Raw genomic sequence first — 226,079 nt, 5'->3', positions numbered from 1 at the left:
GATCTCCTCACCGGCGAAGCGCACGCTGCCCTCGCGCTTGTGGAGGGCGTTGCGGGGCAGGATCCCGAGCACGGCTCGTGCCGTCACCGACTTGCCCGAACCGCTCTCGCCGACGAGACCGTGCACCTGGCCCGGCGCGATCGAGAGATTGACCCCGTTGACGACCTCCGCGATGCCCTGCGGTGTCTTGAACTGAATTCGCAGGTCCTTGACCTCGAGGATGGGCTCGACCGTCACAGCGCAGACTCCTTGATGTCGAATCGCTTCGCGAAGTGCTCGGCGAGGAAGTTGATCGCAAGGATGGAGAGGGCCATCGTGAATGCCGGGAGCAGCACGATGTGCGGCGCCTGGGTGAGCTTCGACCGGCCGGTGCCCATCATGGAGCCCCAGCTGGCATCCGGTGGCTGGATGCCGAGGCCGAGGAAGCTGAGGCTCGCCTCGGCGACGATCGCGACGGCGATGACGACGATCGCGTACGCGAGCACGGGCACGACCACGTTGGGCAGGATCTCCCGCACGATGATGCGCGCATGCCCGAAGCCCATGCCGCGCGCCGCCGTCACGAAGTCACGGTTGACGAAGGTCAGTGTCGCCGAGCGGGCGACTCGCGCAACGGGGGCCGAGGCGATGATGCCGATGCCGACCACGATCGTCCAGAGGCCGGGGCCGAGGAAGAGGCTCAGGGCGATGAGCGCCACGAGATTGGGGAACGACAGCACGATGTCGAGGCCCGCGACGATGAAGCGGTTCGCCCAGCCGCCGAAGTACCCGGCCAGGATGCCCATGGGGGCGCCAAGCACGACGGCGAGCGCGATCGAGGCGACGCCGACGAAGAGGCTGACCTGCGCGCCCGACAGCAGCCGGGCGAGGATGTCACGCCCCACCTCGTCGGTTCCGAGTATGTGGCCGGGGCTGAACATGGGCGCCATGATGGCGCCGTAGTCGGAACGCGACGGGTCTGGCAGCGGCAGCACGGGCAGCAGCAGCGCGCCCGCCATGAGAAGCACGAGCCATCCGAGCGAGATCATGACGGCCCACGGCGGCACCGCCCTGCGGGAGCGGCCGAGGAGCCCGCGCCCACCGATGGGCGGGCTGCCCGGCACGACCGTGCGCTGGGAGGTGGTCTTGGTTGTGAAACTCATACGCGCACCCTTGGGTCAAGTAGCGGGTAGATCATGTCGACGATGAAGTTGGCGAGCACGTAGGCGCAGGCGATGAAGAGGATGAGGCCCTGCACGAGCACGTAGTCGCGGTTGTTGATGCCGCTGTAGATGAGCGTGCCGATACCCGGCAGGCCCGAGATGAGCTCGATCAGCAGCGTGCCGCCAATGAGCGTGCCGATGTTGATGCCGACGACCGTCACGAGCGTGGGCAGCGAGGGCTTGAGCGCGTAACGGAAGAGCACGCTCCGCTGCGTCAGTCCCACCGAGCGGGCGACGAGGATGTAGTCCTCCTGCAGGGTGCGGATCATCTCGTTGCGCAGCACCCGCATGTAGAGGGGTACGAGCGCCGAGGCGAGCGCGATCGACGGGATCAGGAGCGAGCGGATGTTGCCGAGCACGTCTTCCTGCAGGGGCACGAAACCGATGGCCGGCAACCAGTTCAGCGTCACCGCGAAGATCACGATCAGCACGAGCGAGACCACGAAGTTGGGGATCGACTGCAGCGTGAAGGTGAAGACCGAGACGACGCGGTCGAAAACCTGGTCGCGGCGGCGCGCGGCAGCCACGGCGAGGGGCACGGCGATCGCCAACGAGATGATCTCGGCCATGATGAGCAGCTGGATCGTGACGGGCAGGCGCTCGCCGATCGCCTCCGTCACGGGTTGCCCCGTGCGGAAGGAGACACCGAGGTCGCCCGTGATCGCGTTGCCGAGCCACTGCACGTAGCGCACCATGAACGGCTGGTCGAGCCCGAGCTCCTTGCGGATCTCCTCGACCGCGCCCGGCGTGGGGTTGGAGCTCGACGCCACGAGCACCTCGGCGGTGTCGCCTGGCAGCAGGTCGAGCAGGAGGTAGACGAGAAAGCTCACGCCGAGCAGCACGACCACCAGATGCACTGCCCTCATGGCGATGACCTTTGCGTATGTCACACGGCCTCCTTTTCAAGCAACGTCGCTCAATTCGCCCCCTTGCGAGGGTGGTTCGGATGCCATCAAACAGGCTTCGGATGCCTCGTCCCACCTCGGCGTTCCACACGGTGGCACGCGCTCTCCCAGCGCTCTGGCGCCGTGTTAGTCTCGCGCCGACCGAGCCGGTCGCCGCACCGTTGCGACGAAGACGCGGCACGCATCCGATCACCATCCCGGGAGACACCGCTGTGAGCTTCACCTCCGAAGAGACGAGCCGTTACGTCGATGCCGCCGGAGTGCGCATCCACTATCACGAGGCGGGCACGGGGCCGGTGCTGCTGCTCGTGCACGGCGGGGCCCCCGGCGCCTACGGCTGGGGCAACTTCGGGCAGAACCTTGAGGCGCTGGCCCAGCACTTCCGCACGATCATCGTCGACCTGCCCGGCTATGGAAAGTCTGACAAGCCGGAGGTCGAGGGCGACCGCAACTCCTTCTACGCCGAAACCTTCCTCGCGATGATGGACGCCCTCTCGATCGACTCCGCCCACGTGTGCGGGCTCGCAACCGGTGGTGGCGCCGCAATCACGATGGCCGTCTCGGCACCGGAACGCATCGAGCGGCTCATCCTCGTGAGCTCCATGGGCGGGCTCCCCCTCTTCAGCACGCGCCCCACCGAGGGCCAGAAAGTCATCCAGTCCTACTACAAGGGCGATGGGCCGTCTGAGGAGAAGATGCGCAACTACCTCTCGGTCATGATGTACGACCAGGCGCTCATCACTGACGATGTCGTGCAGGACCGCTACCAGGCGAGTATCGACCCCGAGTTCATGGCCAAGGCGCCGGAGGGACGCGGGCAGCGCAAGCCCGACCAGGGGCCGCCGCTGTGGACGCTCCTCGGCCAGGTCGAGGCACCGACGCTCGTGGTCTGGGGTCGCGACAACCGCATCCAGGGCTACGACAACGCCCTGTTCATGCTGAACCAGATTCCGGATGTTCGCCTGCACATCTTCGGCAAGACCGGGCTTTGGGTACCATTCGAACGCGCTCGCGAGTTCGAAGCTCTCGTCACGGGATTCCTCCGCGAGGACAACCGGATGGGGCCATGACCGACAGCACTACGCGCAGCGAGACCGAGGAGCAGCGTTCGCGCGCCCTCGAGGCGACGCTGACGCTCGTGGCCCGCTCGGGTTATCAGGCCACGACGATCGCGGCGGTCGCGAAGGAGGCGGGGCTCTCGGAGAGCTTCATCCTGTGGCACTTCCGCAACAAGGACCGCCTCTTCGCTGAGGCGCTCGAATACAGTTATCGCAAGCGACGCTCGACCTCCCCATCGTGGAGCGAGGTCGTGCCGCCCGAGAAGCGCGCCGTTGCGCTCCGCCACAACGCCCTCGGGCTCACTCCTCCGAGCGCTGAGGGAACCGAATACCGCACCTTTGGTCTCATGCTGGGCCTGGAGAGTCGGCCCGTGCAGCCGACGGCCCGGCTGCGGTTCACCGAGTTCCGCGGAAGGACGCTCTCGGCCATCACGTCGTGGTGGGATCGCAGCCTACGGATTGAGGACGCGATCGAGCGGATGGCGGCTGCCGAACTCCTTGGCAACCTGACCCTCTCCGCGGTCGATGGCCGGTTCATCAACTCGGTGTTCTCCGAGCTTGACCGCGACGTCACGACCGACATCATCGTCGCGGGGCTCGAAGGGGTTGCGACCCGCCTCGAGGAGCGACCGTCGGCATCCCTTGAGCTCCCACCGGCGGCAGCGCGCGCCGTCGCCTCGCTGCCGCCTGCCGGCCCGACCCAGCACGACGAGACCTCGACCCGCATCCAGATCCTTCGCGCGGCCGAGTCAGTCGCATCCGACATCGGCATCGACTCCGCGAGCATCGCACGCATCTGCAAGAAATGCGGATGCTCGCCCACCTCGATCTACTGGTTCTTCAAAGACAAAGACGCAATCTTCGAAGCCCTCATCGAGTTTCTCCACAAGGACTGGAACGACACGCACCCCCGCGCGAGCAAGGTAGGAACCCCGTGGTCTGACGACCCCCTGCTGGAGATGATGGCGCACTCGCTCTGGCGCTACTCCGGGGCGGCGAACCTCATGCGGATCTCGCTCATGCTCTTCCTCCACAGCGAAGACACGCACACGGTCACCCGTGAGGAGTGCCTCCGCGTCCGCGCCGAACTGTGCCGGGAATGGCAGGACTCCTACAGCCGGATGTTCCCAGAGCTTCAGCACGATGAGACACTCACCCACGGCGTCGCCATGGTGCACGCGGCCGTTTCAGACGGTCTCTTCATCTCCCAGCAGATCGCGGGCGGCAATGGTTCGATGACCGCCTACACATGGGTGCTCTCCGAGTTCATGGATGCGGGGATCCGGAGCGTCCTGCCGACACGGGGGCCCGAGGCATCCTGAACGCGACCCGGCTGAGACGACGCCTCAGCCGACGCCGCCTACCTGAAGCGCGCGAGTATGGCCTCGGCCCGGGCGAGGACCGGGGCGTCGACCATTACGTCATCGACGCGCGCCACGCCGCCGCCGCCGAGCGTCGCTGTCACTGACCTCGCCCACGCGAGTTCCTGCGCAGTGGGGCGCATGGCGGCGTGGGACACCTCCACCTGGTTCGGGTGGATGAGGAGCTTTCCCGTCATGCCGAGCGAGTGCGCGTAGCGGACATCGGACGTCACCGCTTCGGGGCTGTCAAGGACGGTCGTCACCCCGTCGATCGGGCCGGGCAGGCCGCCAAGTCGCGACGCGAACACGAGGGTCGAACGCGCGTGGAGCATCGGTTCCCGGTCCGGTGCCGACCCGATGTCGGCCGCCATGTCGAGGTGACCGAAGGCGAGTCTCGCCGAGCCTCGCGCTCTGGCCATTTGCTCGGAACACGCGAGGCCGGCCGCCGATTCGACCAGGGGTATGACGGGCACGCCCGTGCGTTCTGCGACATCAGCCACCGACTCCGGACTCTCAGCCTTCGCGAGCATGACGCCCTGGAGCCCGGGCAGCCCTACGAGCGAGTCCACGTCACCCCGGTGACCCGGCACGTCCGCGGCGCGGACCCGGACGACGCCACGCCCCTCGGCGCTCAGCCACTCCCCGACGTGCTCCCGCGCCGCCCGCTTGTTGTCGGCCGCGACGGCATCCTCAAGGTCGAGGACGACCATGTCTGCCCCCGCAGCAGCGGCCTTGCTGAAACGACCTGGCCGGTCACCCGGAACGAAGAGGAAGCTCCGCGCGCGGCCCAGCTCCATGAGGTCGGTCTCGCTCACACGGCCACGCTCTGCTGGCGCGCCACTCCGAACTCGGCGAGCACGGAGTCGGTGTGCTGGCCGACCTCCGGCACCGGCCCCATGACGGGGTCTGCCCCCACGAATGTCGCAGGTGGGATGAGACCGCGGAGGGTGCCGGCGGGAGAGTCATAGTCACGCCATCGTCCGCGCGCCGCGAGCTGGGGATGCTCGGCAAGCGCGTGCAGGTCTCTCAGCAGGGCATTCGCGATTCCAACGGATTCGAGCTTCTCCGCGACCGCTTCGACCGTGCTGCCGGCGAAGCCACGCTCGATCTCCTGCTTGAGTTCGGCCGCGTGTTCGACGCGAAGCGAGTTTCGTGAGAAGCGGGGGTCTTGCACGAGCGAGGGCATCTCGAGGATCTCATTGCAGAACGTCGCCCACTCCCGCTCGTTCTGCAGGCCGAGGAAGACCTGCCGGCCGTCCCCACAACGGAATGGACCATAGGGAGCGATCGCCGCGTGGCGCGCTCCCGTGCGCGGAAGCTCGCTGCCGCCGTAGTAGGTGTAGTTGTACGGGAACCCCATCCACTCGGCGAGCGCCTCGAGCATCGAGATCTCGATGACCTCACCATGGCCGGTGCGTTGCCTGTTGAGCAGCGCGGAGAGGATGCCTGTGTAGGCGTACATGCCTGAGGCGATATCCGCGATCGAGATCCCGACCTTCGATGGTTCGTCCGGGGTCCCCGTGATGGAGACGAGCCCTGCCTCGCACTGGACGAGCAGGTCGTAGGCCTTCTTCGACGAGTACGGGCCTCCCGTGCCGTAGCCAGAGATCGACACATGGATCAGCCGCGGATTCAGTTCCTTGAGCACATCGCTGCCGAGGCCAAGTCGCTCGGTGGCGCCCGGAGCAAGGTTCTGCACGAAGACATCTGCTTCGCGCACCATCGCGAGCACGGCCTCCCTGCCGCGCTCCGACTTGAGGTCGAGCGCGACCGACTCCTTCGATCGGTTCAGCCACACGAAGTGGCTCGCGAGTCCGCGGACGGTCTCGTCGTAGCCGCGAGCGAAGTCCCCCACCTCAGGGCGCTCCACCTTGATCACTCGTGCGCCCTGGTCGGCCAGTTGGCGGGTGGCGAACGGCGCGGCGACGGCCTGTTCCAGCGACACGACCGTGACGCCGTCAAGCGGACGAGACACCTTTGGTTTCCCCATCCCGTTCACGCGGCATCCGCGATGTTCGCCACGGCGGCGATGCTGCCGTTGGCGCCTCGTGCCTCAACCCCTGCGGCAAAGCCGTCCTGGCCCGGCACGATCACGCATTCCTGTGACTTCGTGAGCGGGGAGACCAGCCGGTAGGAGAAGGTCTTGCCCGTCAGGTCGATCCCCTCTCGGCGGTAGAGGTCGCCAGCGAGGAGCGCGAGCAACGGGCCGTGGATCACGAGTCCGTCGTAACCCTCCTGCTCACACCAGTCGCGGTCGTAGTGGATGCGGTGCGCATTGTAGGTCAGCGCAGAGAATCGGAAGAGAAGCCGCTCATCGACATCCAGTTGGAGCCGCGGCCCCTCAGGTGCGGGTGCCGCAGGCTTCGCCGCCGGCAGGGGCTCCCCGCCCTCCGCGCGATAGACGATGTCCTGCTCCTCGCGGATGACGAGCTCGCCGTCCTGGAAGATCTCGTGCAGCACGGTCGTGAACGTCAGGGGTCCGGTCTTTCCCACCTTGTCGACAGAGCGGTGCAGCGAGATGACCTTGGTGGCGCTCCTGCCGATTCGAAGCGGCGCAAGGGTCGCCACTCGCCCGCCTGCGAACATCCGCCGACGCCCGGGGCCGGGGGGCGCGGGGATTCCCACGACGGGATGCCCGTCTTCTCCGAGCTCGCTCTGCGCGGTCCTCTCGAGCAGGTACATCCAGTGCCACATGGGGGGCACCGCGTCACCCTCTCCGAAAGGGACCTCGATCCCCAGCATCGCGGCGAGCGATTCCACGGGCTCGGCTGCGATGATCTCTTCTCGACGCACTGTCGTCGTCATGTCATTTCCTCTCGGTCGCGAAGCTGAGTGCATTCATCAGGTCGGTGAGGTCCTCCGACTGGTCGAGGCCGTCTACCGCCGCGACCAAGGCCTCGGCGACGTCCGGGCCCCGGGGCGCAAGGAGCTGCCGCGCCTTCTGGGCCACCTCGTGCTGCGACATCGGGTTCGATGCAGAGCCCTTGGCCTTCATCGGGCTTCCCGAGTCGGAGCTGATCACCCTGCCGTCGGTCAGCTCGATGCGGAGGGTGGGACCGTCAGCAAGTTGGATGCTCTCGTCGAGTCGCATCGTGATCCGATCGAACGTCGCACGAATCGCCGGTTCGTGGATGCGCGGCGGGTCGAACTGGTCGAGGCCGACGCTGCGCTGATGGAGTGCGATCGCGATGGCGTACGGCAAGCTGAACTGTGCGTCGAACACTGTCTCGATCGGATCGACCGAGAGCATGTTGATCGCGGTGCTCCCCGCCGTGACGATGATTCTCGCCACGTTCTGCGGCGTCAGGTCGTGCCCCTCGATCAGGCGAAGCATCGTGTCGATGGTCGAGTGTGACCCTCGGCAGCACGCGTGGGGCTTTATGTAGGCCGTGTCGATGTTGAAGTCGAGGCCGAGGCGGTCGAGGGCTCGCTCGGGGCTTCCGGTTCCGCCGTTGTGCGTGGCAAAGATTCCGCCCCACTGGGCTTCGAAGACTCGGTGCGGTCCCGTGATTCCCCTCCGGGCGAGGAACGCGGCATCGACCCCCGTCTCCCCTGCCTTGCCCGCATGGATGCGTTTCGTCCAGGCCCCATCATCGATGAAGGCCCAGATGCCGCCGGTGAACGATCCCGCGATGCCCAGGGCGTCGGCGAAGCACTGTGCGTCGAGGCCGAGCATCTTCGCTGACGCCGCCGCCGCCGCGAAACTGCCCATGACTCCGGTGCTGTGCCATCCACGATCCGTCATGGCGGCGAATCCCCCGAGCGACTGCAGCAGGCGATAGCTGATGTCGTAACCCGCGATGGTGGCGGCGATCAGGTCGCGGCCGCTCGCGCCGACGAGCTCCCCGACGGCGATGGCAGCCGGAAGCACCGTGGCCCCCGCATGACCCGGGCCTCCTCCGTCGTCGAAGTCCCTCGCGTGTGCAGAGGTGCCATTCGCGAAGGCCGCATATGCGGGAGTCAGTCGATCGGGCGTTCCCCACACAAGGCTGCCGCTCTCACTGCCATGAAGGTCGTGCAGGGCGCCGCGGACACGCATCGACTCCTCGGTGCCGACGCCCGCGAGGGAGACGGCGAGAGTGTCGAGGATGTTCGCCTTCACCCGCGTCACCTCGACGGAAGGGATGTCCTCGAAATGCAGGGACGCCCAATGCGCCGCGAGCACCTCGCTCATCGATGTGCTGTCGGTCATTGAGGAGTGTCCTCTCGGCCGGCGACGGATGCTGGCGGGGCGGGGCGGGCGGATGACGGCGCCACGGCGTACAGGTCCGAGCTCGAGGCATCCGCCTTGAGTGCCGCCAGGAATCTGTGTGCCGCATGGCCGATGGGGCCGACTCGCCGAGCAATCGCGCCGTACTCCCGGTGGGCGCCTGGCACGCTGAGCGGGACTCCGAGGGGCGCATGCTGCAACTCGCGTGGCGGCTCGGGGACGATGGCTACGCCGACGCCGGCCGCGACCAAGGCACTCATGGTCGACAACTCGGTCGTCTCTATCGCGATGCGGTGGGGGATGCCCGCGTCGCGGAAGAGGCCGTCGACCACGGTGCGGAGTCCGTATCCGAGACGCAGGGTCACCATCGGTTCGTCGGCCAGCTCGTGGAGCGCGAGCGATACGCGCTGCTGGAACGGGTGGCCGGCGGGGGCGATCACGCGAAGCGCCTGCTTGCCGATTGGCAGCCATTCCAGGTCATCGGCAGCCGGACGCGGCGCCACGAGCCCGATGTCGAAGCGGCCCTTCCGCACCCCGTCGACAATGGCATCCGCTGCCCCTCCGAAGAGCTCGAACGACGTGCCTGGCGCGACCTCCCGATACCTGTTCACCATGCGGGGGACCAACCAGTTGCCAAAGGACTCCACGAAGCCGAGCGCGATCGAGCCCCTGTCGGGGTCGACCAGGGTCGCGATGCGCCGCTCGGCCTGGGCAAGCTCACTCGAGGCCCTGAGGGCATGGGCAAGAAAGATCTCGCCGTACTTGTTCAACTTCAGCCGATTGCGGCGGCGGTCGAAGAGTTGCACGCCGAGTTGCTCTTCGATGCGGGTCAACGCCCGCGAGAGGGTCGGTTGGCTGATGTGGAGTTGGGCAGCCGCCTGGGTGAGGTGCTCCCTCTCAGCCAGCGCGATGAACCACTGAAGTTCACGGAGTTCCAGGTTCGCCATGGCTCAGCCCTCCCGTGTGATGCGGCGACCGATGATCTCCTTCATGATCTCCGTCGTGCCGCCGAAGATGGTGGTCACGCGCGAGTCCATGAAGTCGCGTGCAACTCGGTACTCCTTCATGTAGCCGTAGCCGCCGTGGAGCTGGACGGCACGCTGCACGACGCGTTGCTGCAGTTCGGTCGTCCACCACTTCGCCATGGCCGCCGTCACCTCGTCGAGGGTGCCCTCAGCGGCGTCCAGGATGCAGCGGTCGACGAACGCCTGGGTCACCTCGATCTCGGTTGCCAGCTCCGCGAGATAAAAACGATTGGCCTGGAAGTCAGCGATCCGCTGCCCGAAGGCCCGTCGCTCGGTCGTATGGGAGAGCGCGTGCTCGAAGGTCGCCCGCATCGCGGCCATCGCCGACACGGCGATGTGGAGGCGCTCGATGGGCAGGTTCCGCCGCAACTGCGCCCACCCCTGCCCCTCGACACCGAGCACGTCGGCGCGAGGCACGCGCACATCGTCGAAGAATAGTTCGGCGGTGTCCTGCATCCCGAGGCCCACCTTGCGCAGCGGGCCACTGCGCGCGAGACCCTCCGAATGCGAGTCCACACACACGAGGCTGAATCCGGATCGCCCGGCTTCGGGGTCGGTCCTCACGGCCACCACGAGAACGTCGGCCATGAGGCCGTTGGAGATGAAGGTCTTGGCCCCATTGAGCACGAGGCGGTCGCCCTCGCGCCGACCCGTCATCGCCATGGACGCGAGGTCGGAGCCTGCGCCGGGTTCGGTGAACGCGACCGCCCCAACCTTCTCCCCGGCGATCATGGGGGCGAGGTACCGCTCGTTGATCGAGTCGCTTCCGAAGGCGGTGAAGTAGGGCGAGACCAGGTCGTTGAAACCGCACAGCGCCATCGAGACACCGTGTGCGCCGACGCGAGCGAGTTCCTCCAAGAGGACGGCGCTGTAGCGGAAGTCATCGATGCCGCCACCGCCGAAGCGTTCGGGGGCCGACATCCCCAGCAGCCCCATACTGGCGGCCTTGCGGAAGAGTTCGCGATCCACTCGACCGGCGTCGTCCCACTCCTCCAGGTGCGGGGCCACATCGCGTTCCACGAATGCTCGCACCGCGCGCCTGAAGTCCTCGTGCGCATCGTCGAAGATCGTGCGCGCTAGGCCTACCGACACCATGGGTTCTCCAAATTGAGTTGCTGGCCGCTCAACGCGGCGTGTACTGAGCCGGCCAGCATCCCTCGGTATGAGTTCGGGGGACGTCCGCCGGCGCAATCGTGGGATTGGACGACGAACTTCGTCAGCTGCCGGGGACTGCCCACACGTGGCGGAAGTCCGGCTCAGGCAGGCCGATCAGGTTGCCCGGGTAGCCGCCGACGCGGTCGCTGACGAACACGCCGTTCTTGACGGCAATCAGGGGCACCTGGGGCAGCCAGTCCTCCAGTGCAACCTGTAGGTCGACGTAGAGTTCCTTCATCTCGCCCTCGGAGGCCGTGAGCATCTCGTCGAGGATGCGGTCCACCGTGGGATCTCCCTTGAGTCCGTTGTTGCCACCGGACGTGCTGAAGAAGGCTGTGCGGGCGTAGTTCACGTCGATGATCTCGATATAGCGGTGCTGCGCCTGGAAGTTTCCGGCGCGAGCCTCGGAGACCATGGTGGGCTGGTCACTCACGTTGATCGACATGTCGATCCCCGCGTCGGCGAGCATCTGCTGAAGCACGGCCGCCTGCTGCTGAAACTCGGGCGGGCTCGTCGTCGTGAGGCTGAACGCTGCAGGGTTGCCCGTGTCTGCCGTGTACTCCTCGGCGAGTTCCTTTGCCTTGTCGACGTCGTAGCTCGGCCAGTCGGTGTCAACGAAGAACGGGCTCGTGCTCAGCATGAGTCCCGACATTGGGTCGTGCTTGCCTTCGAAGACGGCCGCATTGAGTCCGTTGAGGTCGATCGCGTGCGCCAGCGCCCGGCGCATCCGCTCGTCGTCGAAGGGCGGTGCCGTCAGGTTGAGCAGCAGGTTGTAGTAGGCCGAATCGGGCTGGGTCAGCATCGTGAGCCCGCCGTCGGCGGCAGTCTCGAGGTCAACGGCCGACTGGGCGCGGGCGATGTCGATGTCGCCCGCGAGGGCCGCGGAGACGCGCGACTGCGTGTCGGTCGCCGTGACGAACTTGATCTCGTCGAGATAGGGCTCGTCACCCGCGTAGTCGGGGTTGTTGACGAGCACGACGTCACCGCCGGGCTGGAACGACTTGAGCATGAAGGGGCCAGCACCCACGGGGTTCGTCGCCAGTGCCTCGCCGTACTTCTCGACGGCCGCCGGGGAGGGAACCATAGCGGGGCCGCCAGGGTAGGCGCCGACGAGTACGTCAGGGAATCCGGTCCACGGCTTCTTCAGGGTCATCAGCAGGGTGTGCTCGTCGGCGACCTCCATGGAGGTGATCTGGCGCATGTCCTCTGCCGAGCGCGAGCGCGAGCCCTCGGCGGCGATTCGCTCGAAGTGGGCCTTCACGGCTTCGGCGTCGTAGGGGTTGCCGTCGGTGAACGTGTAGCCGGGCTTGAGCTTGAGGGTCCAGTTGGCGCCGTCTTCACTCTCGATCGACTCCGCCATGTCGGGGCGGATGTTTCGCTCTTCGTCGTCGTAGGAGAACAGCACTCCGTAGATGGACCGCATGATGAGGTTGCCACTGACGGCCGAGCCGGCAGGGTCAAGCGACTCGACGACCGCGCTGAGGCCATACGTGAGGCTTCCGCCCCTCTGCGGCTCGCCACGCTCCAGAACCTGCGCACCCCAGGGGGTCGTAGAGACACCGGCGTCTTGGCCGCTCTCTCCAGATGAGCCCGTGCCGACGCATCCAGTGAGCACCAACAGCGCTCCGGCCGCGACCGCGATAAGCGGACGGAAGGTCTTCATATTCACTCCTTCTTCGCCATGTAGGCAGGGGACATGCTCGGGACAGCTCTGTGCCGAGTTGGAGATCGAGTGCTGACTTCGACGTAGAACGCACCGTGGTCGTAATGATGGGACGCCGTTGAAGGCCCGAACAACAGGCCGTTTCAGTCGGCGGCACGCCTGTTCTTTGGTCTGAGTCGCAAGTTTCTGTGGCTTGCGAGGGCCTATGGCGGCCGCTAGATTCGCGAGAGCGGCTGCGCGCCCGGAACCGACTCATCGCCAAGTTCCTGCAGCGCCAGATGTTGGGAGGAAGCGCAGTGACACTCACCCTCGAGGCCGCCCGCGCCACCCTTGACGACGCCCTGCGCATCGCGCGAGAGAGCGACAAGCGCATCAGCGTCGTGATCGTCGACGATCGCGGGCTTGAGGTCTGCGCCGCGCGCATGGACGGAGCGAACTGGTTCACGCTCGGGGTTGCGAGGGCGAAGGCGCAGACGGCGGCGACCTTCAAGCGCACGAGCGACTCGCTTGCGAAGCTCAAGGGCGACTACCCCGAGCTGTTCCTGCACATCGACGACCAGCTTGCGTTCCGCGCCACGACGCTGCCAGGCGGCGTGCCGCTCGGAGAGCCCGTGGTCGGCGGCATTGGGGTGAGCGGCGCCCACCCGGAGGAAGACCTGCGCATCGCGACGGCGGCAGCAGCAGCCTTCCATTCCTAATTCAGGAGGGCGCGCAGATGAGCACCCTCCTGAATTGTGAAAGTCAGTCGACGAGCGTGAGGGTGACCTCGACGTTGCCGCGCGTCGCGTTGGAGTACGGGCAGAGGCGGTGCGCCTTCTCGACGAGTTCCTGACGGCGGTCCTGCTCGGCGTTCGGCACGTGGATGTCGAGCTCGACGGCGATGTTGAAGCCCTCGCCCTTGTCGTTCTTGCCGATGCCGACGCTCGCCGACACTGCGGCATCCTTCGTGTCGATACCGAGCTGCTTGCCGGCGCCGTGCACGGCGCTCAGGAAGCAGGCGGAGTAGCCGGCTGCGAAGAGCTGCTCAGGGTTGACGCCGTCGCCCGAGCCACCCATCTCCTTTGGCGGGCGAACCTCGAAATCGATGCGGTCGTCATCCGAACGTACGTGGCCATCACGGCCACCTCCCGACGCGTGTGCAACTGCGGTGTAAGCGATATCCATGATTCTGACCATAGCCCTGTCGACCCGGCGATCGGCCGACCGCCAGTATGCTCACAGCCGCCGTTCACCGGCTCCCGCGGTAGAGCACGGGCCGCTCGCCCTGCGCCTCCAGTCGCGCCTCGAGACCGTCCCTCACCGCAGGCCACTCCTCGACGAGCACAGAATGCACGGCCGTGTCGCGCCACGAGCCGTCGGCCCGTCGCCGGTCGTGCCGCAGCACCCCTTCGAAGGTGGCGCCGAGGCGCAGGATCGCGGCGCGGGAACGCTCATTGGCGGCATCCGCCTGCAGCCGCACCCTGCTGAAGCCGTGCTCGAACGCGAGCGACAGCAGCAGGAGCTTCGCCTCGGCGTTGACGACGGAACCCCAGACGCGCGGGTCGTAGGCAGTCCAGCCGATGTGGGCGCCCTCGTTCCCCAGGTCGAGGTCGGCGAGGGAGGTCGTGCCGACGAGCTCGCCGTCATGCGGGCCGCCGCGCAGGCAGACCCCAAAGGAGAGGCCCGTCTCCCACGGCAGGTAGCCGCGCAGCCACTCCGCGAACTCGTCGCGGCTGTCGCGCAGGGCGGCAACTCCCCCGCCGTAGCCGCCGGAGAAGACCTCCGGATGCCCGATCACGTCGAAGAGGGCGCCGAAGTCCTCCTCGCCAAGCGGTCGGAGCGTAACGAAACGGCCACCAAGGGCCGCCGCGGCGGGTCTGGAGGCGGGCATGAAATGCAGTCTGTCACGGGAAGTGCAACTATGGACGCGTGAGCAACACGACCCTCTTTCTCGACGCCTCAGGTTCGTTCGTGCAACTGCTCGGTCGCGTTCGCGACGAGCAGTGGGAGCAGCCCGCCCTCGGGACGTGGACGGTGCGCAGCCTGGCCGGCCACACAGCCCGCGCCATCCTCACCGTGGAGAGCTACCTCGGGCAAGACGAGCCCGGTGCCGTCACCATCCCTTCGGCCGAGGCCTACTACAACGAGGTGCTCGAGCAGTTCACCGACCATGCCTCGATCGAGGCCCGCGGTGTCGAGGCCGGCGCCTGGCTGGGGGCCGACCCCGTGTCGCAGGTCTCGGAGGCGCTCTCTCGCACCCGCACCCTCATCGCGGCACAGCCCGACGACCGAATCGTCTCGATCGGCGGCATGGGCATCCTGCTCGACCAGTACCTGCGCACGCGCGTCGTCGAGTTGGTCGTGCACTCGATCGACCTCGCCCGAGCCATCGGCGCCGACCACACCCCGCCGGCTGCGGGCATTGCGACGGCCGTGAGCCTCCTCGCGGGCACCGCGGCGCACAAGGGCCAGGGCGTGACCCTGCTCATGGCACTCACGGGACGCGCCCAGCTGCCGCCCGGCTTCACGACCGTCTGAGCGCGCGGATCCCCGAACTCGGCTTCAGTCGACGACGTCGTGCCGCACGACGATCTCGTCGCGGCCGGGGCCGACGCCGATCACCGAGATGCGCGAACCACTGATCTTCTCGAGCGCGAGCACGTAGTCCTGCGCGTTCTTCGGCAGGTCCTCGAAGCGGCGAGCACCCGTGATGTCTTCCGACCAGCCGGGGAACTCCTCGTAGATGGGCTTCGCGTGGTGGAAGTCGGACTGCGAGACGGGCATCTCGTCGACCCGCACCCCGTCGACCTCGTAGGCGACGCAGACGGGGATCGTCTCGAGCCCCGTGAGCACGTCAAGCTTGGTGAGCACGAAGTCGGTGACGCCGTTGATGCGGGCCGAGTAGCGTGCGATTGGCGCGTCATACCAGCCACAGCGGCGCGGGCGGCCGGTCGTGGTGCCGAACTCGCCGCCGTTGTTGCGCAAGAAGTCACCCCACTCGTCGAAGAGCTCGGTCGGGAATGGCCCGGCGCCGACACGGGTCGTGTACGCCTTGACGACGCCGATGACCCGATCGAAGCGGTTCGGCGCGACGCCCGAACCGGTGGCAGCGCCACCAGAGGTCGCGTTGGACGAGGTGACGAAGGGGTAGGTGCCGTGGTCAACATCCAGCATGGTTGCCTGGCCGGCCTCGAACAGCACGGTCTTGCCCTCGTCGAGGGCGCGGTGCAGCAGCAGCGCGGTGTCGTCGACCATCGGCCGCAGCCGCTCGGCGTACTGCAGCAGCTCCTGCATGATCTCGTCGACCTCGATGGCGCGACGGTTGTAGATCTTCACCAGCAGGTGATTCTTCTGGTGGAGCGCGCCCTCGATCTTCTGGCGCAGGATGTTCTCGTCGAAGAGGTCCTGGATGCGGATGCCCACGCGGTTGATCTTGTCGGCATACGTCGGCCCGATGCCGCGACCGGTCGTGCCGATCTGGCGCTTGCCGAGGAACCGCTCCGTGACCTTGTCGAGGGTGCGGTGGTACAGCGTGATGACGTGGGCGTTGGCGCTCACGCGCAGGCGCGAGACATCCACCCCTCGTGCCGCGAGCGCGTCGAGTTCCTCGAAGAGCACCTCGATGTCGACGACGACACCGTTGGCGATGACCGGCACGACGCCGGGCGAGAGGATGCCGGAGGGCAGCAGGTGCAGCGCGTACTTCTCGTCACCGACCACGACCGTGTGGCCAGCATTGTTGCCACCGTTGAACTTGACGACGTAGTCGACCCGGTCGCCGAGGTGGTCGGTCGCCTTGCCTTTACCTTCGTCGCCCCACTGGGCACCGATGAGCACGATTGCGGGCATGCGAGTTCCTTAGAAATGGAGGGGGATGACACCCGATTCTACCCGGTCGCACTGACGACGGCCTAGGAAGCCTGTGGATGTCTCACAGAGGGGCTTCAGGCGTCGAGGAAGCTGAACCGCCCCGCCTCGGCGACGGCCTCGTCACGGGAGGAGACACCGAGCTTCTTGTAGATGCTCCGAACCTGCGACTTGACGGTGTTGAGCGAGACGTAGAGTTCCGCCGCGATCTCACTGAGGCTCGCGGGCCCGGCGAGCCTGCGCAGCACGACGAGCTCGCGATCCGTGAGTTGCACTGTGCGCGGGGCAGCCGGCATGAAGTTCGGCCCCTGCGCGAGTTCCGCCGTGAAGTCCCGGAACGGGGCGAGCCGGTCGACGGAGGCGACGAAGTCGACGAGCGCCGCGGCATCCGAGGCTGGCAGCAGGCGGAACGGGGTCGTGAGTCCCCTGTCGCGCATGATGCTGAGGGCGCGCTCAGCGAACACGATGGCCTCGCCCTCCCTCCCCATGCGCAGGCGTGTCGCGGATGCAAGTAGGAGCGTCTCCGCGAGCGGCCGGGGCTGGCCGGGCTCGGCGCCCCTGAGTTCACGGGCCGCGCCATCCGGGTTGCCGAGGATGAGCTGGAGCCTTGCCCGCGCCACGGCAACCGCCCGTGACCCGGCCGGCTGCCACGCGAGGCATTCTTCCGCGCGGCCGTTCTGTCCGGCAGCCATGTGCAGGTTCGCGAGGGTCGCGTCGAGCAGCGCCTTCGTGCCCTCGGCGACGGAGGGCCTCGCACTGCGGAGCAACGCCATCTCAAGTTGGGTGGCACCGGCCAGCGCTCCGCCGAGGCCCATGTGAGCGAGGGACTTGAGGTACATGAAGAGTGGCCAGTGCTCGATCGTCTCGAGGTGGGCCTCCATGACGTCGACCCGGGCGAGCGCGGCAGGGTAGTCGCCCCGCTCGGCCGCGACGAGCCCAGCGGCGACCTGGTACATCGCCCCCGGGTAGCCCTCGATCTGGCGCTTGGGCCAGGGTCCCGCCTCGCACGCTTCGACGGCGGCCTGCGCCTCGGGCATGTGCCCCTGCAGCGCATAGCTTCCAGCGGTAAGCGAGAGACCCTGCAGCCGGGACGCGGGATGCGCCACCTCGCAGGCCGCCAGGAAGAACTCGTGGGCACGCTCCCGCTCCGCCGCATAGAAGAACGAGAGTCCCGTGTGCACGAGCACCGTGCCCTCGACGGTGCTGAGGCCCTCGCGCTGCTCATGTGTGAGTTCCTCCAGCAGTGCGGCGGTGCGCCTGGCGGCCTCGAGCGAGCGCGAGAACCGGCCGGTGACTCGGAGCGCGGTCGCCTCGATCGTGGCCAGCACGACCTTGAGGGAGGGATCCGCGGTGGGGGCGGTGGTGCGCGAGGCGACGATCGCAATCGCGAACGTTTCAGAGGCTCGCGCCTGGGCACCTTCGGCATTCAGCACGAGCGCGTACAGGATCGCGAGAAGGGGCTGCGTGCCCAGCGTGCGCTTGGACACCGACGAGAGCTCGGCGATCAGGATGCCGCGGTGCGGCAGGAGCTTCCAGTACGCCCGCATGAGCACCTGGTTGGCGAATGCGTAGTCGCGCAAGGCGAGCGCGTGTTGGAAGGCCTCGAGTTCACGCTCGTGGTCGAGGCTCCAGGTCATGACGGTGCGCCGCAGGCCCGCCACTTCCTGGGGGAAACGGCGGTGCAGTTCGCGACGCATGCCGTCCCTGACCTCGGTGCTGAAGGTGAATGCGGCGCCCTCTTCCTCCGACGCCCACCACCCCAGCCCTGCCCCCTCGACTGAGGAAAGGAGCCTGGCAGCGTCGTCGGGGCTCCTCCCCGTGAGGGACGCGGCAAGCGGCACCGTGATGACCTCCGCGATCGACAGCCTGAGGGTCGCGTCGACCTCAGGGTCCTCGCCTCCTTGCAGGTTCCACACGTCGGCGAACGTCCCACTGCTGACCGTCTCGATGTGCTGCCGGATTGTGTCGGGGGTGAGTTCGAAGGAGTCGCGACCCGCCGCGAGGAGCGTGCCGCGCACCGCGAGGGGCAGCCCGCCTGTCACCTTCCTGACCGTCTCGGCGACGACCCCGTCGGCATCCGGCACCTGGAATATCCGCACGAGATCCCACGTCTCCTCCCGCGTGAAGAGCAGGTCTCGTGTGCTCAGGACGACCGGTTCGAGCGTCATCGTGATCCGCTCGGCATCGAAGAGGCTGCGGTTTCGGGTCAAGGCGATCACGCGGATGCGACGGCATGCCGTCAGCACGGCCGCGATCTCCTCCAGCACCCCGTCCTCGGCGTGATGGAGATCGTCGAGGATCAGCAGCAGGTCGTGCGGAATCGCGCTGAAGCCGCGCACGAGCATCCGTCGCAGTTCGGGGGGCGCACCGCTCTCGAGGAGCAGTTCGCGGAGCGGGCCCTGCTGGGGAAGAAGGCCTGCGTCGTCGAGCTGGCGCACAACCACCTGCCAGAAGACACCACGGTCGCCGTCGGCCGCGTCGACGGTCAGCCACACCCCGCGCGACCCGTCTGCCTCAGCCCGCTGCGCCCAGTCGGCGACAGCGGTTGTCTTGCCCGCGCCGGGAGCGCCCCGGACGACGATGAGGGGTGCACCCTGCTGCAATACCGCCGAGAGGCGGGCGCGGTGCACGATGCTGCGCGGGATCCGCGGGACGGCGTAGATGTTCCCCACGCTTCAGAGCTTAACGGCCCTCCCGCGGAGTCGAGGGAGGGCCGGGAGTCTCAAGCGCTGCGGCGCGACCTGCGCCGGAGCGTCAGGAGCACTGCGCCGAGGAGCAGGAGCCCTGCCCCTACGGACACGGGGATGACCAAGGAGTCGAGACCGGTACGCACGAGCCATCCCTCATTGACCGAGGCACTTGCGAGCACGCGACCGTCGGGGCCCTCCCCGTCGGGATCGACCCAGGTGAGCGTCGCACGGTTGACGAGGGTCTCGCCCGTGGCATACGGCGACAGCTCGACGGCGATCACGATGGGAGGCGCAGTCTGGCCTGCACCGAGGAGCCCCTGGAGTTCGCAGCGCACGGTGCCGCCAAGACCATCCGGCCCCTGTCCGGTCGTCGTGCAGGCGCTCCATCCGGGCACCGTCGGGTCGCTCGAGGGTGTCGCGGTGACGGAGAGCACGCGCAGCGTTGCCGGGATGGGGTCTACGAGGGTCACCTCCGCAGCCGCGCCGAGTGACTCCTGCGTGGCCTCGAGCGTGTACTCGAAACGGTCGCCGGGCGCCGCGTCGACGACGCTGGCCGTCTTCGACAGCGCGAGGGAGGGGGTGCGCTCGAGAGCACACGCCGGGGTCGACGCGGGGAACGCCTGGATCGTCGTGGTCACCGGGTTGACGGCGATCTTCACGAGGGCGCCCGCACGAAGGTTGGCGCCGAGGAGCGTCTCGTCGTAGACGAGGTTCTCCCATGTCGCAGTCTCGCCGGCGAGGGCCACACGCCATCCGGGCCACGCGATTGCCGTGCCCGTCTCGTCGACCTCCGTGCCCGGCCACACGACCGAGCCGCTTAGCGTGCGCGTGCCGGCATCCGTCGCGACGCGCACGGGGAAGTCCGCGCCGTCGTGGGTCTCGAGCGTCGCGGCGCCCGCAGCGATCGTGTAGACGGCGACCGGCTGCGCGGCCGGGTCGTCGACGATCGGGTCACTCTCGGTGCTTGCCGGGTCTTCCGGGATGCCGTTGCGGTCGGCGTCCTTGTACCAGCTGAAGGTCACGGGCAGGGCCGTCGTGTCGACGTTGGTGCTCGTGGTGACCTCGTAGTCGAACCAGGGGGTGTCATCGATGCAGTTCGACGCGCCCGCGTAGCTGACCCAGCGCAGCGGCGTCTGCGTCGAGTCATCGTCGCTGGCGGGGCCCAGTCCTGCGAGGTCGGTCCAGTCAACCTCGCCCGTGTTGACGATCTCGTCGAGCGTGCCGTCGGAGCCCGCCTCGGTCGCCACTTCGGTGATGACCGTCACGAGGGGTGCATCGGCGCCCGCGGGAAGTGTTCCCTGGAGCGTCCACTCGACTACTCCGCCGTATCCCTCGGCGTCCTGGCCCGTGACGGTCGGCGCGCTCCATCCGGCTGCGCCAGCCGTGGGCGCCGTCTCGGTCGAGGAGACGAAGCGCAGGGTCGGCGGCAGCTCGTCGCGCAGCACGACGGCCGTCGCATCCGAGGGTCCCTCGCTCGTGACGGCGAGCGTGTACTCGACCGTCGCGCCACCCTCGGTCGCAGTCGCCGTCGTCTGCTTCACGATGGAGAGTTCAGGCTCGAGCACCACCGAGTTCGTGACGGCGTCGGTGTTGTCACTCGGGTCGGGGTCGGTCGTCGACGAGTCGACCGTCGCCGTGTTGGTCACGGAGCCGACGAGGGATGATGCGACCTCGACGTCGAACTCGAAGGCGAGGCTCTGCTCGTCCACGAGGATGCCGGCACCGGCCACGAGCGTGCAGTCGATCACGCTCGAATCGAGGGCGTTCTCCACGCACGTCCAGTCGGCGCTCGAGACGCTGCCCGGCACGAAGGTCAGACCCGCGGGCAGGGTGTCGCTCACCGTCACGGCGACGGCGTCCGACGGCCCATTGTTGGTGACCTCGATGCGGTAGCTCGCCGTCTCCCCTGCGACGAGGCTGCTCGACGAGAGCGACTTCTCGAGCGTGAGGTCGGCCCGGGTGCCGAGGAGCCCTGCGCTCGCGTCATCCGTGTTGTCGTAAGCCTGCACCGCCGGCTCCTCGGTCGTGGGCACGACCGTCGCCTCGTTGATCAGGGTGGCCGTCGTCGAGGAAAGCACGGGCGTGGTCACGGTGATGGCGGGGGCTGATGCCCCGACCCCGAGGTCGCCCGCATAGACACACTCGAGCTCGCCACCGCTCGCCGGCTCACACGTCCAGTCCGTTCCGCTCGCGGTCGCGGTGCCGATCCCGTCGGGGAGCGTGTCGGTGACCGTGATGGGTCCGTGCGACACGGAGGGGCCATGGTTGGTGACCTGGATCGTCCACACCGCGTCCTCACCCGCAATGACACTCGCACCGGCGATCGTCTTCACGAGTTCGAGGTCGGCCACTGCCGAGACGGTGACCTGGTCGGTGTCGGTGTTGTTGTTGGTCACGGTCTCGTGGGTGCGGCCCGAGACATCCGCCGTGTTGCTAATGACGGTGCCGTGCTCGATCGCGGCGTCGATGGCCGTGACGATCGAGATCGAGGGCAGTGCGCCGCCGACGCCGATCGGGCCGGGGTGCGTGAAGGTGTATTCGCCATCGATGGGTCCCGTGCGGGTCCAGCCGGTGCCGCTCGACGACACGAAGCTCACCCCGGCGGGCAAGGTGTCGGTCACGACGATCGGGCCGACCGCGACATCCGGGCCAGCATTGCTCACGTCGATCGTCCACGTGTGCTCCGTGCCGGCAACTGCGTCACCGCTCGAGGCCTTGTCGATCACGAGGTCCGCACGGTTGATCGTGACCGAGGCATCATCCGAACCCCGATAGGTGCCGGCCGCGTTGCCACCCGCACCGCTCGTGTCGCCGGCCGTCGCTGTCGCGACGTTGGTGTGCGAGGTCGAGGAGCCCGTCGCGGCATCCGTCGAGGGCACTGCCTCGTAGGCGAGCGTGAGCGAGCCTGCGGGGAGGAGGTCGCCGAGGCCGGTCCAGGTGAGCGTCTGGCCACTGATCGCCAGGTTGCTGTCATTGAAGGCGACCCCGCCGAGGGATGCCGAACCCGGGACATACGTCCAGTGCTCCGGCAGCACGTCGGAGACGGCCACCCCGACCGCCGTGCCGTTGCCCCGGTTGGTCACGACGACCTCAAAACCGTGTGCGAGCTCGTGGTAGGCGACGAGCGTGTCGGCGGCCTTCGCAACGTCGAGCACCGGGAACTCCGGCTCGACGACCGCATCGGCCTCGGGGCCGTCGTATTCCCGCCTGTCGCGAACGTTCGGGTCCGACGACGGGAGGGAGAAGTATTCGGTCACGTCGGCGACGTTGGTCAGCACCGCATCCGTCGCGAGCGTCGATGAGGCCGCCAGCTCTGCCTGGTAGGCGAGGGTGACGGATGCTCCCGGCGCGATCGACGGGATCGTCCAGGTGATCGTCTCGACGACGCCGGTGGCGGGTGTCGCCACGAAGGTCACCCCGGGAGTCGCCGTTGCGATCGTGGCCCTGTCGACGACCACGCCTGCCGGGATCTCGTCCACGACGACCGTGTCGTAGGCCGTCGAACGCGTCGTGCCGCTCGCGTTGGAGACGGTGACCGCATAGGTGAACTCTTCACCGGGGGCCACGGTCGTCTCGTCGAGGGCATTCACGGTCTTGGCCATCGCGAGGCGCGGTTCGAGCACCGTCACGCGGTACGTATCCGGCTCCGTCTCGATCTCGCTCGAGTCGGTGTTGTCGATCGTGTTCCAGGCGAAGCGTGCCGTGTTGTCGAGGTTCGCGCCCGCGGCGGGAGCCGTTGCCGAGGTGCTCACGACGGTGCCCTCATAGACGATCGTGATGGTGCGATCGGCGGCGTTGTCTGCGGGGATGTCACCGAAGGACCAGGTGATGGTCTGTGCAGCCCCATCGCTGGCGTAAGCGGCGTTCGGCAGGCTGGCGCCGTTGTAGCTCGTTCCGGCGACAGAGTCGATCCGGATGCCTGCCGGCACGTCGTCGCTGAGCTCGGCGTCGTAGAAGGTCACGCCGGCCGGGAGCACCGTCGTGAGCGTGTAGGTGACGGTCTCGCCAATTGTCGCCGTCGCGCGATCTGCAGTCTTGCTCAGGGTCGCGCCGAGCACCTCGACGTCAGCATCCGCATCGTCGCTGACCGTGCCACGCACGCCGCTCGGGTTCGCGGAACTCGGCAGCCCGAAGCCGGTGAGCTCGACGGTGTTGTTGTAGACGGCGCCGCCGACGGCATCAGTTACGACCCCGGCCGTGTACTCGAGCGTTGGGCTCGCGCCGGGTGCGACCACGCCGAGGTTCCACGTGATGAGCGTGCCGCAGTCGGGGTCGCTCGACGAGATGGTCGCGGTGCCGATCGAGGGAGTGCCGAGCACCACATCCTCGAGTTCGGCCGGAACGCAGTCCTCAACGACCGTGTCGTAGGAGGTCGGCCGAGCGGGGTTCGTCACCGTCAGCCGGTAGGTGATCTGGTCGTCCGCGCGCACGGGGGCCGGAGTGACGCTCGGCGCGACACCATCGACGAGCGTCACCGCCTTGGCGACCGTCGGCGCGGGCGTGACGACCCGCAGGTCTGCATCCGCATCGTGGCTGAGCGTGTCGGAATCGGCGTCTGACTCGACCGTGCTCGTGAAAGTCGCCGTGTTGGTGCGGGTGTTGCCGTGGACGTTGCCGGTTGCCCGCAGGAACGCGGTCACGCTGACCGTGAACGTCTGCGGGGTGTTGCTCTTGTTCGAGTACACAGGCGGGAAGGCAAGGAGGCCGGATGCATCAAGGCTGAAGCCGGCCAGCGCCGTCGCGTCGCCCGGGGCACTGCCGTCGCCCAAGTCGATCGTCGCGCCGACGACCTCGTGCAGCGCGAGCTGCGACGGCAGGGAGTCGACGAGACGGCCGTTGAAGACGGTCGTGCGCGCGGGCACCGTGACGGAGTACTCGTACTCGACAAGCTCGCCGACGACCGCCTGCGCGGTGCCGTTCTGCGCGTAGTCCTCATCGCTCGCGACGATGGACTTGTCGACCGAGACGGGTGCGAGATGCACCTCGGAGGGGTCGATGAGCTGCGGCGCGGTGTAGTTGCCGGGTCGCGAAGCGTCCACTGAGGTGTCCGGATAGCGCGGGGTCGCGACCCCCGTGTTGAGCCCCGCCTCGAACGCCACGACGGATGCCGTGTTGACGAAGGAGGTCTCGACCGAGGTCTCGCTCGGCACGGTGAGCGTGTAGTTGATCGTCTGCGTGCCGTCGGCCGGGATCGTGACGTCGCGCACCTTGATGACCGAACGCCCGTTGAGGCTTGACGGCGTGAGGCCAGACGCATTGTCGATGATGTCGATATCGCCCGCATCGGGGGCGATTCCGCCGACCGTGACGCCCGCGACATCCGCTGCTGTGATGCCCTCAGGCAGCACGTCCCACACCTCGACGCCAATGATGTCGTTCGAGTTGCCCGCGAGGTCGATGCGGTAGGTCACCGCATCCCCCTCGGAGACGAGGATGTTGTCGCGGTTGGAGCCGAAGTCCGCGCCGCTCGGCGTGCCCGCGAGCGGCGTGATCGCCTGCACGCCCTTCACGAGCGTGGGGTCGGGATCGCGCAGCAGGGCGGCGCCGTCGCGGAGGAAGAAGACGTCGCCGAGCACGTTCTCCTGGCGGTACTTCATGAGGTTCTCGGGCTTGTCGACCGGGGTGCCGTCGGCTGCCGCGACGACCTCGGCCCAGACCAGTAGTTCGAGGCTTGCACCGGGGGCGACGTAACGGTCGCCTCCCGCACCAACGGTTCCCACGTTCCACGCGAGGCGGCCCGCGGCCGGGACCGCCGCGGGGTGGACGACGAGCTCGGGGCCGCCGGGACGCACCTCCGAGCCGAGGTAGCTGAGGCCCTCAGGCAGGAAATCGGAGACGACGGGGTTGCGGGTCGTGATGTCGTCGGGGAAGTCGACCGTGAGCAGGAAGCATGCCGTGTCACCCAGGCGGAATCCCTCTGGCACGTCGGTGCCATCGCCGCTGCGCCAGGCAGCACCGTTCGCACAGGGCGTCGTGACGCCCGCGACCTCGTTGCGGTCGAGCACGCGCTTGTCGATCGCGGGCACGGAGGATTCGATCGTCACGCGTGAGTCGTCCCACACGTCCTGCTCGCCGAGCTGGCCGGGAAGCGCGGCAACATCGGCGAGCAGCGTGGTGCGTCCGCTCATGTCGACCGTGTTGGAGAACGCGTCGCCAGAGGTGGTCGCGCCGTACTTGGGGCCGTCCTCATACTGCGTGCGCATGAGCACGGGGTAGGTGACCTGCTGGATGGCATTGGAGCCCATCACGGAGTTGACCGTGAGCACCATCGTGAACTCGCCCGTGGCCGAGTCGAAGATCACGGAGTAGACCGTCGCGTCGCCCGTGATGGCGCCGGGAATCGTCGTCGGGAGACATTCCTCCGGATAGTCACCGATCAGCACGGTGCCAACGGGCACGAGGGGGCAGAGGCCATTCGCGACCGTGTCGCGCAGCACGATGCCGTCGGCGCTCGCATACTCGCCCGTGCGGAGCGTGAGGGTGTAGTCGCGCTGGCCCTGCTGGCTGAATCCGCCGGCTGCCGTCGTCTTGACGACGGCGAGGTCCATGGCGTGGATGATCTCGTCATCCTCGTCTGCGACGGCACGCTGGGAGTTCGCGGATGCCGCGTCGACTGCCCGCACGACGCCGGGGAAGGTTCCCGTGGCTCGCGCGGAGTTCGTCCACACGTCGCCGTCGTCGGCCGTGCGCGCCCCCGGGTCAGCGGAGTATGCGACATCCGCCCCGTCGCCGTGCCGGGTCGAGGGGCCCGTGTTGTTGTCGAGGTTCGCGGCCTGTTCGAGGCTCGACCCGAGCGGAGCGACATCGGGCCACGTCATGATGTTCTCGTAGAGGGGCACTGCGGCGGCGTAGGCGATCGTGCGCGAGGAGCCCGCCGGGAGGGAGCCGATGTTCCAGGTGACGCGCGTGTAGACGCCGGGCGCGAGCCGACCGGGGAGCGTGTCGCCGTATGCTGCGCCGGTCTTCTCGATCGTCTCGACCTCAGTGAGGATCGTCTCGTCGCATCCGGCAACCGGGGCGCCTGCGATGGTGCCGGCGCCAAGGTATTCCTCGCCGACGCTCGTGTTGTCGACGTTGCCGCAGGCGAGGAACTCGAGGCCGGCGGGAAGGTAGTCGACGACGGTGATGCCATCGGTGCGGAAGCTCTCGTTGTTCTCGACCAGCAACGTGTACCTGGTGTGCTGATCATGCACGCCGCGAAGGAGCTCAGCTTCTGCGCTCGGCTCCTCCTTGGTGATGCGGATGGCGTCGATGGCCGTGGAGGTCGTGGCGGGGGCGGATGCCACGGTCGCGTCGATTGCGGGCTGGCCGCCGACACCCGTGCTGCCGCCGAAGACGGGCAGGTGCGCCGCGGAGTCGCTCACGTACGCCGACGACACGATGTCGAACTCGGAGCCGACGGGGAAGAGCGTCGGGTCAGCCGTCCACGTCGGTGAGGAGAAGCCGGGGACGGCCGGTTCGACGACGAGCGTCATGGGGAGCGTCGCACCCGTCGGCAGGTCCGCGACGTCTTCCCACACCCAGCGCACGTGACCCGCGGGGGCGATGGGTTCCTCCACCACTGCCGGGGTGCCCATGCTTGAGGAGACGAACGCGACCCCCACGGGAACGTCGACGACGAAGGCCAGGTTGAAGGCGGGGTCACCCTCGTTGCTGGCGACAAGCCGGAACTCCCGCTCCTCCCCCGCGAGGACGCTCCCGCCCTCGCCCGTCACCTCGAGCGCAATGGTCGGCGCGGCGACAGCGGGCTGCGGGGGCGCTGCGATTGAGACGAGAGGCGCAGCGACGAGCGCAAGCACGGCGAGGGGAGCGAGGAACTTGCTCGGGTTCAGCACAGAAATGCCTTGTCTTTCGTAGGGGAGACCGCCTCGGGTGACGGAGTACGACTGGCCGTGTCGCGCGAGTCATGGTGGCGAATGGGCCGGGCGCAGGCGCCCGAAATATCGGGGTTTCACCCCCCGATTCACCCTTAGGTCCCCCATTGGGGGGACCGGATGGGGTACCGAGGGTGCGCGCGGCCTAGCGTGCGCGGTGCCGGGGCCGGGCGATCCGCATCCGTGCGAGGAGACCCAGCCCGCCGAGCCCCAGGAGGCCGAAGGCGAGGAGCACGAGTCCACCCGGCTCGGCCCCCATGAACGGCAGCGCCGCCCCGACCACGACCGAGACCGACGCCGTGACGGTGCTGCCAGCGGCATCCTCAACCGTGTAGGTGAAGGTGTCGCTGCCCGCGAAGCCAGTGTGCGGCGTGTACGTGATCGTGCCGTCGGCGTTGATCACGACGGTGCCGTTCGACGGCGACGTCGTCGCGATCACGGTCAGCCCGCTGCCGATGTCGTTGGCGAGCGTGCTGATGACGACGGGTTCGCCTGCGGCCGTGCGCACCTCGTCGTCGGCTGCGGTCGGCATCACCGTGAGGGCGACCGTGCCGACCGTCGTGAGGCCATCCGCATCCGTCGCGGTGTACTCAAGGTCGACGACGCCCGAGAAACCGTCCCGCGGCGTGAAGGTGATCGTGCCATCGGCGTTGATCACGGTCGCGCCGTGGGGGGAAGGAACGACGGATGTCACGACCAGCCCGGTCCCCGTGCCCGTGCGCAGCACATCCACCGTGACCGGCTGGCCGGCCTTGCTGTCGCGGGCCACCGGGGCCGCGAGCGGGAGCACCGAGACCGTGACCCCTGCGACTGCCGTCGAGCCCGCGGCATCCGTCACCGTGTAGGTGAAGGTGTCGATGCCCGAAAAGCCGGGCGCGGGCGTGAAGCGCACCCCGCTGGCCTCGATCGTCACGGTGCCGCCCGCAGTCGGCGTGCCGGTTGCCGTGACGACGAGCCCGGTGCCGCCGTCATTCGCGAGCACGTCGATGTCGACCGCCTTGCCCGCATCGGTGACCGCGGCATCGTCTGGCGCGTTCGGCGTCACGAGGATCGTCACCCAGGCGGAGTCGCTGCCACCGTCTGCCGAGAGGTCATAGGAAAGCGAGTCGACACCCGAGAAGCCGGCATCGGGCGTGTATACCAGCGTGCCGTTGGCTGCCACCGTTACGGTGCCGTGGCGTGCCGAACCGTGAGCGGTGACCCCGAGCGAGGTGCCCACGTCATTCGTGAGCACATTGACCGTCACGGGGGTGTCGATGGGCGTTGACGCGGAATCAGCGTTCGCGACGGGGCCGACTGTCACCGTCACCGTGTGCGTGGCAGTGCCGCCGTCGTCGTCCTCGAGCGTGAAGGTGAAGGTGCCGGTGCCCGAGAAGCCGGGCGTCGGAGTGAAGACCGCGTCGCCGTCGCTGTCGAGGGCGACCGAGCCGTTCGCGGGGTCGCCGACACGCACCAGCTCCAGTCCGGTGCCGACGCCGGCATCCTCAAGGTCTGACGCCGTGACCGTGACGGGAACATCAGCCTCGGTCGACGCAGTCACGGCGCTGGCGACCGGCGCGATCGTGACGTCGACCGTGCCAGTCGCGCGGCCGCCAGTCGGATCCTCGAGGGTGAAGGTGAAGGATGCGTCACCAGAGAAACCCGCCGTCGGCGTGAAGACGGCATCACCGTCGACCAGCCTCACAGTGCCATTCACTTCGCCGCTGACCACCACGAGGGTGAGGGCCGTGCCCGTGCCCGCATCGACGAGGGTCGTGCCCGGCACGGTGACGGGGGTGTTGACGGTGGTCGCGGCGGTCTCGTCGGCCGCCGTGGGCAACACCGTGACCGTCACGTTCGCGGTCGCCGTCTGCAACGACGCGTCTGTGACGGTGTAGGAGAACGTCACATCGCCAGAGAAGCCGGCGGCGGGCGTGTAGACGACCTGACCATCGACAATGGCGGCGTCGACGCCCGCAGGCGCCGTCACGTTCGTGAGGGTGAGGTCGCTTCCAGTGTCGCCGTCGAGCACGTCGATCGTGACGGCGGTGCCAACCGTGGTGCTCGCGCTGTCGGCCTCAGCGACGGGAGTCACGGCGATTGCGACGGTCGCCGTTGTGACCTGGTTGGACGTGTCGCGCAGCTCGTAGGTGAGCGAGGCTGGGCCCGAGTAGCCGGCAGTCGGCATGAAGTCGATGCTGTCGCCATCGATTTCGGCGGTGCCCCCCATGACCGAGGAGATGCGGGTGATGGTGAGCCCGCTGCCGAGGTCGTTGTCGAGCACCGGGATGGCGAGCTCGGTCTCAGCCGAGGTCGTCGCGGTGTCATCCGTGCCTACCGGGGTCACAGTGACAGTGACCGTTGCCGTCGCCATCTGGTTCGCGGCATCCCACACCGTGTAGTCAAAGCTGGCTGATCCCGAGAAATCGCTCGTGGGCACGAACACCGGGTTGCCGTATGCGTCAAGCGAAACCCTGCCGTTGCCCGCGTTGCTGACGGAGATCACGGTCAGGTTGCTTCCGATGCCAGCCGCGGCGAGCTCCGAGGCAGAGACCGTCAGCGGCGCCCCCGCGGCAGTCGTGCGGGAGTCGTCCGCGGCGACCGGCGTGACGGTGACGGTGACGGTCGCCACCGCCGTCTGGCCGTCGTCATCCGTCACCTCGTAGGTGAACGTCGCCGTGCCGGAGAAGTCGTCGGCTGGGGTGAACAGGATCGCGTCGTCGTCGACGAGGGCGGTGCCACTGCTTGGGGTCGAGACCTCCGTGATCTCGAGATCGCTGCCGTTGTCGTTGCGGAGGACGGCAATGGAAACCGACGTCTCCGCCGGTGTGGTGGCACTGTCGTTGCCGGCGACCGGCGACACGGCGACCTTGACGGTTGCCGACGCAGTCTGGCCTTCGTCGTCCGTGACCGTGTAGGTGAAACTCGCAGGTCCAGAGAAGTCCTCCGCCGGATCGAACACGACGTTCGCGCCCGAAACCCGCACGTCACCGTTCACTGCACCGCCCAGGCTCACCTCGAGTCCGGTGCCGATCGAGGCGGCCAGAAGATCCGCGATCGGAATGTTGATCGCGGTGTTGGTCGAGGTGCCGCGCGTGAGCGGACCCGCCGTCGGCGTGACCGTGACCGTGACCGTCGCGGTCACGTCGCTGTCAGCGTCGTCCGTCAGGGTGTAGTCGAAGGAACCGGTACCGGAGAAGCCGGGAGTCGGCGTGAAGACGGGGTCGCCGTCGACGATCGTCACCGTGCCGTTCACGGAATTGTCGACCGAGGTGAGTTCGAGACCGGTGCCTGTGCCGGCGGCGACCAGTGCCGGGCCGTCGACCGTGACGGGGCTGCCCGCAACCGTCGTTGCCGTGTCATCCTGCGCGAGCGGGTCGACGACGATGTACACCGTGATCGTGCCAGCGGCGGTTGTGTAGGAGAACTGGTCCCGGCCAGAGAAGCCCGGGCTGGGCGTGTAGGTGAAGGCGCCGCCCACGAACGACACCACGCCGTTGGTGGGGCCGGTGAAGGACCTGATGCCGGCGGGCCCGGGGATGGACACGGGCGATCCCGCAAGAGTCGAGATCACAACATCTGTGTCGGCGGTCGTGGCGGGGTCGGGCGACGGGTCTTCGTTTCCGATCACGTACGCGCTGTTCTGGAGGGGCCCGGGGGTCGAGGGAGCCGTCGCCGTCACCTGGACCGTGGCGGTCTCGTTGACCCCGAGCCGGCCGCCGTTGCACGTGGCGGTCGTCTTGGCAGCGTTGACGACACACGACGTGTCGTCACTGGTCACCGCGACATTGCTGAGACCACTGGGCAGAAGGTCGTTGAGCACGAAGCCGGACGTGACTCCAGGGCCCTCGTTGGTGACCGTGACATCCCATGTGATTGGCTCACCCACACCAACCTTCGCGGGACCAGTCTTCTCAACCGACAAGGATGAGTACTGGGCTGTCGCGCAGTTCGTCGCGTCGCTGCGCTGGTTGGGCGGCGCCGCTACCCGACTGACGAGGGCGGGGGTGGGGTTCAGGCGATCTCCGATAGAGACCTGATACATGTAGTTGTTTGTGCCGATGAATGCGAGGTTGCCGTTGGTCATCGTGAAGGCGGAGCCGTAGGCCTGCGCCGGAACTCCGGCGGGAAGGGCGAACTGCGTCACGCGGCCTACGCCGTTGCCCAAGACATTGTTGAGATCGATGCGGTAGAAGCTCGCGCTGGTGGTGTTGTTTGAGCTGTAGTACGGCGCCCAGAACAACCCGTCCTTGTACGCGAGATCCGCGATCCGCACCGTCTGCGTCAGTGGAATTTCCGCGCGTGCCGGACGAGGCACGGAAGAGCTTGTGGCGTCTTTCAGCCCGGAGATGCGGTGGACAGTGGAGGTTCCCCCGTTGCCTGAAGCAACGTAGTAGTTGCCCGCGGAGTCGAACTCACCCGTATCCCACAGGAACGATGGCGGGGCGCCGAGCGGCTGACTGCTGACTCCGATGTAATCGACTCCCCCATCACTGTCGATGCGAACGAGACTGCCATCAACGCCTGTTCCTCCGCCGTAACGAGTGCCGTACAGGTATTCATCCTGAGGGTTGAAGGCGAGCGCGTTGAAGAAACCTGTGGTCCACGTCTGCCCGATGGCGGTCCAGATGGAGTCGCCCTGCTGGGTGTAACTCCCAACACTGACTTGCAGCCTTCCACTGTCCTCTGCCTGCGCAAAGAACCTCGGCTCGGTGCAGTCGAAGGGTGTCCCCGCGGCTGCGGCTGCGGCATCCGTCGGCGCTGCCGCGACAGTGAGACCGGTGAAGCCGATCGCCAGGGCGAGGGTTGCCGCAACGGGCGAGAGTGCTCGACCAAGAGCCAGGAGTGCCATCGGGTTGGCCTTTCGGGGTGAAAAGATTGCCCTCGGGTAGGGGCTTAAGCTGCGGCGAAAGGTCCCCCCACTCGCCGTGCGTTCCCATATATTGTCAACGCCTGTTCGTGATTGCGGAAGAACTTAGGGTCGATCACCCTGCGTTTCACCCTTGGACTGGGGGCATATCAGGCGCCGTGGCGTCGCCCAACCCATCTGTTACGCAGAGTGACGAGGCAACTTGGGCGCCGCTCGGCCCACGCCTAGCGTTGGAGCCATGTGCCGCCTCCTTGGACTCGTGTCTCGCGATGAGACGACGATTCCGGATGCCCTCGGCGCCGACTTCACCGCCTTCACCGCCCTTTCGGCTGGCCTCCACGGCGACGGCTGGGGCGTGGCCGCCGAGCACGCCGGCAAGCGCACGATAATCCGGGCTGCCGAGGCGGCCCACAGCAGCGCCCACTACCGGGCCGCGACATCCGTGCCCGTTTCGAGTGCCATCACGCACTTGAGGGCCGCGACCCTCGACCTGCCCGTCGCCGATCGCAACACCCACCCCTTCGTGCACGGCGACGTGTCGTTCGCCCACAACGGCTCGATCCGCGAGATTGCCGCGATCGAGCAGATCATCGACCCCGACCTCCGCCGCGGCATCCAGGGCGACACCGACAGCGAACGCTACATGCTCGCGCTCGTCTCTGAACTGCGCCGGTCATCCCCCGTCGACGCAGTGCGCACGGTCGCCGCGCGCCTCAGCGAGGTGGCGGTCGAGGCGAGCATCAACGCGCTGCTCCTCACGCCAGACGAACTCATCATCGTCGCCGACGAGCACGCCAAGGCCCCCGCCTTCGTCGGCGCAGACTACTACGCGCTCTCCTATCTCGAGCGCAATGGACTCTTCGCGGTCGCCTCAAGCGGCTGGGAGCGCGAGAGCTGGCGGGCCATTCCCGAGCGCAGCGTGCTCACGGTCGATCGCCGCACCCTCGAGCTGCGCATCGACGACCTCGACGGGCGTCGCGAGGCCATCGCCGCCTGAGCTTCGTCCGGGCGCCTGCCACTTCTCGCGAACGGGGTACGCCTGGCTCGACGCGGTGCCCTCCGCGTCGGCCTATCTGCGCCGTCACCCCATGGGGACGGCGCACATACCGGCGGTATGGACTCAGGATCAAACTGCTATCGTGTGCTATATCGGGGTACAACCCGTGTCGGCACTTATGCCGACACGCAGCGGTCGCCCCCGGGCCGCACCCCGCGAGAGGAACACACGCACAACCATGTCCGCGCCCAGCCTGCTCAATACGCGCCGTCGTATCCGCTCCACCTCGCAGTTGTCGATCGCATCCGTCTTCACGCTCGCGCAGATCGACCGCTGGGGACTCCATGCCTGGCAGCCGAGGACCCCGCAGCGGCCTCCCTTCGCGATCCTCGCAGACCCCGCGCACACGAGCCTCAACCCACGCACCGTGACGATGCTGCTCAGCGCCGGGATGGTCGAGACGGTGGATGACGCGCTCGTTCTCACCGAGCTCGGTCGACGCACGGTGCTGGAGAACAGCGACCTCTACCCGAGCGACGACACTCCCAGGCACGGCGCAGCGACGAGCTAGCGCAAGGGATCAAAGGAATCCAGCAGCGGATGCCGCGGCCCGCCCGTCATCGCATCTGCCACAATCCGCCCCGTGAGCGGGCCCAGGGTCACGCCCCACATGCCGTGCCCGCCGGCAACGTGCACCCTCGGCGAGCGCGTCTCCCCCACGAGCGGCAGGCCGTCCGCCGTGCAAGGACGCGAGCCGACCCATTCATCCTCGCGGGCGTCCCAGTCGATGCCCTCGAATAGCGGCCGGGCCGCCTCGACGAGCGTCGTGATGCGACGCGGGTCGGGCGCGGCGTCCGCCGGCCGAAATTCCATCATCCCGCCGACCCGCAGGCGGTCGCCGAGGGGCGTGCATGCCACCCGCTGTGCCGGGAAGTAGATCGGATGCTCCGGCACGGCGTCCGGGCGCACGCTGAAGCTGTAGCCACGGCCCGCCTGCACGACCTGCCGCACGCCGTAGCGGCCCGCGAGCGCCCCGAGCCACGTGCCGCTCGCGACCACGACGGCGTCGGCGTGGAGCTCCCACGGTGATGCGCCGCCGGCCTGTGGCTGGTCGACCTCGACGATGACGCCGGAACCGGTGTCCGTGACATCCGTCACCGCGGTCGAGGTGATGATGGTGCCGCCGCGCGCCTCGACGGCGTCGGCGAGCGAACGCACGAAGAGTGGTGGGTTGATGTAACGCTGCCCCGCGATACGGATGCCGTGGCTCACCTCCGCGCTGATGGCCGGCTCAAGCGCACGCAACTCCTCGCCCGAGATGAGCTCGTAGTCGACCTCACCGCCGCGCTTCTCGATCTCGGCGAACTCGTGGCGAAGGCCCTGGCGGTCGCGTTCGCTCGTGAATCCGGTGAGGAAGGGATCGGCCGTGATCGTGCGGTCCTCGACGCCGCCGTCGGCGAGCACGTCGAAGGAGGCGAGGCTCCACGTGTTGATCTCGGCGAAGGTCTCCATGTTGGCCCGCCATTTGGCCGGAGTGGAGTGCCAGGCGAAGCCCGCGAGGAAGCGCAGCAGCTTGGCGTCGGCGGCGAGCGGCACATACACGGGTGAGCTCGGGCTCACGACGGCCTTGACCCCGTAGCGGAAGATTGCTGGCTCCGGCAGCGGCAGCGTGAGAGCCGGGGCGATCCAGCCCGCGTTCCCCCACGATGCCCCGAGTCCGACCTCGCCCCGGTCGACGACCGTAACCTCGACCCCTCGCTCCTGCAGGAACCACGCTGTGCTCAGGCCGACGATCCCCGCCCCAACAACGATCACGCTTCGCATGCTCGTCACCCTAGTCCCGGCGCCCCGCCAAGGCACCTGCGGCGCGAGTGGCCAAACCGTGCGCTTGCCCACGCCAGGAAGGTGAGACTTGGGCCACTCACTCCCCTCACACCCAGCATCGCGGCGTAACGTCGCCGGCATGACCGCGACCACCCAACTGCACCTCACGCTCGGCAACCGCTTCGCGCGCGAGCTGCCCGAACTGGCGCTCGAATGGCAGGCCGAAGAGGCGCCGGAACCGCGACTGCTCGTGCTCAACGAACCCCTCGCCGCCGAGCTCGGCCTCGACGCGGAGCAACTGCGAAGTGTTGAAGGGCTCCGGATGCTGGTGGGCAACCGGGTGCCGGAGGGCGCGACCCCCGTTGCACAGGCATACGCGGGACACCAGTTCGGCGGCTACTCGCCCCGGCTGGGCGACGGTCGGGCGCTGCTCCTCGGCGAACTCGAAGTCGACGGGCGGCTCCTCGACCTGCACCTCAAGGGTTCGGGTCGCACACCGTTCGCGCGCGGCGGCGATGGCCGTGCCGCCGTCGGCCCGATGCTGCGCGAATACATCATCAGCGAGGCCATGCACGGGCTCGGCATCCCCACGACCCGCTCGCTCGCGGTCGTCGCGACGGGCCGCCCCGTGCAACGCGAGACCGTGCTCCCCGGCGCCGTCCTCGCTCGCGTCGCGAGCAGCCACCTGCGCGTCGGCAGCTTCCAGTACGCGCGCGGCACGGGCGACACCGATCTGCTGCGGCGCCTCGCCGACCACGCGATCAGCCGCCACTATCCGGATGCCGCGAGCGCCGAGCATCCGTACCTCGCCCTCTATCGCGCCGTCGTGTCGGCGCAGGCCTCGCTCATCGCACGGTGGATGCTCGTGGGCTTCATCCACGGTGTCATGAACACCGACAACATGACCATCTCGGGCGAGAGCATCGACTTCGGCCCATGCGCATTCATGGGGGCGTACGACCCCGCGACCGTCTACAGCTCGATCGACCAGCAGGGCCGTTACGCCTACGGCAACCAGCCGGCGATCGGCGAGTGGAACCTCGCCCGCTTCGCCGAGGCCATGCTGCCGCTGTTCCACGACGAGGAGGAACGCGCGATCGAGCTTGCCGTCGAGGCGCTCGGCGCGTTCCGCGGCGAGTACACGGCCGAGTGGGAGGCCGGCATGCTGCAGAAGCTGGGACTCACCGCGCCGACACCGCTCGTCGCTGAACTCCATGGCATCCTGGGCGAGCACCGGGTCGAGTACACCTCGTTCTTCCGCCGCCTCGGTGCCGCCGCCAACGGTGATGTGGCGCCGGCGCGCGAACTCTTCCTCGACCCCGGGGCCTTCGACGCCTGGGTGGAGCAATGGCGGATGCTCGGGCCCGATGCCGAGCTCATGCGCCGGGTCAACCCGCTCTACATCCCGCGCAATCACCTCGTCGAGGAGGCCCTTGCCGCGGGGAGCGACGGCGACCTCGCGCCCATGGAGACTCTCCTCACCGCAGTGTCTGACCCCTACACCGAGCGTGCCGGGCTTGAGCACTACGCGACGCCCGGCGCCGACGACTTCGGCACCTACCAGACCTTCTGCGGCACCTAGTCAGCTCCCCTTTCATAACGCAGGAGTCAGGTGCCGTGACGGCCGGCCCGGCCGGACGCTCATGAGTGAGGAACGTCAGCCGGGGAACTCCACGTGCTGCGTCACCCACGCGTGCATCGCGACCGCGGCCGCCGCTGAGGCGTTGATCGACCGGGTCGAGCCGAACTGCGAGATCTCGACCACGGCATCCGCCGCCTCGATCGCGGGCTCCGACAGTCCCGGCCCCTCCTGCCCGAAGAGCAGCACGCAGCGCTCCGGCAGGTCGAAGGTCTCGATGATCACACTGCCCTCGACGTTGTCGATCGCGATAATCGGCAGGCCCTCCTTGCGGGCCCATTCGACGAACGCTGCGACATCCTCGTGATGCAGGATGTGCTGGTAACGGTCGGTGACCATGGCACCGCGCTTGTTCCAGCGGCGGCGGCCGATGATGTGCACGGTGTCGGCGGCGAAGGCGTTGGCGCTGCGCACGATCGAACCAATGTTCATGTCGTGCTGCCAGTTCTCGATCGCCACATGGAACGGATGCCGGTGCTCGTCCAGGTCGGCAACGATCGCCTCCATGCGCCAGTAGCGGTAGCGGTCGATGACGTTGCGGGTGTCCCCGCGCTCAAGCAGCTCGGGGTCGTAGTACTCCTCGGTGGGCCACTCGCCCTGCCACGGTCCGACGCCGTGGGTCGACAGCTCGTGGGTGGGGTTCGCCTCGGTCACCCCTCGACGCTACCGCGAACGCGGATGTCTCCTGCCAGCCTGGTGACCGCATCGCCGAGCAGACGTCGCTCGGCCGTCACGACGGCGACCAGGTCGCATCCGTAGTCCACCCACTTGCGGGACGAATCCGCATCAAGGCCCAGTGTGCCGAGGGTGAGGGAGTGCTCGTCGGCCAAGTGCCGCAGCGCCCTGAAGTGTTCTTCGAGCTGCTCGGTGTCGAAGGCGCGGTGCGGCGCGAGTCCGAGCGAGATGGAGAGGTCGGCCGGACCCACGAAGATGCCGTCGACTCCGGGGGTCGCGGCGATCTCGGCCGCATTCTGCAGCCCCAGGGTCGTCTCGATCATGACGAAGAGCGATGCCCTCTCGTCGAGTTCCGTGGGCGACGCCGATGAGATGTCACGACGCACCGGTCCGTAACTGCGCGTGCCCAGCGGCGGGAACCTGCATGCGCGCGCGGCGGCGGCGGCCTGCTCGGCAGTCTCGACGAGCGGCACGATGACAGCGGATGCGCCGAAGTCGAGCGCCTTGCCGATCTGTGCGTCGTCATTCGAATCGACTCGCACGATCACCGTGAAGTCCTCGGCCTCGACACCGGCGAGGAGCTCGGCGCAGTCCCCCAGAGTCAGGACGCTGTGCTGGGTGTCGAGCACGACGAAGTCGAGTCCTCCTTGTCGGCACGCGTCCACCACGGCGGGCGAACGCGTGCCGAGCCAGCCACCGAGGAGCGGCGCTCGTGTCTCGTCGCGCTTCAGCATGACCATGACTCTCCTATCTCGATGCCGCGACGATCTCGGGCAACCAGAGCACGATGTCGGGGAAGGCGAGCAGGATCCCCACGATGACCGCCTCGCAGAGAAGGAACGGCGCGACACCCTTGAACACCGTCTCCAGCTTGATGCCGGTGACGCCCGAGATGACGAAGCAGTTCATGCCGACGGGCGGCGTGAGCAGGCCGATCTCGATCATCTTGACGAGAAGGATCGCAAACCACACCCCGTCGAAGCCGAGCCCGACGATGGTGGGATAGACGATCGGCACGACGATGACGACGACCGCGAGGGAGTCGAGGAACATGCCAAGCGGCACCATCAGCAGCAGGATGAGCACGACGATCAGCATCGGCGGCACGTCCAGCTCCGACAGGAATCGCGACAGGTTGTTGGGCACGCGTGCAGACACGAGGAAGTAGGCGAAGATTCCCGCTCCCACGACGACGGCGAAGGCCATGCTGGTGACGGATGCCGCCTCCGCGAGTCCGTCACGAATGCGCGCCACGACCGAGCGAAGGCCCGAACGGAAGTGTTCGGCGATCACGGCGATGGTTGCCACGAGTGCGGCAACGGCGGCGGACTCCGACAGGGTCGTGAGGCCCGTGAAGATGCTCAGCACGACGACGCCGATGATGATGAGCAGCCAGACCAGGCTGCGCATCTCAGCGAAGAGCGAACTCGACTTCGACTCGACGAGTTCCGAGCCGCGTGCGGTGCGCGTGGTGGCCGGCCTGCCCGCGATGACCGGCTCGCCAGCCTCTGCGACCCCGATGCGCTCCAATACCTCGGCGTTGTCGGTGACCTTGGACCCCTCGCGCTTGACGAGGATGAGTGCGGTGATCACATAGGCGACCGCCGACAGGATGCCCGGGATGATGCCCGCACTGAAGAGCTGCCCGATCGACTCGCCGCTCATGATCGAGTACATGATCATGATGATGCTCGGCGGGATCAGGATGCCGAGCGTCGCCCCGATCGCGACAATGCCGGTGGCGAGCTGGGCCGAGTAGCCGTGGCGGATCATCTGGTGCACGGAGATCTTGCCGAGCGTGGCGGCGGTGGCGACGCTCGAGCCCGACACCGCGGCGAAACCGCCGCTGGCGCCGATCGTTGCGATCGCCAGGCCGCCCTTGAAGCGGCCAGCGACCCTGTTGATCACGGTGTAGACCCGCTCGGGAATCCGCGCCTGCGTCGCCATCGCCCCGAGCATTATGTAAAGGGGTATGACGATGAGCGAGAACTTGGCGGTCGACTCGTAGGGCACGTTGGCGAGCACGCTGTCTGCGACCCGGAACGAGTGGAGCATGACGGCGCCGATGATGCCCGAGAATCCGAGCGCGAATGCGACGGGCACCTCGATGGCGAGCATCAGGAAGAACAGCGCCAGGACGATGACGACGATGAGTTCTGCCGACATCAGACAGCACCCCCCTCTGTGGTCTCGGGGACACCGGACGGCGTGCGGCCGGTGAGGAAGACGAGCGACTTCGCGAACGCGACGACCGTGAGGAGGCTCGTGCCGAAGGCGACGAAGGCGCGCGACGGCCACACCGGGAAGTTCAGCAACCCGGTGCGGTATTCGCCCCCGACGAAGGAGTTCACGGCACGCTCGACGAGCTCGATGCTCATCCAGGCCAGGAACACGCACGCCAGGAGCAGGGCGACTCCGCGCAGGCGGTTGGCGACGGCCGGCCGCAGCCGGTCGGTCAGCAGGGTGACGCGGACGTGCGTGCCGTTCACCTCCGCCTGCGCGAAGCCGAGGAACACGGTCATCACGAGGGCGAGCTCTGCGATCTCGAAGAGGCCCCGGATGGAGCCCCCGGTCGTGGCTCGCATCACGACTTCAGCCGTGAGGAGCAGCGCGAGGGCACCGCAGAGCACCGCGGAGACGACGGCGAACGCCTTCGTCACCGGCCGGAACACCCGGTCCCACAGTGTGACCATGATCATGATTAGCGGCTCAGGCAGTACTCGACGGGAGCAACGTAGTCACTGTCGGCGGTCGCAGTCTCGAGCTCGGAAAGGTAGTCAGCGTAGAAGCCCTCGACGTCGGTCGCGCCAGCAGCCTCGGCTTCGGCCCTCCAGTCGTTGACGAGGGTGTCGCCGACTGCGGCCTCCCATTTCGCGGTCTCCTGGTCGCTCCACACGCTGAGCTTGACGCCCTGCTCCTCCGCACGGTCGCAGGTCTCGCTGAAGATCGCGTCGAGGTAGTCGCCGGAGAGCCCGCCCCAGACCTCTTCGCTCGCCTCGAGCATGATCTGCTGGATGTCCTCGGGCAGCGAGTTCCAGACCTCGTCGTTCATGATCGCGACGACGTTGATGAACGCGCCCGACTGGGTGTCGGTCATGTGGGACGTGACCTCCCCGAGGTTCCACTCGGTGATGGCCGACTCGAGGCCGGTCGACGACCAGGCGTCGATCACGCCGTTCTCGATGGATTCGTAGATCTCGCTCACGGCGATGGCGGAGGGGTTCGCTCCCGCCATCTCGAGCGCCTTCAGCATGCGAGCGGTGCCGCGCACGGAGAGACCGTCAAGGTCCTCGAACGTGCTCGCCTCAGTCGTCGTGCCGAGGATCGAGGTCGTCACCGGGGCGAAGTAGAGCGCGTGAACGCCCTGCGCCTCGAACTCGGCCGCGTAGGCCTCGTTGTTGTTGTAGAGCGACATCGCCGTCGCGGTCTGCGCAACGGGGTCCTTCGCAACGAACGGCACCGTGACGACGTTGGCGAGGGGGAACTCTGCCGGGTGGAATGCAGCCGAGGTGTAGGCGATGTCGGCGCGACCATCCTTGGTGCAGGCGAGGCCGTCCATCGTCGCGCAGAGCGAACCCATGTAGAAGGGCTCGATCGTGACGCGGCCCTCGGTGCGCTCCTCGACGATCTCGATCCACTCGTCCATGGCCATGCTGTAGTAGCCCTCTGGAGTCGTGTACGAGGTCCAGGTCAGGTCGAAGGTCTCCTCGCCTTCCGCCCCGCCGCCGGATGCCGAGCATCCGGTGACGACCATTGCTGCGGCCAGCAGGGTGCCGGCGACAGCGAGGCCGCGCCTCTTGTTCACTGTGTTCACTTGCTTTCCTCTCGATGTGGTGCTTGGCCGAGCGCCGTTTCGGCACGCGGCCCTTGGGAATCGAACGCCCGTCTGAGGTGCTCGATCCGACTCTCGGACTGCCGCTCCTGCCGCTGGCGGAGCGTCGCCGTGTAGTTCTCCCTCGTGCGCAGGATGTGTGGCACGAGGATCGCTTCGATGTCGTCGGCGCTGCCGGAGTCGAAGATGTCGCGCATGGCCTCGTGGTCAGCGAAGGAACGAAGCGGCTCCGCATCGGTGTAGGTGGCGAGGTGCGTTCGCAGTGCGGCGATCTGCGCAAAGGTGAAGACGTAGGTGTTCCAGAGGAAGCTGTTGTCGCAGCCGGTGAAGAACACCTCGTGGTAGGCGGTGTCGGCCCGGCCGTAGGCGTTCATGTCGCGCACATCGATCGCCGCCTGCATCGTTTCAACGACGTCAGTGAGTCCCCGTGCGCTCTCCTTCCGGCGCCGCTCGAACGCCCAGCGCGCGGCCTGCAGTTCCAGGGTGACGCGAAACTCCGTCATCTCAGCGATCTGCTTCTCGCTCGGCTCGAAGACATAGGTACCGGAACGGGGACGGATCTGAACGAGCCCGCGTGACTGCAGCAGTTGCAATGCTTGGCGCACGGGCGTGCGGCTCACTTCGAGTGCGTCTGCGATCGCTTCTTCTGAGAGGGCTTCTCCGAGGTCGAGCGTGCCCGAGATGATGGCGTCCTGCAGCTGGGTAGCCACGCGATCGGCGAGGGAACCGCTGGGGGTGCTGGGCATCGCCTTACTTCCTCTCGCTGTCGGCATTGACGGACGTGCTGACACTTGTATACACGAACATTCGCGCTCATGTACACATTGGTAGCGAAATCTTGTATACAAGAAGGGTGCCAGCGAGGCATGCATAAACGAAGGCGGAGCTTCACAGTGGAATCACTCACCAACATGACCGTTGCCATCACAGGGTCCGGACAGGGCATCGGCCTCGCCATGGCACACCGGCTCGCCCGCCAGGGCGCCAACATCGTCGTGAGCGACATCGACGAGCAGAAGGCCGAGGAGGCAGCCGCCCAGGTGCGTTCCGCGACGGGCGCCTCGACACTCCATGTGCGGGCGGACGTGACGGTCGCCGACGACACGAGCTCCCTCGTTGCGGCTGCGGTCGAGGAGTTCGGCAGCCTCGAGATGATGGTCTGCAACGCGGGCATCGTGCAGGTCAAGCCGTTCCTTGAGGTCACAGCCGACGACTGGAACCGCACGATGAACGTCAACGTGACCGGCACGCTGCTCACCATGCAGGCGGCCGCCCGACAGATGCTCTCGCAGGAGCCCATGGCGGCAGGACGACCGAAGGGCAAGATCGTCGCAATGGCGTCGATCGCGGGACGCTACGCGGCCGGCCCGATGGCGCCCATCATTCCCCACTACCGCGCGAGCAAGGCAGCCGTCATCAGCCTCACGCACAGCGCATCCGCAAGCCTCGCGCCGCACATCACGGTCAATGCGATCTGCCCGGGACTCGTCGAGACCGACATGTGGAAGCTCATCGACGAGCAATGGTCTGCCGTGGAAGGTTGGGAGACCGGCACGGCGTGGAAGACCCGCACCTCAGCCGTGCCGCTCGGGCGGCCGCAGACGAGCGACGATGTTGCAGGCCTCGCCGCCTTCCTCGCCTCCCAAGCTTCCGACTACATGACGGGCCAGTCGATCAACATCGACGGTGGCCTCACCGTCGGCTGACCACCCCGACGCCGAAGAAGGAACAGGATGACCAACGCAGCTCACCTTCGCACACTGCTCAGCCAGGGCCTCGTACAGGCCCCGGGAGCAGCCGACCCACTCACTGCGCGCCTCGTGCGCCAGGCCGGCTTCGACGCCGTCTACATGACCGGCTTCGGGGTGACCGCTGCACGACTGGGCATGCCTGACCTCGGCCTCCTCACCCAGACCGAGATGGCGGATGCCGCGCGCAACATGGTGCGCGCGGCCGGCATCCCGGTGATCGCCGATGCCGACAACGGCTACGGCGGTCCGTCGAATGTCGAGCGCACGGTGCACGAGTACATCCAGGCGGATGTCGCGGCGCTCCACCTCGAAGACCAGACGAGCCCCAAGCGCTGCGGCCAGTTGGCGGGTGTGCACCTCATGGAGGACTTCCGTGCCGCGCGCCACATCGCGGCGGCCGTCGACGCCCGGGGCGACCACGACCTGCTCATCATCGGGCGGACCGACGCACTCGGCGTTGAGGGACTCGACGTTGCGCTCGAGCGAGCCCGTCGCTACCAGGACAGCGGAGCCGACCTTCTTTTCATCGACGGCGTCAAGACGCTTGCCCAGGCCGAGGCCATCGGCACGAAGCTCGAGGGACCCAAGGTCATCGCCCTCATCACGGGCACAGAAGCGGCCAGCCTCACGATCGATGACGCCCGCGACCTCGGATACTCCATCGTGCTGCACCCGCTCGACGCACTCTTTGCGGCGACAGAGGCAGCGGCATCCGCCCTTGCGACGCTCCGAAGCACGGGCTTCAGCAATGCGGCGGCCTCGTTCAGCTACGACGACTTCATGAACGTCGTCAACCTCGGGCATCACGAGTACATGGACGACACCTACGGGTCTTGAGGGGCCGCTGGCAAGGCATCCGAAGCCCTACGATTGAGACCATGTCGAAAGTTCTCACAAGCCTGCCCGTCGGCGAGCGCGTCGGTATCGCCTTCTCGGGCGGACTCGACACCTCGGTAGCTGTCGCCTGGATGCGCGACAAGGGCGCCGTGCCCTGCACCTACACGGCAGACATCGGGCAGCCAGACGAACCCGACATCGAGGGCATCCCGGGTCGCGCCAAGGAGTACGGCGCCGAGATCGCCCGCCTGGTCGACTGCCGCACCCCGCTCGTTGAGGAGGGCCTCGTCGCCCTGCAGTGCGGCGCGTTCCACATCCGCAGCGCAGGCAAGACCTACTTCAACACGACCCCCCTCGGGCGCGCCGTCACCGGAACCATGCTGGTGCGTGCCATGAAGGAGGACGGCGTCGACATCTGGGGCGACGGCTCCACCTACAAGGGCAACGACATCGAGCGGTTCTACCGCTACGGCCTGCTCGCCAACCCGCGCCTTCGCATCTACAAGCCCTGGCTCGACCAGCAGTTCGTCGAGGAGCTCGGCGGCCGCAAGGAGATGAGCGAGTGGCTGCAGGCGCACGACCTGCCGTACCGCGCATCATCCGAGAAGGCCTACAGCACCGACGCCAACATCTGGGGTGCCACCCACGAGGCCAAGAGCCTCGAACAGCTCGACACCGGCTTCGAGATCGTCGAACCCATCATGGGCGTCGCGTCCTGGCGTGAAGACGTCGAGATCACGACCGAAGACGTCACGATCACCTTCGACGGCGGCCGCCCCGTCGCCATCAACGGCACCGAATATGCGGATGCTGTCGCCCTCGTCCTCGAGGCGAACGCAATCGGTGGCCGCCACGGCCTCGGCGCATCCGACCAGATCGAGAACCGCATCATCGAGGCCAAGAGCCGCGGCCTCTACGAGGCCCCCGGCATGGCACTCCTCCACATCGCCTACGAGCGCCTGCTCAACGCGATCCACAACGAAGACACCGTCGCGAACTACCACAACGAGGGCCGCCGCCTCGGGCGCCTCATGTATGAGGGACGCTGGCTCGACCCGCAGTCGCTTATGCTGCGCGAGTCGATCGTGCGCTGGGTCGGCTCCGCCGTCTCCGGCACCGTCACGCTGCGCCTGCGCCGCGGCGACGACTACACGATCCTCAACACGGAGGGTCCCGCGCTCAGCTACCACCCCGACAAGCTGTCGATGGAGCGGGTGACGGATGCCGCCTTCGGCCCCGAGGACCGCATCGGCCAGTTGACCATGCGCAACCTCGACATCGCCGACTCGCGCGCACGCCTCGAGCAGTACACTGCCCAGGGCATCGTCTCGGGCGAGACCGCCAAGCTGATGGGACAGCTCGAAGAGGGCGGCGCCGACGAGATCGCCGGTGGCGAGGGTGGCGACACCGAGGGCGAGCAGGCCCTCGACCGGGCGGCCTTCGACGCCGGCACCGACTGACGCATCCCACCCCGGGAGGGCCCGCTCGCGCTTCGGCGTGGCGGGCCTCCCGTGTTTCCGCGGGCGCGCACCCCTGCTCCCGCCCCCCACCGCTGCCGCTGCAGTTTCCGCCGCGCGCTACAGCAACTTCTGTGGCGCGAAGGCAAAAACTGTAGCCCTCGAGCACCGCGACCGCGACCGCAGGCACGCGCCACGCCACGCCGCCCGCACCCGTTCGAGAGCCTGCCGCGAGTCCGCCCGCGCTGGCAGGATGGGCGGACATCCCGAGACAACGGAGTCACCCATGCGCAAGCGCACCGTCGCGCTCATCATCGTCGCGAGCATCCTGATCGTCGCCGTCGGCGGCGTGTACTGGTTCGGGCGGAGCCTGTTCCATGAGCCGAGCGCGCAGGGCGTCGACTCGGTGATCGGCGAGGTGGGCGGCACGCGGGTCGTCGGGATCTTCGCGCATCCGGATGACGAGCAGACCGTCAACGGTCTCTTCACCCGCGCGAAGACGCACGATGACGCGTACACGTACATGGTCACGGCGACGCGGGGCGAGGCGGGCACACAGGTGCCCGTCGTCGCACGGCAGAAGGACCTCGGCACGGTGCGGATGGCCGAGTCGCTCAAGAACAGCTTCAACATGGGCGTCGACGGCCACGAGGTGTGGGACTACCCGGATGGCGGGGTGCCGCAGTCCGAGGAGGAGGAGCTCGTCGAGCGCGTTGCCGACGTGCTGCGCCAGCAGAAGCCGGATGTTGTGGTCGCCTTCTGGCCCGAAAGCGGAGCCACCGGCCACAAGGATCACATGGAGATGGGCCGCATCACCGAGTTGGCGATCCTCCAGGTCGCGGAAGACGACGGTGCATACACGGGCCCCAGCCACGTCGTCTACACGATCAGCCCCACCAAGGCGCTCACCATGTTCGGCGGGGATGCGGGAGCGTTCGTTGCCGAGAACCAGCCCGAGCCGACCCACTCGATGCCCGCCGAGGTGCAGAAGAAGCACGAGGGCTGGGCCATCCACGCTTCGCAGGAGAACTACATGCAGGAGACCTACATCCTGCCCACCTGGCTCATCTACGCCCTCTGGGACAGCGAGTTCTACTCCGTGCGCGACCTCGCGGAGGACCCGCTCGACTGAGGCGACCGCCGCAACGCCGCCTGCGAGCGTCGGACGGCCAGCACCACGACGGATGCCGCAGCCGCAAGCACGGCGGCATACAGGGCGAGGCCTGCCGTCGCCGAGAAATCGGTGCGCAGCGCGGCGAAGCCGACCGCGAGCATCCACGGCGCCGCAAGCACCACGGCGAAGACTGCCGCATGCGGTCGGCGGATGATGCCCAACACGACCGCGGCAGCGAGCGTCCCGAGGACGATCCACTCAATGGGTGAGCTGTGCAGCAGCCAGAAGGCTCGCTCCCAGACTTCGACATGCCTGATGCTTCCCGTCGTCTGCACGATGACGACACAGATCGCGGTCGCGTAGCCGAGCGCCATGGCCATCTTGGCGCGGCGCTCGGGCACCCCCAGCAGCGCGCCCACCGCGAGCATCATGAGCACGCCGAGTGTGGTCGTCATGGGCCCGCTCCACACGTCGCCCTGCACCCAGTTGGCGGCGCGGAGGAGCGGCGCCGCGATGGCGGCGACTCCCAGCATCCACCGCATAGCGACGCGGCGACGCAACAGGAAGAGGACGTAGGCGAACGGCCAGAGTCCATAGACGAGGACACCGGGGTCACGGAATGGCCCGAACGCAGAGCCGCCAGCGATGGGCTCCGTGACCCACGGCGCCCAGGAGTAGACGAAGAGGAACGTGATGGCCAGCACAGTGCCAGTCGCGAGCGAGACGGTGGCGATCATGTCCCGCACAGCGAGGGGCAGCAAGCCGGATGCTCGCGCGGCGAGACCGGTCACCGCGAGGTTCAGCAGCTCGCCCCGACCGGGCGTTGCGCGCCCCTCCGCGTCGGCCCCATCCAACAAGGTTGAGAGCACGACCTCCTCGTGCCGCGCGCGCCACTGCGCCGGGTACCAGCGCAGTGCTCGGCGGTAGCGCTGTTCGAGTGCCGCGCTCATGCGCCGGCCCCCGCGATCGCGACACCACGGCGGGCAAGACTCTGGCGCGCCTGCCGCGCGTTCCGCTCCAGTCGGCCGACCTCCTCGGCGAGGTCGCGCGCACCGGCATCCGTCAACTCGTAGTACCGGCGGAGTCGTCCGTCGACCACCTCTTCACCCGCCTCCGCCACGCGGCCCTGCTCCTGCAGCCGGTCGAGGGCCGCATAGAGCGTGCCGACCTTGACGGCGACCCGCCCTCCCGAGAGGGTGGCCGCGCCGGCGATGAGGGCATAGCCATGCTTTCGCCCCTCTGCGAGCGCAGTGAGGATGAGAAAGGTGGGTTCGCGCATCTCTGCCATGGGGCGAGCATACTCAATCGCTCGATATATATCGAGCGTCTATCTGCGAACGTATGAATGAGCGAAGGGGGCGCACGCGCGCCGCCAGGTGTCGAGGGCGCGGCAGACAGCGAGACCCGCGGAGCCACAAGACGCGAGCCACGAACTGCGAGCCGCGCTACCCCGCGAGCAGCGACCCCGTCAGCGGTTCGCCCGAGGTGCGGCTGACGAAGCATCCGTAGCTGCGGTCGCCGTTCGCCCACTCGGTGGCATCGCCCGCGTAGGTGAGCTGCCACTCGAGGTCGGTGATGGCGGATGCCGCGTCGAGGTCGAGCAGTTCGCCCGCGTCGCACAGCGTGGTCGTGAGCCCCTGCCAGCCCTCGGCGTCGAGGTACACGGTCACCTCAGGGCCGACCTGCCCGCCGTAGAGAAACTGGCCGGCGTGGGGCGCGTCGCACTCGACGACCGTGAACTCTTCGGCCCACACGCTGTCCATGGGGTCGAGGCATTCGCCGCCCTGCAGCGCGGTCCAGGGGTGCACGCCCGGCTCGAGCGCGGTGACGGATGCCTCGGCTCCCGCGCCGTCGGCGGTCGCCGCATCCGGGCCGCCGCCGAGCGTGGTGCCGAGCGCGTAGAGTCCCACGAGGAGCAGGGTGAGGGCTGCTCCGCCGCCGACGCCGACGAGCACGCGGGCGCGCATGCCGAGGCGCGTCCAGAGACTCCCGCTGGGTTGCGGGGCCACCGCGCTGCCCGCTGCTGTGGGGCTGGTGCCGGTTGCCGGGGCCGCATCTGTGAGCGGCGTGACCGGCATTGCCACGGTCTCCTCACCGGAGGGAGCTCCGGATGCCTGGACAACGGTCATCGCGACAGTCGCCGACAGGCGGTCATGCACAGGCCCGCGCTCTTCGCCGACAGTGGGCATCGCCACGGTGGGCGAGAAGCGGTCGTGAATGGGCCCACGCTCCTCCTCCACAACCGGCATCGCCACGGTGGGCGAGAGGCGGTGGTGGACGGGCGCGGGCTCCTCCGCGGGAAGCGGAAGGTCCGGCGTCACCACCCTCACGGGCGCGGTGGGTGGCGGCGCAACGAAGGGGTTGATGCTGTCGTCGTATTCGCGGAACTTCTCGGCGCCGAAGAGGTCATCGAGCCCGCCGCCGGCGGCTTCATCCTCCTCGCGCTTGCCCACGGGCTACTCCTTCGTGAGGCCCAGGTCGCCGAGCGTGATGGCCGCGTAGTACGGGTAGCCAGCCTTCTCGATGATCTCCTTGGCACCCGTGTCCCGGTCGACGACGACCGCGACGCCAGCGATGATCGCGCCAACCTTCTCGAGCGCTTCGGCCGCCTTGAGCGGGGAGCCACCCGTCGTAGAGGTGTCTTCCAGCACGATGACGCGCTTGCCCGTGACATCCGGCCCCTCGACCTGGCGGCCGCGACCGTGGTCCTTGGGCTCCTTGCGCACGACGAAGGCGTCGTAGGCGGCACCACGTGCGGCACCCTGGTGGAGCACAGCAGATGCGATGGGGTCAGCCCCCATGGTGAGGCCACCGACGGCCGACACATCCGGGATATCGGCGATCAGGTCGAGCATGACCTGGCCGATCAGCGGGGCGACGCGGTGGTCGAGGCTCACCTTGCGCAGGTCAACGTAGTAGCTCGCCTTCTTGCCGCTCGTGAGGGTGAAGTCCCCGTGGAAGACCGCGTCGGTCTTGATGTACTCAATGAGCTGCTGCCTGGCATCCGTCACCCGGCGATTGTATCGGGGTTCACGCGCCTTGTAGGCAGCCGTGGTAGGCCCGACGCATGTGGTTCGACAACTGGTCTGACATCATCCGCACCCTCCTGGTCGGCACAGCCGCGTACGTCGGCCTCATCGTCGTGCTCAGGGTCACCGGCAAGCGCACCCTCAGCCAGCTGAACACCTTCGACTTCATCGTGACCGTCGCGATCGGGTCAACCCTCGCCACGATCCTGCTCAGCGTCGATGTGTCGTGGGCGGAGGGGATGGTGGCGCTCGCCCTCCTCGCCGGGTTGCAACTGGTCGTGGCGCTGCTGTCGGCGCTCTGGCCGCCCATGCGTTCGTTCTTCACGGCCAGCCCCGTGCTCCTTGTCTGCGATGGTGAATACCGCGACGAGGCGATCCGGCGAAACCGCCTCACCCGTTCCGAGGTGCGTCAGGCCATCCGCGGCACCGGCACAGGTGACGTGTCACGGGTGGCAGCGGTCGTGCTGGAGACCAACGGCAAACTCAGCGTCATCACCTCCGACAGCATGGGCGACGGCTCGGCCCTCGAGGGGGTCAAGCCGAGCCGCTGAAGCCCCGTGCAGGCGGTCAGTCATGCTGCGGGAAGCCCAGGTTGATGCCGCCGTGCGAGGGGTCGAGCCAGCGCGACGTCACGGCCTTCTCGCGCGTGAAGAACGCGATACCTGACGGACCGTAGGCCTTGGCGTCACCGAAGAGCGAGTCCTTCCACCCGCCGAAGGAGTGGTAGGCGACGGGCACCGGGATGGGCACATTGATGCCGACCATGCCCACCTGCACCTCGTTTTGGAAGCGACGCGCCGCCCCACCGTCGTTCGTGAAGATGGCGGTGCCGTTGCCGTACTGGGAGTCGTTGATGATGGCGAGGCCCTCGTCGTAGGAGGCGACGCGCACGATCGACAGCACGGGGCCGAAGATCTCGTCCCGGTAGACGGCCGACTCGGTCGAGACCTTGTCGAAGAGGGTCGGTCCGAGCCAGAAACCGGATGCCTCGCCATCGACCTCCACGCCGCGCCCGTCGACCACGACGGTCGCCCCGTCGTTTTCGGCGACGTCGATGTAGGAGGCGACCTTGTCGCGGTGCGCCTCCGTGATGAGCGGGCCCATGTCGCATCCGCGCATTCCGTCGCCGACCTTGAGGCCCTGCATGCGGGAGGTGATGCGGGAGATCAACTCGTCGGCGACAGGTTCGACCGCGAGGATGACGCTGATCGCCATGCAACGTTCGCCCGCCGAACCGAAGCCGGCGTTGACGGCGGCATCCGCGGCCAGGTCGAGGTCGGCATCCGGCAGCACCAGCATGTGGTTCTTGGCACCGCCGAGGGCCTGCACCCGCTTGCCATGCGATGACGCGGTCTCGTAGATGTACTTGGCGATCGGGGTGGAGCCGACGAAGGAGATGGAGGCGACATCCGGGTGCTCCAGCAGCGCATCGACCGCCTCCTTGTCACCGTGGACCACGTTGAACACGCCCGCCGGCAGGCCGGCCTCGGCGAGCAGCGATGCCATCCAGTTCGCCGCCGAGGGGTCTTTCTCGCTCGGCTTCAGCACGACCGTGTTGCCTGCCGCGAGCGCGATCGGGAAGAACCAGAGGGGCACCATGGCAGGGAAGTTGAAGGGGCTGATGATGCCCACCACGCCAAGTGGCTGTCGCAGCGTGTAGACGTCGACCCCCGTGGAGACGTTCTCGCTGTAGTCACCCTTGAGCAGGTGCGGCATGCCGAGCGCGAACTCGACGACCTCGAGGCCGCGCGCGATCTCGCCGAGCGCATCCGAGGTCACCTTGCCGTGCTCGGAGGTGAGGATGTCGGCCAGCTCGCCCTGCCGCTGGTTGAGCAGCTCGCGGAAGGTGAACAGGATGCCCTGCCGCTTGGCGAGCGATGCGGCCCGCCACGCGGGGAAGGCCTCGCGCGCGGCAGCGACGGCGGTGTCGACATCCGCAACGCTCGCAAGTCGCACAGTCTTGCTGACCTCGCCGCGGGCGGGATTGAAGACAGGCGAGGTGCGCGGGGAGGTGCCCTCGGCGTCGGCCCCGTTGATCCAGTGGTTGAGCGTGATGGTCATTGTGGTTCCTTTGTTCGAAGAAAGCGTGGGGGTCTCGATATGGCCCTGGCGGGCCTACTCAACCCGCGGTACCGACGAGGGCGAGCACCTCGTCGTAGATTGCGACGGCCTCCGCCACCTCGTCATCAGTGACGACGCAGGGGGGCACGACGTGGATGCGGTTGTCTTGCACGATCGCGAGCAGCCGGCGGGCAAGTAGTTCGCTCTTGATGCGGCCCATAGCCTCCGCGGGCAGGGGTTCGCGGCTCTCCCGCTCGGCGACGAGCTCGATCGCCCAGAAGACGCCCTCGCCGCGCACCTCGCCGACGATCGGATGCTTCTGCGCGAGTGATTCGAGCGCCGGCCGGATCGCTTCCTCACCGATGCGGGCGGCGTTGTCGACGATGCCCTCGCGCTCCATCGCGTCGAGCGCGCCGATGATCGACGCCATTGCGAGCGGATGCCCGCTGTAGGTGAGCCCGCCGGGAAAGACGGTGTCGTCGAAGTCGGCGGCGATCTCGTCGGAGATGATCACGCCCCCGACCGGCACGTAGCCGGAGTTGACCCCTTTGGCGAAGGTGATCAGGTCGGGCACGACGTCGTAGCCGTCGAACGCGAACCAGCGGCCCGTGCGGCCGAAGCCCGCCATGACCTCGTCGAGGATCAGCACGATGCCGTAACGGTCGCAGAGCTCCCGCACGCCCGCCAGGTAGCCGGGGGGTGGCGGCAGGATGCCCGCGGTTCCCGGCACCGTCTCGAGCAGGATCGCCGCGATCGTTTGCGGTCCCTCGCCCTGGATGGTGCGTTCGAGGTGCCGCAGTGCCCGCTCCGATTCCTGCTCGGGCGTCGTTGCCCAGAACTCGGAGCGGTAGAGGTAGGGCCCCCAGAAATGCACGTGTCCGCGGGCGTACTGGTTGGGCATCCGCCGCCAGTCCCCCGTCGCGACGATCGCCGCACCAGTGTTGCCGTGGTACGAACGGTAGGTCGAGAGCACGGTGTCGCGCCCCGTGTGCAGGCGGGCCATGCGGATGGCGTTCTCGTTGGCATCCGCACCACCGTTGGTGAAGAACACCTTGTTGAAGCCCTCGGGCGCCCGCGCGACGATGCGCTGGGCGGCCTCCCCGCGGGCAAGATTGGCGGTGGCGGGGGCGACCGTCGTGAGCTGGCGCGCCTGCTCCACGATTGCCGCGATGACCGCCGGATGCTGGTGCCCAATGTTGAGGTTGATGAGCTGGCTCGAGAAGTCGAGGTAGGTGGTGCCCTCGTCATCCCAGGCGCGGGTCCCTGAGCCTCCCGTGATGACGAGCGGCGCGAGGGCGCCCTGCGCAGACCAGGAGTGGAAGACGTGGGCGCGGTCGAGCGCGACGATGCGCTCATTTGGGATGCTGGTGCGGTCGTTCATGGGGGTCACGCCTGCTTTCTGTTGACGTTGGTGGCCGGGCGGCCGAGGAGTGCTCGACCGCCCGGCCGGTGCTTGCTAGGCGCCGCCCTCGAGCAGCTCGACCTCGATGGCTTCGAAGTCGTCTCCCTTCACGTCGACGCCTTCCTCCTCGAGTTCGGCGAGTGCCTGCTCGATGTATTCGTTGGTCCACGCGGTGGCGGGCGGTTCCTCGGTGATGAGGCTCGCGCCGGTCTCGTTGGTGGCGCTCAGCGCTGCCGCGACAGTCGCCTCGAATGCGGCTTCATCGATGTAGCCGATGCCGTTCTCTGCCGGCCAGATGAGCTTGTTGGTCTCGTTAACCATCCACAGCTCGTGGCTCGGGCCCCAGCCGGAACCGGCGTTGATGGTCATCTCCGAGGCCTCCTCGGGGTTGTCGGCGGCGTAGGCCCAGCCCTTGATGACGGCCTTGAGGAAGGCGACGGTCGTCTCCTGATACTCCTCGTCGCTCTCGAGACGCTCGGTGTCGGCCCAGATGGCGTCCTGCAGCATCGCGCCGACGGTGTCCTCGTAGCTGATGACGGTGAAGTCCTCCGGCGTGTAGAGCTCGCCCGTGTCGGGGTTGACCGCTTCGAGCAGCTGCGCGTACTCGTTGTAGGTCATCGCCTGGGCTGCATCGATGTCGCCCGAGAGGAAGGCGTTCATGTTGAAGTCCTGCGTGATGATCTCGACGGTCGTCGAGTCGAGCCCCTCCTCCGCCATCGCAGCGAAGATCTCCCACTCGTTGCCGAAGCCCCAGCTGCCGATCTTCTTGCCCTCGAAGTCGGCGACCGAGTCGATGCCGGAGTCGGCCCACGACACCTGCAGGGTGCCGGAGCGCTGGAAGATCTGCGCGATGTTGGTCACGTTGGCGCCAGCCTCGATCGAGCCGAGCACCTTCGGCACCCACGCGACCGCGTAGTCGACGTCGCCGTTGGCGAGGGCATCCTGCGGCACGATGTCGCCACCACTCGGGATGATCTCGACGTCGAGGCCTGCCTCCTCGAAGAAGCCCTGCTCGTCTGCCGCGAAGTAGCCAGCGAACTGCCCCTGCGGCAGCCACTGCAACTGCAGCTTCACCTCGGTGAGCTCGTCGCCCCCCGTGTCGGAATCGGTGTCGCCCCCGGCGGCTGAGCAGGCCGAGAGTACGAGCCCTGCCGCGAGTGCTGTCGCGGCGATGCTCGCCGCACGACGTGTGCTGTGGTTCATGTCGGTGCCTTCCTGTCGTTGGTGCCTGTGTGGTCGGCCATCTCGCCCGAAGGGCGGGAGGACGTCGGGTTCAGCTACGCCTCCGCACCGCGAGTCGCTCAGCGCCGAGCGTCACGAGATAGAAGGCCAGGCCGAGCACTATGGAGATGAGGACGTATGCCCAGGCACGCGGGTACGCGCTGGATGCGGCTGACGTGGAGATCAGACCACCGAGACCACCGCGCGGGCCGCCGAAGTATTCGGCCACGAGCGCCGAGATGACGGCGAGCGAGGAGCCGATGCGGATGCCCGTGAAGACAAAGGGCGTCGCCGTCGGCAGTGTCACGGTGCGCATGACCTGGCCGGGTTTCGCGGCGTACACGGCCATGAGGTCGCGGTGCACGGGGAGTGCCTGGCGGAGCCCGCGCAGGGTGTTGATGAAGACGGGCACGAAGACGGCGAGCGCCGCAATGGCCTGGCGCCCGAACTGCGAATCGGCACCGAACATGGTGTTGAGCACGGGCGCGAGCGCCACGATGGGGATGACGGCGAGCGCCGCCACGACGGGCGCAGCCATCCAGTCGACCAGGCGCGTGGATGCTGCGAGCAGGGCGACGCCGATGCCCAGCACGGCCCCCACGAGGAGGCCGATGAGGGCGTTGGTGCCCGTGATGAGCCCGGCGCTGAGCATGGAGGGGGCGAACTCCACGAGCTGGTCGATGATCGAGGCGGGCGCAGGCAGGAGGTAGTCGTCGACACCCCCGACGGTCACGGCGAGCTGCCAGCCGCCGAGCACGACGAGGCCCACGACGATGGGCGCGATGGTGCGTGCGGCGACCTCCGTCCGCGGGTTCATCGTCACGGCCCGGCCCATCAGCGCGTCTCCACTCCACGCACCGCGGCGACCGGCGAGCCCTGGTGGAGGGCCTCGCGCACGGCGGTGATCATGTCGAAGAACTCGTGCTGCTCGCGCAGGCCCTCTCCGCGGTCGGCGGTGGCGGCGAGTCGCATGGTCACGATCTCCTGGATGCGGCCCGGCCGGGGCGACATGACCACGACCCGGTCGGAGAGGAACACCGCTTCGGGGATCGAGTGCGTCACGAACACGACGGCCGCGCCGGTCTCGGCGCAAATGCGCACGAGCTCCGACTGCATCCGTTCTCTCGTCATCTCGTCGAGGGCCCCGAAGGGTTCATCCATCAGCAGCAGGCGGGGCTTCTCCGCCAGCGCCCGGGCGATCGCCACGCGCTGCTGCATCCCACCCGAGAGCTGGTCGGGGTAGCGCTCGGCGAAGTCCCCAAGCCCAACGAGCGAGACGAGTTCGGCGACGCGTGCCGCCCGTTCGGCTTTCGGTGCACCGTGGAGGGAGAGCGGCAGCTCGATGTTCTCCTCGACCGTGCGCCACGGCAGCAGGCCGGCCTGCTGGAAGGCGATGCCGTAGTCCTGGGCGATGCGGGCATCCTTCGCCGGTTTGCCGAAGACCGAGACGGTGCCCCTGCTCGGCTGGTCGAGGTCGGCGATGAGGCGCATGAGCGTGGACTTGCCGCAGCCGGAGGGACCGATGAGCGACACGAACTCACCCGCAGCCACCGTGAGGTCGATGCCCTCGAGCGCCTGCACCTGCCCGCTGCGGGTCTCGAAGACCTTGTCGACGCCCGCGATGCTGACGGCATCCGTACCACCGGTCACCTGTGTCATCCGCTGATCTCCACTCTTCTGTAGCGGCCCAGCATGGCGCCGAGCAGTGCGATTGATCCGGCCGCGACGAGCCCAAGCACGATGGCACCGAAGATGGGCCCCCACGCCTTGGACGGGTCGCCGCTCGCCTGGCCGGCGTATTGGATGAGGATGCGCCCGATGCCGCCCTGGAGGCCCGTCGAGACCTCGGCGACGACGGCACCGATGACGGCGTTTGCGGCCCCGAGCCTGAGCGCGGGCAGCAGGTAGGGCACGGCGGCGGGCAGGCGTAGGCGCACGAGGGTCTTCCACCACCCGGCGGCGTAGGTCTTCATGAGTTCGACGTGGATGGTGTCGGGTGACTGCAGGCCCTTGAGCGCACCGACGGCGATGGGAAAGAAGGCGAGGTAGGAGGCGATGAGCGCCACCGACATCCAGTCCTGCCACTCGAAGGCGCCCATCTCGATGCGCGAACCCCAACTGCGCACGACGGGAGCGAAGGCGATGAGGGGGATGGTCTGACTGAGGATGATCCAGGGCAGCAGGCCCCATTCGGCAAGCTTCCACCGCTGCATCACGAGCGCGAGGCCCACACCCACGACGAGCCCCGTGAGCCAGCCCGCCGCGGCGATGCCGAGCGTCAGGGTTGCCGCGACGGCGACCTCAAGCCAGAGGGGCCGCGCGCCGTCCGCTCGCGTGACCGGTTCGAGCAGCCGGGCGAGCATGTCCCAGCTGTGGGGCATGGCGAGGTCGCTCGTGCGCGGCAGCACCCGGTTGCCGAAGAGCACGAGCCCGTCCGCGGGGCCGAGGAGCTTGTAGAGCTCCCAGATGCCCACGAGCACGACGATGCCGAGTGCCCCGGCAGCCCAGCGGGCGAACTCGCGGGCGGGCGCTCCGCGGCGACGACGCAGGGCCGGGGCCGCTATCTGCCCCGTGCGGCTGAGCCCGTCTGCCATCTCCCCGCCCTATGCCTTCGCGACGATGTGCTCGGAGAGCGCGGGGATGACGGTCTCGCCGTAGACCCGCAACGTCTCCTCTTTGTTGTCGTGCTGCAGGTAGCCCGCGAACTGGTCGACACCGAGCTCAGCGAGTGCCTTGAGCTTCTCGATGTGATCGGATGCCGTGCCAAGCACACAGAAACGGTCGACAATCTCGTCGGGCACGAAGTCGGCGTGCGTGTTGCCCGCCCGCCCGTGCTCGTTGTAGTCGTAGCCCTCCCGGCCCTTGATGTAGTCGGTGAGGGCCTCGGGCACCGCCGAGCCCTCCCCGTACTTCGCAACAATGTCGGCGACGTGGTTGCCCACCATGCCGCCGAACCAGCGGCACTGGTCACGCATGTGCGCTCGCGCCGCATCCGCATCGTCGGTGATGTACATGGGCGCCGCGACGCAGAACTTGATCGACATGGGGTCGCGGCCGGCGTTGGCCGCGGCATCCCGCACCGTCTTGATCATCCACTCGGCGACATCGAGGTCGGCCATCTGCAGGATGAAGCCGTCGCCGACCTCGCCCGTGAGCTTGAGCGCCAGGGGACCATACGCGGCGACCCACACGTCGAGCGTCGACCCCCTGCTCCAGGGAAACTGCAGCGTGGCGCCGTTGTATTCGACCGGCCGGCTGTTGGCGAGCTCCCTGATCACGTGGATCGATTCACGCAGCGTCTTGAGGGTCGTTGGGGCGCCGTTCGTGACCCGCACCGCCGAGTCGCCCCGGCCGATGCCGCAGATCGTGCGGTTGCCGTACATCTCGTTGAGCGTCGCGTAGGTGGATGCCGTGACCGTCCAGTCGCGGGTCGCCGGGTTCGTCACCATCGGCCCGACGATGACCTTGTCGGTCTCGGCGAGGATGCGGCTGTAGATCACATAGGGCTCCTGCCACAGCAGGTGGGAGTCGAACGTCCACACGTGGCTGAAGCCGTGCGCCTCGGCCAGCTTCGCCAGCTGCACGGTGCGCGCCGACGGCGGATTGGTCTGCAGTACTGCTCCGAAATCCATTGATCGCCTCTCAGATCAGGTACTGGCTCAGGCCGCGCTTGACGAACTGGCCATCACCCTTGGTGCCGATGTAGCCGCTTTCGTCGACGATGACCTTGCCGCGGGAGAGCACGGCGTCGACGTGTCCGTCGATCTCGAAGCCCTCCCACGCCGAGTGGTCCATGTTCATGTGGTGGGTCTTGCCGACGCCGATCGACGTGTGCCCATTGGGGTCGTAGACGACGATGTCGGCGTCGGCCCCCGGCTGGATGACCCCCTTCTTGCCGTACAGCCCGAACATGCGGGCGGGCGTCGTCGAGGTGATCTCGACCCAGCGTTCGAGGCTGATCTGGCCGTCGACAACCCCCTGGTAGAGCAGGTCCATACGGTGTTCGACCGAGCCGATGCCGTTGGGGATCTTGGAGAAGTCGCCGAGGCCGAGCTCCTTCTGGCCCTTCATGCAGAAGGGGCAGTGGTCGGTCGACACCATCTGGATGTCGTTGGTGCGCAGGCTCTGCCACATGTGGTGCTGGTGTCCCTCATGCTTGGAACGCAGCGGCGTCGAGCAGACCCACTTGGCACCCTCGAAGGCACCGAATTCGTCGCTGGATGCCCCCAGCTGGTCTTCGAGCGAGAGGTAGAGGTACTGCGGGCAGGTCTCGCCGAAGACGTTCTGACCGACATCACGGGCCGCCGCGAGCTGCTCGACCGCCTGCTTGGCGCTGACGTGCACGACGTAGAGGGGTGCGCCCGTCAGGTTGGCGAGCATGATGGCCCGGTGCGTCGCCTCCTCCTCCATCTGCCAGGCGCGGGCGACCCCGTGGTAGTACGGGTCGGTCTTGCCCTGCTCGAGCAGCTGCTTGACCATGACGTCGATGACGGGGCCGTTCTCGGCGTGCATCATCGTCATCATCCCCGTGTCGGCGGAGACCTGCATCGCCTTGAACACCTGCGCGTCATCCGACATGAAGACACCCGGGTAGGCCATGAAGAGCTTGAAGCTCGAGACGCCTTCCTCGGGGAGCGCCCGCATCGCCTGGAGCGAGTCGTCGGTGACGTCGCCGATGATCTGGTGGAAGGCGTAGTCGATCGCGCAGTTGCCCGCCGCCTTCTCATGCCAGGTGGCCAGGCCGTCCATGACCCGCTGGCCGTAGGTCTGCACGGCAAAGTCGATGATCGTCGTCGTGCCGCCCCAGGCGGCCGCGCGGGTGCCGGTCTCGAAGGTGTCGGATGCTGCGGTGCCGCCGAACGGCAGCTCCATGTGGGTGTGGGCGTCGATACCGCCGGGGATGACGTACTTTCCCGCCGCGTCGACCACCGTGTCGACGTTGGCGGTCAGGTCGGTGCCGAGCAGCGTCGAGCCCGGTGCGAGCACGGCGACGATCGTCTCGCCGTCGATGAGCACGTCGGCCTGCACGCGGCCGGTCGCCGAGACGACGGTGCCGTTCTTGATGAGGGTCTTCATTGGTCGCTCCCTACGGCTTCGGGATGCTCGTGTACGAGTCGGGTCGGCGGTCGCGGTAGAACTGCCAGTCGTCGCGCATCTGCTGCACCATGTCGAGGTCGAGGTCGCGGATGATGACCTCCTCCGAGTCTCCCGAGCCCTTCTCCCCGACGAAGTTGCCGCGGGGGTCGATGACCTGGCTCGTGCCGTAGAAGTCGACGGCGAGCTCGCCGTATTCGTTGTCCTCACGGCCGACCCGGTTGGGCTGCAGCACGAAGTATCCGTTCGCGACCGCGGCGCACGGGCCCTCGACCTCCCACAGCCGGTTCGAGAGACCCGGCTTGGTGGCGTTTGGGTTGAAGACCATGTGGGCGCCGTTCAAGCCCAGCTCGCGCCATCCCTCGGGAAAGTGCCGGTCGTAGCAGATGTAGACGCCGACCTTGCCGACGGCCGTGTCGAATACCGGGTAGCCGAGGTTGCCGGGGCGGAAGTAGAACTTCTCCCAGAAGCGGTCGAGGTGCGGGATGTGGTGCTTGCGGTACTTGCCGAGGATCGTGCCGTCGGCGTCGACCACAACGGCGGTGTTGTAGTAGACGCCCGTGATGTCTTCCTCATAGATGGGGAGGACCATGACGAGGCCCAGTTCCTTCGCGAGTGCGGCGAAGCGCTGCACGATGGGGCCGTCGGCGGGTTCCGCGTAGCGGTAGTACTTCTTGTCCTCGGTGATGCCGAAGTACGGGCCGTAGAAGAGCTCTTGGAAGCAGATGACCTGCGCTCCGTCGGCCGCGGCATCCCGCGCGAATTGCTCGTGCTTGTCGAGCATGGATTCTTTGTCGCCGGTCCAGGTGGTCTGGGTGATGGCGGCTCGAACTACAGTCAAGGTGAACCTCCACGAAACGGGTCGGGCCCACCAACCACGCAGGCACCGAGCTACTGAGTCGAAAAACCGGGACCACGTTGTCCGGTTTTGTTATTCTTCGACGTAAACATTTCTGTTGTGTTTCTCTGGGTGACGCATTCGTTAATCATCCTGACGAGCAATCCCCCTACGAGCAAGAGATTGGCCAAGGTTGACCCATGAATCCTCTGGTCGACGAGATCGATGACCCCACACCCGCGGGCATCTCGGCCGCGCTCGGCAGGCTCATCAGCTCGGGTCGCCTCGCCCCCGGCGCCCGCCTCCCCACCGTGCGCCAGCTGGCCGGCGACCTCGGTGTGAGCCCCGCCACCGTCAGCCACGCCTGGCAGGCCGTCGGTGCCGCTGGCCTCATCGTGTCCCGGGGACGCAGCGGCACCTTCGTGTCGGAGCGAGCCCAGGAGTGGCTGCCCGCCCGCAGCAAGGTCATGGCCGGGCGACGCGTCGACTCCCGGATCGACCTCTCGCGCGGCATCCCGGATCCCGACCTTCTCCCCGCCCTCGGGCCGGCACTCTCCCGCATCTCGGAACGCGCCGTCACCTCCAGCTACCAGGACCTTCCCGTCATCCCCGAGCTCCTAAACGTGCTGCAGGAATCGTGGCCGTATCCAGTCGACTCCATCACGGTCGTCAACGGCGCCCTCGACGCGATCTCCCGCAGCCTCGACGAGGTCGTGCGCTTCGGCGACCGGGTCATCATCGAGAACCCCACCTTCCCGCCGTTCTACGACCTGCTCGACCGACTCGGCGTCGAGCGGCTCCCCGTGCCGGTCGACCAGCACGGCCTCGACCCGAGTGCCTTCGCGGCCGCCCTCGCCAAGGGCCCCTCCGCCGTCATCCTCCAACCGCGCGCACACAACCCCACCGGCGCATCGATGCCCGCCGTCCGCGCCGAACAGCTCGCGCGGATGCTGCAGGACGACCCGCGAGCGGCCAAGACGATCGTCATCGAAGACGACCACTCGGGGCAGATCAGCACGGCCGACGACGTCAGCATCGGCCAGTGGCTGCCGGATCGGGTGCTGCACGTGCGCAGCTACTCCAAGTCCCACGGGCCCGACCTGCGGATCGCGGCACTCGGCGGGTCCACCGCCCTCGTGAACCGCGTCGTCGCGCGACGGATGCTCGGGCCCGGCTGGACGAGCCGCATGTTGCAGACCATCCTCCACGACCTGCTCGTCGACGAGCGAAGCGTCGCCCAGGTGACGCGGGCCCGCGACGAGTACGCCACCCGGCAGCACCAACTCGCCGAGGCCCTCAGCAAGCTCGGCGTCCCCACCGGCCCCGCCGACGGCATCAACACCTGGCTTGCCGTCGAGGACGAGCATGAGGCGATGCTCCAGCTCGCGGCATCCGGAATCCGGGTCGCGGGAGGCACACCCTTCCTCGCCGTCGATGAGAACCAGCAGCCCCACGTGCGCGTCACCGTCGGGGCGGTCCGCGGCGAGGTGCACGAGATCGCCGCCGCCCTCGCCGCGACCGCCGCACCGAGAACGGCCGCAGACCGTGCACCGGGGGCCAGATGGGCGTAGTCTGCTGGCAGACCCCCGGTCGGCTGTGACCGGGGCGAGCCGTCCGGGCATTGGGCGGCCTGTCGATCGGCGTCATGCCGTGCCGGCACGCCGACCTCGGTGTGCCCTCACGAAGGCCCCGCGCACCCGCGCCGGGCCCGCTCCCGATCGAGGCCGACCATCATGACAGCTCGCAGCCGCCCCGCGACCCTCGCCGCCGCATCCGCGGTGCTCCTCATGCTCGCGGGGTGCACCGCCGGATCCCTTGCGGATGATGTGGATTCCACGCCCGCGCCGGCCGCCGCCTACCCCCTCACGGTCGACAACTGCGGCTTCGAGGTCACGCTCGATGGCCCCCCGGAGCGCGTCGTCACGATCAAGTCGAGCACGACCGAGCTGCTGCTCGCGCTCGGCCTGGGAGACAGGATCGTCGGCGCCGCCGCGCTCGACGGCCCCCTCCCCGAAGGTGCTGAAGTCGAGGTGCTGAGCGACTCGGTGCCCGGACAGGAGACCGTGCTCGCCCTCGAACCCGACCTCGTCTACGCCGGCTGGGAATCGAACTTCAGTGTCGAGGGAGCCGGCGAGCGCGACCGGCTCGCGCAGTTCGGCATCGCAAGCTACGTCGCGCCACCCGCGTGCAAGGGCGAGGGTCACATGCCGCGGCCGCTGACCTTCGAGACGGTCTTCGACAGCATCACCGACGCTGGCCTCATCTTCGATGCCCAGCGCGCCGCGACCGAACTCGTGGCCGAACAGCGAGATGCGCTCGCCGCGCTTCGCCCCGTCGACGACGCCCCGACCGCGCTCTGGTACTCGAGCGGCCGGGACACCCCCTACGTCGGCGCGGGCATCGGCTCGCCCCAGATGATCATGGATGCCGCAGGGCTCGACAACATCTTCTCCGCCGTCGACGACACCTGGAGCTCCGTCAGCTGGGAGACCGTCGTCGCACACGACCCCGACGTGATCGTGCTCGTCGACTCCGCCTGGAACACCGCCGAATCCAAGATTGAGGTGCTCGAGGGCCACCCCGCGACCGCCTCCCTCGAGGCCGTGCGCGAGGGCCGCTACGTGGTGCTGCCGTTCGCCGCGACCGAGGCGGGCATCCGCAACGTGGAGGCCGCGGCATCCGCCATCGAACAGCTCAGGGGGCTCGGCTGGTAAGCCTCGACACCCGCCCGCAGGCGGAGAAACGGATGCGCGGCCCCCGCCGTCGCGCATCCCACGCGGCCACGCTCCTCGGCACGCTCGCAGCCCTGCTCATCGTCTGCTGTGTCGCCATCACTATTGGGCCCGCCGACATCCGGGTCGGTGATGTGCTCGCGAGCGTCGCCGGCCACCTCGGCCTCCCCGTCGCCGCCGTGCCACCCCTGACCGACGCGATCGTGTGGGAGCTGCGCCTGCCCCGCGTGCTGACGGCCGCCGCCGTCGGCGCCGGCCTCGCTCTGAGCGGCGCCGTCATGCAGAGCGTGACCCGCAACCCCCTTGCCGACCCCTACCTGCTTGGGCTCTCCTCGGGCGCCTCCCTCGGCGCGGTCGCCGTGCTGATCCTCGGGGTCGGCATCATGCTTCCCGTCGCCGCCTTCGCGGGTGCCCTCCTCGCGCTCGTCGCGTCCCTCGCGATCGCGAGGGCGGGAGGGGCGATCACGCCGGGGCGCGCCGTGTTGGCGGGGCTCGCGATTGCCCAACTGGCGGGGGCGGCGACATCCTTCATCATCTTCTGGTCGGCCAAGGGCGACTCCTACCGGGAGATCCTCAACTGGCTGCTCGGGTCCCTCGCGGGCAGCGACTGGTCGACCGTCGCCATCTCGGGCATCGCCCTCGCCGTCGTCGGCACCGCGCTCGTGCTGGCCGCCCCGCGACTCGATGCCTTCACCTTCGGCGACACGGCTGCCGCGTCCCTCGGCATCAACGTCGAGGCCACCCGCTGGCTGCTGCTGACGGGCGTCGCGCTCCTCACCGGGGCCATGGTGGCCGTGAGTGGGGCGATCGGTTTCGTCGGCCTCATCCTTCCCCACGTCGTGCGCAGCGTCACGGGCCCCGGGCACGCACGGATGCTCCCCCTCGCGGTCGTCGCCGGCGCCCTCTTCCTCGTCGTCGCCGACACCCTCGCCCGCACCGTCTTCGACCCGCGTGAGCTGCCAGTCGGCATCATCACGGCCGTCATCGGGGTGCCCGTCTTCGTGCTGCTCTTCGTGCGCAAGAGGGGGGCAACATGGGCGTGACGACACAGACCCGGCTCGCGGGGCTCGACCTCAGCGGCGTCTCCGTCTCGATCGACGGCCGGCCCGTGCTGCGCGACATCAGGGCGAGCGCCCCCGGCGGGCTCGTCACGGGCGTGCTCGGCCCCAACGGCGCGGGCAAGTCGACCCTCCTGCGGGTCATCGGCGGCATCATGGCACCGGATGCTGGCACCGTCGCGATCGACGGAACAGACCTGGCCGCCCTCCCGCGCCGCGAGCGCGCGCGCCGCATCGCCCTCCTGGAACAGAACGCCACACCCTCCACCGACCTGACGGCGCGCGAAGTCGTGCAACTCGGCCGCATTCCGCACCGCCGCGGACTCCTCAGCCCCACCGATTCCCCCTCGGTCGACGCCGCCCTCGAGGCCGCGGGGGTCACCGACATCGCCGACCGCCACTGGCACACCCTGAGCGGCGGCCAGCAGCAGCGCGTGCAGGTCGCCCGGGCCCTCGCCCAGGAACCCGGCGTGCTCCTCCTCGACGAACCCACCAACCACCTCGACGTGCACGCCCAACTGTCGCTCCTACGGCAGGTGCGCGGGCTCGGCGTCACCGCCGTCATGGCGCTCCACGACCTCACGCTCGCGGCCGCCCACTGCGACCGCATCCTTCTCCTCGACGACGGATGCCTCGTGGCCGCCGGCACGCCCGCCGAGGTGCTGCAGCCCGCCACCATCAGCACCGTCTATGGCGTGGACTGCGATGTGCTCACCAACCCGCGCACGGGACACCCGGTCATCGTCTTCTCATAACCACCCCTCCCACCCCCACCCCCCTCCCGTGAGATCGGGCGAATGCACCTTGCGGCATCCCAGTACGGCAACTGGGCGAATTCTCGGGTAGCCGGGGCAACATCCGGGGCATGAGCCAAGCAGAGAACGGACCGGATGCCGCCCACCAGCGCCCAGAGGGACTCGACGACGCGACCGTGGAGGCGCTCGGCAAGCTGTCGGAGGCGCTCGAGGTCGTCGAGCATGCGCGGGGGCTGCTGTACGGCTTCCACCGCTTGACGGGCACGGCCGACCTGCACCTCGGCGACGCGGTCGAGGCACTCCGCAGGGCCGGGCACGGCGAGCTGGCCGAACGCATCGATCGCGAGATCGTGGGCCGCAACGTCATCGGCGGACGCTGGACCTTCCAGATCGTCGAGGACTACGACGACAACTATTACGCCGCATTCAAGCAGGTTGAGAAGGATGCGCGCGAACAGCTCGCTGGCGGCCGTCGGCACCTCTTCGAGGCCGAGATGAAGGAGGACCGCCGCACGCACGGCGCCCCGCACCACGAGGCGCTGCCTGGGGAACTGCAGTAGGCGTCGACTCCGATGCCTTCACAGCGTTGCGGCCGTTTCGGCGCGATGCGGCGGTCAGAACGGCAGCATCACGCACGAGGCACCGCATCGCTGGTGCGAGAGGGGACTCACTCGGCGATGCGCCGCGCCACGAACACCGGGATCTCCCGCTCGGTGCGCTGCTGGTACTCCGCGTAGGGCGGTTAGGCGGCGACAGCGCGCTCCCACCACTGCGCCTTCTCCTCGCCCTCCACGATCCGCACCTCGTAGTCGGCGCGTTCGGGGCCGTCCTGGAGCTCGATGTGTGGCTCCTTGACGAGGTTGAAATACCAGACCGGATGCTTCGGCGCCCCGCCCATCGAGGCGACGAGCGCATATTCGCCCTCGTGTTCGACCCGCATGAGCGCAATCTTGCGCAGCTTGCCCGACTTCGCGCCGACGGACGTGACGATCACGACGGGCCTGCCGCCGAGGGTCGTGCCCTCCGTGCCGCCGGAGCTCTCATACAGGGCGACCTGGTCGGCCGTGCGTTTCGATGTGCTGGGTTCGTACTCTCCGCTGAGTGGCATGCCCCCACGCTACGCCGTCGACGGCGGCGTGAGTAGCGAGGCCCGCCCGGCCTCGTAGCCCTCCGCCCGCGCCTCCGCGGTCCCCAGGCTGAACATGTCGGCGTCGCCGTGGCGCTGCAGGGAGCGCGCGCCCGGTGCGTCGAGCTCGACGACGTAGCGGCCGAGTCCCCGCACGACCGCGACGGGCATGCCGCTGACCTTGCCCTTGACGAGGTCGGATGCCGCCGCCACCTCGTCCCCGATGGCCGCCGCCGTCACGGTGAGGGGCCGCCCCGCGGCATCCGTGGTCCCCCGCAGGTCATCGATGACTCGCACCCCCGCCGCACCGATCGCGATGTCGGTCTGTCCCTGCCGCCAGGGACGCCCAGCCGTGTCGGTGATGATGACGCCGAGGTGCAGGCCGGTCGCGCGGCGGAACGCGGCGCAGAGTGCGCGGGCTGAAGCATCCGGATCCTCGGGGAGCAGCAGCACGGTGCCGTCATCCGTGTTGCTCGAGTCGACACCGGCCGCCGCCATGACGAGGCCCTGCCGGTTCTCGACGATGCGGGTGACGCCGGCCTGGTGCTCGCGGGATGCCACCACGCGCACGGTCTCGTCGGTGATTGCCTGCTCGCGGTCGGCCGCCGCGACGATGCGCCCCTCGGCCTTCGACACGATCTTGCTTGTCACGGCGAGGATGTCGCCGTGGTCCAATTCGGCGCCAGCCGCGAGGATGAGCGCCGCGAGGTCGTCACCGGGCCGCACCTCGGGGATGCCTGCCACCCCGAAGACCGCCAGGCCGGGAACGAGGGCCATCACGCCACCAGTTTCGGCAGCACGTCGTGCCCGAAGGCCTCGATCCACTCGCGCTGGTTGCGGCCCACATTGTGCAGGTGGATGTGCGTGAACCCGAGGTCGAGGTGACGCTGGATGTGCTCACGGTGGGTGTCGAGGTCGGCGCTCACGAGCATCCGCCCCTCGAAGTGCTCGGGCCGCACGAGTCTGGCCAGCTGCTCGAACTCATAGGGCGAGCGCACGTCGGCCTGCGAGAAGCGCATGGCGCCGTTGGGCCACTCCCGCAGCGCGTTCGCCATGGCCTGCTCGTCGGTTTCGGCCCAGCTGAGGTGCAGGCGCAGCACGCGTGAGGCGGATGCGACGCCGCGGCCCGCCAGGCGCGCTCCCTCCTCGAAGCGGCGCAGCAGCTGCTCGAGCTTGTCGAGCGGCGCATTGGTCGTGATGATGCCGTCGGCCACCCGTCCCGCGCGCTTCGCCGTCACGGGCCCAGATGTCGCGACGAGCACCTGGGGCGCAACCTCGGGCATGGTCCACAGGCGGGCCGACTCGAGCCGGAAGTGCGTGCCGCTGTGCCGCACGTCACGGCCGGCGAGCGAGCCCGCGAAGAGTTTGCCGATGACCTCGACGGCCTCGAACATCCGGTCGATGCGTTCGGGCGCCTCGGGCCAGTACTTGCCGACGACGTGCTCATTGAGTGCCTCGCCCGAGCCCACGCCGAGCCAGTGCCGCCCCGGGTACATGCTCGCGAGGGTTGCGGATGCCTGCGCGACGGCGGCCGGGTGCATCCGGAAGGTCGGCGAGGTCACGGGCCCGAAGCTGCCCTCGGTGCGCTCACCGAGTGCCGAGAGCACACTCCACACGAAGGAGGACTCGCCCTGCGCGGGAACCCACGGCTGGAAGTGGTCCGCGGCGATGACCCCCGAGAAGCCGTGCGCCTCGGCGTGTGCGGCGAGCGCGACCGCCTCGGAGGGCGCGAACTGTTCCAGCATGGCGGCGTATCCGATGCGCGCGCGAGTCATAGGTGAATCCTGCCAGGCCATTGGCTACTTCGCTGCAGGCCGGGCGCGCAGGTGGATGCGCTTGCCCTCCTTGCTGAAGATCGACAGCATCTCGACGGGCCCGGCTCCCGTCGCGGAGAGCCAGTGCGGGAGTCGCGTGTCGAACTCGGCGGCCTCGCCCGGCCCGAGCGTGACCTCTTGATCTCCCAGCACGAGGCGCAGCCTCCCCGAGAGCACATAGAGCCACTCGTGCCCGTCGTGCACTCTCGGGTCCGGCACGGCCGTCGCGCCGTCTGGATTGGCAGGGAGGGTGACCTTGTAGGTCTGCACCGGGCTCGACTCGGGCGAGAGCGTCTCGTACTGGATCTCGCCCACTCGCTTCTTGGTGCGTGCCACACGGGGGTCGGGCGCGTTCTGGGAGGAGCGCTACCTCAGCCATCGCGGCGAGAGCGGGCGGATGTGGAGCGATCGCCGACACCGTGCTGCGCGTGCGCCGCCCGGCGGGTTGAGGAGCGCGGTTCGCTTGTGGCAATCGCACCAGCGATTGCGCGAGCCGCGCTCCTCAACCCCTCGTTGTCTCAGAACCAGGCGGGCTCCATGTCGAGGGTGTCGCGGTTGAGGCTGTCGAGCAGGTCGAACTGCGGACCCGTCTTGGGCAACTCCCACGCGAAGAAGAAGGATGCCGCGCGCCGCTTGCCCTCGTAGAACTCGCCCGTCTTGTCGCCCGCCGCGAGCGCCTGGTCGAGCCACAGCCACGCAACGACGACGTGCCCCACCGCCTCGAGATAGACGGATGAGTTCGCGAGCGCGACGGCCGGGTCACCCTGGCCCCACAGCAGCTCGGTGCTCTGCTGGATGCGGGCGGCCGCAGCCTGCAGCATCCGCCCCTGCTCTGCCGCCTCGCCGCCGGCCTCGATCGCCCGGGCCGCGGTCGCCTCGATGCGGCCGAGCAGCAACCCAAGGGCCGCGCCGCCCTTCATGGTGACCTTGCGGCCGAGCAGGTCGAGGCCCTGCACACCGTGGGTTCCCTCGTGGATGGGGTTGAGACGGTTGTCGCGGTAGAACTGCTCGACATCGAAGTCGCGCGTGTAGCCATAGCCGCCGTGCACCTGGATGGCGAGTTCGTTCGCCCGCAGCGCCCACTGCGAGGGCCAGCTCTTCGCGATCGGCGTCAGGATGTCGAGCAGCAGTGTCGCCTGCGTGCGCTCCTCCTCGCTCTCCGCCGTCTGTTCCTCGTCGACGAGCGTGGAGCAGTAGAGGCCCAGCGCCATGCCGCCCTCGACGTAGGCCTTCTGCTCGAGCAGCATCCGCCGCACATCGGCGTGCTCGATCAGCGCGACGGGCGGGGTCGCGGGGTCCTTGACGCCGAGCGCGCGGCCCTGCGTGCGCACCTTCGCGTAGTCGAGCGCCTGCCGGTAGCCGACATAGCCGAGGGATGTCGCGAGCATCCCGACCCCGATGCGCGCCTCGTTCATCATGTGGAACATGTAGGCGAGCCCGCTGTGCAGTTCCCCGAGGAGGTAGCCGACGGCACCGGCGGAACCACCCGGCGTGTACTTGCCCTCCCCGAAGTTCAGGAGGGTGTTCGTCGTGCCGCGCTGGCCCATCTTGTGATTGAGGCCCGCGAGCACCACGTCGTTGCGCTCACCAAGCGAACCATCGGATGCGTGCAGGTATTTGGGCACGATGAAGAGCGAGATGCCCTTGACGCCCGCGGGGGCGCCTGGCGTCTTGGCGAGCACGAGGTGCACGATGTTCTCGCTCAGCTCGTGATCGCCGCCCGAGATCCACATCTTGGTGCCCGTGAGGCGGAAGGTGCCGTCATCCTGCGGCACCGCCATGGTCGTGATGTCGGCGAGCGACGACCCGGCCTGCGGCTCCGACAGCGCCATGGTGCCGAAGTAGCGCCCCTCGAGCATGGGCTGCACCCACTCGTCGACTTGGCTCTCCGAGCCGTGGGCCACGATGCAGTGCGCATTGCCGATCGTGAGGAAGGCGTAGTTGGAGGTGCTCGCGTTCGCCGCCTGGAACCAGGCCATGCAGGCCCGCATGACCGACATGGGCAATTGGAGGCCGCCGATCTCCTCGTCGAAGGAGGCGGCGAAAAGGCCCGACTCCGTGAACGCGGCGAGGCCCTCGGCAATCTCGGGCACGAGGGTGACGGTGCCGTCCTCCGCCATGACGGGCTCATTGGCGTCGGACTTCTTGTTGTGTGGCGCGAAGTGCTTTGTCGCCACGTCAGCGCTCAGGTCGAGGACCGCGTCGAACGTCTCACGGGAGTGCTCCGCAAAGCGCGGGCGCTCGGTGAGACGTTCGACGTCAAGCCACTCGTAAAGCAGGAAGTCCAGGTCGCGGCGGGAAAGCGCGGGTACAGCCACGGCGGGGACCTCCAGAGGTTACTTGCTGACCTTGCCCATGAGGTTGGCGATCGGGCGCAGGATGAGCGGTCGTGCGGCGAACCACAGTGCGATCAGCACGACCATCGTGATGGCGAACATTCCGAAGCCGAACCAGGATTCCTCGTTGCGCCCGCCGAACATGTGGTTCAGGTTGCGCAGGGCACCCGTCGTGAACACGAGTGTGACGTGCGCGATGATGAACACCACGAAGTAGAGCATGACGGGGAAGTGGATGGCGCGGGCGACCTCGACCGGGTAGACCTTGTTGATGGCGGCATCCTTCGGCCACGCACCCGACATCCGGATGCCCGTCGCGATCGCCAGCGGCGCCGCAATGAACACGGTCACGAAGTAGGCGATGACCTGCAGGGCGTTGTACGACACCCACGAGTTCTCGTGCGGCCAGTCCAGCGACGCGTACTGCAGCGCAGCGGACAATGCGTTGGGGATGTACTCCCACGACGCCGGCACGATGCGCTGCCACTGGCCGGTGGCGAACAGCATGATGTAGAACACCAGACCGTTGATCACCCAGAGGGCGTCGAGGCTCAGGTGCAGCCACAGGTCGAGGCTGATCTTCGTCGGCTTGCCCTTGGTGCGGATGAGCCCCGTGTTGTTGCGGGTCCAGTGTGCCGGCGGACGCTGCCGTGTGCGCACGTGCCATCCGGAGCGGATGATCAGCACGATCAGCAGGAGGTTGAACAGGTGCGACCACTGCACCCACACGGGGAAGCCCTGGGCCCCATCGCGTTCGACATGGCCGGGGTAGTCGGCGAGGAACGACTGGACCTCGGGCAGGGTGCGCAGCCACTGCGCGCCGAGCACCGCGGCGGCCAGCAGCACGACGGCGGCCGGGATGACCCAGACGAGCGGGAACCACTTGCTGCGGTTCCCGCCCTTCTTAGAAGGCGTCACCTTGGACGTGGAGGTACTCACTTGCCGCGAGCCTCGATCGCCTCGATGACCTTCGGAACGATCTCGAAGACGTCACCGACGATGCCGAAGTCGGCGATCTCGAAGATTGGCGAGTCCTCGTCCTTGTTGATCGCGACGATCGTCTTGGCCGTCTGCATACCCGCGCGGTGCTGGATCGCGCCCGAAATGCCGAGGGCGATGTAGAGCTGCGGCGAGACCGTGATACCGGTCTGGCCGACCTGGTAGGAGTGGGGAACGTAGCCGGCGTCGACCGCGGCACGCGAGGCGCCGACGGCCGCGCCGAGGGCGTCGGCGAGCTGCTCGACGAGCACGAAGTTCTCCTTCGAGCCGAGGCCGCGACCACCCGAGACGATCTTCTGCGCACCGCGCAGCTCGGGCCGGGTGGAGGTGACGGTCTCGTCATTGACGGAGTCGATCGTGGCCGCGACGCTCGTGTCGGGCGTGACCTGCACGGTCTGCGCCGTCGCCGAACCGGCAGCAGCCTGGCCGTCGATCGCGCCGAGGCGCAGCGTGACGATGGGCAGGCCGCCCTCGACCGTTGCCTCGACGGTGTAGGCGCCACCGAAGACGGAGTGGGTCGCGACGACACGGTCGCCATCGGCCTTCACGCCAACAGCATCGACGAGGAGGGCACCCTTGGTGCGCACCGCGAGGCGTCCGGCGATCTCGCGACCATCGGGCGAGTGGGCGGCGAGCACCGCGGCGGGGCTGAACTCCGCGACAGCGGCCTCGAGCGCGGCAACCTGGCCGGCAGCGACGGTCGTGGTCGCGGCATCCGTCTCAGCGACGTAGACCTGCTGGGCGCCGAGGCTGCCCAGCTGCTCGACGAGGCCGGCACCCGTGCCAGGCGCAACCGCGACAACCGCGACGGGCGTGCCCATGTCGGCGGCTGCCTTCAGCAGCATCTGGGCGGAACCACGGATCTCGCCAGTGGTGGAGACCTCGATGAAAGCGAGGATGTTCGACATCTGCATACTCCTTAGATGAGGTCGTGACTAGATCAGGCGCTGGGCGGCGAGGAATTCGACGAGCTCTTCGGCGGCCTGGCCCTCGTCGACGACCTTGCGGCCGGCGGCGCGCGCGGGACGCTCAGAGGTGCTCACGACGACCGAACGAGCAAGCCCCGGGAACGACGGGTCGACACCGAGCTCGGAGAGGGAGACCACGGTCAGCGGCTTGCGCTTAGCCGTCATGATGCCCTTGAAGTTGGGGAAGCGAGCCTCGTCGGCGCTCTCGGTGATCGAGACAATCGCCGGCAGCGAGGCGTGCACGGCACGGGTGCCGGACTCGGTCGCCTGCGAACCGCTTACTTCGGAGCCGATCGTGAGACCGTCAACACCGTTGAGGCACGAGATGCCCAGGTGCTCGGCGACCATCGCGGGGATGACACCGCCGCGACCGTCGGTCGAGGAGTCACCCGCGACGATGAGGTCGACACCGCCGATGTGGCGGATGGCCGCGGCCAGCGTCGTGGCCGTCCAACCCGCGTCGGATGCGACGAGCGCGTCGTCGAGCACGTGGATGGCCGCGTCGGCACCCATCGAGAGTGCCTTGCGGAGCGCATCCTTCGCCTCAGCCGGACCCATCGAGACGACAACGACCTCGACGCTCTTGTCAGCATCCTTCTGCTGCAGCGCCACCTCGATCGCGCGCTCGCTGATCTCGTCGATGATCGCGTCACTAGCGTCGCGGTCAACCAGGCCCTCCGGCGTCAGCTTGCGCTCGCCATAAGTGTCGGGCACCTGCTTGATGAGCACGGCAATCTTCACTGATATCTCCTTGTCGTCGTCACCCCAGGGGCATCTCCGGATATAAAACTACCCGTCCCGCGATGCAGCACCTGATCATCTGTGGGATGTCTCGGCTGTGGGCGTCCCTGCGTACACAGTTTCTGTGCCGCCGATCAAAGTATTGCATCGCGCGGACGTCGACGAAGTCGACCTCTCAGTGCCCGGAATTCGCGTTACTCAACTGAGATCGCGGATTCGCGGCGCGAGATCCCGCTCGAAGAGCTCCACGAAGCGGCGCTGGTCCTGACCGGGCCCGTGGAACACGAGGTGGTTGAGCCCCGCCTCCACGTAGGGACGCACCTGCTCGACAACCTCCTCAGGGTCGTTCGAGACGATCCAGCGCTTCGCGACCTGCTCGATGGGCAGGGCATCCGCCGCCGCCTCCATCTCCATGGGGTCATCGATCGAGTGCTTCTGCTCGGGCGTGAGAGAGAGGGGCGCCCAGAAGCGCGTGTTCTCAAGGGCGGCATCCGCGTCAGTGTCGTAGGAGAGCTTGATCTCGATCATGCGGTCGATGTCGTCCATGCTGCGACCGACCTTCGCCGCGCCCTCCGCGACGGCCGGGAGGAGGGAGTCGGTGTAGAGCTCCATGCCCTTGCCGGAGGTGCAGATGAAACCATCGCCCGCGCGACCCGCATAGCGGGCCACGAGGGGCCCGCCCGCCGCGACATAGACGGGGATGCCGCCATCCGGCACGTCATAGATGGAGGCGCCCACCGTGCGGTAGTACTCGCCCTCGAAGTTGACACGATCGCCGACCCACAGCTGCCGCATGAGGTCGACCGCCTCACGCAGGCGTGCGAAGCGCTCCTTGAACTCGGGCCACTCGCGGTCGAAGCCCGTCGCGATCTCGTTGAGGGCCTCGCCCGTTCCGACACCGAGGAGGATGCGACCCGGATAGAGACAGCCCATGGTAGCGAAGGCCTGCGCGACGACGGCCGGGTTGTAGCGGAACGTCGGCGTCATGACGGAGGTGCCGATCGTGATGCGCTCCGTGCGCTCGCCCACGGCGGTCATCCACGCGAGGGAGAAGGGTGCATGGCCACCCTTGTGGCGCCACGGCTGGAAATGGTCGCTCACCGTGACGCTGTCGAAGCCGTGCTGCTCCGCAAGCACACCCAACTCGACGAGCTCTCGCGGGGCGAATTGCTCAGCGGACGCCTTCAGACCCAGTTTCAGCATGGCCAGACCCTACTCCCGCCGTGTTGCAGGAATGTGTACGGCCACGCTGCTCTCCACCGAGCGGCGTCGGCCATCGGGGGGATCTATGGCGCTTCTCGCACTGGATACCGTGGGAACACACCCCCCAACGAAAGGCACCACCCGTGATCGACGCGCTCCAGGCGTTCACCGAGTCCGTACACCCGTTCTGGCAGTGGGCGGCGGTGATCCTGATCAGCGCCATCCCCTTCGTCGAGTCCTACGGAGGCGCGCTCGTCGGCGTGCTGGCGGGCGCGCCCGTGATCGTTGCGATCATTGCTGCGGTCATCGGCAACTGGATCTCCATGGTGCTCGTCGTGCTGCTCTTCAAGAAGATCCGGGAGCGCCGCGGCTCCGACGAGAAGCCGCTCACCCCGCGCAGGCAGAAGTTTAAGGAGCGCTTCGACAAGTTCGGCGTCGCCGGCGTCAGCCTCCTCGGCCAGACCGTGCTGCCGAGCCAGATCACCTCGGGCGCCATGGTCGGCTGGGGCGCCTCGCGCAGCGCCGTCATCTTCTGGCAGACGATCTCGATCATCCTGTGGGGCATCGCCTTCGGCGTGCTCGGGATGCTCGGCGTCAACCTCCTCGCCGGCCGCTGACTGCGTTCACAGTTCAGGACCGGGCCTGTCCGGTCCTGAACTGTGAAAGGCACCTCCTCAATTGGGAAAGACCGTAGGTTGGTGTCGTGACGAGAGACGGATCGACGGATGCCGCCCTGCGGCTCGCCGCGACCATCCTGCTCGTCCGCGACGACCCCTTTGAGGTCCTGACGGTGCAGCGGCACGCCGGTGCGACCTTCGCCTCGGCGATCGTGTTCCCCGGCGGGGTCGTCGACCCGGACGACAGCGACGACGAGTGGCTGCCGCTGGTGACCGGCGGCGAGCACCTCGATCGCTCGGAGCGTGCCATCCGCATCGCGGGCATCCGAGAGACCTTCGAGGAGACGGGCCTCCTCCTTGCACAGCGCCTTGACGGCGGCCATGTGGAGCAACCGGATGCTCCGGCACCCCGCTTCATCGACACGGTGCGCGACTCGGGCGGTCGGCTTCGCCTCGACGAGGTGGTGCACTTCGGGCACTGGATCACCCCGCCCACGAACCCGAAGCGCTTCGACACCCACTTCCTGCTCGCCCGTGCACCCCGCAACCAGGTTGCGACCGCGGACGGCACCGAGGCGGTCAACGTCGAGTGGGCGGCGCCCGCTGCGCTCATCCAGCGCGCGGAGCAGGGCGAGCGGAACATCATGTTCCCCACCTACGCGAACCTGTTGCGGCTCGCAGAGAGCGGCACGGCGGCGGATGCGCTCCGGCAGGCGGCAGCGCGCCCCCGATTCGCGGTCCACGCCCGCGCCGAGACACGGCCCGACGGCACTCGCGTCAGCATCATTCCCGCGGAGGCCGGCTACGGCATCACGGAGTTCCCGCTGTAGGGTCGCGCCATGGACACGCAGTTCAGCGACCTCGTGAGGCCCGTGCTGGCGCCCAATCCGGGCCCGATGACGCTCGACGGCACCAACAGCTACCTGCTTGGACGCCCCGACGAACTGGTGGTGGTCGACCCTGGGCCCGACGACGCCGGACACCTCGATGCGCTCGCGGCAGCGGGTCGCGTCGTGCTCGTCCTCATCACGCACCACCACGCCGACCACACGGCCGGCATCCCGGGCCTCCGAGAGCGCACGGGGGCGCCCGTCCGGGCCTTCGACCCGGGCCACTGCCACGACGGCGAGCCGCTCGCCGACGGCGAGGTCATCGAAATGGAGGGGGTGCGCATCCGCGTGCTCGCGACGCCCGGCCACACGGCGGACTCGCTCAGCTTCGTCGTCGAGGCGGGCGGCCAGGTGGGCGTGCTCACGGGAGACACGATCCTCGGGCGCGGCACGACCGTGCTCATGAACGACGATGGCTCCCTCGCCGCATACCTCGACTCGCTCGATCGGCTTGAGGCGATCGGCCCCGTGCCCGTGCTGCCCGCCCACGGCCCGCAGCTTCCCGATCTCGCGGCGGTATGCCAGGCACTGCGCGAGCACCGGCACGAGCGGCTGCAGCAGATCCGCGACGCACTGCAGCAACTGTCGACGGATGCCGCGTCCGCCGAGGTCTCAGCCGTCGCCGACCTCGTCTATGCCGATGTGGATCCCGCCGTACGCTTCGCCGCCGAGGCATCCGTCGCCACCCAGCTCGCCTACCTGCGACTTTCCTAATCCTGAGATCGGACAGGAAACTCCTGAGTTGGGAAAGCCTCCATCCTGAATTGGGGATGCCAACGGGGCCGGTAGCGTGGTGGCATGCGTGTCGCCACTTGGAACGTCAACTCCATCCGCACCCGATATGGCCGAGTCGTCGACTGGCTCGTGCGTGAAGACATCGACGTGCTGGGCATGCAGGAGATCAAGTGCAAGCCGGAGCAGTTTCCCGTCGCCGCCTTCGAGGAGGTCGGCTACGAGATCATCGCGCACGGCCTCAACCAGTGGAACGGCGTCGCCTTCGCGAGCCGCCTCCCCATGACGGATGTCGAGACCTCCTTCGCGGGCCAGCCCGGCTTCCTGAAGGGGCTCGAGGGCCCCGACCAGCCGCTCGAGGCCCGCGCCCTCGGTGTCACGGTCGACGACGTGCGCCTGTGGAGCCTCTACGTGCCCAACGGGCGCTCGCTCGCCGACCCGCATTACGTCTACAAGCTGGACTGGCTGGGGAGGCTGCGTGAGGCATCCGAAGCCTGGATGGCCGAGCATCCGGGCACTCCCCTCGCGCTCATGGGTGACTGGAACGTCGCGCCGCTCGACTCCGATGTGGGCGACCCAGGGCTGCAGGTCGGCGTGACGACCCATGTCTCGCCCGCCGAGCGGGAGGCCTTCTTCGCCTTCGAGTCGGCCGGCATCAGCGATGTCGTGCGGCCGATCGTGCCCGAGGGCTACACCTACTGGGACTACAAGCAGCTCAAGTTCCCCCGCAATGAGGGACTGCGCATCGACTTCATCCTCGGCAACGAGGAGTTCGCCGACCTGGTGACGGATGCCTCGATTCACCGCGATGAGCGCAAGGGCGACGCCCCGAGTGACCATGTGCCCGTCGTCGTCGACCTCGAACTCGCGGTCGATGACGACGACCGGCCCATGATCTTCTAGCTCAGCAGGGCCGCGATCAGCAGCAGCACCGGCAGCGAGCCGACCGTCGTGATGAGGATCGTGTCGCGCGAAACGATGACCCCTCGCCCGAACAGCTGCGCGTAGTTGAAGACGTTCTGCGCGGTCGGCAGGGCGGCGAGACCGACCGCGACGAAGAGTTCGTGGCCGTCGAGCCCGAACACGAATCGGGCGAGGCCCCACGCGGCGAGGGGCATGAGCGCGAGCTTGATGCTCGTCGCGAGCAACACGTCGCGGCGACCGGAGCCGGGCTGGAGGATGCGCTGGCCGTGCAGCGAGATGCCGTAGTTCAGCAGCATGAGCGGCACGGCGGCGGCGCCCACGATGAGGAAGGGCTCCATGACGGGTGCCGGAATCTCGATGCCCGCCACCGACACGAGCACGCCGGCGGCCGAGCCGATCAGGATCGGGTTCTTGAGCGGTTGCGTGACCGTCGCGAGGAAGGAGCGGCGCCCTGATGTCGTCATGTCGAGCAAGGCAAGCCCCACCGGCGCGAGCACGAGCAGCTGCAACAGGATGACGGGGGCGGATGCCGCGGCATCCCCAAGCACATACAGCGACACCGGGATCCCGATGTTGTTGGCGTTGACGTAACCAGCCGACAGCGAGCCGATCACAACCTCAGGCGCCGGACGTCGCCAGACGAATCGTGACACGAGTGCGAATGCTGTCATCGCGACGAATGCCGCGCCGGCAGCGATCGCGAGTTCGGAGGAGAAGAGCCGCTCAACCGGCGTCGTGCCCAGGATCGTGAACAGCAGGCTCGGCGCAAGCACGAAGTAGACGAGCCGCGCGAGCACGAGCGGAGCATGCGGGCCGAGCAGACGGATGCGCCCGATCACGTAGCCGGTGGCGATGATCGCCGCGATAATCGCGAACCCCACCAAGACCCCTGCCACGCGTCAAGTCTCTCACCCCGCCGCCGGGGCGCTTCTCCCGCGCGAACCCCGCCCGCGACGAATGACCGAAAACGGTGCTCGCGCGGGGGAAGCGAGAGCGGTGGTTACGCGCAGGCGGCGAGAGCGCCGGCGGTCACGCGAGCCCCGCTCACACCAGGGCGCGCGCCGAAACCTTGTAGCCGGCGCCCTTGTGCGACTCGGGGAGCGAGTCACCCGCCCCGAAGAGCTTGTTGCGCAGGGTTCCCTCGACGTACTCGCTCGGGTACGCGCCGCGCGCCTGCAGCACGGGGATCACGTGCTCGACGATGTCCTCGAAGGTGCCGGGCGTGACGGCGTAGGCGAGGTTGAAGCCGTCGACATCCGTTTCCTCGACCCACTCCTGCAGCTGGTCGGCGATCTCCTCGCCCGAACCGACGATGGTCGGCCCGAGTCCGCCGATGGCATTCTCGAGGGCGAGCTCGCGCAGGGTGCGCACGCGACCGTCCTCGCCCGCCCGACGCACGTTCTCGAGGCTCGACTGGATCGCGTTGCTCTTGACGTTGCCGATCGGCTCGTCGAGGTCGAACTGCGACAGGTCGACGCCCATCCAGCCCGACATGAAGACGAGCGCGCCCTCGGGGCTCGCGTAGGAACGGTATTCCTCGTACTTCGCCTGTGCGGCTTCTGGCGTGGCATCCGTCACGACGGTCAGGAGCGTGTAGATGCGGGCTGAGTGGCGATCGCGTCCGGCGGCCTCGAGGGCGTCGCGGATGCGGCCGACCGTCTCCTTGAGCGCGGTCTTGTGCGGCGCCGCCACGAAGATGGCTTCGGCGTTGCCCGCCGCGAAGTCGATGCCTCGGGGCGAAGCACCCGCCTGGTAGATGACGGGGGTGCGCTGCGGCGACGGCTCTGAGATGTGGATTCCCGGCACCGTGAAGTACTTGCCCTCGTGCCCGATGTCGTGCACCTTCGACGGGTCGGTGAAGACGCCGGACTCGCGATCAACGACGACCGCGTCATCCTCCCAGGAGCCCTCCCACAGCTTGTAGAGCACCTCGAGGTACTCGTCGGCGTGGGCGTAGCGCTCGTCGTGCTCCATCTGGTCGTCGTGGCCCATGTTGCGGGCGGCACTTGGCAGGTAGCCCGTGACGACGTTCCAGCCGACCCGGCCGTTCGTGAGGTGGTCGAGCGTCGTCATCCGGCGCGCGAAGGGGTACGGATGCTCGTATGCCGTGCCGGCGGTCACCCCGAAACCGAGGTGCTCCGTGACGGATGCCATCGCCGAGACGAGCATGAGCGGGTCGTTCACGGGAACCTGCGCGCCGTGCGTGATGGGCGCCTCGTTGCTGCCGCCGTAGACGTCGTAGGTGCCGAGGACGTCCGCGATGAAGATGCCGTCGAAACGGCCGCGCTCGAGGAGCTTGGCAAGCTCGGTCCAGTAGCTCAGTGTGTTGTAGTCGCGGGAGCGGTCCTGCGGGTGACGCCACAGGCCTGACGCCTGGTGAGCGACACAGTTCATGTCGAAGGCATTGAAACGGATCTGACGGGTCATAGGCTCGGCCTTTCGCTCGAGACACCATGCTGCGCCGCCGTCACGCAAAGCGCGAACAGCCGCGAAACAGTTCGTCATCGTGGGCTTTCAGCATTCCGGAGTTCTGAAAGTCGTGCGGCTGGACGAGGGGGCGCAACGGGGGCCGCGCCGGGCAGTGGGTTTCCGAGAAAAGGTGCACCGCGCAGCATCCGCTGGGCAGGATGGGCGCATGACCGAGAAGACGATGCTCGCTGGCCGCCTGACGATCTCGACCCGTGAATTCGCGCTGGAGCGCATCCCCGTGCCCGCCCCTGCGGCGGGCGAGGTGCTCGTGAAGGTGGGTGCTGCCGGGGTGTGCCTCTCCGACGCGCACCTGATCGACGGCATCCTCACCCCCTCGCTGCTGCAGGGCGATGTCGTCACGCTCGGCCATGAGGTTGCGGGCACGGTCGACAGCCTTGGCGCGGATGTCGCGGGGTGGCAGCCGGGCGACCGCGTCATCGTCAAGGCGGGCATCAGCCGCGGCAGCGAGGTCTACACGATGGGCGTCGACTACGACGGCGGATGGGCCGAGTACCTTGTCGCCCCGCAGGAGAACCTTGTCGCGATCCCCGACGACATGCCCTTCGAGCAGGCCGCCATCATCCCCGATGCGGTCTCGACGCCGTGGAGCGCGATCGACCACACGGCGCAGGTGCGCCCCGGCCAGGCGGTGGGCGTGTGGGGCGTCGGCGGACTCGGCGCGCACGCCGTGCAACTGCTCCGCCTCGCGGGCGCCGCCCCCATCATCGCGGTCGACCCCCTCGCGGAGGCACGCGGCCGCGCCGCGGAGTTCGGCGCCGATATCGTGCTCGACCCGAGCGACGCCGACTTCCGGCAGCAGATGCGGGATGCGACGCGCGGCACCGGCCTCGATGTCGCCTTCGACTTCGCGGGCGTCGATGCGGTGCGCGCCCAGGCGATCTCCTCGCTCGGGGTGGGCGGCAAGCTCGTGCTCGTGGGCCTCAGCGGAACGCCCGTCACGATCGCCAACAGCAACAAGTTCACCCACATGCGCAAGAGCATCCTCGGCCACTACGGCTCGGAGGAGCACCACGTCGAGCAACTCGTGGGGCTCGTCGCCCAGGGCCGGGTCGAGTTCTCGCGCTCCGTGAGCGGACGCGTGCCCCTTGCGCAGGCAAAGGACGCCATCCGAATGCTCGAGCGCAAGGAGGGCAACCCCATCCGCCTGGTGCTGATCCCCTAGCTTTCGACCGCGTGAGATCCGGCGTGTGCAGCTTCCCGAGGCTCAGGAGAGTGCATTTCCCGGATCTCACGGACGAAGACGCGGATGGGACCCCAGCGCGGCTATGACTTGAAGTAGACGAGCTGGTGGGTGCTCGCGAGCAGGTGCCCATCGTGGCCCCAGACCGTCGCGGACTGGTCGAAGTAGCCGTCGTTGAAGCGGTGCCCGCGGGCGGTCGCCAGCATGTGGGCGTCACCCTGCGCCGCGAGCTGCTGCGCATCGGCGTGGAAGTAGATGGTGAGGGTCACCGTGCCGGCGGGCGTCATCTGGCCGCTGCGCAGGAAGATGCGCGGGTAGAAGGCATCGCACAGGGCCGCGAGTGAGGCGAAGTCGAGGGGCCGCGGCGGAGCATCCCGCATCCACAGCGTCGAGGAGGAGCTCGCCTGCCCTGCGCCAGGCGTCATGATGCCCTCGGCGAAGCGCATCTCGTAGTTGCGGGCCCACACGATGATGTCGGGCATGCGCTGCTGTTCGAGCTGCTCGGGGCTCGCGACATCCGGTGCCGGCGTCTCGGTCTCTGACCAGGTGTCGCGGCGCTGCCCGAAGACGGCCGTCGCGGTCGTGGCGATGGCACCGCCCTGGGTGAGGGTCAGTGACCAGTGCTGCGTCGAGCGGTTGGTGCGCACGGGCACGGCCTCGATCTCGAACTCGCCGTCGGCGACCGGCCCGGCGAAGTTGACCGTGAGCGAGAGGGGCGCGCCCAGCACGTCCGGATGCAGCTCAACCGCGCGCAGGAGCGTCGCCGCCGTGATGCCGCCGAAGGGGCCCACCATGTTGGCGTAGGCGGGATGCGTGTGGCCGCGGAAGCGTCCGTCGCCGAGGGGTTCGAGCGCGACGGCGTCGTCGAAGGCGTGAGAACTCATCCCAGCAGCGTATTCGGTGGTGCCTCCGCCACCCGGCTGCGGATCGCGGCGACGACCTCGGCGGGCGCCTCCTCCGGCACCCAGTGGGAGACACCCTCGAGCACGATCAGGCGGTAGTCCCCGCTGACGAACTGCTCGCATCGGCGGGCCGCCGCCTCGCCGAGCGCGGGGTCGCTTGTGCTCCAGAGGTAGGTCGTCGGCACCGTCACCGCGGGGATCTCGCCGAACTCGCGTGTCATCGCACGGTACCAGTTGAGCGCCGCGAGCAGGGCGCCCGGCTCGCTGAGGTGGGCGAGGTACTCGTCGACCGACTCCCTGGCGATGTGCGTGCCGAAGAGCGCCCGGAAGGCCGCCGCGTTGAGCTTGAGCAGCGTCTTCTCTGCCTTGCCCGGGTCACGGAAGAGGGTGATGTAGGCCGAGCGCCGCTGCTGGTCGGGGTCGTTGTCGATGGCCCAGGTGAGAGCGGCGGGATGCGGCACCGAGACCGCGACAAGCGAACGGACTCGCTCCGGATGCCACGCCGAGACCGCCCACGCAACCGATGCACCCCAGTCGTGGCCGGCGAGGTGTGCCGAGTCGAGGCCGAGCGCATCCATGAGGCCGAGCACGTCGGCGACGAGTTTCTTGATGTCGTACTCGTGGGCGCCGACCGGGCGGGCGCCCGGCGAGTAGCCGCGCTGGTCGGGCGCGATGACCCGCATCCCGTCGGCGACGAGTTGGTCGGCGACGGCCGTCCAGCTGCGCGAGGTCTCGGGGAAGCCGTGCAGCAGCACGACCGGGATGCCGTCCTCGGGGCCGGCCACGCGCACATCGAATTCGAGTTCCCCGACACGCACCTTCTCGCTCATGCCTGACACCCTAGGCCGGGCATCCGCCGTAGGAGCTAAATGCCCAGAACTTCGGCACTCAAGGGCGGCTGCGCGATCAGTCCTCGATGCCCAGCGGCGCGTTGAGCAGGATGCGCCCCGCAAGCTCGATGAGCGAGACGCCCTCGAGGCTCGGGAAGAAGAGTCCGGCGAGGGTATCGAGCTCCTGGGCCCACTCGGCACCGAAGAACGCGGCCCCCGTGTGGGCGCCAACGAGCGCACCCACGAGCGCGGGCAGGCTGTCGGACTGTCGGGCGACCGTGAGGGCCAGCGGCACGGCGGAATGCAGGTCGCCAGCACACTGGCGCACGATCGCGAAGGCCAAGGGGATGGTCTCGGGCGCCATGCCGCCCGCGCTGTAGCGGCGCGGGCTCAACTGCGAGATGAGCCGCGGCAGCACATACATGCCGGGCCGCGCGGGGTCGATGATGGCGTCGATGCGGGCGAGGTTCTCCCCAAGCCACGAGTCGGCGGGCGCGAGCGCACGGGCGGTCGCGAGCGACGCATCGAGCGGCTCCCCGTTGGCGAGCCGGGCGATCGCGACGGCCATGACGGCGGCCGCCTCGACGCCGTCGGCGGCGTGCGTGATGGAGGCGAGCCGACGCGCGACCACCTCGGCCTCGGCGGGTTCGTCCGCGTACAGGAGGCCGACCGCGACGGCGCCCATGGCAGCGCTGTCGCTCGCGGCAGCGGGATTGTCCGAGCCGGTCGCGGGCGGCACGAGGCCCCGCTCGGCATTGACGATCGCGGAACGTTCCGCGACACCCGTCCAGACGTCATCCGCCGTCGTGTGCGTGCGCCACGCCGCGAAGAGCGAGTCGAGGTCGTGCACATCGGCCTCGATCAACACGCGCGCCGCGAGGGCTGCTAGCTCGGTGTCGTCGGTGGGCTGCAGAACGGATGCCTCGGTCGCGTCGAGCACGAAGGGCAGCAGGGGCTTGGCGACCCGCTGTGCGTCGAGGTCCGCGCTGGCCGCCCACAGGCGCCCCCTGACCCACTCGTTGCGGATCGTGCGGTGGTAGTCGGCGGGCAGCCCGAGCGCGTCGCCCATCGCGAGGCCGAGTAGCGCACCGTGCGTGCGGGTGAAGCGGTCAGTCATTCTGGGGGTTCCTCTCCTGCTCGGCTCGGGCGACGAGGTCATCGGCGAGCTGCACGAGGTTGGTGCCGGCGGTCGCGAGGATGCAGCGGCCGCGCACCTCTTCGACCTGCTCCCGCCAGGCGGACGGGATCGCGTCGTAGCCGACCATCGCTCCCGCCATGGCGCCGACCATGGCAGCGATCGTGTCGGAGTCTCGGCCGATGTTGACGCCCGCGACGACGGATGACACGAAGTCGCCCTCGGCGGCGGCGAAGAGGCCGAATGCGAGCGCGACGGCCTCGGGGCCGGCATCAGCCCACGGGTAGTGGAGGATCGAGACGCCGTCGTAGAGCAGGCGCTCGGCCTCTTGGATGTCGGCGATGTCGCTCACGAGGGCGAGGGCGCGGTCGATGCTGCGGGCGGTCCAGGAGTCGTCTGGCACGGCGGCGCGGCCGGCGGCGAGCACGGCCTGGTGGTCGTCGCTCACCATTGCGACGGCGACGGCCGCAGCGATCGCGGTCGCGCAGTGGATGCCGTCGCGCGAGTGGCTGACGGCCGCGTCGATCGTCGCGAGCCGGGCGGCCTCGGCGGGGTCGCCCGCCGCGAAGACGCCGAGGGGTGCGACGCGCATGGCTGCGCCGTCGCTCCAGGTCTCGTAGCTGTTGCGGCCCGAGGCGGGCGGGGTCGCGCCGCTCATGAGGTTGGCGATCGCCGCCATCTCGCTGAAGCCGGCGCCGTGGAAGCCGCCCTGCTGCTGGCGAGTCGCGTCGAGCCACAACTCGGCGACGTGCTCGCTCGTGAGTTCGGACCCGTGGCGGATGACGCCCTGCGCGCACAGCACGGCGTATTCCGTGTCGTCGGTGCCCGCGGCATCCGCAGGCAGCTCGACGACGCGACCAAAGCGTTGCCGGATCGCGTCGAGCGTCATGCCCTCGGTGTCGGCCCCCATGGCGTCGCCGACCGCGAGCCCGATGATGGCACCGCGCGCCCTATCGATGCTCATGCGGCGCGACTTGCAAATCTTTTTGCGAACATGGTCGCCCACCCTAGCCGAGCAAACGGCGCTTGTCTGCGCCGCTTTGACGAGTCTTCTTGACAAGACTGGGCCATGTCGGGATGCTGGTCCCACATCTTCCGCAAAACGTTATGCGTAATTGGGGGCACCGTGACGGACCGAACCGCGCGCACCGGCATCGTCGATGTCGCGCGTCGCGCGGGAGTCAGCGTCTCGACGGTCTCGCAGGTGCTCGGCGGCAATCGCCCCGTCAGCGCCGCCACCAGGGCCCGCGTGCTCGCCGCCATCGAGGAGCTCGACTACCGGCCGCACCCCGGCGCGCGCAGCATGCGCAGCCAGACGACCGAGACGGTGGCGCTCATCGTTCCCGACATCACGAACCCCTTCTACCCACTCGTCGCCGCCGGCATGCAAGACGTGCTCATGCCCGCCGGCTACATGCTGTCGATCATCGACGCGACCGTGCCGATCCGCAACGTCAGCGATGCACTGCGCCACACGCTCGCTCGGCGCGTCGACGGCGTCGTCATCGCGAGCTACGGCCTGAGCGCGGCCGACGAGAAGTTGCTCGCCACTTCGGACGCTCGCGTCGTCGCCCTCGGCCGCGACCTTCGCGGCCTCGAGGCTGACACGGTCGAGTCCGATGACATCGGCGGGATCCGCAGCATCGTCGACCACCTCATCGAGCAGGGCCGCCGCCGCATCGCCTTCATCGGCGGCGAGGAAGACGCCGACCCCAGCCAGCTGCGCCTCACGGGCTATGCCGACGCAATCGCGGGGGGTGGGGCATCCGTCGAAGCTGCGGGACAGGTCTTCACAGCCTTCACACGCGAGGGCGGGATGCGCGGGGTCGAGCTCCTGCTTGAGCGCGGCGGCGACATCGACGCAATCGTGTGCGCCAACGACCTCATCGCGATCGGGGCGATGCAGTCGCTCGCCGAGCGCGGCATCGACGTGCCCGGCACCATCGCCGTCACGGGATACGACGACATCGAAGCCGCCTCCCTCATCTCGCCGACGCTCACGACCGTCGACAACCCCGCCCGCGAGATCGGCCGGGCCTGTGCCCGCCTCCTACTCGAACGCCTGAGCGGCACCGTCGGTGACACCAACCGCCGCGTGACCCTCAGCAACCGCCTCATCGTCCGTCAATCCAGCACCGCTCGCCCCTGAGCGCCACGAAAGGTACCACCACTCATGTCCACGAGAACCCGGCGTTCCGCCATTCTCACGGCAGCCGCCACAGCTGGCGTGCTGCTCCTCTCAGCTTGCTCCTCGGGCAGCTCCGCCGACGACGGCTCCATCACCTACTGGGGTGCCTTCTCGAGCACCGACACCGAGAAGTACTTCGATGAGCACTTCATCGAGGCCTTCAACGAGGAGTCTGAGACCACGGTCTCCATGGAGGTCAAGCAGCTGCAGAACCTCGCCTCCCTCACCGACACGGCCGTTTCGGCCGGCCGCGGCGCCGACGTCGTCTACACAGGCGGCCCCGCGAGCGCCCTGCGCTTCGCGACCGCCGCGCGCGTCGAGTCTCTCGACGACTACGCGGCCGAGTACGGCTGGGAGGACAAGCTGCTGCCTTGGGCGCTCGAGGCCAGCCGTGTCGACGGCGAGCTCTACTCCGTACCCGTGAGCTACGGCTCCGTCGTCATGTTCTACAACCCCGCGACCTTCGAGGAGCACGGCTGGACCGTGCCCACGACGGCCGAGGAGTTCGAGGATGTCGCAACCCAGGCGCTCGAGGCGGGGCTCATCCCTGTCGGCGCGGGCAACAGCGGCTACCAGGCCCAGAGCGAGTGGTATCTCACGGCGGTCCTCAACGCCGCGGTCGGCCCGCAGAAGCTCTACGACACCCTCACGGGCGAGGCCGAGTTCACCGACCCCGAGTACGTCTCGGCGATCGAGAACTTCGCGACGCAGATCCAGGATGGCTGGTGGGGCGGCGGCGCGAACCGCTACTTCACGAACACCGACACCGACATGTTCACGGGTCTCGCGAACGGCAAGGTCGCGATGTACATCACGGGCACGTGGTCGTTCGGCTCGGCCGACACCTTCTTCGGCGAGGCCGCCGGCAACGACGCGACCTGGGACTGGGCTCCCCTGCCGGCCATGAGCGATTCGGTCGAGCCGGGCGTCTTCCCGCTCGCGATCGGCACGACGCTGTCGATCAACTCGGTATCGAAGAACAAGGACGGCGCGGCGGAGTTCATCGACTCCTTCATCAGCGCGCCCGAGAAGAGCTTCGGCTACCTCGCAGCGACGGGCGAGAACCCGCCGCCCCTCCAGGAGTCGGCCTCCAGCTACGAGGGCGAGATCGACGAGCGGGTCATGCGTCTCTACGATGCAATCCCCGCGACCTCGAACCTCGGCTACGCGAGCTGGACCTTCTTCCCCGCCGCGACGGACACCTACCTCTACACGGAGTTCGACAAGGTCATCACGGGTGACCTGAGCGCCGAGGACTACCTCGCAGGCCTCCAGGCGGCTTTCGCAAAGGAACTTGCCGACGGCAAGGTCATCGTCCCCTTCGCACCGGCGGCCTGATATCCACATGACCGCAGCACGCCCGTTGGCGCCGTCCCCAGGACGGCGCCAACGGCGACGCAGGGGAGCGCTCGTCGCCTGGGCCTTCATGGCGCCCCTTCTCGTCGTCAACCTTCTCGTCATCACAGGGCCGGGCATCGCCTCGCTCCTGTACTCCTTCACGGACTGGGACGGCCTCGGCGCCGCCGAGTTCGTCGGCCTCGCGAACTACGTCGAGCTCTTCGGCAACCCCAATGTGCTCGCAGCGATCAGCCACAACCTCATCTGGACCCTCTTCTTCCTCACGGTCCCCATGGGCATGGCACTGCTCGGCGCCTTCCTGCTCTCGCGCCTGCGCCGCGGCCAGGTGCTCTTCCGCATCGTCTTCTTCATCCCCTACGTGCTCGCGACGGTCGTCTCGGCCGCCGTCTGGCGGCAGCTACTGAGCCCCACGGCGGGCATCGGCGCAGCCCTCGAATCCCTCGGCATCGACTGGCTCGCCGAGACGAACTTCCTCGGCGACCCCTCGCTCGCACTCGGCTCAGTCGCATTCATCAACAACTGGCAGTGGTGGGGCTTCCTGCTCGTGCTCTTCGTCGCCGCAATGCAGGGCGTCGACCCCGCCCTGTATGAGGCCGCACGCCTCGACGGGGCGAACGCATGGCGCGAGTTCTGGCACATCACGCTGCCCGGCATCCGTCCGACCCTCGTGTTCCTGACCCTCATGACGATCATCTGGTCGTTCCTGGTCTTCGACTACGTGTACATCCTCACGCAGGGCGGCCCGGCCGGCTCGACCGATGTGCTCAGCACCGTGCTCTACCGCACGGCCTTCGGTGAACAGCGCGCCGGATACGCCTCCGCCATGGCGATGCTGCTGACCGTCATCAGCGCGGCCGTCGTGGGCGGCTACCTGGTGCTTCGCAAGCGACTGAAGTGGGACGTGTGATGACCGCAGCAACCGAGATCCGCCCGATGCGGCCGCGTCGCCGCGGCGAGGCGAGGCCCTTCACGTGGCTCATCCTCGTCGTGCTCGCGCTGTACTCGATCGGCCCACTCTTCGTGTTCTTCGGCAACGCGCTCAAGTCGCCGACCGAGATCAGCGAGTCGCCCCTGGGCCTGCCGCAGGAGTGGCGCTGGGAGAACTTCGCGCTCGCCTGGCAGGACGCCGAGATGGGTCAGGGCATCCTCAACTCCCTCGTCATCTCACTGTCGACCGCGCTGGGCGTCTGCGTCATCGCCTCGGCCGCCGCCTATGCACTCACGGTGCTGCCGCTGCCGGGCAAGGGCGGGTGGATCCTCTTCCTGCTCGTGTCGATCTCGCTGCCCATCCAGATGTTCCTCGTGCCCTTGCTGAGCTGGTGGTCGACCATCGGCCTCTACAACACGCAGTTCGGGCTCATCGTCATCTACTGGGCCGTCTACAGCCCCTTCGCGACGCTGCTGCTGAGGTCGTTCCTCATCGCGATCCCGCCGGAGTACTCCGAGGCGGCGCGCCTTGACGGCGCGGGCGAGCTGCGACTCTTCGGGCAGGTCATCATTCCCATGATTAAGCCGGGACTCCTGACGGCCGCCCTCATCGCGGGCCTCCAGGCCTACAACGAGTTCCTCCTCGCCGTGACCTTCATCCAGGACTCCGAGCGCCTGCCCGTCTCGCTCTCCCTCTTCGCCTTCCAGCAGAACTTCTCACCCAACTGGGCGCTCGTGAGCGCCGCCGGGCTCATCATGGCCATCCCGATCATCGTGATCTTCGTGCTGCTCCAGCGACGCTTCATCGACGGCTACGTGCAGGGGGGAATGGCCAATTGACGGATGCTGACTCGAGCGTGCTAATCGTGGGGTCGAGCAATCTCGACCTCGTCGTGAGGGTGCCCCGTCTGCCGCGTGGTGGGGAAACCGTCGCCGCGTCCCCCGTCGCGCGCCATCCCGGCGGCAAGGGCGCCAACCAGGCGGTCGCCATTGCGCGCCTCGGGGCACCCGTCACGCTGCTGTCGGCCATCGGCGACGATGAGGCGGGCCGCACGCTGCGCGCCTCGGCAGGGGTCGCGGGGGTCGACGGGAGCAACCTCGTCGTGCTGCCGCAGCATCCGAGCGGCGTCGCGTTCATCACGGTCGACGACTCGTCCGAGAACATGATCGTCGTCTCGCCGGGCGCGAACTCGGGCTTGTTGCCCGCGCACCTCGAGGCGCGCGAGGCCCTCTTCGAGCGCGCCGCCGTCGTCGGGGTCTCGCTCGAGATCCCCATCGAGACGGCCCAGTCGGCGTGCGCCCTCGCCCGCTGGCACGGGGCCACCGTCGTGCTCAACGCGTCGCCGCTGACGGAGGACGCGCATCCGCTGCTCGGCCAGTGCGACGTGCTCGTCGTCAACGAGCACGAGTGCGCCGCCATCACGGGGGTCGCAGATGATGACCCCGACGCGCTCGCGGCGGCGCTCGGCGGGCTCGGCGTGCGCCGCGCCGTCGTGACGCGGGGAGCGCGCGGCTCCCTCGTGCTCGAACACCTCGACACCCAGCAGGCGACCGCGAGCGTGGTGGAGGCGCATGCGGTCGAGGCCGTCGACACGACGGGATGCGGCGATGCCTTCGCAGGCGCGCTCATGGCACGACTGGCCCGGGGCGACGGGCTGCGGGACGCCGCTGCAGCCGCGTCACTCGTCGCCGCCTACGCCGCCACGCGGGAGGGCGCCCAGGCGTCGTACCCAACCGCTGAGCAACTGTGGGACTTCGCCCAGCGCTGAACTCCCAGGTTGCGCTGTGTGACACGGCGATTCGAGCACGATCGTTCGTAGACGTACTTTGGGTGCCGTGAGCACCAGCACGAACATCCGCGAACTCCTCGTCGAGACCCGCAGTTACCCCGCGCCCTTGTCCATCGCGGCGAGCGCCAACGTCACCGCCGAGGCGTGGGTGGAAGCCGCGGCCGACCCGATCGCGTTCTGGGAGGCCGCCGCGGCGAGGCTCGACTGGCACGAGCCCTGGCACACTGCCTACACGTGGGAACCCGCGCTGCGAGACGACGGCACGCTCCAGCCGCCCAAGGCGGAGTGGTTCTCGGGTGGCCGCCTCAACGTTGCCGTGAACTGCGTCGACCGGCACGTGGCATCCGGGGCTGGCGACAAGGTCGCCTATCACTTCGAGGGCGAGCCCGGCGATACCCGCACGATCACCTACGCCGAGCTGCAGCGGGAGGTCGCAAAGGCCGCGCACGCCCTGACCGAGCTGGGCATCGGCCCCGGTGACCGGGTCGTGGTCTACCTCCCAGTCATCCCCGAGACGACGATCATCACACTCGCGATCGCGCGCGTCGGTGCCGTGCACTCGCTCGTGTTCGGGGGCTTCAGCGCGGAGGCGCTCAGGTTCCGCATCGAGGACACGGGCGCGAAGCTGCTCGTCACGAGCGACGGGCAGTTCCGCCGGGGCAAGGCCGTGCCCGTGAAGGCCGCCTCGGACGAGGCCGCGAGTGGCGAGAACCAGCTCGAGCACGTGCTCGTCGTCAAGCGAACAGGCGAGACGGATGTCCCGTGGACGGAGGGCCGCGACGTCTGGTGGCACGACGTGGTCGACCGGCAGCCCGAGACGCACGAGCCGGAATACTTCGACTCCGAGCATCCGCTGTTCATCATTTACACCTCCGGCACGACGGGAAAGCCGAAGGGCCTCGTGCACACGAGCGGCGGATACCTCGCGCAGACCTCCTGGAGCCACTGGGCGATCTTCGACAGCAAGCCCGACGACGTGTACTGGTGCACGGCCGACCTCGCCTGGGTCACCGCCCACACCTACGCGATCTACGGTCCGCTCTCGAACGGCGTCACACAGGTCATGTACGAGGGCACGCCAGACACCCCCGAGCCCGGCCGGCACTTCGAGATCATCGAGCGCTACGGCGTGACCGTCTACTACACGGCGCCGACGCTCATCCGCACCTACATGACGTGGTTCCCGGACGGGCTGAGGGGCTACGACCTGTCGAGCATCCGACTGCTCGGCTCGGTCGGTGAGGCGATCAACCCGGAGGCGTGGGTGTGGTTCCGCGAGAACATCGGCGCGGGGCAGGCCCCCATCGTCGACACGTGGTGGCAGTCCGAGACGGGCTCGGCGATCATGGCGCCGCTCCCCGGAGTGACGACGCTCAAGCCCGGCTCGGTCAGCCGCGCCCTGCCCGGACTGAGCACCCGTGTCGTCGATGACAACGGTGCGGATGTCGCGCCCGGCGCCGGCGGCTACCTCGTCGTCGAGGGCACCTGGCCGTCCATGGCCCGCACGGTGTGGGGCAACCCGCAGCGCTACCTCGACTCCTACTGGGCACGCTTCGCGCAGCAGGGGTTCTTCTTCTCCGGCGACGGCGGCAAGGCCGACGCCGAGGGCGACATGTGGGTGCTCGGCCGCGTCGACGACGTCATCAACGTCTCGGGTCACCGCCTCTCGACCATCGAGATCGAGTCGTCGCTCGTCGCGCATCCGCTCGTCGGCGAAGCGGGCGTGACCAAGGCGACGGATGCCACGACCGGCGAGGCCATCGCTGCTTTCATCGTGCCCGCCCGCACGATCGACCACGACGAGCTCGCGGCAACCCTGCGCGCGCACATCGCACGCCAGATCGGACCCGTCGCGAAACCGCGCGACATCGTCATCGTGCCCGACCTGCCGAAGACCCGCTCGGGCAAGATCATGCGCCGCCTGCTGGGCGACATCATCGACGGGCGACCCCTCGGCGATGTCACCTCGCTGCAGGATTCGAGCGTTCCACAGGCCATCGTGGCGATCATGGAATCTCGCGCGGCAAGCGGGACGCGACGCTAGGATTGGCACCGTGAGCAGCGACGCCGAAGTGACCACGAGCCCGGTAGTTGCGACTGTCTACGAGCACCTCCTCGACTCCATCACGAGGGGTGACCTGCAGCCGGGAGATCGCATCAGCGACGCCGAGCTGGCGAAGGAGTTCGGGGTGTCACGCACCCCCGTGCGGGAGGCGATCCAGCGCCTGCGCGACATCGGAGTGATCGAGGCCTCCGCCAACCGCTTCACGCGGGTTGCCGTCGTCGCACCCGAGCAGACCGCCAAGGCGATGACGGTGTGGATCGCGCTGTTCTGCGCACTCGTCGACGAGGTCGTCGAGAACGCCGCGAGCGAGACGGCCGACGCCATGGAGAGCGACCACGAGGCCTTCCTCTCAGCGCTCGCACGTGAGGACTACCCCGCAATGGCGCGGGCGAACTTCGACTTCTACGACCGACTTGCCGCCCACAGCAACAACGAGGTGCTCACGCGCTCGCTCACGAGCGTCGTGCACATGGTTCGGCTCGGCAGCCTCTACCTTCCCCAGGCCATCGATGTGTCGCAGCTCTCACGCTGGCAGGGCGAACTCCTCGCTGCCGTGCGGCAGCGTGACACCGAGTCCGCGGTTGCCGCCATCGAAGGGCTGAAGGGCATCCAGGTCCCCCTCGGCTGAGCGCCCCCGCAAAGGGCTGGCGCTCGCCCCACCTCGCGCCTAGCCTCGAGGCATGGCGCGATTCGACGTTGACGGAGCCTCCATCTACTACGAGACGGATGGCGACCCTGCCGCGCCGGCGCTGCTGCTCATCCACGCCGGCATCGCGACACTCCGCATGTGGGACCCCATCGTGCCGGCCCTCGCAGACGACCACCACGTCATCCGCTTCGACTGCAGGGGCTTCGGCGAGACGGCGACGCCCGACGTCGAGTTCTCCAATCGTGCCGACGCGATCGCCCTTCTTGACCACGTTGCGGTCGAGAAGGCGACGCTCATCGGATGCTCGCGTGGCGGCCAGATCGCGCTCGACACGGCGATCGAGTACCCCTCCCGGGTGAGGGGGCTCGTCACGGTGGGCGGCGGGGTGAGCGGATTCCCCGACATCGAGCTCACGGCGGAGGAGGACGAACTCGTCGACCGCATGGACGTGGCTTTCGAGCAGGCCGAGTGGGAGACGCTGAACCGCCTCGAGGTCGAGCTCTGGGCATTCGGGGTGCGGCGCGACCAGGGCTCGCTCGACCCCGACTTCGTGCGCACGGCCTACCAGCTCAACCAGCCGAACCTTGCGCACGTGCTCGAGAAGCCCGTGCCCATTCCGCTTGAGCCTCCCGCCTACGACCGACTGGTCGACGTGACCGTGCCGTCGCTGGTCATGGTGGGCGACCACGATCTCAGCGAGGTGCTCCTCAACTACGAGTACCAGTTGTCGGCGCTGCCGAATGCGGATGGGGCGCGGTTCCCCGACGCGGCGCACCTGCCCTCGGTCGAGCAGCCGAAGGAGTTCGTGCGGGTGCTGCGGCGCTGGCTCGCAGAGCACGACCTCTAGCCCCTTTCCCAACTCAGGACTTTGCCCTCACAACTCAGGAGCTCCTGAGTTGTGAGGGCAAAGTCCTGAGTTGGGAAAGCACGGTGCGGAATCGTGGACGTCAGCAGGGCGGCGTAGTCCGGGTGACGGATGCCGCGGCATCCGCTGCTCGCTAGCCTTGAGGGATGACAGACGACTGGGTGCGGCCGCTGCCCAACAGCACCGGCGTGCGCCGGGACGCCCTCGGGGCGCTCGTGATGGCGATCGGCGCGACGCTGAGCCTCATGCTCTACACGCGCGTCGGCATCTATGAGGAGCCGGCGCCCCTCTGGCTCAGTGTGATCGTCATCGCGGCGCTGACGCTGCCGCTCGCGCTGCGTCGCCGCCACCCCGAGGCGGTCGTCGTGGTCGTCGCGATCGCGTTCTACCTCGGCCAGCAGTTCGCGGTGCCCGAGCTGCTCGTGAGCCAGATCGCCATGTTCGTCGCGATCTACAGCGTCGGCGCCTGGTCGCGCAGTCGCCGGGCCGCGAATATCGTGCGCCTGCTCATCGTCGTCTTCATGTTCGGCTGGATCGCCGTCAACCTCATCATCACGGTCAGCGACCCCGAACTGCTGCCGGATGTCTCGCGCTCGGGCGTCTTCTCGGCGTTCGCGTCGTTCGCGCTCATCAACTTCGCGACCAACGTGCTGTACTTCGGCGGTGCCTGGTACTTCGGCAATCACATGTGGGCGGCCGCGCGGGAACGAGCCGAGCTCCGACGTCGCACGGCTGAGCTGGCCGAGGAGCGGGAGCACAGCATGCAGCAGGCCGTCGCGCTCGACCGCGTGCGCATCGCCCGCGAGCTGCACGACGTCGTCGCCCACCACGTCTCCGTCATGGGAGTGCAGGCGGGTGCAGCCCGACGCGTGCTCGAGCGGGACCCCGCCATGGCGAGTGAGTCGCTCGAGGTCATCGAGTCGAGCGCCCGCTCCGCCGTCGACGAGCTGCACCGCCTGCTCACGACCCTGCGCGATCCCGGCTCCACCGAGACGGCAGAGACGGATGTCGCGGCCGAAGCCTCCTCGACGCGCGGCCTCGAGCAGCTCGAGCTGCTCGTCGAATCCACGCGCACGGCGGGAACGCCCACGAACCTCGTCATCGTCGGGGAACCGCATCCCGTCACCACCATCGTCGGTTTCACCCTCTACCGCGTGGCGCAGGAAGCGCTGACGAATGTGCGCAAGCACGCCGGCGACGGGGCGACCGCGGAGGTGCGCCTGCGCTACCTCGGCGACCGCGTAGAGCTGGAGGTCACCGACACGGGACTCGGCCGAGGGCTCAGCCGCGGGCGTGGCTCAGGCCTCGGACACCTCGGCATGCGGGAGCGCCTCACCGCCGTCGGCGGCACCCTCGAGACCGGCCCCCGCTCGCGGGGCGGCTACCTCGTGCGCGCCGTCGTTCCCCTCGGCGGCACCGCGGCACCCCAGCCCGTGCTCGCGGGGGCGACCGCGTGACCCGCGTGCTGCTGGTCGACGACCAGGACCTCGTGCGGGCCGGGTTCAAGACCATTCTCCAGAGCGAGCCCGGCATCGAGGTCGTCGGCGAGGCCGCCAACGGGGCCGACGCGGTCGAGCGGGCGCGCGAACTCCAGCCCGACGTGATCTGCATGGACGTGCAGATGCCGGGGATGGACGGGCTCGAGGCGACGCGGATGCTCGTGGCCGACGCATCCGTCACGGCCGGCGTGCTCATCCTCACGACCTTCGACCGCGACGACTACCTGTTCGAGGCGCTGCAGGCCGGGGCATCCGGGTTCCTGCTGAAAAACGCCCGCGCCGAGGAACTCATCGACGCCGTCACGATCGTCGCCCGCGGGGACGCCCTGCTCTCGCCGACCGTGACGAGGCGAGTCATCTCACGGTTCGCGGCGGAGGCGCCCGCGGCAGCCGCTCCTCCCGCGAAGCCGGTCGACACTGACGCCGTGCGCGACCTCACCGATCGTGAACTCGAGGTGCTCAAGCTCATGGCCGCCGGGCTCTCGAACTCCGAGATCGCCGGCCGGCTCTACGTGGGTGAGGCGACCGTCAAGACCCACGTGTCGAAGGTGCTCATGAAGCTGGGGCTGCGCGACCGCATCCAGGCGGTCATTTTCGCGTACGAGCACGGCCTCGCGGGCTAGCTTCGCAGCCGCGGGGCGTGAGTGGCCAAAGATTGCGCCAAGCACGCGTGGTTACCCGAAACTTTGGCCACTCGCAGCCTCCACCGGCAGAGGGAGAGGCGAAACCAGCCTGACGGCGGATGCCTCGGCCACGCGGCGTCCGTAGTTTGGAGCCATGCTCGAACTCAACTCGATTACCCGCTCCTTCGGCGAGCGCCGGGTGCTGCACGACGTCTCGTTCTCGGTCGCGCGCGGCCGCATGACCGGCTTCGTCGGCGGCAACGGTGCCGGCAAGACCACGACCATGCGCGTCATGATGGGCGTGCTCACGCCCGACTCCGGCACCGTGACTCTCGACGGCCAGCCCATCAGCAAGGATGCCCGCACCCGTTTCGGCTACATGCCGGAGGAGCGCGGCCTCTACCCCAAGATGAAGGTCGCCGAGCAGATCACCTACCTCGGCCGGCTGCACGGTCTCTCGACCGAGCGGGCGAAAGCCAACACGGATGGCCTGCTCGAGCGCCTCGGCCTCGGCGAGCGCGCGAACGACGCCGTCGAGAGCCTCTCGCTCGGCAACCAGCAGCGCGCCCAGATCGCGGCCGCCCTCGTGCACGAACCGACCGTGCTCATCCTCGACGAGCCCTTCTCGGGCCTCGACCCGATCGCGGTCGAGGTCGTGCTTAACGTGCTCAAGGACTACGCCGCACAGGGCGCCCCCGTACTGTTCTCCTCCCACCAGCTCGACATCGTCGAGCGGCTCTGCGACGACCTCGTCGTGATCGCGGATGGCAGCATCCGGGCCAGCGGCTCCCGCGAGGGCCTGCGCGCCGAGCACTCGGGCAACCGCTACGAGCTGCAGGTCGACGGCGACCTCGGCTGGCTGCGTGACGAGCCGGGCGTCGACGTCGCGGAGTTCGACGGCGGCTTTGCCGTGTTCGACGCCGACTCCGCCGAGACGGCGCAGCGCGTACTGCGGCTCGCAATGGCGGCCGGCCCCGTGAAGAACTTCACCCCGCAGCATCCGTCTCTCTCCCAGATCTTCAAGGAGGTCATCCAGTGACCGCGACCACCCCAGACCGCGACATCCGCCCCCTCGGCATCGCGAGCGCCACCTGGCTGATCGCCGACCGGGAGATCCGGATGCGACTGCGCAGCAAGGCATTCCTCATCAGCACGGTGATCCTCGTGCTCGGCGTCGTCGCGGCCGTCGTCGTCGGCGGCGTCATGGGCGCCAATCCGTCGCTGACCCGGGTCGCGGCGGTGGGTCAGGGCGTTGCCGTGGCCGAGGCGTCCGGAGCGCTGGATGTCACCGAGGTGGAGTCGCGCGCCGAAGCCGAGCAACTGTTGCGCGATGAGGAGGTCGAGGCGGCAGTGATCCCCGCCGACGCCCCCACCGGCGTCGAGGTGCTCGCGCTCACGGAGGCGCCCGGCGACGTGCTGCAACTGCTCAGCGTCACGCCAGAGGTCGTGCTGCTCGAGGAGAGCGAGGGGCCCGACGGTTTCCTGCTCTACCTCGTCGCCTTTGCATTCGGCTTCGTGTTCCTCAGCTCCGCCATGACCTTCGGCATGGCCATCGCCCAGAGTGTCGTGGAGGAGAAACAGACCCGCATTGTCGAGATCCTGCTGGCAACCGTCTCGCCGAAGGCACTCCTCGCGGGCAAGGTCATCGGCAACAGCATCCTCGCGCTCGGCCAGATCGTGCTGATCGCCGTCGCCGCCGGTATCGGGATGCTCGCCTCCGGCCAAGACATCCTGCTCGCCGAGGTGGGGCCCTCACTCGTGTGGTTCATCGTGTTCTTCCTCTTCGGCTTCGTGCTGCTCGCAGCAATGTTCGCCGCGGCGGCCGCACTCGTCTCGCGGCAGGAGGACATGGGTGTCACGACGGCCCCGCTCGTCTACCTCGTGATGATCCCGTACTTCCTGGTCATCTTCTTCAACGACAACCCGCTCGTGCTCGGCATCATGTCGTACGTGCCCTTCTCGGCGCCCGTCGGCATGCCCATGCGTGTGTTCATGGGCTCGACCGAGTGGTGGGAGCCGCTGCTGTCGCTCGTGATCCTCCTCGGCGCGACCGCCCTCATCATCATGCTGGGCGCGCGGATCTACGAGAACGGGCTGCTGCGCATGGGCTCGCGGGTGAAGCTCAAGGAGGCGCTGAAGGGCTGACCTGCGAGACTTGAGGGATGCGACTCCACGACCCTGAGCAGCGTCACTTTGCCAGCGACAACTACGCGGGGGTGCATCCCGAGTTGCTCGCCGCGATCGCGGAGGCGAATGGCGGCCACGAGAGTTCCTACGGGGCGGATGCCTACACCGCGCACCTGCAGGACGTCGTGCGCCGCCACTTCGGCGACACTGCCGAGGCGTTCCCCGTCTTCAACGGCACGGGTGCCAATGTGGTCGCGCTCACGAGCATGCTTCCCCGCTGGGGTGCCGTCATCACAGCGGGCACGGCGCACGTCAACACCGACGAGAACGGTGCCCCAGAGCGCGTCTCGGGCATCAAGCTCCTCACGGTCGACACTCCCGACGGCAAGCTCACCCCGGAGCTGATCGACCGGCAGGCGGGCGGCCGCGGCGACGAGCACCGCGCCCAGCCGCTCGTGGTGAGCGTCACGCAGTCGACCGAACTCGGCACCGTCTACACGCCAGAGGAGCTCCGCGCCGTCTGCGAGCACGCCCACTCGCTCGGGATGCGTGTGCACCTCGACGGGGCGCGCCTCGCGAACGCCGCGGCATCCCTCGACGTTCCCCTCCGCGCGCTGACGACGGATGCCGGCGTCGACGTCGTGAGCTTCGGCGGCACCAAGAATGGCTTGCTGTTCGGCGAAGCCGTCGTCGTGCTGAGCCCCGAGGCATCCGTCGGCATCCCCTACATCCGCAAGTACACGATGCAGTTGCCGTCGAAAATGCGCTTCGTGTCGGCGCAGCTCATCGCGCTGCTGGAGGGCGACCTCTGGCTGCGTTCGGCGCAGCACGCCAACGCGATGGCGGCGCGGCTTCGCGAGCAGCTCGAGGGCGTCGTCGAATTCACGCAGGCGATCGACGCGAACGCCCTCTTCGCGGTCGTGCCGACGGATGCCGCGGCTCGCCTCCGCGAGACGCACCACTTCTACGACTGGGATGCCGCCCGCGGCGAGGTGCGCTGGATGACCTCGTGGGACACGACGGAGGCCGACGTCGACGCCTTCGCGCGCGACATCCGCTCGGCCTTCGACCTCTAGAGCCAGTGCCTGCGTTTGAACACCGTGTAGAGGATGACGCTGCCCGCGACCATTCCGAGGAGCGCGAGCGGGTAGCCGATTGGCCAGGCGAGTTCGGGCATGTGCTCGAAGTTCATGCCGTAGATGGTGCCGATGAGGGTGGGGGCGAAGAGGATCGCGGCCCAGGCTGAGATCTTCTTGACGCCCTCGTTCTGGGCGAGGGCGGTCTCGGAGAGTCGCCTCGTCTCCTCGTTCTGGGCGAGGCTCGCTTCGGAAAGCCGGCGCATCTCGTCGTTCTGCTGCTGCGTCACGAGGGTGGAGTGCACGGTCAGCGCATTCTCGAGGAGGGCGCGAAAGGCGTCCGCGCGCTCGGTGAGCCGAATCACGTGGTCGTGCACGTCACGCAGCGAACGCTGCACCTCGATGTGGAGGTCGTATTTGTCGGCGCCGCGCAGGAGGGCGTCGAGCATGCCAGACAGCGGCGCCGTCGCCCGTTGGAAGGAGATCACCTCGCGGTGCAGCTCGTAGATGCGCCGCGACACCGACTGGTCGCCGCCGAAGAGCTGGTCCTCAATTTCATCAATGTCGTTCTCGAGCCCGGCGACGACCGGGGCGTAGGCATCCACGACCTCATCGAGCACCGCGTAGAGCACGGCATCGGGGCCAAGGGCGAGCAACTCCGGCGATGACTCGAGCCGACGTCGTACGCGTCCAATGTCGGGGTTCTCGGCGTGCCGCACGGTGACGACGAACTGGGGCCCGATGAAGAGGTGCACCTCCCCGAACTCGACGACCTCGTCGGCATCGATGTAGCGGCCTGGACGGAGCACGACGAAGAGGGTGTCGCCGAATCGTTCAAGCTTGGGTCGCTGATGGCCCTTCAGTGCGTCTTCGATCGCGAGGGGGTGGAGATCGAACTCCGACGCCACGGCATGAAGTTCTGCCGGGTCTGGCCGGTACAGCCCGATCCATGCCATGGCGTCACCCCGGCGCAGCAGCTCGAATGTCTCATCGAGTGTCTTGGGGCTCGCCACTCGTGCGCCCGCGACGTAGATCGCGTTGTCGACGATGGTCATCGTTGCTCCGTTCGGCGCGGTCAGCGCGAGTCGAGCGCTCGCTCGATCGCGTCGCCGATTTGGTCGCGCATGCTGAGCGTCCAGGTCACGGTGAGGTGGTCCTGGTCGCGGTAGACGTTGGCCCCGCTCACGACCGGGAAGCACTCCTCCTCGTCGCAGTAGAGCTCGGTGAAGTCGAGGAGTTCGGATGCCTCGGCACCGGCTAGCGCGATGGGGTCGCGCTCGACCAGCACGCTGTCGCGCGGCTCGGTGCAGGCTGAGGCGTCGTTCTGGCGCAGGCACTTGTTGGGGTCGTCGGCGAGGTCTGGGTTGTCGACGATCGTGACGATGGGGGTGTCGCCGGCCCAGCCCCAGGCCTCCGTGAAGCCGGCGGCCTGGGCATCCGCATCGGATCCCGGGTAGGGGGTCGTCGCGAGCGCCGCGGTGAAGATCGCGTCGAAGGGCTCCCCTGACTCGAGTTCGTCCTTGAGGTTCTGCTTCCACGCGGCACAGGAGGCCGTGAAGGCGGCGCTCGGTCCGCCCACCTCGGCCGCATTCCAGGGGCAGGCACCCTTGAGGTAGGTCGTGAGTGCCCAGCCGCGCTCGTCGGCGAGTTGGATCATCGCCTCGATGTACTGGTAGGCGTGGCTGTCGCCGATGAGGGCGATGCGCGGGGCATCCGCCTTGTCACTGCCGAACTCACACGCGACGAGCTCGGAGTTGTTGAGCTGCACGAAGCAGTCCTCGTGTTCGGGGGAGTCGGCGTTGCCGAAGCCGGGACTCGGCACGATCATGCCGGCCAGTTCGGGGTTTTCGCAGCCGTCGAGCGAAAGGGCACCGAAGCACTCGGGGAAGTCCTCCCGGATCGTCTCGAGTTCGGCTGCCGCGGCCTCGTACTTGGGCTGGTTGACCATGTAGGCGACCCCCGCGAAGGCGGCGGAGATCGCCATGAGGATGACGGCGAAGGCGGCCGTGACGCGCGGGCGGCGGCTCGTGAGGAAGCGCCACTGGCGGCCCGGATCCTCCACGAACTTCTTGGTGAGCCAGGCGAGCACGAAGCAGAGCACGAAGAGGGTCAGGCGGTGCGCCGTGCTGAGACCCCAGCCGGGCACGTAGGGCGCGATGACGATGAGCGGCCAGTGCCAGAGGTAGAGCGAGTACGAGATGTCACCGATGAAGCGGGCGGGGCGCAGGCTCAGGATGCTACCCGCCTCCCACCAGCGCTCGGAACGACCGGCGACGATCACGGCGGCCGCGCCCAGCACGGGCACGAGTGCCATGTAGCCAGGGAAGGGCGTCGTCGCATCGTAGAAGTAGCCCGCCAGGAGGATCGCGAAGAGGCCACCGTAGCCGAGCACAACGTTGGCCCAGGCGCTGCGCGGTCGCAGGGTCGGCAGGAGGGCCAGCATCGCGCCGACGCCGAACTCCCACATGCGCGTGAAGGTGACGAAGTAGGCGGGCGCCGGCTCGAGCGCCGTGTAGACGACGGAGAAGACGAGCGACAGCACCGTGATGATGACGATCGTGCCGATGAGGGCGGCGCGCTGGCCGCGCGCGAAGAACTTGGCCCCCGCGCCGACGCCGAGCAGGAGGAGGAGCGGCCACAGCACGTAGAACTGTTCCTCGAGCGAGAGGGTCCAGTAGTGCTGCGCCATGGTCGCATTGTTGGAGGCGGCGAGGTAGTCGACCGAGTCGGCCGCGAGCATCCAGTTCTCGAAGTAGAAGGTGCTCGCGAGGATCTCGCGCACCGTATCGCCGAGGCCACTGAGCGGCAGCCACAGCAGCGTCGCGACCGAGCAGAAGACGAGCACGGCGATGGATGCTGGCAGCAGTCGGCGAGCGCGCCTCGCCCAGAACTGCGGCAGGCTGATGCGGCCCGTGTTCGTCAACTCGCGGACGAGGTGCGCCGTGATGAGGAAGCCCGAGATGACAAAGAAGATGTCGACACCGATGTAGCCGCCCGAGAGGCGCCCCGGCCAGAAGTGGAACAGCACCACCAGCAGCACCGCGACCGCGCGCAAGCCCTGGATATGTGCCTCGAAGTGCTTAGCGGGCGCGGGTCGTTGGCGCCGGCGTTCGGCGAGTGCGTGGCTCATCGTGGGCCAGAGTACCAGCGGCTGGGACGCCGGACGCCCCCGGGAAGCGAGTGTCTGGGGCGCATTGGGACTGCTTTCCCAGACAACCCGGCGGCAGGCCGGAGCACAATGAGCACGATGACTGATCTCTCTGCCCGCCCCTGGCTGGCCTCATACGCGAAGGGCGTGCCGCACGACGTCGCGGCACCGAGCCAGACCCTCGTCGAGATGCTCGCCGCCACAATCAAGCGGTACGGCCGGCGGCCCGCCCTCGACTTCTTCGGCGCGAGCATGAGCTATCGGGAACTCGGCGAGCAGGTCGAGCGCGTCGCGAACGGCCTGCGCAAGCTCGGCGTGGAGAAGGGCGACCGCGTCGCCATCGTGCTGCCAAACTGCCCCCAGCACATCGTCGCGTTCTACGCCGTCCTGCGCCTCGGGGCCATCGTCGTAGAACACAACCCGCTCTACACCCAGCGGGAGCTGCGCCACCAGTTCGAGGACCACGGCGCAACCGTCGCGATCGTGTGGGACAGGGTCGCGGCATCCGTCGTCGACTTTCCCAAGGACATGGGGGTCGAGCACGTCGTCTCGGTCGACATCACGCGGGCAATGCCCCGCAAGACCCGCTTCGCCCTCCGGCTTCCCCTTCCCGCCGCCCGCAGGTCGCGCGAGGCCCTCACGGTCGGCAAGGCCGCACCCGGCACCGTGGCATGGACGACACTGACGGATGCCCGCCCGCTGCGCCGCTCGCATCCGGCACCGTCACTCACCGACACCGCCGTGCTGCAGTACACGAGCGGAACCACCGGCACCCCCAAGGGCGCCGTGCTGACCCACGCGAACCTTCGGGTCAACGCCATGCAGGGCGAGGCGTGGGTGCAGGGCCTGAAGCCGGGGCGCGAGGTCGTCTACGGGGTGCTGCCCATGTTCCACGCCTACGGGCTGACGCTCTGCCTGACCTTCGCGATGAGCATCGGGGCGCGGCTCGTGCTGTTCCCCAAGTTCGACGAGAAGCTCGTGCTCGACGCCATGAAGCGCACGCCCGCGACCTTCTTGCCCGCCGTGCCACCCATCTACGCTCGGCTGGCTGACGCGGCGGCGAAGAAGAGGGTGAGCCTGCGCGGCATCCGCTTCGCCATCTCCGGCGCCATGAACCTGCCCATCGAGACGGTCGAGAAGTGGGAGAAGGCGACCGGGGGCCTGCTGATCGAGGGCTACGGCATGACCGAAACCTCACCCGTTGCGGCCGGTAACCCCATGGGGCCGACGCGGCGCCCCGGCACGGTAGGGGTACCGTTCCCCTCGACGGAGATCCGGGTGGTCGACCCCGACGACCCGGCGACGGATGTCACGGGAGGCGAGCTGCTGGTGCGCGGCCCGCAGGTCTTCAAAGGCTACTGGCGCAAGCCAGACGAGACCCGCGCCGTGCTGCTCCCCGGCGGCTGGCTGCGCACGGGCGACATCGTGAGCGTCTCCGACGACGGCTACATCACGATCGTCGACCGGATGAAGGAACTCATCATCACGGGGGGCTTCAACGTCGCACCCTCCGAGGTTGAGGAGGCGCTGCTCTCGCACCCATCGATCGCCGAGGCCGCAGCCGTCGGCATCCCGTCGAAGAGCGGGGGTGAGGATGTCGCGGCCGCGGTCGTGCTCGCACCCGGGGCGTCCCTCGACGTGGCCAGCGTGCGCGAGCACTGCCGGCACCTCCTCACCGCCTACAAGGTGCCGCGCATCGTCGTCGCGGTCGACGAGTTGCCGCGTTCCATGATCGGAAAGGTGCTGCGGCGCGAGGTGAAGCAGCAGCTGCTCGATTTGCGCTGACTCCGCCTGCGGTTCTTGATGCACTTGTGGGCCGACGCTCGGGAGAGCCGCGTTCACAATCGGCGCGTCGCCCCACAAGTGCATCAGAAACCGCGCACCCGGGAAAGGCCCCGCTGTGCCAGGCGTGTGCCGCGCTACTCCATCTCGGCGCGGCTCACCTCGAGGGCGTCGCCCTCGCGGTTGAGCGACACGAGCACGGTGTCGCCGTCCTTGATCATGCCGCCGAGGATCGCCATCGCGAGCCGGTCGTCGATCTCCTTCTGCATGAGCCTGCGCAGCGGGCGCGCTCCGTACATCGGGTCGTAGCCGCGCTCCGCAAGCCAGGCGCGGGCATCCGGCGTGACTCCGAGCTCGAGTCGCCGCTCGGAGAGCCGGCGGGCCAGACGATCGATGTACAGCTCCACGATCGCCGCGAGGTCTTCGCGGGAGAGCGGCGAGAAGATGACGATGTCGTCGAGGCGGTTGATGAACTCGGGCTTGAAGGTCTGCCGCACCGCCAGCATGACGGCCTCTTCCCGCATCTCGGGCGTCATGGTGGCGTCCATCAAGAAGTTGCTGCCGAGGTTGGAGGTGAGAATCAGGATGGTGTTGCGGAAGTCGACCGTGCGACCCTGCCCGTCCGTGAGACGCCCGTCGTCGAGCACCTGCAGCAGCACGTCGAAGACCTCGGGGTGCGCCTTCTCAACCTCGTCGAGCAGGATGACCGAGTACGGGCGCCGGCGAACGGCCTCCGTGAGTTGGCCGCCCTGCTCGTAGCCGATGTAGCCGGGAGGGGCGCCGACGAGTCGTGAGACGGAGAACTTCTCCCCGTACTCACTCATGTCAATGCGCACCATGGCCTTCTCGTCGTCGAAGAGGAACTCCGCGAGGGCTCGCGCGAGTTCTGTCTTGCCGACGCCCGTCGGGCCGAGGAACAGGAACGAGCCCGTGGGCCGGCTCTCGTCGGCGATTCCGGCGCGCGAGCGACGGACGGCATCCGACACCGCTCCGACCGCCTTCTTCTGGCCCACCAGGCGCTTGCCCAGCTCCGCCTCGAGATGCAGCAGCTTCTCGGTCTCGCCCTGCATGAGACGGCCGACGGGGATGCCCGTCCAGGCGGCGACGACGGCCGCGATGTCGCTGTCGGTGACCTGGTCATTGACCATGCGCTCGCCATCGACCTCGGCGTGCTCGGCCTCCGCGATGCTCTGCTCGATGCGCGGGATCACCTCGTAGTTGAGCTTGGACGCCGACTGGTAGTCGCCCTCGCGCATGGCCAGGTCGAGCCTGATGCGGGCGTCGCTGAGCTGATTCTTGAGTTCACCGACATCCTGCAGCGCGGACTTCTCGTTGCGCCACCGCGCCTCGAGCTCGCCCAGGGTCTGTTGCTTCTCGGCCATGTCCTCGCGGAGCTTCTCCAGCCGCGCCTTGGACGCGGGGTCTTTCTCCTTCTTGAGCGCCAGTTCCTCGATGCGCATCCTGTCCACCGCGCGCTTGAGCTCGTCGATCTCGACGGGCGAGGAGTCGATCTCCATCTTCAAGCGGCTTGCCGCCTCATCGATGAGGTCAATCGCCTTGTCGGGCAGTTGGCGCCCCGTGATGTAGCGGTTGCTGAGGGTCGCCGCGGCGACGAGGGCGTTGTCGGCGATCGCGACCCGGTGGTGGGCCTCGTAGCGATCCTTGAGTCCGCGGAGAATGGCGACGGTGTCTTCGACCGAGGGCTCGCCGACGTACACCTGCTGGAAGCGGCGCTCGAGCGCGGCATCCTTCTCGATGTATTCGCGGTACTCGTTGAGTGTCGTGGCGCCGATGAGGCGCAGTTCCCCGCGGGCGAGCATGGGCTTGAGCATGTTGGACGCCGCGACCGAGCCGTCACCGCCGCCGGCGCCCATGAGGGTGTGCAGTTCGTCAATGAAGGTGATGACCTGGCCGTCGGAGTCGTTGATCTCCTTGAGCACGGCCTTGAGACGCTCCTCGAACTCTCCGCGGTACTTGGCACCCGCAACGAGCGCCGCGAGGTCGATCGAGACGAGGCGCTTGCCCTTGAGGGAATCGGCCACGTCCCCCGCGACGATGCGCTGCGCGAGGCCTTCCACGACCGCGGTCTTGCCGACGCCCGGCTCTCCAATGAGCACGGGGTTGTTCTTGGTGCGCCGGGTGAGCACCTGACTCACGCGGCGAATCTCGGCGTCACGACCGATGACAGGGTCGAGCTTGCCCGTGCGCGCGATCTCGGTGAGGTCGACGCCGTACTGCTCGAGCGCGGACTTCTGCTCCTCGTCGGTGGCCGGAGCCCCCTGCATGTTGGCCATTACTACCTCTTCTCCGAAGTTGAGTCGGTATAACTCAAGTTTACTCCAGCGTCTTCGCGAACACCAGCGACGGACACCGTCACGGTGAACTTCGGGTTCTGCCCCACGATGCGAGTCGGGCCGACCGTGCGCTGCAGCGCGGGACGGTAGCCGAGGTGCGAGTTGAAGACGGTCCATAGTTCCCCGCCGGGACGCAGCACCCGCGCCGCGTCAGCGAAAAGCGCCTGCGCGAGCCCCGAGTGCACGGTCGACCCCGCATGGAACGGCGGATTCAGCAGCACGACGTCGGCCGATGCATCCGGCCTCGACGCGAGGCCAACGTCTCGCACTACCGTCACGTCGAGCTCATTGGCCGCCATGGTCGCGCGAGCGGATGCCACCGCCGTCGCCGACTGGTCGGTGGCGAGCACCTCCAGCTCGGGCCGCGAACGCTTGAGCGCGGCCGCAAGGACGCCCGTGCCGCAGCCGAGGTCGATGGCCGTGCGCGCATTCGCCTTCACCTGGTCGAGGAACTGCACCAGGAAGCGCGTGCCGATATCGAGCCGCGTGCCCGCGAATGCGCCGCCGTGCGCGCACACCCACAGGCCCAGCTCGGTGTGGAACTCGCGTTTTGGCCAGTCACTGTCACCGGCGCGGGGCGCGCGGGCCACGAGCACGCGCGACTTCTGCCGAGCGAGCGTCGCCGAGACCTCGCTGAAGTGACGCCCCAGCACCTCGTTCATGGCGGGGGTCAGGTGCTTGATGCGTCCGCCGGCGTAGACGACGACGGCCGGGTCGGCGTGGGCGGCGATCAGCCCGGCAACCTCGTCGAGTTGATCGAGGCTCTTGGGGAGCTGCATGAGCACCGTGCGCGCGCCCCGGAACAGTGCAGCGTCGAGATCGTGGTGCGCGAAGCATCCGTCGAGCCCGAGCTCGTGGGCGTTCGCGTCGAGGGCGCGTTCGCCGATCAGCGCGTCCTGGTGCGAGCGGATGCCCGTGGCACCGTGCAGCGCCGCGGCGCCGAGCGTCAGGGCCCCGTACCGGTCGCCGATCGTGACGACCGCATCAGGATGCGCGACGACTTCGGCGGCCGCCTCGTCGAGGATCAGCCGATCACTCGCATCGAACGCGAACAGGTTGGGCGCCTCGAGGTCTGGCCAACGGCGCAGCCGCTCGAAGGCGAACCCCGTCATGACTGGCCGCGTTCGAGGGGCCGCCACACGACGACCTGGTTGGCGCGACGCACGCGTTCTCCCGCGCGCAACGAGACGACGGCGCCGGTCTCGTCGGCGGCGAACACGCGACGGCCGGAGTGCTTCAGCATCTCGTCGGCGAGCGCGGTCTCGAGTTCGCGCACCCGTTCCGTGAGTTCCATGACGCGGTTCTCGAGCGACATGATTCGGCGGATCCCCTCAAGGCTGACGCCCTCGGCCCCGAGCGCCGCGATCTCGCGCAACTGCACGACATCCCGCATCGAGTAGCGGCGGGACTTGCCGCTCGTGCGCTTTGGGCTGACGAGGCCCAGCCGGTCGTACTGCCGCAACGTCTGCGGGTGCATTCCCGCCAGCTCGGCCGCGACAGCGATGGCGAAGAGGGGAGCGGCGGGATCCATGCTCATCCCCTTCGCGCCCTGGCGATCAGGTCATCGCGAGGGTTCTCATCCGGCAGGGCCTTCGCGAGTGCCTTGACGGCCTTCGCGGCATCCGGGGTCAGGTGACTTGGAACCACGACCTGCACGGTTGCGAGCAGGTCACCGGATGCTCCCCCCGAGGTCACCCCGCGGCCCTTGACCCGCAGCACCCGGCCGCTCGGCGTGCCCGGCGGCACCTTGAGCTTGACGGGTTCGCCGCCCAGAGTGGGCACCTCGATCGTGGCGCCCTGCACGGCCTCGACGAAGGTGACGGGCACGTCGACGCGCAGGTTGTTGCCGTCGCGAGTGAACACCGGATGCTTCTTGACGGTGACCGTGAGGGTCAGGTCGCCGGCGGGGCCGCCGTCGGGGCTCGGCTCACCCTTGCCCTTGAGTCGGATCCTCTGTCCGTCGCTGACGCCGGCAGGGATGCGCACCGTCATTGGCTTGCCGGTGACACCCTGCAGCCGCACGGTGTCGCCGTTGATGGCCGAGACGAAGTCGAGCGTCGTCGTGGCGTTGACATCCCGCCCCTTCGACTGGGCACCGCGGAAGCCGCCGCCGCTGAAGCCGCCGCCCCCGAACATGCCGCCGAAGATGTCGCTGAAGTCTGCCGTCTGGTAGCCGCCGCGGGCGCCGCCCGCTGCGCCACCGGGAGCGCCGCCGCCGAACATGCCGCCGAAGACGTCCTCGAAGCCACCGGCCTGGCCCTGGCCGCCCGCCCTGAATCGCGGGGCACCCATGCCCATCGCCCGCACCTGGTCGTACTCCCGGCGCGTCTCCGGGTCGGAGAGCACGGCGTTGGCCTCGCTGATCTCTTTGAAGCGGGCCTCAGCCTTCGCATCCCCCGGGTTGGAGTCGGGGTGATATTGGCGCGCGAGCTTGCGATAAGTCTTCTTCAGCTCGGCGTCCGAAACGTCCTTGGAGACGCCCAGCACCTTGTAGAAGTCCTTCTCCAACCAGTCCTGACTGGCCATCAGACTCCTTTCAAAAGTTCGCGTGGGTTGAGTAGCGCGGTGGAGCTGGGGACAAGCGCGCCAGCGATTGTGCGACCCCAGCGCCGACCGTGCCGGCGAGGTCGGTATCCCGCGCTACTCAACCCGCGGTGTGGATCTACTCCTGCGGCACCGCGACGGCGACCTGCGCCGCGCGAAGCAGGCGGTCGCCCATCCGGTACCCGACTTTGTGCACGTCGAGCACCGTCATGACGGTGACATCGGGGTTGGGGATCTGCGCGATCGCCTCGTGAAGGTTGGGGTCGAACTCGTCGTCCTTCGCGCCGAGCCGCTCCAGGCCTGTCTTCTCGAGGGTCGTGCGGAGCTTCTGCGCGATGAGGGCGAACGGGCCGCCCTCCTGCAGGTCTCCGTGCGACTCGGCGAGGTCGAGGTCGTCGAGCACGGGGAGCAGCGAGGCAACGAGGTCCTGTGCCGCCTGGAGGCGGTTGACCTCACGGTCGCGGTCGACCCGCTTGCGGTAGTTCGCATACTCGGCCTGCAGGCGCTGCAGGTCGGCGAGACGCTCCGCCGCCAGGTCGTTGGCGTTCTGCTCGAGGAACGAGAGGTCCGCGTCGTCGAGCGAGGTCTCCACATCGGGGCCCTCGGCCTCGAGCAGGCCATCGGCGGCCTCCTCGAGGTCCTCGCGACCAACGTCGGGCTCGGGCACGTCCGCGCCCTGGTCCTTGTTGTGATTCTGGTCAGCCATGGTTACTTCTTGTCGTCCTCGTCCACGACCTCAGCGTCGACGATGTCCTCGTCGTCACCGCTGGTCGACTCGCCGGCCGGCTGCTGCTGCGCGGAGGCGCCTTCGGCTTGCGCGGCGGCGTAGATCTCCTCACCGATCTTCTGCTGGCTCTCGTTGAGCTTGTCGAGCGCCGTCTTGATGGCGTCGTCGTCCTCGCCAGCGAGCGCGGTCTTGAGTGCGTCGATGTCGCCCTGGACCTCGGTCTTGACGCCCTCGGAGAGCTTCTCGTCGTTCTCCTTGATGAGCTTCTCGGTCGAGTAGACGAACTGCTCGGCGGCATTACGCACCTCAGCGGCCTCGCGGCGCTTCTTGTCCTCTGCCGCGTGCTCCTCGCCCTCGCGGACCATGCGCTCGATGTCCTCCTTGGAGAGTGCCGAGCCACCCGTGATGGTGATGGACTGCTCCTTGCCGGTGCCCTTGTCCTTGGCGTGCACCTGCACGATGCCGTTGGCGTCGATGTCGAAGGTGACCTCGATCTGCGGCACGCCTCGGGGCGCCGGGGCGATGCCCGTGAGCTCGAAGGTGCCGAGGTTCTTGTTGTCGCGCGTGAACTCGCGCTCACCCTGGAAGACCTGGATCGCGACGGACGGCTGGTTGTCGTCGGCCGTCGTGAAGGTCTCGCTGCGCTTCGTCGGGATGGCGGTGTTGCGCTCGATGAGCTTCGTCATGATGCCACCCTTGGTCTCGATGCCGAGGCTCAGGGGGGTCACGTCGATGAGCAGCACGTCCTTGCGCTCACCCTTCAGCACGCCGGCCTGGAGGGCAGCGCCGACGGCGACGACCTCGTCAGGATTGACGCCCTTGTTGGGCTCCTTGCCGCCCGTGAGCTGCTTGACCAGCTCGGTGACGGCAGGCATACGGGTCGAGCCACCGACGAGCACAACGTGTGCGATGTCGTTGACGCTCACGCCGGCCTCACGGATGACGTCGTGGAAGGGGCGCTTCGTGCGCTCGAGCAGGTCGCTCGTGAGCTCCTCGAACTTGGCGCGCGAGAGGGTCTCGTCGAGGTTGGCGGGGCCGTTCTCGGTCAGCGAGAGGTAGGGAAGCTGGATGCTCGCGCTCGTCGACGACGAGAGCTCCTTCTTCGCCTGCTCAGCGGCCTCCTTGAGACGCTGCTTGGCGATCTTGTCGTTCGAGACGTCGACGCCCGTGGTGTCCTTGAAGCGCTTGATGAGGTAGTCGACGACGCGGGCATCCCAGTCGTCACCACCGAGGCGGTTGTCACCGGCGGTCGCGCGCACCTGGATGGTTGAGAAGTCGTCGTCCTTACCCACCTCGAGGAGGGAGACGTCGAAGGTTCCGCCGCCAAGGTCGAAGACGAGGATGAGTTCGTCTTCCTTGCCCTTGTCGAGGCCGTAGGCGAGGGCGGCTGCGGTGGGCTCGTTGATGATGCGGAGCACGTTGAGTCCGGCGATCTCGCCAGCGTCCTTCGTGGCTTGGCGCTCGGAGTCGTTGAAGTACGCGGGAACCGTGATGACGGCATCCGTCACCGGCTCGCCCAGGTACTGCTCGGCGTCGCGCTTGAGCTTGGCGAGGATGCGGGCCGAGATCTCCTGCGGGGTGTACTTCTTGCCGTCGACGTCGGTCGTCCAGTTCGTGCCCATGTGGCGCTTGACGGACGCGATTGTGCGGTCGACGTTGGTGACGGCCTGTCGCTTGGCAGTCTCGCCGACGAGCGTCTCGCCGTCCTTCGTGAAGGCGACGACCGAGGGGGTGGTGCGGAAGCCTTCGGCGTTGGCGATGACCGTGGGCTCGCCACCCTCGAGGACGGCGACGACCGAGTTGGTGGTTCCGAGGTCGATACCTACTGCACGAGCCATGCGTGTTCTCCTTATGTTGCGTATGGTGAAAGTGAAAGTCTGGGGCGCGACCCAATAGTTGAGTCGAGCAAACTCAATTTTAGACCTGAGCCGTGTCCTGTCAAGTTCACGTGCCGGGACTGAGGCCTGTGCACCCAGTTGGTGATGTGCGATATTTCTGTAGTGAGCGTCCAATTGGATAGGTTGATCCTCCAGCCATCGGCGCCTGGTGCTGTGATCTTCGACATGGACGGGACCCTTTGCGACGTGCGGAGCATTCGGCACTTTGTCGAGGAAGGCGCCGGGGCATCCGCCCGGGACTTCATGGCATTCCATGACGCGTCCATAAACTGCCCACCTTTCCCCCATGTCCTCGCGCTATTGAAAGCCGCCTCCCGGCGCAGCATGAGGGTTCTCATCGTGACGGGCCGGGAGGACCGGTGGTCGTTCCATACAACCCTCTGGCTAGCAGAGAACGATGTGCCGTTTGACGACATCTACATGCGACCCCGCGGCGACTATCGATCCGACGCGCTCCTGAAGGCGGACTTCGCGCGTGCCATTCTGCGTCAATACCGGCCGCTGCTGGCGGTGGACGATCGAGACGACATCATCGAGGTTTGGGCGAACGCGGGGATCCCCACAGCGAAGGTCACGGAAGCCGGGACGCTGGTGAAGGCCGACGATGTGGGCGCCGGATGGTAGCCTTCGGGACATTCAGTCCGATGACACTCTGGGGGGACGACATCGTTGTTGCAGGATTCTCTGGCGGAACATGAGCCCGGCCTAGCTCCTGTACCCGTTACCGCGCCTTTTCTTCGCTGGGCTGGCGGGAAACGATGGCTAGTGCCACAACTCTTGCGACTCGCTCGGCAGCATGACTTCCGTAACTACCACGAACCTTTCGTGGGCGGTGGCTCGGTGTTCTTCGCACTGGCGCCCAAAGGCACAGCGTACCTATCTGACTTGAATGGTGACCTCATTGAGGTTTATCAACAAGTTCGAGATTCACCCGAAGAGGTTGCGTCCGCTATTGCGCAGTACCAAAACACGGCCGAAAGCTACTACAGCGCTCGCGCCCAAGTGCCCATTGAGCCCTCGGCGCGTGCCGCCCGTTTCATTTTTTTGAACCACACCTCCTACAACGGCATTTACCGCGTCAACCTTCGCGGCGAATATAACGTGCCGTTCGGAGCCCGTCCTTCACCCAAGATCCCGGGGCTGCCCGCACTCCAGACAGCCAGCAGAGTTCTCGCCGGCGCTGTCCTTCGATCGAAGGACTTCGGGGACGCACTCGACGATGTGGACGCCGGCGACCTGGTCTTTCTCGATCCCCCATACACAGTCGCACACAACAACAACGGGTTCATCAAATACAACCAACATCTGTTCTCGTTTGAGGACCAGGAACGCCTGGCGGGACGCATCGCGGAAATCTCGAAGCGGGGTGCGTACTTCGCCTTGACCAATGCCGCGCATTCGTCAATAGACACTCTGTTTTCGTCCCTAGGGCGAAAGATCGTAGTCACTCGGCGAAATTCAGTCGGCGGCAAGAGCGCCTCGCGTGGCCGTACCGAGGAGTTCCTGTTCACAAACCTTGGGGAGTTATGAATGTCCGAGATCGAGACCTATAGTCCAACCGGCCTCCGCCGAGAGATTGGCCGGAGGTTGTCCCCATACATACGGGAGAAAATCCCCGCCGCCCGCCAGGGCGAGTACGAGGACAAGGGCTGGGTTCTGGACAAAGCACTCAAGCGAGACATTTGGATGCGACGGCAGAAGCCGCATGACGTGGCCTTCGAGGACCGCATCTGGGCGATGTGCGCGCAGCTCGGCTTCGTCCAAATGAGCATTGGGCGCTCTCTTCGCATCAAATACGGCAAGAACTCCAATGAAACCAAACAAGTAGACGTCCTTGCGGCCGACGATGAAGTCGTCTTGGTGTTCGAGTGCAAGTCTTCCAATTCCGAACAGCCACGAACGGAGACTTTCAAGCAAGAAATCGAAAGCATTCAGGGCTACCGTGCAGGCCTGATTGGGTCCCTTCGCGAGCGCTTTCCTGATCACAAGGTGAAATTTGTCTTCGCCACAAACAACATAGCCGTGAGCCGAGACACCGCTGATCGCATAGAGAGTGCCGGCATAACTTATCTGGACGAGGACGCCGTCAGCTACTACCAAGAGTTAGCGAGCCACCTCGGGTCTGCCGCTAAGTTCCAGCTGCTAGGTAACTTGTTTAGCGGGCAACAAATAGAGGCTATGGACTCCACCGTCGCTGCCATCCAAGGGAAGCTCGGGGGACACACCTACTATTCGTTTGCGATCGAGCCCCGGCGTCTCCTGAAGATCGCCTACGTGCTGCACAACAATAAAGCGAACGTTCGATGGATGCCGACCTACCAACGGATAATCAAGAAGGCTCGCTTGAAGAGTGTCTCTGACTTCGTGGAGTCTGGAGGATTCTTCCCGAACTCGCTCATCGTCAATATCGATAGCGGCGGTAGGAACAGAGGACTTAGGTTTGAAAAGACCGACAAGCAGGCCGGTGCAACAACTCTCGGAATACTTCATCTCCCGCGAAAGTATCGGTCCGCATACATAATCGACGGACAGCACCGCCTATACGGATTCGCAAATTCAGAGCGTGCAGATACTGAGTCGATCCCAGTCGTCGCGTTCATTGACCTACCTCCCGAGAAGCAGCGGGAGCTGTTCATGCAGATCAATGAGAACCAGCAATCGGTTTCAAAGACACTGCAGAACACGCTGAATGCCGATCTGTTGTGGACGAGCGAAGACAAGAAGAAGCAAGCTCATGCACTGAAGCTCAAGATCGCACAGACACTTGGCGAGTTCAAGGCGTCACCGATGTACGGACGTATTGTCATTGGCGAAGAGCAAGCGACCGACCGGCGGTGCATCAGCCTCGACGCAATAAATCGAGGAATCGATCGCGGGCGCTTCATTGGCGAGTTTGTCCCATCCGGGGCGAAGCGCCTGGGCTCGTTCTACCGCACGTCGAACGACGACACTATTCAGCCGCTCACCGACTTCCTCATACTGTGCTTCGAGTTCCTCCGGGATCAGCTGCCCGCGCAGTGGAATCTCGGAAGGGTGGAGCCGGGCTTTGTGTTCACTAACGCCGGCGTCGAAGCGAGTCTGCGTCTGATCGGAGACATCGTGGATCATCTGGAAGCCGCGGGCCAGGTTAGCGCAAGGAATGACGATGTTGCGGGGGTTTTCGCAGAAGTTAAGCCTTGGCTCGCTGACTTCACATCCTACGTACAAGGTCTGACGTCTGATGAAGTTGCTGAATTCCGGACGTGGCTGGGAAGCGGCGCCCCTACCAAGTACTTGCGCAGGTTCCAGGCTGCGTTGGCTGCAAAGACTCCGACGTTCGAGCCTGAAGGTCTCGCGGACTATCTGAAGAGTCAGGAGAAAGAGTTCAACGTCGAGTCGTACAAGCTAGTGAGCGATATAGAGAGCTTCCTGAAGCGGGATATTCGCCAGAAGCTGGAGGACGAATTTGGAGCCAGCTGGTATAACTCGGGCGTACCGAAGAAGGTATATCAGGGCGCGCAAGCGCTGCTTGCCGAGAAGCAATATGAAGCGGGTCCGGAAGCCAAGATCGATTGGTGGGACTGCCTCCACTTGATCGACTACCGAGACATAGTCCTTCACGGAAACATGGCTCTTTGGAACAAGTTGTACGACGCTGAGTACACCTTGCCCAGCGACCGGAAGGCGAATAGCTGGAAGGACAAGTCGTCTTGGCTCGTGAAGCTCAACGAGATCCGCAAGAAGGTGATGCACCCGACGGGCGACAACGTTAGTGAGGAGGAGTATGGCTTCCTTCAGGCACTCCACTTGCACTTCGACCTTGGAGGGACGGGAAAAAACTAACCCGTGTCTGCGACACCAATTGTTTGCGTACCACCATTAGCCTGGGCGCATGACGAAGGACCACGGCAGCGAAGCCGTTCCAGCACCCCCGATCGCAGCCAACACCCGGGCGCTTGGCCCGATCGGCCGAGGAGTTGGCGCAGAGCCCGCCTCCAAGAAGGTCGTCAGATCGTGGGCGATGTGGGACTGGGCCATGCAGCCCTTCAACACGGTCATCCTCACCTTCGTCTGGGTCTCGCTCTACCTGACATCGCGCCAGTTCCTCGAACCAGAGGTCGCGGCATCCGGGCAGCTGGCCGACGGAAGCTGGATGAGCTGCGCCCTCGCCGAGAACATGGGCACCGAATACTGCCGCGGCCTCACCGACCTCGCCGAATGGTGGGGCTGGGCGAACTTCGCCGCCGGCATCCTGATCCTCGTGCTCGCGCCCGTGCTGGGCCAGCAGGCGGATGCGCGCGGCAACAAGAAGAAGTGGCTCATCGGGGCGACGATCGCGATCGCGCTCATCCAGTTCTCACTCTTCTTCGTCGAGGCAGACCCCAAGTACTTCTGGTTCGGGGCGCTTGCGGTCGCGATCGGCGCCGTCGTGAGCGAGATCGGCGGCGTCAGCTACAACGCGATGCTCTCCGAAGTCTCGACGCCCGCAAACGTCGGCCGCATCTCGGGGCTCGGCTGGGGTCTCGGCTACATCGGCGGCATCATCGCGCTCGTGCTCTGCATTCCGCTCATCTTCGGCATCGGCACCGATCAGGCGCTCGCGTTCAAGCTCGTCGCGGTCGTGTGCGCCGTGTGGACGATCCTCTTCGCGATCCCCCTGTTCAGGAACGTGCCGGAGTCCCCCGCCTACGAGGACGCCCAGAAGGCCTCCTTCTTCGGCTCCTACGTCGTGCTCGCGAAGGACCTGCGCACGCTCTTCAAGCACAACCGCTCCACGTTCTGGTTCCTGCTGTCCGCCGCCGTCTACCGCGACGGCCTCGCGGGCGTGTTCGCCTTCGGCGCGATCCTCGCCGCGCAGGGATTTGGTTTCAGCACGATCGAGGTCATGATCTTCGGCGTCGCCGCCAACCTGGTCGCCGGGGTCTCGACCATCTTCGCCGGACGCATCGACGACGTGGTCGGGCCGAAGCGGCTCATCGTCGCGACACTCGCCGGGCTCGTGCTCATGACGGTCGCCGTCTTCGCCCTCCGCGACCTCGGCACGATCGTGTTCTGGGTCTGCGGCCTCATCCTGTGCGCCTTCGTCGGCCCCGCCCAGGCGGCGAGCCGCGGACTGCTCACCCGCGTGACGCCCGCCGGCATGCAGGGCGAGATCTTCGGGCTCTACGCGACCACCGGACGCGTCGCGAGCTTCCTCTCCCCCCTCGCCTGGGCACTCTTCCTGGCCGCGTTCGGCGGCATCATCTATGGTGTGCTCGGCATTGGCCTCGTGCTGCTGATCGGCCTCGTGATGCTGCTCTTCGTGCGGCTGCCGAAGTACGAGCGCCTCGCCTAGTTCCCGGAGGCCCTCATGGTGACGACACTGCACGACCTCGTCTACGCGAGCACGCCGCAGCGCGATGTCACGCTCGACCTGTACGTGCCCGACGACGGTGCCCCGCAGCATCCGCTGTTCATCTACCTGCACGGGGGAGGCTGGAAGGTCGGCGACAAGCGCGACGATGTGGAGGGGCGGATGCTTCCGCTCGTCGCGCGCGGATTCGTCGTCGCGAGCGCCAGCTACCGGCTCAGCGGCGACGCCCTCCACCCGGCCGCCGTGCACGACGTCAAGGCGGCCGTGCGGTGGCTGCGGGCAAACGCCTCCGAGTATCGGATCGATCCCTCGCGCATCGGGCTCGGTGGGGCGTCGGCGGGCGGCCACCTCGCGTCGCTCGCGGCGCTGAGCAATGGTGATCCCGAACTCGAGGGCATCGTCGGGGAACACCTCGACCAGTCGAGCAGCGTTGGGGCCGTCGTCGCCTGGTACCCGCCGACCGACCTCGTCATGAGCTCGTTTCGGTCGCCCTTCGAGGCGCGCAACCTGCCAGAACCGTCAGCGTCCGGCTACCTCCGACTCGAGACCGTGGCATCCGACGACCGTGACCTCGTGCTGCGCGCCGCGAGCCCGCGCTGGCGCGCCCACCGCGATGCGCCGCCCCACCTGCTGCTGCACGGCGACCGCGACGCCGTCGTGCCCCTCGAACACAGCCGCGCACTGCACGACGCACTCGTCGGCCTCGGGGCGACATCCGCCCTCCACGTCGTCGGCGGCGCGGGGCACGAAGACCCGGCGCTCGAGACGCCATCCGTCATGGCGCTCATCGCGGGCTTCCTCGACGAACACCTCACCCCTTTCCCAACTCAGGAGTCACCAGGCGGCTCGGCCGTCACGGCACCTGACTCCTGAGTTGTGCAAGGCCAGTCCTGAGTTGTGAGAGGGCAGGGTTGTGAGAGGGCAGGGTTGGGAAAGGGCAGGGGTGGCGGATGCTGCGGAGTGGGGCCACTCTTAGGGCATGACCAACCCCACCTTCGTCAAGGCCGAGCTCCTGCGCTCGCTCCACGTTCCCGGTAGCCCCCTCGTCGTTGCCAACGTCTGGGACGCCGTGACCGCCCGAATCGTGAGCGAGGTGCCGGGCATGAAGGCCCTCGCGACGGCGAGCCACTCGATCTCCTTCGCGCGCGGGCTGCCCGACGGCGAGGGCATGACGGTCGACGAGGCGCTCGATGCCGTCAAGCCGATCATCGGCGCCACCGAACTGCCCGTGTCGGTCGACTTCGAGAAGGGCTACTCCAAGACGGCGAAGGGCGTTGAGGAGAATGTCTCCCGCCTCATCGAGCTGGGCGCGGCGGGCCTCAATATCGAAGACAGCGTCGGGCCGGAGAAGGCACCGCAGTTCCCCATCGCCGAGGCGGCCGACCGCGTCGCTGCCGCTCGTGCCGCCGGGGCGGTCTCGGGCATGCCGATCGTCATCAATGCACGCGTCGACACCCTCGCGGCGCCCGGCGGCGACTGGGATGAGGCCGTCGAACGAGCCAACGCCTACCTCGAGGCGGGCGCCGACTGCATCTTCTTCCTCGGGCTCAAGGACGAAGACATGGTCAAGCGCGCCCTCGACGAGGTCAACGGGCTCATCTCCGTCATCGGCAAGCCCGGCGGTGTGCCGCTCAAGCGCCTCGCTGAACTCGGCGTGGCCCGCGTGAGCTTCGGTCCCGGCACCATGGGGCTCACGCTCGCGCACCTGCAGGATGCGGCCGCCCAGCTCACGCGCCTCGGCCCGTACCCGGAGGAACTCGGCTTCGCCTTCTAGCGTTCCGGACCGGATGCGCACGGTCAGTCCGATCAACCGCATCCGGTTCGGAATCATGTAAGGCGTTGTCGGGCGGATGCCTCGTGACTAGGGTGTCGGCATGGCTGAGAGACCGATCGGATACTGGCTGAAGCTCGTCGACCGCCTCATCGACGAGCGCTTCGCTGCCATCATTGAGGAGCACGGCGTGACTCGGCGGCAGTGGCAGCTCCTGAGCGTGCTGTCGGCGAGCAGTGCCACGCTCGAGCAGCTCGACCTCGCCGTCGCGCCCTTCGTCGAGCCCGGCAGCTCTGAGTCGGCGGCCGAGCACCTCGGCGAGCTGCGCGAGAGCGGGTGGGTGACCGTCACTGACGGCGAGTATGCCATCACCGAGCGTGGCACGATCGCCTTCACGCGGCTGAGCGAGGTCGTCGACGGGCTGCGCAACTCGCTCGCGAAGGACTTCACGGAGGAGGAGTACCTCACCACGGTGAATTCGCTCGAACGGATGGCACGGAACCTGGGCTACACGGACTAAGCGCGATCCGGCTCGGGGCGCTGTTCGACGCCAGCGCTGCAGCTTTTTCTTGGCGCTACAGCTATTTCTGTAGCGGGAGACGGAGACTGTAGCGCTCGCGAAAGCGAAAGCGGAAACCGAGTGAGGCCAGGTGCAGCGCGCAGGAGCACCGACAGCGGATGCTACGCCGAGAGGTTCCACCACAGGATGAGCAGCATCGTCACGAGGAAGCCGCAGGCGAAGTTGAGCGCGAGGAACTTGCGCCAGCCACGGTTGGCGGTTTCGGCCGTGGCATCCGTCACATTCCAGAAGGGTGCGCAGGCCCACACGTAGGGCAGCGCCAGCACGGCGGCAAGCGCGCCCGGCCACCCGGTGAACAGCAGCAGGATGCCCGCAGCCAGGTAGAGGCAGATGGCGAGCCTGGTCGTGGCGCGGGCGCCGAAGACGGTCGCGATGGAGGCGATTCCTCCCTCCCGATCGGCGAGCACGTCCTGCACTGCACCGAATGCGTGGCTCGCCATCCCCCAGAGAAAGAAGGCGGCCAGGATCAGCCACAGCGCGGGCGTGAACTCCGCCCCAGCGAGCACAAGCCCGTAAAGCGCGGGCGACACGAAGTGGGTGCTGGAAGTGATGGAGTCGAGGATGGGGCGCTCCTTGAAGCGGAGGCCCTTCGCCGAGTACGCGATGACAGCGAACACACTGACCGCGAGCACAAGCCATGAGAGAGGCCCGCCCACCACGACGAGGAACACCAGGAAGGGGATGTTCGTGAGCGCCGCCGCCCAGAGGGTGGGCCGGTGCAGTTCGGGCGCCAGCAGCGCACCCTCGACGCCGCCCTTGCGCGGGTTCGCGAGGTCTGACTCGTAGTCGAAGACGTCGTTGATGCCGTACATCGCAAGGTTGTAGGGGATGAGGAAGTAGATCGTGCCGACGATGAGCACCGCGTCGATCTCGCGCGTCGTCAGCAGGTAGGCGGCCGCGAATGGGAACGCCGTGTTGATCCAGCTGAGCGGGCGCGACGACAGGATGAGCGTCTTGAGTGCGGTCACGCTCGGCCCCGTTCAGTGTCGGATGCCGCGGGCTCGGGCGCGGCGACGGGCTCGGCGTTCATGTGGGTGCCGCGCCGATCAAACAGATCCCACAACGAAGGCAGCAGCACGACCGCCGCGATCGCGTAGGCGAAGTCCTCGAGCGGCGCGAGCCCCAGGAAGGCACCCGAGATGCGGTCATCGTTGTAGCCGAACAGGTCGACCGCGATCATGACGTTGTCGAAGACCGCCGTCAGCGCGAGCACCGCAAGCGCCGCGAGGCCGACCGAGCGCCACTGCGGCGAGCGCCGGGCGAGCAGGGCCGCGGATGCCACGAGCACGACGACCGCGAGGAACACCGCGTTGAGCGCCCAGTAGGTCATCGGGCGGCTCCGGAGTTCGACGCGGCGGAGGGTTTCGATACATCCCTGGCGGGCTTACTCAACCCCCTGAGGAGGGCGGCGGCACCGCCGTACGCGACCATCGTCACGTAGCAGAGCAGCGCGAGGAAGAAGAGTTCCTCGATCGGCATCTCGGGGGCGATCTCGATGCCGGTCATCCACGGGCTGTTGCCGCGGTAGAAGATGTCGAGGCTGATGCCCGCGAAGTCCCAGATGACGAAGAAGACGATACCGATCGCCATGACCGCGGTGGCGCGGCGCCAATCCCGCCAGAAGAACAGGGTGAAGCGGCGGTCGAGGAGCGTCATACAGAAGAGCGACACGAGCAGCGCGGCGAGGTAGGCGAAGTGCATCAGGGCTCCTCGGTTTCGACAGGCTCAACCCGCCGCGGCGGCTCGGGCAGCGCTTCCGTCGAGGTGTCGCCGCGCAGCCGCTTGAGCACGAGCTCCGCGCTAATGAGGCACATCGGCAGCCCTATGCCCGGAATGCTCGAGCTGCCCGCGTAGAGGAGCCCGCGCACGTGCTCGCTCACGTTGGCCCCGCGGAAGAAGGCGCTCTGCTTGAGGGTGTGCGCCGGCCCGAGGGCGGAGCCCTTCCACACGTTGAGGTCGGCAGCGAAGTCAGCCGGCCCGACTGTGCGACGCACGACGATGCGTGAGGCGAGGTCGGGGATGCCCGTCCACGATGCGATCTGCTCGATCACGCGGTCACCGAGTTCGTCGAGCTCCGTCAACATCGGGTCGGCTGGGATGGGCACGAGCACGAAGACATTCGAGTGGCCGGCGGGCGCGACATCCGGGTCCACACCAGACGGCTTGCAGACGTAGAGGCTCGGCACCTCTGGGATGCTCGTCGGCGAACCGAAGATCGAGTCGAAGTTCTCGCGCCAGTCGCGCGCGAAGAGCAGCGTGTGGTGCTCGAGCTGCGGCAGCTCGCCCTCGACGCCGAGGTAGAGCAGCATGGCGCCTGGGCCGGCGACACGCTTCTCCCAGTACTCGGCCGGGTAGGTCTGCAGCTCTCGTGGCAGGAGCTCCGTCTCGGAGTGGTGCAGGTCGGCGGTCGAGACGACTAGGTCGGCGTCGAGCACCTCACCGTTCTCGAGTTCGACGCCGATCGCGACGCCACGCGAGGTGAGGATGCGCGCCACGGGCGCCGAGGTGCGGATCTCGGCACCGGCATCCGCTGCGACGGCCGCAATGCGCTCGATCACCTTCGTGAATCCGCCGCGCGGGTAGTAGACGCCGTCGGTCATGTCGAGGTGGCTCATGAGGTGGTACATGCTCGGCGTATCGAAGGGTGAGGAACCGAGGAAGACTGCCGGGTAGCCGAGGATCTGCTGCAGGCGCGGGTCGCTGGTGACGGATGCCGCGTGCGAGTCGAGCGAGCGCAGCAGCAGTCGTGCCAGCTTCGGCAGGCGGAGCAGCACGTCTGGCGCGAGGAGGGGCCGGAACGACTCGAAGGTCGAGTAGAGGAAGCGCCGTTTGGCCATCTCGTAGGTGTCGGCGGCCGAGTCGAGGTAGCGGGCGAGGCGCCGCCCCGCCCCCGGCTCGATCGAGTCGAACAGCTCGATGTTGGCCGAGCGCGAGGAGGTGATCGCGATGGGCTCCTCGACGTCTTCGAAGAAGACCCGGTAGCCGGGGTCCAGCTTGACGAGTTCGAGCTGCTCGGCCGCCGACGTGCCCATGAGCGCGAAAAAGTGGTCGAAGACCTCTGGCATGAGGTACCAGGAGGGGCCCGTGTCGAAACGGAAGCCGTCGACCTCGAGCAGGCCGGCGCGGCCGCCGACCGCGGGCTGCTTCTCGAGCAGGGTCACCGAGTGGCCCTCCCGCGCGAGGAGGCCGGCGGTCGCGAGCCCGGTGATGCCGCCTCCGATGACGATGACGCGCTGCGGTCGGGGCGAGGAACTCATGCGCGAGGCATCCGTCCCGCTGCAGCGGCCGCGGCCAGCCGCACCTTGACCGGGGTCGGCACGCTCAGGCGGGAGGCCAGGATGTCGCGGGCGGGGGTCGCCCGCAGTCGCCGGGCGAGCTCGGCGAAAAGCGACTGGGCAAGGCACACCGCCTTGCGACTGCCGGGTGGCAGCAGCGGGAGTGCAGCACGTGACACTCGCAGGTCGGAGTCGATGTCATCGAGGATGCGCGCCTTGTCCTCCTCGCTGAACGTCTCGACATCCACGTCGGGAAAGTAGCTGCGGCCGAGCGCCTGGTAGTCGTCGGCGAGGTCGCGGAGGAAGTTGACCTTCTGGAATGCGGCACCGAGCGCGCGGGCACCCGCCTGCAGTTCGAGCATCTGCTCATCGCTGCGCTGATGACCGAGGAGGAATGCCCGCAGGCACATGAGCCCGATGACCTCGGCCGAGCCGTAGACATAGCGTGTGAAGCTTTCGGGATCATGCACGGCCTGCTCGAGGTCGGCGCGCATGGAGGCGAAGAAGGGCGCCGTGAGCTCCCGCCCGAAGCCGACCTCGCGGGCTGTGCGGGCGAAGGCGTGCACGATGGGATTGGTGCAGTAGCCACGTTCGAGCGCCAGGTCGGTCTGGGCCTCCAGTTCGTCGAGCGCGACGGCGGCCTGCTCCGGGGTCAGCCCCGCGTCATCGGATGCCCCGTCGACGACTTCATCCGCGACCCGCACGAGCGCGTAGATGTTGGCGACGTGACGCCGCACGCCGGCCTCGAGCAGGCGGGATGCCGCGCCGAATGAGGTCGAGTACTCACGGATGACGAGGGCCGCGGCCCGCTCGCAGACCCGCGTGTAGATGTCGAGGCGCTGAAGGGAGGTGTTGGTCAACGGCCCCTCCTCAGGACGATGGCGATGACGGGCTCCAGCTCACGACGCAAGGAATCCGGCACTTCGGGGCGGCCCAGCACCGCCCTGGCACGGTCGACGTGCTGGACGAGGAGGTCCTCCGCATAGGCGCGGGCACCGCTCTGCTCAAGCTTGGCACGCAGTGCCTGCGCATCCGCCTCCGACAGGGCGGCGGAACCGAACAGTGGCGCCATTTCGGCCCACGCCGCCGTCGCCGCGGCGTGGGCGACGAGCACCGTTCGCTTTCCCTCGCGGAGGTCGCTCGTGTTCGACTTGCCGGTCTCCTCGGTGTCGCCGAATACCCCGAGGAGGTCGTCGACGATCTGATAGGCCGTGCCGACCTCGCGACCGAAGTCGCCCATCGCCTGGATGACGGAATCCGGGGCACCCGCAAGCACGGCGCCCGCCTTGAGTGGCACCTCGAAGGAGTAGACCGCGGTCTTGAGCCGTGCCATCGAGAGGATGTTGTCGACCGTCGGGATGATGATCGCACCCGAGTAGTCGAGGTCGAGGAGCTCGCCCGCCGCGCTCGCGAAGAGCGCCTCGTCCATGAGGTCGAGGAGTCGACCGCGCCGCACCTCGTCGACACCGCTGCGATCGACGAGCCGGTGGGCGTAGAAGAGGGCGAGGTCGCCTGCGACGACCGCAGCGCTCAGGCCACGATGCTCGGCATCCTGCTGTGAGACACCCGCGGCACGGGCCCTGTCACGGTAGGTACCCGAGATGTTGGGCTTGCCACGACGCACGAAGTCGCGATCGATGACGTCGTCGTGCACGATCAAGGCGGTGTGCAGGAGCTCAAACGCGGCACCGACCCACGGCACTGCACCGGCGGCGTCATCGTTCGGGCCACCGAAGCCGTCGAATGCGGCGATGACCATTCGCGGCCGGAACAGCTTGCCGCCCGTCGTGTTGCGGCGGAGTTCCCGCCACAACTCCACGTACTGGGGGCCGTACGCGGCAGCGCGGCCACCCGAGGTGTTGAAGAACTCCTCGAGTGCGTCGATCACGGCGCGATAGCGGCCGGCACCTCCGAGCGCCTGCTCATCGGGATGGGGCAGACTACGCAGCATGGACGCCTCCCCCGAACTGGTCGTGCTGCTCACTGACGACGGCACGCGCGTTGGCACTGCGGAGAAGGCGACCGTGCACACGAGCGAGACGCCGCTGCACCTCGCGTTCTCCTGCCACCTCTACAACGACGCCGGCGAGGTGCTTGTCACGCGACGGGCGCTCGGCAAGGCGACGTGGCCGGGCGTGTGGACAAACAGCTTCTGCGGACATCCCGGGCCCGAGGAGGGCTTCGAGGAGGCCATCCTGCGGCGCGCGGGCCGTGAACTCGGAGCAAGCGTGGTCGACGTCGAGCCCGTGCTGCCCGACTTTCGCTACCGGGCGGTCGATGCATCCGGAGTTGTGGAGAACGAGGTGTGCCCCGTCTACCGCGCGAAGATCGTGGGCGGGCTCGACCCGGCCGGCGACGAGATCGCCGAGTACGCGTGGGTGAGCCCCGAGGCGCTCGTCGCCTCGGTGCGGGCGACGCCCTTCGCGTTCAGCCCGTGGCTCGTGATGCAGGTGGAGCAGTGGCCCGGCGCCTGACGCGTGCCTGTCGACGGTGTCACGCATCCGGGCTCCTCTCGCCTGGAACGCCGTTCGAGCCGGTGCTCGACGGAATGCTTCCACGGTAAACGTGCACGACCTTCCTGAGATAGTCCGTGATGACGTCTTGCTGCTCTGGCGTGTAGTCGCGGATGACCCCGTCGATTCCCATGATCATCGGCATGAGGTGCTGGAAGGCGCGTGCGATTGAGGCATCGGCTGGCACAACGCTCACGGCACGCCGGTCGGTGGGGTGCGGCTGTCGCGTGACGTGGCCGACGCGGCTCAGGCGATCGACGACGACTGTGGCTGCCGCGGTGCTGATGCCGAGCACGCGCGCGAGCTCTGTCGGACTGGTCGGCCCGTGCTGGATGAGGTGTTCCATCGCTTCGAGGTCGGTCTTGTTGACCGTGAGTTCACGCGCGAGCGAGCTCTCGAAGACGTCACTGAGCTGGATCACCTCCCGCAGGAGGTGTGTGCTTTCGTGCACCGAGCCAAAATCGGGTCTCGCGTTCATACAGGTATCTTATCTTCTAGATTGCTAGATAATCTAGCAATCTAAGCGTTTAGGTATATAGTTTCACTCGGCATCCGATGACGCAGGCCGATCACGCGACCACAGAGAACAAGGGAAGAGGCCATGAAGGCACTCAGGCACTTCATCACGTCGGCGCGCACGTCATGGATCGTGCTCGTCGTCGCCGCACTCGCGAGCGCCGCGCTGCTCGCGTTCGGCGCCAAGAGCGAGGGCGGGGCGCCGGCGAACGGCCTGCCCGAGAGCGCCGAATCGGCCAAGGTGGCCGCGCTGCAGGAAGACCTGCCCGGCGCCGACGAGAGCTCCGCACTCATCGTGTTCACGCGCGACGGCGACGAGCTCACCGACGACGACATGGCCGCCATCATGGAGCGCTCGCAGGAACTCATCGAGTTCTCCTCAAGCGAGTTCCTCCCGCCCGCAACCGCCTCCGAAGACGGCACCGCGGCACTCCTCCCCATTCCCCTCGACGTGATCGACAACGTCGAGGAGCGTGCCGACCGGGCCGCAGACATCCGCTCGACAGCCAACGACGGCCTGCCTGACGGCCTCGTCGCCTACATGACGGGCGGCGAAGGCTTCGCAGTCGACCTCGCGGGCGTCTTCGCCGGCGCAAACTTCACGCTCCTCGGCACGACCGTCATCGTCGTCGCCATCCTGCTGATCGTCACCTACCGCAGCCCCTGGCTCTGGCTCGTGCCCCTCGCGGTCGTCGGACTCGCCGACACGGTCGCGGCCGTCATCGCCAACATGGTGGCCTCCGCCTTCGAGGTCGAACTGGATGCCTCGATCACGGGCATCCTGTCAGTGCTCGTCTTCGGTGCAGGCACCAACTACGCCCTCCTGCTCATCGCCCGCTATCGAGACGAGCTGCGCAGCCACGAAGACCGGCGCGAAGCCATGAACGTCGCACTCAAGGGCGCAGGACCCGCCATCATCGCCTCGGGCGGAACGGTTGCCCTCAGCCTTGCGACGCTGCTCTTCGCCGAACTGACCGGCAACCGCGCCCTCGGCATCGCCTGCGCGGCCGGCATCCTCGTCGCCATGGCGTTCGCACTCTTCGTGCTTCCGGCCGCGCTCGTGCTCTTCAACCGCAAGCTCTTCTGGCCCTACGTGCCCAAGGTCACCTCCGAAGACCGTCTCGCGCGCGGATTCTGGTTCCGCCTCGGCACGCTCGTCTCCAAGCGCCCCGCGATCGTTGCCATCGTCGGAATCGCGATCCTCGCCGGCCTCGCGACGGCCGTGCCCGGCGTCAAGGTCGGGCTCGCCCAGACCGAGCGCTTCACGTCGACCCCTGAGGCCGTCGTCGGCCAGGAGATCATCGCCGACGCCTTCTCGGCGGGCAGCGGTTCCCCCGCGATCGTGATCGCCAACGCGGATGCCGCGGAGCAGGTCGTCGAGGCAGCACTCGAGATCGACGGCGTCGACAGCGCCCGCATCGTCGACTCCAACGACGAGATCGCCGAAATCAACGTGCAGTTCAATGTCGCCGCCGAGACCGAGGAGGCCTTTGCGCTCGTCGAGGAGCTCCGCGCCGAGCTCGACTCCGTGGAGGGCGCGGATGCGCTCGTCGGCGGAATCGATGCCGAGAGCCTCGACCAGGCGGCGGCACAGGAGCGTGACGAGATGCTCGTCATCCCGCTCATCCTCGTCGTGGTGTTCGTCGTGCTCGTGCTGCTGCTGCGCTCGCTGCTCGCCCCGATCATCCTGCTTTTGACGGTCGTCGGCTCGTTCTTCGCGAGCGTCGGGGCATCGTGGCTGCTCTTCCAGTCAGTCTTCGACTTCCCCGCACTCGACACCTCGGTGCTGCTCTTCAGCTTCCTGTTCCTCGTCGCACTCGGGGTCGACTACAACATCTTCCTCGTCACACGGGCCAAGGAGGAGGCCGAGAAGCTCGGCACTCGCCGCGGCATGGTTCGGGCGCTCTCCGCGACGGGCGGGGTGATCACGAGCGCGGGCATCCTGCTCGCCGCCGTCTTCGCCGTGCTCGGCGTGCTGCCGCTCATCACGCTCACCCAGATCGGCATCATCGTCTGCGTCGGCGTGCTCATCGACACCCTCCTCGTGCGCACCGTCATCGTGCCCGCCTTCGCCTTCATGCTGGGTGACTGGTTCTGGTGGCCGCGCCACGGGCGGATGCGCCAGCACAGCGCGGCCGAGTCGGCACCCGTCGAGGACCCGGCCGAAGCGATCGCCGAGGCCGAGGAGCGCGTCGAGGCGCGCAGCTAGCGCAGCAGCGCGGGTTGGGTAGGCCCGCGGAGGGAACGGCTGGCGCTCGGCAACTTCGGGCTGGCACTCGCTGCTCAGCCCGCGCAGGATGGTGACATGAAGGCGCTCATCGCATCCGGTTCCGGTCGCTACGCCGACCCGTGGCATCCGTTCCCCCGCACCTCGCCCCTGATCGCCGAGGTACTGACGGCCGCCGGGTTCAGCGTCGAGACCGACGACGACGTGGATGCCGCGATGGCCCGGCTCGACGGCGTCGACCTGCTCGTACTCAACGCGGGTGGGCCATCCAAGTCCGGACCGGGGACGACGCCGCAGCAGTCCATCGACGGCTTCGCCTCAGCGCTTGAGCGGGGCATCGGCATCCTCGCGGTGCACTGCGCGCTCTCGTCGCTGCCCGACTACCCCGAGTGGGCGAGCACGGTCGGCGGAAGGTGGGTGCAGGATGTCTCGTGGCATCCGCCGATCGACACCGCCCACGTGACGGGGCTGGCCCTGCCCGACGGCACCCCGATCAACGACTTCGACGTGTTCGACGAGCGCTACCTGGCGCTCGAAGAACTCGGGCCTCGACACACGGTTGCCGAGCACCACCACGAGGGCGAGACGGCGCCGACCGCGTGGGTGCGCGAGGTGGGCGCGTCACGTGCCGCGGTCGACACGCTCGGGCACGACGAGAAGTCCTATGAGTCGGCGGGGCGGCGCGAGCTCATGACGCGGCTCGCGCTGTGGGCCGCGCGGGCCTAGCGGGAGGTCAGCCGCCGACGCGTCCGAGGTCGGATGCCGAGACATCCGTTCGGTGGAAGTTCAGGTGCGAGCGGCTCGCCGTCGGGCCACGCTGGCCCAGGTAGCGGGAGAACGTGGCGCCCGAGCCGTAGGGGCGCTCGGCGGGCGACGTGAGTTTGAAGAAGCAGAGCTGCCCGATCTTCATGCCCGGCCAGAGCTTGATCGGCAGGGTCGCGACGTTGCTCAGCTCGAGGGTGACGTGACCCGAGAAGCCGGGGTCGACGAAGCCGGCGGTGGAGTGCGTGAGGAGGCCGAGTCGGCCGAGCGAGCTCTTGCCCTCGAGCCGGGCCGCGATGTCGTCGGGGAGCGTCACCTGCTCATACGTGGAACCGAGCACGAACTCGCCCGGGTGCAGGATGAAGGGCTTCTCGGGGTCGACCTCGAGCAGGCGGGTCAGCTCGGGCTGGTCCTCGGCGGGGTCGATGTAGGGGTACTTGTGGTTGTCGAAGAGGCGGAAGAAGCGGTCGAGCCGCACGTCGACACTCGAGGGCTGCACCATCTCGGGTTCGGTGGGCCTGAGGCCGATGCGGCCCGAGGCGAGTTCAGCGTTGATGTCGCGGTCGGAGAGCAGCATGGAACCGAGACTACTGGACGGATGCCCGGGCCCGCGGTCGCGGGACGCCCTCGCCGCCGCGCTCAGATTTCGGCACTCCGCTCATACTGCGGCTCGAGCATCCCGCCGAAAAGTGAGCGGGCCGCGTGGGTGCGTGGGCGGCGCGGGCCTCACCGGCTGCGCGGGCTGCAGGTTTTGGCTACGCGCGCCAGAGACTTCTGGCGCAGGAGGCGGAAACTGTAGCGGTCGCCCCGACCCGACCGCGAAAAGGCGTTGCTCAGAGGGGTTTGGCGAGCACGAGCATCCGCAGGTCGTCGCGAAGCGGGATGCCGAAGCGTTCGTCACCGTAAGGGAACTCGCGAAACTCGCCCGTGCGGCCGTAGCCGCGTCGCTCGTAGAAGGCGATGAGGTCGGGGCGCTGCTCGATGACGGTCATCTCCATCGCCGCGGCGCCCCACAGTTCCGTCGCTCGACGCTCCGCCTCGGCGAGGATCCGCTTGCCGAGACCCCCGCCCTGGCCGTCTGGTCGCACGGCAAACATGCCGAAGTAGGCCGCCCGCTCGCCCGCACGCGTGATGTGGGCACAGCCGACGAGGGCGCCGTCCCGCTCCGCCAAGAGCACGACACTGTTGGGCCGCGCGATGTCCTCCGCGAGCACCTCGGGGTCGATGCGCTGCCCCTCGAGCAGGTCGGCCTCGGTGGTCCAGCCCTCGCGACTCGCGTCACCGCGATAGGCGGATGTCACGAGCTCCACGATCGCGGGAATGTCGGCGTCGGTCGCGGATCTGAAGAGCAGGTCGTTCACGATCCGAGGGTACTCGCTAGTATGGGAGCGTCCGGTTCGCCGGATATGCGGATGTAGTTCAATGGTAGAACTTCAGCTTCCCAAGCTGATAGCGCGGGTTCGATTCCCGTCATCCGCTCCATTTGTCGGTAATCAGTCATTGTTGGATGATCAGCAATCCTGAGACGAGATTCGGCGTCCGCAATTGCGACGGTTACTTTTGCTCGGTGCGCCCCGGTTTGCTTGGTGATCGGGCGTGAGTTAGACCAGTTCGCTCACGAGCTGCTCGATTCGATTGCGGATGTCATCGCGGATCGGGCGCACCGACTCGATGCCTTGGCCGGCGGGGTCATCGAGCTCCCAGTCCTCGTAGCGCTTGCCGGGGAAGATCGGGCAGACGTCGCCGCAGCCCATCGTGATGACGACATCCGACTCCTGCACCGCATCGGTCGTTAGCACCTTGGGCTGCTCGCCGGCGATGTCGATGCCGAGCTCTGCCATCGCCTCGACCGCGGTCGGGTTGATCTGGTCGGCGGGCATGGAGCCCGCGGACCGCACCTCGATACGATCGCCGCCGAGGTGGCGGAGAAAGCCAGCAGCCATCTGCGAGCGGCCCGCGTTGTGCACGCAGACAAAGAGGACGGAGGGCTTGGCAGAGATCATGTAGGTACTCCTGATTCAGAGGGTGAGGTAGTGAGCAGGGTGTCGAGAAGGTTTTGGACGCGGCCGGAGATCTCGTCGCGGATGGCCGCGACACCGTCGGGCGAAGCCAGCGCTGGGTCACCCACAGCCCAGTCCTCGTAGCGGACGCCCGGGATGATGGGACAGACGTCGCCGCACCCCATCGTGATGACTACATCGGCCGCACGGACCGCGTCATCGGTCAGCGGCTTGGGGAACCGCGGCTCATCGTCATCGCTGATAGTTGTAATCTCTGCCAGCAGGGGCTGCACGCTGGGGTGTATTTCGGATGCTGGCGCGGATCCGGCGGACCTGGCGATGACCTTGCCATCGGAGAGCTGGTTGAGGAGGGCCGCTGCGAGCTGGGAACGTCCGGCGTTGGCGACGCAGACGAAGAGTACCTGCGGAACGCCGTTGTCGCGATCGCGCGTGATGTCGGTCAGTCGTTGGGTGGCGAAGCGTTTCGTGAGGGAGACCAGGTGGGTGGCAATCCGCGCGGAGCGTGCCAGGGCAGCGTAGGACTCCCGCACGACGGCGGTGACGAGCTCAGGACTAAGGGTGGGGAAGCGGTCAATAAGGGCCGCGGCGAGGTGAGTGAGCGCTTCGTCAACATCGTCGAGTCCGCTGTACTCCGCTCGGCGCCCCGGGTTCACTGCGGCGGGAGCAAAGGATTCCAGCAGAGACGTGACTGCCGGGCGCAGCTCCGGGGTGATGCGGTACCAGACCCAGGTTCCGCGCCGCTCGGAGGACAGCACACCGACGTCCTTCAACACCTTGAGGTGGTGGGAGATCGTCGGTTGGGACACGTCGGCGAGTTCTGCCAGATCGCAGACGCATGACTCCCCGCGGGCATCCGTCGCGATCGCCGAAAGCATCCGCAAGCGAATGGGGTCGGAGAGTGCTTTGAGTGTCGAAGCCAGGGCGGCCGCCACTGACGCGCCAATGGCGTGGGTGACGGTCGGGGCGCAGGCCTCCGCAGTGTCGATGCTCATGTTCGGACCTCTGTCTCGGTCAGGGCGTACGGGTCGGTGTTGAACCACTTGCGGGCGAGCCAAAGCGACACATAGACGAGCCCCACGAGCACAGGAACCTCGATCAGGGGGCCGACGACGCCGGCGAGTGCCTGGCCGGATGTCGCCCCGAATGTTCCGATGGCGACGGCGATGGCCAGCTCGAAGTTGTTGCCCGCTGCGGTGAAGGCCAGGGTAGACGAGCGGGCGTAGCCGAGGCCCAAGGCTTTTCCGGCGAGCAACCCCACGAACCACATGGTGGCGAAGTAGGCGAGCAGCGGGAGGGCGATGCGCGCGACGTCCCATGGCTTCGACGTGACCTGCTCACCCTGCAGGGCGAAGAGCAGCACGATCGTGAACAGCAGGCCATAGAGCGCCCAGGGGCCGATCTTCGGCACGAACTTCTCCTCGTACCAGTCGCGTCCCTTGCGGCGCTCACCGATGAACCGGGAGGCGAATCCGGCGACGAGGGGTACGCCGAGGAAGATCAGCACGTTGAGCGCGATCTCCGTTATCGAGATCTCCAATCCCTGGGTGTCGGGGCCAAGCCAGGTGGGCAGCACGGTGAGGTAGAACCAGCCGAGCACCGAGAAGGCGAGCACTTGGAAGACGGAGTTGATTGCCACCAGCACCGCGGCAGCTTCACGGTCGCCACAGGCGAGGTCGTTCCAGATGACAACCATGGCAATGCACCGCGCGAGCCCGACGATGATCAGCCCTGTGCGGTACTCAGGCAGGTCGGGCAGCAAGACCCACGCGAGCGCGAACATCAGCGCCGGCCCGGCGACCCAGTTCAACACGAGAGAGGAGACAAGAAGCTTCTTGTCTCCCGTGACCGCAGCGACTTTGTCGTAGCGGACCTTCGCCAACACTGGGTACATCATCACCAGCAGCCCGAGGCCAATGGGCACGGATATCCCACCGACTTCGAGCCCAGCGAGAATGTCCGACACGCCTGGCACGAAACGACCCAGGACGAGCCCCGCAACCATCGCGAGGCCGATCCAGAGCGGCAACCAACGATCCAGGGTCGACATGCGCCGGGCAGCGGATGCGACGGGCGCGATGCTGGATGAGGTGCTCACGCTTACGACTTCCGGCACTTCGACATGCGTCTATATTGACTCCCATCGAATCAGGATGCAAGCAGTGAGATCTCGCTGTGCGTTACCGGGTGCCCGCCGGTTCAGGTGCATAGGCTTCGCAAACCTGAGCGCGGGAACAAGCTCGGTCGCGGGTCAGTGACCGCCGCCGAGGTTGCCGGCGAGGCGCCCGTGGATGTCGAGGCTCGCCGTGTTGAGCCCTTCAATGATCACGCGCTTGCCGCGGTCGTGGTACTTGGTGACGATGGCGTCGAGCGCGGCGACGGTCGAGGCATCCCAGATGTGCGACTCCGTCATGTCGATGATGACGCGATCCGGGTCATCGGTGTATTCGAACTGCGTCGTCAAGTCGTTGCTCGACGCGAAGAACAGTTCCCCGACCACGCGGTAGTGGGCGGTCGGCACGGCTTCGCCCTCGGGAAGCGTGCGAGTCACTGAGACGAAGTGCGCGACCCGCCGGGCGAACGCGACCATGGCAACGAGCACACCGACGATGACACCGATCGCCAGGTTGTGCGTCACAACGATGACGATGACCGTCGAGACCATGACCGCGGTCTCGCTCTTCGGCATCCGCTTCAACGTAGAGAGGCGGATGCTGTGCCAGTCGAAGGTCAGCACGGAGACGATGATCATGACGGCAACGAGCGCGGCCATGGGCACGACGACAAGCACGTCGCTGAAGCCAAGCACGAGGACGAGGAGGAAGACGCCGGCGAGGAAGGTGGAGATGCGGGTGCGCGCGCCCGAGGCCTTGACATTGATCATGGTCTGGCCGATCATCGCGCAGCCGCCCATGCCCCCGAAGAACCCGGACGCGATGTTGGCGACGCCCTGGCCCCACCCTTCGCGGGTCTTGTTTGAGTGCGTGTCGGTTACCTCGTCGACGATCTTGGCAGCCATGAGGGATTCGAGGATGCCGACCATCGCCATGCCCAGCGCGAATGGCGCAATGATGGCGAAGGTCTCCCACGTCAAAGGCACGTTGGGGAAGAAGAGTTCGGGGAGGCTCTCAGGGAGGTCGCCCTGGTCGCCGATGGTAGGCACATTGATCGCCAGCACGACGGTTGCGACGGTGAGCAGGACGATCGCCACGAGCGGCGCGGGGACGACCTTCGTCAGGCGCGGCATCAGGACCATGATGACGATCCCCACGGCGACGAGCGGATAGACGAGCCACGGCACGCCAAGCAACTGCGGGAATTGAGAGGTGAAGATGAGGATCGCAAGCGCGTTGACGAACCCCACCATGACGCTACGCGGTATGAAGCGCATGAGCTTTGCAACGCCGACCAGCGACAGCACGATCTGAAATACGCCCGCGAGAATAACCGTCGCGATGAAGTAATCCATGCCGTAATCGCGCGCAACCGGAGCGATGACCAGAGCGACGGCACCCGTAGCGGCTGTGATCATCGCCGGACGACCACCGACAAAAGCAATGGTCACAGCCATTACGAACGAGGAGAAGAGCCCGACCCGCGGATCGACACCGGCGATGATCGAAAAGGCAATCGCTTCGGGGATGAGCGCCATAGCGACGACAAGACCGGCGAGCGCCTCTCGCGTGAGTAGTTTCGGTGACTTCAGCGCAGTCCATACGCTGGGCTCTGGCTTGTACCGCGCACGCTCAGCGGCTTTCGTTGCCGCGCGCTCGGCGCGTCGTTCAGGTTGTGACATGGATGTCTCCAGGAAGCCACGGCAGCGAAAGCGCCGTGTGGGCGGAAGTGAATGGGGGTGCCTCGATGCCGGGGCCAGGACGCTCGCGGGAGCGGCGACAATGGATGGGCAACGGCGAGCGACGGACACCGTACTCGTGTAACCCTACCCTTACGTGAGGGTAGAGTGCGAATTGTGCTGGACCGAAAGTGGAGAGATGGAATACGAAGAGTCGCAGACGATGCAGATCGGCGAGGTCGCGGAGAAGACAGGGCTCTCACTCCGCACCCTCAGGCACTACGACGAGATTGGCCTGCTGCGCGCTTCTGACCGCTCCGAGGGAGGCTTCCGGCTGTACACGAATCGGGATCTCCAACGTCTCCTACTGATCCGCAGGATGAAGCCCCTGGGGTTTTCACTGGAGGAGATGAACGAGCTACTCGGCGTGATCGATCAATTGCAAGCGTCTGGCGACGCCGAATCACCCAATACCCGCGAGCGTCTGGCTGCTTTCGTCCACGAGACGAAGCAGCGACGCGAGAAGCTGGTGCGGCAAGTTGAAATGGCGGACGAGTTCTTGGATCTACTTAGTAACCAGTAGGAGTCGGAGTGATACACCGACCGTCACGCCGGAGCCGCCAGCACAACGAGCGGTCACGTCGCAACCGGTCGATGCAGCATCGTGCGATGTCCCGAAGCCTCAGGTCTCAAGAACGTTGATCAGTCCAAGGGTGGATAATCACCGACACCATTTGCGGCAGCATCCTGTCATCCTGCGACCAGGCGAACCTCTGTCTACTCGGGACCGCAGTAGGCCGATCGGTAGAAGCAGTTCGCGTCCTGACCGGTGAGCTGTGGGACGAAGTGGATGATGTCACCCACGTACAGGGTCGGGTAGCGGCCCAGTCGGGTGCCGTCGGCATCCGCCAGTTGATCGAGCTCGACGGAGAACCGCTGGGAGATCTCGATCGCCACATCACCCTCGGCGACGACGTAGGAGGCGACGATGTCGCCGTCGAACTCCGCCACGCCTGCCGCCCCCGTCCTCGGGCCGCCGTCGATGGGCATGATGGGCGAGTCCGCCTCGTCCCCTGCGTCCGCCTCATCCTCCGTCTCGGGTTCGCGCGTCGGGCCAGGATGCGCAGAGGGAGACGAGCTGGCCTCACCCGCCGCAGCTTCTGGGTCTTCTCCGTCGGTGACAGCAGTGCAGCCCGACAGGAGAACCACGGCGAGCAGCGCAACCAGAAGTTTGCTCATGACCTCAGTCTGGCAGGCGGGGGCCCTGCGGCGGCCTGTCCTGCAGCACTGCCGCGAGGCGGCGTCGCGCACGGATGTACGGCGCCGGGTCGATGATGAGCTCGCCGTCAACCTCCTGCAGGTCGCGGATTCCCTCGTCGCCGACCGTGATCGACATCGCCACAATGAGTCGCGCCTCCGTCTCACTGTCGTCGTCGCGGAGGCGCGCCAGTTCGGGGTGGGCGTCGAGCCACGCGGCGATCACGGCGACGAGACGCTCGCGGCTGTCGTGGGCGGCCCAGGACACCGCCGATGTCGTGCCCGGTTCGCGGGCGAACAGGGCGAGGCGCCGTCGCGTGACGGCGTCATCCGTCTGGCCCCGTACTGATTCGGTCACGATCAGGGATGCGGCGACCACGAGGTCGTCGCTGTGGGTCGTCAGCAGCCGCTCGGTGAGGGCGGGATCGTATTCGAGGGGCGGACCGAAGATGGCCTGGTCGAGCGAGGGGAAATAGTTGAAGAAGGTGCTGCGCGAGACCATCGCCGCGTCGCAGATCCGCTCGACGGTGACACTCTTGATGCCGCCCTCGTAGGCGAAGTCGACGGCAGCTTTCTCTATCCGTCGTCGAGTGAGGCGCACCTTGCGCTCCCGCAGGCCTTCGGCCATGTGGACCTCCCTCGATCGCGTAGGTACACACGATACGTGACCGGGGCCGACACGCAATGGCCGGCCCCGGTCACGCTTCGACTATGCCCCCGCGAGTGGTCGCAGCGCGGCGGAACCGCACGGCCGTGAACATCACCCCCGCGCCCACGAGCAGACTGAGGGCGAGCAGCAGGGCGCCTGACGGGTCACTCCCGGTCGTCGGGAGGGGGGCGCTCTCGGTGTCGGCCGCCCCGCCACCGCCGGGGCCGCCGGCTGCCTCGGTCACGGTGACCGTCACGATGGCGGTACTCGCGAGCATCGTCGGCGCCTCGGGCACGAAGCGCAGCATGACCTGGTGGGTGCCGACGGGCAGGCCGGAGAAGGTGGCGGTGCCCGCGCCGTTGACGATCTCGAACGCGTCACCCGCCGGGTTCCCGCCAAGGTAGGCCTCGACGTGACCTCCGATCGGGTCTCCCGGCGCGGCGCGGCTTGTCAGGCCTGACGCAACGGCGGCCCGCACCTCAAGGGTTGCAGGATCCGCCGTCGTGCCGACCGCCGTCGGCGCAGTTGCGGTGAGCGCCGTGGTGATGCCGCGCACCTCCAGTGCCGTCGGCGCCGAGGCGGATGCCCCGAAGCCGGGCGCCGGAACGAAGCGGGCCGTGACGCCATGAGCACCGACCGGCAGCATGTCTGCGTCGAGCTCGAAGCGCGCCTCACCGTCATCGATGTCCGGGTCGCTGTCCATGCCGGCCGGGACGCTGTGCACGACCTCGCCATCGAAGACGAACTCGATCATGCCGCGCGGGTCGACGTCGACGCCGAGCATCGCGTTGGTGACCGTCGCTGTCATCGTGAGCGGCTCATCCGCTCGCACATCCGCGGAGGAGACGCTCAGCGTCGTGATCGTGTCCACCGCGGTCACGGTGAGCGGATGCGCCGCCGAGGTCGACATGGCGAAGTTGCCGTTCGCATCGCCAAGGAAGGCGACCGTGAGCTCCTCGGTGCCCCACGGGATGACGACGTCATCGAACAGCACCTCGCCGTCGGCGTCGAGCGGCGAGTACATGAGGGGCGAGCCGTCGGCGAGCAGCACGGCGTGACCGTCGACATCGGCCGGCGTCGCGGTGACCTCGGCGATGACATCCACCTGACCGAACGCGCGGATGCTCGACGGTGCACTGGTGATCATGGTCGTCGTTGGCGCTTGGGCCACCGTGAACGAGACCGGCGCGCTTGCCGAGGGCAGCGCATCCGTGGTGCCCGGGTCGCTGTCGATCACGCCGGCGAAGCGCGCGACGACCTCGTGGGTGCCCGCCTGCGGAGCCCAGGTCACGGGTGCCGTCGCGGTGAAGGAGCCACCGCCCGCAGAGTTGAGGGGGCTCGTTCCCACGGTCGCGCCATTGACCTCGATCGTCACCTGCTCACCAGTGAGGTCGACCGAACCACCGGGCTCGACCGCCGCGCCGACCGTGAGGGTGTCGCCGTAGACCGTCGGGGTCGAGACAATGTCGAGGGTCGTGGTCGTCTCCACTTCGCTCGGCCCCGGCGGCGCGGGCGGGGTGGGCGCGACCACCGTCACGGTCGTGCTCGCGGAGGAGTACGTCGAGCGCTCCTTGTAGTCACGCTGCGGGACGTTCGGCTTGAAATCGGCGCGCACCTGGTAGGTGCCGGGGTCGAGCGGCGGAAGCGTGAACGTGTGGTCACCCCCGGTGCCGCCCCAGACGACCCGCTTGTTGTCGACATACACGTCCACCCATCCGTCGAGGGGCGTGTTGGGCGTGCGGGTGTCGGCGGTGCGAACCCGGAGCGGGATGCTGTCGCCCGCCTCGACCTGCGACGGTGCACTGACCGACGTGGTGCTCTTCATGGGGATCATGATGCGAACGGTTCCGCTGTTCGCGAGCGGTCCGAAGTAGTCGTGCATGTCTTCAGGACGATGCGCATCCCTGTCGATGCGGACTCCGGCCATGTAGTCGATGACCCAACTCGCGCCGGCCCCACCTCCGGAACCGCCGGAGGAGCTGAGGAACTTGCGCCCTGAACCGCCGGCGGAGCCCGATGCCGGCCAGCCGCCGCCACCACCGCCTCCGCCACCGCCGTTTGTGCTGGAGGCCGCCGAGCCCGAGCTCTCTCCGTGCTTCATGTAGCGGGGGAAGGTTGAGTCGTCGAGGCCGTTCTTGCCCACGGCACCCGGATGCGCGCCCTCGCCGGATCCGGGAGCATACGTCGTGATCGTGCGCCCGTCGGAGGACCCCGCGACGCTACCCCCGGCCTCACCGCCCTTCACGTAGGTGAACTTGCCACTCGTGTCGCCCTCGCCCGCGTAGCCGCCGATGGCACCCAAGATGCTCAGGAGGCCAGCGAGGGTCATCGACATCCCCGCATTGCCGGTGTATCCGCCTGCTCCACCACCGCCGCCGGCGACCGCGATGATTCGGCCGTTGAGTCTGACTGCCGCCGCACCGCCTCCGCCGCCGCCGTTGGCACCGGCGAGGCTACCTTTTCCGCCATCCCCTCCGTTGACGAATCCGGCACCACCTTTGCGCTCGTCGCCGCTGCCGTGGGCATCCTTGCCCGCATAGACGGTCAGCCGGTCGCCCTCCGTGACCGGGATGAACACCGCGAAGTCGGCGCCGCGTCCGCCAAGGACGTTGGAGACAATTCCGCCTCGCCCTCCGCGCAGTCCGACGAGCACCTCAGTGACGCCGGCAGGCACGATCCAGTCGGTTCCGCTCGGACTGTCGAACTCGAAGATCTGCTGGGGTGCGGGTGCGGCATGCGCAGGGCTTGGCGCCTGGATGCCGATACCGGTGAGCGCGAGCGCAGCCACCGTCAGGAGAGCGATCGTGCGTCGCGTTCGAGGCTTCACCGCGCGGGGCTGGGTGCCTCGACGCGCGGCACGGGAGTAGCGAGAAAGTTGGATCACAGTCCAAGATTAGAGTTAAAGCTATATATCGCGCATCACCCCACTCCGAGGACTTACCCCGATGACCCGACTTCTCCCCTCCCGCCGTCGGCGCGCCCTGAGCAGCGCCGCGGCAATGACGCTCGCAACCGCTCTCGTCTCGACGGGGCTCGTCCTTGGCGTGGCGACGCCCGCATCCGCGGCCCCCGCCGGCTTCAGCGATGACCAGCGCGAGGTCGTGTTCACGAACCCGAGCGGCACCGACTGGATCGTCCCGGCCGGCGTCGATGTCGTCTATGTGGGCCTTCGCGGCGGTGACGGCGGTAATGCCGGACGCGCAGGCGCTGGCGGTCCCGGCGCGAACATCGTCGTACGCGTCGATGTGGCGGCCGGCGACATCCTCACGCTCCACGCAGGACTCTCGGGGAACGGGAGAACCGGAGGCTCCGGCTACCGTCCCGGCAGCAACGGAGGCAAGGGCAGCCTCGACGGCAAAGACGGCGGCGGCGGGGGCGGCGCCGCCGCACTGCTCGTGAACGGCGCGCTTGCGGCCGTCGCAGGCGGTGGCGGCGGCGCCGGCGGCGGCGGCGGCAAGGGCATCGGGCACGGCGAAGGTGGCAGCGGCGGATCACCGGTCGGCCCATTCGAGCACGGCGAAAACGGCAAGGGCAGCAACCCCGGCGCCGGCGCCGGCGGCTTCCGCGTCTACGGCATGCTCGAACACGGCACGGACGCCGAAAACGGTTCCGCCGGTGGTGGTGGTGGCGGCGGCGGCGGAGGCTGGCCGTGGAGCGGCGTCGGCGGCGGCGGCGCCGACCGGTCGTGGCGCGCCATCAGCAACAGTGGCGGCGGTGGCGGGAGTTTCGGGGCGAGTTGGGTGTCCTCGTCACTTCCCGGCGTGACGCACGTCAACGACGTCGGCACGGCACCGGCATCCTTCGCCGACTACCGCGGTCCCATCGCGGCGAAAAACACCGTGCGCGTCGTCATCCCGGAGGCGACCGCCGTGACCATGACGGCACCCGAGACGCTCGGGGTGAACGGCTCTCCGGTCATCCGTTTCCAACCCCAGGTCGCGACCGGCCCGAGGGCCGGAACGCTCGTGTCGGGCACCATCCGGGTCGCCGTCGACGGCGTGACCGTCGGCACCTACTCGACGGCCGACGCCTTCTGGACGAGCGGCTGGGGCTACGCCGTGTACACGCTGGACCCGCCTATGCCCACACTCGCGCGCGGGACCCACACAATCACGGCCGAGTTCACGTCGGGCACCCCCGGAAAGAGCTACGGCTACCCGGAGGAGCGCTCGACCGCCACGACGACCATTCGCGTCATGCCCCGCATCACCGGATCCGTCGCCATCACGGGCGACCCCCACGTCGGCGTGACACTCTCAGCGGACACCTCGGGCATCACGTCGCCCGCCCCACTCGGTACGCTCGCGCACCAGTGGTACCGCGACGCCGACCCGATCCCCGGAGCGACGGGCGCGCGCTACGTCGTCACCACCGCTGACCAGGCGCGCGACCTCCGCGTCGCCGTGAGCGCAAGCGCGTACGCCGAATGGCTCCAATCGCCCCCCGTGGTCGTCCAGGTCGCGACAACCCTCACCCTCGCAACCAACGCGACCGGGCCCATCCCCGCGGCTGAGGACGTCACCGTGACCGCCACGCTCGGCTCGCCCGCCCTCCCGCCGAGCGGCAGCAACATCGAGCTGCGTGTCGACGGCACCGCCGTCGCATCCGACACCATCCGCAACGGCGTCTCGACCTTCACCCTCACCGGACTCGGCGTCGGCACCCACACCCTCGTCGCACGGTACGCGGGGGATGCCGTCAACCAGCCCGTCGAGTCCGCTCCCGTCACCGTCACGGTCGCGCTGCAGGAGCAGAGCATCACCCTCGGCGGTGTGCCCATCGAGATCGAGGTCGGTGAGACGGCCCAACTGTGGGTGTCGGGCGGCAGCGGCACGGGTGCCGTCACATACGCCACATCGGATGCCTCGGTCGCAACCGTTTCGGCGAGCGGAGCGCTCACCGCGCACGCCGTCGGGCCAGTGACGGTCACCGCCACCATGGCGGCCGATGGCCGATACGATGCCGCGACCAGCTCGGCCTCGACGACGGTCGTTCCCGACGACGGCATCACGCCAACCCCCATCGACCTGAGCACCGCGACCGCCGAGCTCGCGGGCCCCGGCCCCTTCGTGTACAACGGCTCCCCCATCCGACCCGGCATCGCATCGGTGACGCTGCCCGACTCGACGGTCCTTCAGCCGGGCGACTATGTCGTCGACTACGGGACGAATACGACGGTTGCCGATGGCGGCAGCGTCACCATCACGGGTCAGCGCGCCTACACCGGGTCACTCGTCGTACGGTTTGCGATCGATCCGCTCGCCGTCACGATCACGGCCGACGACGAGGTGAAGGAGGTCGGCGCCCCCGACCCGTCACTCGACTGGGATGCGACCCCAGCGATCCTCCCGGGGGATGCGCTCACCGGCGCACTCACTCACGCGGGCATCGAGGTCGGCACCTACCCGATCACGCAGGGCACCCTCGACCTGTCGAACCCCAACTACGCGTTCACATTCGTCCCCGGCACGATGACGATCGTGCCGACGGCCGACGTGCGGGAGGTGTGGGCGCGCATCCTCGCCCTGCCCAACCCGATCGCCACGCGGGCGGATGCCGACGACGTCGCCGACGTCACGAATGCCTACGCGCGCCTCACGCTCGCCGAGCGCGGCCACCTGCCATCACCCGTGGTCGCGGCACTCGAGACGGCGCAGTCGCAGGCGGGAGCCGTGAACCGGAGCGATGCCAATGTTGAGGCCTCGAGCGGCGAACTCGCAGCCAACTGGAACCTCCGACTGGTCGTGACCCCGAGGACCGTCGACGGATCCCCGGAGGTCGTCCGTGACATCCTCGCGAAGCTCAAGCCCGACAATCGCGTGCCGCTCGCGCTCTACGACCTCGACTTCATCGACACGCTCACGGGCGACCCGTGGCACCCCACGAACCCGGTCACCGTGACATTCACGTCGCTGTCGCTCGCCGACTGGAAGCAGATCGGGGTCATCCACGAACTCGCCGACGGCACGCTAGAGCGGATCGCCGCCACGGTGGACGGGGGCAGCGTGCGCTTCACGGCGACCTCCTTCAGCCTCTACGGCGTGACGGCCGCGGGCCCGGTAGACCCCGTCGACCCGGTGGGGCCCGGCGACGGCGACAGCGACGGCGACGGCGACCAGGATGTGCTGCCCGTGACGGGCGCGGTCGCGGCACCCGCGATGGCGACCGCTGCGGTGCTGCTCATCCTCGGCGGACTCGCGCTGCTCGTGTGGCGTGTGAAGCGACGGGCGTGAACTTTCCCATTGGGTGTCGAAGGGCTCCGCTTTCGGCTAGTCGCCCTGCCGGTCGAAGATCAGTCGATGGAGCACCCCCGCCGCGAGGGCGCCGATGATCGGGAACACGATGAAGACCCAGAGCTGTGCGAGCGGCTCAGCACCCCCGTAGATTGCGGCGGCGATCGAGCGCGCGGGGTTCACCGAGGTGTTGTCGACAGGGATCGTCACGAGGTGGATGAGCGTCAGGGTGAGCCCGATCACGAGACCGGCGATGAGGGGATTACCGCGCGTGCGGTGCGTCACCCCGAGGATGACGAAGAGGAACACGGCCGTGAAGACGATCTCGACACCGATCGCACCCCCGATGCCGAAGCCCCCCGGGGAGAGTTCACCCCAGCCGTTACTCGCGAAGCCACCCTCCCTGGCACTGTCGAACCAACCTTCGGCCGAGGAGCCGATAAGTGCGATGATGCTCGTCGCGACCGCGCCGCCGAGGATCTGGGCGACGATGTATCCGATCGTGCCGCGCCACGGGAAGCGCCCCGCCGCTGCGAGGCCGAGCGTGACGGCCGGGTTGAAGTGCCCGCCCGAGATCGGCCCGAAGGCGTAGGCGCCGGCGACGACCGTGAGGCCGAACGCGAGGGAGACACCCGCGAAACCGATCCCAAGTGGGGTGCCGTTCTCGCTGAGGCCGAATGTCGCGGCGAACACGGCTGAGCCAACACCGCCCAGGACCAGGAGGAACGTGCCGAGGAACTCCGCGACGAGAGCCGCAAGAGTGGAGGGACCCCGCGAGCTCGGCGAGGGCGCATGCTCAAGCGGGGTCGGTTCGAAGGCTGGCTCCGGGCGTGGGTCACTCATGTCGTCGCTCCCTAGTCTCTGTGTCGAGCGGTGAAGGGATTGCGGGAGTAGCACGGGGCTGCTCTCGGGGCCCACCATAGTGCGATCGGCCGCGACGTCAATGGCTGGGCTGCGATGTGCTGAGTCATCCTGAACGGCCACCAGGTGACTCGCTCACAGCAGCGGCAAGATGTAAAAAATTGTTGACACGCGCTCCGCGACGGTGCATGCTTCCTGATGTAAAGAAAGTTAGACATCCGGAGGGTCATCGTGGGGTACATCGAACGCATCACCTGGTCGCAGATGATCGCCAGTCTTGCCGGCGGCATCGTGTACCTCGCCATCGTGTTGCCGCAGCTCGCGACGCGAGCGATCGGCGAGATCGAGTGGATCGCCCCCATGCTGTGGACGATCGGCGGCGCCATCGTCGCTTCGATCGTGGTCAGCATCCTGTGGGGCATTGTCGCGGGCATGGTGAACCGCGACGACGCATCCGCCTCCGACCAGCGTGACCGCGAGATCGGATGGCTCGGCGACCGGGTCGGGCAGGCGTTCCTGGTGCTCGGCGGGGTTGGGGCGCTCGCCCTCGTGATGCTCGAGGCGGAGCGATTCTGGATCGGCAATGTGCTCTTCGCGGGGTTCATGCTCTCCGCCCTGCTCGGCGGCCTCACCCGCGTCATCGCCTATCGGCGGGGTTTCTGATGGGCGGCAAGCCGACCCGGGTGACCAACAGCATCCGAGTCCTCCGAGCCCACCACGGCGATATGACGCAGGCCGAGCTCGCGCGCCGGGTCGGCGTCACACGGCAGACCCTCATCGCAATCGAGCAGGGCAAGTATTCGCCCTCACTTGAGCTCGCGTTCCAGATCTCCCGCGTCTTCGGGGTCGGCCTCGACGACGTATTCCAGTACCCGACAAGCACGGAGGACCAGCAATGAATGCCCAGGCCACCGCCCCCACCACCATGACCGCCTGGGCACAGCACCATTACGGCGGCCCCGAGACAGTCGAAAGCAGAACGATCGACGTGCCCGCGCCGGCCAAGGGCGAAGTGCTGCTCAAGGTGTGCGCCACGAGCATCAACGCCGGCGACATCCGTGTCATGCGCGGCGACCCGATGCTGGTGCGCGCCGTCTTCGGCCTGCGACGTCCGCGCGTGGGCGTTCGAGGCATGGATGTCTCCGGCACCGTGATCTCGACCGGTCCGGGCGTCGACGACTGGAGTGTGGGCGACGAGGTTGTCGGCCAACTCCCCGGCGGCGGCCTCGCGCCCTACGTCATCGCACCGGTCAAGCGCTTGGTGCGGCGTCCCGCAACGGTGTCCGCAGCCCTCGCCTCGACCCTGCCCATCGCGGGCGGCACCGCCTGGCAGGCGCTCGAGAGCACTGGGGTGCGGGCCGGTTCGCGGGTGCTCGTGATCGGGGCATCCGGCGGGGTCGGTACCTTCGCCGTGCAACTCGCAGCCCTGCGCGGAGCGGAGGTGTGGGCACTCTGCGGCCCGCGCAACAGCGCCCTCGTGGAGGCACTCGGCGCCGCGCGCACCTTCGACTCCCGCAGCACCGACCTCGCCGCCTTCGACGCCGCAAGCTTCGACCAGATCATCGACATCGTCGGCACGACACCCCTACCGACGCTGCAGCGGCGCCTGCGTGAGGGCGGCGCGCTCTCCATGATCGCCGGCACCGGCGGTCGCGTGTTCGGGCCGATGGGGCGCATCCTGCAGGCCGGTGCGCGTTCCATCGGGTCGCCGCGAAAGCTCAAGGCCCTCACGGCGATGCCGAAACGGGAGGTGCTTGCCGAGCTCGTGCAGCTCGTCGCCGACGGCAAGCTCATGCCCGTGGTCGAGCGGGAGTACCCGATGCACGAAGCCGACGACGCCCTCAGGCACGTGGATGCCGGGCACACCGTCGGCAAGGTCGTCGTGCTGGCGGAGTGAGGCGGGGGCGCGGCGTGTGACGGCACGCGCTCGGAATCGACGAACGGTCCCTATGTTCCAACCACAATCGACCCGAGGTGCGTGAACGATGCCGAGATCTGGTCGCCCTGGTTGACGAAGACTGCGTCAGTGAGGCCGCCCGTCAGCACAATGTCGCCCGCACGAATGTGCTTGCCGCGGGCTGCGAGCGAGTTCGCCGCGAGGGCGAGCGCCTCGCCGGGGTGGCCCTGCACGGCGGCGCCCGTCGCAGTGTCGACGACCTCCCCGTTGACGCGCAGCACACAGGCCTCCAGCGCTAGGTCGATGTCGCGGGGATCGAGCGCCGTGCCGCCGATGTAGTAGCCGGCCGATGAGGCGTTGTCCGCGATCACGTCGGGCATCGCGAAACTGAAGTCGCGGTAGCGGCTGTCGATGATCTCGAAGCCCGCGTGCACCGTACCCACGGCGGCCATCGCGCTCGCCACAGTCACACCCGGCCCCACAAGGTCTGCCTTCATCGTGAAGACGATCTCCGGTTCGATGCGTGGGTGGATGAAGCGTTCGAGGTCAACCGGCACGCCCGCTTCGAGGTACATGCGGTCGGTGATGACGGCCGTAAGGGGCGAGTCAATGCCCATCCGGAGCTGCTTCGCCCGCGAGGTGAGTCCCAGCTTGACACCGACCACCGTATGGCCGTTGGCAACCTTGTCGTCGATGACCGCATCCTGCACCTGATATCCGGTCGGGATGTCGAGCTCGGCCCACTCATCGGTGATGCGGGTGATGTCGCGGCGCTCCGCCTCCGCGTCGAGAAGGTGGCGGGCGGCGCGGTCGATGGTCCAGTCAGTCATTCGGTGCCTCCCGACACGGTCGAAACAGGAGCGAAGCGAGTCGTGACCGTCCCAAGCCCGGCGAAGGTCGCCGAGACGGTGTCACCGGGCGCGACCTCGACGGCACCGCAGAGGCTGCCCGGCATGATGACCGAACCAGCCTCGAGGGTGACGCCAAGACGACCAAGCGTGTTGGCGAGCCACACGAGGGCATTGACCGGCGAGCCGAGCACGGCAGCACCGGCACCGCTTCCGACGACCGCGCCGTTCTTATGCAGAACGCATCCTGCACCCGCCAAGTCGATGGCATCCAGCCGTACGGGCTTTGTGCCAAGAACCACCGCGCCCGAGCTCGCATTGTCGGCGATGGTGTCGAAGAGGGAGATCTCCCAGTCTGCGATGCGCGAGTCGATGATCTCGAGGGACGCCAGGGCGAAGTCGATGGCACGGAGGGCATCCGCCGCTGTCACACCGGGACCCGAAAGCGGTGACCCAAGCACGAGCGCGATTTCGGGCTCAACCTTCGGCGCGATGAAGTATCCCGTCGGCACCGGCTGCGAGTCGAGCAGGAACATGTCATCGAGCAGGAACCCGTAGTCGGGCTCACTCACGCCGAGCTGGTGCTGCATCGCTCGCGAGGTCAAACCGACCTTGTGCCCCTTGACCGCGCGGCCCTCCGCCAGGCGGGTCTCGAGCTGATGCTGCTGGATCGCATAGGCGAGCGAGATGTCGCCGCCGAAGTCGTCCGCGATCGGGGCGAGCGGTTCGAGGCTCTCATAGGCGTCGAGGAGGCGGGCCGCGGCATCCGCTGTGCCCATCACTTCGTCTCGCTCTTGAGGGTCGCGCCGACGGCGAAGAGCTCCGGTTCGCACTCCGTGACGGCAACACGGATGCTGTCGAGCGGCGCGTCGAGGGTGTCGGCGACCGCCTGGGCGACCTGCTTTATGCAGTTCTGCACGACCGCACGGTCGCGACCCTTCACGAGGGTGATCTGGACGATGGGCATCAGTGATCCATTTCTTCAGGGGATGAGGCGTCGTCGGCCGGTTCGTAGCCGAAGTCAGCGGAGAGGCGGGCCGCCGCCGAGAGCAATGCGTCGATGACGGCCTGCTCTGGCGGGTCGGGCAGGTAGTGGATCGAGCCGATCACAGCAAGCGTGCCGAGCAAGCTGCCGCCAGCTTCGAGCACAGGTGCGGCGATTGCGTTGACACCGAGGTAGGTCTCCTCGGGAGCGGCAGCCCAGCCGCGTTCGCGTGCTACGGCGACTTCTTCCGCAAGGCGCTCGCGATCGGTCACGGTCTGTTCGGTGCGCACCTCGGGCTCCAGGTCGGCCCACGCTGCAAGCTGCTCCTCGCTGCCGAACGCGAGGGCGATCTTCCCTTGCGCCGCCGCGTTGAAGCCGAACTGGGTTCCCGGGTGGAACAGGATGTCGAGCGGAGCGCGCCCGGGCAGCACTTCGAGCACGACGACACCCTGGTCGTTGACCTGCGAGAACACGACCGTCTGGCTCACCTCGTCGCGCAGATGCTCCATGTGCGGGCGGGCGACCGTGACAGCGCTCGATTGCGATGCGATGCGGTTGCCGAGCAACACGAGCCGCCATCCGAGCTCGTAACGACGGGTGGTCGCGCTATGCCGCACGTACCCGGCGGCACGCAACTGGGTCAGATGTCGATGCACGCGTGCCTTCGGCAGGCCGATCTTGTTTGCGATCTCCGAGACTCCGAACGACCCCGAACCTTCGAGCATCGCGTCGATGATGCGGAGCGCGGTGATCGAGGCAGATGCCGCGACATCCGTCACGCCGGTGGTGTGCGTGGCCATGTGAGTCCCTTTGTGTCAGCGCGTCTCGCCTGCCGAGACGACATCGGTCTAGTAAACCGTGTCGAGGAGACGCTCGCTGAAGACGTGGTAGCGCTGCGTGTTGGGCTTTTCGCGGTCCTCCGGGAGCACGACGCGGAACGACGAGACGCCCCGGTTGTGCTGCGGCAGAAGGAAGCAGCGGATGAACGTGGTGCTCTCGTCCGGGGTCGTCGGCGCCAGCACCGGCAGCACGCCTTTCTCCGCCCAGGCCTCGCCGGGTCGGTAGGTGTTGCGCGTGCCCTCGGTCTCGATCGTGATCTCGCCGTTGCGGCAGATGCGCACGCCGGGACCCTGGTGGTTGTGGGTCCAGGCGGTGCCGCCGGGCGGGAATGTGACACTGTCGAGCCGCATCAGCCACCGGAAGCGCGGGTCGAGGTCGAACTCGGTCGAGAGGGCGAGCTCTGATGTCGCTGCCGGCGCCGAACGCAGCGCCTGGGAGCGCTGGGCCTGCTCAGGCGAAACGAGTTCCCACCGCCAGATCGTGGCACCCTCGGCACCGACCCGCACGGTGAGCTGGCCCTCCGTGACCATGCCGCTCTCAGCGCTCAGGAACTGCGTGGTCGTGTCGGTTTCGAGGTGTGCCGACCCTTCCCGCAGGTAGATCGCGCGCGCTCCCCCCGGCAGGTAGACGGGGGGTGCCGACGGTGGGATCACGTCGGTGAACAGCATCATGGTCGGCGTTGACATCGCGCTCCTCGCAGGGTTTGTCTCGCTGATCAATATACATAGATCGTCAAGCGAGACAAAAGTTGACATTGTCGGGTGGCATCCGGCACGCTTCATTCGCGGGCCGCACGAGTCACGACGAGTCGCCGCCCCCAAATGTCCGCAATCAAAGGAGATTTCCCATGGCATCCCAGGCCACTGAAGAGACCGCGACAGGTCCCTGGTACCGCGGAGCGACCAAGAACCAGTGGCGTGCCTTCGCGGGCGCCTACATGGGCTGGATGCTCGACGTGATGGACCTCATCATCTTCTCGTTCGTCATCACCTACGTGATCGCCGAATTCGATGCGGATGCTGGGGTCGCCGGTCTCGTCGCATCCGCCACCCTCATCGCATCAGCGTTCGGCGGCATCGTCTTCGGCTTCATCGCTGACCGCATAGGCCGCACGAAATCCATGATGCTGAGCATCCTCTGCTACTCGATCGGAACCCTGCTGTGCGGTTTCGCACCTAACCTGCAGATGCTCTTCGTCTTCCGCATCATCGTGGGGCTCGGCGTGGGTGGCGAATGGGGCGCCGGGGCCGCGCTCGTCTCCGAGACGTGGCCCGCCCGCCACCGCGGCAAGGTCATGGCGTGGGTTCAGAGCGCCTTCGCGACCGGCTACGCGCTCGCCGCCATCGTCGCCGCGATCGCGATCCCGCTCGGCGGCTGGCGCTGGGCGTTCTTCGTGGGCGTGATCCCCGCCGTGCTCGCGTTCTGGGTGCGCCACAACACGGAGGAGCCGCAGATCTGGAAGGACTCCAAGCGCGTCAGCGCCAAGGGTGCCGTCAAGAAGCTCTTCGCCGAACATCCGAAGGCCGTGCTCGCGTGCCTCGGCTTCACGGCCGCGGCGTCGTGCGGATACTGGGGCCTCTTCACCTGGATCCCGAGCTACCTCGCTACGCCCGTCGCCGAGGGCGGCCAGGGTCTCGACCTGCTGAAGTCGACCACCTGGATCGTGATCATGCAGGTGGGTGCCGCCGCTGGCTTCATCAGCTTTGGCTACATCTCCGACCGCATCGGCCGCCGCAAGACCTTCATGTCATTCTTCGCCGCCGCCGCGATCATGGTGCCCGTCTTCATGTTCATCCAAGGGGATGTCGCGATCATCATCTTCGGAGCGATCATGGCGTTCGTCGGCACCGGCTTCTACAGCGGGTTCGGCCCCACCTTCGCCGAGCTGTTCCCGACCGAGATCCGGGCCTTCGCGCAGGGCTTCATCTACAACACGGGCCGCGCCATCAGCGCTGCGGCACCCGCGATGGTCGGATTCCTGTCGATCGCATACGGACCGACGTGGGCGCTCGCCAGCACCGCCGGCTTCTACCTGCTCGCCGCCGTGCTCGTCTTCTTCTTCCTTCCCGAGACGAAGGGCAAGATGCTCGAGAGCGACTCCGTCAAGACTGAGGCCGTCGCGACAGCGTAACCGTCGACACTTCCGCACTGAGTGGCCAAACTCTCCGACTCGGCACGACCGAGCGCGGGACAGTTTGGCCACTCGGCGTTTGCATGAGAACGCCCGCAGGGGGATTAGGCGCGCGTTCCTGAATCCTGAGGGGGCGCATCCGTCGCGAGCGCGACCGCGTGCAGCACCTGTGCGACCGAGGGGACGCCCGTCGCCCGCTGCACCTCTGCTCCGTCGGGCGAACGGATGATCACGGTGGGCGTCGCCACGATGTTGTCGAGTTCCGCCAGGTCAGGATGGGCGGCGATGTCGCGCTCGACCAGCGACAGGCGCGGGAGCATCCGCTCGACCTGGTGCAGCACAGTGCGGGTCTGGCGGCAGGCGGCGCAGAAGCTCGACGAGTACAGCTCGAGCTGCACCCCCTGCGCCGGTTGGTCCATAGTTCGACCGTACGCCAGGCCACGTCGACGGGGTCACCGCAACTACGGAAGAACGGCGACACGCCGCCGGATCTGACCGGCCGTCTCGGTGTGTCGCCGAATCTCCGAAGTTGCAGTGGAGACCCGTCAGATCAGATCACTCAGTACGCGTTCGATGCGGGCGCGGATGTCGTCGCGGATCGGCCGCACCGCCTCCAGGCCCTGGCCGGCGGGGTCGTCGAGCTCCCAGTCCTCGTAGCGCTTGCCGGGAAAGATCGGGCACACGTCGCCGCAGCCCATCGTGATGACGACATCCGACTCCTGCACGGCATCCGTCGTCAGCACCTTGGGCTGCTCGCCCGCGATGTCGATGCCGAGTTCCGCCATCGCCTCGACCGCGATCGGGTTGATCTGATCGGCCGGCATCGACCCGGCGGAGCGCACCTCGATGCGGTCGCCCCCGAGGTGGCGTAGGAAGCCGGCGGCCATCTGGGAGCGGCCCGCGTTGTGCACGCAGACGAAGAGAACGGAGGGCTTGCTTGAGGTCATTTGGATGCTCCTTGCTGGGGGGATGGCCCGGCAGATTGCAGGGCATACGGGTCGGTGTTGAACCACTTGCGGGCCAGCCAGAGCGACACGTAGACGAGGCCGACGAGCACCGGCACCTCGATCAGCGGTCCGACGACCCCGGCGAGCGCCTGACCGGATGTCGCGCCGAAGGTTCCGATGGCGACGGCGATCGCGAGCTCAAAGTTGTTGCCCGCGGCCGTGAAGGCGAGCGTTGTGGACCTCGCGTATCCGAGACGCAGCGCGCGACCCGCGAGCAACCCCACGAACCACATGACGGAGAAGTAGGCGAGCAGGGGCAGGGCGATGCGCGCGACATCCGTGGGGTTCGACGTGACCTGCTCACCCTGCAGGGCGAAAAGCAGCACGATCGTGAACAGCAGGCCGTACAGCGCCCACGGGCCGATGCGGGGCACGAACTTCGTCTCGTACCATTCGCGGCCCTTGCGGCGTTCCCCGATGAAGCGGGACGCGAACCCCGCCAGGAGGGGGATGCCGAGGAAGATGAGCACGTTGACGGCGATCTCCCCCATCGAGATGTCGAGCCCCTGCGTGTCGAGCCCGAGCCAGGCCGGCAGCAGGGCGAGGTAGAACCAGCCCAGCACCGAGAAGGCAAACACCTGGAACACCGAGTTGATCGCCACCAGCACGGCGGCGGCCTCGCGGTCTCCGCAGGCGAGGTCGTTCCAGATGACGACCATTGCGATACAGCGCGCGAGCCCCACAATGATGAGGCCGGTGCGGTAGTCGGGCAGGTCGGGCAGCAGCAGCCAGGCGAGCGCGAACATGAGGGCGGGGCCGACGAGCCAGTTGAGCACGAGCGACGACACGAGCAGCTTCTTGTCGCCCGTGACGGCGGCCACCCTGTCGTAGCGGACCTTCGCCAGCACCGGGTACATCATCACGAGCAGGCCGAGCGCGATGGGCACCGAGATGCCACCGATCTCGAGGCGCGCGAGCAGCTCAGACAGTCCCGGCACGAAACGCCCGAAGACCACCCCGCCGACCATCGCGAGGGCGATCCAGAGGGGAAGCCAGCGGTCAAGCGTCGACATGCGACGAGCAGCGGATGCCACGGGCGTGGCCTCCGTCGCGATGCTCACGCTTCCGCGCCCACCGCTGCGCCGGGGCGAAGGCCGATCTGGATCACGGGCGGGGCGCAGCATCCGCCCGCCGCCTCGTCGCCGAGGTCACCGGAGCCGCCGCAGACACCCGTCTCGGGCAGCACGAGTTCGTTGCGTTCGGCGGCCTCGCGGTCGCCCGCGAGGTGCGCGACGACACTGCGCACCTGCTCGTAGCCGGTGAGGGCGAGGAAGGTGGGGGCCCGGCCGTAGCTCTTGGCGCCCACGATGAAGAATCCCGGCTCGGGCTGGGCGAGCTGCCTCGCGCCCGTCGCCGCGACCGTGCCGCAGGAGTGGAGGTTGGGGTCGATCTCTGAGGCGATTCCCGCGACCGCCTCGAGGGCGGGGTCGAGGTCGATGCGCAGTTCGGAGAGGATGCTCGTGTCTGGGCGGAAGCCGGTGAGGGCGTAGACGTGTGCGACGTCCGCGATCTCGCGGCCATCCTGCGAGACGACGGTCACGCTGTCGCCCGCGGTGCGGAATTCGGCCACCCGGAATCCCGTCACCAGGGTGACGAGGCCCGCATCCACCAGCTCGCGCGCACGCGCACCCAAGGCGGCACGCTCGGGGAGCCCGTCCGAGTCACCGCCGCCGAAGACATTCCCTGCGCTGCCACGGCGCAGCGCCCACGTCACCCGCGTTCTCGGCTCCCTCCGCCCGAGCTCGGCAAGCCGCAGCACCGCGTGGATGGCCGAGTGTCCGGCGCCGACGACGACCAGGTGGCGCCCCGCGCACTCGGAGACGTCATCGGGAATCCGGTAGGAGACGCGGCGATTGCCCGGCTCCCCCAGCGCGGGGAGGCCGTCGGCACCCGCCGGGGCGGGGCGCTGCCAGGTGCCGCTTGCGTCGATGACGGCGCGAGCGAGCATCCGTTGTTCGCTGCCGTCTGGGCCGACCGCGTGCACGACGAAGGGCTGTGCGGCGCGATTGCTGTCGGCGACCTTGTCGCGGCCGAGGCGGCTCACCCCTGTGACCCGGGTTCCGAAACGGATGCGGTCACCCAGGGCATTCGCGAGAGGAACGAGGTACTCGCTGGCCCACTTCGCGCCGGTCGGGTAGCCGCTCGCCGGGGCCGTCCAGCCCGTCGCTTCGAGAAGGCGGGCGGAGGCGGCATCGACGAGCTCGGGCCATGCGGAGAACATGCGCACGTGGCCCCACTCCGACACGGCGGACCCGGCGGTCGTGCCGCGCTCGAGCACAATCGCGTCGAGGCCGCGCTCACTCAGGTGTGCCGCCGCGGCGAGACCCTGTGGGCCCGCGCCGATGACGATGACGGGGTACTGCGACATCCGCTCTCCTCAGATTGAGAAACTTCGATACGACGACTGTGAGCTATCTATCGAAGAATGTCAATACGTGGAATGATGGTGACATGACCCTGCCCGCCACTGTCACCGACGCGAACTGCTGCAGCACCGGCGCAACGCCAGCGATCAGCGTCGACGAGGCCGAGCGCATCGCCCGCGTCTTCAAGGCGCTCGGCGACCCCACGCGCATCCGCCTGCTCTCCCTCATCGCCGCCGGCGAGCGCGGCGAGGCCTGCGTCTGCGACCTCACAGAGCCCGTCGGCCTCTCGCAGGGCACCGTCTCGCACCACATGAAACTGCTGACGGATGCCGGGCTCGTCACGCGCGAACAGCGCGGGCGGTGGGCCTACTACGCCATCACCGACGGCGCACTGGAGGCCGCAGCCAAGGCGTTGAGCGCAGTATGAGCATCACGCCGGAGCACCTGACTCAACATCATGGTGAGCATGGGCAGCGTGCCTACGAACTGGACCGCAGCACGAGCTTGCGCAACTCGTCGTACCAGAGCACGGTGGAGCCCAGCGCTATGCAGATGGCCCACTGAGCGAAGTCGAGGCTGGCGGTGCCGAAGGCGAGCTGCAGGAATGGCAGCTGCACGACCGCGACCTGCAGCACGGCGCCGAGGCCGATCGCACCCCAGAGCCAATGGTTGGCGAACAGGTCACGGAAGGCGCTGCTCGTCTCGGAGCGTGCATTGAGCGCATTGAACAGCTGGGCGAAGACGAGGGTCGTGAACCCCGCGGTGCGCGCCACCTCAAGGGAGTCGTCACCCTCCACAAGTCCGCCTGGCAAGAACAGGTCAATCGCGAACAGCGTCGCGACGGCCATCACGAGTCCAATGGAGACGATGCCGCCCCACATTCGACCGTCGATCGCCCGATCGGTGAGCGCGCGGGGCCTGCGCGCCATCACGTCGTCGACTTCGGGATCCACCCCCATCGCAAGAGCTGGGGCGGAATCGGTGATGAGGTTGATCCACAGGATCTGGGTAGCGAGCAGGGGCAGCACGAGCGCCTCGCTGCCGGGCTCGGACAGCCCGATCACGCCCGCGAGCACAACCCCCAGGAACACCGTGAGCACCTCTCCCACGTTGGAGGACAACAGATAGCGCAGGAACTTCTTGATGTTGTCGAAGATCATCCGGCCCTGGCGCACGGCCGCGACGATCGTGGCGAAGTTGTCGTCGGCGAGGATCATGCGCGCGGCCTCCTTGGTCACCTCGGTGCCCGTGATGCCCATCGCGACGCCGATGTCCGCCGCCTTGAGCGCCGGGGCATCATTCACGCCGTCCCCTGTCATCGCCACGATCTGCCCGTCCGCCTGGAGGGCATCAACGAGCCGCAGTTTGTGTTGCGGCGCCACTCGGGCGTAGACGCACACCTCCCGGGTCAGCATCTGTAGTTCGTCATCGTCAAGGTCGTCGAGTTCCGCGCCGCTGGCGACTCGCGCCGGCGCCGTCACGATGCCCAGATCCGTCGCGATCCTCGCGGCCGTGGCGGGGTGATCGCCGGTAATCATGACAATGCGGATGCCTGCCCGGTGGGCCTCCGCGATCGCCGCCCTCGCCTCGGCTCTCGGCGGGTCGATGATGCCGACCGCCCCCAGATACACCAAGTCGTGCTCGAGGGACTCGTCGAGCTGCGTCCAGCGCTCCCCCTCGTTCTCCCTGCGATACGCGACCCCCAGCGTGCGGAAGGCCTGACCTGACAGCGCCTCCACGGCGTCGAGCGCCCGGCGGCGCAGCTCCTCCGTGAGTGGCACCGCAGTGTCACCCCACTGGATGCGTGTGCAGCGACCGAGCAGCACATCGGGCGCACCCTTGCTGAAGAGGACGAGCCTGCCGTCGTTCGTGTCGCCGTGCACCGTCGACATCATCTTGCGCTGAGAGGTGAAGGGAATCTCCTCGCGCCGCTCGAACCGCTCGCCCGCCCGCGGGTCTCGCTCGAGCTTGCGCGCCGCGACCAGAAAGGATGCCTCGGTGGGGTCACCCTGGATGCGCCATTCCGCATCCACCTGAGTTAACTGCGCGTTGTTGGCGAGGCACCCCGCGGTCAGCACGGCCTGCACCTCGCGCCGCTGCTGCCCCGAGAGCTCCTCGCCGTCGCTCAACACGGCTCCCGAGGGCTTGTAGCCGACCCCCGAGATCTCAGCCCGCCCCGAGAGGGTGACCACCCGCTCGATCGTCATCTCGTTGCGCGTGAGCGTGCCCGTCTTGTCTGTGCAGATCACCGATGCCGACCCCAGCGCCTCGACCGAACTGAGCTTCTTCACGACAGCGTTGCGCTTGGCCATCCGCTGCACGCCGATCGCCAGCACGACCGAGAGGATCGTGGGCAGACCCTCCGGCACCGCCGCGACAGCGAGGGAGACGCCGAGGAGCAGCACCACGACGAAGTCGCTGGGTGTCCTCACTCCCGAGAAGAGCACGATGGTGATCATGACGACGAGCGCCACCGCCACGACGACGACCCCGAGCATCCTGCCGATGCGCGCGGTTTCAATCTGCAGCGGCGTTGGGGCCTCCGTGGTTTCGTCGAGCATCTGGGCGACGGCCCCCACCTCGGTGTGCATTCCGGTGCCCGTGACGACGGCGCGGCCAACACCCTGCACCACGGAGGTGCCCTTGTAGACCATGTTCACGCGATCACCGAGCGAGGTACTCCCTCTCAGGGTCCCCGCCGACTTGGTGACAGCCTCGCTCTCTCCCGTGAGCGACGCCTCCTGGATGCGCAGTGCGCTCGCGGTAACGAGCCGCGCGTCCGCGCCGACCGAGTCTCCCTCGGCCAGCACCAGGATGTCGCCCCTCACCAGTTCCGCCGAGGGAACCGTCGCCAGCGCGCCGTCCCTCATCACGGTCGACATCGCCGCGGTCATCGTGCCGAGCGCCGCCACGGCATCCTCCGCCTTTGCCTCCTGGGTGTAGCCGAGTACGGCGTTGAGCACGATGATCGCGGCGATCACGACCGCGTCGATGGGCACGCTCTCCGCCCCCTCCAGTAGCCACGCGATGAGCGAGATCGCTACGGCCGTGAGGAGGAGGTAGGTGAGGGGTTCGCGGAACTGCGCCAGGAACTTGCGCCAGGCGGGCACGGGGGGAGCGCCGCGCAGCTCGTTGGGTCCATCGTCAGCGAGGCGCCTAGCCGCCTCCTCGCTCGAGAGGCCCGCGGCCGGATCGACCCCAAGCCGCTGCGCGACGACGCTGGCGTCGAGCAGGTGGAGGTCGGCGACCGGGCCCGTCACGAACGCGTCGCCAGACACCAGGCGGTGCTCCAGTTCGCCATCGCCGCTCCCTCCTGCAGGAGCTATGAAACGCCTCCCGCCTGAGTAAACGTGGTGACGCGGTCGCTCCCCAGAGAGGACGAGCGGATGCCTCGCCTCAGCGCACCGCGTCGGGCTCTGGTGATCCCATCACGCGTTCAGCTAGGTCGCACGCGCCCGGTTCCATCGCCCCGATGACCTTGTCGGCAACCTTCGCGAGGGCCGCCTTCTCGTCGTCACTGAGCAGGTCGAAGAAGAGGCTGCGCAGTGCGGCCCTGTGGTCGGGTAGTGCGGCGGAGACGGCGTCGCGTCCCGCATCCGTCAGTTCGATCCAGGTGCCGCGCAGGTCGGTCTCGCACTCGCGACGGCGAATGAGGCCGCGCGATTCCATGCGGCGCACCTGGTGCGAGAGGCGGCTCCTCTCCCATCCCATGAGCAGGGCGAGGTCGCCGCTTCGCAGTGCGTTGCGCTCGGCGCTCGCGAGCGTGGACAGCACTTCGAAGTCGGGGGTCGAGATCGAGGCATCCGCCTGCAGTCGCTCCTCGAGGGCGGCGTGGAGCTGGCGTTGCATGACCTGTAGGCCACGCCACGCCATCCACTCGCTGTCGTCGATCTCGGATGCTGCGGCCATGATCCGACAATTGTACCGCTTAGTTGACGCGTCAACCACTACGAGTTATTGTTGACGCGTCACCAATTGGTGACGGAGCTTTCACGAAGGGACTTCAATGTCAGACCTCAAGATCGGCATCATCGTCGGCAGCACCCGTCCGGGCCGTCTCGGCCGCATGGTGGGCGACTGGGTCGAGGCGAACGCCGCCGCCGAAGGCGTCGAGTTCGAACTCGTCGACCTGCACGACTACAAGCTGCCGCTCCTCGAAGAGGCCTACCCCGCCGGCGCCGGCAACTACCAGGGTGACGCCGCGAACGCCTGGGCCTCGAAGATCGGCGAGTTCGACGGCTACCTCTTCGTCACGGGTGAGTACAACCACTCGATCCCCGGCGCACTCAAGAACGCGCTCGACTACGTCGCCGCCGAGTGGAACAACAAGGCCGCCGGCATCGTCAGCTACGGCTCCATGGGTGGTGTTCGCGCAGGCGAGCACCTCCGCCAGGTGCTCGGCGAGCTGCAGATTGCCGACGTGCGCCAGCACGTCATGCTCTCCCTCTTCACCGACTTCTCCGGCATGGCCGAGGGCGCTCCCGCCTTCACGCCCGCCGAGAACAAGGCCGAAGAGCTGCAGACGCAGGTCAGCCAGGTCGTCGCGTGGGCCAACGCCCTCCGCGCCGTGCGCGTCGCGCAGGAGACCGTCGCGGCGTAACCCGCTGCAGACATACGGATGCCCGTCCAGCACTCGCTGGGCGGGCATCCGTCGTTCGGGGCGAGAGTCGAGATGCGGTTCAGCCAGCGCGACGCCGACGCACGAGCAGCACCGCGACGCCGCCGAGGAGCACGAGCAACGCCAGTCCCGTCCACGACACGGCGGGCGACCAGTACTCGTGAATGACGGATGCCGGCGGCGCAAGCTCGTCCGCGCCGACCACGAGCGGGGTCACCTCGAGTCCGCCGAAGAGCAGCGCGAGCGGCGCGGCATCTGCCTGCACCGTGCGGCGGACCTCCTCCCCCGGCAGTAGTTCGCCCGCCTGCTCGGTAGCCTGCGCGGCGGCGAGCCCGAAGGGACCGGCCGCCCACACCTCGGCCGCTCCGCCAAGTCGCACGTTCCCCTCATTCGCAAGGGTGTACTCGACGCTCAAACGACCGGGCGCGAAGGGGATCCACGACGGGGCGAAGCCGACCGTGACATCCCGCACCGCCAGCTGCGGCTGCACCTCGCCGGCGACCCGCAGGTGCACGCGCACGCCGATGCGGGTCGTGACCGTCGAGTCGCCGTCGCGGGCACTGACCCCGACCACGATGCCGGCGGGGTGGTCGCCCGGGGTCGCATCCGCGGGCACGTCGATTCTGACGGGCAACTCGCGGGCCTCGCCTGCGGCGAGCGCCACGCCGCCCTCCTCGAGTCCGCCGACGCTGAGCCAAGAGCCGCCACCGCTCGGCTCGTCGCTGCGGATGTCGAAGGCCCCGTCGGGGCCGACAACCCCGTCACCCACGGTGACCGCGAAGCGGGCATCGCTCGAGCCGAGATTGGTCACGACGATGGCGTCGGAGACGGATGCCCCGGGGTCGACCGTGTGCCGCAGCGAGACGCGATCGTCGTCGCCCGCCGGGGTGACGCTCCACTCGGCAGCAGGCGCTGGGGCGGCGGCAACTGGCACGGGCGCGGCGGCGGCCGGTCCGTGCGCCGCGCCGGGCAGGAGGAACAAGCCGACGAGGGCCGTGGTGACGAGATGTTTCATGGGTCTCTTCAGTCTGGGGGGTGGGATCAGTCGCTCGGGTTTCGATACGCTCGCTGGCGCTCGCTACTCGCGGAACGTGCGGGGCGAGCCAGCCGGCCCGCCCCGCACGCGAGACGGTGCGTCAGTCCGTCGGGAAGACGGTGAGCACGATGTCACTGCCGTAGCGTCCCGCGCGGGCATCAGCGGGCACCTCGAGTGTGAGGTCCGCGCCGAGCACGGTCTCGCCCACGCGGCTCGTGCGGTCCGAGACGGCGAGTGTCGCGGGGCCCTCGAGCGTCGCCGCGGGGCCGGCTTGCGCGCCACCCTCGCTCGCGAGCACCTTGGGCGCCCACCTGAGGTTGTCGGCCTCGATCACGCGGTTGCCGGCGACGAGGTCGCTCGACGTTCCAGACACGGTCCAGCCCTTGCCGAGCGCCTGCACCTCGCCGCGGCTGTCACGCACCGTCACCTCGGGGAGGGTCGCGGTGTTGCCCTCGAACGCGGCGACGCCCTCGGCGACGCTGAGACTCAGCGTGCCAAACGTTCCGGGCGCGGCGACCCGCGCCTCGAGGCCGGCGGCCGAGGCATCCGAGCTGTAGTCGTAACCGACGAAGTCGAAGATGACCTCGCCCACATCGGTGTTGTCGAGGTAGGCACCGCGCACCGAGTCGTACGACGTTGCGCGCGCCTCGAGCTGCTCAGCGCCGGCACCCCTCGCGAAGAGGGGAACGAGCTGGTTCGTGTGCGAGCCCGAGTGCCACGTGACATCCGGAAGCTCGCCCGCCCCACCCGTCATGGGCGTCCACGTGTCGCCCGCGCCGGGGCCGGCGAGGTAGCCGGTCTCGTGGTCGGCGGTGACGATGACGAGGGTCTCCTCCCAGCTACTGTTGGCCTCGACCCAGGCGTTGACCGCCTCGACCGAGTCGTTGAAGTCGATCTGCTCCTCGATGGTGCGGGTCGTCTGGTTGGCGTGGCCAGCCCAGTCGATCGCGCCGCCCTCGACCATGAGGAAGAATCCGTCCTCATCCTGATCGAGCACGTTGAGGGCACCCTTCGTCATCGTTGCCAGCGAAGGCACGTCATTGAAGGGGTCGGTGCCGGGCAGCACCTCGTCATTCTCGAGCCCGGGCCGGTTGTACTGCAGCGTCTCGGCCACCTGCGCGAGTCCGAAGACACGCTCGGGCGTCTCCTCTGCCGCCGCGAGCGCCTCGAAGGAGCTGCGCGCATCGATGAAGGAGTACGGCGTCTGCCCCTGGCTCACCCGAGCGAAGTCGTCGGCGGAGATCCAGGTGTTCTTGGCGGGCCGGGTCGTGTGCGCGTCGGTGTAGTGCGGGTGCCCGCCGCCCATGATGACGTCGAGGTCGCTGTCGATCATCTCGGTCGCGAGGCCCTGGTAGTCGTTGCGGTCGGCATTGTGAGCTATGAAGCCCGCCGGCGTCGCGTGATTGAACGGCACGGATGTCACGAGGCCAGCCGCCTTGCCGACCGCCTTCACCTGCTCGCCCAGGGTGAGGAGTTCCTTGCCCTCGGCGTCGTAGCCGATCGCGCCGTTCTTGGTCTTGACGCCGGTGCCGAGCGCCGTGGCCGCAGCGGCCGAATCGGTCGCGCCGCTCTTGACCCAATCGAAGTCGCCCCACGCCTGCTCGGGCGTGTAGCTGGCACGGCCGTTCGCCGAGAAGTGCGACTGGCCGACCTGCACGGGCCACTCGTCGTACACCTGCATGGGGGCGCCCTCGGAGCGCTCGATCGCGCCCGTCACGGGGTCAACACTCACCTGGTTGCGGGCCGTGCCCGACTCGTAGAGGTTCGCGGCGTCGAACTGGTTGTAGCCACCGCCGTCAGAGATCAGCAGAATGATGTTCTTGGGGGACGGTGCATCCGTCTGGGCCGTTGCCGTCGCAGCGAGCATGGGGCTGGCGACGAGGCACACACCGAGTGCCGTACCTGCCGCCAACGCCGAGCGAGTGCGTGTGAACGCGCTCTTCATGGGTTCTCCTTTGTCACGCAAATGGGGGGTGTCGCGGCTGCGACGGTCCCCACCATGGAGGTGCCGGGTGAACCCCGAATGGGACTCAGGTAACGAGCGGGTGAACGAAGTTGTCTCCCGATTCCCGCCGACGCCGTCGCCTCCTGCGAATGACTGGCTTTCGGACAGATGATCGCGCCGCGGCAGGGTCATCTGCCCGAAAACCAGTCATCCGGGGCGTGACGCTACGCGACCGGCAGCAGGAACCCCTCGAAGAACTCGGGGAGAGAGCCCGCCGCGTCAAGTGGCAGCACGTGCGCGATGTACTGGTCGGGGCGCACGGCCACGATGCATCCGTCACGGGAGATGCCGCGGGTGTCGTAGATGTCGGGCCCGCCGACGACCGCCGTGAAGGTCTTCTCGTAGTCGGTGAGTCCGTAGCGCCCCTTGCTCGGCGCGAGCAGCGCTGGCAGGTCGCTGACGTCGACTTCGTGGTGCGACTGCTGCAGCACGCCCCGCACGTCGAACACCTCGTCCACGTCCACCCCCGTGGGCGTGAATCGGGCGATGAGCGTGGCCTCGAGGGTGCCGCATGCCGCGGCGAGCGCCGACTCAGGCGAGCGGATGTCGCAAGCATCGCCGAACAGGTACAAGCGCCACCGCCCGTCCGCGCGCGCAGCATGGCCGAGCTGCACGTGCTTGCCGTCGGCCACGCGCACGACGGGAGAGGAGTGGAAGCGTTCCCCGAGGGGCAGCCCGGTCGCGAACTCCTGGCGGGCACCCGCGGCGGTGAGCACTGACGGCGCGTACTTGGTGCCGAACCCGGCCGTGTAGCGCCCCTGCTCCGAGAACTGTCTCTGCAGCGCCTCCGGCGTGACCCCGGTCGCGCCGGCCTGTGCGCTCATCATTCCCGCCCACGTGCGGTCGAAGTCGATGAGGCCCTGAGCCACACCGCGGCGCTCCTCCTCATAGGTGCTCAGCAGCGATTCGGGCGCCTGGCCGCGCAGCACGGCCGCCAACTTCCAGCCGAGATTGAAGGTGTCTTGCATCGACACGTTCATGCCCTGGCCCGCCTTGGGGCTGTGCGTGTGGCACGCGTCGCCGGCCACGAACACGTTCGGCACGCCGCCCGTCTGCGCCGAGTTGTCGAAGGCCTCGGCCACGCGCTGCCCGATCTCGTAGACCGACCACCACACGACCTCCTTGACTTCGAGGTCGTGCGGCGCGATCACCCGGCGCGCGGCCGCGATCAGGTCGTCGGCCGTGATGGTGCGGTCGCGCGCCCGCTCGCCCTCCGCCAACTCGCCGAGCTCGATGTAGAAGCGCACGAGGTAGCCGCCTTCGCGCGGGATGATCAGCATGTTCCCGTGCTCCGCCGACTGCACGACTGCCTTGAAGCGGATGTCCGGAAAGTCCGTCGTGAGCAGCGCGTCCATGACGCCCCACGCCTGGTTGGCCGAGTCTCCCCGCAGCTCGGCCCCGAAGGAGCGACGCACGGAACTGCGTGCGCCGTCGCATCCGACCACATACCTGGCACGGACCACGGATGTCGCGCCCTCGGCATCCCGGATCGTCACGTGCACGGGGTGCGAGTCGCCTGGCACCTGCTCGAGGCTCACGAGCTCGGTGCCGTATCGGGGTGCCAGGCGCGCGGGGCCGTTCGCCATGCAATCGGTGAGGAACTCGTGGATGCGCCCCTGGTTGAGGATGACGTGCGGCATTTCCGAGAGGCCGTCCTCGACATCCCTCACCCGGCCGTTGCGCACGATGCGGCTCGGCTCGGCCGGGTCTGGTCGCCAGAAGACGACTTCGTTGACCCAGTACGACTCCTCGAGCACCCGGTACGCGAAGCCGAAGGCCTCGAACATCTCGATCGTGCGGCAGGCGACCCCGTCGGCCTGGCCGAGCTCGAGCGGCCCGCGGCGCTTGTCGACGAGCATGGTGCTGATTTCGGGGAACTGGGCGAGCGACGCACCGAGCACGAGCCCCGCTGGTCCGCCGCCGACGACGAGCACGTCGACGACGTCATCGCCAGAGGGCGCGTGCATCGCATCGGGCGCTTGCGGCTGCACGTGCGAGTCTCCCGCGTGGTAGCCGTTGAGGTAGAACTGCATCGTTGCCCATCCTTCGTCTGCGGGCGCTCACGGCCCATAACTACTCTCTGACAGCAGAAAAACTGCCGCAATACACTTCTTCTGTGAAGAAGAACGCTATCCAGGCGCGGCCCACCTACGTCATCGAGTCCGTCGACAACGTGCTGCGCCTCCTGCAGCTCCTGCGCGACTCCGGCAGCCTTCGCGTCACGGATGCCGCCGCCGAACTCGACATCGCGCTCTCCACCGCGCACCGGCTCTTCTCCATGCTCGTCTACCGGGGCTTCGCAACGCAGGACGAGCAGCGGCGCTACGTGCCGGGGCCGGCGATGGACGCTCGGGCGATCCGCGCACCATGGACCCGCGAGCTGCGCGACCTCGCCGCCCCCGAGATGGAGGCGCTCAGCGGCGAGCTCGGAGAGACGATCAACATCATGATCAGGGTGGGCACCGACATCCGCTTCCTCCACACCGTCGAAGGTGGCGCCGTGCTTCGGGTGGGCGACCGCACCGGCAGCGTCGTGCCCGCCCTGCACACCTCGGGCGGCAAGATCATGCTCGCCCACGAACCCGCCGAGAAGGTGCGCGCGCTCTACCGTTCACGGAGCGCCGTGGCATCCGGGCGGACGCTCGATGAGACCTCCCTCGACCGGCTCCTGGGGCAGCTGATGTCGGCGCGCTCGGTCGGCTTCGCCGTCAACCGGGAAGAGAGCGAGGACGGCGTCGGGGCGGTCGGCGTCGCGATCCTCACCCCGGGAGGCGCACCCTTCGCGGCGATCTCGGTCGCGTGCCCCGTCGGCCGCCTCGATCGGCTGCTCGCGCCGGAGACCGTCACGCGGGTGCAGCGCTGCGCCATCGATGTGGCCGAGCTCGCGGCCTCCTACTCGGCTTTTCCACAGGAAGGTGGCGAACCTTCCCGATAACTTGAGACCACTATGGATGACCCTCCCTCTCACAGGCCCCGCCCCCTGCCCATCGTTTCGCTAGTGCGAAGCCTGAGATGGACGGGGGGACCTCATGAATGAGTGGGGCATGCTCGCCATCGGTCTCGTGCTGACCGTGGGCACCGGACTCTTCGTCGCGAGCGAGTTCGCGCTCGTCAATCTCGACCGCAATGAGCTCGAGAAGCGTCGCGACAAAGGCGAGCGTGGGCTCGACGGCACCATCAAGGCGCTGAAGATCACCTCCACGCACCTCTCAAGTGCACAGCTCGGCATCACGCTGACGACACTGCTCACCGGCTACACCTTTGAGCCGGCCGTCAGCGGTCTCCTCCGGGGGCCGCTCCTCGACCTCGGTGTTCCAGAGGCCGCCGTGACGCCGATCGGCGCAACCACGGGCATCCTGATCGCGACCCTGTTCTCGATGATCATCGGTGAGCTCGTGCCCAAGAACTTCGCCCTCGCCGTGCCCCTCGCGACCGCCAAGCTCGTCACGCCGTTCCAGCGGCTGTTCACGGCCGTGTTCAAGCCGCTCATCCTGCTGTTCAACAACACGGCGAATGCGATCATCCGCTCCTTCGGCATCGAGCCGAAGGAGGAGCTCTCGGGCGCTCGCAGCGCCGACGAGCTCTCCTACCTCATCCGGCACTCCGCGCTTGCTGGGCTGCTCGAGAAGGATGACGCTCAGCTGCTGCGCCGCACCCTCCGCTTCGCGAACCACGACGCCTCCGACGTCATGACGCCACGCGTGCGGATGGTGAGCGTCGAAAGTGACGAGACGGCGAGCGCCATCATCACTGCATCGCTCGCCACCGGGTACTCGCGTTTCCCTGTGATCAACGGCACCCCCGACCGCATCGTCGGCGTCGTGCACGTGAAGCAGGCGTTCGAGGTGCCCTTCGACGAGCGCGATGCGATCACGGCAGAGGCGCTCATGAGCCCCGTCCGCACCGTGCCCGAGAGCATGGGCGCCGACCACCTCCTCGGACTGCTCCGCGCGGAGGGCCTGCAGATCGCGATCGTCGGCGACGAGCACGGCGGCACGGCTGGCATCGTCACGCTCGAAGACCTCGTCGAGGAGATCGTGGGCGAGCTGGAGGACGAACACGACCGCACCCGCACGGGCGTGCTGCGCCGTGGGCGTTCGCTCACCTTCGACGCTGGCTGGCGACCCGATGAGGTCTTCGACCGCACCGGGGTCGACATCCCGCAGGGCGCCGACTACGACACGGCCGGCGGCTATGTCACGGATGCGCTCGAACGGCTCCCCGAGCTGGGTGACGAGGTGCGCCTCGAGAACGGCACCCTCCGCGTCGAGCGCATCGACGGACACCGCATCGTGCGCCTCCGCTACACACCAGACGACCCCGATGAGGACCCGAGTCTCATGAGCAGCCACGACCGCACCATCGAGGGCATCCTGAAGGAGGTCGGCAATGAGTGAGTACCTCCCCGGAGTGATCTGGCTCTTCGTGCTGCTGATCGCCAACGCCTTCTTCGTCGGCGCAGAGTTCGCCGTCATCTCCGCCCGACGCTCGCAGATCGAGCCGAAGGCTGAGCGCGGCAGTCGCGCCGCCAAGACGACGCTGTGGGCGATGGAACACGCGACGCTCATGCTGGCCACGAGCCAGCTCGGCATCACGGTGTGCTCGCTGCTCATCCTCAACGTGAGTGAGCCGGCGATCCACCACCTCCTTGAGATCCCGCTGGGGCTCACCGGGCTCACGCCCGAGCTCATCAGCATCATCGCCTTCGCGGTGGCCCTCGCCCTCGTGACGTTCCTCCACGTCGTGTTCGGCGAGATGGTTCCCAAGAACATGGCGTTCTCGGTGCCCGACCGGGCCGCGCTCATCCTGGCCCCCGCGCTCGTCGCGGTCGCCAAGGTGTTCAAGCCCGTCATCTGGACACTCAACACGGTCGCCAACGGCATCCTGCGCCTCTTCAAGGTGCAGCCGAAGGACGAGGCGACGAGCACCTACACGCTCGACGAGGTTGCCAACATCGTCGAGCAGTCTCGCAGGGAGGGCACGTTGACGGATGCCTCCGGCACGCTCGCCGGTGCGTTCGAGTTCACCGAGAAGACGGTCGATGAGGTCGATGTTCCGCTCGATGAGATGGTGCTGCTGCCGCACAACGCCACGCCGGCGGACGTGCGTGCTGCCGTCAGCGAGCACGGCTACTCGCGCTACATCGTCGCGGACGAGCAGGGCCAGCCGGCCGCCTACGTGCACATGAAGGACGTGCTCGACCTGCACCAGCCGGAGCAGGTCGCGGCACCCATCCCCGAGAAGCGACTGCGCCGCCTCATCTCGATCGCGCGCACGGCCGAACTCGAGGATGCGCTCGCGGTGCTTCGCCGCCGCGGCGCCCATGTTGCCCGCACACTCGACCCGAACGGTGAGACCGTGGGCATCCTCTACCTGGAGGACGTCATCGAGGTGCTCGTCGGCGAGATCGACGACGCGACGACGGCCGCGTAAGCGCACCGCGCCGCGTTCAGCGCCCGTCTGCCCTCCGGCAGGCGGGCGCTACACGTTTTGACCCTCCGCCATAGATATTGCTGTAGCGCGGGGCGGAAACTGTAGCCCGGTCGGTTTCAATCAGGGCGCGAAGGCCGTGTGCAGGATGCCCCAGGCGCGACGCGCGACCTCCGGCCGGGCATCCGCCTCTGAGCGCGCGAGGATGCCCGCGAGCATCGAGATCGCGAGCAACACGTCGTCGACGGCGACCTCGGCGCGGATGCGCCCGGCAACCTTCTCCCGTTCGACGATCGCCGCGAGAAGGGCGCGCACTCGGGTCTGCAGGTGAATCGCACGCTCGTCGTCGCGGTGGGCGAACATCATGTCGATGAGCGTCGTGGAGGTGAGGGCCTGCGAGATGACCCGCTCGAGCAGCTCGTCGAGTGTGGTGCGCGGGTCGGCGACGCCGGCCTCGAGGTCGCCGATGTTGTCGTCAAAGACGGCGACGGCGAGCGCGAGCCGGTCGGGGAAGTGCCGGTAGAGGCTGCCCTGCCCGACACCCGCCCGGCGCGCGATCAAGCTGAGCGGCGCGTTGAGTCCGTCGGTCGCGAAGATCTCGCGCGCCGCGTCGATGAGGGCGCGGCGGTTCTGGGGGCCAGCACTGGGCCCGCGATTCCCTTTCACCTTCAACGTCACGGTGTTAGCGTAGCGAGGAATACCGGACAGTGTTGTCCGGTTGACGCCACCGGCCCGCGCGACGCAACACACCTCCCGCCCCAGACCAACAACAAAGGACACTCATGGCACACCTCACAGGAGACTCCTCCGTCGGCACCTGGCTCGACGACCCGATCGGCGGCGCGATCTTCCGCGAACTCCTTACCCAGGCAGGCCAGGACGCTGGCGTACTCAAGCCCGTGCGTCGTCTCGCCCTCAAGCGCCTCGTGAAGCTCAGCAAGGGTCGCTTCAGCCAGGAGCTGCTCGACGAACTCGTCGCACGGGCGGCAAAGGGCGACGTGAACACGGATGCCGCGGCATCCGCTTCCCCGCAGGGTGAAGCCTCGACCGAGCAAGGACTCACCCCGGAGGAGACCGCAATCGAGCGCCCCGAGTGGGTCGAGCGCATCAGCACGGGACGCTTCACGGGCAAGACCGTCATCGTGACGGGCGCTGGTTCCGGCATCGGGCGCGCGACGGCATCCCGTGTCGCGCGGGAGGGCGGTCGCGTCATCGCGGTCGACATCTCGCAGGAGCGCCTCGATGAATTCGCGGCCGAGACCCCCGGCGCCGAGGTCGTCACCGTGACGGCCGACATCACCGACGATGCCGCGATCGCGCGCATCATCGAGGTGGCGGGCGACACGATCGACGCGCTCGCCAACGTCGCCGGCATCATGGACAACATGACCCCCGTGCACGAGGTCGACGACGCCACGTGGAAGCGAGTCTTCAGCATCAACGTCGACGGCACCATGAAGCTCATGCGCGCCGTCGTGCCCGGGATGCTCGCGCGCGCCCAGGGCTCGATCGTGAACGTTGCATCCGAGGCCGCCCTTCGCGGTTCCGCCGCCGGTGCCGCCTACACCGCATCGAAGCACGCCGTCGTCGGCCTCACGAAGTCGAGCGCCTACATGTATGGGCCAAGCGGCCTGCGCATCAACGCGGTCGCGCCCGGCCCCGTCATCACCAACATCGAGGCGAGCTTCGCTTCGGCCCTCGGCGAGCAGCGCGTGCGCGACGGCATGGCGATCATGCCGGATGCCGCAGAGGGCGACCAGCTTGCCGCGTCTATCACCTTCCTGCTCAGCGATGACGGGGTCAACGTCAACGGGCAGGTGCTCGCGAGCGACGGCGGCTGGTCGGCCGCATAGCGACTCCCTTGCAAAGCGAGCGCGGTCCGCGCCACTCCACAAGTGCATTCGCGTTTCAGCCGCAAAAGAGTATGGTGACGTGCATGGCAACGATCCTCCCGATCGAGCTCGGCCCCATGCGATCCCGACACAGCGCCGCAGGGCCAGCCCCCGAATCGCCACTCAACTCCTCAGCTTCCCCGCCCGGCCGGATGGGGGCGTCGAACGCGCCCCCACGCTTCCCCGCATCCGAATCCGTCCGGTGACGCGCGCGCAGCCAGAAGGCACGCCGCAGCCCAGCAGCAGCTCGCCGAGCCTGCACGGGCATTGAGAAAGGCCTATCCATGTCGTGGAGACAAGGTTCCACAATGACCGCGGTCAAGACCGCGGACCCATGCATCAGCACGGAAGCGATCTCGGGAGGCGGCGCACTCATCCGCGTCGACCTCACGGAGATCGAGAGCAAGAAGGCGGCCCGACAGAAGCTTGAGGCGATCACGGCGAAGGCCGAGTCGCTGTCGGCCCGCAACGCGAATCTTCGCCACCTCGTCGTGCTCTTGCACGGTGCGCGCCTGCCGGAGAGCGACCTGATGCCCCTCGCCGGCCGAATCGCGCAGTCACTGCACCAGCACCTCGAGACGACGCGTGGCGCCTACGTCGCCGTCACAGCGCTCGTCGACTCGCCCCCCGTGCCGCCCGAGCTGCTGCACGAGCGCCTCCTGAAACTCGCCCGCTGCGCTCCCGGCATGGACCCCGCCGTCGCGCTCTCGACGCAGGAGATCGTCGGCGAGGAGATCACGCAGGCCTCGGTCGACGAGATCGTCTGACGCCCGTTCGGCTGGGCCGGCTCAGGCGCCGCGCGCCTTCCTGAGGCTGGCGAGCAGTTCTGGGCCGCGACGCTCGAGCAGCGACCCGCCCATGCGGATGCCGACGAGCATGAACACCGTGCCGAGCACGAGGCCGATCGCGAGCGCCACGAAGCCCAGCACGATGCTGCCGGTCGCAGCCGCGACGATGCCCAGGATGAGCTCCGGCAGCGCAAGCCCGAACACGATCGCCCACGCCACGAACATTGACAGTTGCGCCATGAAGGTCGTGCCGGGCGGCGTCTTGAAGGGACTCTCGCCCGCGGCAGGCACAGGCATGAGGAAGCGAGCGGATGCGACGCTCGAGACCCCGAAGCCCGTCAGCAGCAGGCCGAGGCCGATGCCAAGGAAGGCCGGGATGTCGCGCGCCATGTCGAGCATGGCGAGTGGGATCACGGTTGCCGCGATGACGAGCGGCACCGCGAGGATGCCGAGCGTGATCACGCGGCCGGCGCGATCGGCGGCGCCGCTCACCCCCGTCGAGAGGTGGGCTGCGAAGGCCGTGCCGTCATAGGAGACCTCTGCGCAGAGGGTGATGGCGAGGGTCGCCGCGACGATGGGGCCGAGCACCACGAGCATCCACGTCGATCCCGTCGAGGAGAGGAACACGGCGATCACCGCGATGAGCGGCAGCACGATGAGCGAACCACCGTAGCGGGGGTCACGCATCCAGTAGACGCTCGTGCGTGCGGCAACCGCCCCAGTCGGGGTTGCCGGGAACACGTTGAAGAAGCCCAAGCCCTTGGAACGACCCGAGCCACCGGATGCCGTGGGCGGCGCAACGAGCAGTCGGCTGAGGCTGCGCCACCAGAGCAGCAGGAGCACGGCCAGGGTCGCGAGGGCGATGCCGAGCTTCGCGAGCGCGTCGAGGGGACGGTCGAGGGCGAGGTCGCCAGGGATTGACCAGGCGGCGCCGAGCGGGGTCCACGAGAGCACCGCCGCGATGCGGGGCAGCTGTTCCGAGATGGCGGCGAGGGAGCTGCCGGCGAAGGCGATGATGGGTCCGATCAACATGAGGGGCACGAAGACGAGCACCCCCATGACCTCCCGGTAGCGCCGGCCGGCGGCGAGGGCAGCCCCGACCGATTCGAAGGCGCGGGATGCCGCGACGCAGGTGACGACCGCGAGCACGGCGGCGAAAGGCGCGGCAACGAGCGCGAGGGGCTCGCGCAACCAGGTCAGGGTCGTCGACAGGGCCGCGATGAGCGTGACGATGCCCGGGATTCCGAGGAGTCCCACGAAAAGCAGGGCCACGACGAGGCGCTGCGGCGGGATCGGGAACGTCCGCAGCTTGCTCACGCTGAGGGACTGGTCGAGGCCGCGCAGCACGAGGGGCAGCACGATCCAACCGAGCAGTGTGACGGAGCCGGCGAGCACCGCGACCGTCCACGCGACATCCGGTGTGGTGAACGACAGCGAGACCATGCCGACCACGACGCCGACCAGGATCATGAGCCCCCAGAGCGCCCCGAGGATCACCGAGATGAGCACCCATGGACTCCGCAGGAGTCCGTTCGCGAGCAGGCGGAAGCGGAGCCTCAGGAGGTGTGCAACCACGACGGCCCCTCATGCTGGCGTCGCCCGCCGACGAGCTCGACGAAGCGGTCCTCGAGGGAGGACCCCGCCCGCACCTCATCGGTCGTGCCCGCCGCGAGCACGCGGCCCGCGCCGATCACGGCGACGTGGTCGCACATGCGCTCGACCAGGTCCATCGAGTGGCTCGAGACGATGACGGTGCCGCCACCGCGCACGAACTGGTGCAGGATGTCTCGGATGTTCGCCGCCGAGACGGGGTCGACCGACTCGAATGGTTCGTCGAGCACGAGCAGCCTGGGCGCGTGGATGAGGGCGCAGGCAAGCGCGATCTTTTTCGTCATACCCGCGGAGTAGTCGACCACGAGCGTGCCGCCGGCGCCCTGCAGGTCGAGCATCTCGAGCAGGTCATTCGTGCGCTCAGCGACGGTCGTGCGGTGCATGCCGTTGAGCAGGCCGTGATAGGTCACCAGCTGCTGGCCGGTGAGGCGGTCGAAGAGTTCCACCCCGTCGCTCAGCACGCCCACGAGCGACTTGACCTTGACGGTGTCGCGCCAGACGTCGACGCCGAGCACCGTGATGGTGCCGGCATCCGGTCGCAGGAGGCCCGTCGCCATCGAGAGGGTCGTCGTCTTTCCCGCCCCGTTGGGCCCGACCAGGCCATAGAAGGAGCCGCGCGGCACCGTGAGGTCGACACCGTCGACCGCGACGTTCTGCCCGAAGGACTTGCGCAGCCCCCGGATCTCGAGGGCTGCGGAAGAAGTCATGTCTCACAGCGTAAGGGCAGCGGGGCGCGGTGGTGGGAGGAGTTTCGGCAACTCAGGCGCGCGAGCGCACCCCCGCGAGCACGGCGGCACCCGTCGATGCGTCATCGACCGTGACGACGAAGCGCTTGCCGTTGGTGCGGGTCACCTGGATGCCCTCACCCGTGCGCAGCACGACCCCCGTTCGCCCGTCGGCACCCCAGCGCCAACCCCAGCCGCCGAACTCGGCGACGGGCTGCACGTCGATGACCGCGACATCCGTGATCTCCTCGGCGGGGATCGAGGCCCGGGGCCAGCCGAGTGCGCTCCGCACGGTGAGCCCGCGGCGGTCGACCGTGACCCGCCAATAGAAGGTCGCGGCCACGAGCACGAGCAGTGCGGCGACAACGACGAGCAGTACCGTCCAGGCCGGTTCGCGGTTCGCGGCCAGCACGAACGCGAGCACGAACTGCATCACGAAGACGGAGGCGATGACGGTGCGCGCGCCCCTGCCGACCGTCGCGCTGCGGGTCCACGAGACGAGTTCCGTCGGCGCGAAGTCCATCGCGGCAGGAGGCTCGCCCACGACGACTGTCCTGTCGCGCGGCGGCAGCAGGAACCATGCTGGGATCGCCAGCCCGAAGCCCGCGAGCAGGCCCCAGAGCATCCAGATCGCACCGCCGGAGGCCTGGGCCGCATCGTCGAGTCCGCGCTGCACCGAGAGCGTGCCGCCCAGGCCGACCGACAGGAGCCCCGCCATCCACGGGCTCGTGACGAGCACGAACTTCTGGTTCGCGGTGAGGAGCCCGGATTCCGTCGGCTTGCTCGCCATCGCGACGACGAACAACGCGAAGAGCGAGCAGATCAGCAGCGGCATCAGGATGAACAGCCACACGTCCCCATAGCCGTCGGGGGTGTCGCCCGCCCAATGGACGGCGACCGGGCGCGGCAGTTCGGGGATCCAGCTCGCCGTGATGACGGCGGCCAGGGCCGTGACGACGATGGGCACGATCGCGCCGACGGTGATCGCGCGATTCCTCGTGCTGCTCGCGCGAGCCGTGACATCCGCTGTTGTTTCGGTCATTGGTAGGCCTCTCGGATGAGCGCGGCGAGCGCCGCTGGTGGAACGCCGTGGGCGCGGGCCTGCGCCACGACCGCCTCGATCGCCGCCGTGAGTTCGCTGTAGTCGCGGGGGTCGTGGGTCACGACGGCGCCGCGACCGCGCCGCAACTCGATGAGTCCCTCGTCGCGCAGCTCCTGATAGGCGCGCAGCACGGTGTGCACGTTGATGTCGAGGGATGCGGCGAGCTCGCGGGCGGCGGGCAGGCGCTCGCCCGGCCGCACGCGTCCCGAGACGATGGACGCCCGGATGTTTCCGGCGAGCTGGTCGAACAGCGCGACGCCGGAGGCGGGATCCATTCGGATGAGCATGCCCCCATCCTATTGTTCTAGTTCAACTAGATCAAACCCACACGGAGTGCGCTCTAGAGCCCTTCCGTCACGACGGCCGCGAGGGTCGCGCCGAGTTCGTAGACGGCGGCGCGGACATCCGGTGTCACCTCGCCCATGACGGTCACGGGCTGCGCCGCCTGCCGCCAGTCGAGCGCGCCCGTGATCGAGAGCACCGAGCGCACCGCCCCGGTCTGGTCGTAACGGCCGTGGACGTAGAGCCCGAAGGGGCGCCCGGATGTCGCGCCCTGCGATTCGCCGTCAGCCTCGCCGGAGGGCGACAACGAGCCGCCGACGCGCAGGAAGGTGCTGTCGAAGAAGTGCTTGAGGGCGCCGCTCATGTAGCCGAAGTTCGCGGTCGTGCCGAGCAGGTAGCCGTCGGCGGCGAGCACGTCATCCGCGGTCGCCTCGAGCGCATCGCGCACGACGACATCGACCCCCGCGACCAGCTCGTCGCGCGTGCCCTCGAGCGCGGCGTCGAGCAGGGCCGCCATCGATCGGCCGGGCGAGTGATGCACGACGAGGAGTTGGGGCATAGCGACGATTGTGCAAGCCCGGATGCCACGGGGCAAGCCGACGAAGTTAGCACTGTTAGCTGGGACTTTGCTATGGTCGAGAGGTTCGAGGTCGTTGTCCCTCGATGCCAGCCGTTCGTGCCAGAGCGTCCCAGACCGGGATGCCACCGAATGTTGCAGGTGTCGGGTTGGCTGACCCAGGGCGCTGGCGTAGGGCCGGCGCAGCGCCACAAATCACCGATCGTCTGTGAGCTCGCGGATCGTGTGAGGCCCCACCCGGGGTCAATCGCGCGCAAAAACGCGGTGAAGCGTGCCCGAAAGCGCCTCGCCGCGCCTACAGAGAGGAATTTCGGATGGAATCCGACATGCAGCAATTGGGGGGACCGCTGATCATCGCGCTCCTCGTCCTGTTCTTCGGCGGCACCATGATCATGTCCGTCGTGATCGGGAGGAAGCGGGAGAACGCCGACGGGTACATGACCGCCGGCAACAAGATCGGTTTCGGCATCTCGGCCGCCTCCATGACGGCGACGTGGATCTGGGCCTCCTCGATGTATGCCTCCGCGACATCCGGCTACACCTACGGCATCTCGGGGCCCATCCACTACGGGCTCTGGGGCGCGCTGATGATCCTCTTCATCTACCCCTTCGGCCGTCGCATCCGCGCCGTCGCGCCTCGGGCCCACACGCTCGCTGAGGTCATGCGGGCCCGTCACGGCCGTTCGAGCCAGCTCATGCTCGCCGGCTCGAATGTGCTCGGCAGTGTCATCAGCCTCACCTCGAACTTCATCGCGGGTGGCGCCGTCATCTCGATGCTGTCGCCCTTCAGCTTCGGGCAGGGCATCCTGTTCGTCGCGGGCGGGGTGCTGCTCTACACGCTGTGGTCGGGCTTCCGGGCATCCGTGCTCACCGACTTCGCGCAAGTCGTCGCGATGCTCGGCGCCGTCGTGGTCATCGTGCCGGCGATCTTCTTCGCCGCCGGCGGCACCGACATGATCGCGCAGGGTGCGTCGAACCTCACGCCCGAGCAGTCGAACTTCTTCTCCTCCGAGGCGTTCCTCAATCAGGGCGCGCCCTACATTGCGGCGGTGCTCGCCTACGCGATCGGCAACCAGACGATCGCGCAGCGCCTCTTCGCCGTGCGGGAAGACCTCATCAAGCCCACCTTCATCACCGCGACGGTGGGCTACGGCGCCACCATCATCGGCGTCGGGATGCTCGGGGTCATGGCCCTTTACCTCGGCATCGAGCCGGTCGGCGGCGACACCAACAACCTCATCCCGCAGCTGGCCAGCACCTTCCTCGGCCCCGTGCTGCTCGGGCTCCTCTTCATCATGATCATCGGATCGCTGTCGTCGACGGCCGACTCCGACCTGGCGGCGCTGTCGTCGATCATGATGGCGGATGTCTATGGCCAGAACATCGCCCGCAAGGGCAAGGCGAACCCCAAGACGATGCTGCTCGTCGGTCGCATCACGATGATTGTCGCGACAGGCACGGCGCTCTTCTTCGCGACGAGCCAGTTCAATATCCTCGACCTGCTCGTCTTCGTCGGGGCACTGTGGGGTGCCCTCGTGTTCCCCGTCATCGCGAGCTTCTACTGGAAGAAGGTCACGAACGCGGCCTTCTCGATCTCAGTGCTCGCCGCGCTGCTTGTCTTCATCGTCGTGCGCTTCGAGTGGATCCCCCTCGCTGGCGCCTACGGCATCGCGATCGACGTGCTCAGCGTCGTCGGCATCGGCGTCGTACTCGGCATCATGGCGTTCGGTTTCTTCGGCAAGCGCACCGGCATGATCGTCGGCATCGTCGCTGCCGTGGCATCCGCCCCCTTCGTCATCGGGTTCCTGCACGACTACACGGTGCTGAGCGGCTCGCTGGTCGCCTACTCCGTGAGCACGATCATCTGCTACCTCATGTCGTTCCGGAGCTCGCAAGACTTCGACTTCGACCTCATCAAGCAGCGCACGGGCGACTTCGACCCCGAGTCCGAACTCGACGACATCGACCGTGAGCTCGACGGCCTCAGCGCCGACACCGCTCGCCCCACCCGCTAGGAGGACCCCTTGGTCACTGCCATCACCATCTACATGCTCGTCTGGCCCATCGTCGTTGCGGGAGTGCTGTTCACGCTCGTGCGCGGCTTCCTGAAGGACTGGAAGGAGTCTCGCGACGCGGGTCTCCCGATCATCTAGGCGCCCACATCACGCTCGGTTGACCCGAGCGGAACGCTGAGCCTGCGCAAACGGGCCGTTTTCCTGGGGAAACGGCCCGTTTGTGCAGGCTCGCGGCGTCTCCGGCGCCGGCTCGCCCGCAGAATGGGTGTGTGGTCGACCTTGAGCGCGCGCGGGCAGCGGTGACGGATGCCGTGGGACGGCTGAGCGCCGCCGGCGTGCCCGATGAGGCCCTCGCCGAATTCACGCCGCAGCGCCGCAAGCTGGGCATCACCCTGTCGCCCCGCATGAAACCCACCGGGCGGGCGTGGCGACTCGGCGTCTTCCTGCTCGACACTGGCGGCACGCTCTACGCCGCAGGCCATTCGACGCGGGCGGTCGAACCGGGCCGCTCCAACTACCAGTCGATCTCGGGCGAGGAGCGGCGGATGCACCGTGCCGCCGCGCATCGCTCCTACCCCGAGGGAACCGTGGTCAACTTTGGGTCGAGCGTGCTCGAGCTCACCGAGGAAGGCCTGGCCGCGGCATCCGGCCCGCTCTTCATCTCGGACGGCCGCTTGCTCGTGCGATGGAACCCTACGGCGGATGTCACGACAGCGCCCGAGTTCGAGGCGTACCTGCGGGAGCGGGTCGAGCTGCTGCTGTCGCCGCCTGCGGGATCCACCGAGTAGGGGTGCGTCCCTCCACGACCGGGAGGGGGCGTAAACTGCTTAGCAATGCAAACGAACAACTCGGCCTCGACCCCCATCTGGAGCCGAGACTTCACTCTTGCCGTCGTCATCAACTTCGCCCTGGCCGGCGTCTTCTACCTGCTCATGACCACGATGGCCCTCTACGCCGTGGACCGGTTCCGGGCCCATGACGCGCTCGCGGGCCTCACCGCTGGCGCGTACGTGCTGGGGGCGGTCGTCTCGCGGCTGCTCACGTCCAAGTACCTTGACCTCGTCGGCCGGCGGCGCACGGTGCTCGTCGGGCTCGTTGCCTTCGTCGTGCTCTCGGTCCTGTACCTCGTCGTGACCGACCTGACGGTGCTCATCGCGCTGCGCTTCCTGCACGGGGTCGCGTTCGGCGGGGCCAGCACTGCGGTCGCGGCATCCGCCCTCATGCTCGTGCCGCGCGAGAAGCGAGCCGAAGGCTCCGGGTACTTCTCCATCTCGGCGACCCTCGCGGCTGGCATCGGTCCCCTCATCGGCACGCTTGTGATCCACGCCGGTGGCTACGAGGGCATCTTCTGGGTCAGCACCGGCCTCGCGATCCTCGGGCTGACTGGGGCACTCTTCATCCGCCTGCCCGAGCGCGAGCCGAGCGAGGAGGAGATCCGCACCCGCTGGCGCATCCGCCTCTCCGACCTCATAGACGCGCGCGCGATGCCCATCTCGATCATGATCTTCCTCGGCTGCTTCGCCTGGTCGGGCGTGCTCGCCTTCTACCTAAACTACGCGGATGCCACCGGCACAGCCGCCGAGGTCGGCGCCTTCTTCACCATCTATGCCATCACGGTGTTCGTCGTGCGGCTGTTCGCCGGACGCCTGCAGGACCGCTTCGGCGACAACGCCGTCTTCTACCCCTCGTTCGTGATCTTCGCAGTGGGACTCGTCGTCATCGCGATCCCGCCCAGCCTTCCGGTCGCCATCACGGGCGCGGTGCTGACCGCGATCGGCTTTGGCTCGCTCATGCCTGGTGGACAGGCGGTCGCCGTCACGGTCGTTCCGCCTGAACGAGTTGCCGTTGCAACCTCCACCTACTTCGTCATGGCCGACGCCGCCATCGGGGTCGGGCCCATCCTGCTCGGACTGCTGCTGCCACTCACCGGCTACGACGGCATGTACCTCCTGCTTGCCGCGTTCATGGTGTTGACGATCGGGGTGTACGCGATGACGCACGGGCGCAGGCGCGTGACGGCTGCCGCCTGACAGGAGATTCGGGGGGGCGGCTACTCGCCGCCGAGGTTTCCCGCGAGGCGCGTGCGCATCGCCGTGCTCGCCTCATTGAGCCCCTCGATCACGACGCGCTTGCCGCGCTGCTCGTACTTGGTCGTGATGGAGTCGAGAGCCGCGACGGTCGAGGCATCCCAGATGTGAGAACCCGACATATCGATTACGACGCGCTCCGGGTCATCCGAGTACTCGAACTGGGTCGTGAGGTCGTTGCTCGAGGCGAAGAACAGCTCCCCGATCACGCGATAGTGGGCCGTCTCGCCCTCCACCCGTCGCTCGACGGTCGCGAAGTGGGCGACCCGGCGGGCGAAGAGCACCATGGCGGCGATGACCCCCACGATGACACCGATCGCGAGGTTGTCGGTCGCGACGACCACGATGACCGTGATGACCATGACGGCGGTCTCACTCTTCGGCATCCGCTTGAGGGTGGAGGGGCGGATGCTGTGCCAGTCGAAGGTGCCGACCGACACGAGGATCATGACCGCGACGAGGGCCGCCATCGGAATGAGCCCGACCGTGTCGCCAAGCACGACGACGAGGATGAGCAAGAACAGGCCTGCGAGGAAGGTCGAGATGCGCGTGCGGGCGCGCGACGCCTTTACGTTGATCATGGTCTGGCCGATCATGGCGCAGCCACCCATGCCGCCGAACAGGCCCGAGGCGATGTTGGCGACACCCTGGCCCCATGACTCGCGCGTCTTGTCGGAGTGCGTGTCGGTGATCTCGTCGACGAGCTTCGCCGTCATAAGGGACTCCATGAGGCCGACGAGGGCCATCGCGAGCGCGACGGGCCCGATGATCGATAACGTCTCCCAGCTGAGCGGGACGTCGGGGAAGAACAACTCGGGCAGGCTGTCGGGCAGCTCGCCCTGGTCACTCACAGTCGGCACGTTGAGCGCGAACACAACCGTGACGACCGACAGCACGACGATCGCGACGAGGGGGGCCGGGACGACCTTGGTCACCTTGGGCATGAGCCACAGGATCACGAGGCCAGCCGCGACGAGGGGGTAGACGAGCCACGGGACATCCACCAGGTGCGGAACCTGCGCCATGAAGATCAGGATCGCGAGGGAGTTGACGAAGCCGATCATGACGCTGCGGGGGATGAAACGCATGAGCCTCGCAACCCCGAACAGCGCGAGCACGATCTGGAGCACGCCAGCAAGGAGCACCGTCGCGATGAAGTAGTCGAAGCCGTACTCGCGCATGATGGGCGCGATGACGAGCGCCACGGCGCCGGTCGCTGCCGTGATCATGGCGGGGCGTCCGCCGACGAAGGCGATCGTGACGGCCATGATGAAGGATGAGAAGAGGCCGACGCGCGGGTCGACCCCCGCGATGATCGAGAAGGAGATCGCCTCGGGGATGAGCGCGAGGGCGACGACGAGGCCCGCAAGCACCTCGCGGGTGAGCATGCGGGGACTCCGCAACGCCGTCAGCACGGAGGGGTTGGCGCGATAGCGCGAACGGTCGATCGTCTTGGCGCCAATGGGCATGGGGACTCCTGGGTGCCGCCCCGCCACCGGGACGCGTAAGTTTGAGCGCAACGCGCAGTCTTGTTCGTGCGCGGCACGCACAAGACTGCGCGCGGCGCTGAGGCCAGCATCAAGCCTAACGCCGCGCATGCCGAGGGGACCCATGCACAGCACGCAGGACAGTCGAGCCGGAACCCGCGAACTCGACTTCGTGGCAAGGCTGCTCCGCCGCCCCGACTCGCTGGCCGCGGTGCTCGCCGACATCATCCGCGCACTCGCGCCCATCTCCGTCGTCTATGCCGTCGTCGCGCTCGGCTGGGTCGAGACGGCCGTCATGATGCTCGTCTTCCTCGGCGTGCTGCTCGCTCGGGCGGCGGCCCTCCCCGCGGCGCTCGACGGCGCCACGAGCGCCCTCCTGCTCGCCGCGGCCTGGTTCAGCGTCGCCGACCTCTACGCGCGGATCGCCTGGATCGACCTCGCGACCCACTTCGCGGTCGGCGCGGTGCTCGCCGCTCTCGCCCGCATCATGCTGGAACGGTGGGATGCCGCGGCCCTCGCACCCTCGCCAGGGCGCACGTCCGTGGCATCCGTCGTCGCCGGAGCGCTCGTGGGTGCCGCGCTGGGCCTTGCGCTCTCGGTCGTGTGGGAGTTCCTCGAATGGTGGGGCCACACCTACATCGACGAGACGGTCAACGTCGGCTATCTCGACACCCTGAGCGACGTCGCGGTCGGCGGGCTCGGCGGCCTCATCGCTGGCGCCGTACTCGCGATCACGTCTCGCGGGCGGACCCGCTGACGCAGCGGGAGGGTGTCGGCGGCTCGCGGCATACTGTGCTGCCATGACCGCAGAACCGCCCGTCGCCCACCCGCGGCGCCGTGTGGCGCTGTGGCTCGCCGTGGTGGCGTTCGTGGCGGCCGTTGCGATCGCGACCCCCATGATCTGGGTGCAGCAACAACTCGGGGCGGCCCGCGCGGACTACACGGCGGCCGCCGGCGAGATTCAGGATGCCACGGCGGCGCTCGAAACGGTGCGGGAGCGTGCGGATGAGACGCGGTCGCTTGCGGACGCCGTGCTGGCAGCCGCCGACGGCCAGCACGGTGACCCCGATGCGCTTGCCGCGCTGAGCGATGCGACCGGCGAGCTCACACGTCGGCTCGACGGCGGCGAGCTCGTCGAGGTCCCGACGGTGCCGTCGTCGGTGCCCGACTCCGCGGCGGAGGAACTGCGCGACCATGCGGAAGGGTTCCGAGAGCAGGCGGCCGGGGTGCGCAGGGGCGCAGCCGAACTCGAGGCCGCGACGGGGGATGTAACGGCGGCCGGTGAAGCGTACATGGTGGCACTGCCGGAGGCTGCGGCATCCGTCGAGGCGCGGTTCGCGTCGGCAGCGAACTTGGCGCGCATCGCCTACCGCGAGGTCACCGCATCACTTCCTGAAGAGAGTTGGGCCCCGGATGCCCCCACCACGGTCTCCACCTACGCGAGCGTCGTCGCGATCCTCGCCGCCTCGCACGCCGCGGAGGAGGCGGAGAAGGCGGGGCCCCTGTACAACGCCCGCGCGGAGGTCGAGGCCTTCGCCCGCTCGATCGCGGGCGGGGTCATGCTCGACTTCGACTGGGCTCCCATCGTCAACGGCTACGGCGCGAACGGCAGCTACGGCGGCACCGCCACGTGGAACACCGGTCATGGGGGTTACTCGACCATCACCCTGAGCGACAGCGTCGCCGCCCAGTGGCACCGCAACCCGGCCGTCGCATCCCTCGTCGCGCACGAGGTCGGACACTCGATCACGAGCAAGTGCATGGCACTCTTCGTCGATGGTTTCGACAGCCAGCCCGAGGTGTTCGCAACAGCGTGGGCCATTGGCCTGGGCTATGAGCGGGAGGGCAATGGCGAGTCGCTCTACGGCAGGCCCTCAGACGAGTTGATCGAGCTGTCGCGCGGGTGTCGCTGAGGGTCCCCGTCGTCGTGACGGCCGCCCTGTAGCCTCGTTCAGGCCGCATCCAACCAAGGAGTATCCGAATGTCGCACACCGACCGGCGTGGAGTCGCCGTCTTTCTCGCCATCGCATTCGTGGGGGCGTGGCTCGTCGCCCTGCCGCTGTGGTTCTCCCCCGACGGACTCGCCTCCCCCTTCGCGCCACTCGTGCTGATCGCGATGATGTTCATGCCCGCGATCGCTGCCGTCATCGCCCACAGGGTGGCCCGCTCGCAGGAGGGCTTCCTCCGCGAGACGACCCTGCGGCCCCGCCGCCGGTTCCGCAACTGGTGGGGCTACATCCTGCTCGCCTGGCTCGGGCCCATCGTCTTCGTCGTCGCGGCGACGGCCGTCGCGGCCGCGTTCGGCTGGATCCGCCTCGACCTCCTCGAGTTCAGCGGATTCGCCCTCACGCTCGAGGGGGCGCTCGGCGGGATGGACCTCGGAGTGCCAGTGCAGGCGATCGTCATCACACAACTCGTGACCATGCTCTTCATCCCCATCGTCAACGTCATTCCCGCAATGGGCGAGGAGATCGGATGGCGCGGCTTCCTGCAAGCGCGCCTGCTCCCGCTCGGCCAGTGGCCCGCCGTGCTCATCACCGGGATCGTGTGGGGACTCTGGCACGCTCCCGTCGTGCTGCTCGGCTACAACTACCCCGGGCAGAACCCCCTCGCGGCACTCCTGCTCATGGTCGTCTTTACGACGCTCGTCTCGGTGCTCCTCGGCTGGCTCACCCTCCGCTCCGGCACCGTCTGGACGGCAGGCATCGCCCACGGCTTCATCAACGGCGCCGCCGGGCTGCCCGTGCTGCTGCTCGCGGCCGGGTCGCCGTACGACAACCTCTCGGGCTCGCTGCTCGGCTACCCGGGGTGGATCGTCATGGCGATTGCGATCGTCGCACTAGTCGCACTCCGCAAGTGGCCCGTGCGCCAGGAGAAACTGGAGGTCACTCCGGCGCCGTGACGCGCTCCCACGGCTCGATGGGGCCCGGCACGACCGTGAAAACAGGATGCGGTTCCGGCGCCGCCCCGGCGAAGACAGCGGCCCGGTCCGGGCTTCGCGACTCCAACTTCGCCATGAGGTGGCGCCACTCGTAGTCGAGCTGGCCGGCCGTGAGCTCGAGGAGCGACAGAGGCGTGGCCGCATCGGGATGCCGCAGGATCTTGTCGCGGGCGAAACGGTAGCCGCGGGCATCCGCTTCGTCGGCGACCTCCGCGAGGAAGGCACCCAGGCTTGCGAGCGGCTCCGGCGTCGCGCGAAACCGGATGAGCTGCGGGTGCTGCGAGTATCCGCCGCTCGTCTTGCCGATGACGGCCTGGGCGAGGAGCCCCTCCCGCCAGCACGCGACGAGTGCCTGTCGGTCGAGGAACCGCGGATGCACCGACCAGAGTCTCACCCGGCAACGCTAACAGCGGGCGACTGGGGGTTTCAGTCGGACCAGTGGAGGGACCATGCTGGGCGGATGGACATCACGGAGATACTGCGAGACGGCCTGCGGCTGGCTCGCTCGGACCTGCTGGCGAAGCTGGATGGGCTCAGCGAATACGACATGCGGCGACCGATGACCAACACGGGCACCAACCTGCTCGGCCTCGTGAAGCACGTAGCGAGCGTCGAGCTCGGCTACTTCACCGACGCCTTCGGGCGGCCCGGCAGGCAACTGGCCTGGTATGCGGATGGTGCAGACGAGGAGGCCGATATGTGGGCCACCCCCGAGGAGAGCAGCGCGACCATCATCGAGTTGCACCACTTCTCGGCAGTGAAAACCGAGGAGACGATCGAGGCCCTCGGGCTCGATTCACCCGCCTACGTACCCTGGTGGACGCCCGAGCGCCGCAACACGAACCTCGGCAACCTGCTCGTACACATGACGAGGGAGACCGCCCGTCACGCAGGACATGCGGACATCATCCGCGAACTGATCGACGGCCAGGCGGGCCTGCGACCCGGCGACCCGAACGTCAGGGATCGCGACTGGGCCGAGCACCGCGCACGACTGGAGGCCGCCGCCGCGACCTTCCAGCGCTGACCGTCAGCCGAGGAAGGCCTCAAGCAGCGCGCCGTTGATGAGGCCAACGACGATGTTCCAGAGCGCGACGGCCGCGATGCCGATCGCGGCACCCGCCCTCGCGCGGCCATTGCGTCGGCGGGCGAGGACAACGGCGCCCAGGACCAGGGCGGCGACAGCCAGCAGGAACACGATGATGCCCTCGACGACCGCCACGACGGAGACCATGGGAAAGTCGCGGGCCGCCAGCACCGACGCCGAGACCGCGCTGAAGACGAGCCTCAGCACGGGGATCACGAGCGCGACAGCCAGCGCCGCCGTGGCGAGCGGCGCACTGTTGCGCCGCCCCGCGATGAACGCGAAGTCGCCAGCGGAAGCGGGGTCGGGCTGTTGGGGCGAGGCTCCGTCATTCACGGCCCACACGCTAGCACCGACACTCAGATCACGTCGCGCGAAAAGGTGCTCGGCGTGCCGAAACGGTGCGCCGTGATGCTCACGGCCTGCTCCTGCAGGAACGGCAGCAACTCGACCCGGCCGGACTCCGTCACGGGCTCGGCGTAGACCGCGACGTCGGGGCGACCCGAGGTCGCGTCGGCGACCGTCGACGCGGGGGCGCCGACAAGGCGGATGCGACCACCCTCGAGCTGCGCGAGCGACGCGAGCCAGGCGCCATCCGGTTCGACCGTCGAGCGGATGCCTCGGCTGTGCAGCAGGGAGGCGACCCGTCCCGGCAGCTCGACCGCGCTCGAGACAGTAATGGGCGCGCCCGCCGTGAGAGCGGCACCGACGACACGAAGGAACTCCGTGACGGAGCCTGCCTCGGCGAGGCGCACGACCGCGGGGATGGGGCGGTAGCGGAAGATGTTCCGCTCGGCCATCAGGCCCGAGACGTCCTTCGAGACGCCGAACTCCTTGGCCCACCAGGCGGCGTCGCTCGCGAATGCCCGCCGAAGATGCTCCCTGTGCTCAGCACCGGCCGCCTCCATCAGGGCACGGGCGGCAGTCGTCGGCGTGGCATCCGCGGTCGCCTGCGCCGACGACCAGCTGCCGAGGCCGATCAGGTAGTTGGGGCCACCGGCCTTCGTGCCGGCGCCGACTGCCGACTTCTTCCAGCCTCCGAAGGGCTGGCGCTGCACGATCGCACCCGTGATGCCGCGGTTGACGTAGAGATTGCCTGCCTGCACCCGGTCGATCCAGAGCGCCAACTCCGAACGGTCGAGTGAGTGGAGGCCGGCCGTGAGTCCGTAGTCGACCTCGTTCTGGATCTCGATGGCCTCCTCGAGCGTGGCGGCCGTCATGACGCCCAGCACAGGGCCGAAGAACTCCGTCATGTGGAAGTAGGAGCCGCGCTTGACGCCCGTGCGCACGCCCGGGGTCCAGAGGCGACCGGTGTCATCGAGCTTCTTGGGCGTGACGACCCACTTCTCACCGCTCTGCAGCGTCGTGAGCGCGTCGAGCAGCTTGCCCTTCGCCGGCTCGATGATAGGTCCCATGCGCGTCGCAGCGTCCTGCGGGTAGCCCACCTCAAGCGAGCGCACGGCGTCGAGCAGCTGGTCGTGGAAGCGGCGCGACTTGGCGACGGACCCGACCAAGATGACGAGGGAGGCGGCGGAGCACTTCTGGCCAGCGTGGCCGAAAGCTGAGTAGGCGACATCCTTCGCGGCGAGGTCGAGGTCGGCGCTCGGGGTGACGATGATGGCGTTCTTGCCACTCGTCTCGGCAAGCAGCGGCAGGTCACTGCGGAACGAACGGAACAGTTCGGCAGTTTCGTAGCCACCCGTCAGGATCACCCGATCGACGCGCTCGTCGGCCACGAGCTTCTCGCCCAGGCTCGAGTCGGAGAGCTGCACATACTGCAGCACCTCGCGCGGAACTCCGGCCTCCCACAGCGCCTCGACCATGACGGCACCCGAGCGCCGGGCCTGGCGAGCAGGTTTGATGATGACGGCCGAACCTGCAGCGAGGGCCGCGAGCGTGGAACCGGCGGGGATGGCGACCGGGAAGTTCCACGGCGGCGTCACAACCGTGAGGCGGGCCGGCGTGAACCGCGCGCCGTCCACATCGTCGAGTTCGCGGGCCAGTTCGGCGTAGTAGTTGGCGAAGTCGATCGCCTCAGACACCTCGGGGTCGGACTGGTCGAGGGTCTTGCCCGTCTCGGAGGCCATGACCTCCATGAGGTCGGCGCGGCGTACGGCAAGCGCATCCCCCGCACGGTGCAGGATAACGGCGCGCTCCGCGCCCGACATGGCACCCCAGGCGGCGCCCGCATCGACGGCCTTCGTGATCGCCTTCGCGACGGCATCCGCCGAGGTCAGGGTGTTGGCGGCAACCGTCTCGTTGCCGAGTGTGCTCTTCGGCACTCGCGCGAGGATCGCCTTGCCCCACTCGCGGTTGCCCGGGAGGGAGGGGTCGGTGTCGGGCGTGTTGTCGAAGCCCACCGAGGGGAACGGCGCCTCAGCCTTGCGGCGGTCCTGCTGGCGGTTCGCGGGCGGGACGGTGCCGTCGAGCTCGGCGAGGGAGGAGAGGAAGCGCTGCTGCTCGCGCTCGAAGAGCTTCTCATTGCTGCTCAACTCGAAGACGGCCGACATGAAGTTCTCCTGGCTCGCGCCCTCCTCGAGGCGGCGGATCAGGTACGCGATGGCCACGTCGAACTCCTTGGGGTGCACCACGGGTGTGTAGAGGAGGAGCGCGCCGACGTCGCGACGCACCGCCTCCGCCTGGCCCTGCGCCATGCCAAGCAGCATCTCGAACTCGATGCCGCGCTCGAGGCCACGGCGCTTTGCGAGCAGCCACGAGAATGCGAGGTCGAAGAGGTTGTGGCCGGCGACGCCAATGCGCACGTTGTCGATGCGGTCGGGGTGAAGGGCGTAGTTGATGACGCGCTTGTAGTGCGTGTCACTTTCCTGCTTGCTGCCCCAGGTCGCGAGCGGCCAGTCGTGCAGCGACGCCTCGACCTGCTCCATGGGAAGGTTGGCGCCCTTGACGACGCGAACCTTGATCGCGGCACCCCCGCGAGCGCGGCGGGCGGCCGCCCACTCCTGTAGGCGGATCATGGCGCTCATCGCGTCGGGGAGGTAGGCCTGCAGCACGATCCCGGCCTCGAGGTTCAGGAGCTTCGGGTCGTCGAGGATGCGCTGGAAGACCGCGATCGTCATGTCGAGATCCTTGTACTCCTCCATGTCCAGGTTGACGAACTTGGGGGTCTCGGCGTTGGCCGCAAGGGCGTAGAGGGGAGCGAGCTTCTCAACAACATGGTCGACTGTCTCGTCGAACGCCCATGGGTTGTGCGGCGCCGTCGTCGACGAGACCTTGATGGAGACGTAGTCGACGTCGTCTCGGGCGAGGAGCTTGCGGGTGCCGTCGAGGCGACGCTGTGCCTCGTGCCCACCGAGCACGGCCTCTCCGAGGAGGTTCATGTTGAGGCGGATGCCCGGCCTGCGGATCCTCGTAATCGCGGGTCCGAGGCGGCTTGCCGTCGCATCGATGATCAGGTGGCCCACCATGCGACGTAGAACCCCCTGCGCGATGGGCACGACCACACCAGGAAGCATGGGTGCGACGACACCGCCGAGGCGCACGGCACCCCGCATGTACCAGGGAAGGAAGGCGGGAACCTTCGGCGCAATCATCCGCAAGTTCTTGGCGGCGACGGCGTGATCTTCTGGGCGCACGACGCCGTCGACGAAGCCCACGGTGAAGTCGAGACCGTTTGGGTCACGAAGCACTCCCGCGAGCTGCTGCGCCGAGGAGTCAACGGGGTACGCGGAGGCTTCTGTCAGCCACTTTCGGACGAGGGCCGTCACCTCCTGCGCGAGGGAGGCATCGACGTCGGGGATGTCGGCGGGGGCGGTGCCTGGGGTGGTGATAGTCACGGTGTTCCTGTCTGTGGCTGGTGCTGTGATGCCAGTATGTTGTCGTCACTCAGGTAAGGTAAAGCGATCTTTTCTTACCGATATCGGTCAGTTCAGCTTCATGATGGGGGGGCGCGTGCTCGACGTCAGGCGCCTGCGGCTGCTGCGGGAACTCGCGATTCGCGGCACGCTCGCGGAAGTGGCCTCCGCCCTCAACCAGAGCCCCTCCTCCGTCTCACAGCAGCTCGCGCAACTCGAGCGCGAAGTCGGGGTCGAGCTGCTGCGCAAGGTTGGCCGGCGGGTGCACCTCACGGCGCAGGCCGAGTTGCTCGTCGAGCACACGACGGCGGTGCTAGAGCGGCTCGAGCTTGCGGAGTCCGAGCTCGCCCAGTCGTTCACGACGGCGACCGGCGTCGTGCGGCTGGCGGTGTTCCAGTCGGCGGCGCTGGCCCTCATGCCGCGCGCGCTCACGCTCCTGGCTCGGGAGCATCCGCGGTTGCGCGTGGAGATGACGCAGCGCGAACCCGAGACCGCCCTCACCGAGACGTGGGCCCGCGACTTCGACCTCGTGATCGCCGAGCAGTATCCGGGGCACGCCGCCCCGCGGCATCCGGAGCTCGACCGGGTTCGCCTCACTGGCGACGCCATCTCGCTCGCGGTGCCGCCCGACTCCGCCATGCGCTCGATATCGGATGCCGGGGCCTCGCCCTGGGTCATGGAACCCCGCGGTGCGGCGTCCCGCCACTGGGCCGAACAGGCCTGCCGTCAGGCCGGCTTCGAACCCGATGTGCGCTTCGAGACCGCGGACTTGCAGGCGCAGATCCGCCTCATCGAGTCGGGCAACGCGGTCGCCCTGCTGCCCGACCTCGTGTGGACGGAACGCGAGCGCACCGTGACGCTGCTGCCGCTCGGGGGCGACCCCCACCGCACGATCTTCACCTCGGCGCGGCAGGCAACCGTGCGGAGTCCCGGCATCGTCGCTGTGCGGGACGCGCTCGCCCGCACGGCCAAGTCGCTTGTGGCTTAACTCTCTCGCGCCGCACGCGCCCACCCCTCGCGCTGAGACGACACTCAAACACCTTCCTGCGCCGCGGGAGGATGCTTGAGTGTCGTCTCAGCGGATCGGGGCGGCGTGGCGGCCGAGACGGGATGCGAGTGCCATTGCGTCGTAGGGTGCCCGCACCTTCGCGTCGTTGTCGAAGTAGACGTAGGCGTCGCGGCCCTCCCCGAGCCATCCGCGCACTCGCGAGGCCCAGCGGTCGAGTGACGCGTCGTCGTAGCCCGAGACGTAGAGCTCGCTCTCCCCGTGCAGGCGCACGTAGGCGAAGTCTGCCGTCTGCTCCCAGAGTTGCGGCCACTTGCCTGCGGTGTCGGCGACGACGGATGCCACGTTGTGCCGTCGCAGGATCTCGAAGAATTCGGGGGTGTCAAAGGAGTGGCTGCGCACCTCGAGCGCGTGCCGCAGGGACGCTTCGGCCACACGGTCATGGATGCCACGGGACTCGTCGTGCGGCCACGCGCGGCCGTCGACGCGGGAGTCGTGACGGGCGGCGAGCGCCGCGGCATCCGTCGTCGTCCTGGGCAGCTGCGCGAGGAAGGCCTCGAGCAGCTCGGCGTCGAAGCTCACACGCTCGGGCAGCTGCCAGAGAAAGGGCCCGAGCTTGGGCCCGAGCGCGAGCACGCCGGAGGCGAAGAAGTTGGCGAGGGCGGTCTCGACTCCCTTGAGGCGCAGCAGGTGCGTGATGAAGCGCCCGCCCTTGACCGCGAAGACGAAGCCCTCGGGCGTCTCGTCGCGCCACGCCTCGTAGTACTGCGGTTTCTGCAGCGAATAGAAGGAGCCGTTGATCTCGATCGTGTCGAGCTTGCGCGAGGCGTACTCGAGCTCACGCCGCTGGGCGAGGCCCTTCGGGTAGAAGTCGCCGCGCCACGGCGCATAGCGCCAGCCGGAGATGCCGACGCGTGCGACCGGATGCTGCGGGGTCATGCGTCTGACGGTACGTCGAGTCGCGACGTCCCGCACGCGACAAGAGTGCGACCTCTGCCCCTGCACTGGGGCTCACCCGCTCCCCGGCGACCCCGTAGCGTTGACGGGCACGACCCTGGGGGAAAACATGTCATCACTGCGCTGGGCGAAGCCCACACTCTCGACGTGGCTCGGCGGCGCCGCCGTCGCGCTCCTGCTCGTGCTCGCTGGCGCATCGACCGGCTTCTCCGGCGTGCTCATCATGCTCGGGCTCGTCGCCTTCATCACGGCGCTCTACACCCTCGTCATGGGCCGACGTTCGTGGGCGGCGATCCCGTCGCGCGCCGCGGCGGCGCTCGTGCTGGTCGGCGCGATCCTCGTCACGGGCCTCGGGAGCGCCATCGCCCCCGCCTCAGCCACAAAGCCGGCGGATGTCGCGAACCCCGCCGCATCTGAGACCTCGCGTCCGGCTCCCAGCCCGACCCCTTCGCCCTCCGAGGGCGGATTCACCGACGAGTCGCCGAGCGACCCGGCGACCGTCGTGCAGCCGAAGGGCGAGGCATCCGTCGCGATCGGCACCGAGCCGCTGCCCGACACGGCGCTCGCGCTGCTGGCCACCCTGCCCGTCAAGGGCCGCGCACCCAAGACGGGCTATGACCGTGATGCGAAGTTCGGCAACGGCTGGCTCGACGTCGACCGCAACGGCTGCGACACCCGCAACGACACGCTCGCCCGCGACCTCACGAACATCGCGAAGTCGGGTCCGTGCAAGGTCATGACGGGCACCCTGCTCAGCCCCTACACGTCCGAAACCGTGTCGTTCGTCCGCGGCAACGGAACGTCGAGCATGGTGCAGATCGACCACGTCGTCGCGCTTGCGGATGCCTGGCAGAAGGGCGCGCAGCAGCTCACGCAGGAGCAGCGCATCTCCTTCGCGAACGACCCGCTCAACCTCTTGGCCGTCGACGGGCGCTCGAACTCACAGAAGGGCGCCGGGGATGCGGCGACCTGGCTGCCGTCGTCGAAGACGTTCCGCTGCGAGTACGTCGCGCGGCAGGTCTCCGTCAAGGCGAACTACGGGCTCTGGGTGACGCAGGCCGAGCACGATGCCATCGCATCGATCCTGAGCGGATGCCCCGGTCAGCCCGCCCTGCGCTCCGGCTTTGCGCCGGTGGCGGTGGTACCGGCTCCCGCTCCCGTGCCCGCACCTGCGCCTGCTCCCGTGCCTGCCCCGGCGCCTGCACCCGCTCCCGCTCCCGCTCCCGCTCCGTACTACAAGAACTGCACCGCGGCCCGCGAAGCCGGTGCCGCGCCCGTGTACGAAGGGGGCCCGGGCTACGGGCGACACCTCGACCGCGACGGAGACGGCATCGGCTGCGAGTAGCCGCCCCCGAGCACGCGGCGGGCGAGGGTGCGGCGAGCGGCCGCGCTGCCCTCAGCCGGCCTGGGGCGAGAAGGAGTCGAACACGGCGCGCAACGCCGGCTCAAGCGCCCCGACCGGGAGATGGCCTGCGCTTGCGAGCTGCGAGAGCCCCTGCACCGTGCCCCAAGCCGCGACTGCCAGCGCCTCGAGTTGTTCAGGTGAGGCATCCGTCGCGATCGCGGCGACGCTTTCGGCGAGCAGTCGTTCATTGGCCGCGATGAGTTCCGCCATGTGGGGGGTCGGGTTGCCGGGCTCGCACACCTCTGGGTCGTAGATGACGGCGAAGCCCCCCGGATGCTGCGTGGCCCAGGTCACGTAGGCAAGCCCCATCGCGACAGCCGTGTCGACGGAGCTGCCGCCCCCCGTGATTGCCGCGCGCTGCGCGTCGAGGAGCGCCGCCATGCTGAGTTCTGCGAGCCGCTTGAGGAGTGTCGCCCGGTCGCCGAAGTGGTGGTACGGGGCGTTGTGGCTGACGCCCGCGCGCCGGGCCACTTCGCGAAGGCTGAGGTTGGCGTGCCCGCCGTTCTCGATCAGCTCGAGCCCGGCGCGTTCGAGTTCCTCGGCGAGATTGCCGTGGTGATAGGGAACAGCAGATCTTGACACGAGCAACATTCTAGCTAGTCTGGTCTCATTCATATCTTGACACTGTCCAGAATCTAGACACTGACCAATCGGAGCCACCATGCCCACGCTCGTCATCAATGGCCACCCGCACGCCGACGCGCTCTGCGCGCACCTCGCAAAAACCTACGTCGCCGCCCACGGCGATGCCCGCCTGCTCGCCCTCCGCAACCTCGCCTTCGATCCCTCTTTGCGCTTCGGCTATAGCAAACGGATGGAACTCGAACCAGACCTCATCGACGCGTGGAACGCCATCCTGGAGGCCGAGCACATCGTCGTCGTCGCGCCCGTCTGGTGGGGGTCGGCACCCGCCCTCCTCAAGGGCTTCTTCGACCGCCTCCTGCTGCCGAAGCGTGCCTACCAATACGGGGCCAACGGCCTGCCGCAGGGGCTGCTCTCCGGGCGCACTGGCCGACTCATCATGACGAGCGACTCGCCCTTCTGGTACCTCGCCCTCACGCGAAACCCCGCCGCACGCAGCGTGCGAAACCTCACGATGCGGTTCTGCGGCATCCGCACGCCCCGTGCCACGATGCTCGGGCCGGTGCGACACTCGACCGCGGAACAGCGGGCCGGGTGGGTTGCGAGGGTCGAAGCGCTCGCGAAGCGTGACGCCACGGCATCCCGTCGCCAGCCGGTTCCGGCGCACTGAGGAACGAGCCTGCACAGACCGCCCGCCGCGCGGCCACTGTGGCCGGTTACTGCAAGATCCCCGTCGCGATCAGTCGCCGGATGCCACGCGCCGGGTGACCGCGCGGCGATCGGGCTTGCCCGACGCGAGCAGCGGCATCCGCTCGATTGCGGCGATCCGCTCGGGCTGCGCCGCCACCCCGATCGACTCGCGCACGAGGCGACGGATGCTCGCGAGCACGTCGTCCGCGCGGTGCCCGTCGACCAGCCACTCGTCGAGTGACGGCGCGCCACCCACGACAACGACAGGGACGTGCCCCCACTTCTCCGACGGCACCCCCACGACGACCGCGCCCTCAAAGCCGGGCACCTCCCGCACGGCAGCCTCCACCCGGTCGAGCGACACGTTGATGCCCCCAGACACGATCACGTTGTCGGCCCGGCCGAGCACCTCGACCCGCCCATCGGCGTGGATGCGCGCGCGGTCGCCCGTGCGGTACCAGCGCGTGCCGCCCTCGACACGGAAGGCCGCATCCGTCAGTTCCGGTGCGTCCAGGTAGCCGTCGGCCAGGGTCGGCGACGCGATCTCGAGCACGCCGTCGACGAGCCGCGTGCGGGTCGCACCGACGGGGTAGCCGTCATAGATGCATCCGGTGGCCGTCTCCGACGAGCCGTAGGAGCGCACGACCGTGTAGCCGAGCGCCCGGGCACGGTCGGCGAGCGCCGCCGGCATCGCCTGTCCGCCCGTCAGCAGCGCGTCGAAGCGGGCGACCGCAGCGCGCACCGCCTCGGACTGCTCGCCCACCTCAACGAGCCGGGCCAGCTGGGCGGGAACGAGCGAGACGTAGCGCCGCTCCGCCGTCAGGCGATCGGATGCCGCGGCGAAGGCCTCCGCGTCGAAGCCGGGTTCCACCCACTCCACGGGCAGCCCCGCTAGGTGGGACCGTACGAGCACCTGGAGTCCCGCGACGTAGTGGGCGGGGAGGCAGAGCAGCCATTGGCCGGGGCCGCCGAGGGCGTGAGCCGTGGCATTCGCGCTCGCCCGCAGCGCTTCCTCGCTGAGCACGACCCGCTTCGGGACGCCCGTCGAACCGGAGGTCTCGATGACGGCGGCCGTGCTCACAGCCACCAAGTCGGGATGCTCGCCCGTGCCGAGGTAGAGGGCGGGGCCGTCGCTGTCGAAGCGCTCGCGGACCGCGGCGTCGACGGCGCGCCAGTCGACGGCGTCGACCGCCGCGAGTGGCCTCTCGCGCTCTCCGGACTGCACGGTTACTGCTTCGCGGCCTTCGCAGCAGCCTTGGCCGCCTTCTTCGCCTCGCGCACCTTCGCGAGTGTCTCGGGGCTCGTGATGTCGGCGACCGACATGAGCGCGCCCTCCTCACCGTAGGGGGCGGATGCTTCGCGCCAGCCCTCGGCCGTCACCCCGCGCCGCTTGCCCAGCAGGGCGAGGAAGATCTTCGCCTTCTGCTCGCCGAAACCGGGCAGTGCCTTGAGTCGCTTGAGCACTTCCTTGCCGTCGGGCTCGCCGCGGGTCCAGATGGCGGATGCCTCGCCACCCCACTCCTCGCGCACCACCTCGCACACGGCCTGCACGCGACCGGCCATCGAACCGGGGAAGCGATGCACGGCCGGGCTCTGCTTGAAGAGCTCGGCGAATTCGTCGGGGTTCGCGTCGGCGATGGCCGCGGCATCCAGTCGTCCCATGCGGTCGCGGATCTTGGCCGGCCCGGCGAAGGCGGACTCCATCGTCACCTGCTGGTCGAGGAGCATTCCGAGCAGGAGTGCGAGGTCGTCATTCTCGAGCAACTCGTCGGCGGCGGGGTCACCAGTCAGGTACAGGGTCATACGACGATTGTCGCACCGGGGGCTTCGGCACGCGCGGTCGGCATGGCCACACACTAGCGGGCGTCGACGGCGACGCACGCCCCGTGAGTGGCCAAACATTCGGCTTCCCTCCGGGCCTTGGCACAAAGTTTGGCCACTCGCGACTACCGGCCGCGACCGGCGGACGAACGGATGCGCGCATACACTCAGCACATGCGCCCCACCGTCGTCCTCGTGCACGGGCTGCGCACCTCGCACAGCCTGTGGCGGCGCCAGGTCGAGGCGCTGGAACGGGAGGGGATTCCAACCCTCGCGATCGACCTGCCGGGGCACGGGCGGCGCATCGGGGAACGGTTCACCCTCGACGGCGCCCTGAGCAGCATCGGCGACGCGGTCGCGGAGGCCGAAGCATCCGACGCCAAGCGCGCCGAGGCCGAAGGGGTCACGCCGGGCAAGCCCTACCTGGTGGGCTTCTCGCTCGGCGGCTACCTGGGCATCGAGTGGGTCTCGCGCAACCCCGGCCGCGTCTCTGGCCTGCTCGCGGCGGCGTGCGCGACGGTGCCGCATCCGCTCGTGATGCACACCTGGCGGGGCATCGCCGCCGTGATCGGCAGGTTCCCCGACCGGGGCCTCGCGCTCAACAACCTCGCCGTGCGGCTGTTCGTGCCGGAGCCCGGCGCGAGCGACGTCATCTCGGGCGGCGTCGCGCTGGACGTGATGGATGACTCGATCCGCGCGCTGCTCGCATTCACGCCGATCGAGAGCCTCCGCCGCATCGAGGAACCCGTGCTCTTCATCAACGGCAAGTGGGACCACGTGCGCGCCCACGCCCGCCGCTACCTCGCCGCCACCCGCAACGCGCGGCTCGTGACCATCCCGGGTGCCAGCCACGTCGTGCCGGCGATCCGGCCGGACGAGTTCACGCGCGAGCTGCTCGCACACTACCGCGAGGTGACGTAGGGCGCTGGGCGCGGGTCTGACTGCGCTCAATGCGGACTGCGGTTTCTGATGCACTTGTGCCGCGACATGCCCGGTGGGCGGGCTGCAGTCGCGGCGCGGCGGCAAGAAGTGCTGCGAAAGCCGCAGCTGTTAGAGAGTGCGCTCAGTCGAGACGCCGGCGGGCACGCGCGACGGCACGCTCGGCCGCCGTGACGGCACGCTTCGCCTCGTCACGCGAACGACGGATGCCACGGGCCTCCCCCTCGGCGTCGGCCAACTCGCCCTCAGCCTCACGCAGCTGCCGCGTCAGCTCCTCTACCTCGTCCCGCAGGGACGCCCGCCGCTCGGACACCGCCTCCGCCGAAGCTCGGAGTTCCTCGGCCTCGTCCCGCGCCTTCGCGAGCGCCGCCTCCGCCGTCGCAAGGTCGAGTTCGGCCTGCTTCCGCTCGGCCCCCCGCTTGCGCTCCTGAGCGCTCGACCGTGTCGGCGCATCCGGTCTCGCCTTCTTCGAGCCCGCCGAGCCACCGCTCTTCGCGGGCGCGTCCGCCACGGCAGCGCGCCGCCCAGCCCGCTGCGTCGCCGTCGGGAACGCGATCACGTCGCCGCCCTCCTCGATGCCCCAGCCGGCGGCGGTGAGCGGCTTCACGAGGGTTCCCGAGGCGACAAGCGCCGCGGCATCCGCGTCGATCATCGCGGTCTGCAGCGTCTGGGCAACCTCTCCGCTGACGGCGGCGGATGCCTCGGTGCCGAGTCCTTCGGCGACGGCGACGGCCTCGCGCGTGACCTGGCGCACGAGCGCGGAACGTTGCTTGCCGAGTTCGCGGAGGCGTGGCGCGTCGAGGGCGTCCTGGGCGTCGCGGAGCTCCTCGCCGAGCGCGGCGATCTCGTCGACGCGGTCCGCTCGATGGCGGGCGAGCATGTTGACGACCCACGCCGAGGTGGTCGGCTTGCGCAGGCCCGCAATGGCCTTCGCGAGCTCCTTGTCGCCGGATGCCTTCGCCTCACGGCTCAGGGCGGTGCGGCGCGCGGTGAACTCGCCGAGGGGCATGCCGTAGAGCTCCGCGCCGGCCGTCTCGATGTCCACGCCTCCATGGTTACCCCAGACGACGTCGGAATCCATCGGATGCGCCCGCTCGGGTTACGCCCCGCGCGACTCAGACCTACTCTCCGGGGTGAAGGAACAACCTCAAGGAGAGCAATGCGCACCCACAGGATTCTCGCCTTCGTGACGGCGGCCGCGGCATCCGTCGCCCTTGCGGCCTGCTCGTCGGGCGGCGGGAATGGTTCGAGCCTCGACGCGATCACGGAGTCGGGCACGATCGTGATCGGCACGGAGGGCACCTACCGCCCCTTCAGCTTCCACGAGGGCGGCACGGGCGAGCTGACCGGCTACGACGTCGAGATCGCGAGGGCGGTCGCCGAGAAGCTCGGCGTGGAGGCTGAATTCGAAGAGACCCAGTGGGATGCGATCTTCGCCGGGCTCGACGCCGGGCGCTTCGCGATGATCGCGAACCAGGTCTCCATCAACCCGGACCGCGAGGAGTCCTACGAGTTCTCGGAGCCCTACACCGTGAGTCCCGGTGTGATCGTGGTGCGCTCGGGCGATACGTCCATCCGTTCCTTTGACGACCTGGTGGGCAAGACGACCGCCCAATCGCTCACGAGCAACTGGTACGGGCTCGCCCAGGAGGCGGGCGCCAACGTGGAGGCGGTCGAGGGCTGGGCGCAGGCGGTCGACCTGCTGCTGCAGGGCCGGGTCGACGCGACGATCAACGACAAGCTCACCTACCTCGACTACGTGAACGACGAACCGGATGCCGCCATCGAGGTCGCCGTCGAGACCGACGACCCGTCACGCTCGGCCTTCGCATTCGCGAAGGGCAACACGGAACTGCGGGACGCGGTCGATGAGGCCCTCGCCGAACTGCGCGCGGAGGGGACGCTCGCGGAGATCTCGGAGAAGTACTTCGGCGAAGACGTCTCCCAGTAGGTCGCGCTGATGGACGAGTCGACCTGGGACCTCGTCGCAGGGTCCTTCCTTCCCCTCCTGGAGGGGGCCGTGCGCGGCACGATCCCGCTGGCACTGATCTCCTTCGCGCTCGGGCTCATGATCGCCCTCGGCATCGCGCTCATGCGGCTGTCGAAGGTGCGCGTGGTCTCCGCACTGGCGCGGGGCTACGTGTCGATCATCCGCGGCACGCCTCTCCTCGTGCAGCCCTTCGTGATCTTCTACGGGCTCCCCTCGATCGGTGTGCTCGTCGACCCGTGGCCGAGCGCGATCATCGCGTTCTCGCTCAACGTCGGGGGCTATGCCGCCGAGGTCATCCGAGCCGCGATCCTGTCGGTGCCGCGGGGACAGTGGGAGGCCGCGTACACGATCAGGATGTCGCCGGCCCAGACCATGAGCCGCGTCATCCTGCCGCAGGCTGCGCGGGTCTCGGTGCCGCCGCTGTCGAACACCTTCATCAGCCTCGTGAAGGACACCTCGCTCGCCTCGCTCATCCTGGTGACCGAGATGTTCCGGCAGGCGCAGGAGGTCGCCGCCTTCAGCCGGGAGTTCATGGTCATCTACATCGAGGCTGCCGCCATCTACTGGGTCATCTGCGTCGTGCTCTCGGCCGGGCAGTCCGCGCTCGAGAGGAGGCTGGATCGCCATGTCGCGCGATGAGCGGGTGCTGGAGGTGCGGGGGCTGCGCAAGCGCTTCGGCGAGGTCGAGGTCTTGAAGGGCATCGACCTCGACATCCACGGAGGCGAGGTGGTCGCGTTGATCGGGCCGAGTGGTTCCGGCAAGACGACGGTGCTGAGATGCCTCAACGGGCTCGAGGTGCCAGACGCGGGCACGGTGGACTTCGCGGATGCCACGCCGGTCGACTTCGCCGCTTCGCCGAGCCGCTCGGCTGTCGCGGGGCTCCGGGAGCACAGCGCCATGGTCTTCCAGCACTACAACCTGTTTCCCCACCGAACGGTGCTCGAGAACGTCATCGAGGGTCCCGTGCTCGTGCAGGGGCGAAAGCGAGCGGATGCCACGGCCGACGCTCGTGCCCTCCTCGAGCGCGTGGGACTCTCCGACAGGGCCGACGCGTATCCCTACGAGCTCTCGGGCGGACAGCAGCAGCGGGTGGGCATCGTTCGAGCGCTCGCACTCAAGCCCCGGCTGCTGCTCTTCGACGAGCCCACGTCTGCCCTCGACCCGGAACTCGTCGGAGACGTGCTGGCGGCCATCCGTGAGCTCGCGGCCGAGGGGTGGACCATGCTGCTCGTGACGCACGAGCTCCGCTTCGCCCGCGATGTCGCCGACCAGGTCGTCTTCATGGACGGCGGCGTCGTCGTGGAGGCGGGGCCGCCGTCAGAGGTGCTGGTCTCCCCGCGCCAGGAGCGCACCCGCCAGTTCCTACAGCGGCTGCTCGATCACTAGCAGCCCCTTCTCTTCCGCTGAGGAAGGGGCGGGACGGGTCGGGCGGCTTTAGTCGCGCTCGACGGGGAGCCCGGCCTGCGCCCAGGCGTTGGTGCCGCCTGCGACGTTGACGGCGTCGATGCCCTGCGCCTCGAGGTACTCGGCGACGCGGGCGCTGCGCCCGCCCGACGCGCAGATGACATAGACGGTGTCGTCTGTGGGGATCTCATCGAGACGTTCGACGACCTCACCCATGGGGATGTGGATGACTCCGGATGCCCGGAGCGCCCGGTATTCGTCGGGCTCCCGCACATCGATCACGACGGGCGACTCGGCTGCGGCAACCTCGGTGACGTCTGCTTCTCTCACGGCGTGGCTTCCTCCTTGGGCGGCGGCGTGACGATGCCGAGGGCGGCCTTGAGGCGCTCTTCGGCGTCGGCCGCAGCGTGGGTGGCTTCGACGTTGGCGTCGCTCACGGCCTGCACGATTTCAGCCCTCTGGATGGAGATGCCGCGGGGTGCGTCGATGCCGATGCGGATGCCGTCGCCGCGGTTCTCGATGATGGTGATGACGATGTCGTCGCCGATGAGCACCTTCTCACCGGGTTTGCGCGTCAAGACCAGCATTGTTCCAGCCTAACCGTCGTAGGCCCAGCTCACGGGCATACCCAGCTCTCGCACGGTGTCGGGGGTGCTCGTGCCGTCCCGTCCGATGGCCGCGACGGCGTTGATGGTGACGACCGCGCCGACAGCCTTGACCCAGCGGGCGGTGTCTTCGTGCTTGCGTCCGGCGTCGACGGCAACCCAGACCTGGTCGGGCTTGAGGTCGGCGAGCGCCTGCGCCTGCGCCGGTGTCGGCTCGTGGGAACTCATGCCGTGTGCGGCAACGACGATGCGCTCCCGCTGCACGGCCCGTGCGCGCACCGTGATGGCGTCACGGCGCGTGTCGAGCCGCTCGAGCCCCTCCGCGAGGGCCGCCCCGCTCACGACGACCTCGGCCTGCACGGTGAAGGACATGGCCCTGGCGACCGCGAGCGCGTCGGCGGGCAGGCCGATGACGGCGACGAGGTCTCCCGCACCGTCGGCGAGGGGTGGCGTGGGTGCGATGATCCCGCTGCTGCGCGACGTGACCATTCCGGGGAGCGGCGGATGCTCGTGCTCCGTCACCGCCTGGAGGTCTTCCAGGACCTCGGCGAAGCTGCGGGTCGAGGTGGAGACGAGCTCGGGTTCAGGAGCGGCAGCCGGAGCGGCAGCGGACGCCGGCAGCGATGCTGCAGCCGTCGCGGCACGGGACCGGAACGGGTCGTCACGCAGCACCGTGCCGACGGGCGGGGCGCTGAGGGCGCTCTCCGCGGCATCCGCTTCTTCCAGGAGTGCGGCGATCCCAGTCAGGCGGCTGGAGAGGTCGTGGGCGTCGGCGGCTGGCGTGGGACCGTCGGGAACCTCGACCGTGACCTGGAAGCGACGGCTCGCGAAGAAGCCGCCGACGCCCCCCGTCGTGATCTGCTCTGCCGCGATGATGCGCGCGTCCGGGCCGTGCTCCTCGGTGACGCGCTGCCGCAGCTCGGCGAGCGAGGCGCCATCAAGCCGGAATCTGCGCGGAGACACGGATCACCCCCACCGTCTCGATGTCGACATTGGCGGTCGTGACCTCCTGGTAGGAGAGCACGGGGAGGCCGTTCGACTGGGCGGAGACGAGGCGACGCACGGCGGGACGGATGGCCGGCGCGCACACCAGCACGGCCGAGTTGCCGGCGGCCTCGAGCCGCGCGACCGTGTCCTTGAGGGAGCCCAGGATGTTTTCGATCGCGTTCTGGTCGAGCAGCAGCTGGGTGCCAAGCTCGGAGGGGCGCATGCTCTCGAGCATGGACTGCTCGAGCACGGGGTCGATCATGATCACCCGGAGCAGCGCGCCGTCGAGGTGACGGCTCACGAGGGCGGGACCAAGCGCGAGGCGGGCGGCCTCGATGAGCGCTTCCGGGTCGGTCGAGACCTTGGCCCGCAGCGAGAGGGCCTCATAGATGCGGGGGAGGTCGTTGATCGCGACCTGCTCCGAGAGGAGGCCCTGCAGCACGCGCTGCACCTCGGCAAGGCTGAGGAGCGCGGGCACGAGCTCGTCGACTGCGGAGGGGTTGACGCCCTTGACACCCTCCGTGAGCACGCGCACGTCCTCGCGAGTGAGGAGGCGGGCCGCATTGCCTGTGACGAGGGAGGAGAGGTGCGTGACGAGCACCGAGACACGGTCGATCACGGTCGCGCCCGCAAGTTCGGCGCTGTGGCGCATCTCGGCGGGCACCCACTTGCCGGCGAGCCCGAAGACAGGTTCAACGGTGGCGGTGCCGGGCAGCGAGTCGAGGTTGTCGCCGAGGGCGAGCACGCGGCCGCGCGGCGCGATGCCCCGGCCCGCCTCGACGCCCGCGATGCGGATGACGTAGGTGCCCGAGGGCAGCTCGACGCTGTCGCGCGTGCGGACGGGCGGCACGACGACGCCGAGGTCGAAGGCGATCTTGCGGCGGAGCGCACGCACACGGGCGAGGAGGTCGTCGGACGAGCCCGTCACGAGGTCGACGAGGTCGGGCGCGAGCAGGATCTCGAGCGCGTGCACCCGCATCTGCTCGATGAGTTCCTCCGGGGTCTCCGGCCTGGGCGCGTCCGGCGCGAGGGCGGCCTGTTCCTCAGCGAGCGCTTGGGCCCTTTCGGAGGCCTTGATCCGCTGGGCCGCGATGATGAGCGTGACGCCGACGATCGCGAACGGGAGGATCGGCATCCCCGGGATGATCCCCATGATGATGGCCGCGCCGCCGGCGATGCGCAGTGCCGGCGTCGACTGCGTGAGCTGCTGCGAAGCCGTGGACCCCATGTCGGACTCAGCGTTGGCCCGCGTCACGATCATGCCGGTCGCGACCGCCATGAGGAGGGCGGGGATCTGGGTGACGAGCCCGTCACCGATTGTCAGGAGCGTGTAGGTCTCGACGGCCTCGCCGATCTCCATGCCGCGCTGCACCATGCCGATGGCGATACCGCCGATGACGTTGATGATGATGATGACGATGCCGGCGATGGCGTCACCCTTGACGAACTTCGAGGCACCGTCCATCGCGCCGTAGAAGTCGGCCTCTGCCGCGACGGATGCCCGGCGTTCGCGTGCCTCGACATCCGTGATGAGTCCCGCATTGAGGTCGGCGTCGATCGCCATCTGCTTGCCCGGCATGGCGTCGAGGGTGAAGCGGGCGCCGACCTCGGCGACGCGCTCGGCACCCTTCGTGACGACGACGAACTGGATGACGACGAGGATGAGGAAGACGACCGCGCCGATGATGAGCGAGCCGCCGACGGCGACATGCCCGAAGGCCTCGATGACCTGGCCGGCGTAGCCGTCACCGAGCACGAGGCGCGTGGATGCCACGTTGAGGCCGAGTCGGAAGAGCGTCGCCACCAGCAGGAGCGAGGGGAAGACCGAGAAGTCGAGCGGCTTCTTGACGAACATGCTCGTGAGCAGGATCACGAGGGCGAAGAGGATGCTCACGATGAGCAGCATGTCGAGCAGCCCCGCCGGCACGGGCACCACGAGGAGCAGGATGATGCCGACCACGCCGATCGGCACGGCGAGCATCTTCAGTGTCTGTTTCATGCGAGGCCTTTCGCGGCGGTGAGGGTGTTGCGGGTGGGGGCGCCCGCGAGCGCCGTCATGCTGTGCACGCCCGCGGCAGCGCCGCGCTTCTTCAGCGCCATGACGAAGGCGAGCACACGGGCGACCGCGTCATAGTGGTCGACCGGGATCTCCTGGCCGAGCTCGCACGCCTCATGGAGCGCACGGGCGAGGGGAACATCGCGCACCATGGGCACGCCCTTCTTGTCGGCTTCCTCACGGATGCGCGCAGCGATATTGCCTGCCCCTTTCGCGACGACCCGGGGCGCAGATCTGCCCGGCTCGTACTTGAGCGCGACAGCGACGTGAGTGGGGTTGACGAGCACGACGTCGGCATCACCAATGGCAGCGATCATGCGGTTGCGGCTCATGGCGAGCTGGCGTGCACGGCGCTGACCCTTGATGAGCGGGTCGCCGTCGGAGTTCTTGTGCTCATCCTTGACCTCTTTCTTGGTCATGCGCGTCTTCTTCATGTTGCGCTTCATGACCACGAAGACGTCGGCGAAGGCGAGCGCGAGGCCCGCCACGATCGCGAACTGCAGCATGGCGGCGACACCCCCGGCGGCGGCCTCGAGCACGGCGTGCACGGAGTTGCCACCGGATGCCATGAGCACGGGCATGAGGTTCTGGATGACGAAGTAGAGCACGAGGCCGACGACGACCGTCTTCATGAGGGCCTTGGCGCCCTGCCACAACGCCTGGGTGCCGAAGGTGCGCTTGACGCCCTTGACGAGGTCGAACTGTTCCATCTTCGGCTTGAACTTCTTGAGGTGCACGCCGCCCTGCGCGACGGCGCCGACCACGACCGCCACGAGCACGGCAACTAGCATGGGCGCGAGGGTCGTCATGACGGAGCCCATCCCTGCCCAGAGCGCGTCGACCGCCGCGAGGGGGTCAGCCGAACTCGCGACCCGAGCGACCGCGAACATCTGCTCCGTCGCGGCAGTTGAGCCGAGCGCAAGCGTCGCGGGGATCATGATGGCTGCCGCGCCGATGCCGAGCCACGCCGTGAGGTCCTGCGACTTGGAGAGCTGGCCCTTCTCGCGCACCTCCTTCATGCGCTTCTCTGTCGCTTGTTCTGTGCGCTCGCCTGTGGGTTCCTCGGCCATTACCTCACCCCCATGAGCGTGTCGACGGCATCGTCGGTGAGGGATGCCACGACCCCCGGCAGCGCCGCGAAGACGACGACCGCGAGGGTGAGCGTGAGGAAGATCTTGAGGGGGAAGCCGAGGGCAAAGGCGTTGAGGGCGGGTGCGACTCGCGTGAGGAGCCCCAGCCCGACGTCGGCGAGGAACAGCACGACGAGGAGGGGGCCGGCGATTTGCACGGCCGCAAGGAACATCTCCGAGACCGCGAGGACGATCGACTCGGCCGAGGACGCGAGGTCGATCGCGCCGCCGATGGGAAGGGCGGTGAAGGAGCGTGTGAGGCCGGAGAGAATGAGCAGGTGTGCGCCCGAGCTCATCATGAGCGCGAGCGCCGACATGTGGAAGAGCCGCGAGAACTGCGCACCGTTGACCATCGAGCCGGGGTCGTAGGCCTGCGCCATCTGGAAGCCACCGAACATGTCGATGAGGCTTCCCGCCGACTGCACGGCGGAAAAGATCACGAAGACGAGGAATCCGAGCAGCGCCCCGGTGATGATCTCCTGCACGAGCGCGCCGAAGAAGGCCGCGTCATCCAGCGAGACGTAGTCGGCAGTGACGCGCGGCGACACGGCGAGCGCCAGGCCGACCGCGAGCATGGCCTTCACGCGAGCCGGGAACGCGCGGTAGGAGAAGGGCGGCGCGATGACGATGAAGGCCGTCATCCGCACAGCGGCCAGCATGACCGCCTCCAGCCACGCGAGTTCCAACATCACCATGTCATCCGCCGAGGAGCGCCGGGATCATGTCGAAGATGCGGTGGGTGAAGCCGATGATCTCGCTGATCATCCAGTGGCCTGTCACAAGGAGCGCGACGCCGACCGCCGCGGCCTTGGGCACGAAGGAGAGGGTGACCTCCTGGATCTGCGTGATCGACTGCAGCAGGGAGATCGCGAAGCCGACCACGAGTGCCGTCACGAGGATGGGGGCCGCGAGCTTCGCCGCCACGAAGAGGCCCTGCATTGCGATATCGAGGACTGCGCCGGCATCCATCAGCGGTAACTCTCGATGAGGGAGGTGATGATGAGGCCCCAGCCGTCGACCAACACGAAGAGCAGGATCTTGAAGGGCAGCGAGATCATGACGGGTGGGAGCATCATCATGCCCATCGACATGAGGGCTGCCGCAACCACGAGGTCGATCACGAGGAACGGCACGAAGATGACGAAGCCGATGATGAAGGCCGCCCGAAGCTCCGAGATCATGAAGGCGGGGATGAGCGTCGTCAGCTCGACGGTCGACGGGTCCTCCGGGTTCTCGAGCCCCGCGGCGCGGGTCATGAGGGCGAGGTCCTCCTCGCGGGTGAACGACAGCATGAACGCCCGGAGGGGTTCGGACGCCGCCTCAAGCGCCTGCCCGAACGTCATGGTCCCCGCGAGGTAGGGCTGCACGCCGACCTCGTTCATCTCGCCGACCACTGGCGCCATGATGAAGAGGCTGAGGAAGAGCGCGAGGCCGGCAAGCACCTGGTTGGGCGGTATGCTCGGCAGCGAGAGCGCGTTCCGCGTCATCGCGAGCACGACGAAGATCTTCGTGAACGACGTCATCATGAGCAGGATCGCGGGGGCGACCGACAGCAGGGTGATGCCGAGGAGCGTGACGATCGACGACGACGGGGTGCCGTTGGGGCCGTTGATCTCGACCGAGACCCCCGGCGTGCCCTCATCGAAGGGGTTGATCTCGGGGGCCGCGTAGGCCGGCTGCGCCCCGAGATTCATCGCGACGGCGAGGCCCGCCGTCGCAACGAGACCGAGCGCGACCGCGCGCAGAACGGCAGCGCGGGTTGAGTGACGAGCGCCAGCGAGTGAATCGAAACCCTCGCTGCCAGGTTTCGATACAACCCTGGCGGGCTTACTCAACCCACGAACTGCTCTCACCGTGCTCGCCTGAGGGTCGTCGCGGCCTGCGCGGTGGAGCTAAGGCGATCGCGCCAGCGATCGCGCGACCCCAGCGCCGACTGAGCCTGCGAAGTCGGGTTGAAGAAACCGAACCCCGCCCGACGGGCAAACTGAGCTGGCGTGAATGTCTCGGCCAGTGCAGACCCGAACGTCGGCCGCCCGAAGAGCTCGATCGGCGCGGGGCCGCCCGAGGTCGCGGCATCCATCGACTTGGCGAATTCCTCGGCTGGCGCGGGCGTCTCACCTGACTGCAGCACGCTGACCGACTGCTCGGTCACCCCGAGCACGAGCCTGCTGCCCTCGACGTCGATGACGACGATGGATGCCTTCGCCCCGATGCCCTGCTTGGCGACGACCGAGACGGGCGACGCGGCGCGGGCCCGCGGGCCCGCGGTGAGCCGACGGTGCAGCCACCACAGCAGCGCGAGCACGGCACCCAGGCTCACGAGCACTCGGAGCCCGATCATGAGGGCATCCATGTCAGCTGAGGCCGTCGGCGACGTCGAGGATCGTGGTGATGCGCACGGCGTAGTCCTGGTCGATCACGACGATCTCGCCGTGCGCGATCAGGCGGCCGTTGAGCAGGATGTCGGCGGGAGCGCCGGCGGAACGGTCGAGCTCGATGACGGCGCCGGGCTCGAGGCCCAGCACGTCGCGCACCGACATGCGCGTGCGGCCGATCTCGACCGTGAGCGCCATCTCGACGTTGTTGATGCGCCCGAGCTTTCCGACGACCTCCTCGCTGGACTTGCGGGTCGCGCCAACTACCGCCCCGCCCTCGCGGATGCGGATCGCGAACCATCCGACCGCGACACCGTCGGCGGTGAGCTCGAAGACCGTGCTGGTGCGGTCGGAGAAGAGGGCAGAGGCATCCGACTCCGACACGTCGCCGAGCACGCCGCTGCCGAGCACCTCGGCGGCGGCGTCGAGCGCGGGACGCACGACGTCGCCGCTCGAGACGACCGTGTCACTCCCGGCAGCCTCCTGGAGGGACTGCGCGTCGAGCAGCACGAGGGCAAGGTCGGCCGCGTGCTCGCCGACGAACGACGCCATCAACGCCGACGATGCGCGTGATGCAGCGGAGACGCCGCTCGGCAGCATCGACGGAACGAGGATGCCGGTCGTCGGCAGGTGCTGCACGAGTGCGTCGGCTGCGGCGGACTGGAGGGTGGGTGTCGTGGTGGCCATGATGTTCTCTCCGGCGGTGGTGGTGAAGAAGTCGAAAGGGTGGGCGGCTCAGTCGGTGCCGACGACGACACACGCGAGGCGTGAACCGTTGGCCCCGACGGCCGCGCGCGCGAGCGGGGTGCCCTCGACGGCGACCTCGAGCGGGCGATGCTTGGGATGCGGAATCGGCAGGATGTCTCCCACCGCGAGGTTGAGCACGGCCGACGGCCGCACCATGGCCGGCTCGAGGCGGAGCGAGACCGACACGGGGGTCGAGACGACCTGCTCGCGCATGATGCGCGGCGCATCCTCGACCGAGCCCGTGGGGTTGGCCTCGCCGAGCTGCGGCAGCAGCACCTCGGCCGGGATCGCGACCGTCGCGGCAGAGACCGACTCGCCGACCTTGATCGTGAAGTTCGCGACGATCATGAGGTCCGTCGTCGCGGCGGCCTGCGCGAACTGCGAGTTGTACTGGAAGCCGCCGACCGCGATGCGGCGTACGAGCAGCGAACCGAGCGAGTAGCGAAGGTCCTCGAGCGCGTCATCCATGAGGCGGCCGACCAGCTCACGCTCGATCTGGGTGAACTGGCGCTCCTCGGTCACGACCGTGCCGCGACCGCCCAGCATGCAGCTCACCCAGGTGAGGGCAGCGGATGTCGGGTACTGGATGACCGCGCGAGGCGTCATGCCCTCGACCGTCACGAGCACCATGGCCGTCGTCGACGGCAGGGACGCCGCGTACTCGTCGTAGGTGAACATGAGCACCTGCGTGCAGGTGACCTGCGAGAAGACGCGCACCTTCGCGGTGAGTTGCGTGCCCCACTGGCGGGCGAAGGTCTCGAAGGCGAGCTCCAGCACGCGCGAGTGTTCGCGCACGAGCGTCGTGGGGCGGCGGAAGTCGTAGACCTCGACCGCGCCCTGGGTGCGCGAGGATACGCTCGCGCCATCGTGTTTCTGGACCGTCACAACGAGCACTATCGGCAGGCAGCATGGAACGGTTAGCAGCCCTCAGCGCGCGCACGATTGTGTGCGACGCGCACTCCTTTTCCTACGCGCGACGCACAAGAGTGCGCGGGCCCGGCCTAGCGTGTCATCCGGCGCCCTCCGCGACGATGGACGGAATGAGCGAGCGCACCGCCTCCGGCAGCGCCGAGAGCACGACGATGTCGACCCGGCGGTTCGTCGCCTGCCCCTCGGGTGACGTCTCGGGCACGAGCGGCCGCGCCGCGCCGAAACCGACCGCCCCGATGCGCTGCGCCGGAACGCCCGTCGCCTCGACGAGGTACCGCAGCACCGTCGTGGCCCGGCCCGAGGCGAGCTCCCAGTTGGTGGGGAAGGGTGCGACGGAGGGCCGGGCATCCGCGTGTCCCTCAACGGAGACGCTGTAGCGGCTCTTCGCGATGGCAGGGCCGGTCGCGTTGAGCACGCCGACCGCCGTGGGGGCGAGCTCGGTGCGGTTGGTGTCGAAGAAAGTCTCGGAACCGACCAGGCGCACCGTCAGGCCGCGCTCGTCGATCGTGAACGAGACCGTGTCCTGGAGGCCGCTCGCCTGAAGGTTGCTGTGGATCTGCGCGCGCAACTCCTCCAGCTCCTCGACCTCCTCGAGTGCCAACTGGATGTCGGTGAAGCCCTCACCCTCCTCCGAGACGAGTTCGGCGGGCACGACGACGCCGGTCGAGACATCCGTGTCTTCGGTCTCCTCCTGGCCGAAGCCCGTCGCGAGCGAGTTCTTGAGGGCGTTGAACTTCTCCTGGTCGACCGCCGACATCGCGAAGAGCACGATGAAGAGGCACATGAGCACCGTGACCATGTCCATGTACGACGCCATCCAGCGCTCGTCGGGGCCCTCATGCTCAGCCTCGACGTGCTTCTTGCGGCGGCGCGGCATGCTCATGCGGCGGCCTTGTCGGCCTTCGCAGTCTTGGGCGACTTCGCCTTCTTGCCCGCGTCACCCTTGGCATCCTTCGACTTCGCGCCCCTGAGCGAATCCGCCGGCACCATGGCCTTGAGCCGCTCGCCCAGCAGTCGCGGCTGGCTGCCCGCCTGCACGGCCAGCACCCCCTCCATCAGCAGCGTCATGCGCTCCTGGTCGATCTCGTTGAGGCGACGGATGCGGGTGCCGATCGGCAGCCAGATGAAGTTCGCCGACAGCAGGCCCCAGAGGGTGGCCACGAAGGCCGCCGCGATCATGTGGCCGAGCTCGTCGGGCTGCGAGAGGTTCTCGAGCACGTGGGTCAGCGAGACGACGGTTCCGATGATGCCGACCGTTGGGGCGTAGCCGCCGAGGGCGCCGAAGAACTTGGCCGCCGTGCGACGGGTGCTCGCGCGGGACTCCATCTCGTCCTCGAGCATGATGCGCAGTTCCTCGCCGTCCGTTCCGTCGGCAATGTTCTGCAGGGCACCCTTCAGGAACGGGTCCTTGATCTGCTCGGCCTCCTGCTCGAGGGCGAGGAGGCCCTCGCTGCGGGCCTTCTCCGCGAGGCCGACGACCTGGTCGATGACCTCCTGCGGCTTGAAGGTTGCGCCGCCCTTGAACGCTGCGGGCACCTCCTTGAAGGAGTTGATCGCATCCTTGATCGTGCCACCGGCGACGCCGATCGCGATCGTCGCGAAGAACACGAGGATCATGGGCGCCGGCAGCAGGAGGGAGCTCACGTGGGCGCCCTCGAGCGTGATCATGGCATACAGTGACCCGAACGCGAGTCCGATTCCGATGATGGTTGCGAGATCCATCAGATCTTCCTCGGGCCGGAGATGTGCGCGACGGTCTCGTCGTCGCCGGCATCCGTCACGATGCCGAGGTGAGGAGCGGACGAGCGGTCTGCCGAGCTCGAGTGGGCGAGGCCGATGACGCGGGCCCGGTAGAGGGCGATGCGCTCGATGACCTCGGTCATCGACTCGGTGACGATGTACTTGGCGCCGTCGACCATGACGAGGGTCGTATCGGGGCTCGCGTGGATGCGCTCGATGAGATCAGGGTTGATCGCGAATTGGCGATCGTTCAAACGCGTGACGACAATCATCGGGCCCATCCATAGGTCTCGTACTCAGCTGCCCATCCTGGGCATGCACAGGACACTGTCGGCCGGGGCCGCGCATCCGTTAGGTGCGGATCGTCCTGTGCCGGCGCGGATGCGGCGCGCAGTCCCGCACGGGGGCATCCGTGTTTGGCCCTGTCGGAAATTCAGGAACCGCGCGCCCAAAGCAACTGTGCCGCCCCTCCCGTTGGGGAGGAACGGCACAGTCTCCTGAATTTCCGAAAGACGGCGGATGCGAGGCCCGCCGCCACGAGGGGTCAGCGCTTGAGGTTGGTGAGTTCCTGCAGCACCTCGTCGGAGGTCGTGATGATGCGGGCGTTCGCCTGGAATCCGCGCTGCGCGACGATGAGGTTCGTGAACTCCTGCGAGAGGTCGACGTTCGACATCTCGAGCGCGCCGGCCGTGAGCTTGCCGAGCGCGCCGTTGCCGGCGGTGCCCAGCTCGGGGTTGCCCGAGTTGAAGGTCGCGCGGTAGGACGAGTTGCCGGCCTTCTCGAGGCCGCCCGGGTTGGCGAAGTTCGCGAGCGCGATGCGGCCGATGGCCTCGGATGCACCGTTGCTGAACGAGCCCACGAGCGTGCCGTCGGCCGAGAGGGTGAACGACTGCAGCGTTCCTGCCTTGCGTCCGTCCTGGTTGGTGACGGATGCCGTGGTCAGGCCCGCGAAGCCGGTCAGCTGCGTCATGTCCACCTGGATGTCGTCGGGTGCGGTACCGACCGCGAAGGAGCCGCCGCTCGTCAGTGTTCCGTCGGCGGCGAACGCGAGGGAGCTGAGCGTCGTGGTGCCGCCGTCGGTGGAGACATCCCAACCGGTGCCCGTACGCGTGAAGGTGAAGGTCAGGGTGGTCGCCTGGCCGTTGGCGTCGAAGACCTGGGTGTCGCGCACGAGCGTCGTGTCTACTTCGGCCTCGGAGGGCAGGTTGCCGCCGAAGGTTGCGCTGCTCGTGCGGGTGGCGGGCGAGACGCTGTCGAGGGGCAGCGTGATGTTGCCGATTGCGCCGCCGTCCTGCACGACGCCGTTCTGCGCCGTCCAGCCCTGCACGATGGAGCCGTCGGGCGTGACGAGGCGACCCTGGGGGTCGATGTCGAAGTTGCCGGCGCGCGTGTAGAGGGTGTCGCCGCCGGAGCGGGTCACGAAGAAGCCGTCGCCCGAGATCATCATGTCGGTCGAGCGGCCGGTGGCCTGTGCGGATCCCTGCGCGAAGTTGGTGGAGATTCCGGCGACGCGCACGCCGAGGCCGATCTGGGCCGGGTTGGTGCCGCCCTGCTCTGCCTGCGGGCCCGCGGCGCCCTGCGTGAGCTGCGAGAGCGTGTCCTGGAACTGGGTTGCCGACGACTTGAACGCGGTCGTGTTGACGTTGGCGATGTTGTTGCCGGTCACGTCGAGCATGGTCTGGTGCGAGCGGAGGCCCGAGATGCCGGAGTAGAGCGAGCGAAGCATGGTGGTTGACCTTTCAGTGGTGGGTTCGTGATGTTCAGGCGGCGCGCGTGGTCACGCCGGAGATTGCGTCGAGGTCGACATCGACCCCGCCGATCGAGACGGTGGGAACGGAGTGAACGAAGGAGACCGAGTCGGCGACGCCCTTGACGGTCTTGCCGTCCTTCTCGTAGCTGACCTCCTTGCCGACGAGGGCGGACGCGGCGATGCGCATCTGCAGCGAGAAGTTCTCCTCGTTGAGGGTCGTGAGGGTCGTGAGCTGCTCCATGGATGCCAGCTGGGTGGTCTGGCTGATCATCTGGTTGGTGTCCATGGGCGAGCTGGGGTCCTGGTTGCGCAACTGCGTGACGAGGAGCGAGAGGAACACCTCGCTGTCCATCGTCTGCTTGGGCGCGCGCGTGGCGGCGTTGGCGGTGTACATGCTCGTCGCCGTGACGGCCGCGGCGGGTTCGATTGCCATACTGTTCCTTCTTTCTCGGGTCCGGAGCCTCAGGCCAGCACGTCGATGCCGGTGGCGAGACCGCGGATGCCGCGGTCGTGGGTTGTCTCGGACGCCACAGCATCCCCGTGGTTGCCGGCGGCGGCGCCCGGGTTGCGCGCAGCGGCGGGCTGCCCGTCGCGACCGCCGTGGGCCTGCCCGCCCTGCATCTGGCCCTGGCTGTCGCCGAGGTTCAGGGTGGCGTTGCCGGCCTGCGCCGACTGCCCGCCGGTGCTGAGCGAGGAGGTTGCGACGCCGAGTCCGGCGAGGTCGCGGCGCAGGTCGCCGAGGATCGCCTTGAGTGCTTCGCGCCCGGCCTCGCTCGGTGCGAGCAGTTCGATGCGCATCCCGTCGGCGCCGAGGTGGGCGCGCACCGTGACGGGGCCGAGGTTCTCGGGGGTCACGTTGACGGTGATGACGTGCTCGCCCGCGCCCGCACTGCGGATGTGGGCGATCGGCTTGGCGAGCTGTGCTGAGAAGTCCTGGGGCACGGGCGTGGGCGCGAGGGCCGGGGCCGTCGCCGGTCCCGACTGGCTGACGGATGTCGCAGCGCCGGGCGCGACGGCCGCTCCAGCCCCGTCGAGTCGCGTGAGACTGCGCAAAGCGTCCGTATTCGCGGCTTCAGGGCCGTTTTGTGCAGGCTCGGCGATGACGGATGCGGCGGCAGGGGTGGTGGAGTCTGTCGCAGCAGCGGGTGCTACGACTGACGCCGCGGAGTGCCGGACGGGTACCGCGGGCACGGACTGCCAGACATCGCCCGCTGCGATGTCACCCGCTTTCGCGAGACCTCGCAGGCCGATCGAGCTGGCGGAAGAACCGATGACTCGCGCGGTCTCCGCCGGGAAAGTGTCGGCGGCGGAGCCGGCCATACCCCCGGCGATCGTGGAAGCAGCGGAGTGCCCGCCATCCACTGCGGCGGACGCCGAGGTCGAGGCGGGTGCAACACCAGCGGCACCCTCGTCCTCGCCGGTGCCGCCGCCCGCGACAGCGCCCTCACTGCGAGCAGCACCGAGATTGCCCCGTTCGTGGCCCGGCGCGGTGGGCAATGCGGCCCCGGTCACTCCGCCGTCGCTGCCGGCACGATCGCCACCGGCTTGCACGCCACCCGCAGCTCCCGCGCCCGAGTCCACGTCATCGCCACTCAGGCCAGCACTTTCGCCCGCGACACCCGCTGCGAGCGTCCCGGCCGTGTCTGCGCCAGTCGCGCCATCCTGCACTTGACCGATCGCAGAAGGCACCAAGGTGGGCAACTCACCAGGCGAAACACTGGTCACGAGCGCTGAGCCGCCAAGATCGCCAGAATCATCCACGGCGTCACCCACGGCCTCGTGAGTGGCCAAAGTCTGGCCATCCGGAGCCTCTGGAAGCCCAGAGTTTGGCCACTCACGGTCGACGTCGGCGAGCGCGCCGCGCATGGCGGCGCCGAAGCCCTCGGCGTCAGTCGCGCTCGAGAAGCCCGGGGCGGATGTCGCGCCCCGCGTGATCCCGCCGGCGAGGAGGTTCAGCATGCTCATGACTCGGTTCCTTCCGTGTCGCGGTGCCACGCGGTCGAGGCGAGCTCATCGAGGGCGTCCTGCTCTGCCTTCAGTTCCGCCGCGGCGACCCGCTCGGCGTGCTTCTGCTCGAGCTTCTCGAGCCCGATCGTCTGGGCGCGGGCCTGCGCGAAGGCGGCGGCCGCGGCATCCGCATCGCCCTGCAGTTGGCCATCGAGGGCCGTGAGGTCGGAGAGGGTGCTGCGCAGGGATGCGCGCCCCGCCGCGACCGCGTAGAGCACGGCCGTGCTGGTGACGTCGGTGCTCGTGGCGCCGAGGGCGATGCGGGCGCGCTCGATGCCGAGCGAGTTCTCGTCGAGGCGTCCGCGGGCACTCGAGAGCTCGCCTGCGGCCAGTTCCTGCTGCAGGTGTCGCAGCCTCAGGAGGCCGGCGAGCGAGAATCCCTTGCTCATGCGCTCACCCCCAGGCCCGCGACGAGGCGCTCGAGGCGCTGCCATGACTCCTCGGCGGTGGCGCGTTCGCCCATCGACTGCTGCAGGAAGGCGTTGATGGATGCCTCGTGGTCGACGGCAGCGTCGACGAGCGGGTTGCTGCCGCGCTGGTAGGCGCCGACGTCGAGCAGGTCCTGCGCGGAGCGACGCGCAGAGAGCACCCGGCGGAGTGTCGTCGCGGCTTTCGCACCGGCATCCGTCGTCACGCGGCTCGCGACGCGGGAGACGGAGCCGAGCGCGTCGACGCTCGGGAAGTGCCCGTTGATCGCGAGCTTGCGGTCGAGCACGACGTGCCCGTCGAGGATCGACCGGGCGGCGTCTGCGATGGGCTCGTTGTGGTCGTCGCCGTCGACGAGCACGGTGTAGATGCCGGTGACTGACCCGGATGCCGCGGTGCCGGCACGCTCGAGCAGCTGGGCGAGCAGGGAGAAGGTCGATGGCGGGTAGCCGCGAGTTGCCGGTGGCTCGCCGACGGAGAGCCCGATCTCGCGCTGCGCCATGGCGACGCGGGTGAGGGAGTCCATCATCAGCGTGACGTCGGCGCCGTGTTCGCGGAAGCCCTCCGCGATGCGGGTCGCGACGAAGGCCGCGCGGAGCCGCATGAGGGCGGGCTCGTCGGAGGTCGACACGACGACGATGGAGCGGGCAAGGCCCTCCTCGCCGAGGTCGTCTTCGAGGAACTCCCGCACCTCGCGGCCGCGCTCCCCCACGAGGGCGATGACGCTGACCTCGGCCTCGGTGCCGCGGGCGATCATGGAGAGCAGCGACGACTTGCCGACGCCCGAGCCGGCGAAGAGGCCGAGCCGCTGGCCGCGGCCCGCCGTCGTGAGCGTGTCGAGCACGCGCACGCCGAGCGAGAGCGGGGTGTCGATGCGGGCCCGCTGCATGGCGGGCGGGGTCTCGTTGTGGAGGGGGACCCACTCGCTCGCGTCAATCGGTCCCTTGCCGTCGATGGGGCGGCCGAGGCCATTGATGACCCGGCCGAGGAGGCCGCGGCCGACGGGCACGAGCATGGGGCGGCCCTTCGGCCTGGCGGCGGCGCCCGGCTGCACTCCCGTGAGGCGGCCGAGCGGCATGCAGCGCACGCCGTCGCGGGTCGTCGCGATGACCTCGGCTTCGACGGGCGAGTGCTCGCCGATGCTCACGAGGTCGCCGACGGCACAGTCGACGCCGATGACCTCGAGGCCGAGGCCGACGACGGATGCGACCCGGCCGACGCGCTGCGGGCGGCCCGCCCGCACGGCCTCAGCCAGGCGCGCGCCGAGCACGGCGGGTGCGGCGGCGCTCATGCTGGTCCGTCCAGGAGGGCGGCGCGCGCGCGGGCGACCGCGGCGCCGATGCGTGCGTCGACGTGGCCGTCGGGCAATTCGGCAACGGCATCGCCGGGGGCGAGTGCCGGGTCTGCGACGAAGGTGATGTGCTCGGGAAGCCGTGCCGGGTCGAGGCTCTCGAGCGCCGAGAGGGTGTCTGGGTGCATCCGCACCCTGAGCACGGCCGCCGGGTCGACGTCGCTCAGCGCGCGCGTGAGGGCGGCGCGAGCGCTGCTCGGACCGTCGGCGAGCTCGACGCCGATGATCGCCTCGGCGAGGTCGACGGATGCCACCGCGATCGCGGCCTGCGCCTCCGCGAGCACCGGGGCGACGTGCTGGTTCACAGACTCGACCGCCGCGCTGAGGAGTGCCGTGAGCGCATCCGCTCGCTTGCGGGTCGCGTCCATGAGAGCGGCGTGCTCGGCGGCGGCGTGCTCGCGCTGCGCCTGCAGGGTCTCCTCCGCCGCGCGCATTCCGGCGGCGTAGCCGGAGGCGTGGCCGCGCGTGCGCGCCTGCGCCTCGACGAGTCCTGGCGTGCTGCTGCCGAGGGCGGGGAAGCTGAGCGGCGAGAAGGCGGTCTCAGTAGACATAGTCTTCCTCCTCGGCGCGCTGCACCGTGATGACGCCCTCCGACTCGAGGTCGCGGATGGCGCGCACGATCTGCGAACGCGCCTCCTCGACCTGCGAGAGCCGCAGCGGCCCGAGGGCCTTCGTCTCGTCGTCGAGGATCTCCCGGTTGCGCTCCGACAGGTTGGAGCGGATGACCTCGACGACCGTCTCGGGACTGCCCTTCATGGCGATTGCGAGCACGGCGGCGTCAATGCCGCGCAGCACCTGCTGCACGTCGCGCTTCTCGAGCTTGACGATGTCGGCGAAGGTGAGCATGCGCGAGCGCACCTCTTCCGCGAGTTCGGGGTCACGCTCGTCGAGGGCGTCGAGCAGCGCCTTCTCGGTCGCGACACTCGAGCGGTTGATGATGTCGACGAGTGGTTGCACGCCGCCGACGATCTCGACTGCGTCACGCGTCGATACGACCGCGCCGGCGCGAGACTTGAGGGTGTCGGCGACGACGCGCACGGCCTCTGGGGTCGCGCTGCTCATGGTCGCGATGCAGTGAGCCACTTCGGTGCGCACGTCGTCGTCGAGGCCCGAGAGGATGGCGGATGCCTGCTCCGGGCGCAGGTGCGCGAGCACCAGGGCGACAGTCTGGGGCAGTTCGCCCTCGAGCAGCGTGATGATCTGCCCTGGCTCGACCGCCTCGATGAACTCGAATGCCTTGCCCGCCATGGAGGATGCGACGCGGTTCATGACTCCGGCGGCGCGCTCTGCGCCGAAGGATGCCTCGAGCAGGCCGACCGCGATGTCACGGCCTCCGCGCGCATTGGCGGTGCCGCGCGTCGCGACCTCGTGGAACTCGGTGAGGGCCCGATCGGCGACCATCGCGTCGACGCGCTTCATTCGCACGATCTCGGCGACGATCTCTTCTGCCTCAGTCTCGGTGAACTGCTTGAGTACCTCGGCGGCGCGGTTGTGCTCAAGGTTCATGAGCACGACGGCGACCTTCTGGGTGCCGGTCAGCCCGGGCGCCTGCACGTCGGTCATGGCGCCCTCACGTCATCCATGAGCCCGCGCAGGTACTCTGCGGTGCGCTTCGGGTCGGCGGCGGCGAGCGCCTCGATCTCGGCGCGGCGGCGTGCGGATTCCTCGTCCCCGCTCGGGAGGCCGGCAGGGGCGGTCGGGGCGGCGATGGGGGCGACAGGCTCCGTCGGCATCTGCAGCTGCATGGGCACGGTCGTGCCGTCGAGGATGTCGGAGAGCTGCTTGAGCTCGCCCGCCTCGCGCGCCCGGCGGCGGTTGCGGGAGAGCATGACGAGTCCGATGACGATCGGGAGGGCGATGCCCGCGACGATCACCGCGACGGTCGCGAGGGCCATCCAGCGGTCGGCGGTCGCGGCGGCCTCGGCGGCAGCGAGGGCCTCGGCGGCGGCCGCGGCTCCCGTCGCGTTGAAGGGCACGACCTCGACCGCGACGTTGTCGCCGCGCTCGACGTTGACGCCGGCGGCAGCCGCGACGAGCTCGCGGATTGCGGGCACCGTGAGGCCGCCGATGGCGCCCTCATTGACGGCGACCGAGACGGTCTGGCGGGTGATGGAACCGGCCGGGATCGTGCGCGACTCGGTCACCTTGTTGACGGCGTTGTTGCGGTTGGTCGACTCGCTCTCGTAGGCGCCCTCCCCGCCACCGCCCGGCACGGCGATGTTGTCGGGGCCGAGCACGCCGCCCTGGAGGGTGCCGTCGCCGCTGCCCGTGTAGGTCTCGCGGTCGATCTGCTCGTTGAGCGCGGGCACCTCCTCGGGTGCCGAGTACGACTCCTCGAGGCGTTCCGCGGACTCGTAGCTCACGTCCGCTGCCACGACGACACTCGCGTTGCCGGGGCCGACGACGCGGTCGAGCATGGCCTGCACGGCACCCTGCACGCGCACCTCGTGGTCGCTCGCCTGCTTCGACGTGGAACCGGCCGCGCCGACGCCCACGGCAGACAGCACGGTTCCGGCGGCGTCGATGACCGCGACATCCGTGGCCTTCATGCCCTCGATCGAGGCTGAGGTGAGGTGCACGATGGCCTCGACCTGGTCGCTGCTGATGCTCACGCCGCGCTCGGTCTCGATGAAGACGGAGGCGGTCGGCGATGCCTTCTGGGCCACGAAGACGGTCTCCTCGGGAATCGCGAGGCGAACGGATGCGGTGCGCACGCCATCGAGGGCGGCGACCGTCGATGCGAGCTCGCCCTCGAGGGCGCGCTTGTAGGTGACGGACTGCTGGAACTCCGAGGAGGTCACGCCCATGTCGTCGAGGAGCGAGTAGCCGCCCGTGCTCGAGGAGGGCAGGCCGGCCGAGGCCGCCTTGAGGCGCTGGTCGTAGACGTGCTCCTCGGGCACGAGGATGGTGGCGCCACCCGCCGTGAGCTCGTAGGGCACATTGTCGGCGCGGAGCTGCTCCACGATCGTGCTGGCGTCGCCCGCCGCGAGGCCCGAATAGAGGGGGGTGTAGGAGGGCTTGCTGAGCCACAGCCCGAGACCGGCCGCACCGAGCACCAGCACGGCGACGCCGAGGAGGGCGAGCGTGCGCTGCGCGATCGTGAACTCGCGGATGCTCGCGACGAGCCGCTTGAGGGCGGAGGTGACCTGGGTGGGCATTAGGCCTGCATCCTCATGATCTCGTTGAAGGCGTCGACGCCCTTGTTGCGCACGGCCGCGATGAGCTCGAGCGTGACGGCGGCACGGGTCGACGCGATCGTGGCGTCGTGGATGTCGTTGAGGTCACCCGTCACAGCCTGGATCGCGAGCTCGTTCGAGGTCGACTGGAGCGACTGCAGGCCGTCGATCGCACCCGCGAGCGAGGCGCCGAAGGCTGCGCCATCCGTCGACTGGACGGAGCCGACGCCGGATGTCGCGGCGAGCGCGCCACGGATCGAGAGGTCGTGCTCGCCGACGCTGAACGCGCCACTGCCGCCAAGGGCGGGAATCGCGGGGATGGCCATCATGCACGTCCGATCTGGATTGCGGCCTGGTAGGCCTCTTTCGCGCGGTCGACGACGGCTGCGCTCGCCTGGTAGCCACGCTGGGCCATGATGAGCTGGCCCATCTGGCTGGCCATGTCGATCTCGGGGTAGCGCACGTAGCCGGCCTCGTCGGCGAGGGGGTGGTCGGGTTCGTAGACCACGCGGCCCTCGGCGTCGCCGTAGGCGGCACCCTGCACGTAGACACCCGTCGTGCCCTCGCCCGCCTGGGCGACGACGTAGCGAGCGCGGAAGGCCTCGTCGTCGGTGCCGCGCACCGTGTTGACGTTGGCGAGGTTGTCGGAGACGGCGTCGAGCCACTTGCGGTGGAGCGTGAGTCCCGTGCCGGCGATGCCGATTGCGTCGAAGGTCATCAGTTCGTCCCCTGTGCTAGTTCGTTCTCAGGGCGGCGCGGACGCTCGTGAACTGCCCCTCGACCGCGCGTGCGGCGAACTGGTAGCGCAGGAGGGTGTCGACGTTGGAGAGCGTCTCGGTGTCGAGGTTGACGTTGTTGCCATCCAGGCGGGTGGGCTCGAGCGAGTCGGCCACGGTCGCGGCGACGGCGCCATCACCCTCGCGCACCGACTTGGCGAGGGCATCCTCGAAGAGCACCCGCTGGGCCTTGTAGCCGGGGGTGTTGACGTTCGCGATGTTGTTGGCGATGACTCGCTGGCGCTGCGAGAGTCCGTCGAGCGCGCTGCCGAGGGCGAGCGAGGTCACAGATTCGAACACTGTCGTCCCGTTTCATGGATGGTGTGGTTCCGGCCGATCCATGGCCTGGGGTGCGAGCGATCCCTGCTCTTGTTCAGCTATCGGCACCGGTGCCGCAGCCGTTAGGTGCTTTTCAGTTATTGGTCTGACGCCAATCCCATCGATGCGTTCCGTTGTGCTCGTCGCTGCCGTTCCTGGGGCCGCATCGCGCACTCTCAGACGCATCGTTGGTGCGGGAGTCAGCCCGCGACGTCGAGATAGACGGATGCCGCGGCATCCGTCACCGCCGGCACACTCCGCAGCGCGGCAATGTGCCGCCCCACGTCCTGGCGTTCCTCGTCGAGCCGCGTCATGAGGTTCCGCTGCGCATCGAGGATGCGGGTGGCCCGGTCGACGAGTTCGGCCGGCATCCGGCCGAGGCCCTGCGGCGGCGTCCACTGGGCGCCGCGCCCGCTGACGACATCGTCGGCCCACTCGAGCTCGCGCTCAAGCTCGTCGAGCGCGGCGACCCACGCGTCGAAGCTCGTGTCGGGCATTGCCATGCTCACGCGACCCCGAGGGTGCCGCCGAGGCTGCGCTCGACGGGCGGGGCCGCGGCGGTTGGCGCCTGCGCGGCCGCCTCGTGCCAGGTCTGACGCAGCGGCTCAAGCAGGGTGATGCACACGCGCGTGCTCTCGACGTCGCGGTGGATGTTGGCGAAGACGAGCGCCTTCGTCGCGAAGGTGTACACGCCGAGGAGTCCTTCGGCACCGTCCCACTCGTCGACCTTGAGCGAGGAGGTGAGCTCCGCGAGGATGTCCTGCGCGTGCAGCAGGTGGGTCGACGCCGACTCCCAGTCTTCGATGTCCTGCGCGATCTCGGCCCGCTGCAGGTCGAGGATGAGCCGGTCGTAGAGCATCGTGAGCAGGCGAGCGGGTGAGGCGTTGAGGATGGCTTCGCGTGCGTAGTCGGCACGGCGGGCGTCGATTCCGTACATCGTCATTTCTTGCTGCCTTCATACGTCGGGAGGGAGGCGATCTGGGAGCTGAGCCATGAGGACTGCGAGTTGAGGGCGCTCATGCGCACCTCGAGGGCGGCGTAGGTGCGCTCGAGGGTGGACTGGCGCTTGGCGAGACGGTTATCCCATTCGGCGACCTGGTCGTTGAGGTTGCGGGCGAGGGATTCCTGGCCCTTGATCCTGCTGGTGAGCACGCCGTCGTACTTGTCGGACTGGATGCCCGCGGCATCCGCGACCCGCGTCGCAAGTCCCGCGAGGGCCGACTCGACCTTGGTGGGGTCCTCGGTGAGGGCGGCGGCGAACTTCTCGGCGTCGAACTCGATCGTGCCGGTCTTGGTGACGCTGATGCCGATCTCCGACGGCGAGTGGCCGTTGATGGGCATCGAGATGGCGGTCATGAGCGACTGCTTGGCGGCGCGCACGGTGCTGTCGCCCTGGAAGATGCCGCCCTCGGTCTTGGGGTTGCCGCTCGCGTCGGTCGTCGTGGTGACCTTGCTGCGCGAGTCGATGAAGCTGAAGACCTCGGTGAGCTTCGTGATGAAGTCCTCGGCGACCTTCGTGGCGCCCTCCGTGTCGCGGGCGACCGTGAGGGTGACGGGGTCGGCGGATGCCTTGCTCACCGTCACGGCGACACCCGGGAGGAGGTCGTCGAAGGTGTTGCTCGAGGAGGTGACGGTCTGCTCGGCGGCGGTGCCTGCCCACAGCTTCACCGAGGCATCCTTCGCCTCGCTCGTCTCGGTCGTGGTCAGGCCCGTGACAGTGAAGGCGGACGCCGCGCCGGTCTCGGCCGAGGTCAACTGAAGGCGGTACTGGTTCTCGCCGAACTCGTCCTTGCCTGCGGAGACCTTCATGGCCGTCACCCCGGCCTCGGAGTTGTTGATGGCCGTGAGAAGGGAATCGATCGAGTCACCCGTGACCGTCACGGGGCCGTTCGCGCCGTCGATGGTCAGGTCGCCCGTCCAGGCTGTCATAGCCTGCGAAACGGATGTCTGCTTGGTGGCAAGCGATTCGACCACGATGTCGAGCGACCCTGCCCCGGCGCCCTTGCCGACCGTCGCGGTGACCGACTCGGAACTGCTGCTTGCCGTGTGCAGGTCGAGGGCCTCGGGCTTCCCCGTCGTCTTTGCCAGCTCGGCGAGGTCTGAGATGCGGGTGTTGAGCGCCTGCAGCACCGTGACGGTGCTGGTCGTGACCGTCGCCTTGTTCTTGAGGAGGGTCTGGGGGATCGCCTCAAGCTGCATCAGCTGCTTGATGAGCGAGGCGCTGTCGAGCCCGCTGGCGAGGCCCGGAAGGCTGATGCCCATGACACTCCCCCTCTAAGAAGTCATATGGATGGTTCGAATACAGAGACACCTGGGGTGCCCGCGCGAAGAGGTCCAGTTCCGCGCGCGAGCACCACCAGGTGTGGTCTAGCTACTCTTCGGACTAGCCGAGGAGCTGGAGAACGCCCTGGTTCGACTGGTTCGCCTGCGCGAGCATGGCGGTACCGGCCTGCGACAGGATGTTCGCGCGGGTGTAGTTGACCATCTCCGACGCCATGTCGGTGTCGCGGATGCGCGACTCGGCAGCGGCGAGGTTCTCCGCCGACACGTTGAGCGAGTTGATCGTCGACTCGAAGCGGTTCTGCACGGCACCGAGCTCGGAACGCGACGTCGAGATGTTCGTGATGGCCGTGTCAAGCGCGGTGATCGCGAGTGCAGCAGCTTCAGCGTCGTTGAAGTCGATCGTCATGGTGGCCGTGCCAGCAGCGCCGGGGGTCGGGTCCACAGGCGGCGTGGCATCCGGGTCACCAGGCGTGCCAGCCGTGCCCTCCGTCAGCGTGACGACACCGGCGAGAGCCGTCGTCAGGTCAGCGAGGTTGACGCTGATCTGCGATGAGGCATCGCCGTTGGCGCCGACCTGGAAGCTCATGGAGCCACCCTTGAGGAGGTCGAGGCCGTTGAAGTTCGTCGACTCCGAGATGCGACCGAGCTCGGCGGTCAGGGCAGTTGCCTCCGTCGCGATGGCGGTGCGCGACTCATCGTTGTTCGAGTCGTTACCCGCCTGCACCGCGAGGTCACGCATGCGCTGCAGGATGGAGTGAACCTCGGTCAGGGCGCCTTCCGCGGTCTGGATGACCGAGATGCCGTCCTGGGCGTTGCGCGCCGCGACGTTGAGTCCGCCGACCTGCGAGCGCAGGCCCTCGGAGATCGCGAGGCCGGCCGCGTCGTCTGCAGCACGGTTGATCCGGAGGCCACTGGAGAGTTTCTCAAGCGACTTCGAGAGGTCGTTCTGCGTGTTGGACAGGTTGCGGTACGCGTTGAGCGCCGCAACGTTGGTGTTGATCTGCATACCCATGGTGTTTTCCTCCGTGATGTGGGTGGTGTTCGCCGGCCCATCCATGGGCCGGTAACTCTAGCTATCGGCTGCCTCTCGGCATCCGTTAGGCGATTTCTGAATTCAGGAGCTGGGGGGCCGGGAACGCCGCCCGCGACATGCCACTGAAGGCCTGGTCGGCGAGGCGCGCAAGGTAGGCGCTGCGGCTCGCGGCCGAGATGCGCGACTGTGGCTCGTGCTCGCTCTCGTCATCAGCGAAGTGCGTGTTCATGCCATCGCGCAGGAGGCGGATCGCCTCCGAGCGCTGCTGCGACACGGCCGAGTGGGTGATGCCGAGCTCCTCGGCCACCTCCTTGACCGTGCGGTCCTCGAAGTAGATCGCCGTGATGATGTGGCGCATCTTCTCGGGCAGCACATCGACGGCCGAGCGCACAAAGACGGTGCGCTCGTTCTCGAGCAGCTGCTCCTCCGGCAGCACGGTCTCGGCGACGAGCTGGTCAGAGGTGACGTCATCGAGCGTCGTGACGTGGCGTGAGGCATCCGCCATCGCCTGCTGCGCCTCGTCGCGGGTGACGCCGAGGGCGTTGGCGACCTCGTCTGCGGAGGGGCGGCGGCCGAGAGCGGCGGTGAGCTTCTCCTCGACCGCGAGGGTCTCCTTGATGCGCTTGCGGGTGCCGCGGCTCGCCCAGTCCTCGGAGCGCAGCTCGTCAGAGAAGGCACCGAGGATGCGCTTGCGGGCGTAGGCGCCGAAGGGGATTCCCAGCTCAGGCTTGAAGGACTCGGCGGCCGTGATGAGGCCGATCGCGCCCGCCGATGCCAGGTCGTCGCGGGAGAGGTGAGTGGCGCGGGCGCACAGCTCGGAGACGAGGTAACCGACGAGCGGCAGGTTCTCCACCACCAGTGCGTTGCGTGTGGCTCTGTCCACAGCTGTACCCCCGTTTGTCTCGATCTCTTGCATTTGCGTTCGCGGGTAAGCGAGGTGACGGGCCACGTCTCAACCGGGAAGGAGACTCGGATGACGCGGGGCTTCGGGACCCTGCGCGCCTCGAACTCGGTTGCTGTCTCCCGGGCCTGACCCGAGCGACAGTGGAGACTCTATGGAGGGAATGCGAGGCCACGGAAGCAGGTTCGGCTTATTCAGTTAGCGACGTGTCCCCCCTAGGGGGGAGCACATCCCCACAACTGGGGTACGGCGAATCTTCAGCCGGGGTACAGAAATTTCCGCTCGATTCGCCTTACCGAAACGGCCCCGCTGCCGACAGTCCACCGTGGCGACACCCGAGACCAGATGAACGGAGAGCACCGTGGGAGCAAACGAAGTCTCCGCCACCCTGTGGCGCGAGCGTGAGCTCCTCGAACTCCTGCTCTTCAAGCTCGAGGAGGAGCAGTTGCTGCTCACCACCGGCAAGACCCGCTGGCTCCCCCATGCCACGCGCGAGGTCGAGCAGGTGCTCGAGCGCCTCCGCGCCCTCGGCCTCACCCGCACGGTCGAGGTTGCAGAACTCGGCGAGCAGTGGGGAACGGCAGCGGATGCCACGCTCCGCGACCTCGTCGCAGCCGCCCCCGCCGAAGGGCCCTGGGCCGAGATCTTCGCCAACCACCTCACCGCCCTCGGCGAACTGACCGCCCAGATCGGCCAGTTGCGCGACATCAACGAACAATTCCTGCGCTCCGCACTGCGCTCAACGCAGGAGACCCTTGCGAACCTTGGCGGAGACACGGGAACCTACGGCGCCACCGGCGAGACCATTGACACCGGCAGCGCCCGCCTGATCGACGAGAGATTCTGACCATGAGCACCTTCAGCGGGCTGAACACCGCCTACACCGCACTCAATGCAGCGAGGCAGGGCCTCGACGTCGTCGGGCAGAACATCGCGAACGTCAACACTGAGGGCTACACCCGCCAGCGCCTGACGACCTCGTCGATCGGCGGCGTGGCCCAGACGGGCCCGCTCTCCCACGGCACGCGCGTCGGCCAGGGCGTCTCGGTCGAAGGCATCGCCAGGCTCGGCGACCTCTTCGTGGACTCCAAGGTGCGCTCCTCGGCGGCATCCGCTGGGTTCTGGAACCTCAACGCACGCGCGCTCTCGAACATCGAGGGCATCCTGCAAGAGCCGGGAAAGAACGGCATCTCGGCGCAGCTTTCCGAGTTCTGGGCCGCCTGGCAGGACGTCTCCAACCGCGCGGGCGAACCGGCCTCGGCGGGCGTGCTGCTCGAGCAGGCCGGCGTGCTGACCTCCCGCATCGGCAAGGCCTACACCGACATCGAGAACGAGTGGGCCGGCATGCGCGCCCAGACCAACGGCATGGTCTCGGAACTCAACTCGGCAGCCCAGCAGGTCGCCGACCTGAACGGCCGCATCCGTTCCGCCATCGCAGCGGGCGGCTCCGTCAACGAGCTGCTCGACAAGCGCAGCACCCTCACTGCCACGATCGCGAGCCTCGCCGGCGGAACCGCGCGCGAGACCGCCGACGGCACCGTCGAGGTGCTCATCGGTGGCAACGCGATCGTCTCCGGAGACACCTTCCGGCCCGTCACTGTCGTGGGCGGGCTCCGGATGCAGGACGGGCTCACCAACGCCGTGCAGCTTGAGTGGGCACACCGACCCGGGTCGGCGATCGCCCTCGATGGCGGCGAGCTCGCGGCATCCGTCGCCATCCTTGCCCCGACGGACGGCAACGGCACGGGCGGCACCTTCGCCGAGGCGGCCGAGGCACTCAACCTCTTCGCGCAGGCCCTCGCCGAAAAGGTCAACGCAGTCCACCAGACCGGTGTCACGAACGCGGGTGACCCGGGTGGCCCGTTCTTCCAGATCGACGGGGTGCTTCCCGCCGCCCGCGGCATCTCCGTCGTGCCGACCGACCTGAGCGGAATCGCATCGGGCGCGGTCGGTGCTGGTGCCTACGACGGCACGATCGCCGACGCGATCGCCCAGATCGGCCTTGACCCCGAGGGCCCTGATGCGCTCTGGTCGTCGATCGTGACCGGCATCGGCGTCGCCTCCCGCACGGCGGTCCAACAATCGGCCCTCGCCGATATCAGCGCGAATGCCGCGGTCGGTGCCCAGCTCTCAGCCTCCGCCGTCGACATGGACGAGGAGAACATCAACATGCTCACGTACCAGGTCGCCTACCAGGGCGCCGCGCGCGTCATGACCGCCGTCGACGAGATGCTCGACACCCTCATCAACCGCACCGGCGTGGTCGGGAGGTAGACCGTGATCACGAGAGTCACCAGCACCGCGCTCATGCGCTCGGCGCAGCAGAACCTCCAGGGCGTCATGGCCGGGCTCGGCGAGATGCGCGACCGCGCGACCTCGCTCAAGCGCATCGGCGCGCCCTCCGACGACCCCATCGGCACCGCCAACTCGCTGCAGGTGCGCGCGGAGCAGCGGGCCAACGACCAGTACAAGCGCAACATCAGCGACGGCCTCGGCTGGCTCACGACGGTCGACTCGACCCTCACCAACGTCGCCGGACTCATGGACCGAGTGCGCGACCTCACGGTGCAGGGAGCCAACGACGGGGCCATGTCGCCGACCGCGAAGGAAGCCATCGCGGTGGAGCTCGAGAGCCTTCGCAGCGACCTGCTCGCCCAGGCGAACACCGCCTACCTTGGCCGCAGCATCTTCGCCGGCAACTCGGATGCTGGCCACGCGTTCTTGGGTGCCGACTCGGCAACGCCCTACGAGTTCGCAGGTGCCCCCGGAAGCACGGTTGAGCGCCGCATCGACTCCGAAACGACCGTGCGGGTCGATGCCGACGGTGCCGCGATCTTCGGCGCAGGGCCGACATCCGTCTTCGCCCTCGTCGACTCCATCGTCGCCGACCTCCGCGCGGGCACCAACATCGGGCCGAAGCTGGGCGAGATCGATGCCAGACTCGAAGTCATGAGGGGGCACCGTGCCACGATCGGAACCCGGCACGCCCAGATGATGCGCGCCGAAGAAACCAACTTGCTGCAGTCGGTCTCACTCGAGACGCAGCGCTCCGGCATCGAGGACCTCGACCTCGCCAAGGCCGTGCTCGACCTCCAGATGCAGGAGGTCTCCTACCAGTCCGCGCTCGCGGTGACCGCCCGAGTGCTCCAACCGACCCTGATGGACTTCCTGCGATGACCGCCACCCTCACCTTCGTCGTCCCGCCCCCCGGCTTCGCGCCCCACGTCGACTTCGTGCTCGACGAGGTGAAGGGTGCCGTCGGGCTGTTCACGCTCCGCCCCGCGGCGGAAAGCGCACTGCGCCTCTACGTGCTCGACGCTGGCGCCTACCTCCCCGCCTACACGCCGGAACTCAGCGACCAGCAGGTCGCGAGCCTCGGCCTGCAGTCGCCGGACGACGCGCTCGTGCTCGTTGTCGCCAACCCCGGCACCGACGGCACGACCACAACCAATCTCATGGCACCCATCGTCGTGAACTCGCGCACGGGCGCGTGCGCCCAGTTCATCCTCGACAACCAGAACTGGCCGCTCCGCGCGGAACTTGCCCGCGCCTGAGCTTTCCCAACTCAGGACCTGGCTTTCCCAACTCGGGACCTCGGGCGCCTTGACTCCTGAATTGTGAAAGCGCTCAGCGGCGCACGTCGTGCGCATGGTGCACGACGTCGTGCAGCATGTACCTGCCGAGCGACTCCACCGTGAAGAGCGAGCCGTTGCTGCGTCGTCCAGGGCGGATCCACTGCTCCATCGCGAGGTTCTCGTAGGCGTCGGCGATCGCCTCGCCCGCCTCAACGATCTCGCCCACAACAGTCTGGGGGTCCTGCTGGCTGTAGCGGCCGGCAAGCGCCGCATCATCCGCGCTCCAGTCCGCAAACTGCGGGTCGTGTTCGCCGAGCATGAGCCGCAGGCGCTCGTGGAACAGTCGGTAGACGTCTCGCACGTGTGCGCCATATTCGAGCGGCGACCAGGTCGAGTCATCCGGTCGCTGTCTGACATCGGGGCGATCGAGGAGGCCGGGCCACGCGCGGGCGTTCTCGCGGATCATGGTCGGCATGTCGGCGGCGACGAAGGATGTCGCGTCGAAGCCGCACTCGGCGCAGGAGCGCGAGAGCACCCAGGTCCAGTCCTTGGTATCAGGCGTGATGGGCATAGCTCATCTTGGCACTCAGGGCGAACGAGTACCGTAGCGTTCATGCCAAGCTTCTCCCCCGAGGTCGTCGCGGCCGTGCTGCATCACATGAACGATGATCACCGCGACGACAACCTCCTCATCGCGCGGGCGTTCGGCGACCGTGCCGCGGACTCCGCGACCATGGTCGACCTCAGTGAGCACGAGGGCCGCTGGATCTACACCGTGGGCGGCGAGGAGCATCCCCTCGGCGTGCCGTGGACGACCACCATCAGTGAGCGTGCCGAGATCCGCCGTGAGATCGTCGTCATCTACGATCGCGCGTGCGCCGAGTTGGGCCTGGAACCGCGGCCCCACTAACCCCACACATCCGCTCACGCCACGCCGCTGACGCGGTCCACGAGCCGGAACACCCTTGCGGTGAGTGCGGGTGGCTCCGATATGGTTAGGGCATCCTTACCTAACTGGAGTTTCCGTGGCCGAATCGATTCCCTTCTCGCAGGCCCTTCGTGAGCGCACGTGGGCGAGCCACGGCCAGAGCGAAGGCGCCGGC

216 protein-coding genes and 1 tRNA gene (2 of these 217 cut by a window edge) are annotated in these 226,079 nt (G+C 68.1%); 81 read left to right on the top strand and 136 right to left on the bottom strand.

Annotation, left to right across the window (positions count from 1 at the left end; all coding sequences use genetic code 11):
- The 3 genes in view from FVA74_RS01370 to FVA74_RS01360 are tightly spaced (each overlapping or abutting the next) and all read right to left on the bottom strand, a layout consistent with a single transcriptional unit that may run on beyond the window.
- Positions 1 to 237: the beginning of an ABC transporter ATP-binding protein gene (locus tag FVA74_RS01370; protein WP_240792264.1), read on the bottom strand. It extends 798 nt beyond the left edge of the window; 237 of the gene's 1,035 nt are visible here — the first part of the coding sequence; its start codon is at positions 235 to 237; its stop codon lies off the left edge, out of view.
- Positions 234 to 1,142: an ABC transporter permease gene (locus FVA74_RS01365; protein ID WP_147719990.1), complete on the bottom strand. Its 909-nt coding sequence runs from the start codon at positions 1,140 to 1,142 to the stop codon at positions 234 to 236. The genes FVA74_RS01370 and FVA74_RS01365 overlap by 4 nt, the downstream gene beginning before the upstream one ends.
- A complete protein-coding gene (locus FVA74_RS01360) occupies positions 1,139 to 2,092 on the bottom strand; it encodes an ABC transporter permease (protein WP_206022650.1) in 954 nt (317 codons plus the stop codon). Before FVA74_RS01360 ends, FVA74_RS01365 begins: the two co-directional genes overlap by 4 nt.
- Positions 2,093 to 2,148: 56 nt before the next feature.
- Between FVA74_RS01360 and FVA74_RS01355 the strand changes: the two genes are divergently transcribed.
- Entirely contained in the window at positions 2,149 to 3,177 is a 1,029-nt protein-coding gene (locus tag FVA74_RS01355; RefSeq protein WP_206022649.1) for an alpha/beta fold hydrolase, read from the top strand.
- Entirely contained in the window at positions 3,174 to 4,487 is a 1,314-nt protein-coding gene (locus FVA74_RS01350; RefSeq protein WP_147719989.1) for a TetR/AcrR family transcriptional regulator, read from the top strand. The genes FVA74_RS01355 and FVA74_RS01350 overlap by 4 nt, the downstream gene beginning before the upstream one ends.
- A gap of 38 nt (positions 4,488 to 4,525) precedes the next feature.
- Here the strand turns inward: FVA74_RS01350 and FVA74_RS01345 are convergent, their stop codons facing one another.
- The 7 genes from FVA74_RS01345 to FVA74_RS01315 form a co-directional block, all read right to left on the bottom strand.
- Positions 4,526 to 5,341, bottom strand: coding sequence for a CoA ester lyase (locus tag FVA74_RS01345; RefSeq protein WP_206022647.1), 816 nt, complete (start codon positions 5,339 to 5,341; stop codon positions 4,526 to 4,528).
- On the bottom strand, positions 5,338 to 6,501 hold the full coding sequence (locus FVA74_RS01340; protein ID WP_240792263.1) for a CaiB/BaiF CoA-transferase family protein: 1,164 nt from the start codon (positions 6,499 to 6,501) through the stop codon (positions 5,338 to 5,340). The genes FVA74_RS01345 and FVA74_RS01340 overlap by 4 nt, the downstream gene beginning before the upstream one ends.
- A 20-nt stretch (positions 6,502 to 6,521) precedes the next feature.
- On the bottom strand, positions 6,522 to 7,331 hold the full coding sequence (locus FVA74_RS01335; RefSeq protein ID WP_206022645.1) for a mesaconyl-C4 CoA hydratase: 810 nt from the start codon (positions 7,329 to 7,331) through the stop codon (positions 6,522 to 6,524).
- 1 nt (position 7,332) lies between these two features.
- Positions 7,333 to 8,718, bottom strand: coding sequence for an MmgE/PrpD family protein (locus FVA74_RS01330; RefSeq protein ID WP_147719986.1), 1,386 nt, complete (start codon positions 8,716 to 8,718; stop codon positions 7,333 to 7,335).
- Positions 8,715 to 9,683, bottom strand: coding sequence for a LysR family transcriptional regulator (locus FVA74_RS01325; RefSeq protein WP_206022643.1), 969 nt, complete (start codon positions 9,681 to 9,683; stop codon positions 8,715 to 8,717). The genes FVA74_RS01330 and FVA74_RS01325 overlap by 4 nt, the downstream gene beginning before the upstream one ends.
- A gap of 3 nt (positions 9,684 to 9,686) precedes the next feature.
- Positions 9,687 to 10,856 carry an acyl-CoA dehydrogenase family protein gene (locus tag FVA74_RS01320; protein ID WP_147719985.1) on the bottom strand — a complete coding sequence of 390 codons (1,170 nt, stop codon included), beginning with the start codon at positions 10,854 to 10,856 and terminating at the stop codon, positions 9,687 to 9,689.
- Positions 10,857 to 10,977: 121 nt separating this feature from the next.
- A complete protein-coding gene (locus FVA74_RS01315; RefSeq protein ID WP_147719984.1) occupies positions 10,978 to 12,579 on the bottom strand; it encodes an ABC transporter substrate-binding protein in 1,602 nt (533 codons plus the stop codon).
- A 296-nt stretch (positions 12,580 to 12,875) separates the two neighbouring features.
- Here FVA74_RS01315 and FVA74_RS01310 point away from each other — a divergent pair, with 296 nt between their 5' ends.
- The gene (locus FVA74_RS01310; protein ID WP_206022641.1) at positions 12,876 to 13,277 is read left to right on the top strand and encodes a heme-binding protein; all 402 of its coding nucleotides are present in this window, start codon (positions 12,876 to 12,878) and stop codon (positions 13,275 to 13,277) included.
- A 43-nt stretch (positions 13,278 to 13,320) separates the two neighbouring features.
- Here FVA74_RS01310 and FVA74_RS01305 read toward each other — a convergent pair whose 3' ends face one another.
- A complete protein-coding gene (locus tag FVA74_RS01305) occupies positions 13,321 to 13,743 on the bottom strand; it encodes an organic hydroperoxide resistance protein (RefSeq protein WP_147719982.1) in 423 nt (140 codons plus the stop codon).
- Positions 13,744 to 13,807: 64 nt separating this feature from the next.
- The gene (locus FVA74_RS01300; protein ID WP_147719981.1) at positions 13,808 to 14,449 is read right to left on the bottom strand and encodes a GNAT family N-acetyltransferase; all 642 of its coding nucleotides are present in this window, start codon (positions 14,447 to 14,449) and stop codon (positions 13,808 to 13,810) included.
- A 38-nt stretch (positions 14,450 to 14,487) separates the two neighbouring features.
- Between FVA74_RS01300 and FVA74_RS01295 the strand changes: the two genes are divergently transcribed.
- Positions 14,488 to 15,096, top strand: a complete 609-nt coding sequence (locus FVA74_RS01295) for a maleylpyruvate isomerase family mycothiol-dependent enzyme (RefSeq protein ID WP_147719980.1) — start codon at positions 14,488 to 14,490, stop codon at positions 15,094 to 15,096.
- 24 nt (positions 15,097 to 15,120) lie between these two features.
- On the opposite strand, the gene FVA74_RS01290 is transcribed toward FVA74_RS01295, so the two are convergent.
- From FVA74_RS01290 to FVA74_RS01275, 4 genes are all read right to left on the bottom strand, one after another.
- On the bottom strand, positions 15,121 to 16,407 hold the full coding sequence (locus FVA74_RS01290) for an adenylosuccinate synthase (RefSeq protein WP_147719979.1): 1,287 nt from the start codon (positions 16,405 to 16,407) through the stop codon (positions 15,121 to 15,123).
- Between the two features lie 95 nt (positions 16,408 to 16,502).
- The gene (locus FVA74_RS01285) at positions 16,503 to 19,097 is read right to left on the bottom strand and encodes a LuxR C-terminal-related transcriptional regulator (protein WP_147719978.1); all 2,595 of its coding nucleotides are present in this window, start codon (positions 19,095 to 19,097) and stop codon (positions 16,503 to 16,505) included.
- A 50-nt stretch (positions 19,098 to 19,147) separates the two neighbouring features.
- On the bottom strand, positions 19,148 to 26,950 hold the full coding sequence (locus FVA74_RS01280) for an isopeptide-forming domain-containing fimbrial protein (RefSeq protein ID WP_147719977.1): 7,803 nt from the start codon (positions 26,948 to 26,950) through the stop codon (positions 19,148 to 19,150).
- Between the two features lie 184 nt (positions 26,951 to 27,134).
- Complete coding sequence (locus FVA74_RS01275) at positions 27,135 to 31,820, bottom strand: S-layer family protein (RefSeq protein WP_147719976.1); 4,686 nt, start codon at positions 31,818 to 31,820, stop codon at positions 27,135 to 27,137.
- A 256-nt stretch (positions 31,821 to 32,076) separates the two neighbouring features.
- Between FVA74_RS01275 and FVA74_RS01270 the strand changes: the two genes are divergently transcribed.
- Together FVA74_RS01270 and FVA74_RS01265 are read left to right on the top strand one after the other, a co-directional pair.
- Entirely contained in the window at positions 32,077 to 32,835 is a 759-nt protein-coding gene (locus tag FVA74_RS01270; RefSeq protein WP_147719975.1) for a class II glutamine amidotransferase, read from the top strand.
- Positions 32,836 to 33,073: 238 nt separating this feature from the next.
- Positions 33,074 to 33,406, top strand: a complete 333-nt coding sequence (locus FVA74_RS01265; RefSeq protein ID WP_147719974.1) for a hypothetical protein — start codon at positions 33,074 to 33,076, stop codon at positions 33,404 to 33,406.
- Here the strand turns inward: FVA74_RS01265 and FVA74_RS01260 are convergent.
- Entirely contained in the window at positions 33,403 to 34,659 is a 1,257-nt protein-coding gene (locus FVA74_RS01260; protein WP_147719973.1) for an FAD-binding oxidoreductase, read from the bottom strand. The genes FVA74_RS01265 and FVA74_RS01260 overlap by 4 nt on opposite strands.
- A gap of 139 nt (positions 34,660 to 34,798) precedes the next feature.
- Between FVA74_RS01260 and FVA74_RS01255 the strand changes: the two genes are divergently transcribed.
- The gene (locus FVA74_RS01255; protein ID WP_147719972.1) at positions 34,799 to 36,241 is read left to right on the top strand and encodes a YdiU family protein; all 1,443 of its coding nucleotides are present in this window, start codon (positions 34,799 to 34,801) and stop codon (positions 36,239 to 36,241) included.
- Positions 36,242 to 36,316: 75 nt separating this feature from the next.
- Here the strand turns inward: FVA74_RS01255 and FVA74_RS01250 are convergent, their stop codons facing one another.
- The 6 genes from FVA74_RS01250 to FVA74_RS01225 are packed head-to-tail and all read right to left on the bottom strand — an operon-like array spanning position 36,317 to position 41,551.
- The gene (locus FVA74_RS01250) at positions 36,317 to 36,952 is read right to left on the bottom strand and encodes an RNA methyltransferase (protein WP_147719971.1); all 636 of its coding nucleotides are present in this window, start codon (positions 36,950 to 36,952) and stop codon (positions 36,317 to 36,319) included.
- Positions 36,949 to 37,713 carry an HpcH/HpaI aldolase/citrate lyase family protein gene (locus FVA74_RS01245; RefSeq protein WP_147719970.1) on the bottom strand — a complete coding sequence of 255 codons (765 nt, stop codon included), beginning with the start codon at positions 37,711 to 37,713 and terminating at the stop codon, positions 36,949 to 36,951. The genes FVA74_RS01250 and FVA74_RS01245 overlap by 4 nt, the downstream gene beginning before the upstream one ends.
- A 7-nt stretch (positions 37,714 to 37,720) precedes the next feature.
- Positions 37,721 to 39,139, bottom strand: a complete 1,419-nt coding sequence (locus FVA74_RS01240; protein WP_147719969.1) for a TRAP transporter large permease — start codon at positions 39,137 to 39,139, stop codon at positions 37,721 to 37,723.
- Complete coding sequence (locus FVA74_RS01235; protein WP_147719968.1) at positions 39,139 to 39,672, bottom strand: TRAP transporter small permease; 534 nt, start codon at positions 39,670 to 39,672, stop codon at positions 39,139 to 39,141. Before FVA74_RS01235 ends, FVA74_RS01240 begins: the two co-directional genes overlap by 1 nt.
- A gap of 2 nt (positions 39,673 to 39,674) precedes the next feature.
- Positions 39,675 to 40,787 carry a TRAP transporter substrate-binding protein DctP gene (gene dctP / locus FVA74_RS01230; RefSeq protein ID WP_147719967.1) on the bottom strand — a complete coding sequence of 371 codons (1,113 nt, stop codon included), beginning with the start codon at positions 40,785 to 40,787 and terminating at the stop codon, positions 39,675 to 39,677.
- The gene (locus tag FVA74_RS01225; protein WP_168220010.1) at positions 40,784 to 41,551 is read right to left on the bottom strand and encodes a GntR family transcriptional regulator; all 768 of its coding nucleotides are present in this window, start codon (positions 41,549 to 41,551) and stop codon (positions 40,784 to 40,786) included. Before FVA74_RS01225 ends, dctP begins: the two co-directional genes overlap by 4 nt.
- A gap of 147 nt (positions 41,552 to 41,698) precedes the next feature.
- Between FVA74_RS01225 and FVA74_RS01220 the strand changes: the two genes are divergently transcribed.
- The 4 genes from FVA74_RS01220 (at position 41,699) to FVA74_RS01205 (ending at position 45,982) form a co-directional block, all read left to right on the top strand.
- Entirely contained in the window at positions 41,699 to 42,511 is an 813-nt protein-coding gene (locus FVA74_RS01220) for a glucose 1-dehydrogenase (protein WP_206022640.1), read from the top strand.
- A 27-nt stretch (positions 42,512 to 42,538) separates the two neighbouring features.
- Positions 42,539 to 43,393, top strand: coding sequence for an oxaloacetate decarboxylase (locus tag FVA74_RS01215; protein ID WP_147719965.1), 855 nt, complete (start codon positions 42,539 to 42,541; stop codon positions 43,391 to 43,393).
- A 41-nt stretch (positions 43,394 to 43,434) separates the two neighbouring features.
- Positions 43,435 to 44,853: an argininosuccinate synthase gene (gene argG, locus FVA74_RS01210; protein WP_147719964.1), complete on the top strand. Its 1,419-nt coding sequence runs from the start codon at positions 43,435 to 43,437 to the stop codon at positions 44,851 to 44,853.
- Between the two features lie 283 nt (positions 44,854 to 45,136).
- On the top strand, positions 45,137 to 45,982 hold the full coding sequence (locus FVA74_RS01205; protein WP_168220009.1) for a PIG-L deacetylase family protein: 846 nt from the start codon (positions 45,137 to 45,139) through the stop codon (positions 45,980 to 45,982).
- Here the strand turns inward: FVA74_RS01205 and FVA74_RS01200 are convergent.
- From FVA74_RS01200 to pyrE, 4 genes are all read right to left on the bottom strand, one after another.
- Complete coding sequence (locus FVA74_RS01200; protein WP_147719962.1) at positions 45,943 to 46,914, bottom strand: hypothetical protein; 972 nt, start codon at positions 46,912 to 46,914, stop codon at positions 45,943 to 45,945. The genes FVA74_RS01205 and FVA74_RS01200 overlap by 40 nt on opposite strands.
- Positions 46,911 to 47,252, bottom strand: a complete 342-nt coding sequence (locus FVA74_RS01195) for a PadR family transcriptional regulator (RefSeq protein WP_206022639.1) — start codon at positions 47,250 to 47,252, stop codon at positions 46,911 to 46,913. The genes FVA74_RS01200 and FVA74_RS01195 overlap by 4 nt, the downstream gene beginning before the upstream one ends.
- A gap of 157 nt (positions 47,253 to 47,409) precedes the next feature.
- Complete coding sequence (locus FVA74_RS01190; protein ID WP_147719961.1) at positions 47,410 to 48,417, bottom strand: hypothetical protein; 1,008 nt, start codon at positions 48,415 to 48,417, stop codon at positions 47,410 to 47,412.
- 3 nt (positions 48,418 to 48,420) lie between these two features.
- Positions 48,421 to 48,975: an orotate phosphoribosyltransferase gene (gene pyrE, locus FVA74_RS01185; protein WP_147719960.1), complete on the bottom strand. Its 555-nt coding sequence runs from the start codon at positions 48,973 to 48,975 to the stop codon at positions 48,421 to 48,423.
- 56 nt (positions 48,976 to 49,031) lie between these two features.
- Between pyrE and FVA74_RS01180 the strand changes: the two genes are divergently transcribed.
- Positions 49,032 to 49,544 carry a DUF421 domain-containing protein gene (locus FVA74_RS01180; RefSeq protein ID WP_147719959.1) on the top strand — a complete coding sequence of 171 codons (513 nt, stop codon included), beginning with the start codon at positions 49,032 to 49,034 and terminating at the stop codon, positions 49,542 to 49,544.
- 16 nt (positions 49,545 to 49,560) lie between these two features.
- On the opposite strand, the gene FVA74_RS01175 is transcribed toward FVA74_RS01180, so the two are convergent.
- From FVA74_RS01175 to FVA74_RS01135, 9 genes are all read right to left on the bottom strand, one after another.
- Entirely contained in the window at positions 49,561 to 51,054 is a 1,494-nt protein-coding gene (locus tag FVA74_RS01175; protein ID WP_147719958.1) for a CoA-acylating methylmalonate-semialdehyde dehydrogenase, read from the bottom strand.
- Positions 51,055 to 51,112: 58 nt separating this feature from the next.
- Positions 51,113 to 52,435, bottom strand: coding sequence for an aspartate aminotransferase family protein (locus FVA74_RS01170; RefSeq protein WP_147719957.1), 1,323 nt, complete (start codon positions 52,433 to 52,435; stop codon positions 51,113 to 51,115).
- Between the two features lie 75 nt (positions 52,436 to 52,510).
- On the bottom strand, positions 52,511 to 53,659 hold the full coding sequence (locus FVA74_RS01165) for an ABC transporter substrate-binding protein (RefSeq protein ID WP_147719956.1): 1,149 nt from the start codon (positions 53,657 to 53,659) through the stop codon (positions 52,511 to 52,513).
- A 70-nt stretch (positions 53,660 to 53,729) separates the two neighbouring features.
- Complete coding sequence (locus FVA74_RS01160; protein WP_240792262.1) at positions 53,730 to 54,512, bottom strand: ABC transporter permease; 783 nt, start codon at positions 54,510 to 54,512, stop codon at positions 53,730 to 53,732.
- On the bottom strand, positions 54,512 to 55,336 hold the full coding sequence (locus FVA74_RS01155; protein ID WP_147719955.1) for an ABC transporter ATP-binding protein: 825 nt from the start codon (positions 55,334 to 55,336) through the stop codon (positions 54,512 to 54,514). Before FVA74_RS01155 ends, FVA74_RS01160 begins: the two co-directional genes overlap by 1 nt.
- Positions 55,333 to 56,271 carry an ABC transporter permease gene (locus tag FVA74_RS01150; protein ID WP_147719954.1) on the bottom strand — a complete coding sequence of 313 codons (939 nt, stop codon included), beginning with the start codon at positions 56,269 to 56,271 and terminating at the stop codon, positions 55,333 to 55,335. Before FVA74_RS01150 ends, FVA74_RS01155 begins: the two co-directional genes overlap by 4 nt.
- 9 nt (positions 56,272 to 56,280) lie before the next feature.
- Complete coding sequence (locus FVA74_RS01145) at positions 56,281 to 57,309, bottom strand: TIGR03842 family LLM class F420-dependent oxidoreductase (protein WP_147719953.1); 1,029 nt, start codon at positions 57,307 to 57,309, stop codon at positions 56,281 to 56,283.
- A 10-nt stretch (positions 57,310 to 57,319) separates the two neighbouring features.
- Positions 57,320 to 58,753: a dihydropyrimidinase gene (gene hydA / locus FVA74_RS01140; protein WP_147719952.1), complete on the bottom strand. Its 1,434-nt coding sequence runs from the start codon at positions 58,751 to 58,753 to the stop codon at positions 57,320 to 57,322.
- A gap of 10 nt (positions 58,754 to 58,763) precedes the next feature.
- Positions 58,764 to 59,612: a nitrilase-related carbon-nitrogen hydrolase gene (locus FVA74_RS01135; protein WP_147719951.1), complete on the bottom strand. Its 849-nt coding sequence runs from the start codon at positions 59,610 to 59,612 to the stop codon at positions 58,764 to 58,766.
- Positions 59,613 to 59,809: 197 nt separating this feature from the next.
- Here FVA74_RS01135 and FVA74_RS01130 point away from each other — a divergent pair, with 197 nt between their 5' ends.
- From FVA74_RS01130 to FVA74_RS01110, 5 genes are all read left to right on the top strand, one after another.
- On the top strand, positions 59,810 to 61,180 hold the full coding sequence (locus FVA74_RS01130) for an aminotransferase class I/II-fold pyridoxal phosphate-dependent enzyme (protein ID WP_147719950.1): 1,371 nt from the start codon (positions 59,810 to 59,812) through the stop codon (positions 61,178 to 61,180).
- Positions 61,181 to 61,342: 162 nt separating this feature from the next.
- The gene (locus FVA74_RS01125; protein ID WP_147719949.1) at positions 61,343 to 62,323 is read left to right on the top strand and encodes a putative F420-0 ABC transporter substrate-binding protein; all 981 of its coding nucleotides are present in this window, start codon (positions 61,343 to 61,345) and stop codon (positions 62,321 to 62,323) included.
- 32 nt (positions 62,324 to 62,355) lie between these two features.
- Positions 62,356 to 63,384 carry a putative F420-0 ABC transporter permease subunit gene (locus FVA74_RS01120; RefSeq protein WP_147719948.1) on the top strand — a complete coding sequence of 343 codons (1,029 nt, stop codon included), beginning with the start codon at positions 62,356 to 62,358 and terminating at the stop codon, positions 63,382 to 63,384.
- The gene (locus tag FVA74_RS01115) at positions 63,375 to 64,154 is read left to right on the top strand and encodes an ABC transporter ATP-binding protein (RefSeq protein ID WP_147719947.1); all 780 of its coding nucleotides are present in this window, start codon (positions 63,375 to 63,377) and stop codon (positions 64,152 to 64,154) included. The genes FVA74_RS01120 and FVA74_RS01115 overlap by 10 nt, the downstream gene beginning before the upstream one ends.
- Before the next feature lie 110 nt (positions 64,155 to 64,264).
- Positions 64,265 to 64,714 (top strand): hypothetical protein, encoded by a 450-nt coding sequence (locus FVA74_RS01110; protein WP_147719946.1) that lies wholly within the window; start codon positions 64,265 to 64,267, stop codon positions 64,712 to 64,714.
- Positions 64,715 to 64,896: 182 nt separating this feature from the next.
- Here FVA74_RS01110 and FVA74_RS01105 read toward each other — a convergent pair whose 3' ends face one another.
- The 9 genes from FVA74_RS01105 to fgd form a co-directional block, all read right to left on the bottom strand.
- Positions 64,897 to 65,262, bottom strand: coding sequence for a nitroreductase/quinone reductase family protein (locus tag FVA74_RS01105; protein WP_147719945.1), 366 nt, complete (start codon positions 65,260 to 65,262; stop codon positions 64,897 to 64,899).
- A gap of 9 nt (positions 65,263 to 65,271) precedes the next feature.
- Positions 65,272 to 66,057: a coenzyme F420-0:L-glutamate ligase gene (locus FVA74_RS01100; protein WP_147722998.1), complete on the bottom strand. Its 786-nt coding sequence runs from the start codon at positions 66,055 to 66,057 to the stop codon at positions 65,272 to 65,274.
- Positions 66,057 to 67,055, bottom strand: coding sequence for a TIGR03557 family F420-dependent LLM class oxidoreductase (locus FVA74_RS01095; protein WP_147719944.1), 999 nt, complete (start codon positions 67,053 to 67,055; stop codon positions 66,057 to 66,059). The genes FVA74_RS01100 and FVA74_RS01095 overlap by 1 nt, the downstream gene beginning before the upstream one ends.
- A gap of 24 nt (positions 67,056 to 67,079) precedes the next feature.
- Positions 67,080 to 67,430: a cupin domain-containing protein gene (locus tag FVA74_RS01090; RefSeq protein ID WP_147719943.1), complete on the bottom strand. Its 351-nt coding sequence runs from the start codon at positions 67,428 to 67,430 to the stop codon at positions 67,080 to 67,082.
- A 182-nt stretch (positions 67,431 to 67,612) separates the two neighbouring features.
- Complete coding sequence (locus tag FVA74_RS01085) at positions 67,613 to 69,412, bottom strand: acyl-CoA dehydrogenase (protein WP_147719942.1); 1,800 nt, start codon at positions 69,410 to 69,412, stop codon at positions 67,613 to 67,615.
- Positions 69,413 to 69,430: 18 nt separating this feature from the next.
- The gene (locus tag FVA74_RS01080) at positions 69,431 to 70,369 is read right to left on the bottom strand and encodes a cytochrome b/b6 domain-containing protein (RefSeq protein WP_240792261.1); all 939 of its coding nucleotides are present in this window, start codon (positions 70,367 to 70,369) and stop codon (positions 69,431 to 69,433) included.
- Complete coding sequence (locus FVA74_RS01075) at positions 70,366 to 71,337, bottom strand: electron transfer flavoprotein subunit alpha/FixB family protein (RefSeq protein WP_147719941.1); 972 nt, start codon at positions 71,335 to 71,337, stop codon at positions 70,366 to 70,368. Before FVA74_RS01075 ends, FVA74_RS01080 begins: the two co-directional genes overlap by 4 nt.
- Positions 71,338 to 71,364: 27 nt before the next feature.
- Positions 71,365 to 72,138, bottom strand: a complete 774-nt coding sequence (locus FVA74_RS01070) for an electron transfer flavoprotein subunit beta/FixA family protein (RefSeq protein ID WP_147719940.1) — start codon at positions 72,136 to 72,138, stop codon at positions 71,365 to 71,367.
- 198 nt (positions 72,139 to 72,336) lie between these two features.
- Positions 72,337 to 73,341, bottom strand: coding sequence for a glucose-6-phosphate dehydrogenase (coenzyme-F420) (gene fgd / locus FVA74_RS01065; protein ID WP_222705952.1), 1,005 nt, complete (start codon positions 73,339 to 73,341; stop codon positions 72,337 to 72,339).
- Between the two features lie 143 nt (positions 73,342 to 73,484).
- Between fgd and FVA74_RS01060 the strand changes: the two genes are divergently transcribed.
- From FVA74_RS01060 to FVA74_RS01045, 4 genes are all read left to right on the top strand, one after another.
- Positions 73,485 to 73,958: a hypothetical protein gene (locus tag FVA74_RS01060; protein WP_147719938.1), complete on the top strand. Its 474-nt coding sequence runs from the start codon at positions 73,485 to 73,487 to the stop codon at positions 73,956 to 73,958.
- Positions 73,959 to 74,044: 86 nt separating this feature from the next.
- A complete protein-coding gene (locus FVA74_RS01055; protein ID WP_147719937.1) occupies positions 74,045 to 74,788 on the top strand; it encodes an NUDIX hydrolase in 744 nt (247 codons plus the stop codon).
- A 9-nt stretch (positions 74,789 to 74,797) separates the two neighbouring features.
- A complete protein-coding gene (locus FVA74_RS01050; RefSeq protein ID WP_147719936.1) occupies positions 74,798 to 75,562 on the top strand; it encodes an MBL fold metallo-hydrolase in 765 nt (254 codons plus the stop codon).
- An 84-nt stretch (positions 75,563 to 75,646) separates the two neighbouring features.
- Positions 75,647 to 76,483 (top strand): exodeoxyribonuclease III, encoded by an 837-nt coding sequence (locus tag FVA74_RS01045; RefSeq protein WP_147719935.1) that lies wholly within the window; start codon positions 75,647 to 75,649, stop codon positions 76,481 to 76,483.
- Here the strand turns inward: FVA74_RS01045 and FVA74_RS01040 are convergent.
- Together FVA74_RS01040 and FVA74_RS01035 are read right to left on the bottom strand one after the other, a co-directional pair.
- Entirely contained in the window at positions 76,480 to 77,400 is a 921-nt protein-coding gene (locus FVA74_RS01040; protein WP_147719934.1) for an AEC family transporter, read from the bottom strand. The genes FVA74_RS01045 and FVA74_RS01040 overlap by 4 nt on opposite strands.
- Positions 77,401 to 77,548: 148 nt before the next feature.
- Positions 77,549 to 78,931: an LLM class flavin-dependent oxidoreductase gene (locus FVA74_RS01035; protein ID WP_147719933.1), complete on the bottom strand. Its 1,383-nt coding sequence runs from the start codon at positions 78,929 to 78,931 to the stop codon at positions 77,549 to 77,551.
- A 208-nt stretch (positions 78,932 to 79,139) separates the two neighbouring features.
- Between FVA74_RS01035 and FVA74_RS01030 the strand changes: the two genes are divergently transcribed.
- The gene (locus FVA74_RS01030; protein ID WP_147719932.1) at positions 79,140 to 80,156 is read left to right on the top strand and encodes a zinc-binding dehydrogenase; all 1,017 of its coding nucleotides are present in this window, start codon (positions 79,140 to 79,142) and stop codon (positions 80,154 to 80,156) included.
- A 101-nt stretch (positions 80,157 to 80,257) separates the two neighbouring features.
- On the opposite strand, the gene FVA74_RS01025 is transcribed toward FVA74_RS01030, so the two are convergent.
- The 4 genes from FVA74_RS01025 to FVA74_RS01010 all read right to left on the bottom strand — a co-directional run bounded on the left by FVA74_RS01025 (position 80,258) and on the right by FVA74_RS01010 (position 84,005).
- Complete coding sequence (locus FVA74_RS01025; RefSeq protein WP_147719931.1) at positions 80,258 to 81,058, bottom strand: acyl-CoA thioesterase II; 801 nt, start codon at positions 81,056 to 81,058, stop codon at positions 80,258 to 80,260.
- Positions 81,055 to 81,906, bottom strand: coding sequence for an alpha/beta fold hydrolase (locus tag FVA74_RS01020; protein ID WP_147719930.1), 852 nt, complete (start codon positions 81,904 to 81,906; stop codon positions 81,055 to 81,057). The genes FVA74_RS01025 and FVA74_RS01020 overlap by 4 nt, the downstream gene beginning before the upstream one ends.
- Positions 81,907 to 81,982: 76 nt before the next feature.
- Positions 81,983 to 83,023 carry an ADP-ribosylglycohydrolase family protein gene (locus FVA74_RS01015; protein ID WP_168220008.1) on the bottom strand — a complete coding sequence of 347 codons (1,041 nt, stop codon included), beginning with the start codon at positions 83,021 to 83,023 and terminating at the stop codon, positions 81,983 to 81,985.
- Positions 83,016 to 84,005 (bottom strand): ADP-ribosylglycohydrolase family protein, encoded by a 990-nt coding sequence (locus tag FVA74_RS01010; RefSeq protein WP_147719928.1) that lies wholly within the window; start codon positions 84,003 to 84,005, stop codon positions 83,016 to 83,018. Before FVA74_RS01010 ends, FVA74_RS01015 begins: the two co-directional genes overlap by 8 nt.
- A 162-nt stretch (positions 84,006 to 84,167) precedes the next feature.
- On the opposite strand from FVA74_RS01010, the gene FVA74_RS01005 reads away from it, so the two are divergent.
- From FVA74_RS01005 to FVA74_RS00945, 13 genes are all read left to right on the top strand, one after another.
- Positions 84,168 to 85,190 carry a LacI family DNA-binding transcriptional regulator gene (locus FVA74_RS01005; protein ID WP_168220007.1) on the top strand — a complete coding sequence of 341 codons (1,023 nt, stop codon included), beginning with the start codon at positions 84,168 to 84,170 and terminating at the stop codon, positions 85,188 to 85,190.
- 24 nt (positions 85,191 to 85,214) lie between these two features.
- A complete protein-coding gene (locus FVA74_RS01000) occupies positions 85,215 to 86,567 on the top strand; it encodes an ABC transporter substrate-binding protein (RefSeq protein ID WP_147719926.1) in 1,353 nt (450 codons plus the stop codon).
- An 88-nt stretch (positions 86,568 to 86,655) separates the two neighbouring features.
- Entirely contained in the window at positions 86,656 to 87,495 is an 840-nt protein-coding gene (locus FVA74_RS00995) for a carbohydrate ABC transporter permease (RefSeq protein WP_147722996.1), read from the top strand.
- Positions 87,495 to 88,355, top strand: a complete 861-nt coding sequence (locus FVA74_RS00990) for a carbohydrate ABC transporter permease (RefSeq protein ID WP_147719925.1) — start codon at positions 87,495 to 87,497, stop codon at positions 88,353 to 88,355. The genes FVA74_RS00995 and FVA74_RS00990 overlap by 1 nt, the downstream gene beginning before the upstream one ends.
- A gap of 26 nt (positions 88,356 to 88,381) precedes the next feature.
- On the top strand, positions 88,382 to 89,284 hold the full coding sequence (locus FVA74_RS00985; protein WP_168220006.1) for a ribokinase: 903 nt from the start codon (positions 88,382 to 88,384) through the stop codon (positions 89,282 to 89,284).
- 67 nt (positions 89,285 to 89,351) lie between these two features.
- Positions 89,352 to 91,349 (top strand): acetate--CoA ligase, encoded by a 1,998-nt coding sequence (acs, locus tag FVA74_RS00980; protein WP_370454469.1) that lies wholly within the window; start codon positions 89,352 to 89,354, stop codon positions 91,347 to 91,349.
- A 10-nt stretch (positions 91,350 to 91,359) separates the two neighbouring features.
- Positions 91,360 to 91,998 (top strand): GntR family transcriptional regulator, encoded by a 639-nt coding sequence (locus FVA74_RS00975; protein WP_168220005.1) that lies wholly within the window; start codon positions 91,360 to 91,362, stop codon positions 91,996 to 91,998.
- A gap of 52 nt (positions 91,999 to 92,050) precedes the next feature.
- Complete coding sequence (locus tag FVA74_RS00970) at positions 92,051 to 92,866, top strand: alpha/beta fold hydrolase (protein WP_147719922.1); 816 nt, start codon at positions 92,051 to 92,053, stop codon at positions 92,864 to 92,866.
- Between the two features lie 164 nt (positions 92,867 to 93,030).
- Positions 93,031 to 94,341, top strand: a complete 1,311-nt coding sequence (locus FVA74_RS00965) for a sensor histidine kinase (RefSeq protein ID WP_147719921.1) — start codon at positions 93,031 to 93,033, stop codon at positions 94,339 to 94,341.
- On the top strand, positions 94,338 to 95,006 hold the full coding sequence (locus tag FVA74_RS00960; protein ID WP_147719920.1) for a response regulator transcription factor: 669 nt from the start codon (positions 94,338 to 94,340) through the stop codon (positions 95,004 to 95,006). The genes FVA74_RS00965 and FVA74_RS00960 overlap by 4 nt, the downstream gene beginning before the upstream one ends.
- A gap of 154 nt (positions 95,007 to 95,160) precedes the next feature.
- The gene (locus FVA74_RS00955; RefSeq protein ID WP_147719919.1) at positions 95,161 to 96,045 is read left to right on the top strand and encodes an ABC transporter ATP-binding protein; all 885 of its coding nucleotides are present in this window, start codon (positions 95,161 to 95,163) and stop codon (positions 96,043 to 96,045) included.
- On the top strand, positions 96,042 to 97,151 hold the full coding sequence (locus FVA74_RS00950) for an ABC transporter permease (RefSeq protein ID WP_255471409.1): 1,110 nt from the start codon (positions 96,042 to 96,044) through the stop codon (positions 97,149 to 97,151). The genes FVA74_RS00955 and FVA74_RS00950 overlap by 4 nt, the downstream gene beginning before the upstream one ends.
- Before the next feature lie 17 nt (positions 97,152 to 97,168).
- Positions 97,169 to 98,209, top strand: coding sequence for a low specificity L-threonine aldolase (locus FVA74_RS00945; protein WP_147719918.1), 1,041 nt, complete (start codon positions 97,169 to 97,171; stop codon positions 98,207 to 98,209).
- Here the strand turns inward: FVA74_RS00945 and FVA74_RS00940 are convergent.
- Together FVA74_RS00940 and FVA74_RS00935 are read right to left on the bottom strand one after the other, a co-directional pair.
- Positions 98,206 to 99,264 (bottom strand): magnesium and cobalt transport protein CorA, encoded by a 1,059-nt coding sequence (locus FVA74_RS00940; protein ID WP_147719917.1) that lies wholly within the window; start codon positions 99,262 to 99,264, stop codon positions 98,206 to 98,208. The genes FVA74_RS00945 and FVA74_RS00940 overlap by 4 nt on opposite strands.
- A 20-nt stretch (positions 99,265 to 99,284) precedes the next feature.
- Positions 99,285 to 101,339 carry an acyltransferase family protein gene (locus tag FVA74_RS00935; protein ID WP_147719916.1) on the bottom strand — a complete coding sequence of 685 codons (2,055 nt, stop codon included), beginning with the start codon at positions 101,337 to 101,339 and terminating at the stop codon, positions 99,285 to 99,287.
- Between the two features lie 117 nt (positions 101,340 to 101,456).
- On the opposite strand from FVA74_RS00935, the gene FVA74_RS00930 reads away from it, so the two are divergent.
- Positions 101,457 to 103,142 carry a long-chain-fatty-acid--CoA ligase gene (locus FVA74_RS00930; RefSeq protein WP_147719915.1) on the top strand — a complete coding sequence of 562 codons (1,686 nt, stop codon included), beginning with the start codon at positions 101,457 to 101,459 and terminating at the stop codon, positions 103,140 to 103,142.
- 134 nt (positions 103,143 to 103,276) lie between these two features.
- Here FVA74_RS00930 and FVA74_RS00925 read toward each other — a convergent pair whose 3' ends face one another.
- The 6 genes from FVA74_RS00925 to dnaK form a co-directional block, all read right to left on the bottom strand.
- Positions 103,277 to 105,433, bottom strand: coding sequence for an ATP-dependent Clp protease ATP-binding subunit (locus FVA74_RS00925; RefSeq protein ID WP_147719914.1), 2,157 nt, complete (start codon positions 105,431 to 105,433; stop codon positions 103,277 to 103,279).
- A gap of 2 nt (positions 105,434 to 105,435) precedes the next feature.
- On the bottom strand, positions 105,436 to 106,605 hold the full coding sequence (locus FVA74_RS00920; RefSeq protein ID WP_147719913.1) for a class I SAM-dependent methyltransferase: 1,170 nt from the start codon (positions 106,603 to 106,605) through the stop codon (positions 105,436 to 105,438).
- Positions 106,602 to 107,024 carry a heat shock protein transcriptional repressor HspR gene (locus tag FVA74_RS00915; RefSeq protein ID WP_147719912.1) on the bottom strand — a complete coding sequence of 141 codons (423 nt, stop codon included), beginning with the start codon at positions 107,022 to 107,024 and terminating at the stop codon, positions 106,602 to 106,604. Before FVA74_RS00915 ends, FVA74_RS00920 begins: the two co-directional genes overlap by 4 nt.
- Before the next feature lie 2 nt (positions 107,025 to 107,026).
- Positions 107,027 to 108,019 (bottom strand): DnaJ C-terminal domain-containing protein, encoded by a 993-nt coding sequence (locus FVA74_RS00910; protein WP_147719911.1) that lies wholly within the window; start codon positions 108,017 to 108,019, stop codon positions 107,027 to 107,029.
- Positions 108,020 to 108,155: 136 nt separating this feature from the next.
- The gene (locus FVA74_RS00905) at positions 108,156 to 108,743 is read right to left on the bottom strand and encodes a nucleotide exchange factor GrpE (protein ID WP_147719910.1); all 588 of its coding nucleotides are present in this window, start codon (positions 108,741 to 108,743) and stop codon (positions 108,156 to 108,158) included.
- Positions 108,744 to 108,745: 2 nt separating this feature from the next.
- Positions 108,746 to 110,602 carry a molecular chaperone DnaK gene (gene dnaK, locus FVA74_RS00900; protein WP_147719909.1) on the bottom strand — a complete coding sequence of 619 codons (1,857 nt, stop codon included), beginning with the start codon at positions 110,600 to 110,602 and terminating at the stop codon, positions 108,746 to 108,748.
- Between the two features lie 213 nt (positions 110,603 to 110,815).
- Between dnaK and FVA74_RS00895 the strand changes: the two genes are divergently transcribed.
- The 7 genes from FVA74_RS00895 to FVA74_RS00865 all read left to right on the top strand — a co-directional run bounded on the left by FVA74_RS00895 (position 110,816) and on the right by FVA74_RS00865 (position 118,285).
- Positions 110,816 to 111,286: a hypothetical protein gene (locus FVA74_RS00895; RefSeq protein WP_147719908.1), complete on the top strand. Its 471-nt coding sequence runs from the start codon at positions 110,816 to 110,818 to the stop codon at positions 111,284 to 111,286.
- A gap of 45 nt (positions 111,287 to 111,331) precedes the next feature.
- Complete coding sequence (locus tag FVA74_RS00890) at positions 111,332 to 112,192, top strand: DNA adenine methylase (protein ID WP_370454468.1); 861 nt, start codon at positions 111,332 to 111,334, stop codon at positions 112,190 to 112,192.
- The gene (locus FVA74_RS00885; RefSeq protein ID WP_147719907.1) at positions 112,193 to 114,484 is read left to right on the top strand and encodes a DGQHR domain-containing protein; all 2,292 of its coding nucleotides are present in this window, start codon (positions 112,193 to 112,195) and stop codon (positions 114,482 to 114,484) included. It begins immediately after the preceding gene.
- A 49-nt stretch (positions 114,485 to 114,533) separates the two neighbouring features.
- Positions 114,534 to 115,976 carry an MFS transporter gene (locus tag FVA74_RS00880; protein WP_147719906.1) on the top strand — a complete coding sequence of 481 codons (1,443 nt, stop codon included), beginning with the start codon at positions 114,534 to 114,536 and terminating at the stop codon, positions 115,974 to 115,976.
- 15 nt (positions 115,977 to 115,991) lie between these two features.
- Positions 115,992 to 116,867, top strand: coding sequence for an alpha/beta hydrolase (locus FVA74_RS00875; RefSeq protein ID WP_147719905.1), 876 nt, complete (start codon positions 115,992 to 115,994; stop codon positions 116,865 to 116,867).
- Between the two features lie 106 nt (positions 116,868 to 116,973).
- On the top strand, positions 116,974 to 117,768 hold the full coding sequence (locus FVA74_RS00870; RefSeq protein WP_147719904.1) for an isocitrate lyase/phosphoenolpyruvate mutase family protein: 795 nt from the start codon (positions 116,974 to 116,976) through the stop codon (positions 117,766 to 117,768).
- 100 nt (positions 117,769 to 117,868) lie between these two features.
- On the top strand, positions 117,869 to 118,285 hold the full coding sequence (locus FVA74_RS00865; protein ID WP_147719903.1) for a MarR family winged helix-turn-helix transcriptional regulator: 417 nt from the start codon (positions 117,869 to 117,871) through the stop codon (positions 118,283 to 118,285).
- Between the two features lie 161 nt (positions 118,286 to 118,446).
- Here the strand turns inward: FVA74_RS00865 and FVA74_RS00860 are convergent, their stop codons facing one another.
- From FVA74_RS00860 to FVA74_RS00835, 6 genes are read right to left on the bottom strand one after another with little or no spacing between them, the layout of a single operon-like run.
- Positions 118,447 to 119,313, bottom strand: a complete 867-nt coding sequence (locus FVA74_RS00860; protein WP_147719902.1) for a prenyltransferase — start codon at positions 119,311 to 119,313, stop codon at positions 118,447 to 118,449.
- A complete protein-coding gene (locus FVA74_RS00855) occupies positions 119,310 to 119,675 on the bottom strand; it encodes a lycopene cyclase domain-containing protein (protein WP_147719901.1) in 366 nt (121 codons plus the stop codon). Before FVA74_RS00855 ends, FVA74_RS00860 begins: the two co-directional genes overlap by 4 nt.
- Positions 119,672 to 120,046: a lycopene cyclase domain-containing protein gene (locus FVA74_RS00850; RefSeq protein ID WP_147719900.1), complete on the bottom strand. Its 375-nt coding sequence runs from the start codon at positions 120,044 to 120,046 to the stop codon at positions 119,672 to 119,674. The genes FVA74_RS00855 and FVA74_RS00850 overlap by 4 nt, the downstream gene beginning before the upstream one ends.
- Positions 120,046 to 121,602 (bottom strand): phytoene desaturase family protein, encoded by a 1,557-nt coding sequence (gene crtI, locus FVA74_RS00845; RefSeq protein WP_147719899.1) that lies wholly within the window; start codon positions 121,600 to 121,602, stop codon positions 120,046 to 120,048. The genes FVA74_RS00850 and crtI overlap by 1 nt, the downstream gene beginning before the upstream one ends.
- Positions 121,599 to 122,480 (bottom strand): squalene/phytoene synthase family protein, encoded by an 882-nt coding sequence (locus tag FVA74_RS00840; RefSeq protein WP_147719898.1) that lies wholly within the window; start codon positions 122,478 to 122,480, stop codon positions 121,599 to 121,601. Before FVA74_RS00840 ends, crtI begins: the two co-directional genes overlap by 4 nt.
- Positions 122,477 to 123,571, bottom strand: coding sequence for a polyprenyl synthetase family protein (locus FVA74_RS00835; RefSeq protein ID WP_147719897.1), 1,095 nt, complete (start codon positions 123,569 to 123,571; stop codon positions 122,477 to 122,479). The genes FVA74_RS00840 and FVA74_RS00835 overlap by 4 nt, the downstream gene beginning before the upstream one ends.
- On the opposite strand from FVA74_RS00835, the gene idi reads away from it, so the two are divergent.
- On the top strand, positions 123,570 to 124,094 hold the full coding sequence (idi, locus tag FVA74_RS00830; RefSeq protein WP_147719896.1) for an isopentenyl-diphosphate Delta-isomerase: 525 nt from the start codon (positions 123,570 to 123,572) through the stop codon (positions 124,092 to 124,094). The genes FVA74_RS00835 and idi overlap by 2 nt on opposite strands.
- A 19-nt stretch (positions 124,095 to 124,113) precedes the next feature.
- Here idi and FVA74_RS00825 read toward each other — a convergent pair whose 3' ends face one another.
- The gene (locus FVA74_RS00825; protein WP_147719895.1) at positions 124,114 to 124,611 is read right to left on the bottom strand and encodes a MarR family winged helix-turn-helix transcriptional regulator; all 498 of its coding nucleotides are present in this window, start codon (positions 124,609 to 124,611) and stop codon (positions 124,114 to 124,116) included.
- A gap of 123 nt (positions 124,612 to 124,734) precedes the next feature.
- Here FVA74_RS00825 and FVA74_RS00820 point away from each other — a divergent pair, with 123 nt between their 5' ends.
- Positions 124,735 to 126,858 carry an MMPL family transporter gene (locus FVA74_RS00820; RefSeq protein WP_147719894.1) on the top strand — a complete coding sequence of 708 codons (2,124 nt, stop codon included), beginning with the start codon at positions 124,735 to 124,737 and terminating at the stop codon, positions 126,856 to 126,858.
- A gap of 96 nt (positions 126,859 to 126,954) precedes the next feature.
- A complete protein-coding gene (locus FVA74_RS00815) occupies positions 126,955 to 127,602 on the top strand; it encodes a ThuA domain-containing protein (protein WP_147719893.1) in 648 nt (215 codons plus the stop codon).
- 7 nt (positions 127,603 to 127,609) lie between these two features.
- On the opposite strand, the gene dcd is transcribed toward FVA74_RS00815, so the two are convergent.
- A complete protein-coding gene (gene dcd / locus FVA74_RS00810; RefSeq protein ID WP_147719892.1) occupies positions 127,610 to 128,215 on the bottom strand; it encodes a dCTP deaminase in 606 nt (201 codons plus the stop codon).
- A gap of 256 nt (positions 128,216 to 128,471) precedes the next feature.
- Complete coding sequence (locus FVA74_RS00805) at positions 128,472 to 128,999, bottom strand: GNAT family N-acetyltransferase (RefSeq protein ID WP_147719891.1); 528 nt, start codon at positions 128,997 to 128,999, stop codon at positions 128,472 to 128,474.
- 47 nt (positions 129,000 to 129,046) lie between these two features.
- On the opposite strand from FVA74_RS00805, the gene FVA74_RS00800 reads away from it, so the two are divergent.
- Positions 129,047 to 129,120, top strand: a tRNA-Gly gene (locus tag FVA74_RS00800).
- Positions 129,121 to 129,239: 119 nt separating this feature from the next.
- Here the strand turns inward: FVA74_RS00800 and FVA74_RS00795 are convergent.
- The 4 genes from FVA74_RS00795 to FVA74_RS00780 form a co-directional block, all read right to left on the bottom strand.
- The gene (locus FVA74_RS00795) at positions 129,240 to 129,641 is read right to left on the bottom strand and encodes an arsenate reductase ArsC (RefSeq protein ID WP_147719890.1); all 402 of its coding nucleotides are present in this window, start codon (positions 129,639 to 129,641) and stop codon (positions 129,240 to 129,242) included.
- The gene (locus FVA74_RS00790) at positions 129,638 to 130,651 is read right to left on the bottom strand and encodes a metalloregulator ArsR/SmtB family transcription factor (RefSeq protein WP_147719889.1); all 1,014 of its coding nucleotides are present in this window, start codon (positions 130,649 to 130,651) and stop codon (positions 129,638 to 129,640) included. The genes FVA74_RS00795 and FVA74_RS00790 overlap by 4 nt, the downstream gene beginning before the upstream one ends.
- On the bottom strand, positions 130,648 to 131,706 hold the full coding sequence (gene arsB, locus FVA74_RS00785; RefSeq protein ID WP_147722992.1) for an ACR3 family arsenite efflux transporter: 1,059 nt from the start codon (positions 131,704 to 131,706) through the stop codon (positions 130,648 to 130,650). The genes FVA74_RS00790 and arsB (FVA74_RS00785) overlap by 4 nt, the downstream gene beginning before the upstream one ends.
- Positions 131,707 to 131,907: 201 nt before the next feature.
- Positions 131,908 to 133,452 carry a SulP family inorganic anion transporter gene (locus FVA74_RS00780; protein WP_147719888.1) on the bottom strand — a complete coding sequence of 515 codons (1,545 nt, stop codon included), beginning with the start codon at positions 133,450 to 133,452 and terminating at the stop codon, positions 131,908 to 131,910.
- A 196-nt stretch (positions 133,453 to 133,648) separates the two neighbouring features.
- Between FVA74_RS00780 and FVA74_RS00775 the strand changes: the two genes are divergently transcribed.
- The gene (locus FVA74_RS00775) at positions 133,649 to 134,032 is read left to right on the top strand and encodes a MerR family transcriptional regulator (protein WP_147719887.1); all 384 of its coding nucleotides are present in this window, start codon (positions 133,649 to 133,651) and stop codon (positions 134,030 to 134,032) included.
- Positions 134,033 to 134,226: 194 nt separating this feature from the next.
- Here FVA74_RS00775 and FVA74_RS00770 read toward each other — a convergent pair whose 3' ends face one another.
- The 3 genes from FVA74_RS00770 to FVA74_RS00760 form a co-directional block, all read right to left on the bottom strand.
- Positions 134,227 to 134,688, bottom strand: coding sequence for a hypothetical protein (locus FVA74_RS00770; RefSeq protein WP_147719886.1), 462 nt, complete (start codon positions 134,686 to 134,688; stop codon positions 134,227 to 134,229).
- Positions 134,689 to 134,692: 4 nt separating this feature from the next.
- A complete protein-coding gene (locus tag FVA74_RS00765) occupies positions 134,693 to 135,334 on the bottom strand; it encodes a TetR family transcriptional regulator (protein WP_147719885.1) in 642 nt (213 codons plus the stop codon).
- A 70-nt stretch (positions 135,335 to 135,404) separates the two neighbouring features.
- Positions 135,405 to 138,182 carry an Ig-like domain-containing protein gene (locus FVA74_RS00760; protein WP_147719884.1) on the bottom strand — a complete coding sequence of 926 codons (2,778 nt, stop codon included), beginning with the start codon at positions 138,180 to 138,182 and terminating at the stop codon, positions 135,405 to 135,407.
- A 118-nt stretch (positions 138,183 to 138,300) separates the two neighbouring features.
- Here FVA74_RS00760 and FVA74_RS00755 point away from each other — a divergent pair, with 118 nt between their 5' ends.
- Positions 138,301 to 141,588: an Ig-like domain repeat protein gene (locus FVA74_RS00755; protein WP_147719883.1), complete on the top strand. Its 3,288-nt coding sequence runs from the start codon at positions 138,301 to 138,303 to the stop codon at positions 141,586 to 141,588.
- Positions 141,589 to 141,624: 36 nt separating this feature from the next.
- Here the strand turns inward: FVA74_RS00755 and aqpZ are convergent, their stop codons facing one another.
- Entirely contained in the window at positions 141,625 to 142,431 is an 807-nt protein-coding gene (gene aqpZ, locus FVA74_RS00750) for an aquaporin Z (protein ID WP_147719882.1), read from the bottom strand.
- Between the two features lie 249 nt (positions 142,432 to 142,680).
- Here aqpZ and FVA74_RS00745 point away from each other — a divergent pair, with 249 nt between their 5' ends.
- The 3 genes from FVA74_RS00745 to FVA74_RS00735 are packed head-to-tail and all read left to right on the top strand — an operon-like array spanning position 142,681 to position 144,346.
- Positions 142,681 to 143,112 carry a hypothetical protein gene (locus FVA74_RS00745; RefSeq protein ID WP_147719881.1) on the top strand — a complete coding sequence of 144 codons (432 nt, stop codon included), beginning with the start codon at positions 142,681 to 142,683 and terminating at the stop codon, positions 143,110 to 143,112.
- Positions 143,112 to 143,348, top strand: a complete 237-nt coding sequence (locus tag FVA74_RS00740; RefSeq protein WP_147719880.1) for a helix-turn-helix transcriptional regulator — start codon at positions 143,112 to 143,114, stop codon at positions 143,346 to 143,348. The genes FVA74_RS00745 and FVA74_RS00740 overlap by 1 nt, the downstream gene beginning before the upstream one ends.
- Positions 143,345 to 144,346, top strand: a complete 1,002-nt coding sequence (locus FVA74_RS00735) for an NAD(P)-dependent alcohol dehydrogenase (RefSeq protein WP_147719879.1) — start codon at positions 143,345 to 143,347, stop codon at positions 144,344 to 144,346. Before FVA74_RS00740 ends, FVA74_RS00735 begins: the two co-directional genes overlap by 4 nt.
- Before the next feature lie 50 nt (positions 144,347 to 144,396).
- Here the strand turns inward: FVA74_RS00735 and FVA74_RS00730 are convergent, their stop codons facing one another.
- From FVA74_RS00730 to FVA74_RS00710, 5 genes are read right to left on the bottom strand one after another with little or no spacing between them, the layout of a single operon-like run.
- Entirely contained in the window at positions 144,397 to 145,176 is a 780-nt protein-coding gene (locus tag FVA74_RS00730; protein WP_147719878.1) for a 2-keto-4-pentenoate hydratase, read from the bottom strand.
- Positions 145,173 to 145,973 (bottom strand): 2-keto-4-pentenoate hydratase, encoded by an 801-nt coding sequence (locus FVA74_RS00725; RefSeq protein WP_147719877.1) that lies wholly within the window; start codon positions 145,971 to 145,973, stop codon positions 145,173 to 145,175. Before FVA74_RS00725 ends, FVA74_RS00730 begins: the two co-directional genes overlap by 4 nt.
- Complete coding sequence (locus FVA74_RS00720) at positions 145,973 to 146,161, bottom strand: tautomerase family protein (protein ID WP_147719876.1); 189 nt, start codon at positions 146,159 to 146,161, stop codon at positions 145,973 to 145,975. The genes FVA74_RS00725 and FVA74_RS00720 overlap by 1 nt, the downstream gene beginning before the upstream one ends.
- Complete coding sequence (locus FVA74_RS00715) at positions 146,161 to 146,979, bottom strand: IclR family transcriptional regulator (protein ID WP_147719875.1); 819 nt, start codon at positions 146,977 to 146,979, stop codon at positions 146,161 to 146,163. Before FVA74_RS00715 ends, FVA74_RS00720 begins: the two co-directional genes overlap by 1 nt.
- Before the next feature lie 48 nt (positions 146,980 to 147,027).
- Complete coding sequence (locus FVA74_RS00710; protein ID WP_147719874.1) at positions 147,028 to 147,705, bottom strand: cupin domain-containing protein; 678 nt, start codon at positions 147,703 to 147,705, stop codon at positions 147,028 to 147,030.
- Between the two features lie 161 nt (positions 147,706 to 147,866).
- Here FVA74_RS00710 and FVA74_RS00705 point away from each other — a divergent pair, with 161 nt between their 5' ends.
- Complete coding sequence (locus FVA74_RS00705) at positions 147,867 to 149,150, top strand: MFS transporter (RefSeq protein ID WP_147719873.1); 1,284 nt, start codon at positions 147,867 to 147,869, stop codon at positions 149,148 to 149,150.
- Between the two features lie 104 nt (positions 149,151 to 149,254).
- On the opposite strand, the gene FVA74_RS00700 is transcribed toward FVA74_RS00705, so the two are convergent.
- The 4 genes from FVA74_RS00700 to FVA74_RS00685 all read right to left on the bottom strand — a co-directional run bounded on the left by FVA74_RS00700 (position 149,255) and on the right by FVA74_RS00685 (position 152,525).
- A complete protein-coding gene (locus tag FVA74_RS00700) occupies positions 149,255 to 149,569 on the bottom strand; it encodes a thioredoxin family protein (protein WP_147719872.1) in 315 nt (104 codons plus the stop codon).
- A gap of 126 nt (positions 149,570 to 149,695) precedes the next feature.
- The gene (locus tag FVA74_RS00695; protein ID WP_147719871.1) at positions 149,696 to 150,097 is read right to left on the bottom strand and encodes an arsenate reductase ArsC; all 402 of its coding nucleotides are present in this window, start codon (positions 150,095 to 150,097) and stop codon (positions 149,696 to 149,698) included.
- Positions 150,094 to 151,170 carry an ACR3 family arsenite efflux transporter gene (arsB, locus tag FVA74_RS00690; RefSeq protein WP_147722991.1) on the bottom strand — a complete coding sequence of 359 codons (1,077 nt, stop codon included), beginning with the start codon at positions 151,168 to 151,170 and terminating at the stop codon, positions 150,094 to 150,096. The genes FVA74_RS00695 and arsB (FVA74_RS00690) overlap by 4 nt, the downstream gene beginning before the upstream one ends.
- 44 nt (positions 151,171 to 151,214) lie before the next feature.
- Positions 151,215 to 152,525, bottom strand: coding sequence for an NAD(P)-binding domain-containing protein (locus FVA74_RS00685; RefSeq protein ID WP_147719870.1), 1,311 nt, complete (start codon positions 152,523 to 152,525; stop codon positions 151,215 to 151,217).
- An 83-nt stretch (positions 152,526 to 152,608) separates the two neighbouring features.
- On the opposite strand from FVA74_RS00685, the gene FVA74_RS00680 reads away from it, so the two are divergent.
- Positions 152,609 to 152,950, top strand: coding sequence for a helix-turn-helix transcriptional regulator (locus tag FVA74_RS00680; protein ID WP_147719869.1), 342 nt, complete (start codon positions 152,609 to 152,611; stop codon positions 152,948 to 152,950).
- A gap of 52 nt (positions 152,951 to 153,002) precedes the next feature.
- Here the strand turns inward: FVA74_RS00680 and FVA74_RS00675 are convergent, their stop codons facing one another.
- Entirely contained in the window at positions 153,003 to 155,801 is a 2,799-nt protein-coding gene (locus tag FVA74_RS00675; RefSeq protein ID WP_240792260.1) for a cation-translocating P-type ATPase, read from the bottom strand.
- A gap of 118 nt (positions 155,802 to 155,919) precedes the next feature.
- Positions 155,920 to 156,432: a MarR family winged helix-turn-helix transcriptional regulator gene (locus FVA74_RS00670; protein WP_147719867.1), complete on the bottom strand. Its 513-nt coding sequence runs from the start codon at positions 156,430 to 156,432 to the stop codon at positions 155,920 to 155,922.
- Between the two features lie 97 nt (positions 156,433 to 156,529).
- On the opposite strand from FVA74_RS00670, the gene FVA74_RS00665 reads away from it, so the two are divergent.
- Positions 156,530 to 157,123, top strand: a complete 594-nt coding sequence (locus FVA74_RS00665; protein ID WP_147719866.1) for an NADPH-dependent FMN reductase — start codon at positions 156,530 to 156,532, stop codon at positions 157,121 to 157,123.
- 79 nt (positions 157,124 to 157,202) lie between these two features.
- Here FVA74_RS00665 and FVA74_RS00660 read toward each other — a convergent pair whose 3' ends face one another.
- The 3 genes from FVA74_RS00660 to FVA74_RS00650 all read right to left on the bottom strand — a co-directional run bounded on the left by FVA74_RS00660 (position 157,203) and on the right by FVA74_RS00650 (position 162,215).
- Positions 157,203 to 158,156: a hypothetical protein gene (locus FVA74_RS00660; RefSeq protein WP_147719865.1), complete on the bottom strand. Its 954-nt coding sequence runs from the start codon at positions 158,154 to 158,156 to the stop codon at positions 157,203 to 157,205.
- 121 nt (positions 158,157 to 158,277) lie between these two features.
- The gene (locus FVA74_RS00655) at positions 158,278 to 160,122 is read right to left on the bottom strand and encodes an alkaline phosphatase (RefSeq protein ID WP_147719864.1); all 1,845 of its coding nucleotides are present in this window, start codon (positions 160,120 to 160,122) and stop codon (positions 158,278 to 158,280) included.
- Positions 160,123 to 160,346: 224 nt separating this feature from the next.
- Positions 160,347 to 162,215, bottom strand: coding sequence for an FAD-dependent monooxygenase (locus FVA74_RS00650; protein WP_147719863.1), 1,869 nt, complete (start codon positions 162,213 to 162,215; stop codon positions 160,347 to 160,349).
- A gap of 83 nt (positions 162,216 to 162,298) precedes the next feature.
- On the opposite strand from FVA74_RS00650, the gene FVA74_RS00645 reads away from it, so the two are divergent.
- From FVA74_RS00645 to FVA74_RS00635, 3 genes are all read left to right on the top strand, one after another.
- Positions 162,299 to 163,117 (top strand): IclR family transcriptional regulator, encoded by an 819-nt coding sequence (locus FVA74_RS00645; RefSeq protein WP_168220004.1) that lies wholly within the window; start codon positions 162,299 to 162,301, stop codon positions 163,115 to 163,117.
- Positions 163,118 to 163,211: 94 nt separating this feature from the next.
- Complete coding sequence (locus tag FVA74_RS00640; RefSeq protein WP_147719861.1) at positions 163,212 to 164,579, top strand: hemolysin family protein; 1,368 nt, start codon at positions 163,212 to 163,214, stop codon at positions 164,577 to 164,579.
- Positions 164,572 to 165,615, top strand: a complete 1,044-nt coding sequence (locus FVA74_RS00635; RefSeq protein WP_147719860.1) for a hemolysin family protein — start codon at positions 164,572 to 164,574, stop codon at positions 165,613 to 165,615. Before FVA74_RS00640 ends, FVA74_RS00635 begins: the two co-directional genes overlap by 8 nt.
- Positions 165,616 to 165,735: 120 nt before the next feature.
- On the opposite strand, the gene FVA74_RS00630 is transcribed toward FVA74_RS00635, so the two are convergent.
- The gene (locus FVA74_RS00630; RefSeq protein WP_240792259.1) at positions 165,736 to 166,290 is read right to left on the bottom strand and encodes a TetR/AcrR family transcriptional regulator; all 555 of its coding nucleotides are present in this window, start codon (positions 166,288 to 166,290) and stop codon (positions 165,736 to 165,738) included.
- 104 nt (positions 166,291 to 166,394) lie between these two features.
- Here FVA74_RS00630 and FVA74_RS00625 point away from each other — a divergent pair, with 104 nt between their 5' ends.
- Both FVA74_RS00625 and FVA74_RS00620 read left to right on the top strand, forming a co-directional pair.
- Positions 166,395 to 167,465 carry an SDR family NAD(P)-dependent oxidoreductase gene (locus FVA74_RS00625; protein ID WP_147719859.1) on the top strand — a complete coding sequence of 357 codons (1,071 nt, stop codon included), beginning with the start codon at positions 166,395 to 166,397 and terminating at the stop codon, positions 167,463 to 167,465.
- A gap of 347 nt (positions 167,466 to 167,812) precedes the next feature.
- Positions 167,813 to 168,271, top strand: a complete 459-nt coding sequence (locus FVA74_RS00620) for a hypothetical protein (protein WP_147719858.1) — start codon at positions 167,813 to 167,815, stop codon at positions 168,269 to 168,271.
- A gap of 21 nt (positions 168,272 to 168,292) precedes the next feature.
- Here FVA74_RS00620 and FVA74_RS00615 read toward each other — a convergent pair whose 3' ends face one another.
- The 5 genes from FVA74_RS00615 to FVA74_RS00595 are packed head-to-tail and all read right to left on the bottom strand — an operon-like array spanning position 168,293 to position 172,571.
- Positions 168,293 to 169,867, bottom strand: a complete 1,575-nt coding sequence (locus FVA74_RS00615; protein WP_147719857.1) for a transporter — start codon at positions 169,865 to 169,867, stop codon at positions 168,293 to 168,295.
- Positions 169,849 to 170,610, bottom strand: a complete 762-nt coding sequence (locus FVA74_RS00610; protein WP_147719856.1) for an ABC transporter ATP-binding protein — start codon at positions 170,608 to 170,610, stop codon at positions 169,849 to 169,851. The genes FVA74_RS00615 and FVA74_RS00610 overlap by 19 nt, the downstream gene beginning before the upstream one ends.
- Before the next feature lie 52 nt (positions 170,611 to 170,662).
- Positions 170,663 to 171,670 carry a DUF1648 domain-containing protein gene (locus FVA74_RS00605; protein WP_147719855.1) on the bottom strand — a complete coding sequence of 336 codons (1,008 nt, stop codon included), beginning with the start codon at positions 171,668 to 171,670 and terminating at the stop codon, positions 170,663 to 170,665.
- Positions 171,667 to 172,017 carry a GntR family transcriptional regulator gene (locus FVA74_RS00600; RefSeq protein WP_147719854.1) on the bottom strand — a complete coding sequence of 117 codons (351 nt, stop codon included), beginning with the start codon at positions 172,015 to 172,017 and terminating at the stop codon, positions 171,667 to 171,669. Before FVA74_RS00600 ends, FVA74_RS00605 begins: the two co-directional genes overlap by 4 nt.
- 53 nt (positions 172,018 to 172,070) lie before the next feature.
- A complete protein-coding gene (locus tag FVA74_RS00595) occupies positions 172,071 to 172,571 on the bottom strand; it encodes a flavodoxin family protein (RefSeq protein WP_147719853.1) in 501 nt (166 codons plus the stop codon).
- 332 nt (positions 172,572 to 172,903) lie between these two features.
- Here FVA74_RS00595 and FVA74_RS00590 point away from each other — a divergent pair, with 332 nt between their 5' ends.
- From FVA74_RS00590 to FVA74_RS00580, 4 genes are all read left to right on the top strand, one after another.
- Complete coding sequence (locus FVA74_RS00590) at positions 172,904 to 174,604, top strand: sodium:solute symporter family protein (RefSeq protein ID WP_147719852.1); 1,701 nt, start codon at positions 172,904 to 172,906, stop codon at positions 174,602 to 174,604.
- A 9-nt stretch (positions 174,605 to 174,613) separates the two neighbouring features.
- Complete coding sequence (locus FVA74_RS13705; RefSeq protein WP_240792258.1) at positions 174,614 to 174,742, top strand: putative transporter small subunit; 129 nt, start codon at positions 174,614 to 174,616, stop codon at positions 174,740 to 174,742.
- 131 nt (positions 174,743 to 174,873) lie between these two features.
- Positions 174,874 to 175,392 carry a hypothetical protein gene (locus tag FVA74_RS00585; RefSeq protein ID WP_147719851.1) on the top strand — a complete coding sequence of 173 codons (519 nt, stop codon included), beginning with the start codon at positions 174,874 to 174,876 and terminating at the stop codon, positions 175,390 to 175,392.
- Between the two features lie 45 nt (positions 175,393 to 175,437).
- Entirely contained in the window at positions 175,438 to 176,634 is a 1,197-nt protein-coding gene (locus FVA74_RS00580; RefSeq protein WP_147719850.1) for an MFS transporter, read from the top strand.
- A gap of 20 nt (positions 176,635 to 176,654) precedes the next feature.
- On the opposite strand, the gene FVA74_RS00575 is transcribed toward FVA74_RS00580, so the two are convergent.
- Positions 176,655 to 178,160, bottom strand: coding sequence for a SulP family inorganic anion transporter (locus FVA74_RS00575; protein ID WP_147719849.1), 1,506 nt, complete (start codon positions 178,158 to 178,160; stop codon positions 176,655 to 176,657).
- A gap of 142 nt (positions 178,161 to 178,302) precedes the next feature.
- Between FVA74_RS00575 and FVA74_RS00570 the strand changes: the two genes are divergently transcribed.
- The 3 genes from FVA74_RS00570 to FVA74_RS00560 all read left to right on the top strand — a co-directional run bounded on the left by FVA74_RS00570 (position 178,303) and on the right by FVA74_RS00560 (position 181,080).
- On the top strand, positions 178,303 to 178,935 hold the full coding sequence (locus tag FVA74_RS00570; protein ID WP_147719848.1) for a hypothetical protein: 633 nt from the start codon (positions 178,303 to 178,305) through the stop codon (positions 178,933 to 178,935).
- Between the two features lie 43 nt (positions 178,936 to 178,978).
- Positions 178,979 to 180,091 (top strand): hypothetical protein, encoded by a 1,113-nt coding sequence (locus FVA74_RS00565; protein WP_147719847.1) that lies wholly within the window; start codon positions 178,979 to 178,981, stop codon positions 180,089 to 180,091.
- Positions 180,092 to 180,159: 68 nt separating this feature from the next.
- Complete coding sequence (locus FVA74_RS00560; protein WP_147719846.1) at positions 180,160 to 181,080, top strand: CPBP family intramembrane glutamic endopeptidase; 921 nt, start codon at positions 180,160 to 180,162, stop codon at positions 181,078 to 181,080.
- On the opposite strand, the gene FVA74_RS00555 is transcribed toward FVA74_RS00560, so the two are convergent.
- Complete coding sequence (locus FVA74_RS00555) at positions 181,064 to 181,513, bottom strand: pyrimidine dimer DNA glycosylase/endonuclease V (protein ID WP_147719845.1); 450 nt, start codon at positions 181,511 to 181,513, stop codon at positions 181,064 to 181,066. The genes FVA74_RS00560 and FVA74_RS00555 overlap by 17 nt on opposite strands.
- A 66-nt stretch (positions 181,514 to 181,579) precedes the next feature.
- Here FVA74_RS00555 and FVA74_RS00550 point away from each other — a divergent pair, with 66 nt between their 5' ends.
- Positions 181,580 to 182,146, top strand: a complete 567-nt coding sequence (locus FVA74_RS00550; RefSeq protein ID WP_147719844.1) for a DinB family protein — start codon at positions 181,580 to 181,582, stop codon at positions 182,144 to 182,146.
- 3 nt (positions 182,147 to 182,149) lie between these two features.
- Here the strand turns inward: FVA74_RS00550 and FVA74_RS00545 are convergent, their stop codons facing one another.
- Both FVA74_RS00545 and FVA74_RS00540 read right to left on the bottom strand, forming a co-directional pair.
- Positions 182,150 to 182,539, bottom strand: coding sequence for a hypothetical protein (locus FVA74_RS00545; protein WP_147719843.1), 390 nt, complete (start codon positions 182,537 to 182,539; stop codon positions 182,150 to 182,152).
- 23 nt (positions 182,540 to 182,562) lie between these two features.
- The gene (locus tag FVA74_RS00540) at positions 182,563 to 185,997 is read right to left on the bottom strand and encodes a bifunctional proline dehydrogenase/L-glutamate gamma-semialdehyde dehydrogenase (protein WP_147719842.1); all 3,435 of its coding nucleotides are present in this window, start codon (positions 185,995 to 185,997) and stop codon (positions 182,563 to 182,565) included.
- Between the two features lie 115 nt (positions 185,998 to 186,112).
- Between FVA74_RS00540 and FVA74_RS00535 the strand changes: the two genes are divergently transcribed.
- Positions 186,113 to 187,003, top strand: coding sequence for a LysR substrate-binding domain-containing protein (locus tag FVA74_RS00535; protein ID WP_147719841.1), 891 nt, complete (start codon positions 186,113 to 186,115; stop codon positions 187,001 to 187,003).
- 87 nt (positions 187,004 to 187,090) lie between these two features.
- Here FVA74_RS00535 and FVA74_RS00530 read toward each other — a convergent pair whose 3' ends face one another.
- Positions 187,091 to 187,960 (bottom strand): DUF72 domain-containing protein, encoded by an 870-nt coding sequence (locus FVA74_RS00530; RefSeq protein WP_147719840.1) that lies wholly within the window; start codon positions 187,958 to 187,960, stop codon positions 187,091 to 187,093.
- 127 nt (positions 187,961 to 188,087) lie between these two features.
- Here FVA74_RS00530 and FVA74_RS00525 point away from each other — a divergent pair, with 127 nt between their 5' ends.
- The gene (locus tag FVA74_RS00525; RefSeq protein WP_147719839.1) at positions 188,088 to 189,323 is read left to right on the top strand and encodes a DUF1524 domain-containing protein; all 1,236 of its coding nucleotides are present in this window, start codon (positions 188,088 to 188,090) and stop codon (positions 189,321 to 189,323) included.
- A gap of 51 nt (positions 189,324 to 189,374) precedes the next feature.
- Here FVA74_RS00525 and FVA74_RS00520 read toward each other — a convergent pair whose 3' ends face one another.
- Positions 189,375 to 189,965: a TetR/AcrR family transcriptional regulator gene (locus FVA74_RS00520; protein ID WP_240792257.1), complete on the bottom strand. Its 591-nt coding sequence runs from the start codon at positions 189,963 to 189,965 to the stop codon at positions 189,375 to 189,377.
- A 79-nt stretch (positions 189,966 to 190,044) separates the two neighbouring features.
- Between FVA74_RS00520 and FVA74_RS00515 the strand changes: the two genes are divergently transcribed.
- Complete coding sequence (locus FVA74_RS00515; protein WP_147719837.1) at positions 190,045 to 190,635, top strand: NAD(P)H-dependent oxidoreductase; 591 nt, start codon at positions 190,045 to 190,047, stop codon at positions 190,633 to 190,635.
- A 69-nt stretch (positions 190,636 to 190,704) separates the two neighbouring features.
- Here FVA74_RS00515 and FVA74_RS00510 read toward each other — a convergent pair whose 3' ends face one another.
- Together FVA74_RS00510 and FVA74_RS00505 are read right to left on the bottom strand one after the other, a co-directional pair.
- Complete coding sequence (locus FVA74_RS00510; protein WP_168220003.1) at positions 190,705 to 191,880, bottom strand: AMP-binding protein; 1,176 nt, start codon at positions 191,878 to 191,880, stop codon at positions 190,705 to 190,707.
- A gap of 2 nt (positions 191,881 to 191,882) precedes the next feature.
- On the bottom strand, positions 191,883 to 192,458 hold the full coding sequence (locus FVA74_RS00505; protein ID WP_147719836.1) for an HhH-GPD-type base excision DNA repair protein: 576 nt from the start codon (positions 192,456 to 192,458) through the stop codon (positions 191,883 to 191,885).
- 192 nt (positions 192,459 to 192,650) lie between these two features.
- On the opposite strand from FVA74_RS00505, the gene FVA74_RS00500 reads away from it, so the two are divergent.
- On the top strand, positions 192,651 to 193,397 hold the full coding sequence (locus FVA74_RS00500) for an alpha/beta fold hydrolase (protein WP_147719835.1): 747 nt from the start codon (positions 192,651 to 192,653) through the stop codon (positions 193,395 to 193,397).
- Positions 193,398 to 193,539: 142 nt separating this feature from the next.
- Here the strand turns inward: FVA74_RS00500 and FVA74_RS00495 are convergent, their stop codons facing one another.
- Positions 193,540 to 194,460 carry a hypothetical protein gene (locus FVA74_RS00495; protein ID WP_147719834.1) on the bottom strand — a complete coding sequence of 307 codons (921 nt, stop codon included), beginning with the start codon at positions 194,458 to 194,460 and terminating at the stop codon, positions 193,540 to 193,542.
- Positions 194,461 to 194,574: 114 nt separating this feature from the next.
- On the opposite strand from FVA74_RS00495, the gene FVA74_RS00490 reads away from it, so the two are divergent.
- The 3 genes from FVA74_RS00490 to FVA74_RS00480 are packed head-to-tail and all read left to right on the top strand — an operon-like array spanning position 194,575 to position 196,792.
- Positions 194,575 to 195,366 carry an amino acid ABC transporter substrate-binding protein gene (locus FVA74_RS00490; RefSeq protein ID WP_147719833.1) on the top strand — a complete coding sequence of 264 codons (792 nt, stop codon included), beginning with the start codon at positions 194,575 to 194,577 and terminating at the stop codon, positions 195,364 to 195,366.
- A 9-nt stretch (positions 195,367 to 195,375) separates the two neighbouring features.
- A complete protein-coding gene (locus tag FVA74_RS00485; protein ID WP_147719832.1) occupies positions 195,376 to 196,044 on the top strand; it encodes an amino acid ABC transporter permease in 669 nt (222 codons plus the stop codon).
- A complete protein-coding gene (locus FVA74_RS00480) occupies positions 196,031 to 196,792 on the top strand; it encodes an amino acid ABC transporter ATP-binding protein (protein WP_147719831.1) in 762 nt (253 codons plus the stop codon). Before FVA74_RS00485 ends, FVA74_RS00480 begins: the two co-directional genes overlap by 14 nt.
- Positions 196,793 to 196,840: 48 nt before the next feature.
- On the opposite strand, the gene FVA74_RS00475 is transcribed toward FVA74_RS00480, so the two are convergent.
- The 30 genes from FVA74_RS00475 to FVA74_RS00330 all read right to left on the bottom strand — a co-directional run bounded on the left by FVA74_RS00475 (position 196,841) and on the right by FVA74_RS00330 (position 221,383).
- Positions 196,841 to 197,140 (bottom strand): rhodanese-like domain-containing protein, encoded by a 300-nt coding sequence (locus FVA74_RS00475; protein WP_147719830.1) that lies wholly within the window; start codon positions 197,138 to 197,140, stop codon positions 196,841 to 196,843.
- The gene (locus tag FVA74_RS00470) at positions 197,137 to 197,397 is read right to left on the bottom strand and encodes a carbon storage regulator (RefSeq protein WP_147719829.1); all 261 of its coding nucleotides are present in this window, start codon (positions 197,395 to 197,397) and stop codon (positions 197,137 to 197,139) included. Before FVA74_RS00470 ends, FVA74_RS00475 begins: the two co-directional genes overlap by 4 nt.
- A 9-nt stretch (positions 197,398 to 197,406) precedes the next feature.
- Positions 197,407 to 198,378 carry a hypothetical protein gene (locus FVA74_RS00465; protein ID WP_147719828.1) on the bottom strand — a complete coding sequence of 324 codons (972 nt, stop codon included), beginning with the start codon at positions 198,376 to 198,378 and terminating at the stop codon, positions 197,407 to 197,409.
- Positions 198,353 to 200,401, bottom strand: a complete 2,049-nt coding sequence (locus FVA74_RS00460) for a flagellar biosynthesis protein FlhA (protein WP_147719827.1) — start codon at positions 200,399 to 200,401, stop codon at positions 198,353 to 198,355. The genes FVA74_RS00465 and FVA74_RS00460 overlap by 26 nt, the downstream gene beginning before the upstream one ends.
- Positions 200,398 to 201,528 (bottom strand): flagellar biosynthesis protein FlhB, encoded by a 1,131-nt coding sequence (locus FVA74_RS00455; protein WP_147719826.1) that lies wholly within the window; start codon positions 201,526 to 201,528, stop codon positions 200,398 to 200,400. Before FVA74_RS00455 ends, FVA74_RS00460 begins: the two co-directional genes overlap by 4 nt.
- A complete protein-coding gene (gene fliR / locus FVA74_RS00450) occupies positions 201,528 to 202,283 on the bottom strand; it encodes a flagellar biosynthetic protein FliR (RefSeq protein ID WP_147719825.1) in 756 nt (251 codons plus the stop codon). The genes FVA74_RS00455 and fliR overlap by 1 nt, the downstream gene beginning before the upstream one ends.
- Position 202,284: 1 nt before the next feature.
- Positions 202,285 to 202,557 carry a flagellar biosynthesis protein FliQ gene (fliQ, locus tag FVA74_RS00445; protein WP_147719824.1) on the bottom strand — a complete coding sequence of 91 codons (273 nt, stop codon included), beginning with the start codon at positions 202,555 to 202,557 and terminating at the stop codon, positions 202,285 to 202,287.
- Positions 202,557 to 203,282, bottom strand: a complete 726-nt coding sequence (fliP, locus tag FVA74_RS00440; protein WP_147722988.1) for a flagellar type III secretion system pore protein FliP — start codon at positions 203,280 to 203,282, stop codon at positions 202,557 to 202,559. Before fliP ends, fliQ begins: the two co-directional genes overlap by 1 nt.
- A 155-nt stretch (positions 203,283 to 203,437) precedes the next feature.
- Positions 203,438 to 203,929, bottom strand: a complete 492-nt coding sequence (locus FVA74_RS00435; protein WP_168220002.1) for a flagellar biosynthetic protein FliO — start codon at positions 203,927 to 203,929, stop codon at positions 203,438 to 203,440.
- Between the two features lie 13 nt (positions 203,930 to 203,942).
- On the bottom strand, positions 203,943 to 204,650 hold the full coding sequence (gene fliN, locus FVA74_RS00430; RefSeq protein WP_147719822.1) for a flagellar motor switch protein FliN: 708 nt from the start codon (positions 204,648 to 204,650) through the stop codon (positions 203,943 to 203,945).
- Between the two features lie 48 nt (positions 204,651 to 204,698).
- Positions 204,699 to 205,595 carry a flagellar motor switch protein FliM gene (locus FVA74_RS00425; protein WP_147719821.1) on the bottom strand — a complete coding sequence of 299 codons (897 nt, stop codon included), beginning with the start codon at positions 205,593 to 205,595 and terminating at the stop codon, positions 204,699 to 204,701.
- A gap of 124 nt (positions 205,596 to 205,719) precedes the next feature.
- On the bottom strand, positions 205,720 to 206,523 hold the full coding sequence (locus FVA74_RS00420; RefSeq protein ID WP_147719820.1) for a flagellar motor protein MotB: 804 nt from the start codon (positions 206,521 to 206,523) through the stop codon (positions 205,720 to 205,722).
- Entirely contained in the window at positions 206,520 to 207,362 is an 843-nt protein-coding gene (locus FVA74_RS00415) for a motility protein A (protein ID WP_147719819.1), read from the bottom strand. The genes FVA74_RS00420 and FVA74_RS00415 overlap by 4 nt, the downstream gene beginning before the upstream one ends.
- Positions 207,362 to 207,652: a flagellar FlbD family protein gene (locus FVA74_RS00410; RefSeq protein ID WP_147719818.1), complete on the bottom strand. Its 291-nt coding sequence runs from the start codon at positions 207,650 to 207,652 to the stop codon at positions 207,362 to 207,364. The genes FVA74_RS00415 and FVA74_RS00410 overlap by 1 nt, the downstream gene beginning before the upstream one ends.
- A gap of 272 nt (positions 207,653 to 207,924) precedes the next feature.
- Positions 207,925 to 209,106, bottom strand: coding sequence for a flagellar hook protein FlgE (locus FVA74_RS00405; protein ID WP_147719817.1), 1,182 nt, complete (start codon positions 209,104 to 209,106; stop codon positions 207,925 to 207,927).
- Between the two features lie 34 nt (positions 209,107 to 209,140).
- Entirely contained in the window at positions 209,141 to 209,563 is a 423-nt protein-coding gene (locus FVA74_RS00400; protein WP_147719816.1) for a flagellar hook assembly protein FlgD, read from the bottom strand.
- Positions 209,564 to 209,592: 29 nt separating this feature from the next.
- The gene (locus FVA74_RS00395) at positions 209,593 to 211,095 is read right to left on the bottom strand and encodes a flagellar hook-length control protein FliK (protein ID WP_147719815.1); all 1,503 of its coding nucleotides are present in this window, start codon (positions 211,093 to 211,095) and stop codon (positions 209,593 to 209,595) included.
- On the bottom strand, positions 211,092 to 211,526 hold the full coding sequence (locus FVA74_RS00390) for a flagellar FliJ family protein (protein WP_147719814.1): 435 nt from the start codon (positions 211,524 to 211,526) through the stop codon (positions 211,092 to 211,094). Before FVA74_RS00390 ends, FVA74_RS00395 begins: the two co-directional genes overlap by 4 nt.
- Entirely contained in the window at positions 211,523 to 212,854 is a 1,332-nt protein-coding gene (locus FVA74_RS00385) for a FliI/YscN family ATPase (protein ID WP_147719813.1), read from the bottom strand. The genes FVA74_RS00390 and FVA74_RS00385 overlap by 4 nt, the downstream gene beginning before the upstream one ends.
- Positions 212,851 to 213,465: a FliH/SctL family protein gene (locus FVA74_RS00380; protein WP_147719812.1), complete on the bottom strand. Its 615-nt coding sequence runs from the start codon at positions 213,463 to 213,465 to the stop codon at positions 212,851 to 212,853. The genes FVA74_RS00385 and FVA74_RS00380 overlap by 4 nt, the downstream gene beginning before the upstream one ends.
- A complete protein-coding gene (gene fliG, locus FVA74_RS00375) occupies positions 213,455 to 214,477 on the bottom strand; it encodes a flagellar motor switch protein FliG (protein WP_147719811.1) in 1,023 nt (340 codons plus the stop codon). The genes FVA74_RS00380 and fliG overlap by 11 nt, the downstream gene beginning before the upstream one ends.
- Positions 214,474 to 216,072, bottom strand: a complete 1,599-nt coding sequence (gene fliF, locus FVA74_RS00370; protein ID WP_147719810.1) for a flagellar basal-body MS-ring/collar protein FliF — start codon at positions 216,070 to 216,072, stop codon at positions 214,474 to 214,476. Before fliF ends, fliG begins: the two co-directional genes overlap by 4 nt.
- A complete protein-coding gene (gene fliE / locus FVA74_RS00365) occupies positions 216,072 to 216,416 on the bottom strand; it encodes a flagellar hook-basal body complex protein FliE (RefSeq protein ID WP_147722987.1) in 345 nt (114 codons plus the stop codon). Before fliE ends, fliF begins: the two co-directional genes overlap by 1 nt.
- On the bottom strand, positions 216,416 to 216,808 hold the full coding sequence (locus FVA74_RS00360; RefSeq protein WP_147719809.1) for a flagellar basal body rod protein FlgC: 393 nt from the start codon (positions 216,806 to 216,808) through the stop codon (positions 216,416 to 216,418). Before FVA74_RS00360 ends, fliE begins: the two co-directional genes overlap by 1 nt.
- A gap of 16 nt (positions 216,809 to 216,824) precedes the next feature.
- A complete protein-coding gene (locus tag FVA74_RS00355; protein WP_147719808.1) occupies positions 216,825 to 217,166 on the bottom strand; it encodes a flagellar basal body protein in 342 nt (113 codons plus the stop codon).
- A 218-nt stretch (positions 217,167 to 217,384) separates the two neighbouring features.
- Positions 217,385 to 217,681 (bottom strand): hypothetical protein, encoded by a 297-nt coding sequence (locus FVA74_RS00350; protein WP_147719807.1) that lies wholly within the window; start codon positions 217,679 to 217,681, stop codon positions 217,385 to 217,387.
- An 8-nt stretch (positions 217,682 to 217,689) separates the two neighbouring features.
- Entirely contained in the window at positions 217,690 to 218,127 is a 438-nt protein-coding gene (gene fliS, locus FVA74_RS00345; protein WP_147719806.1) for a flagellar export chaperone FliS, read from the bottom strand.
- Positions 218,124 to 219,446: a flagellar filament capping protein FliD gene (fliD, locus tag FVA74_RS00340; RefSeq protein WP_147719805.1), complete on the bottom strand. Its 1,323-nt coding sequence runs from the start codon at positions 219,444 to 219,446 to the stop codon at positions 218,124 to 218,126. Before fliD ends, fliS begins: the two co-directional genes overlap by 4 nt.
- 121 nt (positions 219,447 to 219,567) lie before the next feature.
- On the bottom strand, positions 219,568 to 220,479 hold the full coding sequence (locus FVA74_RS00335) for a flagellin (protein ID WP_147719804.1): 912 nt from the start codon (positions 220,477 to 220,479) through the stop codon (positions 219,568 to 219,570).
- Between the two features lie 85 nt (positions 220,480 to 220,564).
- Complete coding sequence (locus FVA74_RS00330; RefSeq protein WP_147719803.1) at positions 220,565 to 221,383, bottom strand: sigma-70 family RNA polymerase sigma factor; 819 nt, start codon at positions 221,381 to 221,383, stop codon at positions 220,565 to 220,567.
- 379 nt (positions 221,384 to 221,762) lie between these two features.
- Here FVA74_RS00330 and flgN point away from each other — a divergent pair, with 379 nt between their 5' ends.
- The 4 genes from flgN to fliW are packed head-to-tail and all read left to right on the top strand — an operon-like array spanning position 221,763 to position 224,955.
- Positions 221,763 to 222,248 carry a flagellar export chaperone FlgN gene (gene flgN, locus FVA74_RS00325; protein WP_147719802.1) on the top strand — a complete coding sequence of 162 codons (486 nt, stop codon included), beginning with the start codon at positions 221,763 to 221,765 and terminating at the stop codon, positions 222,246 to 222,248.
- 2 nt (positions 222,249 to 222,250) lie between these two features.
- Complete coding sequence (flgK, locus tag FVA74_RS00320; RefSeq protein WP_147719801.1) at positions 222,251 to 223,675, top strand: flagellar hook-associated protein FlgK; 1,425 nt, start codon at positions 222,251 to 222,253, stop codon at positions 223,673 to 223,675.
- 3 nt (positions 223,676 to 223,678) lie between these two features.
- Complete coding sequence (gene flgL, locus FVA74_RS00315) at positions 223,679 to 224,578, top strand: flagellar hook-associated protein FlgL (protein WP_147719800.1); 900 nt, start codon at positions 223,679 to 223,681, stop codon at positions 224,576 to 224,578.
- Positions 224,575 to 224,955: a flagellar assembly protein FliW gene (fliW, locus tag FVA74_RS00310; RefSeq protein ID WP_147719799.1), complete on the top strand. Its 381-nt coding sequence runs from the start codon at positions 224,575 to 224,577 to the stop codon at positions 224,953 to 224,955. The genes flgL and fliW overlap by 4 nt, the downstream gene beginning before the upstream one ends.
- Before the next feature lie 73 nt (positions 224,956 to 225,028).
- Here the strand turns inward: fliW and FVA74_RS00305 are convergent, their stop codons facing one another.
- Positions 225,029 to 225,547 (bottom strand): DinB family protein, encoded by a 519-nt coding sequence (locus FVA74_RS00305; protein WP_147719798.1) that lies wholly within the window; start codon positions 225,545 to 225,547, stop codon positions 225,029 to 225,031.
- 42 nt (positions 225,548 to 225,589) lie between these two features.
- Here FVA74_RS00305 and FVA74_RS00300 point away from each other — a divergent pair, with 42 nt between their 5' ends.
- Positions 225,590 to 225,886: a DUF2470 domain-containing protein gene (locus tag FVA74_RS00300; RefSeq protein ID WP_147719797.1), complete on the top strand. Its 297-nt coding sequence runs from the start codon at positions 225,590 to 225,592 to the stop codon at positions 225,884 to 225,886.
- Between the two features lie 115 nt (positions 225,887 to 226,001).
- Positions 226,002 to 226,079 carry the beginning of a heme oxygenase (biliverdin-producing) gene (locus tag FVA74_RS00295; RefSeq protein WP_147719796.1) on the top strand. It continues 573 nt past the right edge of the window, so the window shows 78 of its 651 coding nt (coding positions 1-78); its start codon is at positions 226,002 to 226,004; its stop codon lies off the right edge, out of view.

The organism is Salinibacterium sp. dk2585, assembly GCF_008001035.1.
Taxonomy (GTDB): Bacteria; Actinomycetota; Actinomycetes; order Actinomycetales; family Microbacteriaceae; genus Homoserinimonas.
The sequence above is the reverse complement of the archived record's forward strand: the minus strand, read 5'-3'. Positions and strand labels throughout refer to the sequence as shown.

Bases quoted from the DNA above. Each gene is read 5' to 3' on its own strand.
- FVA74_RS01365 (WP_147719990.1), bottom strand. From the start codon at position 1,142: ATGAGTTTCACAACCAAGACCACCTCCCAGCGCACGGTCGTGCCGGGC.
- FVA74_RS01355 (WP_206022649.1), top strand. From the start codon at position 2,149: ATGCCATCAAACAGGCTTCGGATGCCTCGTCCCACCTCGGCGTTCCAC.
- FVA74_RS01350 (WP_147719989.1), top strand. From the start codon at position 3,174: ATGACCGACAGCACTACGCGCAGCGAGACCGAGGAGCAGCGTTCGCGC.
- FVA74_RS01335 (WP_206022645.1), bottom strand. From the start codon at position 7,331: ATGACGACGACAGTGCGTCGAGAAGAGATCATCGCAGCCGAGCCCGTG.
- FVA74_RS01330 (WP_147719986.1), bottom strand. From the start codon at position 8,718: ATGACCGACAGCACATCGATGAGCGAGGTGCTCGCGGCGCATTGGGCG.
- FVA74_RS01325 (WP_206022643.1), bottom strand. From the start codon at position 9,683: ATGGCGAACCTGGAACTCCGTGAACTTCAGTGGTTCATCGCGCTGGCT.
- FVA74_RS01320 (WP_147719985.1), bottom strand. From the start codon at position 10,856: ATGGTGTCGGTAGGCCTAGCGCGCACGATCTTCGACGATGCGCACGAG.
- FVA74_RS01315 (WP_147719984.1), bottom strand. From the start codon at position 12,579: ATGAAGACCTTCCGTCCGCTTATCGCGGTCGCGGCCGGAGCGCTGTTG.
- FVA74_RS01305 (WP_147719982.1), bottom strand. From the start codon at position 13,743: ATGGATATCGCTTACACCGCAGTTGCACACGCGTCGGGAGGTGGCCGT.
- FVA74_RS01300 (WP_147719981.1), bottom strand. From the start codon at position 14,449: ATGCCCGCCTCCAGACCCGCCGCGGCGGCCCTTGGTGGCCGTTTCGTT.
- FVA74_RS01290 (WP_147719979.1), bottom strand. From the start codon at position 16,407: ATGCCCGCAATCGTGCTCATCGGTGCCCAGTGGGGCGACGAAGGTAAA.
- FVA74_RS01275 (WP_147719976.1), bottom strand. From the start codon at position 31,820: ATGGCACTCCTGGCTCTTGGTCGAGCACTCTCGCCCGTTGCGGCAACC.
- FVA74_RS01270 (WP_147719975.1), top strand. From the start codon at position 32,077: ATGTGCCGCCTCCTTGGACTCGTGTCTCGCGATGAGACGACGATTCCG.
- FVA74_RS01265 (WP_147719974.1), top strand. From the start codon at position 33,074: ATGTCCGCGCCCAGCCTGCTCAATACGCGCCGTCGTATCCGCTCCACC.
- FVA74_RS01260 (WP_147719973.1), bottom strand. From the start codon at position 34,659: ATGCGAAGCGTGATCGTTGTTGGGGCGGGGATCGTCGGCCTGAGCACA.
- FVA74_RS01255 (WP_147719972.1), top strand. From the start codon at position 34,799: ATGACCGCGACCACCCAACTGCACCTCACGCTCGGCAACCGCTTCGCG.
- FVA74_RS01245 (WP_147719970.1), bottom strand. From the start codon at position 37,713: ATGGTCATGCTGAAGCGCGACGAGACACGAGCGCCGCTCCTCGGTGGC.
- FVA74_RS01240 (WP_147719969.1), bottom strand. From the start codon at position 39,139: ATGTCGGCAGAACTCATCGTCGTCATCGTCCTGGCGCTGTTCTTCCTG.
- FVA74_RS01235 (WP_147719968.1), bottom strand. From the start codon at position 39,672: ATGATCATGGTCACACTGTGGGACCGGGTGTTCCGGCCGGTGACGAAG.
- FVA74_RS01225 (WP_168220010.1), bottom strand. From the start codon at position 41,551: ATGCCCAGCACCCCCAGCGGTTCCCTCGCCGATCGCGTGGCTACCCAG.
- FVA74_RS01215 (WP_147719965.1), top strand. From the start codon at position 42,539: ATGACCAACGCAGCTCACCTTCGCACACTGCTCAGCCAGGGCCTCGTA.
- argG (WP_147719964.1), top strand. From the start codon at position 43,435: ATGTCGAAAGTTCTCACAAGCCTGCCCGTCGGCGAGCGCGTCGGTATC.
- FVA74_RS01205 (WP_168220009.1), top strand. From the start codon at position 45,137: ATGCGCAAGCGCACCGTCGCGCTCATCATCGTCGCGAGCATCCTGATC.
- FVA74_RS01200 (WP_147719962.1), bottom strand. From the start codon at position 46,914: ATGAGCGCGGCACTCGAACAGCGCTACCGCCGAGCACTGCGCTGGTAC.
- FVA74_RS01195 (WP_206022639.1), bottom strand. From the start codon at position 47,252: ATGGCAGAGATGCGCGAACCCACCTTTCTCATCCTCACTGCGCTCGCA.
- FVA74_RS01180 (WP_147719959.1), top strand. From the start codon at position 49,032: ATGTGGTTCGACAACTGGTCTGACATCATCCGCACCCTCCTGGTCGGC.
- FVA74_RS01175 (WP_147719958.1), bottom strand. From the start codon at position 51,054: ATGACCATCACGCTCAACCACTGGATCAACGGGGCCGACGCCGAGGGC.
- FVA74_RS01170 (WP_147719957.1), bottom strand. From the start codon at position 52,435: ATGAACGACCGCACCAGCATCCCAAATGAGCGCATCGTCGCGCTCGAC.
- FVA74_RS01165 (WP_147719956.1), bottom strand. From the start codon at position 53,659: ATGAACCACAGCACACGTCGTGCGGCGAGCATCGCCGCGACAGCACTC.
- FVA74_RS01160 (WP_240792262.1), bottom strand. From the start codon at position 54,512: ATGGGCCGGGCCGTGACGATGAACCCGCGGACGGAGGTCGCCGCACGC.
- FVA74_RS01155 (WP_147719955.1), bottom strand. From the start codon at position 55,336: ATGACACAGGTGACCGGTGGTACGGATGCCGTCAGCATCGCGGGCGTC.
- FVA74_RS01150 (WP_147719954.1), bottom strand. From the start codon at position 56,271: ATGGCAGACGGGCTCAGCCGCACGGGGCAGATAGCGGCCCCGGCCCTG.
- FVA74_RS01145 (WP_147719953.1), bottom strand. From the start codon at position 57,309: ATGGATTTCGGAGCAGTACTGCAGACCAATCCGCCGTCGGCGCGCACC.
- hydA (WP_147719952.1), bottom strand. From the start codon at position 58,753: ATGAAGACCCTCATCAAGAACGGCACCGTCGTCTCGGCGACCGGCCGC.
- FVA74_RS01130 (WP_147719950.1), top strand. From the start codon at position 59,810: ATGAATCCTCTGGTCGACGAGATCGATGACCCCACACCCGCGGGCATC.
- FVA74_RS01125 (WP_147719949.1), top strand. From the start codon at position 61,343: ATGACAGCTCGCAGCCGCCCCGCGACCCTCGCCGCCGCATCCGCGGTG.
- FVA74_RS01120 (WP_147719948.1), top strand. From the start codon at position 62,356: ATGCGCGGCCCCCGCCGTCGCGCATCCCACGCGGCCACGCTCCTCGGC.
- FVA74_RS01115 (WP_147719947.1), top strand. From the start codon at position 63,375: ATGGGCGTGACGACACAGACCCGGCTCGCGGGGCTCGACCTCAGCGGC.
- FVA74_RS01110 (WP_147719946.1), top strand. From the start codon at position 64,265: ATGAGCCAAGCAGAGAACGGACCGGATGCCGCCCACCAGCGCCCAGAG.
- FVA74_RS01105 (WP_147719945.1), bottom strand. From the start codon at position 65,262: ATGCCACTCAGCGGAGAGTACGAACCCAGCACATCGAAACGCACGGCC.
- FVA74_RS01100 (WP_147722998.1), bottom strand. From the start codon at position 66,057: ATGGCCCTCGTTCCCGGCCTGGCGGTCTTCGGGGTGGCAGGCATCCCC.
- FVA74_RS01095 (WP_147719944.1), bottom strand. From the start codon at position 67,055: ATGACTCGCGCGCGCATCGGATACGCCGCCATGCTGGAACAGTTCGCG.
- FVA74_RS01075 (WP_147719941.1), bottom strand. From the start codon at position 71,337: ATGTCGAACATCCTCGCTTTCATCGAGGTCTCCACCACTGGCGAGATC.
- fgd (WP_222705952.1), bottom strand. From the start codon at position 73,341: ATGCTGAAACTGGGTCTGAAGGCGTCCGCTGAGCAATTCGCCCCGCGA.
- FVA74_RS01050 (WP_147719936.1), top strand. From the start codon at position 74,798: ATGGACACGCAGTTCAGCGACCTCGTGAGGCCCGTGCTGGCGCCCAAT.
- FVA74_RS01045 (WP_147719935.1), top strand. From the start codon at position 75,647: ATGCGTGTCGCCACTTGGAACGTCAACTCCATCCGCACCCGATATGGC.
- FVA74_RS01035 (WP_147719933.1), bottom strand. From the start codon at position 78,931: ATGACCCGTCAGATCCGTTTCAATGCCTTCGACATGAACTGTGTCGCT.
- FVA74_RS01030 (WP_147719932.1), top strand. From the start codon at position 79,140: ATGACCGAGAAGACGATGCTCGCTGGCCGCCTGACGATCTCGACCCGT.
- FVA74_RS01025 (WP_147719931.1), bottom strand. From the start codon at position 81,058: ATGAGTTCTCACGCCTTCGACGACGCCGTCGCGCTCGAACCCCTCGGC.
- FVA74_RS01020 (WP_147719930.1), bottom strand. From the start codon at position 81,906: ATGAGCGAGAAGGTGCGTGTCGGGGAACTCGAATTCGATGTGCGCGTG.
- FVA74_RS01015 (WP_168220008.1), bottom strand. From the start codon at position 83,023: ATGACTGACCGCTTCACCCGCACGCACGGTGCGCTACTCGGCCTCGCG.
- FVA74_RS01010 (WP_147719928.1), bottom strand. From the start codon at position 84,005: ATGAGCATCGATAGGGCGCGCGGTGCCATCATCGGGCTCGCGGTCGGC.
- FVA74_RS01000 (WP_147719926.1), top strand. From the start codon at position 85,215: ATGTCCACGAGAACCCGGCGTTCCGCCATTCTCACGGCAGCCGCCACA.
- FVA74_RS00995 (WP_147722996.1), top strand. From the start codon at position 86,656: ATGGCGCCCCTTCTCGTCGTCAACCTTCTCGTCATCACAGGGCCGGGC.
- FVA74_RS00990 (WP_147719925.1), top strand. From the start codon at position 87,495: ATGACCGCAGCAACCGAGATCCGCCCGATGCGGCCGCGTCGCCGCGGC.
- FVA74_RS00970 (WP_147719922.1), top strand. From the start codon at position 92,051: ATGGCGCGATTCGACGTTGACGGAGCCTCCATCTACTACGAGACGGAT.
- FVA74_RS00965 (WP_147719921.1), top strand. From the start codon at position 93,031: ATGACAGACGACTGGGTGCGGCCGCTGCCCAACAGCACCGGCGTGCGC.
- FVA74_RS00955 (WP_147719919.1), top strand. From the start codon at position 95,161: ATGCTCGAACTCAACTCGATTACCCGCTCCTTCGGCGAGCGCCGGGTG.
- FVA74_RS00945 (WP_147719918.1), top strand. From the start codon at position 97,169: ATGCGACTCCACGACCCTGAGCAGCGTCACTTTGCCAGCGACAACTAC.
- FVA74_RS00940 (WP_147719917.1), bottom strand. From the start codon at position 99,264: ATGACCATCGTCGACAACGCGATCTACGTCGCGGGCGCACGAGTGGCG.
- FVA74_RS00935 (WP_147719916.1), bottom strand. From the start codon at position 101,339: ATGAGCCACGCACTCGCCGAACGCCGGCGCCAACGACCCGCGCCCGCT.
- FVA74_RS00930 (WP_147719915.1), top strand. From the start codon at position 101,457: ATGACTGATCTCTCTGCCCGCCCCTGGCTGGCCTCATACGCGAAGGGC.
- FVA74_RS00925 (WP_147719914.1), bottom strand. From the start codon at position 105,433: ATGGCCAACATGCAGGGGGCTCCGGCCACCGACGAGGAGCAGAAGTCC.
- FVA74_RS00920 (WP_147719913.1), bottom strand. From the start codon at position 106,605: ATGACGGGGTTCGCCTTCGAGCGGCTGCGCCGTTGGCCAGACCTCGAG.
- FVA74_RS00915 (WP_147719912.1), bottom strand. From the start codon at position 107,024: ATGGATCCCGCCGCTCCCCTCTTCGCCATCGCTGTCGCGGCCGAGCTG.
- FVA74_RS00910 (WP_147719911.1), bottom strand. From the start codon at position 108,019: ATGGCCAGTCAGGACTGGTTGGAGAAGGACTTCTACAAGGTGCTGGGC.
- FVA74_RS00905 (WP_147719910.1), bottom strand. From the start codon at position 108,743: ATGGCTGACCAGAATCACAACAAGGACCAGGGCGCGGACGTGCCCGAG.
- dnaK (WP_147719909.1), bottom strand. From the start codon at position 110,602: ATGGCTCGTGCAGTAGGTATCGACCTCGGAACCACCAACTCGGTCGTC.
- FVA74_RS00885 (WP_147719907.1), top strand. From the start codon at position 112,193: ATGTCCGAGATCGAGACCTATAGTCCAACCGGCCTCCGCCGAGAGATT.
- FVA74_RS00880 (WP_147719906.1), top strand. From the start codon at position 114,534: ATGACGAAGGACCACGGCAGCGAAGCCGTTCCAGCACCCCCGATCGCA.
- FVA74_RS00875 (WP_147719905.1), top strand. From the start codon at position 115,992: ATGGTGACGACACTGCACGACCTCGTCTACGCGAGCACGCCGCAGCGC.
- FVA74_RS00870 (WP_147719904.1), top strand. From the start codon at position 116,974: ATGACCAACCCCACCTTCGTCAAGGCCGAGCTCCTGCGCTCGCTCCAC.
- FVA74_RS00865 (WP_147719903.1), top strand. From the start codon at position 117,869: ATGGCTGAGAGACCGATCGGATACTGGCTGAAGCTCGTCGACCGCCTC.
- FVA74_RS00855 (WP_147719901.1), bottom strand. From the start codon at position 119,675: ATGACCTACTGGGCGCTCAACGCGGTGTTCCTCGCGGTCGTCGTGCTC.
- FVA74_RS00850 (WP_147719900.1), bottom strand. From the start codon at position 120,046: ATGCACTTCGCCTACCTCGCCGCGCTGCTCGTGTCGCTCTTCTGTATG.
- crtI (WP_147719899.1), bottom strand. From the start codon at position 121,602: ATGAGTTCCTCGCCCCGACCGCAGCGCGTCATCGTCATCGGAGGCGGC.
- idi (WP_147719896.1), top strand. From the start codon at position 123,570: ATGGACGCCTCCCCCGAACTGGTCGTGCTGCTCACTGACGACGGCACG.
- FVA74_RS00835 (WP_147719897.1), bottom strand. From the start codon at position 123,571: ATGCTGCGTAGTCTGCCCCATCCCGATGAGCAGGCGCTCGGAGGTGCC.
- FVA74_RS00825 (WP_147719895.1), bottom strand. From the start codon at position 124,611: ATGAACGCGAGACCCGATTTTGGCTCGGTGCACGAAAGCACACACCTC.
- FVA74_RS00820 (WP_147719894.1), top strand. From the start codon at position 124,735: ATGAAGGCACTCAGGCACTTCATCACGTCGGCGCGCACGTCATGGATC.
- FVA74_RS00815 (WP_147719893.1), top strand. From the start codon at position 126,955: ATGAAGGCGCTCATCGCATCCGGTTCCGGTCGCTACGCCGACCCGTGG.
- dcd (WP_147719892.1), bottom strand. From the start codon at position 128,215: ATGCTGCTCTCCGACCGCGACATCAACGCTGAACTCGCCTCGGGCCGC.
- FVA74_RS00795 (WP_147719890.1), bottom strand. From the start codon at position 129,641: ATGATCTCTGCCAAGCCCTCCGTCCTCTTTGTCTGCGTGCACAACGCG.
- FVA74_RS00790 (WP_147719889.1), bottom strand. From the start codon at position 130,651: ATGAGCATCGACACTGCGGAGGCCTGCGCCCCGACCGTCACCCACGCC.
- arsB (WP_147722992.1), bottom strand. From the start codon at position 131,706: ATGTCGACCCTGGATCGTTGGTTGCCGCTCTGGATCGGCCTCGCGATG.
- FVA74_RS00780 (WP_147719888.1), bottom strand. From the start codon at position 133,452: ATGTCACAACCTGAACGACGCGCCGAGCGCGCGGCAACGAAAGCCGCT.
- FVA74_RS00775 (WP_147719887.1), top strand. From the start codon at position 133,649: ATGGAATACGAAGAGTCGCAGACGATGCAGATCGGCGAGGTCGCGGAG.
- FVA74_RS00770 (WP_147719886.1), bottom strand. From the start codon at position 134,688: ATGAGCAAACTTCTGGTTGCGCTGCTCGCCGTGGTTCTCCTGTCGGGC.
- FVA74_RS00765 (WP_147719885.1), bottom strand. From the start codon at position 135,334: ATGGCCGAAGGCCTGCGGGAGCGCAAGGTGCGCCTCACTCGACGACGG.
- FVA74_RS00755 (WP_147719883.1), top strand. From the start codon at position 138,301: ATGACCCGACTTCTCCCCTCCCGCCGTCGGCGCGCCCTGAGCAGCGCC.
- aqpZ (WP_147719882.1), bottom strand. From the start codon at position 142,431: ATGAGTGACCCACGCCCGGAGCCAGCCTTCGAACCGACCCCGCTTGAG.
- FVA74_RS00740 (WP_147719880.1), top strand. From the start codon at position 143,112: ATGGGCGGCAAGCCGACCCGGGTGACCAACAGCATCCGAGTCCTCCGA.
- FVA74_RS00735 (WP_147719879.1), top strand. From the start codon at position 143,345: ATGAATGCCCAGGCCACCGCCCCCACCACCATGACCGCCTGGGCACAG.
- FVA74_RS00730 (WP_147719878.1), bottom strand. From the start codon at position 145,176: ATGACTGACTGGACCATCGACCGCGCCGCCCGCCACCTTCTCGACGCG.
- FVA74_RS00725 (WP_147719877.1), bottom strand. From the start codon at position 145,973: ATGGGCACAGCGGATGCCGCGGCCCGCCTCCTCGACGCCTATGAGAGC.
- FVA74_RS00720 (WP_147719876.1), bottom strand. From the start codon at position 146,161: ATGCCCATCGTCCAGATCACCCTCGTGAAGGGTCGCGACCGTGCGGTC.
- FVA74_RS00715 (WP_147719875.1), bottom strand. From the start codon at position 146,979: ATGGCCACGCACACCACCGGCGTGACGGATGTCGCGGCATCTGCCTCG.
- FVA74_RS00710 (WP_147719874.1), bottom strand. From the start codon at position 147,705: ATGTCAACGCCGACCATGATGCTGTTCACCGACGTGATCCCACCGTCG.
- FVA74_RS00705 (WP_147719873.1), top strand. From the start codon at position 147,867: ATGGCATCCCAGGCCACTGAAGAGACCGCGACAGGTCCCTGGTACCGC.
- FVA74_RS00700 (WP_147719872.1), bottom strand. From the start codon at position 149,569: ATGGACCAACCGGCGCAGGGGGTGCAGCTCGAGCTGTACTCGTCGAGC.
- FVA74_RS00695 (WP_147719871.1), bottom strand. From the start codon at position 150,097: ATGACCTCAAGCAAGCCCTCCGTTCTCTTCGTCTGCGTGCACAACGCG.
- arsB (WP_147722991.1), bottom strand. From the start codon at position 151,170: ATGTCGACGCTTGACCGCTGGCTTCCCCTCTGGATCGCCCTCGCGATG.
- FVA74_RS00685 (WP_147719870.1), bottom strand. From the start codon at position 152,525: ATGTCGCAGTACCCCGTCATCGTCATCGGCGCGGGCCCACAGGGTCTC.
- FVA74_RS00680 (WP_147719869.1), top strand. From the start codon at position 152,609: ATGACCCTGCCCGCCACTGTCACCGACGCGAACTGCTGCAGCACCGGC.
- FVA74_RS00670 (WP_147719867.1), bottom strand. From the start codon at position 156,432: ATGGCCGCAGCATCCGAGATCGACGACAGCGAGTGGATGGCGTGGCGT.
- FVA74_RS00665 (WP_147719866.1), top strand. From the start codon at position 156,530: ATGTCAGACCTCAAGATCGGCATCATCGTCGGCAGCACCCGTCCGGGC.
- FVA74_RS00660 (WP_147719865.1), bottom strand. From the start codon at position 158,156: ATGAAACATCTCGTCACCACGGCCCTCGTCGGCTTGTTCCTCCTGCCC.
- FVA74_RS00655 (WP_147719864.1), bottom strand. From the start codon at position 160,122: ATGAAGAGCGCGTTCACACGCACTCGCTCGGCGTTGGCGGCAGGTACG.
- FVA74_RS00650 (WP_147719863.1), bottom strand. From the start codon at position 162,215: ATGCAGTTCTACCTCAACGGCTACCACGCGGGAGACTCGCACGTGCAG.
- FVA74_RS00640 (WP_147719861.1), top strand. From the start codon at position 163,212: ATGAATGAGTGGGGCATGCTCGCCATCGGTCTCGTGCTGACCGTGGGC.
- FVA74_RS00635 (WP_147719860.1), top strand. From the start codon at position 164,572: ATGAGTGAGTACCTCCCCGGAGTGATCTGGCTCTTCGTGCTGCTGATC.
- FVA74_RS00625 (WP_147719859.1), top strand. From the start codon at position 166,395: ATGGCACACCTCACAGGAGACTCCTCCGTCGGCACCTGGCTCGACGAC.
- FVA74_RS00620 (WP_147719858.1), top strand. From the start codon at position 167,813: ATGACCGCGGTCAAGACCGCGGACCCATGCATCAGCACGGAAGCGATC.
- FVA74_RS00610 (WP_147719856.1), bottom strand. From the start codon at position 170,610: ATGACTTCTTCCGCAGCCCTCGAGATCCGGGGGCTGCGCAAGTCCTTC.
- FVA74_RS00605 (WP_147719855.1), bottom strand. From the start codon at position 171,670: ATGACCGAAACAACAGCGGATGTCACGGCTCGCGCGAGCAGCACGAGG.
- FVA74_RS00600 (WP_147719854.1), bottom strand. From the start codon at position 172,017: ATGCTCATCCGAATGGATCCCGCCTCCGGCGTCGCGCTGTTCGACCAG.
- FVA74_RS00595 (WP_147719853.1), bottom strand. From the start codon at position 172,571: ATGCCCCAACTCCTCGTCGTGCATCACTCGCCCGGCCGATCGATGGCG.
- FVA74_RS00590 (WP_147719852.1), top strand. From the start codon at position 172,904: ATGGAATCCGACATGCAGCAATTGGGGGGACCGCTGATCATCGCGCTC.
- FVA74_RS00580 (WP_147719850.1), top strand. From the start codon at position 175,438: ATGCAAACGAACAACTCGGCCTCGACCCCCATCTGGAGCCGAGACTTC.
- FVA74_RS00575 (WP_147719849.1), bottom strand. From the start codon at position 178,160: ATGCCCATTGGCGCCAAGACGATCGACCGTTCGCGCTATCGCGCCAAC.
- FVA74_RS00570 (WP_147719848.1), top strand. From the start codon at position 178,303: ATGCACAGCACGCAGGACAGTCGAGCCGGAACCCGCGAACTCGACTTC.
- FVA74_RS00565 (WP_147719847.1), top strand. From the start codon at position 178,979: ATGACCGCAGAACCGCCCGTCGCCCACCCGCGGCGCCGTGTGGCGCTG.
- FVA74_RS00560 (WP_147719846.1), top strand. From the start codon at position 180,160: ATGTCGCACACCGACCGGCGTGGAGTCGCCGTCTTTCTCGCCATCGCA.
- FVA74_RS00550 (WP_147719844.1), top strand. From the start codon at position 181,580: ATGGACATCACGGAGATACTGCGAGACGGCCTGCGGCTGGCTCGCTCG.
- FVA74_RS00530 (WP_147719840.1), bottom strand. From the start codon at position 187,960: ATGACCCCGCAGCATCCGGTCGCACGCGTCGGCATCTCCGGCTGGCGC.
- FVA74_RS00525 (WP_147719839.1), top strand. From the start codon at position 188,088: ATGTCATCACTGCGCTGGGCGAAGCCCACACTCTCGACGTGGCTCGGC.
- FVA74_RS00515 (WP_147719837.1), top strand. From the start codon at position 190,045: ATGCCCACGCTCGTCATCAATGGCCACCCGCACGCCGACGCGCTCTGC.
- FVA74_RS00505 (WP_147719836.1), bottom strand. From the start codon at position 192,458: ATGACCCTGTACCTGACTGGTGACCCCGCCGCCGACGAGTTGCTCGAG.
- FVA74_RS00500 (WP_147719835.1), top strand. From the start codon at position 192,651: ATGCGCCCCACCGTCGTCCTCGTGCACGGGCTGCGCACCTCGCACAGC.
- FVA74_RS00490 (WP_147719833.1), top strand. From the start codon at position 194,575: ATGCGCACCCACAGGATTCTCGCCTTCGTGACGGCGGCCGCGGCATCC.
- FVA74_RS00485 (WP_147719832.1), top strand. From the start codon at position 195,376: ATGGACGAGTCGACCTGGGACCTCGTCGCAGGGTCCTTCCTTCCCCTC.
- FVA74_RS00480 (WP_147719831.1), top strand. From the start codon at position 196,031: ATGTCGCGCGATGAGCGGGTGCTGGAGGTGCGGGGGCTGCGCAAGCGC.
- FVA74_RS00470 (WP_147719829.1), bottom strand. From the start codon at position 197,397: ATGCTGGTCTTGACGCGCAAACCCGGTGAGAAGGTGCTCATCGGCGAC.
- FVA74_RS00460 (WP_147719827.1), bottom strand. From the start codon at position 200,401: ATGAAACAGACACTGAAGATGCTCGCCGTGCCGATCGGCGTGGTCGGC.
- FVA74_RS00455 (WP_147719826.1), bottom strand. From the start codon at position 201,528: ATGGCCGAGGAACCCACAGGCGAGCGCACAGAACAAGCGACAGAGAAG.
- fliR (WP_147719825.1), bottom strand. From the start codon at position 202,283: ATGGTGATGTTGGAACTCGCGTGGCTGGAGGCGGTCATGCTGGCCGCT.
- fliQ (WP_147719824.1), bottom strand. From the start codon at position 202,557: ATGGATGCCGGCGCAGTCCTCGATATCGCAATGCAGGGCCTCTTCGTG.
- fliP (WP_147722988.1), bottom strand. From the start codon at position 203,282: ATGAATCTCGGGGCGCAGCCGGCCTACGCGGCCCCCGAGATCAACCCC.
- FVA74_RS00435 (WP_168220002.1), bottom strand. From the start codon at position 203,929: ATGATCGGGCTCCGAGTGCTCGTGAGCCTGGGTGCCGTGCTCGCGCTG.
- fliN (WP_147719822.1), bottom strand. From the start codon at position 204,650: ATGGCCACCACGACACCCACCCTCCAGTCCGCCGCAGCCGACGCACTC.
- FVA74_RS00420 (WP_147719820.1), bottom strand. From the start codon at position 206,523: ATGAGCATGCCGCGCCGCCGCAAGAAGCACGTCGAGGCTGAGCATGAG.
- FVA74_RS00415 (WP_147719819.1), bottom strand. From the start codon at position 207,362: ATGGATCTCGCAACCATCATCGGAATCGGACTCGCGTTCGGGTCACTG.
- FVA74_RS00410 (WP_147719818.1), bottom strand. From the start codon at position 207,652: ATGATTGTCGTCACGCGTTTGAACGATCGCCAATTCGCGATCAACCCT.
- FVA74_RS00405 (WP_147719817.1), bottom strand. From the start codon at position 209,106: ATGCTTCGCTCGCTCTACTCCGGCATCTCGGGCCTCCGCTCGCACCAG.
- FVA74_RS00400 (WP_147719816.1), bottom strand. From the start codon at position 209,563: ATGGCAATCGAACCCGCCGCGGCCGTCACGGCGACGAGCATGTACACC.
- FVA74_RS00395 (WP_147719815.1), bottom strand. From the start codon at position 211,095: ATGAGCATGCTGAACCTCCTCGCCGGCGGGATCACGCGGGGCGCGACA.
- FVA74_RS00390 (WP_147719814.1), bottom strand. From the start codon at position 211,526: ATGAGCAAGGGATTCTCGCTCGCCGGCCTCCTGAGGCTGCGACACCTG.
- FVA74_RS00385 (WP_147719813.1), bottom strand. From the start codon at position 212,854: ATGAGCGCCGCCGCACCCGCCGTGCTCGGCGCGCGCCTGGCTGAGGCC.
- FVA74_RS00380 (WP_147719812.1), bottom strand. From the start codon at position 213,465: ATGTCTACTGAGACCGCCTTCTCGCCGCTCAGCTTCCCCGCCCTCGGC.
- fliG (WP_147719811.1), bottom strand. From the start codon at position 214,477: ATGACCGACGTGCAGGCGCCCGGGCTGACCGGCACCCAGAAGGTCGCC.
- fliF (WP_147719810.1), bottom strand. From the start codon at position 216,072: ATGCCCACCCAGGTCACCTCCGCCCTCAAGCGGCTCGTCGCGAGCATC.
- fliE (WP_147722987.1), bottom strand. From the start codon at position 216,416: ATGGCCATCCCCGCGATTCCCGCCCTTGGCGGCAGTGGCGCGTTCAGC.
- FVA74_RS00360 (WP_147719809.1), bottom strand. From the start codon at position 216,808: ATGACCTTCGACGCAATCGGCATCGCCGGCACGGGACTCACGCTCCAC.
- FVA74_RS00350 (WP_147719807.1), bottom strand. From the start codon at position 217,681: ATGCCCGACACGAGCTTCGACGCGTGGGTCGCCGCGCTCGACGAGCTT.
- fliS (WP_147719806.1), bottom strand. From the start codon at position 218,127: ATGACGATGTACGGAATCGACGCCCGCCGTGCCGACTACGCACGCGAA.
- fliD (WP_147719805.1), bottom strand. From the start codon at position 219,446: ATGGGCATCAGCCTTCCGGGCCTCGCCAGCGGGCTCGACAGCGCCTCG.
- FVA74_RS00335 (WP_147719804.1), bottom strand. From the start codon at position 220,479: ATGGGTATGCAGATCAACACCAACGTTGCGGCGCTCAACGCGTACCGC.
- flgK (WP_147719801.1), top strand. From the start codon at position 222,251: ATGAGCACCTTCAGCGGGCTGAACACCGCCTACACCGCACTCAATGCA.
- fliW (WP_147719799.1), top strand. From the start codon at position 224,575: ATGACCGCCACCCTCACCTTCGTCGTCCCGCCCCCCGGCTTCGCGCCC.
- FVA74_RS00305 (WP_147719798.1), bottom strand. From the start codon at position 225,547: ATGCCCATCACGCCTGATACCAAGGACTGGACCTGGGTGCTCTCGCGC.
- FVA74_RS00300 (WP_147719797.1), top strand. From the start codon at position 225,590: ATGCCAAGCTTCTCCCCCGAGGTCGTCGCGGCCGTGCTGCATCACATG.